This window comes from Acetobacter sp. ESL1128 (genome assembly GCF_058505085.1).
In genome coordinates, this window is sequence record NZ_CP196369.1 from 105,001 (window position 1) to 334,598 (window position 229,598).

Sequence of the window (229,598 nt, forward strand, 5' to 3'; positions counted from 1 at the left end):
GTGATGAGGCGAACCCGGGGAACTGAAACATCTCAGTACCTGGAGGAAAAGACATCAATTGAGATTCCGCTAGTAGTGGCGAGCGAACGCGGAGCAGGCCAGTGGTCTTTAGAAGAGAAGCAGAACGATCTGGAAAGGTCGGCCATAGTGGGTGATAGTCCCGTATGCGTAGTGCTTTTAAAGATCCTTGAGTAGGGCGGGGCACGTGAAACCCTGTCTGAACATGGGGGGACCACCCTCCAAGCCTAAATACTCCCTGGTGACCGATAGTGAACAAGTACCGTGAGGGAAAGGTGAAAAGCACCCCGACGAGGGGAGTGAAATAGACCTGAAACCGGATGCCTACAAGCAGTCGGAGCCTCTTATGGGGTGACGGCGTACCTTTTGTATAATGGGTCAGCGAGTTTCTGTTTGCAGCGAGCTTAAGCCGATAGGTGTAGGCGTAGCGAAAGCGAGTCTGAATAGGGCGCATAGTTGCTGGCAGAAGACCCGAAACCGAGTGATCTAGCCATGGCCAGGCTGAAGGTGCGGTAACACGCACTGGAGGGCCGAACCCACGCCTGTTGAAAAAGTCGGGGATGAGCTGTGGCTAGGGGTGAAAGGCCAATCAAACTCGGAGATAGCTGGTTCTCCGCGAAATCTATTGAGGTAGACCGTCAGGTGTTGACCCCGGGGGGTAGAGCACTGGATGGGCTAGGGGGGCCCAAAGCCTTACCAAACCCAACCAAACTCCGAATACCCGGAAGTTTAGCCTGGCAGACAGACAGTGGGTGCTAAGGTCCATTGTCGAGAGGGAAACAGCCCAGACCACCAGCTAAGGCCCCTAAATCGTGGCTAAGTGGGAAAGGATGTGGGGATTCCATAACAACCAGGAGGTTGGCTTAGAAGCAGCCATCCTTTAAAGAAAGCGTAATAGCTCACTGGTCTAATAGAAACCCTGCGCCGAAAATGTAACGGGGCTCAAGCCACGTGCCGAAGCTGTGGGTGCATACTATGTATGCGCGGTAGCGGAGCGTTCCGTAGGTCTGTGAAGGAAGCGGGGTGACCCCTTCTGGAGATATCGGAAGTGCGAATGCTGACATGAGTAGCGACAAACAGTGCGAGAAACACTGTCGCCGAAAGTCCAAGGGTTCCTGCGCAAGGTTAATCCACGCAGGGTTAGTCGGCCCCTAAGGCGAGGGCGAAAGCCGTAGTCGATGGGAATCAGGTGAATATTCCTGAACCTGCCAGAAGTGACGAATGCGATATGTTGTTGGTCCTTAACGGATTGGACCGGCTTTTGGAGCATTCCAGGAAATAGCTCTGGCGTATAGACCGTACCCTAAACCGACACAGGTGGACTGGTAGAGCATACCAAGGCGCTTGAGAGAACGATGCTGAAGGAACTAGGCAAATTACTCGTGTAACTTCGGGATAAGCGAGACCCACATTTGGGCAACCATTTGTGGGTGGCACAGACCAGGGGGTAGCGACTGTTTAGTAAAAACACAGGACTCTGCGAAGTCGAAAGACGACGTATAGGGTCTGACGCCTGCCCGGTGCCGGAAGGTTAAGAGGAGGTGTGAGAGCACTGAATTGAAGCCCCGGTAAACGGCGGCCGTAACTATAACGGTCCTAAGGTAGCGAAATTCCTTGTCGGGTAAGTTCCGACCTGCACGAATGGCGTAACGACTTCCCCGCTGTCTCCAGCATCGGCTCAGCGAAATTGAATTCCCCGTGAAGATGCGGGGTATCCGCGGTCAGACGGAAAGACCCTATGAACCTTTACTGTAGCTTTACAGTGGCATCAGAGACATTCTGTGTAGGATAGGTGGGAGGCTTTGAAGCAGGGGCGCCAGTTCCTGTGGAGCCATCCTTGAAATACCACCCTGAATTTTTCTGATGTCTAACCGCGGCCAGTAAGCCTGGTCCGGGACCCTGTATGGTGGGCAGTTTGACTGGGGCGGTCGCCTCCCAAAGTGTAACGGAGGCGCGCGATGGTGGGCTCAGGCCGGTCGGAAACCGGCTGTTGAGTGCAATGGCATAAGCCCGCCTGACTGCGAGAGTGACAGCTCGAGCAGAGACGAAAGTCGGCCATAGTGATCCGGTGGTCCCGCGTGGAAGGGCCATCGCTCAACGGATAAAAGGTACTCTAGGGATAACAGGCTGATCTCCCCCAAGAGTCCACATCGACGGGGAGGTTTGGCACCTCGATGTCGGCTCATCACATCCTGGGGCTGGAGCAGGTCCCAAGGGTTCGGCTGTTCGCCGATTAAAGTGGTACGTGAGCTGGGTTTAGAACGTCGTGAGACAGTTCGGTCCCTATCTGCCGTGGATGTTGGAGATTTGAGAGGATTTGTCCCTAGTACGAGAGGACCGGGATGAACATACCTCTGGTGCACCGGTTGTCGCGCCAGCGGCACAGCCGGGTAGCTAAGTATGGACGGGATAACCGCTGAAAGCATCTAAGCGGGAAACCCACCTCAAAACTAGATCTCCCTGAGGGTCGTGGTAGACCACCACGTTAATAGGCCAGATGTGAAAGCGTGGTAACACGTGCAGCTAACTGGTCCTAATCACCCAATAGGCTCACTCTCACACTATCCTTACGGATAGCCCGTGCACAGAAATCATCCATAACCACGTCACACGCAAAACACCAAAACGCACCAACCGCATCCACACACCCTTATAGGGTAGTCTGGATGACCTGGTGGCCATGGCGGGGAGAGTTCCACCCGATCCCATCCCGAACTCGGCCGTGAAAACCCCCAGCGCCTATGATACTGCGGCTTAAGCCGCGGGAAAGTCGGTCGCCGCCAGGTCTTCCAGTCTACCCTCACAAAACTAAGCCAAAACAAAATCAGCACTCTCTCAACCGCGGGGTGGAGCAGCCCGGTAGCTCGTCAGGCTCATAACCTGAAGGCCGCAGGTTCAAATCCTGCCCCCGCAACCACGCATAAACGTCTGAAAAGACACGACAAACCCGCCCAACCACGGCGGGTTTTTTTGTGGTCAATTCCCCGTGCAGGAAAACGGAAAATCATCCCAGTCTCCTCAGCTAGGCACCAGTAAAAATCTAGACGCAGGGGGGGTAGACCGGGGGGATTGTGCCGCTCGGGCTGCATGCTTGTGGAAAAGGGGATATGGGACCGGATTTCCGCCATTTATAGGAATATGCGGAGTCGTTCCCGTTTTGGTTTATACACATTATCCACAGGGTTATTCACGGGGGATGTACCCTGGGTGTGAGTCAGGTTGAAAAGCGCTGCGCGTGGTAGCCGCAGGTCAGTAACGCAGCGCCGGCCGGGGTGGAAAAGGGACCACCCGCGGTGATTATTCTGCGCCCTGATGTTTTTCAATGTCGTGGAAGGCGCTTTCCACGGCCGTGTAGAACTTGGATTCCGGGTTTTCGATACAGGACTGTTTTATTTTCTCGGATCCGTACGTCATGTTGCTGACAAAGTCGTTCGGATTGGAATTGGGGTTGCTTTGAGAGAGATCGTTGCTCAGCCCGCTAATATAACCCTGCGCCCAGGCCATGAACTTTTCGTCCGAGCGGGGGTTGATATCCAGAAGCTTCAGATATTTTTCACAAGAAAAATTGCCAAGCCCGATAATACTGGTTTCAGCTTTTGCCGGATGCGAGACAAATAGCGCGAGGCTTAAAAGAAAAACGGTTTTTACGGTGTTATTCCGTAGCATCATGGCTCTTTCCTTCTGGTGCTAATATGCCTGTTGGGCTTTGCAGTGTGCCCTATGGCATATTTATGTTAAAAAATCTCTATGTTCATAATGCAGAGCCGGGTCAGGTCAGGGTTTTTTCTGCTTTAGAAAGAAAACTCATACATTTTATACATAGGTAATTATTCTATCGATTTTTTTCTGATGATTGTTGGACCGTGCTTATGGTGCGGTTACGCAGGATAAGCCGGAGTGGCCCGGCGCGCGGCAAAAGGAGGGCAGATATGTCTTTTATCGACCAGCTTGGCCTGAGTGTTCCGGTGTTACAGGCACCTATGGCCGGTGTTTCCACACCAGCTCTGGCGGCCGCAGTCAGCAATGCCGGGGCGTTGGGGGCCATTGGGCTTGGCGCAACGGATGCAGCTGGCGCACGAGGCATGATTGAACAGGTGCGCGCACGGACCGAGCGGCCTTTTAACGTCAACCTGTTTGTGCATGCCACGCCACAGCCCGACCCGCAGCGGGAGGCCGTCTGGCTGGATTGGTTCCGCCCTTTGTTTGCACAGTATGGTGCGCCCGCGCCAGCGGCATTGGCCGCACCCTATACCAGTTTTGAAGATGACCCGGATATGCTGGCCATGTTGCTGGCGCTCAGGCCGCCGGTCATCAGTTTTCATTTTGGTCTGCCGACTCCAGCCAAAGTGCAGGCTTTGCGCAGCACTGGCGCCATTCTGCTGGCCAGCGTGACCAGTCTGGCGGAAGCCCGCTTGGCCGAAAAGGCGGGTATGGATGCCGTAATTGCCCAAGGTGTGGAAGCAGGCGGCCACAGAGGGGTGTTTGATGCCGAAGCCCCGGATGATGCTCTGGGAGTATTTGCCTTAACGCGTATCCTTGCCCGTCAGGGGCGTTGCCCTGTGGTGGCCGCTGGTGGTGTTATGGACGGCGCAGGTGTGGCCGCAGTACTGGAACTGGGGGCCGTGGCGGCCCAGATGGGTACGGCGTTTGTGGCCTGCCCCGAATCTGCCGCGGACCAAGCTTACCGGCAGGCGCTGCTGGGGCCAGCCGCATACCACACCCGGTTGATCACGGGTATTTCCGGCAGACCTGCGCGTGGGCTGGCTAACCGCCTGAGCGCCTGGCTCGAGCAGGAAAATGCTCCTCTGCCACCTGCTTACCCCATTGCCTACGCTGCCGCCAAAGCTCTGAACACCGTAGCCAGAGCTGGGGGGGAAGCAGGGTTTGGCGCGCACTGGGCAGGGCAGGGCGCACCATTGGCCAGAGCTATGCCCGCCGCCCAGCTGGTCAGCACCCTAAAGGCCGAACTGGAGCAGGCCCGCACGCCGTGTGGGTGAGTGAGCCTGCGCCAGAGGAGGGTGAAGGTTCAGGCCGCTTTTAGCTGGGCTTCGGCAAACTCATAATTGGCCAGTTTGTCGAGGTAGTTGGTAATGTAATCCGGGCGGCGGTTGCGGAAATCCAGATAATACGCGTGTTCCCACACGTCCAGCCCCAGCAGGGCCTGCCCCTGCCCTTCGGCCAGCGGGTTGGAGCCATTGGCGGTTTTGGTTACGGCCAGCTTGCCCGATGGGGTCAGCACCAGCCATGCCCAGCCTGACCCGAACTGTGAGATGGCGGCTTTTTTGAAGTCTTCCTTAAACGTCTCGATGCTGCCCAGATCCTGCTTTATTTTTGCTTCCAGTGCGCCGGGAATGGCGCCACCGTTGGGAGAGAGATTGTTCCAGAACAGGATATGGTTCCAGTGCTGCCCCGCGTTGTTAAAGACCGGAGCCAGATCGGCCTTGCCTTTGGCAGCCAGAATAATCTCCTCAAGTGATTTGCCCTGTAGCTCCGGTTTGCTGTCCACAAAGCCATTGAGCGCCGTAACATAGGCTTGATGGTGCTTGTCGTGGTGCAGTTCCAGAGTTTCCTGGCACATGCCTTTGCCAGCGAGGGCGTTATAGGAAAAGGGAAGAGCTGGCAGTTCAAAAGCCATAACGGTTTTCCTTTTATGTCGCGTTTTGGGTGCGCTGCCATGTGGGCGGCGTGGCGTTTGCGCCCTGTGTGGCGCAAAGCTGCTCCTGTCTGGTAACTCCCGCCCCGGCGGCTGGTTTCAGTCACTATTCTGTTTGAGGTCAAACTCTACGGGAACGGTCAGGGTAATCCGCTCGCCCTGTACACTCTCTGGCGGGCTGGGCAGGGGTTCTGCCCTGTGGACAAGGGCCAGTGTTTCGGCATCCAGCAGGGCATGGCCGGAACTGCCAGCCAGTCTGGCGGACAGCACGCGGCCTTTGCGGTCCATGGTAAAAGTCAGCAGTGCTGTGCCCTGTTGAGCGTTGGCCTGTGCCTGCGCGGGGTAGCGTTTGTATTTTTCCAGCCGGCCCAGTAGCAGGCCCTGCCATGTGGCAGGTTCGTGCGTATTCTGGGCAGAGGCCAGCCCGGGCGGGGGGGCTGCCTGCGTATTGGCCGGGGCCGCCGCAAAGGCTGGCGGGGCGGTGGTTTGTTCTGCTGTTTTGCGCAGGTCTGGTGCGGGTGTGGGCAGGCGTGGCGCAGGTGTGTGCTTTTTAACAATCTTATGGAGTTTTTCCGGCATCGGCACGGGCACCGGCGGGTTGGGGGCCGGTGCTGGCGGGGCGGAAACTTCCGGCGGCAGCTCGGGTGCCGGATCGGGCTGGGAGAGGGTCTGCTGCGGCCCCGGTGGTGCATCTGTCGGGGGGGCGGGAATGGAGAGTGGGCTGGGTGTCAGGTCCATGGCAATAGCGGGGGGAGCCGCATCCTGCATAGGAGCGGTGGGTGCTGGCAGCAGCAGGAACCAGCCAAGAACGCCCCCGCCAATGGCGCTGACCCCTAGAAGGGAAAACCCCCATAACCGTGCCTCGCGGCGTTGTTCCCTGCGTAGTCGCTCGGCCTTCCAGTGGTGGAAAGAGAATGGGAGGGGGGAAGCCGAGGTGCTCATGGAACCTGTGCGCCTTCTTCCTGCCCTTGCAGGTTGACCAGAGCCACCTTGAGGAACCCGGCCGTGCGCAGCTTGTCCATGACGCTCATAAGGGTTGCGTAATCCACGGTTTTGTCAGCGCGCAAAAAAATCCGCTCGTCCTTGTTCCCGTTTGCTGCGGTATTCAGGGCGGTGGGCAGGTCGTTCTGGGCAACGCTGTTCTCCCCTACAGCCAGGGTCTGGTCGGCTTTTATGGTGACAAACACAGGGTTGTCTGGCCGGGGGGCGGGCTGCTGTGTGGACGATGGCAGGTCCACGGGTACGTTTACGGTTGTCAGCGGGGCCGTGACCATAAAAATGATCAGCAGAACAAGCATGACATCAATAAACGGGGTGACGTTAATCTCGTGCGCCTCATGGAGGGTGTCATCTGTATGGCGCAGGCGGATGGCCATGGCTGTGGCTCCCTTTTATTCTGCGCCGGTTGCGCGGCTGCCAAAGCGCACCACGCGGCCCTTGTCCAGCAGGCTTTGCATCCGCCCCAGATCGCGCGAGACCAGACGCATGACAAGGGAGGCAATATCCCCCACCTGTGCCCGGCATGCGGCCGACTGGCGGGCCAGATGGTTGTAAATAACAACGGCGGGAATGGCTGCAACCAGCCCCAGAGCCGTTGCCAGCAGGGCTTCTGCAATGCCGGGTGCTACTACAGCCAGACTGGTGGCCTTGCTGGCGGCAATGCCGGTAAAGGATGTCATGATCCCCCAGACCGTGCCAAACAGCCCCACAAAGGGGGAAGTTGCCCCTATGGTGGCCAGCAGGCCGGTGCCACGCAGCAGGCGACGGCTTTCTGCCGCTTCCAGCCGTTCAAGGTGCAGAACAATGCGTTCTTTCAGCCCTTCCGTATCGTCAGGAATATCCTGCGAGCGGGCACGCTCTGTTTCGGCGGCCATAACCAGTGTGTGGGCAATGCGGCAGTCGCGCGTATGGGCTTCGGCCCCGTCCAGCGTGTCGGCTTCTTCCAGAATGGTTTCAGCCTGTGTCATGCCTTTTTTCGTGCGGATGAGCTCGATGGATTTGGCGAGCAGTACTGTCCAGCTGAGTAGGCTGGCCAGTATCAGAATGACCATAACGCCCTGCACAATGGGGCCTGCGCCAAGGAACATCTCCCACGGGGAAAAATTCTGCGAAAGTTGCGGGGCAGAGGGCATGGTTCCTACCTGTTCAGTAACAATCCAGATATTGGCAGTAAGGGGAAAACGCCTTTTATTTTCTGTAGTTATGGCGTTTTTTCTGTCCCCGAGCGTACCGGGACTATGGTTTTTGCGCAGCTCACCCCTGAGCGGATGAGGCCTCGCGCGGTGCCTGAGCAATGCCTAAACGCGATTTTAATTGCAAGTGAGAATCTTTATCAAACTGGAAAAATCCAGAATTAGGCCGTCTGGTCCAAAAAATGGCGTTTTGCATTTAGCCTGATTATGTAAGGGGGAACCAAAAAAACAGCACCGGATTGGTATGCATTGGTTGTGGTAAATTTAACACAATCATCATATCAAGGCAATTATCGTTATTGATAATCATTTGCATATCAGACCTGATTAAAATTATGTGGCGGTGTGTTTCAATCAGATTCTGAAAGCGTTCCGCCTCATCCCAAGGGCGGAACGGGGAGTATAGTGCATGGGTTACTCACAGCGGCCTCCAGCACAGGGCAAAACATTGCGCACCGCCATGGCCATTGGTGTTTCGGTGGGGTTTGGTTTTGCCGCAGGGGAGGCCGAGGCACAGGACCTGCCAGGTGGGGCGGAGCCATCCTCGTCTGATCATGCCATCAAACTGCCAGCCGTGCGTGTTGGTGGCCACGCCACGCAGGATGACCAGAACGGATACCAGTCTGGCAATACCAACAGCCAGATACTCAATATTTCCAGAATGCCAGATAGTGTGCGGGATACGCCGCAAACGATCAGTGTTGTCCCTCAGGAGCTGATCAAGCAGCAGCGTGCCTTTACACTGGACCAGGCCCTTAGCAACGTGCCGGGCATTACCATGTCTACCGGTGAGGGCGCAGGTGGGCTTAACGGTGACCAGTTCCGTATCCGGGGTTTGCAGGCGCGGGGTGATATGTACACCGATGGCCTGCGCGATTTTGGCACCTACACGCGCGATATGTTCAATACCGAGAGTGTAGAGGTCATCAAAGGGCCGTCGGGTGAGTATTTTGGCGCGGGCAATGTGGGCGGGGTGATCAACCAGACCCAGAAGCACGCCCATCTGGGCAAGTCCTTTAGTTATGACCAGTCTTTTGGTAGCGGCCCCCTCTTCCGCGGGGAAGGGGACATCAACTACCAGATCAATAATGACATGGCCATTCGGGTGAACGGCATGTTCAACCGGCAGGATATTGTGGACCGGAATAACGTCAGCGCCAACCGCTATGGTGCAGCGGTGGATTTTGGTGTTGGCCTGCGCAGCAAAACCTCGTGGCATCTGACATGGCAGTGGCTGGGGAGTGACAGCAACCCGGATTACGGGGTTAGCATGTTGCAGGTAAACGGCATTTACCGCCCGATTACCCAATACGGCCTGCCGCGCAATACCAGCTACACCCGCAGTTTTGACCGCGACCAGTCCAATATTCATACCATTACATCGGTGCTGAAATCCGAGGTCAACAGTTGGCTGACCATCAGCAACGATACGCGGCTTAGTCTGTACGAGCGTGACTATGCCGCCACCACCCCCGCTGCCTGTAGTGGGGCGTGTGCAACGGCATTCCTTAATGGGGGTAACCCGACCCTGCCTTATGGTGCGGGTGGCGGTGCCGCTTACCGCCAGCAGGGCTGGGGGGTGCAGAACGTGTTTATGGGGCGGGCACGCTTTAACACCGGTTTTGTCAAACATGACCTTAAAGCCGGGGTGGATATAAACTATACAAGCGATTCCCGCTGGCCGGGCAGCTATGCCAACCGCAGCAACGACCAGAGCATTCGCAACCCGCAATATCAGGCCAGCGGCACAACGCTCCGCTTCCCCGATGCAGGGTACGGCAACGCCAATGCGCGTGATCTTGGCCTGTTTATTGCCGATAAAATCCAGTTGACCAAACAGCTTGCCCTGTTTGGCACCGGGCGGTGGGATTCCTTTGCCAGCACGTACTATTCCCGCGCCACACAGGCGAATGGTCGTGCGGAGCAGAAGTCCGACCGTTGGAGCCCATCGGGCAGTATTGTGTATTCACCTTTCAAAATTGCTTCATTCTACTTCACATTTGCCCGCTCGTATAAGCCGGTTGGCACGGATGTGTCCTCTCAGGTCACGCTCAGGGCCACCACGCATGACGTGGCGCAAAAGGGGGTTGATCTTTCCCCCCAGCGGAGTGACCTGTTCGAGTTTGGTAGCAAGGCTGACTTCCTGAACAAAAAACTGGGTACAACACTGGCTTTTTTCCAGATCAGTGAAAATAACTCCCAGTACACCGACGTCAATGGGGACCTGACGACCGGCTTCGGGGATGCCGGGAGTGGCCGCCGTATCCGTGGTGTTGAACTGAGCGCAACCGGAAAGATTACCGACGACTGGCAGGTTTTTGCATCCTACTCCTATATGGATGGCAAGGTGACCCACAGCGCAACTTCCAATGGCAAAACCGCGCCGCAGGTGCCGCATAACACCATGTCGGTCTGGAGTTCGTACGACCTGTCCCGCGCACTCCTTAATCCGAACTGGGGTGACCTCAAGGTTGGGGGCGGGGTGCAGTATGCATCAGGTTACTGGGCTGGCCCGGATACGACCAATACCGCACGCATGCCGCACAACTTCAATTTTAACGGGATGTTGTCATGGGAATACAGGCATTATCGTGTTTCGTTCAATGCCAACAACATTACCAATCACCTGAACTACGCGTCGTCCTTCTCGGGTAGTCGGGCTGTGCCGGCTGCCGGGCGCACCTTTATTGGCAACGTTGGTGTTACGTTCTAACCCTATGCCAGAACGTGCAGGTCAGGGTGCTGGGGGTGTGCCACATGCTGGGGTGAATACCCCCGGCAGGCCCCTGGTGCCGGCCACCATAAGGCCCGCGGGTGGGGGAACTCCGTCCTCCCCCGCTATGGGGCAGCTTGTGCTGGCACAGATTTATCTGGACCGTGGGCAGATGCAGGCGGCCTTCAGCATGATTGAAGTTGCTGCCAGAAGTGGCTTTGCCCCGGCCCTGAACATGCTTGGCCGCGCCTATGAGCGGGGCTGGGGAGTAACCCCCAATCCGCTTTTGGCCATGCAGTATTTTGAAATGGCCGCACAGCAGAATTACGGCTGGGCGTTTTTTAATATGGCGGATCTGTACATGGCAGGGCATGGCCTGCCGCGTGACGTGGAGCGGGCTTATGCCCTTTACGTGAGGGCAGCGCAGGCCGGTGTTGCAAAAGCCCTGAACATGATTGGACTTTTGCATGAGGATAATAACCCGCCCAGCATAGCCGTAGCCCGCCAGTATTACATGGCGGCGGCAGAGGCGGGGGATTGCTGGGGGGCGCTGAACATGGCACGGCTGGCCTTGCAGGCAGGCGATATTCCAGCCGCACAGGCGTTTTTTTGCCAAACGCTCGAAACCGGGTTTGACGCGTGTTTTATGGCCATGCAGAAACTTCTGCCCTTCATGCCCGCCCCCTACGGAGCGGACCTGATGGAGCGCACCAACCAGCGCCTGCGCAGGCAGCCCTAGCGGTTGGTGCGGCGGCGTGGCCCCGTTTCATGCAGGAAAAAGGTCAGCACCCCTGCCAGCACAATACCCGCCAGCCCAAAGCTGAACGCCTGCGAAAACTGTACGCCAGTCAAAGCCTGCCCGTGGCCCAGATGCTGCAAAAAGGCGGCAAACAGGGGGGAGGCAATGGCGCTCATGACAAACACCAGAAAATTAATGGCTCCGGTTGCACTGCCTTTTACCTCATCGGCGTTGACCTCCTTGATAATGGAATAGGGGATCATGGCAGCGCCGGAGGACACACCCAGCATAAAGGCCAGAACATAAGGGGGGAATGTGTTGCCCGGCAGGTAAATAATGGCAGCAACTGTCAGCGCCATAACCACAATGCCACCCAGCAGCACGGGTTTGCGGCGGCCTATGCGGTCGGTCAGGTAGCCAAGGGCGGGGCAGCCCACCATCCAGCCAACTGGCACCATGGCGGCACGCATCACGGCCTCATGGTACCCAATGTGCCAGCTCTGGGTTAAAAAGGTTATGCCCCATGTCATGCTGCCAACGGTTGTTGGCAAAAACAGCAGGCCAGAACACAACCCGCACAAATAGGATTGCGGGTTGGAGAGCACGCTCCTGTAAGGCGCGAACATGGACCCTGCCGGGCGGTGCGCTGCGGTGGCGCTCTTGCGCTCGCCCGGGGTCAGGAAAAAAATGAACACGGCCACAAGGGCGATCAACCCGCCTGTATCAATCCAGAAAAAATGCCAGTTGAGCACACCATGGATCAGCCATGCCACGGTAGACTGGCCCATGGCACCCCCCATCATGCCCGCGCATTGGGTAACCCCCACGGCAGTTGCCAGATGCTGTTTGGAAAAGCCACGCGCGGCAAGGTAAACGGCCCCGACAAACGCAAAGGCCGAGCCCGCACCCTGCATCAGCCGGCCCAGGCCTGCCATCCACTCATTGCCCCAGCCAAACAGGCATGTGCCTGTTGCCAGCACCAGTGCCCCAAAGGAAATGGTGTATTTGGCCCCCCACCTGTCCACCGCGGCACCCGAGACAATGGAGCACAGGGAATAGGTGTAATAGTAAAGCCCCAGCAGGGAGCCCAGACCAACGGTTGTCAGCCCAAAGGCGGATACAAGCTCGCCCACCATCACGCTGGGGGCAGAGCGGGTGGAATACTGCAACCAGTAAAACACCAGGCACAAAAACCACGCGACAACATAGGCGTTCTGGTTGGTTATGGCGGGTTTGTGCGTGGGGGAAGGAACCGGTTGCGGGGCCGAGGGCATGCGATTATTCCGTTAATTCATATTTAAATTAAGTATTTTGTGGCGCACTTATAAAAAGGATTTCCCGGGCTTTTACAAGGTAAGGCACGCTGCCCCCATCGGCCCGGCGGGGGCAACTCAACTTCGGGCGATGCACGGGCAGGTGCGCGCGCAAGGGCTGCGTGCTTGCGGGAGCTTTGTTTTATCGGGGGGAGGTGTCTGGCCGGTAAGGGGAGTGTTCTGCCCGTATGGGGGCCAATATGGACCAGCCAGACACAAAAAGATTGGCGTGCACAAGGCGTGCCCGCCTGTGCCGCGCCGTATTATGTGCGGCGCGGTATGGGGGTAATATGCTCAGGCAAGCAGGAGTACTATGACCAGCCCCCACATGGTCAGCAAGGTGTTGCTGACCGCGTAAGGCACTGTGTAGCCCAGCATGGGCACGTTGCTTTTGGCCACGTCGGCCACCATTGCAACCGAGGCGGTGCTGGTGCGCGCGCCCCCACAGCACCCCAGATTGATCGCGGGGTCAAAGCGGAAGATGTATTTGCCAATAAGCGGGGCAAGCAGCATGGGCATGGCGCTGGCAAACACACCCCAGAAAAACACGCTAACCCCGGCCTCCTGCAACCCCTTGATAAAGGTTGGACCGGCAGAAATGCCTACAACCGCAATAAAGATGTTCAGGCCCACCGTGTTCATGAACCATACGGAGGCCGAAGGCACGCTCCCCAGTTTGGGGGTAACACCACGCAGCCAGCCCAGCACCAGCCCCGCGATCAGCGCCCCACCGGAGGAGGACAGGGTAATGGGCACGCCGCCCACAGGCAGCACAAGCGAGCCCAGAAGCCCCCCTACAAAAATACCGCCCCCTACCAGCACCATGCTGGTGGCATTGGTCGGGCGGTCGGCATAACCCACATTCGCGATTACGTCGGCCACGTGCCTGCGGCTGCCGGTAATGTTGATAATATCCCCACGGTTGATGGCCGTCTGGGAGAGAACGGGTATTTCCACATTCATGGAGCCACGGCGGATGGCGTTAATGTAAATGCCACGCGCATACGGGGCGGTGGACAGGTCAACAAGGCGCTGGCCGCCAAGCTGCTTGCTGGTAACCACCACATCCACCGTTTCCACCGGTATTTCAATCAGTTCCTGGTCAGCCACTTCTTCGGCATGGTTGGACCAGTAAACCAGTGCATCATGTGGGCCGGATACGGCAACAATATCGCCCTCACGCAGCAGGGTTGTGGGCGTGAAGGGAATAATCCTTCCGTCCCGGCGCAGGTTTTCAAGAAAAATGCGCGTATCCTGGGCTTGTTCTGCTTCCGCTACGGTTTTGCCGGCAATCAGGCCGGTGGTTTTTAGCCTGTAAGCACGAATAATATAGTTGTGCCATGCGGTATCGGCATTCTCGTTTATGGGGCGGATGTTCATCTCGCGCTCATAGCGCTCACACTCCTGCGCCAGATTGATGCGCAGGAGCTTGGGCCCCAGAAATGCCAGCATCCAGCCCGTGCCCACCGTGCCAAACAGGTAGGTGACCGCGTAGGCAACGGGTATGGCGTTCAGTTCGGCCTGAATCTGCTCTGTAGGGAGCCCGCTGCGGTTTATGGCATCGGTCGCCAGACCAATGGAGGCGGAAATGGTTTGCGAACCGGCCAAAAGCCCTTCCGCCATACCCGGCCCATAGCCCGAGACAATAGCCGCCACATACACACACACCAGACACAGGGCGGAAATGATGATGGCAAAAATAGCCTGTGGCAAACCGTCATTGGCAATGCCGCGCACAAATTGCGGGCCAACGCCAAAGCCTACGGCAAACAGGAACATGATAAAAAAGACGGATTTAACCTGAGGTGAAATGGCAATGCCCAACTGCCCGACCAGCACCCCGGCCAGCAGCGTGCCCGTAACGGCCCCAAGGCTGAAACTGCCGAACTTGAGCGACCCGACCCAGAAGCCGATCGCCAGTGTCAGAAAGATTGCCAGCTCCGGAGAGGCGCGTAGCGTCTCTGCAATCCAGTGCACTGTCATGTGTAAGCTCCTTTACCCGCAAGTGCGCCTTGCAGAGCCTGTGCAAAAACCATGCTCCCGCACGCAAGGTGCGGGAGCGGGCAGGTTAGGGGGGATCAGCCTTTGTTTTTGCCGGGAACACGCTTGAGCAGCTTGAGGCCCAGAGCTTTGTTAAAGCCGTGGATTTCCTTCACATCCAGCTTGCGCATGAAATCCACAATGCCCTGCGTAATAACCTGCCCCGGTACCATGATGGGAAAACCCGGAGGGTAGGGAATAACAAAGTTGGCGGAAACAAGAGCCGGACCAGATTGCAGGCGTTTGGCAATTTCTGGGCTGTCGAGCGGTATGTATTCGCACTCGGCTTCATTATACGCATCATAGAACGCGCGGCGGATGTCCCCGTGCAGGGTGGGGGCTTTGGGCTGGTCGCGGTAGCGGTCATCAAAATGGCTGAAGTTGGGCAGCTCGGGCAGGTCATCCACCAGTGCGTGCACCCTGTTTTCAAACGTTTTCTGATACCCTTCGTCGTTATCGGCAATTTTCTTGTCAATATCGGTGGCAATGTCCACCAGAACCCGGATCAGCAGGGCAATGTCGGAGCGGGTGTTGTTGATGTTGGACTGAAGCAGAACGCTGTTGCGTGACGTTTTGTTGAGCTGGATGTTGAACTTGTCGGCCAGAATGTTCTTGAATGTCGTGCCGTCAAAGCCCGCCGCCCCGCAGGACAGGGTCATGCGTGTGGGGTCAAGCAGGAACTCATCGGTCTTGATGGACTGCAGAGCTTTGTCCCAGCTTATGCTGGGGTCATTGTAATCCGTCAGCCCGGACTGGCGGAACGCTCCGGGGATCATTTCCGCACTGTTGAGCACCCGGAAGTATTTGGAAATCAGCTTGTGGCTGTTGACCTGTTTGCGAATTTCCAGCGCGATCTGCAAGGCGTTGCTGACCAGCCCGTAACCTTCAAGCTGCATCTGGCGGCGCGCAACATCCAGTGATGCGATAATCTGGAGGTTGGGGCTGGTGGAGGCGTGCGTAAACACGGCCTCATGGAACTGGGACTCCACATGTTCGAAGTCCACATCCTTGACCAGCACAATGGAGCCCTGCCGCAACGCGGACATGGATTTATGCACCGAGTTGGTCTGGTACACCCGCAGCCGCACCGCACGCGGGTCGGGCACAAGGCGTGTGTTCAGCAGGGTTTCATCATCAGGGGCGTTGCCCAGTGTGCTGGCCTGCTTGTCCCATGCCTGCTGGGCCTCTGGCCGGGTAAGGGATTCGGTCAGGGCCGCAGCGGCGCCCATGGCCGTGCGCTGGCGCAGCAGGGGTGACCAGTGGGCAAAGCCAAACCAGGCCTCGTCCCACAAAAAGATCAGGTCCGGTTTAATGGCAAGGCATTCTTCCATAACCCGGCGGGTGTCGTACACATGGCCGTCAAACGTGCAGTTGGTCAGGTCCACCATTTTTACACGGGCCAGATCACCATGCGCTTTAAGGGCCAGCAGGGCCTGCTTGATCGTGCGCAGCGGCACACCCCCATACATGGAGTATTCCACCAGCGGGAAGGCTTCCACATAATAAGGCTGTGCGCCTGCCAGCACGCACCCGTAATGGTGGGATTTGTGGCAGTTGCGGTCCAGAATAACAATGTCGCCCGGTGCCAGCAGGGCCTGAAGCACCATCTTGTTGCTGGTGGACGTGCCGTTGGTTACAAAAAAGGCGTGGTCGGCCCCAAAGGCCTGCGCCGCCATGGCCTGCGCATCCTTGATATTGCCTGTCGGTTCCAGCAGGCTGTCCAGCCCGCCGGTGGTGGCGGAGCTTTCGGCCAAAAACAGGTTGGGGCCGTAAAACTCGCCCATGTCACTGATCCAGTTGGACGTAAAGACCGACTTGCCGCGGGCTATGGGCAGGGCATGGAACGTGGCAATGGGGCGCTGGGCATAGCGTTTGAGGTTGTCAAAAAACGGCGTTTTATACCGGTTGCGTATGCCTTCCAGAATGGACAGGTGCAGTTCCAGTGGTTCTTCCATCTGGTAGAAAATACGGTTGAAAAACCGGCTCTCGGGCTTGCCTGCCAGTGTTTCGATATTTCTGTCGCTCAGCAGGTAGATGTCCATTTCCGGACGGATTTTTTTAATGGCCTGCGCAAGCTGCAACACCAGTGTTTCGTCGTCCCCAATGGTCGAGAAGTCGATCACACTCTGAAAAGCCGCCAGAAGCGGGTTTTCGGTCAGGCTTTGCGCGGTAAACCCTTCGTAAAGGACTACGGCCCCAATATCGGGGTTCAGCAGGATCCCTGTCAGGGCGTCCTGTGCGTTGCCCACAATAACCGGCTGGTAAATAAAGTCGTCTTCCGCACGGCGCACACCACGCGCTTCTTCCTGAATAAGCGGCCAGCGCGAGCGGGCATGGGGCACCACGCTCAGGACCTCAAAATAGGGCGTGCTTTTCAGGTGCGTTATGGCCTGCGGCAGGCGGTTAAGGGGTTCATCATCATGGTCATCCATGTTCCACGCAGAGGCATCGCGGTGGTATTTGCGCGAGACAATGGTGGTGGAAATACGCTGGGCAAGGCGCAGGAAGGCCTTGTTGTCGTCATCACTCAGGCAGCTTTTCAGCCGCTCAAGTAGCTGTGCGCCCGGATAGGCAAAAAACCGTTCAACTTCATCCAGTTTTTCCAATGAACTGGAAAGACTTTTTTTAATATCTGCCGCATTGGTCGTGGACCATTTGCGGGCCAGATCAAGGACCAGAAGCCACCGGTCCGCGCGCAGGGCAGGAGTTGCCAGTGTGGTGCTGATAAGCGAACGCACAGGCTGATCGCAAGGAGTGCTGGAGGTCATGCAGATTTTTCCTGTTTTGTAAAAAACTGAAGAAAAATGGATTTATTTTGTGGATGATAGGGCAGGGTGTCCTGTCATTTGTTGACAGGAATGGTCACCACGGCTCCGGGGTTCAGGGTTGTTTTGGACAGTTCCAGAAGCATCTGGGTAATTGTAAACGCCAGTTTGCTTTCAAAATCCCCACGATCAATCCAGTAATAATAATGGTCGTACAGAATGGATACAAACGCGTTATCAGGCTGCTTGTGTCCCGAATGTACATTCATCAGGGGTTTGGCCCCATTATTGCCCGCCACATCAACAGATTTGCGGGTATTACCGGAGGAAACCTCATCATCAGGGATTTGAATCTGGTAGGCAATCTGGCCAAGAATACTCAGCATGCTTCTGGTCAGCATTTTGATCTGCCCCGGACTGGGGGCACCGACACCATATACAACTTCCATCCGCTCAGATTTTGGCGAAAAGTTAAGCTGTTTTTTGGTTTTTTCCGCAATGGCCGCAAGGTTTGGGTCTGTTGTTGATGAAATACTCATGAAAACACGGCTGTTTTCAATTTCTTTACCATTTGTGCCAGATGCCTGCTGGAGCTGAATGTTCAGCAGGCCCGCTGCCTGTAAAAGACGCAGGTCATGCAGAAGGCTGAAAAAATCTGCACTATGGTCATCAACCTCGGCATTAATGTCCCCCGCATTGCGTGAAAATGGACGGTTATTACTGAAAAGATCAATGGACTGCACGGACAGCCGCAACAGGACATCTATAGGCAACCCGCCCATGGCCAGCGGCAAAAGGCTGGCGGGGGGCAGCGGGCGTAAAAAATTATGGGCGTAGGCATCACCCGTTACGGGCTGAAAGGTAAAGGTCGGGCTTTCCTGCAACTGTGCGGCTATGCCCCCGTTGGGACGAATGGGAAAAGTGTCTGATGCAACACCAAGAAAACCACTGCGCTGCAACTGGTAGCCTGAAATAAGCTGTGTTGTGTCCAAAAATCCGGGTGTATCTGCATAACGCAGGCGCACAAGGTTGGAGAGTGTCTGCCGTTTACTGGCTTCGATCATGGAACTTGCATACTGGTCCTGATCTTTTCCGAGCTTATAGCTTCCAATACTATAACAGCCACTTGTGAATAAAATAAGAGAGCAACACAATATTCTTTCAGCTACACGTTTCATGTGTCACCTTTCAGAATGCTGGATGGTCTCAAACATTCTATGACTAAGATATAATGGACTTTTTTAGAGCATTATTTCTTTTACCCGGCAAGGAGGAATGGAAGAATAACTTTTTTGTGACGATATTTTCAAATGTATTTCGTTTAGTATTTCATAACTTGTTATTTAATACCAAACATTACTTTGCGGGTGGTTGCAGTATGCCCCCTGCCATGCGGCAGGGCATGTGCGTTGATCAAGGCATAACGCACAGAGGTATGCAGGCTGACCGGGAAAGGGGGAGTGTGTGTTGGTGTCCGCGGCGGGATTCGAACCCACGGCCCCAGGATTCATCCCACTACAGCTTTCACTGCCGCTGCGTTGCCGAAGCGTTTGTGGGCTGGACTGTCCCTTTACCATAGACCTGTAAACAACAGGCCTTTAGGCACCGCCCGTCCAGTCTCTACACCTTCCGTTCCTGTGGAACGGCTTGGCTCGGGATTGGCAAGGCCCTTGCAGGCCGTAGCGTTCCCCGACTTTGAGCGGATTCACCATAATGTTTCCAGTTATGGTGCCCAATTAAATAGGAATCCTGTGCTCTATCCTACTGAGCTACGCGGACACACCGCTTTTGTATACTGAATGCCCCCTGAGCGGACAAGGGGAAAAGCAGGCGCTAGCGGCGGCTGTACAGCGCTGCGCGGGCTGCCAATGTTGCAATGTGGCGGCGGCAGAGCAGCAGGTCGGGGGCCCCGGTCTGCTTGCAGGCCAGCTCCAGTGCCTGTAGCTCTGCCAGCTCTTTGCTTAACGCTGGTAAGGACCAGAACTCCAGCGCACGGCTAAAACTGGCCGTACGCTTGAAAAACACGGGAGGACGCAGGGTTTTAAGCGCGTCACTCCGGCTCTGCCCCGCCGCCATGGCGGCCCGTACCCTGCGCAGGCGGTGCATGTGGCCCATAAAAGCGCGGATAATGGCAATGGGGGCAGTACCTTCGGCCAGTGCACGCTCGAGCGCGGTATCGGTTTCTGTCCGGTTGCCCTCTGTTGCGGCAAAGGCTGCATCTTCAACCGAGACACTCCCGGCATCGCCAATGCAGGCGCGCACGTCCTCCAGCGCCAGAGTGCCGGTGTCCCCCGCGTAAAGGGCCAGTTTTTCCACCTCGCTGCGGGCTGCCGCACGGTCCGCCCCCAAGCGGCCTGCCAGCCAGTGCAGGGCATCGCTATCAATTTGTACATGGTGGGCGCCCAGCATCTGGGTAATGGAGGATTCCAGATTACGCCCTTCTTCGGGGTAGCAGCCAATGCTGGCGCATACGGGCAGTTTTTCCATGAGCTGGCGCAGCTTGGAGCGGGAGGCAAGGCCCGGAGCTTCCAGTATCACCAGTGTGTCCGTGTTCTGGGCCAGAACATGCTCTACGGGTTTGAGCAGCGCGTCCGAGGCATCCCGCACACGCACAACCCGGCGGCCGCCCATAAGGGAGAGAGCCGTGGCTTCCTCTTCCAGCCTGTTGTGGGTTTCGCGGTCCAGCAGGGCAATGCGGAACGGGTCGTCCAGCGTGCCGGCCAGCCGGTGCGTGGCCTGTAAGGCCCGTTCGCGGATCAGCCCCGTATCTTCTCCATGGAGCAGGATCACGCGCCACGCTCCGGGGTCGTTGAGAACACGGGCAGTGCCGCGGGCGTCTATTTTCATGACCAGCCCGCCCGGTGGCTAGAAGTTGGTATCAATGGGGGCACGCCCCGTGGCCATGTTGGGAATGGCGTCCGGGCCTTCCTGCTCCATGGGGGTGCCCTGATCGGAATCGGGAATAAGGTTGGGGGACGGGTAGAGTGCTTTGGGCTGGTTATCGGGCACATCCGCCGGGGTGGCGTGGGTTTTGAACCAGGTGGCCACCTGCTGGGTAATCTGCTCGCCCAATGCCTGCGCGATGCGGCCCATCGTGCTTTCCATGTTCAGGGTCTGGGCAAAATACTGTTCGTAGGTGTTGGTGTACCCATCCAGCGTCTGGGCGTATCCCTGCGTGATCAGCTGTGGGGTCTGCTCAATGGTGAGCAACTGCCAGTGCGCGGTGGCGAGCATACGGGTCCGCCCGGTGGTGTTGTCGCCATGAATGTCAATGGCTTCACCACTAATGGTGGGCTGGACCACCAGCTTGTATTTGCGCGGGTCTTCTGGTCCATCACCCGCCATCTGGGATTGCAGCGCCAGACGGATCTGCTGGCCAAAGCGCTGCGGAATATTGGCAACGTAAATATCTTTAAGCTCGGCTGTAACATCAACCGCGCCTTTTTCCTCCCCGTATAAAGGCTTGAAGCCGCAGCCACTTAGCAGCAGCGGCGCCGCCATAAGGGCTGTGGCGGCCAGTGTGGCCTTGCAGAGAGAAAAAAGGGAGCGGGTCCGGGTCATCAGCCTGCCGTTACAAAGTTAACAATGCGGTTGGGCACATGCACGCGTTTGACAATGCGCTTGCCCTCCAGCAGCCGCGCCACGTTGGGTTCGGCTTCTGCCCGTGCCAGCACGGCGGCGGGGTCCTCATCGGGGAGCGCTTCTACAGTGCCGCGCAGCTTGCCCAGAATCTGCACTGCTATGGTGACCTGTGTTGCCGCCAGCAGGTCAGGCTGGGGGGCAGGCCATGCCTGCGTTGCCGCAAGCCCTGCGGTGGGCTCAAGGCTTGCAAACATTTCTTCGGCCAGATGCGGCATCATCGGGGCGCAGAGCAGGCACAGACTATGCGCTGCCTCGCGCCGGGCAAAGTCCATGCCCGCAACGCTGGCCGCTTTTTCCGCATCCGCCAGAGCGGAGGTCAGTTCATGAATACGCGCAACGGCCACGTTAATGGCAAAGCTTTCCAGCGCTTCGGTCACGGCGGCAAGCGTGCGGTGCGTGGTGCGGCGCAGCGTATCGGCCTTGCGGTCAATATCAGCGGGGCAGGTGGTGGTGGCGGGCACGCTGGCGGCAACGCCACAAACCGTGCGGAACAGGCGCTGGGCAAAGCGCGCAGCCCCGGCCACACCGGCCTCGGTCCATTCCATGTCACGCTCGGGTGGGCTGTCGGACAGGACAAACCAGCGTGCGGTATCGGCCCCAAAGCGCTCGATAATAGCCACGGGGGCAACCGTGTTGCGCTTGGACTTGGACATTTTTTCCACCCGGCCCACGGTCACGGGGTCGGTGGTGCCGCGTTTGACTACACCTTCGGGCGTGCGTTCCACTTCCTCGGGGTAGAGCCAGTGGCCTGCGCTGTCCTTGTAGCTTTCGTGGCTGACCATGCCCTGGGTAAACAGGCCTGCAAACGGCTCGTCCACGTTCAGGTTGCCGGTGCGGTGCATGGCGCGGGTAAAGAAGCGTGCGTAAAGCAGGTGCAGAATGGCGTGTTCAATCCCGCCAATATACTGGTCCACGGCCAGCCAGCCATCGGCGGCGTCCCGCACGGTGGGGGCTGCGGCATGGGGGGCCGTAAAGCGGGCAAAATACCACGAACTGTCCACGAACGTGTCAAACGTATCGGTCTCACGCGTGGCGGGTTTGCCACAGCATGGGCAGGTGGTGTGCTTCCACGTGGGGTGGTGGTCCAGCGGGTTGCCCGGTTTGTCAAAGGTGACATCCTCGGGCAGTTTGACGGGGAGCTGCTCGTCGGGCACCGGCACCGCGCCGCAGGTGTCGCAATGAATAACCGGTATGGGGCAGCCCCAATACCGCTGGCGCGAAATGCCCCAGTCGCGCAGCCGCCAGTTGACAACACCCTGGCCCACGCCAAGATCCTGCAAACGTGTAATGGCGGATTTGCGGGCCTGTTCGGTGCTCTGCCCGTCCAGAAAACCGGAGTTGATCATGGTGCCATCGCCGGTAAAGGCGTGTTCGGTAATGGCAAAGTCTGCCTGATCCTTGCCTTCTGGCAGCACCACGGGGGTCACGGGCAGGTTGTATTTGTGGGCAAAGTCCAGGTCGCGCTGGTCCCCCGACGGGCAGCCGAACAGCGCACCCGTGCCGTAGTCCATCAGCACAAAATTGGCGATCCAGATGGGAAAGCTCTTGTCCATGAACGGGTGGTTCACGCGCAGGCCCGTGTCAAACCCGCGTTTTTCGGCTGTTTCCACCGCTTCGACCGAGGTGCCAAGGCGGCGGCATTCAGCCACAAACTCCGCAGCCTGCGGGTTGCGCTCGGCAACCCACTGGGCCAGCGGGTGGTCCGGGGCAATGGCCAGAAAGGACATGCCAAACAGCGTATCCGGGCGGGTGGTAAACACTTCCACCGCGTTCAGGTTGGTATCCAGCCCCGTGGGGGGTTCATGCAGCGAGAAGGTGAGCTTGGCCCCTTCGGAGCGGCCAATCCAGCGTTCCTGCATGGTACGCACGCGCTCGGGCCAGCGGTCGAGCGTTTTCAGCCCGTCCAGCAGGTCCTGGGCAAAGTCGGTAATGCGCAGGAACCACTGGGAGAGTTTTTTCTTTTCAATCGGTGCGCCAGAGCGCCAGCCCTTGCCATCCACCACTTGTTCGTTGGCCAGAACGGTCTGGTCCACCGGGTCCCAGTTGACCCAGCTTTCGCGCCGTTCAACCAGCCCGGCCTGCATAAAGTCGAGGAACAGCTTCTGCTGCTTGCCGTAGTAGTCGGGCAGGCAGGTTGCAATTTCACGGTCCCAGTTGAGGGAGAAGCCGAGCCGTTGCAGGGTGGCGCGCATGGCGGCAATGTTGTTGAGCGTCCATTCCTGCGGGTGCACGCCGCGTTCGCGGGCTGCGTTTTCGGCTGGCAGGCCAAAGGCATCCCACCCCATGGGGTGCAGCACGGCAAAGCCACGGGCGCGCTTGTAGCGGGCAATCACATCACCCAGTGCGTAGTTGCGTACATGCCCCATGTGGAGCTGCCCCGATGGGTAGGGGAACATTTCCAGCACATAATATTTGGGCTTGTCCGCCGGAGGGACATCCGGAACGGTAAAAATATCGGCTTTTTCCCACGCCTTCTGCCATTTTGGCTCGACTGCGTTGAAGTCATAGGAGGGGGATGGGCTGGAAGGCTGGGACATGGAATGAGAATCTACGCTTGCAGGCTATAAGGAAAAAATAAGGACGAACACCGTGGCCAGAGCCGGGTGGGTCAGTCCTGATTGCCGTTATCGGCGCGGAGTTTGCGCGCGCGGGAGAGAATGCGCGTGGCAATGTCGGACGCGGTATTGGGGGCGGGGGGAGTATCCACCCATGTTCCGTCCTGCTTGAGCTGGCGGAACACGCTCAGGCGCAGCGCATCGGAGCGCAGGCGGCGGTCCAGCACAAAAGCGGTAATCTTGAACCGTTCGTCATGCGTGGCGGGGGGCGTGTACCAGTCTGTCAGGATAATCCCGCCTTCCGCATCGGCCGTAGCCACGGGCATGAAGGAGAGTGTGTCCAGTGCTGCGCGCCACAGATAGGCATTTACGCCGCCTTTAAGGCTGGCTTCCCCGCCAGAGGCCCCGCGATCTTCGGCCAGCAGGTGGTTATGCGGGGCGGCAAGGCCGGTCCGGGTCCGGTCGGAGCTGGAGCAGCCGCTTAACAGGCAGATCCCCGCAACGGCTGTTGCGGCGCTCATCCATTTAAGGAGCAGCATGGGATGGGGGCGGCTGGCAGCGGCATGGCTGGGCATGAGACGGCGAAGCATGGCGTTGATGTGGCTCCTTGGCACGTGGGTATCCGTCTTTCCCGGTCCGCCGGATAAAAAAGAAGTCAGGTCTGGCTGGCGGCACAGGTGGTCCTGTCCGTCTTCATATCCTTTCAACTCTTTTCCGCCAAGCGTCTGCGTGGCCTGTCTGCTCTGGTGGTGGTGGTGGGGCGCGTGCTCAGGGCAGGGTCAGGTGCAGTGCGTGGCAGAGTTTCTGGCGCAGGTGCGCGGGCAGATAAGCGTAGTGCCCCTCTATGGCCGAAGCGCAGAGCGGGGTGTGCAAACGGTGCAGCCGCTGGCGGTAATCCTGCGCTAAAGACTGGTGCCCCAGCATGTTGGCCGCCGCAAGGGCGGGGACCAGAATGGCCGAACGGTCGGGCGAGGTGGCCAGAATGCCGCGGGCGTGGAGCAGGGTTTCCTCGTACTGGTCGGCTAAAAAGCACGACAGAATAAATTCCTGATCAGGGGCGCTAAAAAGCGGCACACTGGGGGCCATGCCAAAAAATGACGTGTAAATGCGGGCCGCGGTTGCGGCGTCCCCCCGGCACAGGGCGTCCAGCCCATCGGGCAGGGCCAGCATGCTTGCGGGGGAATCGGTGGGCAGGGCTGCGTGCATCTGGGCCAGCAGAAAGCGCGCCTCTTCCGGCTGGTTGGCGTAAAACAGGCCAGCGGTCAGCAGGTAGCGGGTGGCAATGTTGCTGGGGAACAGGGTGAAGTTCTGCTTGAGCATGGTGACCATGGGCTGAATGTAGTCAGCCACGGGCATGTGCCATTCATCATACATGCGGATGAGCAGGTAGTGCGCATGCACAAAAAACAGAAACTGGTTTTCAGGCGCGCGTTGTTCCGCTTCCGCCATCAGCCGTTCTATCGTGTCATACAGGCGTGGGTCGGCGCGCATGCTTAAGGTTAAGGCACGCAGGCCCATCCCGAAGGGGGAAAGGGCCGCCACGGGTACGCTGGCCAGCCTGCGCGCTTCCGCCTTGAACAGGCTGAGAATAAGCACCGAGGCAAACCGGTTGGACAGGGCGCGTAGGGTTGTGAGGGTCAGGCTTATCCTGTGGCCCCATACGATTGTGTCGTTCAGTCGGGTGTCAAACGCCTGTAACAGGCAGGTGCTTTTGCCCTCGCATACCCCGGTTATGGTAATCCCGACCAGAAAATCCCACTGCCCGCGGCTGGGGAGCGACTGGAAGGGCGTTGCGGCAAAGCACTCGGTCTGCACGCTTATGTCCAGCACGCCGTGCATGGCAATATCCAGCCCCAGCTCATCACGGAACCGCTCGGCCAGAGCCACGCTTTCTGGCGTGCTGCCGGCTGTGGGGCAGGCCAGAAACACCGTGGCCCTGAGCATGCGCAGCGGGTCATCCGCCACAGGGGAGCGGGAGAGGGCGGAAGAGGCATGGGGCAGCGGAGGGAGCGTGCTTTGGGCCCCCTGCGTGTTCTGCTGGTGTGTGGCACGCACCTTTGCAATCAGGCGCATGGTTTCCTGCCCCGGTGTGGTGGCAATGGTGTGGCGGAATGTGCGCAGGCAGTTTTCGGCCCCCAGCAGGGCGGTACCTTCCTCCTTGCTGTACATGGCGGCCTGAATATGTGCGCGCCATGCGCCTTCGTTCAGCGGGTTCAGGCGGAGCAGCCTGCGGGTTGCGGCCATAACCGTGGCAGGCTCGGTTGTGCTGGCCAGCAGGGCTTCGAGCTGTGCGGTCTTGTAGTCGAGCAGGCGGTTGCGTTCTTCCTCCAGCCATGTGGCAAAGCCGGGGTCAACCGCGCTCAGGTCTTCCAGCAGCGGGGGCAGGGGGTCGGGCAGGTCCATGACCGTCTGTGGTGTGGCGCGGAATACGCGCTCGGTATCAATGTCGGTCAGGTTGGGGCGTATGGCCAGTGTGTGGCGCTGAACGTCCAGCACTTCCGGTCCAAGGGGGTGGAGGACATCCATCAGCCGGTGGATTTCCTGCCGTAGGGAGGCGCGCGCCTGCTCGGGGGCGCGCTTGCTCCATAACAGCTCGGCTAGCCGGGTGCGGGCCACGGGCCGCCGGTTGGAAAGTGCCAGAATGGCCAGCAGCGCCTTGGTTTTGGTGCCCGTAGGTAAAAGGGAAAGCCCCGTACTGGACAGGACGCGCATATGCCCGAGCAGAAAAATATGGAGCAAAGGGTTGTCTGGTGGTGCGCCTGTGGTGTCGGGGGATGCGTGCATGGGCAGAAGGTCCGTTAATTACCAGTAAGACACCGATCACGAACATTAAAGTTATTCCTGCCGGTCAGAAAAAAATGCTTTTGTATTTCCCTGTAAAAAGAAGGTTTTAGCAAACAGTAAATTTAACAGTGGTGTAATATTCTAGGGCGTTATGGCAATACATGAAAGCCCCTGCTGGCGCAGGGCAGAACATATGGTGTCTGTCTGCCCGGAAGGAAGCCCCGCCAGCCGGGTGCGCCATACCGGTGCCCGGCCTGTGGGCGTTACCTTTTCCACCCGGTTAAGGGCATGGCTGAGTGCGGGGGAGGATTGCCGTGCCAGTGCAATGGCATGCATGGCCCGTGCCGGGGTGGAAAAAGCCCCGATCTGGATAATGGCATTGCCCCCACTTCCCGCAGAACGCCAGACAATACCCGGACCGGCCAGAGGGGTGGAACTCACGCTCCGGTAAGCGGCGGGCTGGTAGCCTGCGGGCTGCGGGGTGGAGTCGCCTGCAAGCTGCATGGTGGTGCTGTCATCCTGCTGGGCAGGGCTGTCCGCTCCGGCGGAGGGTGGGGGGAGTGTCTCATCCTCCAGCGGTGGTGCGCTGGCCGGGCCATAGGGCTGGGCGGTGTTCTGGACCACCTGCACGGGGGCAATCTGCTGCGGTGCCAGATTAGGCTCGGTTTGCACAGGCAGGGTGCTGGGGGGCACGGGGTCGTTCAGGTGGGGGGTAATGGCCGCCATGTAGGTGCGGGCGTAACCGGGCAGGGGAGCCCCGCGTGAGCGGTGGTTTTCCATGCATTGTGGCCCGCAATTGTACGCGCCCAAAAAGTCGGGGGAGCCAAAGCGGTCGTATAATTCGCGAATATAGCCGGTCCCGGCCATAATATTGTCGTGCGGGTTATAGGGGTCGGAGCCAAGGCGGTAACGCTGCGCAAGCTGGGCGTATGTATCTGGCTTGATCTGCATAAGCCCGACCGCACCATGCACGGAACGGGTGAGGTGCCCGTTCATGTATTGGTGCCCGCCCGATTCCTGCTGCATCACAGCGCGGATCCAGGACTGGGGAACGGAAAACCGGTCCGAGGCTTCGTGAATATAAGGCCCCCACGGATTAAGGGCCGACCCCGGCGCATTATACGATGTTTTACCCGGCCCCGCGCAGGCGGACAGCACAGCCAGCCCGCCTAGAGCGATAAGGGAGAAGGCCCTGCGCCAGATGCGCTGGTCCGCACAGGTAAAAACACGTGGCAGCATGGCACGCATGGTGCCCGTTCAGGCGGGCAGATGCAAATGGTCATGCTGGCCGGGGTACGCCCTGCCGGATGCTATTTGCCGTGCTGGCGCATGCCTGCGGTAATGTCGTTCATAAGTGCCGGGTTTGTGCGGCGGATCTGGCCTGCACGCAGCACGCTGGCTGCGGTGTAACACGGCCGGGTTGTCCAGTTTTCCAGAAACTGGAGGTCAGACAGGGTTTCTGGCCCATGCTGCCGCAGTGTTTTCAGGGCGGCTGGGGTAGTAATCCCTGGCGTGGTGCCGGGTTTACGCAACATAATCATAAATCCTGTTAGTTAGGCTGCTCTGCTCTTGACTGTTGCACAGGTGCGCCACTGCGCATCGGGTGCGGGGCCTTAGAACACCCACAATGTGTCAATTTCAAGCGCTAAGCGGTTTTGTCATAAAACCATGACAATAAAAGAAATAACCCGTTATATTTGTTAGGTTTTTTTTATCGGGCTTTGTAAAATTTCCGTGCCCAGCCGCTCCAGCGCCATGCGCAGCGACTCATCACCCATGTCGGGCAGGGTGCAGGTGGGGGTGGCTCCCCTGCGGGGGGGCAGCCTGCGGCGTGTGCCTGCCGTGGGGTCCTGCACAAAGCGCAGCCGGGCAACCAGTGGCTCCCCGCACCATGTGTTGATCCGCGCCACAAGCATGTCGCCCTGATGTTGCAGTTCCATGGCGGCGGGGCCGGTGCAGGCCACGGTCAGCGTAGCGGCGCTCAGTTTGCGCGGGGAGGTAACAGCCGCATGGGCCGGGCCAACAACATCGGCCCAGCGGGCAAACAGCATGGCCCCTGTGGGGGAGCGGCGGCGGAAGGCGGGCGCTGTTACATTGGGGAGCAGGGCGCCCAGGGTGCGGGCCTTCATCACACGGCGGGGGGGCTGTGGTGGTGCCTCTTCCTTTGCGCGCGTGCGTGCGGCGGGCTTGCGGGGGGTGCTGGCCTGCCCTGCGGGGGCGCCCGCCTTGCCCGAATGAAGTTCCTTCGCCATAACAGCCTCCGTGATTACGCCACCCGCCCACGCCCTGCTGCACTGGTACGACCGACACCGCCGCACCCTGCCATGGCGGTGCACGGAGGGGGAAGCACCAGACCCGTATCGTGTCTGGTTGAGCGAGATCATGCTTCAGCAGACAACGGTCAAGGCTGTCGGGCCATATTATCTCAGATTTGTGGAAAGATTTCCAACAGTTCAGGCGCTGGCCAGTGCCCCAAGGGATGATGTGCTGGCCGCCTGGGCCGGGCTTGGTTACTACTCCCGCGCGCGCAACCTGCATGCCTGCGCACAGGCCGTTGCAGCCCTTGGGAGCTTCCCCCGCACGGTAGAGGGTTTGCGCGCCCTGCCCGGCATTGGGGCCTACACGGCTGCCGCCGTGGCGGCCATAGCCTTTGGCGTGCCGGTTGTGCCGGTGGATGGCAATGTGGAGCGTGTTACGGCGCGCCTGTACAATGTGCAGGACCCGCTGCCGGCTGCCCGTAAAACGCTGGCGCAACTGGCCAGCGGGCTGAATACGGATGCCCCTGCCCGTGCCCGGCCGTCCGATTTTGCGCAGGCTTTGTTTGATCTGGGGTCTTCTTTGTGTTCCCCCCGCCAGCCTGCGTGCGGGTTATGCCCGTGGCAGGGTGTGTGCGAAGGGTATGCACAGGGTACGGCCGCCACCTTGCCGCGCAAGGCCCCCAAGGCCGAACGCCCCGTGCGGTATGGTGTGCATTTTATGGTCATGGACCGGGCCGGAAACGTGCTGCTCCGCAAACGGCCCGAGACAGGCCTGCTGGCCGCCATGACCGAACTGCCCGGCACCGAATGGCGCGCAACACCATGGACTGAGGCCGAGGCACTGGCCCATGCCCCCGTTGCCGCGCAGTGGAGCAATGCAGGCGCGGTCAAACACGTGTTTACGCATTTTACGCTGAACGTGGTTGTGTATGCCGCGCAGGTGGAGCGCTTTTCCAATCAGGATGTGGGGGAAGGGTTTTTGTTGCCTGCGGCACAGACCAAAACCGCATCGCTGCCATCAATTATGCAAAAATGTATGTCAACAGGGTACAACTTCCTGCATCGTGCATGAAAAGACGGAGTGTTCTGGCGCACAGCACCCGGCAGGGCGGCCCGTGCGGGTCGGGCCGTAAAAAAGAAAAAAGAGGTTGCATGGTTTTCCACCATATTCCGCCACAGGCACATCTGCCCGCTCAGGGCCAGCCTCCATATGGCAGGCCGGGTGTGCTGCTGCTTAACCTTGGCACGCCCGAAGGCACGGGGTACCGCGCCGTGCGCCGCTACCTGTCCGAGTTCCTGTCCGACCGCCGGGTGATCGAAGGCTCGCCCCTGTTCTGGCAGCCTCTGCTTCAGGGCGTTATTCTCACCACCCGCCCCACGCGCAGTGGCCGCGCCTATGCCCGTGTGTGGGATGCCGAACGGAATGAAAGCCCGTTGCGCACTTACACCCGCCATCAGGGTGAAAAACTGGCCAGACAGTTCGAGGCCGATGGTGTGCCAGTGGCATGGGGCATGCGCTATGGCCGCCCCAGTGTGGCGCAGGCGCTCCGCTCGCTTATGGAGCAGGGGTGTGACCGCATTGTGTGCCTGCCCCTGTACCCGCAGTACAGTGCAACCACCACGGCCACCGCCAATGACCAGCTCTTCCGGGTGTTGATGAAGCTGCGCAACCAGCCTGCCATCCGCACGGTGCCATCCTTCCCCGATGATCCGGATTTTATTACCGCCGTGGCCTCCTCCATCCGCGAGGAGCAGATACACGCGGAGCAGCCGTTCCAGATGGTGGTGGCCTCCTTCCACGGGTTGCCGCGCCAGTATGTGGATAAGGGCGATTCGTATCTGGCGGAATGTACCCGCACCGTGGCCGCCCTGCGTGCCGAACTGGGGATGGATGAAACCACCCTGCCCATGACCTTCCAGTCCCGCTTTGGGCCAACCAAATGGCTGGAACCCTACACCGCACCCTTTATTGCGGGCCTGCCTGCAAAGGGCATCAAGCGTATTGCGGTGGTAACCCCCTGCTTTATGGCGGACTGCCTGGAAACACTGGATGAAATTGGCCACGAAGTGTGCGAGGAGTTCATGAAGGCGGGTGGCGAGTCCTTTACTCTTGTCCCCTGCCTGAACGACAGCCCCGCCAGCATCAGCCTGCTGGAAAAACTGGTCCGGCGCGAACTACAGGGCTGGCTGTAGCGCGGGTTTGCCCGGCACCCCTGCCAAGGCCGGGGTGTGGTGGTTTGCCGGGCGTGGCTGCGGGGTTCTCCGCACGGGCTAGCCGTGCAGGTGGGGCTTTCGCGTTATGGCGCGGCGCGTGGGGTTTTGGGGCGTGGCAGAGGGGTCTTGTCGGGGAACAGGCAGCTCTGTTGTGCCGCGCACCGCCAGCACTCGGGCTTGCGCGCCTTGCACACGTACCGCCCTTGCAGAATAAGCCAGTGGTGGGAGTCGCGCACCATGGGGAGCGGGATACGCGCTTCCAGTTTTTTTTCCACCGCTTCTACCGTGCGGCCAAGGCCAAGGCCCGAGCGGTTGGCCAGCCGGAATACATGCGTATCCACGGGTACTGTGGGTTGGTTAAAGGCCACATTCAGCACCACATTGGCGGTTTTGCGGCCAACACCGGCCAGTTTTTCCAGCGCCTCCCGCGTGTGGGGGATCTGCCCGTCATGCTCGGCCAGCAACTGGCGGGAAAGTTCCACAACGTTTTTGGCCTTGTTGCGCCATAGCCCGATAGTGCGGATCAACTGGCCCACCTGCTCGTCCCCCAGTGCGGCCATGGCCTGCGGGGTGGGGGCTGCGGCAAACAGGGCCGGGGTTACGCGGTTGACCGAGGCATCGGTCGCCTGAGCAGACAGCACAACAGCCACCAGCAGCGTAAAGGGTGTGGTGTAGTGCAGCTCCGTCTGGGCATCGGGCCATGCGCGGGACAGGTCGGTCAGGAATTGCTGGATCTCTGCCTTTGTCATGTCCCGCAAGGCGGTCTGGGGCGCAGTCTGGGCTTTGGGGCTGGCAGCTTTGGCGCGGGGTTTGGCTGTGGTTCCGGGGGCCGGTTTGCGGGCACGCGGGGTGCTGGCCGGTTTTGCCGTGCGCCTGCCGCTGGCCTGTGGCGCCAGTGTGGCCTGTGCGGGAGTGCCTTCTGCCGGTGCAGGTTCAGGCGTATGGCCCGGCAGAGGGGCCTTTTGCCCGGTGGTACGTCGCACGGGGGCATCCTGCTTTGGGGCTGGCTGTGTGCTGGCCCTGTTATGGGTGGTCTTGCGGGGGGCTTTGGGGGGCATGGGGCTGCTTGTTGCAAATGGGCTGGGGCGGCCATTTTTCCAGCCGTGGCGGGTTTGCGCAATATCGCGCCATCACGCTACAGGCTAAACACCTGCGCTGTTGGCGTGGGTGCACACGCTTTTTTTCGGGTTTTTGGGTCCATGGTCACTTCTGCTTCCAGCACAGCCTCTGCCGCGCGCAAAACGTCTTTGTTTGTGGACGTGCTGGGCTTTGTCATGCGCCTGTGGCTGGCTTTTCCCCGGCCTCTGGCGGTTACCGTGGGCACAGTGCTGCTGGCTACGCTGGCCGATGTGCTCATGCCCCTTGCCGCAGGCCGGCTTGTGGCCGATGTGGCCGAACCCGCCAGCCAGCCCACCCGGCTGGAAGATGCGCTGTGGATGCTGGCAGCCCTTGCCGCCTGCGGCTTTGGCAGCGTGCTGGCCAAACGCTACGCCTATCTGGGTATTACGCGGCTGACCACGCGGGTCATGCAGAAAATCGGCACGGAATCGTTTGCACATGTGCAGCGCCTGAGTACCGACTGGCACGCCAACACCTTTGCAGGCTCCACGGTCAGGCGGCTCACCCGCGGGATGTGGGCGGTGGACATGCTGGACGACACGCTCCTGCTCATGCTGCTGCCCGAGTTCTGCCTGCTGGTGCTGACAACCCTTGTGCTGGGCTGGCACTGGCCTGCCATGGGGGTGCTGCTTGGTGTTCTGTCGGTGCTGTTTGTGGCGCTGTCCTGCACCTTGACGCTGTATTATGTGGCGCCTTCCGCACAGGCCGCCAATGCGGGGGACAGCAAGGTCGGCGCAGCCCTTGCCGATGCAATGACCTGCAACGCCGTGGTCAAGGCATTCGGGGCCGAAACGCGGGAGGAAGCCCATCTGGCCCGGATACTGGACCAGTGGCGCACCGCAACCGCGCGGATGTGGATACGCGGCACGGATAGCGCCAATATTCAGGCCGCGGCCGTGGTGGTCATGCGTCTGTCTCTGGCGGCTGCGGCTATCTGGCTGTGGTGCAAGGGCCGGGCAGGGCCGGGGGATGTGGCCTATGTGCTGACCATGACCTTTCTGGTGCAGGGCTACCTGCGGGAGATCGGGCAGCAGGTTTCCGTTGTGCAACGTTCGGTGAACGAGATGGAAGAGCTGCTTCTGCTCTGGCGCACCCCCGCAGGGGTGGCAGACCCCGCACAGCCGGTTGCGCTGCATGTAACACATGGGGAAATCGCGTTTGAACACGTGACATTCCAGTATCCGGGGCAGCAGACACCCCTTTTTACTGACCTGTCAGTGCATATTGCACCGGGGAGCCGGGTGGGGCTGGTCGGGCCTTCGGGGTCGGGGAAGTCCACATTTACCAAGCTGCTTTTGCGGTTATATGCCCAAAACAGCGGTCGTGTTCTGGTTGATGGTGTGGATACACAAAGCGTGTGTCAGGCGGACCTGCGCCGCCAGATTGCCCTTGTGCCGCAGGAGCCTGTTCTGTTCCATCGCTCGCTGGCCGAGAATATTGCCTATGGCAGGCCGGATGCCACGCCCGAGCAGATTGTGCAGGCGGCCCGTCTGGCCAATGCGGCAGATTTTATAGAACGCCTCCCCGAAGGCTACGCAACATTGGTGGGTGAGCGGGGCATCAAGCTCTCAGGCGGGGAGCGCCAGCGTGTGGCCATAGCCCGCGCCTTTTTGGCCGATGCCCGTATTCTGGTGCTGGATGAAGCCACGGCCAGTCTGGATTCTGCATCCGAAGCTCTGGTGCAGGAGGCCATGGAACGGCTGATGGAAGGCCGCACGGTGCTGATTGTAGCACACCGCCTTTCCACCGTTGTAGGGCTGGACCGCATACTCGTGTTTGAACACGGCCAGATTGTGGAGGACGGCACCCATGCGCAACTGGTCCAGCAGGAGGGCGGGCTGTACCAGCGGCTCTATAACCTGCAAAGCCTGTAGAATGAAAAACCGGATGACATGAGGTGTGCGCTCGTCATTTCAGGCAAGTTTATTAGCTAGGGGAATGGCCACACAGGCCACAAGAGCGCCACTCAGGACATCCATCAGGTAATGCCCACCTACGGGAATGGTGGATATGGCCATAATGCAGTTTACGGCAGCAAAAGGGTAAAAACTGCGTAAACCGCGGTTATAATAAGTAAAAATAATAGCAAGAACAATATGGTAAGATGGAAAACTATACAGGCCCTCCATGTGGTCGAGCGAGAATGTATGGGGTGCCACACTGTCTCTAAGTGCTAGAAAAGTATAAACATATTCACTTCCCGGCACACCTTTGCTGTAATATCCGAATGCATAAAATGGTCCGAGTGATGGAAAAACTATCACGATAAAACTGGAAATAAATATCGCGGCAATAGCAGACAATAGCATTCTTCTATTTCTTTTCTGGTCCCCATAAAAAGAAAATATAAGAATGTTGATAACAATCTGAACAAGAAGAGTGCCGTAAAACAGGGCAAGAAAATTATATAAAATGGAATGAGACCGTACGAAACTAAAACAGGCGGGCCAGTCAAATCCGGCAAGACGGTCTAGAGTGATGAGGGTTTTATCGATCGTTGGCCCCCCTACCGTGCAAGCAAGGTAGGTCTGGATGGATCCCAGTAAGGAAAAAAGAATCCACGCTTGAACGTAAAGAATAGCTTCTACAATAATTTTGCTAGGTCGCAGAAAGGAATAAAAAATTGCGATGGGAGCAGAAACAAGACAAATAAGAAAAGGTCTTGCAAAGCCGGTAAAATCAAGTCCGGCAAAGTGGCAGCCTGCAATATCTGTCAGCGCCATGACCAAAATAAGGAATGGAATAAGAAACATTCAGAATCTAAACTATGCCATTGTGTTATAGTCTAGCCTGAATGGCATAAAAAGGCCGGGGCCTACAGGTCGCAGGCCAGAAAAATCCAATCTATCAGGCCGACCTGCGGGCATACATTGTCGTTGCCGTCCAACACAGACAGGTTGAGCAAGGCCATACGTTTATGGTCTGCAGTAACGTTGCAGCAGAATAAATGTGATTTCAGGAAGGCTTTGGCGGAGGGGAAGGGATTCGAACCCTCGATACGACTTGACATCGTATAACGGTTTAGCAAACCGCCGCCTTCAGCCTCTCGGCCACCCCTCCGCCGAAGAGTGCAGACACGACGTTTGCATCGCTGCTTTTAGGGGGTTTGGCGCGTTCCGTCAAACCCCCTGATGCGTAATTTGGTGTTATTTTTTATCTGGTCGTTTTTACGCGTCCAGATGGGTCTTCAGGGCTTCGTTCACCATGGCCGGGTTGGCCTTGCCCTTGGTTTCCTTCATGACCTGCCCCACAAAAAAGCCGAACAGCTTGTCTTTGCCGGAGCGGTATTCGGCCAGTTTGTCGGGGTGTTTTTCCAGCACGGCGGTAATGGCCGCATCAATCGCACCCGTATCGGTAACCTGCCGCAGGCCCTTCTTTTCCACGATGGCATCGGGGCTTTCACCCGTTTCCACCATGTCTTCAAAGACCTCCTTGGCAATTTTGCCGTTAATGGTCTTGTCCGCAATCAGGTCCAGCATCTTGCCCAGTGCATCAGCACTGACCGGGCTGGTCTCAATTGTGTTGCTGGTGCGGTTGAGGGCGGCAAACAGGTCGCCCATAACCCACGTAGCTGCCAGCTTGCCGTCCCGTCCACGGGCTACGGCCTCGTAATAGTCGGCTACGGCCTGTTCGGCTATCAGCACCCCGGCATCGTAAAAGGCAATGCCGTATTCGGCCTGAAAGCGCGCGCGTTTGGCATCGGGCAGTTCGGGCAGTTTGGTGGCCAGTTCGTCCACCCATGCCTGTTCCAGCACCAGCGGCAGCAGGTCGGGGTCGGGGAAGTAGCGGTAGTCATGCGCATCTTCCTTGGAGCGCATGGTGCGGGTTTCGCCCCGGCCGGGGTCGAACAGGCGGGTTTCCTGGTCCACCTCGCCCCCGTTTTCCCAGATTTCCACCTGGCGGGCGGCTTCCACCTCAATGGCCTGCATGACAAAGCGGATGGAGTTGACGTTCTTGATCTCGCAGCGCGTGCGGAAGGGTTCCCCCGCCTTGCGGACCGATACGTTGACGTCAGCACGCATGGAGCCTTCTTCCATGTTGCCATCGCAGGTGCCGAGGTAACGCAGGATCTGGCGCAGCTTGCGCAGGTAGGCCCCGGCTTCTTCGGGCTCACGGATGTCAGGCTCGCTCACGATTTCCATCAGCGCCACGCCGGAGCGGTTAAGGTCCACAAAGGACTTTGTGGGGTCCTGATCATGCAGCAGCTTACCCGCATCCTGTTCAAGGTGCAGGCGGGTAATGCCGATTTCGCGCACATCCCCGTTTTGCAGTTCAATGCTGATGGTGCCCTTGCCCACAATGGGGTGCTCGAACTGGCTGATCTGGTAGCCCTGCGGCAGATCGGCGTAAAAGTAGTTCTTGCGGTCAAACCGGCTGAACAGGTTGATCTGCGCGTTAAGCCCCAGCCCTGTGCGAATGGCCTGCGCCACACATTCGTGGTTGATGACGGGCAGCATGCCGGGGAATGCGGCATCCACCAGACTGACCTGTGTGTTGGGGTCCCCCCCAAAGGTGGTGGATGCACCCGAGAACAGCTTGGAATGGCTGATAACCTGTGCGTGGACTTCCAGCCCGACCACAATTTCCCATGTGCCGGTGCGGCCTTCAATCGTGTAGCTCATGCGCCTGCTCCCGCATGGACGGATGGCGTGTGCGTAAAGCCTGCCGCCGCTTCCAGCGCGCCGCCAATGGACAGCACGGTTTCTTCATCAAAATGCTTGCCAATAACCTGTAGCCCCAGCGGCAGCCCGGCATCGTTCAGCCCTACGGGAACGGAAAGTGCGGGCACGCCGGCCATGCTGGCGGGCACGGTAAAGATGTCGTTGAGGTACATCTGCACCGGGTCGTCCATGTTTTCGCCCTGTGCAAAGGCGGCGGACGGGGCGGTGGGGGTCAGCAGCACGTCCACGTTTTCAAACGCGTTTTCAAAGTCACGCTTGATCAGGGTGCGGACCTTCTGCGCCTTCAGGTAATACGCATCGTAATACCCGGCGGACAGAACATACGTGCCCATCAGAATACGGTTGCGCACTTCCTGCCCAAAGCCTGCGGCACGGGTGGCTTCGTATACACCATCCAGCGAGGGGGCGTCCTTGCGCAGGCCAAAGCGGATGCCATCATACCGTGCAAGGTTGGAGGAGCATTCAGCCGGGGCAATAATGTAGTAGGTGGTCAGCCCGTAGCGCGTATGGGGGAGGGAGACATCCACCACTTCGCAGCCTGCGGCCTTCAGCCATGCAATGCCCTGTTCCCACATGGCCACAATTTCGGCTGGCAGGCCGGGTGCGCGGTATTCTGCGGGAATGCCCACGCGCAGGCCCTTAACGCTTTTGCCCACGGCTTTGTGGAATGCGGGCACGGGGCGGTTGGAGCTTGTGCTGTCCTTGGCGTCAAAACCTGCCATGGCTTCCAGCATCAGCCCGGCATCGGCCACGCTGCGGGTCATGGGGCCAGCCTGATCGAGCGAGCTGGCAAAGGCAATGGTGCCCCAGCGGCTGCACCGGCCGTAGGTGGGTTTAAGGCCAACAATACCGCAATAGGCTGCAGGCTGGCGGATGGAACCGCCTGTATCCGTGCCCGTTGCGGCCAGCGCCATGCCTGCGGCAACCGCAGCGGAGGAACCACCGGAGGAGCCACCGGGCACAAGGGCGGTGGCCTCGTCCCCTTTGCGCTTCCACGGGTTTGTGGCCGGGCCAAAGGCGGAATTGATGTTGGCCGAGCCCATGGCAAACTCGTCCAGATTGGTCTTGCCAAGGAACACCGCGCCTGCGTTCAGCAGATTGGCGGTGACCGTGCTCTCATAGGGGGGCACAAAGTCGGCCAGCATCTTGCTTGCAGCCGTAGTGCGCACGCCCTTGGTGCAGAACAGGTCTTTTACGCCAATGGGCAGGCCGTCCATAATACCGGCCGTGCCGGCTGCGTAGCGGGCATCTGCGGCGTCAGCACTGGCCAGTACGTCGGCTTCGGGCAGAACGGTAATGTAGGCGTTAAGGGCGGTGTTCAGGCGGCCAATGGCGTTCAGGTGAGCCTGTGCCAGCTCCCGCGCGGAAAACTTGCGGGCGGCAAGCCCGGCGCGGGCTTCGGTTAGGGTTAGACCGGTCAGCATTATTCCACCACCTTGGGTACGGTATAAAAGGGGCCAGATGTTTCGGGCGCGCAGGCCAGCAGGGCATCGCGGCAGTTGCCGTCGGTCACCTTGTCTTCACGCTGGCGCAGGGTTTCGGTTTCTGTTCCCACCATGGGCGGCACACCGGTAACATCCACTTCGGCAAGCTGGTCAATCCAGCCCAGAATGCCATTAAGCTTCTGGCGCGTGGCCTCCAGCTCGTTTTCCTCAAGCCCTATACGGGCCAGTTTTGCGATGCGTCGGGTGGTCGCAAGGTCTAGCGACATGAGAGTGGGCCCCTCTTTCTTCAGTCTGAATAGAGAATTGCACCTAGCATAATCACGCGGAAGGCAACATACCATGGGCATGACTCTTCTCACTCTTCCCCAATTAGCTGCCACCCTGCCCAGACATGCCCGCCTTCTGGGCGTAGACCCCGGGCGCAAACAGGTGGGGCTGGCGCTGTCCGATGTGTCCCGCATGGTGGCCTCCCCCTTCCAGACCGTAAAGCGCGGCAAGCTGGGGCAGATGGCTACCTTTATCCGTGCTGTTGCGCAGGAGCATGGGGTGGCGGGGCTGGTTGTGGGGGTGCCTCTCTCGCTCGACGGGTCGTTTGGTCCGGCGGCGCAGGCCAGCCGGGACTGGGCCATGGACCTGTCGGCCCAGACCGGCCTGCCCACCTGCCTGTGGGACGAGCGCCTGTCCTCCTCCGCGGTTAACCGGATGCTCATACAGGAGGCCGATCTGTCCCGCGCCAAGCGGGCGGAAGCGGTGGATAAACTGGCCGCCGCCTATATTTTGCAGGCAGCGCTGGACAGTATGCCCAGTGCCATCACGCCTTTCTGATTCCAGATTAGGGGCTTACATTTGCCACAAATGGCCCGCAAACCTAGGCATACAAGAGACGTTACAAGATATTTGAGAAGGAATACCCAATGACCAAGCAGTCGTTTGCTACCGCTTTAATGACCATGGTGGGTGCCGCCGTATTTGCTGTAAGCCTGCCCGCAGCCCCTGTGCATGCGGAAGATGGTGCTCTGACAAAAGCATGGAACTCCACCCGTCAGGGAACGGAAAAAGCGTGGGATAAAACCAAGTCCGGCACGACCGAGGCATGGGACAAGACAAAAGAAGGCACAACCGAAGCCTGGGACAAAACCAAGTCCGGGACCGAAAAAGCTTGGGACAAGACCAAAGCCGGTACGGACAAGGCATGGGATAAAACCAAATCTGGCACGGAAAAGGCTTGGGACAAGACCAAGTCCGGGACCGAAAAAGCGTGGGACAAAACCAAAACCGGCACCACCGATGCAGCGCATGACGTAGGCAAGTGGGGCGAACGCACGGGCCAGAAAATCGGCAACACCAGCACCGCCGTCGGGCACGATATCCGTAACGGCTTTACGGATGATGACAAAAAATAAGGCCGGATAACTCTGGCCTGTAAAAAACCCCGCCCTCCGGAATGGAAAGGGCGGGGTTTTTTTATGGGCTCTGCACGGCAGGCCAGAACTGCCCGCCCCGTATCAGGCGAAGGTGTCCAGTACGCTGGTGTCGTTCTGTGCGGAATCGGAGGCCGAACCGGAAGAACCACCCGTTGTGGTTTTGGAAAGGATGTCCCCGCTGGCATCCTTGACGATGGTTGTAATGGACCCATCGGCATTAAATGTCTGGCTTGTGGTGGTGGAAGAGGAAGAAGAGGAGGAGCTGCTGCCGCTCCCCGAAGCGGAAGAGCCAGAAGCCGTGCTGGAGGAGGAAGACGTGCCAAACAGGCTGCTCACAGCACTGCTGCCGCTCAGATTTGAAATGGAAGAAGACATAAGGGATGCCTCGCTTATCTGATGGTTTTAAAAACTCGGGGTATTGTCGATCCGGGGCGAAAGGGATGTCAATCTTTATCCGCTATGCCTGCCCTGCGGAGCATTAAGGGCGGTGTGCGGTCCGTGCGTTAACGGTCCGCGTTACGGACCCGCCAGAAGGTACGGTGCGCGGAGCGGAGCGTGCCCAGCCCTGTTTTTACGGCCTGCCAGTAGGCTGCAAACGCGGTCATGCGCGTGACCCCCATCGGTTTAAATTCTTTTTTAACCTAAGGGGGAATCATGGCCTGACTATGACCCCGGACTGACCTGTGCAGGCAACCGCCCGTGACCGGACATACAGAAAAGGCGACTCCCCCGCCCCCGTGGGGGAAGGAGAGCCGCCTTTTGCCGCAGGTTCAGCCCCGTAAGGGGAGCTGATCAGGCTTTGGCTTCTTCGATCAGGATCTGTTCAATAATGTCCAGCCCTTCATCAAGCAGCGTGTCAGATGCGGTCAGGGGGGTCAGAATGCGGATGGTCGCACCCTGCACGCCGCAAGCCAGCAGGATCAGCCCTTTTTCGCATGCCTTGGCGCAGAGCTTGGAGGCAAAGCCTGCCCGCTGTTCCACACCTGCGTGGCGTTCAAGAACGTCAAAGGCGATCATGGCGCCCAGACCACGCGGCATGCTGATGGGCAGCATGTCCGTGCGCTTGTGCCATGCGGTAATGCGTGCCTTCAGGCGTTCGCCCATGGCATTGGCGCGGTCGAGCAGTTTTTCTTCGTCAATCACGTCCAGTACGGCAAGGGCTGCGGCGCAGGCCAGTGGTGCGCCGGCATAAGTGCCGCCCAGCCCGCCGGGGGGCACGCTGTCCATCAGGTCCGCGCGGCCAATCACGCCAGAGAGCGGCATGCCGCCTGCAAGGGATTTGGCAACGGAGATCAGGTCCGGTTCCACGCCGGAGTGCTCAATGCCAAACAGCTTGCCGGTACGGCCAAAGCCGCTCTGCACTTCATCGGCAATCAGTTTAATGCCGTGCTGGTCGCACAGGGCGCGCAGGTGCTTGAGCAGCGCTGTGGGGGCCACACGGAACCCGCCTTCGCCCTGCACGGGTTCAATAATAATGGCGGCCACATTGCTCGGGGCAATATCGGCAGCAAACAGGAAGTGCAGCATTTTCAGGCTGTCTTCCACCGTAATGTCATGGTCGGGGAAGGGGACATGGTACACTTCGCCCGGCAGCGTGCCAAAAGGTGCCTTGTAGGGCAGTACCTTGCCGGTCATGGCCGAAGCCAGCAGCGTGCGGCCATGGAACCCGCCACAAAAGGCGATCACGCCATTACGGCCGGTAGCGGCACGGGCGATCTTGACCGCGTTTTCGGTTGCTTCCCCACCCGTGGTGAAGAAAATGGTCTTGGCCGGGCCGGAGAAGGGCGCGCGCGCGTTCAGCTTTTCGGCCAGTTCAATGTAGGATTCGTAAGCCGAAACCTGAAACGCCGTGTGTGTAAAGCGTTCGAGCTGCTTTGCCACCGCAGCCATCACCTTGGGGTGGCGGTGGCCCACGTTCAGCACGGCAATACCGCCTGCAAAGTCAACGTAGCGGCGGCCTTCCACATCCCACAGCTCCGCGTTTTCGGCCCGGTCGGCAAAAACGGGGGTGGAGGTGGAAACCCCGCGCGGCACGGCGTTGTTACGGCGGGCCAGCAGGTCTTTGTTGGTGGTGCTCATGTCAGGTTTGGCTCCGGTTGGCGGTCATATGGTCCGGCCCGTGTTTGGGGCGGGACAAACATGTTCGTTCCGTAAGTGGTTTTATTGCACGCGGGGAGGCGCTTTTTTGGTGCGTGGGTGGTGATGAAAAATCAACACCCGATCCTTCGGCGCCAGACCCGTTCTTCTGGCAGTTTATGCCGGAGGGGGCAGGGGGGTGTCCGCCTCCTGCGCAACCTGTTCCATCAGCCATGTGCGGAAGGTGCGCAGGGAGGGTTTTTCCCACATCTGTTCGGAGGCGCGCAGCACGTAGGCCCCCAGCGGTGTGGCCTTGAGCGGGGTTTGTGTGGGCTGCACGCGCACCAGCCGCCCGCTAAGCAGGTCATCACCAAGCAAAAATGGGTTGCCAAGGGCTATACCCTCCCCCGCGCGGGCGGCGGCCAACGTAATATGGGCCTGCCATAACCTGCCTGCGGTGGGAATGGTGGCGGCCTGAACCCCTTGTGCTGCAAACCAGCGCCGCCATTCCGTATCGTCCTCCTCATGCAGCAGGGGGGCGTCCAGCAGGTCTTCGGTTGTGTGGGGCTGGCCGCCAAGGGCCTGAATGCACTGGGGAGATGCGACGGGAAAAACCGGCGGGCGGGCAATGGCCATATGCCGGATGGTGCGTGGTTCTGGCGTTGTGCTGCCATCGCGCACATAGCCGATCTGGGCATGGTTGGTGGATTCCACACCGCTGATGTGGAAGGCTGCACTGGCATCCACCGAGCGGAGCTGCACCTCCATATGCGGGTGCAGTTTGCGAAAGGCGTAAAGCCGGGGCAGCAGCCAGTGGTAGGCAAACCCGTGCACGCAGGTCACGGTCAGGGGGGCTACGCGGTTGCGCATATCTGCCGTGGCCGTGGCCAAACCGTCCAGCAGGGGGGCTATGCGGTCGTAATAGGTCTGGCCTGCCTGGGTGAGCCCGCCAGTGGTCTTGTCGCGCAAGGTGATGCCCAGGGAGAGTTCAAGGTCGCGGATATGGCGGCTGATGGCGGCGTGGTCTACGCGCAGCTCCGTGGCCGCCCGCCGGATGCCACCCGTGCGGGCGAAGGCGACAAAGGCGTTCAGGGCGGACAGGGGGGGAATACGGTAGCGTGGGTCCATGGGTCTGGTGTGCTGGGTCATGTCCGGGGTGGCTGGCCCGCCATTGGAGGGTAAATGGCCCAAAAAGCAAGCACCCGCCCCATGTTTGCCTCTGGCCATGTTGGGGCGGTATGGGGCGCGGGTGGGGTTTTTGCGTTGCAAATCGGTTAAAATATAGGCTATTGCGCAGTTCATTATAGCCAACGGTCCCGCGCAAGCGGAATAAAAGGGAATGCCGTATTCTCCCCCGTGGGAGATCAGTCGGCGACTGCCCCCGCAACTGTAGGCGGAGAGTATCTGGCCCGAGCGGTGTTGTGCATCGCTGCCACTGGTTGCCCCGCAACCGGGAAGGTTGGGCCTGATGCGTTGATCCGCAAGTCAGGAGACCTGCCGTTGCCGCTCATGCCTTGATCGCCGGACGGGGGTGCCGGAGATGGATGCTCGACCATGCTACTTTATCCCTGACGGCCCTTTTTCCCATACGCGCATTTCATTCAACAGCACGCCCCGCTCCGGGGTGGGGAAAACAGGCTTGATTCCATGATTTTTTTACAAAAAACAGCCCGTATGCGCTGGCGTCTGGCGCTTTTGTGCCAATCCGTAGGTGTTGCTGGTGTGCTTTTGCCCGCAGCCGCATTTGCGCAGAATGCGGAGACGCAGCTGGAGCAGGACCGCCGGCGTCTGGGCAATTCCGGCCCTCTGGTGTCCGAGGTTGACCCTGCCACGGTGCGTGACAGCATGCGCGCGGCAGAAGCGGCTGCCTCCAAGAATGATGAAGACCACCCCGACCTGAGCGACCACCTGCTGGGCAATATGTGGGGCGCACGTGACTGGATGGCCCGCCACGGCATTACGCTCGATATTCAGGAAGTGGATGAACTGTGGGGCAATACCTCAGGCGGCACCGCATCAGCAGCCGATGGGGCAAATGGCTCGGGCACCGGCCCGGCCTATGACGGCATGACCATGCCAACCCTGACCGTGGACCTGGAAAAACTCATCGGCCTCAAGGGCGGTATTTTCAATATCAGCGCACTCCAGCTGCGCGGACGCTCGATCTCGCAGGATCATCTGGGCGTGTTCAACCCCGCATCCGGGTTTGAGGCAGACCGCTCCACCCGCCTGTTCGAGCTGTGGTACCAGCAGTCCTTCCTTGGCGGCAAGCTCGACGTCAAGATCGGGCAGCAGGATCTGGATACCGAATTCCTGATCAGTGATTACGGCAGCCTTTACCTCAACTCCAACTTCGGCTGGCCCATGGCGCCATCGGTCAACCTGTATGGGGGTGGGCCGTCCTGGCCGCTGGCATCCCCCGCCATCCGCATCCGCTACCGGCCCACGGACCAGTTTACCGTCATGTTTGCCGCAGCGGATGATAACCCGCCGGGCAACCGCTACAACTCTACCGCCATCCAGCAGGCCACAGGCTCGGATGCAGGGCAGACCAACGACCCGACCAGCCAGAATGCCAACAACAATGCCTCGGGCACCCAGTTCAACATGGGCACGGGGGCGCTGCTCATGACCGAGCTGCAATATGCCATCAACCCCCAGCCTGATGACATGTCCAAGGTCACCAAGGACCCCGGCCTGCCCGGTATTTACAAGCTGGGTGGTTTTTACGACACCGCCAAGTTTGCAGACTACCGCTACAACAAGAACGGGGGTTCGCTGGGAACAGCGGTGCTGAACGGCAGCACCAACCAGCGTGACCTGACCCCGCGCTGGGACCGTGGCAACTGGATGGTTTACGGCATTATCGACCAGATGATCTGGCGTCCCTCGCTCCAGTCTCCCCAGTCTGTGGGTGTGTTTGCCCGTGCCACGGGCAATGGTGGTGACCGCAACCTGATCAGCTTTGCCGTGGATGCGGGGATCAACCTCAAGGCCCCCTTCAAGGGGCGTGACAACGATACGGTGGGCGTAGGCTGGGGTATTGGCCGTGCCTCTTACGGGCAGCGCCAGTTTGACCGGGACTCCGGCACACACCGGCAGGGGAATGAAAACCATCTGGAAGTCACCTATCAGGCGCAGGTCATGCCCTGGTGGGTCATGCAGCCGGACTTCCAGTATGTCTGGAACCCTTCGGGCGGGATCCCTCTCTCATGGGGGGATTCACCCAAACGGATCGGGAACGAGGCCATCTTCGGCCTCCACTCCAGTATTACTTTCTAATGACCCAGCAGGCAGGGGGGAATGACGCAGGAGGATGGCGGACCGTCGGTTAAAACTCTTGCCGTGTGATGCCATAATTCTATGATGCACCCACGACAACCATGAGAGTACGCAGTTTTTTCTGACCGACCCGCACACGTTTTGCGTTGTGTCACCTTGCCAAGAAAGAAAAGGATAACACCATGAACACATCCGTTCATACAAATGCCCCCGCACTGGTGGCCGATGCGGGCATCCCCCTGCGTGAGATTCTGCCCTGGGGCGTGTTCGGCCTGATCATGGCAGCACTGCTGATTTACTTTGTGGGTGCGGAACAGGGTGCCACTTCCCTTATTTCTGGCCATTCCGTGCATGAATTCGTGCATGACGGCCGCCACCTTCTTGGCTTCCCCTGCCATTAAATAACTAGGCGTCAGGAAAGAACTCATCTCATGGTTGGTCGTCTTCTCGCCCGCGGCATGGTCGCGGGTATTGTGGCTGCGTTGTTGACCTTTGTGTTTGCCAAACTGTTTGGCGAGCCACAGGTGGCTCTGGCCATTGCCTTTGAATCCGCACAGGACGCCGCGGCAGGTATCGCGCCCGAGCCCGAACTGGTCAGCCGTTCGGTGCAGGCATCCTATGGCCTGCTGACCGCAGTGCTCATGTATGGTGCGGCCTATGGTGGCGCGTTCGCCATTGTGTTTGCTCTGGCTTACAAACGCCTGAACCTGTCCAGCCCGCGCGTACTGGCGCTGCTGCTTGCGGGTATTGGCTTTTTAACCTTTGTCCTTATCCCCGATCTTAAATATCCGCCCAACCCACCCGCTGTGGGGCTGGAGGAAACCATTGGCCTGCGTACAGCCATGTATTTTGCCATGGTGGGGATTGCCATTGCCATTTCCATGATCTCGCTGCTGGTCGGTCGGGCGCTGGTGGCATCTCTGGGACGCTGGAACGCGGCCTTGTGCGGCATTGCCTTGGGTCTGGCCCTTGTGGTGCTGGCGCAGTTCGGTCTGCCAGACATTAACGAAGTTCCGGGTAATTTCCCCGCCATTGTGCTCTGGCGCTTCCGCGAGGCAGCCATTGGCATGCAGCTTGTCATGTGGTCCTCTCTGGGGCTGGTTTTTGGCGCACTGGCCGAAAAACTGTTGCAGTCCCCGCGTGCACAGGCGCGCTAACGCTAGAACAGCCTTTATGCCGGTATAAAAAAAGGGCCACGCAACTGCGTGGCCCTTTTTTGTTGGAGCGTATGGCCTTGCCAGAACAAGGCCATACGTCCTGGGGATTAGAAAGTAATACTGGAGTGGAGGCCGAAGATGGCCTCGTTCCCGATCCGTTTGGGTGAATCCCCCCATGAGAGAGGGATCCCGCCCGAAGGGTTCCAGACATACTGGAAGTCCGGCTGCATGACCCACCAGGGCATGACCTGCGCCTGATAGGTCACTTCCAGATGGTTTTCGTTCCCCTGCCGGTGTGTGCCGGAGTCCCGGTCAAACTGGCGCTGCCCGTAAGAGGCACGGCCAATGCCCCAGCCCACGCCCACCGTATCATTGTCACGCCCCTTGAAGGGGGCCTTGAGGTTGATCCCCGCATCCACGGCAAAGCTGATCAGGTTGCGGTCACCACCATTGCCCGTGGCACGGGCAAACACACCCACAGACTGGGGAGACTGGAGCGAGGGACGCCAGATCATCTGGTCGATAATGCCGTAAACCATCCAGTTGCCACGGTCCCAGCGCGGGGTCAGGTCACGCTGGTTGGTGCTGCCGTTCAGCACCGCTGTTCCCAGCGAGCCCCCGTTCTTGTTGTAGCGGTAGTCTGCAAACTTGGCGGTGTCGTAAAAACCACCCAGCTTGTAAATACCGGGCAGGCCGGGGTCCTTGGTGACCTTGGACATGTCATCAGGCTGGGGGTTGATGGCATATTGCAGCTCGGTCATGAGCAGCGCCCCCGTGCCCATGTTGAACTGGGTGCCCGAGGCATTGTTGTTGGCATTCTGGCTGGTCGGGTCGTTGGTCTGCCCTGCATCCGAGCCTGTGGCCTGCTGGATGGCGGTAGAGTTGTAGCGGTTGCCCGGCGGGTTATCATCCGCTGCGGCAAACATGACGGTAAACTGGTCCGTGGGCCGGTAGCGGATGCGGATGGCGGGGGATGCCAGCGGCCAGGACGGCCCACCCCCATACAGGTTGACCGATGGCGCCATGGGCCAGCCGAAGTTGGAGTTGAGGTAAAGGCTGCCGTAATCACTGATCAGGAATTCGGTATCCAGATCCTGCTGCCCGATCTTGACGTCGAGCTTGCCGCCAAGGAAGGACTGCTGGTACCACAGCTCGAACAGGCGGGTTGAGCGGTCTGCCTCAAACCCGGATGCGGGGTTGAACACGCCCAGATGATCCTGCGAGATCGAGCGTCCGCGCAGCTGGAGTGCGCTGATATTGAAAATACCGCCCTTGAGGCCGATGAGTTTTTCCAGGTCCACGGTCAGGGTTGGCATGGTCATGCCGTCATAGGCCGGGCCGGTGCCCGAGCCATTTGCCCCATCGGCTGCCGATGCGGTGCCGCCTGAGGTATTGCCCCACAGTTCATCCACTTCCTGGATGTCGAGCGTAATGCCGTGGCGGGCCATCCAGTCACGTGCGCCCCACATATTGCCCAGCAGGTGGTCGCTCAGGTCGGGGTGGTCTTCATCATTCCTGGAGGCAGCCGCTTCTGCCGCGCGCATGCTGTCACGCACCGTGGCAGGGTCAACCTCGGACACCAGAGGGCCGGAATTGCCCAGACGCCGGCGGTCCTGCTCCAGCTGCGTCTCCGCATTCTGCGCAAATGCGGCCGTGCTGGAGAGTAGGGATAAAGCAAGTGATACAAAAACAGTTTTTGAAAATGCTCTGCTTTTGTGCCCGCTACCCGGTGGGGTGCGGCGCGGCGCCAGACAGGAGGTTGACATTGGGTTGCATCCTATATGCGAATAATTATCAAAAACACTAATATGGGAATGGGGGATAAGTTAAATATGTTTTAATTGCAACCCTGCAATACAAAAAAAGGGCAGGGATTTGGCACAATCCCTGCCCTTTTCACCAGAAATCAGAAAAGATTACTTCTGGGGGTAGTTAAACGTAAAGGTTTCGGTAAACGGTGCCCAAAAGCCCGGTGTACCGGTTTCCTTGTCTGTGTGGTGCAGGAAGCCGTTGGTTTCGGGCGAGCTGTAGCGGAACACAACCGTATAGGTGCCTGGGCCATCCATTTTGACATTGTTGGCGTAGTGCGCACCATCTTTTGCAGTCATGGCGTGCAGAATGCCTTCATTTTTCCAGTTGGACCCTTTTTTGGTCAGCGTGTAGTCCACGCCAATGTAGGGGATCCATGCACCATCGGCAAAACCCCAGGGGTTATCAGCAGTTGCATGCACGTCGGTTTCCAGATGGATGGTGTCTGCACCCATGGCCATGTCTTTGGGCATGGGGGCCATTTCCACACCAATCAGGTAGTTGGCGGCAATTTCCATATCATGGGCCTGCACGGGGCCACCAACGGGGTATTCACGCGCCATGGCCGGTGCGGCATAGGCGGCGGAAATGGCGGTCAGAACGGAAAAAGCTTTGATACAACGCTTCATTTCAGGTCTCTATGATCAGAAGTGCCTCAAGGCACAGGGTTGAAAAAGTGGGGTTTTATGGTGAGGGGGAGGGGTGTGGGCGGGTGCGCACAAAGCGTTCTGTTACCAGCAGGCATACAAGGGTCAGACCCCAGACCAGAATCTGGATCCCTGTTGGCCTGTCGGTGTAACCGGCAAGGGCTTTGGCCGTGCGGCCAGCAAGGCTGCCATCGGACAACAGCCAGGATGTATCCCAGATGTCGTAACCCAGTGCCGGAATCAGGTCATCCGATGCGAGCAGGGCCGCGGCCTGAGAGGCCATGCCAGCCGCCAGAAGGGAGACCAGAATATTGGTAACGGCAAAAAGATGCCGCAAGGGAATAATGATCAGCCCGCGATACAGGGCGTAAGACAGGGCAGCACCACCCAGAACGCCCAGCAGGCCACCGCTGAGCAGGGAAAACGCGCCAACATGGGTGGATACGGCAATACCGTACAGGAACAGGACAACTTCCATCCCCTCGCGCAGCACGGCTACGGCGACCACGGTTGCCATGGCTCCAAGGGAACGGCTGCCGGAGGAGACGGCAGCACCCATCTGCTGCATTTGCTGTGCGAGCTCGCGCCCGTGCTTGGCCATCCAGATGACATGCCAGGAGAGCATGAGCACGGCCAGGCACAGAATGGCGGCGGAAAAAATGTCCTGCCCGTTGCCTGAAAATGCGGTGGAGAGCGCACCGGCAAAGGCTGCGGCAATGGCGGCGCCGGCTACACCTGCGGCTACACCGCCAGCCACCCACCAGCCGCGCCCGGCAATGCCCCGCGTAGCTGCAAGAACAATGCCAACAACCAGACCGGCTTCTATAACTTCACGGAAAACAATGATCAGACTGCCAAGCATGGTTTACGGCTTTGCTTCTGCTGTGACTGTTCCCTTGGCCTGATCGGGGTGATAGTCATCAAAAAAAGTATATTGTCCGGGGTGCAGGGGGCCTGCATGGACACGAATTTTTGAGCCGGGGACAATAATTTTTTCAAATTTCATGTCATAGCTCTCAAGCTCGTCTGTCGTGCTGTCCTGGTTTTCCAGTTCAATGATAAACCGTTCACCAGCAGGCACGCTCAGATGATCAGGTTCAAAATGATGATCTTTGAGTGTAAGGTGGAAAACGGTTTGCGCCTGAGCCTGTACGGGAGGAAAAAGATACATCCCGGTTAAAAGGGGGAGGGCCGCAAAAAGCCGTTTCATTTTCTGATTCTCCGCTTGTCTTGACTGTTTGGGTTAGTGAGAATCATTATTAAAGTCAATGTTTATACCGATCGGTGAATTGTAAGCTCATGTCGAATCATCCTCTGGCTTTTATGCGTCTGCCAACCGACCTGCTTATGGCGCTCGATAGCCGGACGTTCCATTTCTGGTTCCAGCCGGTGCATTATCTGGTCAGAATGCTGCATATTCTGAGCATGGCCGGGTTTTTTGGCATGGAGTTGCTGTTCGCGCTTGCTGTTGTCCAGCAGATGGACAGGGATGCACTGGTCAGGCTTTCGCGCTTTATGCTGCGTCCTTTGCATATTAGCTATGCCATAGCCATGCTTACGGGCTTTGCCCTGTTTTTTTACGATCCGGTGCATATTGGCGCACGCGCCTATATTACGCCCAAGCTTTTGGCGCTGGTTGTGTCTGGGCTGCTGGAATGGTACGGCCATAAGGCCCTGTACTGGCCGATCATGAAGGGGCGGGACGAAAAAGTTTCCTTGTGGTGCAAGGTGTTTTGCTTTTCCGCCTGTCTGGTCTGGGTGGTGGTGATCGTGTTCTCGTGCCTTAATACAGAGAGCGCACCCAAGGTATTCCTGCGGCATTATTTTTAACGGGTGCGGTTAAAAAATATGGAGAACAGGCAAGCCTATTCTCCATATTTATAAATATTCAGGCAGTTATACGCCGGTATTCATTATTCGGCGGCAACATACACCTTGCCGCCCGCCTGCCGGAACTCCTCATTCTTCTGTTCAATGCCTGCAAGGCGCGCGGCATCTTCCTTCAGGTCCTGGCTGATCCGCATGGAGCAGAACTTGGGGCCGCACATGGAGCAGAAATGCGCCGTCTTGTGCGCATCGCGCGGCATGGTTTCATCATGGTACGCGCAGGCCGTATCGGGGTCGAGCGAGAGGTTGAACTGGTCCTCCCAACGGAAGGAAAAGCGCGCGCGGCTCAGGGCATCATCCCGCAGCTTGGCTCCCGGGTGCCCTTTGGCCAGATCAGCCGCATGGGCGGCAATGCGGTAGGTGATCACCCCGGTTTTAACATCATTCCGGTCGGGCAGACCCAGATGCTCCTTGGGGGTGACGTAACAGAGCATGGATGTGCCAAACCAGCCGATCATGGCCGCCCCAATGGCCGAGGTAATGTGGTCGTAACCGGGGGCAATGTCCGTTGTTAACGGGCCAAGCGTGTAGAACGGGGCTTCGTCACATTCGCGCAGCTGCTTGTCCATGTTCTCCTTGATCTTGTGCATGGGCACATGGCCCGGCCCTTCGATCATGACCTGACAGCCTTTGGCCCATGCAATCTTGGTCAGTTCGCCCAGTGTTTCCAACTCGGCAAACTGTGCGGCATCGTTGGCATCGGCAATGCTGCCCGGACGCAGGCCATCACCGAGCGAGAAGGACACGTCATACGCACGCATGATGTCGCAGATGTCTTCAAAATGTTCGTACAGAAAGCTCTCGCGGTGGCCGTTCAGGCACCAGCTCGCCATGATGGAGCCGCCGCGTGAGACAATGCCCGTTACGCGGTTGGCGGTCAGCGGTACGTGTTGCAGGCGCACACCGGCATGAATGGTAAAGTAGTCCACGCCCTGTTCGGCCTGCTCGATCAGCGTATCGCGGAAGACCTCCCAGTTCAGTTTGCTGACATCCCCGCCCACTTTTTCCAGCGCCTGATACAGCGGCACCGTGCCAATGGGGGTGGGGGCGTTACGCAGGATCCAGTCGCGGATGTTGTGAATATTGCGGCCCGTGGACAGGTCCATGACCGTATCGGCACCCCAGCGGATGGACCAGACCAGTTTTTCCACTTCATCGGCTGCGGAGGAGGTAATGGCCGAATTGCCGATATTGGCGTTGACCTTGACCAGAAAGTTGCGTCCGATCACGACCGGTTCAAGCTCGGGGTGGTTGATGTTGGCCGGAATAATGGCGCGGCCACGTGCAATTTCTTCCCGCACGAATTCAGGGGTCACAAACTCGGGCAGGGCAGCGTTAAAGGAGTTGCCGTCCTTGAGCTGTGCGGCCGCTTCGTCCAGCGCCTTCTGGCGACCCAGATTTTCGCGGTGTGCCACATAGATCATTTCCTCGGTAATGATCCCGGCTTTGGCAAATTCATACTGGGTAACGGGTTTGCCCTCAGCACCCTTGAGCACTGTGTGCGGGGCCGGGCAGGGCTGGACCAGATAGCTGCCCTCGGCCCCGCCGTTGTCTTCCGGGCGGATGCTGCGCGGGGTTGTGGCGGTCAGGCTGCGTTTGGCAAGCCATGCGCTGCGCAGCTTGGGCAGGCCCGTGCGCACATCAATTTTGGCGGTGTGGTCCGTGTAGGGGCCGGACGTATCGTACACCCGCAGGGGCGGCTCGTTGGCAGCCGGGTCGAGTGCGATTTCACGGAACGGCACGCGGATGTCGGGGTGCCCGTCGGGGCTGGAATACACCTTGCGTGACCCGCGGATAGGGCCAGTGGTGACCTGCCCGGGGGCTGGAGCAGCCGTGTTGGCCGGTTTGGGGTTGCCGCCCTGTGTGGGCTGTGTGGTGGTGGCAGACATGCTTCAAAGTCTCCTCAGGCGCGAGGAGGACAGGCCCGTCAATAAGGAGCGCGACCACTGCTGGCAACGCCACGCACAGGTTGGCGGGGCGTTTGTTCCTTAACAGGCACCAGTCCCTCCGCCGGTATGAGCCGGATCAGGTTCCCCGCCAGAACCCTATGTTGCTGGCGGCAGGGTCGCCACGGTGCCCTGCGATGGACGCAGTGCAAAAAGTGGCCTCTCAGTTCCTTGGCCCGGAACCCCCCTTGGTTATGTGCAAGCAGATAGCCAGAGGTGTGCCTGTGTCAAGCATTTACACCAATATGTGACTCAATGCGGGGGACAAACACGGGGAATGCATAAAAGAAATGGGGGCTGGGGCGGCTGTAAAGCGCTGCTTTTGCCACACGTTTGGCAGATGGCATGCAACATCCCAATTACTATAATAAATAGAAATTAGTAAGATATGCAAGTTTTTTCGAGTATGTCATGATTGTGTCATGCAGACAGAAAGAAATAAAACGCTTGATGCGGTAAAAAATCTCGAAATATCCCCACGTGCTCATTACGTCTTGTGGATAGCGGCATTTGTGTCTGCCATATGCGGCGGTCTTTACGGATACGACACGGGAATTATTTCCGGCGCACTTCTCCTTATTACCAAGGACTTCCACTTAACCTCCGTACAGGAAGAAATGGTAACTTCGGCCATTCTGGTCGGGGCGGTCATTGGGGCTGTTGGGGTTTCCTGGTTTTCCGAGCGGTACGGACGCCGGATTTCGGTCATGCTGGTTACGGCGGTGTTCGTGCTGGGGGCCATTGCTTGTTCCTATGCCTCAAGCGTGACCATGCTGGTGATCGACCGCGTGTTCCTTGGCTTTGCGGTCGGTGGGTCCACGCAGGTGGTGCCGACCTATATTTCGGAACTCGCCCCCGCGGCCAAGCGCGGTAATCTGGTAACCCTGTTCAACGTGGCCATCGGCATTGGCATTTTCATGGCCAACCTTGTGGGCTTTACCATGCGGGACGCATGGGGCTGGCGGCCGATGATCGCCATTGCCGCCATTCCTGCGGCTGTGGTGTTCGTGAGCATGTTCTTCCTGCCCAAAAGCCCCCGCTGGGTGGCCGAGAACGAGGGCATGGTTTCTGCTGTCAAGCAGCTTGGGCGTGTGCGTACATCGCGCAAGGTTATCCAGCGTGAGATCAGCGAAATCCGCAAGAACGTGCTGGGCATGGATGAGGATGAACGGGGCTGGAAAGGCCTGCGTCTGCCTTGGGTGCGTCCGGCACTGGTGGCGGCACTGGGTATTGCGTTCTTTACGCAGGCCGGTGGGCTGGAGATGATGATCTACTATACCCCTACCTTCCTTTCGGATGCCGGGTTTAATAGCTCATCAGCTCTGCTGACCAGCCTTGGCGTTGCCATGGTCTATCTGGTCATGACCCTGCTGGGCTGCCTGTTTGTGGACCGTATTGGCCGCCGCCGTCTGGTGCTGATCATGGGGCCGGGGTCCGTGCTCAGCCTTATCGGGCTTGGCATCATGTTTGCCCTGCACCCCGATAAGGGCAGTGTCGGGAGCTGGATGATCGTTGTATTCCTGCTGCTGTTCATGGTGTTCAACTCTGGCGGTATTCAGGTCGTGGGCTGGCTGCTTGGGGCGGAGCTGTTCCCCCTGCCCATGCGCGCGGTTGCCACCAGCCTGCACGCCGCCGTGCTGTGGGGGGCCGATCTGCTGGTGACGGCAACAGCGCTCTCGCTGGTCCAGCTGGTTTCCCTTGGTGGAACCATGTGGATTTACGCCGCGGTTAATCTGGCATCGGTTGTTTTTGTTTACTTCTGCGTGCCCGAAACCAGTGGGGCCACGCTGGAGGATATTGAGATGGCCCTGCGTGATGGTGAGTTTGTGCCACGGGCCGAGAACAACTACGCCATCCCCCAGTATGAGGTGGAGGAGGACGCTGCTCCCGCCCCCATCCAGCAGGCCAGCAGCCCGGCCTGAAAAGTGCTTTAACCTTGCCCCCGCCATAAGCCGGTGGGGGCCTAACAAAAAAGGCCGGTCCATACTCTGGACCGGCCTTTTTGCATAAGCTGTTCAGGTTATGGCGGCTTAGTGCGTGCGCGCCATAAACTGTTCCAGCCAGTGAATGGTGTAATCCCCGCTCTGAAAACCGGGGTCTTCCAGAATGGCGCGGTGGAGCGGAATAACGGTTTTAATCCCTTCCACCACAAACTCGTCCAGTGCGCGCTGCATGCGGGCAATGGCCTGCGCGCGCGTGGGGGCATGGACGATCAGCTTGGCAATCATGCTGTCATAGTACGGGGGCACGCGGTAGCCGGTATAGAGCGCGCTATCCACCCGCACACCCAGACCACCGGGGGGGTGATACACAGCCACAGTGCCGGGGCAGGGGGCAAAGGTGGTGGGGTCTTCGGCGTTAATGCGGCATTCAATGGCATGGCCGGAGAATGTGACATCTGCCTGCGTGTAACCAAGCTTTTCGCCTGCTGCCAGGCGGATCTGCTCGCGCACCAGGTCCACATCGCACACCATTTCGGTAATGGGGTGTTCGACCTGGAGGCGGGTGTTCATTTCAATAAAGCAGAACTGCCCATCCTGGTACAGGAACTCCAGCGTGCCCGCGTTACGGTAGCCCATGCGCGAGAGCGCTTCGGTTGCCGTGCGGCCAATGGCATCACGCTGTTCGGCGGAAATGGCGGGGGAGCCTGCCTCTTCCAGCACCTTCTGGTGGCGGCGCTGGAGCGAGCAGTCACGCTCACCAAAATGGACCACGTTGCCATAGTTATCGCCCAGAATCTGGAGCTCGATATGGCGCGGGCGGTCCATGTATTTTTCCATGTACACCGCATCGTTGCCAAACGCTGCGCGCGCTTCGGTGCGGGCCATGCTCCATGCATCGGACAGTTCATCGGCGGAGTGGGCAACCTTCATGCCGCGTCCACCACCACCGGCGGCAGCCTTGATCAGCACGGGGTAGCCAACGCGGCTGGCCACTTCGTGCGCTTCTTCAAGGTTGGCCAGTTCCCCGTCCGAGCCGGGGACCAGTGGCACGCCAAGAGCGAGCATGGTGGTCTTGGCGGTAATCTTGTCACCCATCATGCGGATATGTTCCGCCGTGGGGCCAATAAAGACCAGACCGTGGGCTTCCACCGTTTCGGCAAAATCCGCGTTTTCGGACAGGAAGCCGTAGCCGGGGTGAATGGCTTCCGCCCCGGTTATGGTCGCAGCGGACAGGATGGCCGCCACATTCAGGTACGAATCGCGCGAGGAGGCGGGGCCAATGCACACAGCCTCATCCGCCAGACGCACATGCATGGCATCGGCATCAGCGGTGGAGTGGACCGCCACGGTTTTGATCCCGAGTTCCCGGCAGGCGCGCAGGATACGCAGGGCGATCTCGCCACGGTTGGCGATAAGGATCTTGGAGAACATTACTCGATAATGGCGAGTGGCTGGCCAAATTCGACCGGGTCGCCCGAAGCAACCAGAATGGCCTTGAGCGTGCCGCCCTTGGGAGCCTTGATCTGGTTGAAGGTCTTCATCGCTTCAATCAGCATCAGGGTCTGCCCTGCGGTCACGATCTGCCCTTCGCTTGCAAACGGGGGGGAGGAGGGGTCGGGCGTCAGGTAGGCCACGCCCACCATGGGGCTGGGCACCGCACCGGGATGGCGGGAAAGGTCAGCCGGGGCGGCACTTTCCACCACTGCGGGGGCTGCGGCCACGGGGGCTACAGGGGCCACCGGCGCGGGGGCTGCTGCCTGCACGGTTGCGGGGGCACGGGCCACGCGAATGCGGCGGTCTTTTTCAGACACCTCAATTTCGGTCAGTCCGGTTTCAGTCAGAATTTCGGCCAGAGCCCGAATGGCATCCGCGTCCACGAGCAGTCCGCTCATTGGTCATCCTCATCCAGAATAAGATCAGTCATTGCCTGCAAGGCCAGAGAATACCCGCCAACACCCAGCCCGCAGATAACGCCGCTGGCGGCGCGCGAAACGTAGGAGTGGTGGCGGAATGGCTCGCGGCGGTGAATGTTGGAGATATGGACCTCAATTACCGGCAGGTCCGTAGCCAGCAGTGCATCCAGCAGGGCGATGGAAGTATGGGTATAACCTGCGGGATTGATAATAATGCCTTTGGCCCGCCTGCGGCACTCCTGCACCCAGGAGATCAGCTCGCCTTCAATGTTGGTCTGGCGGAAGTCTATGGCCAGTCCCAGCTTTTCGGCGGTCTGTAGGCACAGCTGTTCCACGTCGTCCAGCGTTGCCCGCCCGTACACTTCGGGCTGGCGCTGGCCAAGCATGTTCAGGTTGGGGCCGTTCAGCACAGCAATGAGAGGTCTTTCCATGACAGACGGGGCCGTAGCACGATGCGCCCGCGTATCCAAGAGAAAGCGGCACGAAAAGTGGTCCCATACCCCCCGACCCTACATTTTGCCTTGGCTGCAGGGGGGCAGGGTGCGTCATATTTTTGCCACGCGGGTGGGCAATACAGGGTGGGCTACCCGTAGTGGTGGTTGAAAAAGGTTGCCTTTGGGCTGCTAAAGCGCCCATTAGGGAATGGTCTATCACGGGAACGGAGTTAACAGGCGGATGTCAGCCCTGCGCCGGGCACTTCTTGGAAGTGTGTTTGTCACAACCTCTTTGTTCGCGCTCCCCGCAGCCCACGCGGCCACGGCGGAAGCACCAAGCGGCACTGCATGGGCCGAGTCCGTGCATAAAGCCCTTGCCGCGCGCGACGCGCAGGACGTGACCGATACTGACTCTGCCTCGGGCCACAAGGTTTCCCAAAAAGGGATGGCAAGCTGGTATGGCGCACGCCAGCACCTGCGGCGTACATCCTCTGGCACAAGGTTTGACAAGAACCGCCTGACCGCCGCCCATCCCACGGCCCCCCTTGGCAGCAAACTGCTTGTGACATCGGAAGAGACCGGCCGCTCTGTTGTGGTCACGGTCAATGACCGCGGGCCTTACAGCCATGGGCGGATTATTGATCTTTCGCAGGCCGCTGCCGCGCAGATTGGCATGCTGAACTCTGGCGTGGCGCATGTGAGTGTGCAGGCTGCAACGCCTGAAGAAGTGGCCGCCGCCCCCGAAGTGGGCACAGCCCCAGCCCTGAGCGCACCACCCAAGCCGCAGTCTGGCAAACGTGGGCGTCCGCTGCACCTCCAGCGCAAGCGCTTTGGTCACCCGTAAATAACAAGCACTTTATTGCCCCGCTCGGGCCGGGCGCGCAGCCTGATTACAGGTCTGCGCGTGGTGCCTGCGGGCAGTCCGTGGGGGTTGCGGGTTTGCTGGCCAGCATGGAATCGGTTTCAGGCGGGTGAATAAGCCCTAGGGCATAGCCTTCCATCTGGGCGTTCAGTTCCGCCCCCATCAGCACCACCCATGCGGTGACAAAAAACCACATCATGATGGCAATAAACGCGCCCAGTGGCCCGTAGGTCGCGTTGTAGCTGGCCAGATGCGCCACGTAGTATGAGAACCCGAGCGAAGCCATGATCCACGTAATGGTGGAGGCCAGCGCACCGGGCAGCACCCAGCGCCATTGCGTATGCCGCTTGCGGTCCGGCCCAAAGCGGTACAGGGCCGACAGGGCCAGTGTTTCAAACGTAAACATGACCACCGGTCCGCTCCACCGTGCCAGAAACTCAATGGAACCGGGCGGGGTGGGAATATGCAGGATGGCAGGCAGCGTTAAAAACAGCGGCATGGCCACCAGCAGGGCCAGTGTGAGCACAGCCCCCAGAATACCAGACAGGGTCATGGCAAAGGCAGTGGCCTGGAAAACCAGAAAATTCCGGTTCTCACGCGTGTTGTAGGCAATGTTTAAGGCCGACAGAATGGAGCGCGTGGCAGCCGAGGCAGACCACAACGCAACCGAGAGCGAGATGATCAGGTTTACGGTCAGGGAGGACGGGGGCTCGGCCACCAGTGTCTGCACCCGGTCATAGAGCAGGTTGAAGGCGCTGGGGGGCAGCAGGTTGCGCAGAATATCCATCTGTGGGGCCACGGTCTGCACGTCAAACACCAGCCCGTAAATGGAGATCATGGCGCTAATGGCGGGGAACAATGAGAGGGTGGTATAGAATGCACACCCTGCTGCCACCAGCGTGGTCGGCCCGAACACAAGGTTCTTGAACGTGTTGGAGACAATGGTCCGCCAGTCTTTGCGGCACATGGCCCACGGGCTGGCAAAACGCAGCTTGGCGACCTGCACGGGAGCACTCCCGGTACGGTGGGGGAGCGGGGAACGGTCCGACTGCCAGAGAGCCTGCATGAATCCAGAAAAATCCTTGATCTGTGGTCCGGCCCGATTGCGGTATCGGGCGCTCCACGTGCGCACCATGGATTCGGCCAGCGGGGGGCCGGTTGTGGAGCCTGGTAAGGTTTACTTCACAATGGGGCGCACAAAGACTTTGCATGAAAAAAGCAGTGGAAAAGCGTGAAGCAACCGTAATGTTTCCAAGTCTTATCGGGGGTTGGGGGGAGATGCCAAGTTTTTTTGTTTTATCTGGATTTTTTACTTGCGCTTGTGTCGGTTTGGCCGCATATGCACGCCCCTACGCAGCAACGCACGTGCCACTGGCCCTCTGAGGTTACGCAACGACGTCAAGCGTTCTGGCTAATCGGGACCTCTTTGCAGGTCTGCCTTTCGCTGGTCCGTTAGACCGTTTCGCAACGTCCTTCCCCGCTGTACAGGCGGGGGAGCCTGATACTGGGGGAGTGGGGACATGAATCCCAAAATCACCCGTTTTCTTGCCGAGCAAAAACCGGCAACGCCCTGCCTTGTCGTCGATGTTGACCAGGTGGAAGCCCGTTATCGCGCGCTGGGCAAAGCCCTGCCGCTCGCGCGCATTTACTATGCCGTCAAGGCCAACCCGGCCATGCCTATCCTGACCCGTCTGGTCGGGCTTGGCTCCTGCTTTGATGCCGCATCCTGGGAGGAAGTCTCCCTCTGCCTGGAGGCAGGGGCGGACCCCGAAGCCATTTCCTTTGGCAACACGGTTAAAAAAGTGTCGGCCATTCAGGCAGCCTACAAGGCTGGCGTGCGCATGTTCGTGTTCGACTGCCGCGAAGAGCTGGAAAAAATTGCCCAGCACGCACCGGGCAGCCGCGTGTACTGCCGCCTGCTGGTGGACAATTACGATGCGGAATGGCCGCTCTCACGCAAGTTTGGCACCACGGTCGAATCCGCCCGGGACCTGATGCTTGAAGCCCGCAAGCTGGGGCTGGACCCGTATGGCCTGTCCTTCCATGTCGGGTCGCAGCAGCTTTCGGCCGAGGCTTACGAAGCCGCCATTGCCCGCGTGGCCAGCCTGTTTACGGACCTGAGCGATGCCGGGCTGGACCTGCGCATGATCAACCTCGGTGGGGGCTTCCCCATCCGTTACCGTGAGGATGTGCCCGAGATCGACCATTTTGCCGGGGCGATCTGCCGCGCCATGACCGAGCATTTTGGCAATGCGTTGCCCGAAATGCTGGTTGAGCCGGGCCGCTTTATTGTGGGCGAAGCAGGCGTTGTGCATACCGAGGTGGTGCTGGTGAGCGCACGCGGTCGGCAGGACGGGCCACGCTGGGTGTACCTGGACATCGGGCGCTTTGGTGGTCTGGCGGAAACGGAAGGCGAATCCATTCGCTACGCTATTCGCACCGCGCGCGATGGTTCCCCCACGGGGCCGGTGGCGCTGGCGGGGCCAACCTGCGACGGGGCGGATATTCTGTACGAAAAAAGCCACTACGACCTGCCGCTGGACCTGTGCTCGGGCGAACTGATCGACCTGCTGGGGACGGGGGCTTATGTTTCCACCTACTGCTCCACCCGCTTTAATGGCTTTGCTCCCCTGAGCGAATACTACATCTGAGCGCACGCCTTACGGGGTGTTTGCAAGCGGTTTTCCCCTTCCTCCGCCGGGCTGTGCTGGCCCGGTGGGGGAGGGGTTTTTCTTTTATGCCTACCCCCTGCCGTAAAGACAGCCCTGTATTGTGCGTGCAGCCCTTTGCAGACGCCCCGATGCGCTTAAACATTGCCCCAGATACAGGCCCATGATCAGGGGGCTGGATAAAGGGAGTTATCATGACACGAATGGGTATGCTGCTGGGTACGGTTCTGGTGGCAACGGCTGTTGCAACACCTTTGTATGCACAGCAGGCACAGTCTGGTGCCGCCGCGTCCGGCACGGTTGCACAGTCCGCAGCTACGCAGGATTTTAGCCGTCTTTCCGATGATGGCAGCATGGCGTTCGAATATCTGACCCTCGCACGGAACGCCATTTTTGATGGCGATCTGGCCGGGGCCAAGGCCCTTATTGCCAACGCCCAGCAGGCACTGGCCACGGCCCGCTCGGATAACACCGCCTTCCAGAAAGCCGCTGCCGAACTGATGCCGAGCAAAACCGGCCAGTCCCGCCCCCGCCCCAATGCGCCCACAACGCAGCAGGTGGCATGGCTGCCAATTGATGGCGAGCTGGTACTGAACGCCAATGCCGAGGAAACATCGGAAAAAACCGCTGTTGTGGCGGCTGCCAACCGGCACCTCAAATCCGGTAATCCGGCCCGTGCGGCTGAAGTGCTGCGCGTGACCAGCGTGGATGCGGATTACGTTATTGCGGCCGTGCCGCTGGATCAGGTGACGCAGGACGTGGCCCGCGCAGCCAAGCTGATTGGCAAAGACCCCTACAAGGCCAGCGAAGCCCTGCGTGATGCGCAGGAAGCCGTGCGTTATGCCTCGGTGGATATTCAGGCCGTGTCCAACCCGGCCACCAATGCCAAGGCCGCACCGGCCCCCGCAGCCCCGGCGGCTGCTCCGGCAAAATAAGCAGACAGGCCGGTCCGCTTTGCCGGACGGGTTCAAAAAAAGGGGGGCGGCCACACAATGGCCGCCCCCCTTTTTTGTGGTGTGGCTTACTCCGCTGCTGCGCGTAACCCCGCTCCTGCGGCAAGGGGGCAGAGCGGGAGCGTGCCTGCAACAAATGCCCCCAGCAGTTCAAGGTCTGGCTGCCAGGGCAGGCCGTTGGAGGCCGCATCTATGGCGGCCGCGCCAAAAATAAGGGCGGGTGTGGCCAGCGGCAGGGTCAGCAGTGGGAGCAGCACGCCACCCCGCCGCGCGCCCAGCACAATGGATGCGCCCATTCCCCCGATAAGCGAGAGCACGACAGACCCCAAAAACAGCCCCCCCAGCAGCACCGGCAGGGCGGAGGAGGGCAGCCCCAGCATGACCGCAAGCGGAACCGCAGCCAGCAGCAGCGGCACGCCGGTTGTCAGCCAGTGGGCGGTTATCTTGGCCAGTGCCACCAGTGCGGGCGGCAGGCCAAGCAGGAGCAGCTGGTCCAGAGAGCCATCTTCCAGCTCCGCGCCAAACAGGCGGTCCAGCGGCAAAAGGGCGGCCAGCAGGGCACAGACCCAGATAATGCCCGGTGCCATATGGCGCAAAAGTTCGGGCGAGGGGCCAAGAGCCAGCGGGAACAGTGTTGCCGTTACCACAAAAAACAGCACGGCCCCCAGCGTGTCCGCCCCGTGGCGCAGGGCCAGCCGCAGGTCCCGCATGACAATGCCCCAGAACAGCCGGTTCATGCGTAGTCTCCCTCAAACGCGCCAAAGGGGCGGGGGTCGGCGGCACCGGGCAGGTCCAGTGCGCAGGTGTTGTCCAGCGGCAGGGGAACATGGGTTGTCGCGATCAGGATTCCGCCTCGCGCACGGTGGGTGGCCATGGCACGGCCCAGCAGGGTTATGGCGGCCGAATCCAGCCCCAGACTCGGCTCGTCCAGCAGCCAGAGCGGTGCTTGGGCCAGCAGCACGCGGGCAAGGGCGGTGCGGCGCTTCTGCCCGGCAGAAAGCAGGCGCGCGGGCAGGTCGGCCAGCGCGCACAGATCCATGGCCTCCAGTGCATCGTTCAGATCTGCGCCGGGGCGGGTGAACAGGTGCAGGTTTTCGCTCACGCTCAGGCCGGGTTTTAGTGCGTCCTGGTGGCCAATATAGGCCACGCGCTCCGCATGGGCGGCGCGGTCATCAAAAATGGACTGGCCATTCCATGTCAGTTGCCCCGAATCCGGTTTGCGTAGCCCGGCCAGCACACGCAGCAGGGTGGATTTGCCCGCGCCGTTGGGGCCGGTCAGCAGCATGGCGTCCCCCGCATGCAGGGTCAGGCTTACGCCGTCGAGCACCAGACGGTCCCCGCGGAACACGCAAAGGGAGTCCGCCTCCAGCACCGTACCGGTGGGGGCAGGGGGGCCAGATGGGGCGCTGGCACGGGGTTCAGACTGGCTCACGGAGATGGGACTTCTCCTTTTTGTTACCGTAATCACACAAAAAGCGGGATTGCTCGCGCGGTCGTGGTCACTCCCCCGCTTGTGCCTTTTATTAGTGCCGGTATGTTCTAGCCCCAACGGGATATCAAGCCGGTTGTCCGAAGAGCGGACACGCACGCAACGCCGTGCGGAACAATACGGAACACAACGGTGTCCTGAACGCATCACCAGCCATCGGCTGTGATCGGGGAGAAAGCGACGATGAAATCGGTTGGCCACGACTCACTCAAAACAGGCCGCACCCTTGAGGTTGACGGCAAGACCTACCACTATTTTTCCATTCCCGAAGCGGCAAAAACCATTGGCGACGTAAGCCGCCTGCCGGTTTCGCTCAAGGTTCTGCTGGAGAACATCCTTCGGTTTGAAGATGCGCGCTCCTACAGCGTGGAAGATGCAAAATCCATTGCTGGCTGGTTGCCCAAAGGCAGCAGCACCAAGGAAGTGCCCTTCAAGCCCTCCCGCATTCTCATGCAGGACTTCACGGGTGTTCCCGGCGTTGTGGACCTTGCAGCCATGCGCGACGGTATTGTTAACCTCAAGGGCGACCCGCAGAAGGTCAACCCGCTGGTGCCGGTCAACCTTGTGATCGACCACTCCGTGATGGTGGACTTTGCCGGGACCGATGAAGCCCTGCAGGAAAACATCACCCTTGAGTTCGAGCGCAACGCGGAACGCTATGCCTTCCTGCGCTGGGGCCAGGAAGCGTTCGAGAACTTCTCCGTGGTGCCGCCTGATACGGGTATCTGTCATCAGGTGAACCTTGAATACATCGCGCAGGTGGCATGGACCGCCAACGTGGGTGGCAAGGACTACGTGTACCCCGATTCGCTTTACGGCACGGACAGCCACACGACCATGATCAACGGTCTGGGCGTTCTGGGCTGGGGTGTTGGCGGGATCGAGGCCGAAGCTGCCATGCTGGGCCAGCCCATTGCCATGCTTATCCCCGATGTGATCGGCTTCAAGCTGATTGGCAAGCTGCCCGAAGGGGCTACGGCCACCGATCTGGTGCTGACCGTAACCCAGATGCTCCGTAAAAAGGGCGTTGTTGGCAAGTTTGTGGAATTCTTTGGCCCGGCTCTGGACCACCTGCCCGTTGCCGACCGTGCCACTATTGCCAACATGGCCCCCGAATACGGCGCAACCTGCGGCTTCTTCCCCGTGGACGAACTGACGCTGGACTTCCTGCGCCAGACCGGCCGCGACGAACACCGCATTAAACTGGTCAAGGAATACCTGCAGGCGCAGGATATGTTCCGCACCGAAAAAACGCCCGAACCCGTGTTTACGGATGTGCTGGAACTGGACCTGAGCACGGTTGTGCCGTCTCTGGCTGGCCCCAAGCGTCCGCAGGACCGCGTGGAACTGAAGAGCGCCACCACCGCGTTTGAAAAAGAACTGACCTCCTCCCTTGGTGTTCCCGCAGCCGAAGCCAACAAGAAGGTTCCGGTCGCTGGCACCAATTACGAGCTGGGCAGTGGCGATGTGGTCATTGCGGCCATTACCTCGTGCACCAACACCTCCAACCCGGCGGTGCTGATTGCTGCTGGTCTGGTGGCCCGCAAGGCACGCGCTCTGGGCCTGACCCCCAAGCCGTGGGTCAAGACCTCGCTCGCACCCGGCTCGCAGGTTGTGACCGACTACCTCAACCGCTCCAACCTGACCGCAGACCTGGACGCCATGGGCTTCAACACGGTTGGTTACGGCTGCACCACCTGCATCGGCAACTCCGGCCCGCTGCCCGGCAACATTGTGGACGCGATTGAAAACAACAACCTGGTTGCTGTTTCCGTCCTGTCCGGCAACCGTAACTTTGAGGGGCGTATTTCCCCCAACGTGCGCGCCAACTACCTTGCCAGCCCGCCGCTGGTGGTTGCCTACTCGCTTCTGGGCACCATGCGGCAGGACATTACCACAGCCCAGCTTGGTACTTCCAAGGATGGCAAGCCGGTGTACCTGAAGGACATCTGGCCTTCCAACAAGGAAATTGCCGACCTGATCGCCTCGTCCATCACGCGCGAAGAGTTCATCAAACGCTACGCCAACGTGGGCAAGGGCACCAAGGAATGGCAGGGCCTCAAGGTTGCCACCGGGTCCGAAACCTACAAGTGGGACCCCAAGTCTACCTACGTGCAGGACCCCCCGTACTTCAAGAACATGGCGGTTGAGCCCACGGCTCCGGGCAACATCAGCGGTGCGCGTATTCTTGCCCTGCTGGGTGACAACATCACCACCGACCATATCTCCCCCGCTGGTTCCATCAAAAAGGACAGCCCTGCTGGCCGCTACCTGATCGAACACGGTGTGGAACCCAAGGACTTCAACTCCTACGGGTCCCGCCGCGGGAATGACCGGGTGATGGTGCGCGGCACGTTCGCCAACATCCGTATCAAGAACGAAATGGTGCCGGGCACCGAAGGGGGCTATTCCAAGCATTACCCCGACGGCAAGGAAGGCGCGATTTACGACGTGGCCATGGAATACAAGGAAGCGGGCGTGCCGCTGGTTGTGTTCGGTGGCAAGGAATACGGCATGGGCTCCTCGCGCGACTGGGCTGCCAAAGGCACCCTGCTGCTGGGCGTCAAGGCCGTGATCGCGGAAAGCTTTGAACGTATCCACCGTTCCAACCTTGTGGGCATGGGCGTTCTGCCTCTGCTGTTCAAGGAAGGCACAACCCGCCAGACCCTGGGTCTGAAGGGGGATGAAGTGATCAGCATTTCCGGAATTGACAAACTCACGCCCCGTATGGACGTGATTATGACAATTACAAGAAATGACGGTTCCAAGCAGGAAGTACCGCTGCTTTGCCGGGTCGATACTCTGGACGAGGTAGAGTATTATAGGCATGGTGGCATCCTTCAGTACGTCTTGCGAGGGATGACGAAAGCTGCCTGAGAACCCATCCGTTCAAGGTGAACGTCTTAATGCCGGCCCGGTGCAAACCGGGTCGGCTTTTTCTATGAATGACCCCGTAGTTCTGAGTGCGGAACAGTTGCACAAGGACTTTGGCGAGGGGGAAGTCCTGTGTGGCGTGTCCATGCAGGTCCGCAAGGGGGAGCTGGTGTCTATCATCGGTCCTTCGGGCTGCGGTAAATCCACCTTCCTGCGGTGTCTCAATTTTCTGGAAATACCCGACCGTGGCACGGTAACGGCCATGGGGGTGACCATTGCGCGCAATGGTGGCCCGTGGCGGAGCGCGGATGAGCATATGGCCCATCGGCTGCGGACCCATGTGGGCATGGTGTTCCAGAGTTTTAATCTGTTTCCGCACCTGAGCGTGCTGGATAACGTGATGCTGGCCCCCCGCGTGGTCAAAGGCGGTAACGCCGAAGCCGACCGGGAAGAGGCCATGGCCCTGCTGGAAAAAGTGGGGCTGGCCAAGGTGGCGCAGCGTTACCCTGTCTCGCTCTCTGGCGGTCAGCAGCAGCGTGCGGCCATTGCCCGCGCTCTGGCCATGCGGCCCGAGATCATGCTGTACGACGAACCCACCTCCGCCCTGGACCCCATTGTGGCCGAGGAGGTGCTTAACGTCATGCGCACACTTGATGATGAGGGCATGACCCAGATTATCGTGACCCATGACATGCGCTTTGCCGAAGTCGCGTCCGATACGGTGGTGTACATGGATGGCGGGCATGTGATTGAGGCTGGCCCGCCAGAAGTCCTGTGCGTGAACCCCGAACATGAACAGACCCGCCGCTTTATGAGGACCGTCCTGTGATGAACACCGCACAGCCCCGCCCTCGCCGCCTGCTGGGCGTCCTGTCTGGCCTGTTTGCAGCGCTGCTGGTGCTGGCAGCCGCCCCCGGCGCCGCCCCGGCTGCCCACGCGCAGAGCAAGCCGTTCCACTGGGCCGCCGATTCCTCGGCCGATGTGCCCTACACGTTCCATGACCTCAAAGACCAGAACAAGCTGACGGGCTTTGAATATGACCTGATGCAGGAACTCAGCCGCCATATGGGCGCGCCGCTGGACTTCATCAACAACGACTGGGACGGGCTTATTCCCGGCCTGCAACGTGGCCTGTACGACATGGTCATCTGCGGGATCGAGATGACCGATGAACATGCTGAAGGCATTGACTTCAGCATCCCCTATTACGTGACCTCCGAACGGCTGGTGGTGCGCCGCAAGGGCAAGCAGTTTACTACGCTGGCAGACCTTGAAGGGCACAAGGTTGGTACAATCAAGGATACGCAGGCCGAGCGTATGCTGACCAACAACACCAAAATATCCCTGAGCACCTATGATGAAGAAACAGATGCCTTCATGGATCTGGTCAATGGGCGCACGGATGCCATCCTGATCGACGGCCCCATTGCCAAATATTATGGGGATACCAACCCAGACCTGCATATTGTAGGCGAACCCATTGGCCGGGTGCAGTACGGTATTGCCTTTGCCAAAGGCCAGAACACGGAACTGCGCGAACGGGTGAACGCAGCATTGCAGGTCATGCAGCAGGACGGCAGCCTGCACCATATCCTGACACGCTGGGACCTGTGGACGCCAGAAATGGCGCAGCTCACCAACGACCACACCCAGCCCAACGTAACCCCCGCAGCATGGAACAACTATGTGGCCGAGTTGCAGGGCAAGGGCGGGTTGCGCGTCAAGCTTGAACGCTATGCCGGGTTTGTGCCCCAGCTGGTCCGGGCGGCGGGGCTGACCCTGCTGGTCTCGCTGTGCGCCATGGTTGTTGCGGTTGCACTGGGGCTTGGGCTTGCGCTGCTGCGCCTGTATGGCCCGCGCCCGCTGGCATGGCTGGCTGCAACCTATGTGGAGATTGTGCGCGGCACGCCGCTGCTTATTCAGGTGCTGTTCATTTTTTATGGCCTGCCTGAATTTGGTATCAGCATGTCCCCCTTTGTGGCCGGTGTGGTCAGCCTTGGGCTGAACTATGCGGCATACGAGGCAGAAAACTACCGCGCCGGTCTGCAATCGGTGGCCCATGGGCAGATGGAAGCAGCCCTTGCCCTGAACATGACCCACCCGCAGGCCCTGCGTTATGTGCTGGTGCCGCAGGCGTTCAGGCTGGTTATGCCGGTCATGACCAACGACTTTATCTCCCTGCTCAAGGATTCGTCTCTGGTCAGCGTGATCACCCTGACAGAACTGACACAGACCTATATCCGCCTGTCCTCTGCCTATTTTGACTATTTTGGCACGGGGCTCATGGTGGGTGCGGCCTACCTGCTGCTGGGTCTGCCCTTTGTGCGTCTGGCTCGTCTGGCGGAAAAACGCCTTGCCATGCCCCATACCCGCCGCCGTTAAGGCTGCGGGGCTGCGGCCATGCCTATAGCTTTAATGCGCTATAGGCATGGCCGCTTCTTGTTCTGTCTATGTTGTATCCAACCTAACCTTGCTGCAATAGGGAAGGTGATAAGCTCGTAGCCTGACACAGCATGCTGGTTACAGGGCGGGATGGTTGGAGCCCAGATTTTCGGCACACTCTGAACTGTCTCACCTGTTGTTGTCGGCAGCACTGGAGAAGGCTAGCCGCCTACACAGGAAACGGTGCCGACCTCCATGGATCTTCTTTCCGCACTTCACAGTTTTGTGCGTGTTGCCGCTACAGGCTCATTTTCCGCTGTCTCGCGCGAGACAGGGGTCAGCCAGCCTACAATTTCGCGCCATATTGCCTTGCTGGAGGCGCATTACGGCACCACGCTGTTTGCGCGTACAACCCGCAGCCTGACCATGACCGAGGACGGTCGCAGCCTGCTCCCCCATGCCTATGAAGTGCTGGAAATACTGGAAACGGCAGAAACCGTTCTGGGCCGCAGGCGTGCTTCGGTCTCCGGTCTTGTGCGTCTGGGGGTGACCACGGCCTTTGGCCTGTGCCTGACCCGCAGAATGGGCGAGCTGCTGGACCGCCACCCCGACCTGTCGGTGGAAGTGGTCATGCGCGACTCGTTTGGGGATCTGGTGGAAGAAGGGCTGGATCTGGCCGTGCGTGTGGGCGAAATTGCTGAGGGCACGCTCATCGCCCGCAAGCTGGGGCTGGTGCATAAGTGGCTGGTGGCGTCCCCCGCCTGCCTGCAACGCCATAACATGCCAGAGCACCCCCGCGCGCTCACGGAATACCCCGGCGTTGTGTATAATTACGGTTCCAGCCGTCTGGACTGGAACTTTGAGCGGGATGGGGAAGAAAGCGTTATTGCCCCTGCCGCTGTGTTCCGTGCCAATAGCAGCGAAGCCGTAATGTACGCGGTGGAAGCCGGTATTGGTGTTGGCCTGCTTCCGGCTTTTCAGGTGCGGGATGCAGTGGCCAGTGGCCGTCTGGTCCGCCTGTTTGCGGACTGGAACATTCCCGGCCTGCCTTTTTATGCCGTGCATACCGGCCCACGCACCCTGCCGTTGCGGACCCGCACGGTCATGGATTTTCTGGTCGAGGTTTCAGCCGACCTGCTGCGTGATGGCGGGCTTTTATCCCCCGTTCTGTAAGGGGGAATAAAAGGGGCGGCCCAGACGGTTGCTCCGGGCCTGCCCGACCTAGCCGTGAAAAGCCGGGTCAATGGCCTCTGTCGAGGGCGGGGCGTTCTGGGGCAGCTTGTTCTCAAACCCACGTAGGAGCGTTGGCACCCAGCCGCGTAGCCAGGTGTTGGTGCGCTGTACAAAATCCGTGACCGCTGCCGAGTCGGACATCCCCGCGCGGGACCAGTTCTCCGGCGCGCCCGGAACGCGGCGGGCTCCTGCTTCTGCCGGGCTGAGCAGCGTATGCACGCTCATAAAATCCACACCCGTGCCGGATTTGCTTTTTTCCACCAGATTCCAGCCTGCATCGACCAGAATGGGGGGCAGGTCAAAACCCATGATGGTCAGGCGCTGCACGGCGGGTGGGATGTACATCTGGTCACTCAGGAGTGTCTGCAGCGGTTCGTTGGACGTCAGGAACAGGTTGTTCACTACCCGTATGGGGGTGGTCATCCAGCATTCGCTGCGGTTGCCATCCTGCGGAGCGGCTTCGTTCATGAAGTTGAAGGAGCTGTGGCATTGCGCTTCAATCATGCTCATGGCGGCAATGGGCAGGGACTGCGTGGTGGCCTGCGCAATAATCAGCCCGGTTACAATGCCCTGAGCGGAGCGGACATACAGGGTTGTCAGCACTTCCCCGTGCGCCACATCATCCTGAAAGTTCACAACCGGGTGCCATTTGCCCGCAGGCAGGGGAAGCTGCCGCCCGGCAAAAACAACCGAGCCTTCAAACTGTGCATCCATGGGGGGGATGGAAACCGTGCGCTGGTCCTCATCGGGGTGCAGGGCATCGCTCGCCTCGGTGCCGCCGAGGGAGGAGGGGAGCATGTGCCGAATCCTGCTGCTGAGCGCGCCATAGCCCGGCACGCTGGAGGCTAGCCAAGGTGCGGGGAACAGAACGGACAGTGTGCCGCACACGCCTGCGGTTATCAGTGCGGTGCGCCATAACGGGGCACGGTGCCACAGGCGGGTAAAAGCGGTCATGCGGTAGCCTTGGTTATGTGGGCGGCGTTGGAGGGTGGCTTGCCGGGGCAGGCGGTCAGGGGGTCAGGCGGGCATGCAGCCCGTCATCACGGTTGTCGGCCACTTTGGCGACAACCGTGCCGTCGTCCTCCTTGACCAGCCGGACCATGGTAGCCCCCTGCTGGCGGGCAATAATAAGGGACTCGCTGATCATGTCCTCAATAGAGCGGACCAGATCACGCGCGGAGGCGGCATCCCCCATACGGCTCTGGCGGCGCATCACATCCAGCAGCAGGGAGGCGTCAATCCCGCTGGTTTCCACCTTCAGGCCGTAGCCTTCGATCATGGCTTCAATTTCCAGCGCGCCAACACGGGCAATATCCAGCCCACGCAGGGTGCGGAAGACAAAAATACGGTCCAGACGGTTCAGTACTTCGGAGGCAAAGCCAGCCTGGCGCAGGGCCTCGACCGATTCGGCACGCATGCGGTCGGGGTCATCATGCAGGCGGTCGGCAATTTCGGTCAGGGCATCGGTGGCAATGTTGGAGGTCAGCACAAAAATGGCCCGCACGGTGGAAATCTGCTGCCCGGTGGAGGCCTCGGTAATGTGGCCGTCGTTCCATGCGGTCAGGAACTTCTTGAACACATCGGGGTGGGCTTTTTCAATTTCGTCCAGCAGCACCACGGCATCGGGCTTTTCCTTCAGCCCGCCGGTCAGCTTGCCGTAGGTGTCCGAGCCGACATAGCCTTTGGGCGAGCCAAAAAGCTGGGTGGCGGCGTGGGGGCTGCTCATCTGCGTCATGTCAAAATGCAGCAGGGGGCGTTCGAGCTGGCGGGCCATCTGCTTGGCCAGATAGGTTTTGCCCGTGCCCGGAGGCCCGGCGAGCAAAAAGATGCCAACCGGTTTGCCACGCACCTGTAGCGCCAGGCGGCGACGGAGCTGGACGGCAATATCCTCGCACACCTGGTCCTGCCCGATCACGCGGGCACGCAGGTTTGCGGCCAGTTCCTCGGCGTCTATGGTGGTTTCGCGCTGTTCACGCGCAAGCATTTCTTCCAGTTCGGCGCGATTGGTCAGTCTGGCAAGAACGTCCATGATGAATCCCCGTCGGCGTAGTAGCCCTTTGCGGGCCAGATGTTCGGCCCGAGTTTCAAACAGCAGTCCCGCAACACTCAGCACAAGGCCGGATGCCGCCAGAACAGACCAGGCAGATGCACACCATTGCAGCACATGGGCCACGGAATGCAGGGAAAGATGCAGGCTGAGCGCGATCTGGATGCTGGCGAGCACCAGAAAAATCACCATCATCAGCGGCATCAGCCGGTTTAATGCGGGGAGCAGACCCTTCATTGCGCAATCACCGTAAGTGCAAGGGTATCCCCCTGTTTATAAAGAACGGGCAGGGGCATGGGGCCAAAGGCCGTTATGGCACCACTGCCAATTCCCGCGGGGCCGGGTGGCGCTGCAGGAATAACTTCAACATGCCCGCTCACACTTATGGGCAGGATAACCGTTGTGGGCTTGGCCGTAAGCCCGACACTTTGCTGCCATGGGCCACAGACAAGGGTAATCATGCCGCCAGCCCCGGTGGCATCATAGACCGGCATGGCCACCAGCCGCACATCCCGCCGTTTGACCGCGGCCAGAATATCCGCCTGCTGCTGGGCGGAAAAGCTGGAGCCTGCCAGTGCCTGCGCCGCATTCTGCGGGGCAATTACATTCAGGGGCAGCCCCATGCGCTGGGAGTCGTCACCAGTAACGGACTCGGCGCCCACAGCCGGGCCGGAGGTGTTTTTGCCCGCACCATAAAAGTGCAGCCCGGCCCCTGCCATAAGCACGCAGGCCGCCATACCAATAAGCCCGAGCCGCAGATTGGAGGGTTTTTCAGCCGTCTGGGGCTGCGGCTGCCATGCCGGGTCCGGCTTGTTCTGCATGATAACGGTCAGTCTCCTTGCCTTGGGTAGTGGAGCGTTGCAGATATGTCGCAGCCAAAGCAATAAAAGCATGTCTGTGGGTTGGCGCAATGTGCAAAACTGGTCCAGCCATAATTTATTTTTTATGGTCCATCGCGCACAAACAGGGGGGCTGTGGTTTCTGCCCTTGCAGTCTGTGCCTTTGTGCACTAGATAAAGCATCATCCTTCTCAATTTGAATGACGTTTCGGGGGGTGGCCTTAGAAGGGCCGCCTTTTTTGCTTTGGACAAAGATATTTCTGCCCATTCCGGCCTTGAAGGCCGCCTGCTCGCACTGATTGCCCCTGCCGTAGAGGAAATGGGGTACGAAATCGTGCGCGTGGCAGTGCTTGGGCGTGAGCGCCCTACGGTGCAGATCATGGCTGACCGCGCAGACGGAATGTTGATCAATGTTGAAGATTGTGAGCGAATCAGCCACGCTGTAGGCGCTGTGCTGGACGTGGAAGACCCCATTCCGGGGGCATGGACGCTGGAAGTGTCCTCCGCCGGAATCGACCGCCCGCTCACACGCGCCAAGGACTGGACCCGCTTTGCAGGGCATCAGGCCAAGGCAGAAGTTCTGGTCCCCATTGAAGGGCGGCGTCGTTTTGCCGGTATTTCTCTGGGGTCTGATGGAACAGTGGCCCGTATGCGCCTGGATGACGGCACGGAAGTGGCTCTGCCACTGGCCGAAATCCGCAAGGCGCGACTGGTGCTGACCGATGCGCTGATTGAAGACAGCGCCCGTATGGTACAGCCTGCATCGGATGCAGGTGTGGAGCAGGATGGCAAAAAAGAGCCGCCTGCTTCCAAGGTGCATTGATAAAGCTGCCTGTTTTGGAGAGCTGAGAGCATGGATACCTCCGTTTCCCGTCCTGAACTGCTGCTGGTGGCAGACGCTGTTTCACGCGAAAAGGGCATTGACCGTGAAGAGGTTCTGGAGGCCATGGAGCAGGCCATCCAGAAGGCTGGCCGCGCCAAATACGGGCACGAAAAGGACATTCGCGCCACAATCGACCGCCGCTCGGGCGAGGTTCGCCTCTCCCGCTGGACGGAAGTTGTGGATCAGGTGGAGAACGAGGACGCACAGATCGCCCTCTCCATTGCCCGCAAGTTCCGCCCCGAAATTCAGGTTGGCGAATATCTGATTGACCCGCTGCCCCCGATCGACTTCGGGCGTATTGCGGCCCAGACCGCCAAACAGGTTATTGTGCAGCGCGTGCGTGAATACGAACGCAAACGCCAGTACAACGAGTTCAAGGACCGCGTAGGCGAAATCGTCAACGGCACCGTCAAACGGACCGAATACGGCAACCTGCTGGTTGAAATTGGCTCCGCCGAAGCGCTGCTGCGCCGCGATGAGCTGATCCCGCGTGAGACATTCCGTAACTCCGACCGCGTGCGCGCCTACATCTATGATGTGCGTGATGAACCGCGCGGCCCGCAGGTTTTCCTGTCCCGCACGCATCCGGCCTTCCTGGCCAAGCTGTTTGCGCAGGAAGTGCCCGAAATTTACGACGGGATCATCGAAATCAAGGCCGTGGCCCGTGACCCCGGCTCCCGCGCCAAAATGGCCGTGATCTCGCGCGATGCCTCCATTGACCCGGTCGGGGCCTGCGTTGGTATGCGCGGCTCGCGCGTGCAGGCTGTTGTGGCCGAATTGCAGGGCGAAAAAATCGACATTATCCCCTGGAGCCCGCAGGCTGCAACCTTTGTGGTCAACGCTCTGGCTCCGGCTGAAGTCAGCAAGGTGGTGATGGACGAGGAAGCCGGGCGCGTTGAAGTTGTGGTGCCGGATGACCAGCTCTCCCTCGCCATTGGTCGGCGCGGGCAGAACGTGCGTCTGGCCAGCCAGCTGACGCGCTGGGACATTGACATCCTGACCGAAGCGGAAGAATCCGAACGCCGTCAGGAAGAATTCCGCCGTCGTAGCGGCCAGTTTGTTGAAGCGCTTGACGTGGATGACGTGATTGCTGGCCTGCTGGTGACCGAAGGCTACCACAGCATCGAGGAGCTGGCTTTTGCCGACCCCGATGAACTGGTGGGCATTGAAGGCTTTGACGAATCGGTGGTGCAAGAACTGGTCCAGCGCGCCGAAGGCCACCTTGTCCGGCAGGAAGAAAAGCTGGATGAGCGCCGTCAGGAGCTTGGTGTTACCGACGATATTGCAAATATGGGTGTGTTCACCAACCAGATGCTTGTGACTCTGGGCGAAAAGGGTGTAAAAACTCTGGACGACCTTGGTGACCTGGCTGGCGATGAGCTGGTCGAAATTCTGGGGTCAGATGCCATAGAAGAAGACGCCGCCAATGAGATCATCATGGCAGCGCGTGCGCACTGGTTTGAGGGTGAAGAGGGTGCAACCCCTTCCTCCACGCCAGAAGGCGGGGCAGGCGTCTGAGGCCTTGATACAGGGTGGGTGGTGATTTCTTGCCAGCAGCAGAAGAGAAGGACAGCCTCCGCAGGTGCGCAGTCACGCGGGAGGAAGGCATTCCGGCTCAGATGGTGCGGTTTGTTATCTCACCCTCATCCATAGTCGTCCCTGATCTGGACGCGCGTCTGCCGGGACGGGGAATATGGTTGAGTGCCCGCCGGGATGTGATAGAACAGGCCAGCAAACGCGGCGTGTTCGCACGCTCTGCGCGGATGCAGGTCAAGGTGCCGGAAGATCTTCTCTCTCAGGTGGAAGTAGGTCTGCACCGGCGGATGATAGAAGTGGTTGGGCTTGCGCGCCGCGCTGGTCAGGCCATTAGTGGCTTCGTTAAGGTGCGCGAATGGGTTATGCAGCGTCGTGCTGCTGTTATCGTTCACGCATCGGACGGAAGCAGGGAAGAACTGGACCGCCTGATTTCGGGCGGGCGGGATATTCCTGTCGTTGATGCGTTGTCGTCTGAAGAACTGGCTAAGGTTTTCGGGCGTGAACGTGTTGTGAATGTGGCGCTGGCGGCCGGCGGGCTGGCTACGCGTCTTTGTTGTGAAAACAGACGTTTTGCGGGGGTGGCCGTTGGCGATCCCCGGGTCTGCCGGACCTTTCCGGCGGATGGGTGTGAACAGGCGGGTCAATGAGCGAAGGCAAGGATCAGGATCAGGGTAAGGGGCGTTTGTCCCTTCGGCCGGCAGGGCGTCCGGAGGTCGGACGGACGGTTGATGCCGGGTCCGTGCGGCAAAGTTTCAGTCATGGCCGTTCAAAGGTCGTGCAGGTGGAAGTGCGTAAAAAACGTGGTCCTTCCCCGGCTGGCGCTGGTGGGCGCTCCGGCGGTTCCCGCGCAGGTGGCGGCCGTACCCTGACCGCAGCCGAACTGGCCATGCGCCAGCGCGTGCTTCAGGAACAGAAGAAAGAGGCAGAAGACGCCGAACGGCGTGATGCCGAGCGGCGCGAAGCCGAGAAGATTCGTATTCTTTCCGCGGCTGAAGAAGCACGCCGGAAGGAAGAGGAAGACAAGCGTCTGGCCGAAGAGCGCGCCGCCGAAGAGGCCGCCGCAAGCGATGCCGAACGCAAGGCCCGCATTGACGCGATCAAGCCGATCGAGGTCAAGGCACCTGTTGTGTCTGCCGTGCCAATCCCCGGTGAAGTAACACTCGCACCGCCTGCCGGGCGCCTGCGCCCGCTGGCTGAACGTGCGATCATGCCGGCCAAGCCGCTCAAGCCTGCCGCGCCTGCTCGCACGCCTGCTGCTGCTCCCGCAGCGGAAAAGGACGTCAGTGCCGCCCAGACCCTGCGCCTGCGCAGCGGCCGTGGCACGGAAGGCGAGGAAGAACAGCGCCGTGGCCCAGCCCGTAACAAGGCCGTGCCGCCGCGCAAGAACAGCAGTGGCCGCAAGGGTGATACCGGCGGTGGCCGCCGTGCAGGCCGGATTGACGTGCAGGCCGCGATTGAGGGGGATGACGACAAGACCCGCTCGCTCGCATCCGTGCGCCGCCAGCGTGAGCGTGAACGCCGTCAGGCCGAGCTGGAACGTCTGCGTTCCGACCAGGTCAAGGTTGTGCGTGACGTTATCCTGCCCGAAACCATTACGGTGCAGGAACTGGCCAACCGTATGGCAGCCCGTCAGGGTGAAGTGATCAAGGCGCTCATGAAAATGGGTGTCATGGCCACTGTAACCCAGAGCATTGATGCCGATACGGCGGAACTGGTGGTGGAAGAATTCGGCCACCGTGTACGTCGCGTTTCCGAAGCGGATGTGGAACTGGGTATTGAGGGCGTGGAAGACACGACCGAAGATATGCTGCCCCGTCCGCCTGTGGTGACCATCATGGGGCATGTCGATCACGGCAAGACCTCCCTGCTGGACGCCCTGCGCACAACGGACGTGGCAGCGGGTGAAGCCGGTGGCATTACCCAGCATATCGGTGCTTATCAGGTTACACTGGAATCCGGTGCCAAGATCACCTTCCTTGACACACCCGGACATGAGGCCTTTACGGCCATGCGTGCCCGCGGCGCGTCCATTACGGACGTGGTGGTGCTGGTGGTTGCCGCGGATGACGGCGTCATGCCGCAGACGATCGAGGCCATCAAGCACGCCAAGGCTGCCAATGTGCCCATGATCATTGCCATCAACAAGATGGACAAGCCCGGCGCCAAGCCTGACCGCGTACGTCAGGACCTGCTGCAGCACGAGATCGTGGTCGAATCCATGGGTGGTGACGTGATGGACATTGAAGTGTCCGCACGCCAGCGCATGGGGCTGGACAAGCTGGAAGAAGGCATTCTGCTTCAGGCAGAAATTCTGGAACTCCAGGCCAACCCCGACCGTGCAGCCGAAGGTGCCGTGATCGAAAGCCGTCTGGACCGTGGTCGCGGTTCCGTGGCGTCCGTGCTGGTGCAGAAGGGTACGCTGCGCAAGGGTGACATTGTGGTTGCCGGTGCAGAATGGGGCCGTGTGCGCGCTCTGGTTGATGACCGTGGTCGTCAGGTGGAAGTGGCTGGCCCGTCCATGCCGGTGGAAATTCTCGGCCTGTCCGGGGTTCCCGCTGCTGGTGCACCGTTTGTGGTCGTGGAAAACGAAAACCGTGCCCGTGAGATTTCCGAGTTCCGCCAGCGTAAGCTGAAAGAACATCAGGTTGCCGGGCAGGCTGCGGCCCGCGGCACGCTTGACCAGATGCTGGCCCGTATTCAGGCCGGTGTGCAGAAGGAAGTCTCAGTCCTGATCAAGGCGGATGTGCAGGGTTCGGCCGAAGCACTGCAAACCACGGTGCTCAAGCTGGCTAACGAAGAAGTGGGCGTGCGCGTTCTCAATGCCTCGGTGGGCCAGATCACGGAAAGTGATGTGCAGCTTGCCAAGGCATCGGATGCGGTCATTGTTGCCTTTAACGTGCGTGCAACCTCTCAGGCGCGGCTGCTGGCCCAGCGTGAAGGGGTGGACATCCACTACTACTCCATCATCTACCAGGTGGCGGACGACGTGGAACTGCTCGTACGTGGCAAGATGGCGCCCAAGCATCGTGAAAAGTTCCTTGGCTACGCCGAAATCCGCAAGGTTTTCGAAATCAGCAAGGTTGGCAAGGTGGCCGGTTGCTTCGTGACCGATGGCGTTGTCAAACGTGGCTGTGGCGTGCGTCTGCTGCGTGATGGCGTGGTGATCCATGAAGGTGATCTGAGCCAGCTCAAGCGCTTCAAGGACGACCAGAAGGAAGTGACCAAGGGTTACGAATGTGGTCTTTCCTTTGCAGGCTACAACGATCTGCGCGAAGGCGATGTGGTGGAATGCTTTGAAAGCGAGTTAATTCCAGCATGAGTCGTCGCCACGGATCAGGCAGTAAAACAGGGGGACCGGCAGACTATCTTGCCGGTCTTTCCTCATCTGGCCCATCGCAGCGGCAGTTGCGGGTAGGCGAAGAAGTGCGGCGCGTTCTGGCTGAGCTGTTTGCGCGCACCACCTTCCGTGACCCTGACCTGTCCGATGTTGCCATTACCGTGACCGAAGTCCGGCTTGCGCCAGACTTCAAACACGCCACTGTTTTTGTCACACGGCTGGGGCGCAGCGACGTTGCGGCCCTTCTGCCCGGACTTAAGCGGGTGGCCCCGTGGCTGCGTACCCAGCTTGCCCACAAGTTGAGCATACGCACAGTGCCCGAACTGCACTTCCAGCCCGATACGGCGCTGGATACAGCGATGCATGTGGATTCGCTCCTGCGCCTGCCAGAGGTCCAGCGTGACCTTGGCAAAGCAGGCAACGACCAGCCGGATGAAGACTAAGGTCTGGCCGGTAGCCAGTCATGGCAAACAGCTTTTTAAAAACCTGCCGGGGAGCACCCTGGCAGGTTTTTTTTGATTCTGACCCTGTAACCTTACCCGCCCGTCTGCGCTTTTTCCTGCTGAACAACAGGGCGGATGGCAAAATTGCTCTGAATGCGCACAACACCGGGCATTCGGGATAATTCCTCCTTATGAATGCGCTCGTAATCCTGCATGTCGCGCGCTTCCACCCGGAGCAGGTAGTCGGCGTCTCCCGTCATCAGGTAGCACTCCTTTACGTCGGGGCATTCGCGGATACGGCTTTCAAAGCGGCGGAGGCATTCCTCTGTCTGGCGTTCGAGTGTGATCTGCACAATGACCGTAGCTACGGGGGGTGCGTTGCGGCGGGCGATAATGGCCTGATACCCGCGTATAACCCCTTCTTTTTCCAGCATTTTTACACGCCGCAGGCAGGCCGAGGGGGAAAGCCCTATACGCTCGGCCAGTTCGGCGTTGCTCAGGCGGCCATCATGGCGCAGGTGGCGGAGAATGGCCTCGTTAATGCGGTCTGGCATGATCTGTCTTTTGTGGCCTTTTGGCGCAATATTATGCAAAAATAAAAAGCAAACGCCCCAATCATGCACCACAATGGCAGGATATGCCATAAAGAGTGGGGTAAAATTCTGATACCGTAACAGAACGGATATGTGTCGTGACCCAAGCTCCCACCCCCATGCACGCTGGCTGGCCCGCACAACGCGCCGGAGCGGTGCTGAGCGTTAATCTGGATGCGGTAGCCCATAATTACCGCCTGCTTCGGGCCCGTGTGCCCAACGCGGTGTGCGCGGCTGTGGTCAAGGCCGATGCCTATGGGCTGGGAGCGGCACAGGTTGCCCCCGCGCTGGTGCAGGTCGGGGCCACACAGTTTTTTGTTGCCCATGTGGACGAGGGGCTGGCCCTGCGCCCGCATGTGGGGGAGCAGGTGGGCATTACCGTGCTGCACGGCCCGCGGCCCGATGCGGTGGAGGCCTGTCTGGCGCATGGGTTGCGCCCGGTGCTGAACAGTGTGGAGCAGATTGGCTGGGTCCGTGCGGTGGCGCAGGCGCAGCAGCGACGCGTGGGGGTTGTGCTGCAACTGGATACGGGCATGTCCCGCTTTGGCCTGTCCGCGCAGGATGTGGCGGATATTGCCGCCGACCCCGCCGTGCTGGATGGGCTGGACGTGCAACTGGTCATGAGCCATCTGGCCTGTGCGGATGAGCGGGCAAACCCTGCCAACGCGGAGCAGGCGGCCCGTCTGGTGGCTTATGCTGCTCAACTGCCGGTTTCTGCCCCGCTCAGCCTAGCTGCATCCTCCGGGGTGTTTCTGGGGCCGGATTACCATTTTGGCCTCGTGCGCCCCGGTGCCGCACTGTATGGCGTGGCCCCCCAGCCGGGCGAGCCAAACCCCCTGCGCCCGGTTGTGGGGCTGAAGGCGCATGTATTGCAGACCCGTACCCTCAGCAAAGGGGACCGGGTCGGTTACGGGCTGACATGGCGGGCTGAAGGCCCATGCCGGGTCGCGACCATTGCCGTAGGCTATGCGGATGGTTTTGTGCGTGCCCGTGCCAACGGCCTTGTGTGGTTCGGGGGGCAGCCCCTGCCCATACTGGGCCGTATTTCCATGGATTCCATGACTGTGGATATTTCCGCCATTCCGCCGGGCCAGCTTGAGGCCGATGGCATGGTGGAACTGCTGAACGAAACATACGGCGTGGACGACGTGGCCCGCGCCGAAGGAACGATCGGCTACGAAGTCCTGACATCGCTCGGGCATCGCTATCATCGCAATTATACACGGACTGCCTGAGGGCAGAGCAGCAGGGAAAGAGTGAGATCATGAAGGTTCTTGTTCTGGGTAGTGGTGTTGTGGGTGTAACAACCGCCTGGTATCTGGCGCAGGCAGGGCATGAGGTCACGGTTGTGGACCGCCAGCCCGGTGCCGGGCTGGAAACCAGCTTTGCCAATGCGGGGCAGGTGTCCCCCGGTTATTCTTCCCCCTGGGCGGGGCCGGGTATTCCGCTCAAGGCGGCCAAATGGCTGTTCATGAAGTACAGCCCCTTTGTGTTCTGGCCCATGCCCGACCCGCATCTGTGGAAGTGGCTGGTGCAGATGCTCGAAAACTGCAACACCCCCGCCTATGACCGCAACAAGGGCCGCATGGTGCGTCTGGCCGAATACAGCCGCGATGTCATGTGTGACCTGCGGCGTGAAACCGGCATTACCTATGATGACCGCCAGCAGGGCACCTTGCAGGTCTTCCGCACCCAAAAGCAGATGGACGGCGTGGCGCAGGATATTGCCGTGCTCCGGCAGTACAACGTACCGTTTGAGGAACTGAATACCGCCCAGTGCGTACAGGCCGAGCCGGGGCTTGCGCCTTCGGCTGGCAAAATTGTGGGTGGCCTGCGCCTGCCGGGGGATGAGACGGGCGATGCCTTCAAGTTCTCCCAGCGTCTGGCGGAAATGGCGGCAGCCGCAGGTGTGACCTTCCTGTACAACACCGATATTCGCGCAATCCGGAGCGAGAGCGGGCGGGTTAGCGGGGTGGAAACATCACGCGGGGTGCTGAATGCCGAGAGCTATGTGCTGGCACTTGGCAGTTTTTCCCCCGCTCTTGTGCGGCCTCTGGGGCTGGACCTGCCGATTTACCCGGTCAAGGGCTATTCCCTTACGGCGGATATTACCGATGCGGCGCGTGCCCCGGTTTCCACCATTATGGATGAAACCTTCAAAATCGGCATTACCCGTCTGGGCGACCGTGTGCGCATTGGCGGCACTGCGGAACTGGCTGGCTTTAGCACCCGCCTGCGTGCGCCACGGCGGGCCACGCTGGAACATTCGGTAACAGACCTGTTCCCCAACTGCTGCAACGTGCCCGCAGCCCAGTTCTGGACCGGCCTGCGCCCCATGACACCGGATGGCACCCCCATTATCGGCCGCACGGGGCTGGATAACCTGTACACCAATACGGGCCATGGTACGCTGGGCTGGACCATGGCCTGCGGGTCTGCCCGCGTGCTGGCGGATATTATGTCCAACCGCCAGCCAGATATTGCCTATGAGGACCTGAACCTGTTCCGCTACCGGCCCTGAGCCTGAGCCTGAGCCTGAGCCTGAGCCTGAGCCTGAGCCTGAGCCTGTAGTGGCCTTTGCGGCACAGGCTTAAGGGCCGGGTGTTTTTGCCCCCTTTCCATGCTCCGCTTGAGTGTTCAGGCGTGTTCGGGTGGGGGCAGGTGCGCTTTTGCCGCACCATAAATATGGTAGAGCGAACTTGCTGGCATGTGGTCCACCGCTGGTGTGCCGTCTGGCCCCCTGCGGTCGATCCAGCCGCCGTACAGGTGTGCGGGGGCAAAATCTGCAAAAAATAAGCGGGTCAGGTCGGTTTGCAGCCGGCTGTCTTCCGCAGTGCTGCCTTCTTCTGCCTGCCTGCATGCCAGCAGGCGGAGCAGCTCCGTCTGGGGCCAGATGCGGGTGCCGGTCTGGGTGAGCGTGCCATCATCCATCATGCCGTCCCGCACAAGCTGGTGGGTCACGCCATGCCGCCTGCCGGACTGGTAAAGATGTTCGGCTACATGGCGCAGTGCTGTTACGGCCTTATCGGTGGGGTTGAGGCGCGTATAGGTGCCAAGCAGCCATGCCCACTCAAACAGGTGCCCCGGTTCCACCGGGTTCTGGCCATATGCGTGGCAGGGTGTCCAGTCGGGGCCAAAAAATTCCAGCAGCAGGCCCGAACGCGGGCTGATAAAGCGCTCGCGCGCCAGAGCAACCAGAGATTGCGCGCGGTCGAGGTAAAACTGGTCCGCCGTGGCCTCAAAAAGTGCGAGATACGCTTCCAGCAGGTGCATGTGCGGGTTCTGGCGGCGGGTGGCATCTGGTGCGGGCACAGCATCGGCAAAACCGCCGTGGGGGGCATGGAAAATGCCTTCCACCTCCAGCACGGTTTTTTGCGCAACCGCAAGCAGTGCGGGCTCCCCGCTCAGGCGGTAGGCCCATGCGTAGGCAAACAGGATGAAGGCGTGGGCATACAGGTCGCGCACGGTGCTGGACGGGCGGCCATCTGGCCCGATGGCAAACACCCAGCCCGGCTGGCCATCGGCCTGCCAGTAGCGGGCCTGCACTGTGGCCAGAGCGTGCAGGGCGTTGTCTGCCGCGTTAAAAACACCATCCAGCCGGGCCTGGCAGAAGGTGGCAATCTGGCGGGCCTGCACCATAAGGCGCAGATGCGGCAGGGGCAGTGGGGTGGCATCAAATCCCAGCCGCTCGTGGTACAGGTGGCGGGTGGGGTCGTAGCCTGCGCTGCTCCATAAGGGGAGCGCCTGATGGGCCAGCCACGCGGCCCATGGCGGTGTGCCGGGCTGCGTCGTATGCTCAGACATTGGAAGGCTTGGCGTGCGGCGCGTTCATTTTCCGGACCAGATTGCTGGTTGAACAGCCCGCGACCAGCGAGACCAGTTCCACCCGCCCCCCGGCGGCCTTGACCACATCGGCCCCGACCACGGTATCCTCTGTGTAATCTGCCCCTTTAACCAGCACATCGGGCTGGAGGGCGGTAATCAGCTCCAGTGGGGTATCTTCTTCAAAAATGACCACCATATCCACGTCGCGCAGGGCGCGGATGACCGTGGCGCGCGCCATTTCGTCCTGCACGGGGCGGGTTGGGCCCTTGAGCCTGCGGACGGAGGCATCGCTGTTAATGGCCACCACCAGCTTGTCCCCCAGTTGTGCCGCAGCATGAAGGAGGGAGACATGCCCCGGATGCAGCAGGTCAAAACAGCCATTGGTGAACACAACACTGGCCCCGTGCTGGTGCCACCGGCGCATGACCGCACAGGCCTGTGGCCATGTGGCGATCAGCCCCGTATCGGGGTTGTCTTCCTTGAGCTCTTCGGCCAGCTCGGCGCGGGTAACGGCGGCAGTGCCCAGCTTGCTGACGGCAATGGAGGCCGCTACCGTGGCAATGACAATGGCGGTATCCAGGTCCTGCCCGGCGGAGAGCACGCTGCCAATGGTGGCGACCACCGCATCCCCGGCCCCCGAGACATCATACACCTCGGACTTGCGGGCGACCTGATGGCGGATATGCCCGTTGCGCTGCCACAGGGTCATGCCCTCTTCGGAGCGGGTGATCAGCACATCGCCCCCGAACTGGGCGGAGGCCGCCTGAGCCGCGTGTTCCACCTCTGCGTTCGTGTGCAGGGGCAGGCCGGTGGCCACGGCCATTTCCGCCCGATTGGGGGTTATCAGGCTGGCGCCACGGTATGCGGCAAAGGTCTTGCGCTTGGGGTCCACAATAACGGGAATATTTTTGGCCCGTGCATGCCCGATAACCGCCTGTAGCACCGGCTCGGACAGAACACCCTTGGCGTAATCCGAGCAGATCAGCACGTCTGCCGTATCCAGTGCGGCAATGCAGTGCGCGATCAGGCTGTTCCGGGTGGCGGGGGAAAATTCGATAATGGTTTCATCATCAATGCGCACGATCTGCTGGTGCCCGCTGACAACCCGCATTTTGGAAATGGTCGCCCACCCCGGTTCAGCCACAAGGCCGTGCACGTCTATGCCGGGCCATGCGGCAAGGGCGTTGCGCAGGGTCTGGGCGTTTTCATCCTGCCCAACAACGCCAATTAGGCTGACCGTACAGCCCAGTGCTGCGGCATTGACGGCCACATTGGCGGCCCCGCCGGGTACGGCACTCTGGCGGGCCTTGCGCAGTACCGGCACGGGGGCCTCGGGCGAGATCCGCTCCACCGCGCCAAAAACATACTGGTCCAGCAGCAGGTCGCCGATAACAACAAGCCGTCCGAATTCAAAATTTTCAATCATGGATGCTCATGCTCGCGGGGGGGCGGGGGGTATGGCGGTCATGGTGTGTGGTCTGGCCGGGCGCGCAGCAGGTGGTGCACATAGTCGGCCACGCCGTTGGCCACATTGTCCAGTGCTACGGTGCACCCGGTGGCGCGCAGGGCGCGCATGTCCGCCTGTGTGTAGCACTGGTAGCGGCCACGCAATGTGTCGGGGAAGGGGACATACTCCAGTAGGCCGGTGCGCACCATTTCGGCCCGGTCCAGCGGGGGCAGGCTGCGCGCGGCGCGCACGGTGTTCACGACTGTTGTGGCAACATCATTAAACGGCTGTGCCTTGCCTGTGCCCAGGTTGAACACGCCGCTATGCCCGGGGTTGTCAAAGAACCAGAGCTTGGTGGCCACCAGATCCTTGACCGCAATAAAATCGCGCATCTGCTCGCCCGGCTGGTACGGCCCGTATTCCCCAAACAGGCGGACGCGCCCTTCGGCCATGAACTGGTTGAAATTGTGGAACGCCACGGAGGCCATGCCGCCCTTGTGCTGCTCGCGCGGGCCATACACGTTAAAGTAACGGAAACCCGCAACCTGCGTGCTCAGTCCGGGCAGGGCGCGCCTGACCACCTGATCAAACAGCAGTTTGGAATAGCCATAGACGTTGAGCGGCTTTTCGTTGGCGGGGGCTTCGGTAAAGGTGGTGGACGCGCCATAGGTGGCCGCACTGGAGGCGTAGAGCAGGCGGGTGCCCGTGTTCTGGCAGTAGGCCAGCAGTTTTTTGCTGGGCTCATAATTGCTGGCCATCACGTAGCGGCCATTGCGCTCGGTGGTGGAGGAGCAGGCCCCTTCATGAAAAATCGTGTCTATTGGTCCGTAATGGCCTGCACTCAGGGCGTCGTAGAACGTGTCCTTGTCCACGTAGTCGCTGATCGCAAGGTCGGCCAGATTAAGCGCCTTGTCGCCGTTGGTCAGGTTGTCCACGGCAATAATGTCGGTCAGCCCGCGCTGGTTGAGGGCATGGATGATGTTGCTGCCAATAAACCCGGCACCCCCGGTGACAATAAGACGTCTGGCCATATCAGCACGGCACCATGTGCTCGGGGGGAGGAACGGTTACGGTCATAGGCGCCAGCTCTGTGTTCTGTGTCTTTGCACGGTGGTTCAAAACAGCGGACGCGCCCATGGTGCTTCCAGCCTGAGCCGATACTAATTGCACAGGCATGAACAGGCAAATACAACCCCGCCCCCCCACCCGCGGCGGGTGCGCCGGGGTGTGCTTGGGGGGTGCTCAGTCGCTGCCGAACAGGTCGCGGGTGAACACGCGGTCCTTTACATCAGCCAGTTCGGGGTGGTGGCGGTTGCTGACAATAATGGACGATACAGCCTTGAACTCATCCAGATTGCGCAGCACGCGCGAGCCAAAGAACTGTTCTTCCGCCATGGCAGGCTCATAGACCACAATCTCGATCCCCTTGGCCTTGAGCCGCTTCATGATCCCCTGAATGGAGCTTTGCCGGAAGTTATCGGATGCCGTTTTCATGGCCAGCCGGTAAATGCCGACCACCTTGGGCTGCATGGCCAGAATCTGGTCGGCCAGAAAATCCTTGCGGGTGCGGTTGGCGTCCACAATGGCGCGGATCAGGTTCTGGGGGACCTGCATGTAGTTGGCCAGAAGCTGTTTGGTGTCTTTGGGCAGGCAGTAGCCGCCATAGCCAAAGGAGGGGTTGTTGTAATGCTGGCCTATGCGCGGGTCGAGGCAGACACCCTCTATAATCTGGCGGGTGTCCAGCCTACGGGCCAGTGCGTAGCTGTCCAGTTCGTTAAAAAAGGCCACGCGCATGGCAAGGTAGGTGTTGGCAAACAGCTTTATGGCCTCGGCCTCTGTGGCTTCGGTAAACAGCAGGGGCACGTCTTTTTTGATCGCCCCTTCAAGCATAAGGGCGGCAAAGCGTTCGGCCCGGGCGCTGCGTTCCCCCACAATAATGCGCGACGGGTGGAGGTTGTCATACAGTGCGCGGCCTTCGCGCAGGAACTCGGGGGAAAAAATGACCTGCTCGGTGTTCAGCTCCGCGCGGATCTGGTCCACAAACCCGACCGGGATGGTGGATTTGATAACAATGGTCGCCTCGGGGTTGAGCGCGCTGACACGGGCAATCACATCCGTTACGGAGGATGTGTCAAAGTAGTTTTCCTGCGCATCATAATTGGTCGGGGTGGCTATGATGACAAAGCTGGCATCTTGGCTGGCTGCGGTCAGGTCTGTTGTGGCACTCAGGCTGAGTGGCCTGTTGTGCAGGTAGTCCTCGATCTCGGTATCAATAATGGGGGAGACCCGGTTATTCACCTTGTGGACCCGCCCGGCATCCACATCCACGGCCATTACGTCATGGTGCTGGGCCAGCAGAATGGCGTTGGACAGGCCAACATACCCAAGACCGACAACTGCAATTTTCATGGTGTTCTTTCCCCCACACCCTGCGTGATCGGGGCGTATTGTCCCGGTGCGTCAAGGCGTTGCAATACATGAGCCGCCAGAATCCGTCACGCTGTTTTGCAGGGCGTTGTGCCGCGGCCGGGGGCTTAAAAGGCCCGGCCTAATGGGCCTGTGCGCGCAGGCGGAATGTTGGCGGGCGCGGGGGTATGGCGGTTTTTTTGGAAATAACCAGATACTCATGCGGGTAACGGCCCAGTTTGATGGCGCGCATATGGGCCTTAAGGGCCAGCAGGGTTTCAAACGAGTGGGGGTGGTACTCGGCTATTGTGTCTTCACGCCCGACAACCAGAGTGGAATCCGCAAAGGCAATCAGCAGGCAGTGCTGGGTGTTTTGCAAGAACAGGTGGTCTTTCCCCTGGGCAAAATATCCGCTCAGGCGTTCGCGGGTTTTGGAAAACAGGTAATAGGCGGGCTTGTAAAAGGTTCTGCCCCCTTTTTCCTCCGCGGTCATGACCAGAAATGAGTGGCTTTTTGCGGGTGGGGGAACCAGCACATGGCTGGTGGCAAGGCCACGCAGGCCATATTCCAGCCGGGATACCAGAATATCCACAAGCTCATAAACAAATCGGAAAATGTTGTAGCGGTATGTCATGGCGGAATCATATTCGGGGCTGGAATGATCAGGCACTCCTTATATCCCTAACAGGAGGTGCTGCGCACGGTGTTGTTTTGCATGCTTGTGGGGCGGTCAGGGCTGGGCAGGCATGCTGTATGGGTGGTGGCCGCCCACATAGCCTTTGAGGCACACATAAAACGTGAATATTTTCTGAAATTCGGCAGATTCCGTGGCGTAGGCCCCCGCTCCGCTCTGGCGGGGTGCGGGACATGGCCCCTATATTCAACGCCCGTTCCGGTGCAGCGCGGCAACCGGGCCGGACAGAAAACAGCCCGCTGCGGCAGTGGCGCTGGTGTGAACAGATGAGGAATGCAAGGCTTATGGTACTGAGGCGCTTTTTTGCACACGGCAAGACAAAAACCAGCCTGCCCGCACAGGGGCAACGCCAGAGGAACGGTCGGGTTTGTCTGTCCTTGCTCATGCTCTGTAGCGCATTGACCGGCCTTGCAGCAGGGAGGGGCGCACAGGCGGCGGCAACATCCTCTGTTGTGGCGCGAGCCCCCAGCCCCTTCCACCCTGACCAGACAGACAGGGCTTTTCTGGCGGATCTGGAGCATCGGACCTTCCTGTGGTTCTGGGATTCGGCAGACCCCGCAACCGGGCTGGTGCCCGACCGCTACCCATCGGACCAGACCCAGTCCAGCGTTGCGTCCATTGGCTTTGCGCTGACCGCCTACGGCATTGGTGCGGACCGGGGTTACATTAACCGCCAGCAGGCCGTGGACCGGACCCTGACAACCCTGCGCTACCTGTGGAAGCTCCCCCAGAACGACAGCGCGGACAAAGCCGCAGGCTTCCATGGCTTTTTCTACCACTTCCTCAAGCGTGAGAACGGGCTGCGCCTTAACCCGGATATTGAACTGTCGAGCATAGACACGGCCCTGCTCATGCAGGGGGTCCTGTTTACGACCAGTTACTACACGCATGATTCCGCCGCCGAGGCCGAAATACGCGACCTGGCCGCCAAGCTGTTCAACCGCGTGGACTGGCGCTGGATGCTGCGCCCGGATAACCGGCTGAGCATGGGCTGGTCGCCCGAGCGTGGCTTTTTATCCAATTACTGGGAAGGGTATAATGAGGGCATGATGCTGTATGTGATGGGCCTTGGCTCCACCACGCATCCGCTCGACCCGACATCATGGCAGGCATGGATTTCCACCAACAAGAGCCGTTGGGGCGAATCCTATGGCCAGACCTTCCTCAACTTCGCCCCCCTGTTCGGCCACCAGTACACCCATGCATGGATCGACTTCCGGGGTATCAAGGATGACTGGAGCCGTTCGGCCGGGATTGATTATTTTGAAAACAGCCGCCGCGCCGTGTACGCCCAGCAGGGCTACGCGACCCAAAACCCCGGAAAATGGCAGGATTACGGGCCAAATATCTGGGGCCTGACAGCAAGTGACGGCCCGGCAGAAACCACAAAGGTGGAAAACGGCCAGCAGCGCAAGTTCATGGCCTATACTGCCCGTGGCGTCGGGCGTGACTACACGCTTGATGATGGCACGCTGGCCCCAACAGCGGCGGGTGGCTCCGTGGCGTTTGCGCCAGAACTGGCCATTCCCGCCCTGCGCACCATGCGCGACAAATACGGTGACCGCATCTACAGCACTTACGGCTTTGTAGATGCCTTCAACCCCAGCTACCATGATGGCAAACAGGCCTACTGGGCGGATGATACCTATATTGGCATCGACCAGGGGCCCATTCTGCTCATGGTGGAAAACTGGCGGGATGGCATGGTGTGGAACACCATGAAGGATAACCCCATTATCTGCCGTGGCCTGCTGCGCGCGGGCTTTAGAGGGGGCTGGCTGACCACCCGCCACGGGATTGTGGACCATGATGATGCCGTGCGGCTCAAGCAGCAGCAGGCACAGACCAAGGCAGGTTAGGTCAGGGCAAGGCCCGCGGCCGGGAAAGTAAAAACAGAGTTCTTTCCCGGCCTATCGGTTAGTATTTTTCGGCCTGTATGGGCGCGCTAAGGGGCTCGCGATGATTTTTTTCGTCATCCGTGTCATGGCTCAGGCGGTATAGCCTGTACACGTCGGGGTCATCCTTATCGAGTTTGTGCATTTTGATCCGGATGCTCTCGCCGTACACATCATCTGCGGAGGTGGAGAGATCCACAATCGTGCCGATCAGAGTACCGGCCACCATATTGCCAAAAATCCAGCCTGCGTTGTGGCTTTCATCCACACCGGTAACGGGGGCATAACCGGGCTTCTGGCACCGGATGATCAGGTTGTTGTGGCTCTTGGCAACCGTAAATTCGCCCGGCGTATGGAATGTGCTGATCGGTTTGCCCGCTCTGGTTACGTCGCAGACAGCCCCCGGAGGGTCAGAGTTGATGGAGATGGTCTGCTTGGGAGGTTCCAGAATTGTTGCACAGCCTGATAATGCCATCAGACCCAGTAAAAAGAGTTTCTGCTGAGATTTTTGCATATTCCGGAAACCTAGAAATTATTTTCAAAATCAATACAAAATAATTTGTTACCGGACTATAGCGCGCCCCAGCATAGATGAACAGCATACTCTGGCCTGAGTCCTGCTGTTCATTCTCTGCTTTGGGGGAATCTGTTGTGTTTTATCCTTGGTAAGATGCAATTTCGATCAGGTTTTCATCCGGATCGTGGCAGTAAACCGAGGTAATGGGGCCAATGGCGCCAAGGCGGGCGACGGGGCCATCCACAATGGTAATGCCGCAGTTCTTCAGGTGCTCTACCACGTCATCACTGGTAATGGCGGTAATAAAGCACAGGTCATTACCACCGGGCAGGGCATGGGTTGCCGTGTCCCAGCCGGTGGCATCGTGCGGGCGGAGGTTAAGCTTCTGCCCGCCAAAGCGCAGGGCGGTGCGGTTGTTGCGCCCGTATTCTTCCCGCTCCATGCCAAGCACACGCTGGTACCATGATGCGGAAATTTCGACATCGCGCACGGTCAGGACAACATGATCCAGACGATCGACTGTAAAGCGCATGAAAACCACACAGCTCCTCTTCTGTCTGCCCCGCCATGGTGTGGCGGCGGGGCAGCCCCGGTGGGGGGTTACAGTTCAGCGTAGAAGTCGTTGCCTTTATCATCAATAACAATAAAGGCGGGAAAATCCTCTACCTCGATCTTCCACACTGCTTCCATGCCCAGTTCGGGGTATTCCAGCACCTCCACCTTGCGGATGCAGTCCTTGGCCAGCCGGGCGGCGGGGCCACCAACGGAGCCGAGGTAGAAGCCGCCGTATTGCTGGCATGCATCCCGCACGGCCTTGGAGCGGTTGCCCTTGGCAAGCATAACGTAGGAACCGCCATTGGCCTGCAATTCGGCTACGTACGAATCCATGCGCCCGGCCGTTGTGGGGCCAAAGGAGCCTGTGGGCATGCCAGCGGGCGTTTTGGCCGGGCCTGCGTAGTAAACGGGGTGGTCTTTCAGATACTGGGGCAGGCCCTCGCCGCGCTGGAGCCGCTCACGGAACTTGGCATGCGCAATATCACGCGCAACAACCACGGTGCCGGTCAGGGCCAGCCGGGTCTTGACCGGGTATTGCGAGAGGGTCTTGCGGATTTCATCCATCGGGCGGTTGAGGTCAATGCGCACGGCTTCGCCCTCAAGGTGTTCGTCCGTGGTTTCGGGCAGGAAGCGCGCGGGGTCGTGTTCAAGCTGTTCCAGAAAGAACCCTTCCGCCGTGACCCGCGCCTTGATCTGCCGGTCGGCGGAGCAGGACACACCAATCCCCACGGGGAGCGAAGCCCCATGCCGGGGCAGGCGCACCACGCGCACATCGTGGCAGAAATACTTGCCGCCAAACTGCGCGCCAATACCCAGCTTGCGGGTAAGCTCAAGCACCTTCTGCTCCATCTCCAGATCACGGAAGGCGTGGCCGGTCATGTCGCCTTTGGTGGGCAGGGCGTCATACCAGTGGGTGGAGGCCAGTTTTACGGTCTTGAGCGTCTGCTCGGCGGACATGCCGCCAATAACAATGGCAAGGTGGTAAGGCGGGCAGGCGGAGGTGCCCAGCGTGCGCACCTTTGTATCCAGCCAGTCCAGCAACTGCTGCTCGGACCCCAGCAGGGCGCGCGTTTCCTGGAACAGGAAGGTCTTGTTGGCCGAGCCGCCACCCTTGGCCACAAACATCAGGTCCATCTGCTCGTCATGCACGCCGGCGGGGCTGGCGAAGATGTCGCATTGCACGGGCAGGTTGGTGCCTGTGTTCTTTTCCTCGAACATGGTGAGCGGGGCCATCTGCGAATAGCGCAGGTTGGTGCGGGTATAGGTTTCGTACACACCGCGGGAAAAGGCGATTTCCTCGTTCCCTTCCACCCAGACGCGCTGGCCTTTTTTACCAAATACAATGGCGGTCCCGGTGTCCTGGCACATGGGCAGGATGCCCCCTGCGGCAATGCAGGCGTTCTTGAGCAGGTCAAGCGCTACAAAGCGGTCATTGTCCGAGGCTTCGGGGTCTTTGAGGATATTGGCCAGTTTCTGCAGGTGCGAAGGGCGCAGGAAATGCGCAACCTCATGGAAGGCGCGGGCTGTCAGCTCGGTCAGCGCCTCGGGGGTAACGTGCAGAACGGTTTTGCCACCGCAATGCGATGTGCTGACACCACCTGCAATATCCACCTTGCGGTATTCTGTTGTGTCCTCCCCCAGAGGGAACAGGGGGGAATAGGCAAACTCTGGCAGTGGGGGGCGGGGGGGCTGGCTGGTCATGGTCGTGTCTCTACTCTCTCCGTCGGCCTGACCCCCGCGCACCGGGGGCTCAGGCTGGTGATGGTCCCTTGCGGCGGAAGGCGTCAAGGCTGACAACCTGAGAAGAGGAGTCGCCCTGTGCTTCCGCACTCTCTCCGGCATCGGCCGGCGTGTGGTCTGTGGGTGCGGGCTCCTCATCCTCCACCGGCTCAAAATGCAGGTTGAAGTGGATGGAGGGGTCTGCAAACCCGGTAATCGCCCGGACGGGAATGACCAGAATGGACCCAACACCCCCAAAGGACAGACCAACGGACACAATACCGGCATCGCGGTCCACGTTGAGGTCCCAGAACTGGTGTTGGAGCACAATGGTCATCTCGTGCGGGTACTGGGCACGGAGCCGGTCGGGAATTTGCACGCCAGACAGGTCCGTGCGGAAACTCAGATAGAAATGGTGCTCGCCTGCAAGCCCTTCGCGGCTCACATGTTCGAGTGCTTTGAGCATGACGTCCCTGTAGGCTTCCTCCAACCACTGGTCGTAGGGCAGCAGGCTGGGGGGGAGGGTACCGTCATTTCCCGGGGTATTGTTGTGGTCATCAGCCATGCTTGGTCTCCTTGCTTCAGCCGTCTGGGGGCGGCTGGCCATACGTATCACTCTAGCGTCAGCCATGCGCGAAAGGTTCGGCCAGTGCAAGCGCCAAGGCCTGCCTGCGGCCATGCCGCAGGGCAGGGGCCGGGCGGGCCGCCACAGCACATACGGGCCATGCCTCAGGGCGTGGCGGAATATAATAGGGGAAAAATGGCATGAAGTGGGAGGGCTTCTGTTGCCCGGTGCCCTCCCGAACCGCGCTTATTGCTTATGCAGCAACAGCGAGCACCTCAGTGTTATCATTGGCACTTGTAAAATTAGCCCGATAACGGTGGTACAATACCGGGCAAAAAAGATGTCTTTACTGCGCGTGTCGAGCCTGTTTCGTCCCCATCTGTCCGGGTCTTGCGATCCGGATTTATGGTGGAGACGCCGGGTACCGCCCCCGGGTCCACTACGCCTATGCCACATCCCGTTTATTGCCATAGCCGCAAGAAATCTTCCGGCACCCCACACATAGGAACTTGGCTTCCAAAATGCAAGCGCCTGCTGGTCTTTCTGCCTTCCCCGTGTGGGGGTATGCCTGCTACAACCGCGCGCATACACGCGGGCCTACCGTGTGCGCTGTCTGTTTTTTTCTAGCATGGTGGAGATCCTGCGCATGTCACTGACCGAAGCACAACGTGCCGAAATTGCGGCCCACGGGCAGGAAACATTCTCCACCCGCCGCCCGACCGTGGCAGCACTTGAAGCCATGCTGTACGCCCCGCAGGAAGTGCTCGACCACGGCTTTTTGCGCGTGATCGACTATATGGGCGATGATGCAGCCATTGTGCAGGCGGCCCGTGTTTCCTACGGCCGGGGCACGCGCAAGGTATCGGAAGATGCCGGGCTGATCCGCTACCTGATGCGGCACCGCCATTCCTCCCCGTTTGAAATGTGCGAGATCAAGTTCCACGTCAAACTGCCAATTTTTGTGGCGCGGCAGTGGATTCGCCACCGTATGGCGAGCGTGAACGAGTATTCGGCCCGCTACTCCATTCTGGATAGCGAGTTCTATCTGCCCGACCCCGCCCACATGGCTGCCCAGAGCGAAGTCAACCGTCAGGGCCGGGGCGAGATTCTGGCCCCAGAAGCCGCCGCCGAGGTGCTGGACATCCTGCGTGAAGACGCCATGCGCACCTACCGCGACTACGAGCGCATGCTGGACGGGGAAAACGGTTACGGCCTTGCGCGTGAGCTGGGGCGCATCAACCTGACGCTGAACACCTACACGCAGTGGTACTGGAAGATTGACCTGCATAACCTCATGCACTTTCTCGCCCTGCGCATTGACCCCCACGCACAGTACGAAATTCGCGTGTATGCCGAAGCCATGCTGAAAATCCTGCACGCATGGGTGCCCACCACCGCCGCCGCGTTTGAGGAATACCGGCGCGGGGCGGTGACATTCTCGGCCTCCATGATGGCGGTTGTCCGCCGCATGCTGGCGGGCGAGGTTGTGGAGCAGGCTGGCTCGGGCCTGAGCCGCCGTGAGTGGGATGAAATGATGGCCACCCTGCAAACCCCCACCCCCTGAGCTGGCGCGGGGCGCATTGCAGCCCAACCTGTTTTTATGCGAGCGCCGTGGGGCCTGTCCCTCCGGCGCTCATTTTTTATCAAGACATCTGCATTAAATCTGGGCGGACTTGACGCCTGTCCTGTCAAACGCCGCAGCAGCGGGCCATAAACAGGGCAGCGCTCGGGTTTGTATTGCCGTGCGCCATGTTTGCCTGCCATGCTCGCCCTACCCGCAAGCCCGGTTCCGGGGGACGGCAAGACCGTAGGATTTCTGGGGAATTATAAGGAGCATTCATGTCTTGTCCCAACCGGCGTTCTGCCCGCCTTGCCCTGTCCGCCTTTGCCTGTGCGCTCACATTGATGGCAGCGGGCCTGCCAGCCCGGGCCGATACGGCGCGCGAACAGCAGACCAAAGCCTGCAAGGGCGATGCCCTGCGCCTGTGCGCCTTTGCCATTCCCAATGAAAAAAGAATTACAGCTTGCATGGAGCGCAAAAAAGACAAGCTCAGCCCCGCCTGCCGTGCGTATTTTAAGGACACACCAGCCCCGCAGGCCAAGGCTAAAACGCCCCAGCCCAAGCGCTAGGCTATACCGGCTCCGGTATTGGGCCTGACTTGGCCCCATATCTGGGCTGCTATGGAGCGGCTGTTAAGTGGGCAGGATGCCTTGCAGGCAGGGAGCGTCCGGCCCGCAAGGTTGCAGGGGGTGGTTTTAGGCCTGCATGGTCTGTATGGCCGTGGCCACGGTGTGGGCAATGGCGCGCCATGCCTTGCCGCCTTCGCTCTGGGGTGCGCCAATAACCAGCGGTACGCCACTATCCGCGCTGGAGCGGATGTCTGCCAGCAGCGGCACTTCTCCCAGAAAGGGAACCCCCATGGCTTCGGCCTCACGCCGTGCGCCGCCATGGCCAAACAGCTCTGTATTATGCCCGCAGTTGGGGCAGCAGAAGTAGGACATGTTCTCCACCAGCCCCAGCACCGGCACCTTGACCTTTTCAAACATGGTCACGCCCCGGCGGGCGTCGATCAGGGCGATGTCCTGCGGGGTGGAGACAATAACAGCCCCGCTCAGCGGCACTTTCTGGGTGAGCGAGAGATGGGCATCCCCCGTGCCAGGCGGCAGGTCCACCACCATGACATCCAGATCGCCCCAGTCCACATCGGTCAGCAGCTGGTTGATTGCGCCCATAACCATGGGGCCACGCCAGATCATGGCGGCTTTTTCGTCCACCAGCATGCCAAGGGAAACGGCACGGATACCCCATGCCTGAACGGGTTGCAGGCGGCCTTCCACAACCTCTGGCTTGCCCGTTGTGCCCAGCATGCGGTGCAGGGAAGGGCCATGAATATCGGCATCCAGCAGGCCGGTTTTCAGCCCTTCCATGCCCAGCCCTACGGCAAGGTTGACTGCGGTGGTGGACTTGCCCACCCCACCCTTGCCCGAGGCCACGGCAATAATGGTTTTAACACCGGGCAGCACGGGGGCATCGGGCGCTGCGGGTGTGCCCCCAAGCGGGCGGTGCCCACCGGCAGCCGGTTGGGCCGCGGCGGGTGCGCTGCGCTGTGGGCGGGTGTTTGGCTCCGGCGCACCTGCGGGGCGGTGCGCGGTCAGGATAAGGGTGGCGCTGGTGATGTTGGGCAGGGTTTGCAGCTTTTGGGCGGCTTCATCACACAGGCCGGACAGCTCGGGGGCCTGCTCGCGCGGGACGGCCAGCGTCAGGGTCAGGCGGCCGGTATCATCCACCATGCAGCTTTCCAGTCGCCCGGCGCTGGCAAGGGAAAGCCCGGTCTGTGGCGTTCTGATGGTCCTGAGAAGGTCCATCAGTGTGTCAGAAGAAAAAGGAGCAGTCTGCGCCAAGGGTCTTGTCCTGTGCCGTGGGGGTTACAACACCGTACTTGGGGGAAGATACGGCAAAGAGGGGCGCGCCGTTGGGGGCGGCCATGGGTTATAACGCCTTTTTTCTGGCACATACAGGGTGGTATGGGTAGAGGAACAGCCGGGGAATAACCAACGGGCGAGGCAGGGCCGTGCCGAAAGGGTAAGATGCAGGCACACACGGACAAGGCAGGCACGGTACAGGCAACACCCGCCACGGGTGCGCCTGCGCAGGAGCCGGGTGGCACAGCTGCCCCCACGGTATCAGTGGCAACCCCCACGCGCAGCCGCCGCGACCACAGGATTGACGCCCTGCGGGGTGCCGCCCTGCTGATGATGTTCATAGACCATATTCCCCAGAACCTGCTTAACCGCTTTACCATGCGCAACGTAGGCTTTGCCGATGCGGCGGAGGTGTTTGTGCTGCTGGCGGGCTATGCATCGTGGCTGGCCTATGGGCGGGGCTTTACCAAATACGGTGTGCTGCCCACCCTGCAACGCCTGTTCAAACGCTGTGTGCAGCTCTACATCGGCCAGACCATTATGGTCATGGCGTATGTGTTTACGGTTCGGGGCTGGCGGCATTTTACCCCTGTCTCGGTCGATTATCTGGAGCCGGAGCTGGCCCACGGTCTGGGCTGGGTCTGGCGGGTGATGATGTTTGACGCCCTGCCCAGCAACCTCAACATCATGCCGCTCTACCTTGTGCTGCTGGGCGGGTTCCCCATTTTTTACCTGCTGATGCGGATCCACCGTTCGTTGGCCCTGCTGCTTTCGGGGGCCTTGTGGATGCTGGTGAACATGGACCCGGGGCTGAATTTTCCCAACTGGCTGGACCCCGATGGCTGGTACTTCAACCCGCTGGCGTGGCAGTTCCTGTTTGCACTCGGGCTGACGGCCTCCGCCCAGACCCAGCAGCGCGGCCGAGACTTCAAACGGGTGCCAGCCCTTGTGGCGCTGTGCTGGGTGTACCTGCTGTTTTCGGCCATTCAGGCATTTCCGTGGGCCCTGTGGGGTCTGCCGGACCTGCGCCCGTTTGGCGATACGCTGGCCCCGGCCAAAAGCTGGCTCTCGCCTTTGCGGCTGCTGGATGTGATGGCCATTTTCTACCTTGTCCAGTCCTCCGAGCCTGCGCGCCGGTGGGCGGCCGAATCGTGGGTAGGGCAGGAACTGGCCCGTGTTGGCCGCAGTTCGCTGGAGGTATTTGTGGTCGGCACCATACTGGACCTGTATGCGCGGCTTATCTTCAGTACGTTTGGGGAGGGATGGGCCCTGCAGGTTGCGGTAAACGTTGTGGGGCTGGCTATTCTGATCAGCCTTGCCTCATGGCTGGACCGGCGGCGCACACGGGCGCGGGCTGGCCGGCCGGTGGCTCCGGCTGCACCCGTTGCGGCCCCCGGCGCGACACAGGGGTAGGCTATGCTTGCCGTTTTGGCACGCCATGAATAACCTTACCCCCCAGTCTTCGAGAATTGTCCTGTCCCGGCAGAAAGTTGTGTTGTCCATGCGTGTGTCCGTCCGTCTGTTCTGCTCTGTTTCCCTCTCCACCCTGCTGGTGGCGGGCCTTGGGGTGTGTGCCCCGCTGCATGCGGCGGAGGCTCCGGTGCCTGCAGTTGTGGCCGCCGGTGGCCGCGCGCCAGACAGCTTTGCCGACCTTGCAGCCCGGCTGCTGCCTGCCGTGGTCAATGTGTCCACCACCCAGACCGTGCGTGAAGCGGATGCGGAGGAGGATGACGAGGACGACCAGCTCCCCCAGATGCCCAACTTCCCGCAGGGTTCCCCGTTCGAGAAGTTTTTCCATGACTTCATGAACCGGCAGACAGACCCCAACGCCCCGCCAAGGCGGATGCAGGCGCTGGGTTCGGGCTTTATCATCGACCCGACCGGCTACATCGTGACCAATAACCACGTGATCCGCAAAGCAGACCGCATAACGGTAACCTTGCAGGACAACACGGTGCTCAGCGCCCATGCCGTTGGGCATGATGACCGCACGGACCTTGCCCTGCTTAAGGTGGACAGCAAAAAGCCGCTGCCGTTTGTCAGCTTCGGGGATAGCGAACACCGCCGGGTGGGGGACTGGGTTCTGGCCATTGGCAACCCGTTTGGCCTGTCCGGCACGGTTACGGCGGGCATTATCTCCTCACGCGGGCGCAATATTGACCAAGGCCCGTATGATGACTTCATCCAGACCGATGCGCCCATCAACAAAGGCAATTCCGGTGGCCCGCTGTTTGATATGGATGGCAACGTCATTGGGGTGAACACCGCCATTTACTCCCCCTCCGGCGGGTCGGTCGGGATTGGCTTTTCCATTCCCTCCAACGAGGCACGCGGCGTGGTGGAGCAGCTGCGCAAGACCGGCAGGGTCTCGCGCGGCTGGCTTGGTGTGCGTATCCAGAACGTCACGCAGGACATAGCTGACGGGCTGGGCCTGAGCACACCCACCGGCGCGCTGGTGGCCGGGGTGGAAAAAGGTGGCCCGGCCGACAAGGCGGGGCTTAAAACGGGCGATGTGATCCAGAGCCTGAACGGTCAGCCGATTGAGGGCAAGGCCCTGCCGCGCCTGTCCGCCCAGTTGCCGGTGGGCACGCAGGCCAAGCTGGGTCTGTGGCGGCATGGCAAGGTGATGGATGTGCCCGTAACCATAGGTGCCCTGCCCGAAACCCCGGAGGAAGCCCCGGCCAAGCCCGTAGCTGCTCCTAAATCCGCGGCCTCTGTCAGCTTTGCGGATTTTGGCTTTACCGTTGGCCCGCTCGATGCGGCCGGGCGGCAGAAGTATAACCTGCCTGCCAGCCTTAAAGGTGTGCTGGTCAGCAGTGTCAAACCCGATGGCACGGCGGCGGACCGGGGCCTGAAGGAAGGGGATGTGATTACCGAGGTCCAGCAGGCCGAGGTGGGAACGCCCGCGGCCCTCAAACAGCGGATCGAGGCCGCGCGCAAAGCCAAAAAGCGCTCGGTCCTGCTTCTGGTGCATGATGCGGATGGCCTGCGCTGGATTCCCTTCCCCCTGAGCGCGGAGGACGCGCCCTGATTGCACTTTTAACGGGCAGGCGTGCGCCCGTGCTGGATATAGGCCGGTATTGCCCATGGCTGGCACGGTGGCTGAGCAACGCCACCGTCTGCCAGACCGTGCGCCTGCTCAGTGCTGTTGGTGTGGCCGGGTTTGTGGCCTGGCTGACCAACCTGCAGGAACCGGGCTGGGCACTGATTACCTCGGTCATTGTGACCCAGAACAGCATTACGGACACAATTTCCAAGGGGCGTGACCAGCTTGTGGGCACGCTTATCGGGGCTACGGTCAGTATTGTGCCCATTACGCTGCTCATGTTTGCGCACTGGCCGCTGTGGGGGGCGTTTACCATTGCGTTTGTGCCGCTGGCCGTTCTGGTATCCTGGAAGCCGGAGGCCCGCATGGGCGTGGTCACGCTTATGGTGGCCATACTGTTCCCCTCCGATAACGACCCCTACCTGCGCCCGATCGAGCGTGTGCTGGCTATTCTGATCGGGGTTGGAGCGGGCACGCTGGTCACGTATGTGGTGCTGCACGAACAGGCCCGGCGCGATGCGTTCCGCAACGCCGCCCTTACGGTGCGCCAGATTGTGGCCATGTTGCAAAAGGCCCGCACGGGGCATGTGGAATGGTCGGTCATTCAGGACATGAATGACGAATGTGCGGCCTCCCTGCGCAAGGTGCAGGCCGCGCTGGAAGAGGCCCGGCGCGAACACTGGCGCCCGCTGGATGAGCGCGATCCCATGCTGGCCCGCCTGCCTGCACGGATACGGCAGTTGCAAATGGATGCGCTGGTGGTGGCCCGCGCCATACTGGTGCTGCCCCAGAGTGCTACGGCGGAGGAGCTGGAGCGCGCGGCCAGCGTACGCGCTGGCATGCTGCGCGGATTCCAGTGGATCATCCAGCGTTGTGAGAGCGAGGCCGTGGCCCGCACGGGGGATGAATACCGCATTGCCGCAGAAGTGATGGCCGCCCTGCCAACGGAAAATGAAACGGCAGACCCGATCATACGTTTTGTGGTGGGTATTCTGCTCACGGACCTGCGCCAGCTCATCCAGCTTCTGGGTGAGGATGACAAGGACCGTGCAGCCCCATAAACCACATTGTGGCGGCCAGCCGGTACGCGCCACCGTGGCCCGTTGGCCACGTCCATGCCCGTAGCCGCCACCTTTAGGAACCAGAGGGGCCAACAGCATGACGGCGCAGCATAATCAGGTTGTTCGGGTCCACCATACCGGCGGGCCGGACGTTCTTCTGCCCGAGTTCGTATCCGTACCTCTGCCCCACAGGGGAGAGGTGCTGGTGCGGCAGGAGGCAATTGGCGTCAACTTCATCGACACGTATTTTCGGAGCGGGCTGTACAAGTTCCCCCACCTGCCTGCCATTCCCGGCATGGAAGGGGCCGGGGTGGTGGAGGCCGTGGGGGCCGATGTTGTGGGGCTGAGCGTTGGCGCACGCGTGGCCTATGCCGGGGTGCTTGGGGGGTATGCCCAGTACCGTGTGGTTGCGGCAGACCGGCTTGTGGTTCTGCCCGATGGGATTTCTACCGAGCGGGCGGCTGCGGTCATGCTGCGGGGGTTGTCTGCCCATATGCTGGTCTGGCAGGTCCACAGGGTGCGGCAGGGGGAAAATATTCTGGTCTATGCCCCCGCCGGAGGGGTGGGCCAGCTGTTGTGCCAGTGGGGGAGCTACCTTGGCGCACGGGTTATTGGCGTAACCTCATCGGAGCAGAAGGCGGAAATTGCCCGTGCCTGCGGGGCGGCCGATGTGCTGGTGGGCATGGACAACCTGCCCGACCGTGTGCGCGCGTTAACCAACGGAGCCATGGTGCCCGTTGTGTATGACAGCATAGGCCGCGCCACGTTTGAGACCAGTCTGGCCTGCCTTGCCCCCCGTGGGCTTATGGTCAGCTACGGCAATGCCTCCGGCCCGGTTACGGGGGTGGATGTGGGTGTGCTTGCAGCACGGGGCAGCCTGTACCTGACCCGGCCTACGCTTTCCACCTACATTGCTACCCGCCCGGCACTGGAGGCCGCAGCGCAGGAGCTGTTTGCCATGCTTGAGCAGGGTGCGCTCCGCCCCACCATTGGCCAGCGTTTTGCACTGGCCGAGGCCCACAAGGCGCATGAGGCGCTGGAGGCGGGAACAACTCTTGGCAGCACTATTCTGCTTCCATAAGTATTTTGCGCGGCAGGCATGAGGTCTGGCGGTGATTATGCACGCCAGATGGCATGACGTGGCCCACCAATTACGCTACAACAGAACCGGAACGCCCGACCCGTGTTGGGTGGAAACCCATATTGAGGAAGCTCAAGACATGGCAAAATGCCCCAAATCCCCCTGTGCACGTGGTATTCTGGCTCTGGGCCTGATTGCAGCGGTTGTTTATTTCATCCGTAAAAAGAAGTGCTGCGGCTAAGCCCGCGTCGGGCCTGTTCCTGAACGCCCGACACACGGCAAAAACCCGTCTGGTCCGCCCAGACGGGTTTTTTCTTTTGCGGTGGCGGGTTCTGCCACAGGTGCAAACGCGCAACGCAACGCTTTGGCTTGTGTTATGGTGTAGGCGTTGTATCACTGCCAGTAACATATCTGGCCTGGCGCTGTTTGCTTCAGGCTTCTGACGGAAAGGATTGAGAGTGTTGCATCCTCTTGTTTCCCGCTTTTCCTCCAAGGCTGCGGCATCTGTTGCGGCCTGTGCACTCGGTTTTGCGGGGCTGGCCACAATGGCCATGCCAACGGCGGCCCATGCGCAGGCCTCTGTTCTGCTCAAGAGCCAGCAGGCGACCGCTATTGTGGAAAGTGTTGACCGCGAAGCGCGTGAACTGCTGCTGCGTGAAGGCAATGGCCACCTGCTGACCATTGAATACGGCGCTGCCGTAAAGGACGTGCCGCACCTGCATGAAGGTGATGAACTGAAAATCCAGTTCGTGGAAACACTGGGCGCGCAGCTTGCCCCTCCGGGCAGCCCCCTGCCCGAATCCACGCTCACCACGGCACGGGGCTTTGTGCATGGTCACCCGCGCGGCATTATTGCGGCCTTTAACCGCGAGCGCGCCCTGATCAAGACCATCGACCTGCCTTCCAGCACCATCTCCTTCACCACGGAGGGGGATGATTCCCTGCACGTGGCAGTGCTGCGCACCAAGGCGATGCAGGACTTCCTGAAAACACTCAAGATTGGTGACGTGGTGGATATTACCCGCGCCGAATCCATTACCTATATCGTGACCAACAAGACCGTGCCGCAGCCTGCGCCCGCAGCCCCCCAGCTTGCCGCTCCGGCGGGGGATGTGGTTGCACCTGCTCCCGCGCAGTAAACGCTGCGTAGCAGACAGGTACGTTTTTTTTAAAGGTGCTTTCCCCCGTGCCGGGTTTTAACCCCTGCACGGGGTTTTTTGTTCCCCCGCCGGGCATACGCATGGCCGGTATGGTGCAGAGTGTGCGGGGGGCTTCCCGCACAGGCTTTGCGCGTTAGCCCGGAGCGTTGGGGTAGAGTGCGCGGGCAACCCGCTCCATGGTCAGCCCCTGTACGATAATGGTAAAAACCACCACGCCGTAACAGACGGGCAGGAGCAGGTCGCGCATGTCCCCCGCAGGCAGGCCGAGTGCCAGCGAGACCGAAATACCGCCCCGCAGCCCACCCCATGTGAGCAGGGCCGGAACACGCCCCCTGTCCCATTGCCGCAGATGCACTGGCAATGTGCTCACCAGCACACTCGCGGCGCGCACGGCAATGGAGAGCGGGATAACCGCCAGAGTGAGCACAAACGTGAACAGGCGCGGGGTTATGTCCAGCAGTTCAAGCCCGATCAGCAGGAACAGGAACACGTTCAGAACCTCGTCAATCACTGTCCATGTTGTATCAAGGTTCGTGCGGGCCTCCGTGTGGAGGATGGCGCGGCTGTAGCGTGTGCCAAGGCATAGCCCGGCCACCACAACCGCAATGGCACCAGACATGCCAAACTGGCTGGCAAGGCTAAAGGTGCCTGTGGCCAGCGCCAGAGATGTCAGCAGGTCAATATGCGGGTCTCTTTGCCCCCGGAGCACAAACAGCGCGGCCCAGCCTGTGGCCAGCCCCAGCAGCCCACCCCCTATGGCCTCGTGGCAGAACCGCACAAGCAGGTCGGGCAGGGTAATGGTGGGGCTCTGCCCCGTTGCCAGCCCGATGGCCACGCCAGAAATCACGACACCCACGCCATCATTAAACAGGCTTTCCCCCGCAAAAATGGCCTGTAGGGGGGCAGGCAGGCCCAGCCTTTTCAGCATCCCCACAACGGAAACCGGGTCCGTGGGGGCCAGAATGGCACCCAGCACAACACACCAGATAAAGGGCACGGGGTGGCCTGCCAGCCTAAGCCCGCCCCATGTTGCCCCCGCCATGAACCCCACTGCCAGAATAGTCCCGGCAACGGACAGGGCCGTGACAGAGAGCAGGTGCTTTTGCAGTTGCCCGAGGTCAACCTGCATGGCTCCGGCAAAAAGGAGGAACGAGAGCGCGCCATTGAGCAAGGCATCAGGCAGGTTGACCGCGCCGAGCACCCTGCGCGGAAATGCCTGAAGGTCATAGGCGGGAAACAGCGGGTTAAGCACCATGACCAGCAGGGACGCCAGCAGCGAAAACACCAGAACACCAATGGTGACAGGCATACGCAGCGTGTGGTGGTTGAGAATACTGAACCCGGCAGAAAGGCACAGCAGCAGGGCAAGAAGATCAAGGGTGTGCATGGCTCTTATCGCTGGCGGCTCAGGCGCGGGCCGTCAAGCAAAACCGGAGGTTACTCTGCTTGGTTGTGCCGTTTGTGGCTTTTGGGGGAGGGGGCACAAAAAACCCCCGCAAGGCGCTGCCCTGCGGGGGTTTTTGCGTAGTGCTGCCGGGCCGCGTGTTAGCGCGGGGTGCGGCGGGTCAGCTGGCTTACGTCACGCACCGCGCCACGGGCCGCACTGGTGGTCAGGGCCGCATAGGCCTTGAGCGCGTTGGAGACCACGCGCTCACGCTTGGGCTGCCAGGCCTGATCGCCCAGATCATCCATGCGTGCGCGGCGGTCGGACAGAACGCTGTCCGCCACAGCCACGGACAGGCGGCGGTTGGGAATGTCGATCTCGATCGTATCGCCTTCCTCCACCAGCCCGATAACGCCGCCTTCACCCGCTTCGGGGGAGATATGGCCAATGGACAGGCCCGAACTCCCGCCCGAAAAGCGACCATCGGTAATGAGCGCGCATTTTTCGGCCAGCCCCTTGGATTTAAGGTAGCTGGTCGGGTACAGCATTTCCTGCATGCCGGGGCCGCCCTTGGGGCCTTCGTAGCGGATCAGCACCACATCACCGGGGTTGATTTTGTTGCCCAGAATGGCGGCAACCGCGTCATCCTGACTTTCAAAAATCCGGGCCGGGCCGGAGAATGTTTCCAGCCCTGCGGCAACACCTGCGGTTTTAACAATCGCGCCGTCTTCGGCCAGATTGCCGTAGAGCACGCACAGCCCGCCGTCCTGATTATAGGCATGCGCGCCATCGCGGATGGCCCCGTTGGCCTGATCCGTATCCAGCGTTTTGTAGGTGCTGGACTGCGAGAACGCGACCGTGGTGCGTACCCCGCCGGGTGCGGCGCTAAAGAACTCCCGTGCTGCCGTCCGGCTTTCGGCTCCGGGGGCGCGGATGTCCCATTTATCCAGTGCTTCGGGCAGGTTGGCGGCGTGGACCATGTTGACATCACGGTGCAGCAGGCCCAGCCGGTCCAGCTCGCCCATAATGGCGGGAATACCGCCAGCACGGTGCACGTCTTCCATGTGCACATCCGGGCGGGAGGGGGAGACCTTGCACAGATGCGGCACCTTGCGGGAGAGGCGGTCAATGTCCTTCATGGTAAAGGGCACTTCGCCTTCATGGGCTGCGGCCAGCAGGTGCAGCACCGTGTTGGTGGACCCACCCATGGCAATATCGACCGACATGGCGTTCTCAAACGCGGCCATGGTGGCAATGTTGCGCGGCAGCACGGAGGTATCGTCCTGCTCGTAGTAGCGGCGGGCAAGGTCTACAATGCGGCGTCCGGCCTCCACAAACAGGTTGCGGCGTGCGGCATGGGTGGCCACAAGGCTGCCGTTGCCGGGCAGGGACAGGCCAAGGGCTTCGGTCAGGCAGTTCATGGAATTGGCGGTGAACATGCCCGAGCACGAGCCGCAGGTGGGGCAGGCGGAGCGTTCGATGGCAAGGGAGTCGGCCTCGCTCACGCCCGGGCTTGCGGCTGCGACCATGGAGGTCACAAGGTCTGCGCGCTGTTCAATGTCATCCAGTGTCACGCGCCCGGCTTCCATGGGGCCGCCGGATACAAAAATGACCGGAATGTTCAGCCGCATGGAGGCCATGAGCATGCCCGGCGTAATTTTGTCGCAGTTGCTGATACACACAATGGCGTCCGCGCAATGGGCGTTCACCATGTATTCCACGGCATCGGCAATCAGCTCGCGCGAGGGCAGGCTGTACAGCATGCCGCCGTGGCCCATGGCAATGCCGTCATCCACCGCAATGGTGTTGAACTCGCGGCCAATGCCACCGGCTTCGGCAATGGCCTCGCACACAAGCTGCCCCATATCCTTGAGGTGCACATGGCCGGGCACGAACTGGGTAAAGGAGTTGGCGACGGCAATAATGGGTTTGCCAAAATCGGAGTCTTTTACACCGGTTGCGCGCCACAGGCTGCGGGCACCCGCCATGTTGCGCCCGTGGGTGGTGGTGCGTGATCGGTAGCCGGCCATTATGGGGTCTCTTCTGCTATGGTGCTGGGTAAAGCATCGGGTCGTGGGGTATGCGCGGTGGGTCCACCGGCATGGGCTTGGGCACATTACGCCACATTGTGCTGGCTGTCAGGGCCGGATTATGCAGAAATGGCCGGGCAGGTTCCCGGTTGCCGGGGGCTGAATGCGCGAGGTGCCGGTCCGCTGTCCACCAATGTCCCTGATAACACTACAGTTTTGTGACAAAACTCTGTTTAAAGGGACTTTCATGGGGTCTCCGTGTTGCAGGAGCGCACAGCGTTCAGTATTTCTCGCCCCATCCGGCTGATAGTTCGGAACGGAGAGCAGATGGAAATTCCCGCACGGCAGTCCCTGCCCGCGATGAAACAGGCCCCTTCCCATCAGGGAGGGCAGAAGGGCGACCCCGCCTTCAGGCTTCTGGTAACGGCAACAGGTGTTGGCGTGCTGGTTGTTCTGGGTGCCATTATTGCCGTTATGGTAACAGGTGGCTGGAAGGCGTTTGCAACCTTTGGTCCGGGCTTTCTGGTTTCCGCGGTATGGAACCCGGTCACGCAGCATTTCGGGGCCGCCGCCCCGGTTTTTGGCACAGTTATCAGCAGTGCGCTGGCACTCCTTGTGGCCGTGCCGCTGGCCTTTGGTACCGCATTCTGGCTGACCGCCCTTGCGCCACCCGCCGCCGCCTCGGTTATTGGCATGGCCGTGCAGCTTCTGGCGGCCGTGCCCTCCATTATCTTTGGCATGTGGGGCTTTTTTGTGGTGGTGCCGGTGGTGGCGCATTACGTGCAGCCCGCTGCCCGCCAGCTTTTTGGCCATGTGCCCGGCCTGTCCGCCCTTGTGGCGGGCGCGCCGTTTGGCACGGGCCTGTTTACGGCAGCACTTATTCTGGCGGTCATGATCACCCCGTCCATTACCGCCGTCATGCGTGATGTGTTCCTGTCCATGCCTGCTGTTCTGCGTGAGAGCGGGTACGGGCTGGGTGCTACCCGGTGGGAGGTCATGCGCCATGTTGTGCTGCCCTGGTCCCGTCAGGGGGTTGTGGGCGGCATTGTGCTGGGCATGGGCCGCGCAATGGGTGAGACCATGGCCGTGACCTTTGTGATCGGGGATAGCAACCATATTGGCTGGTCGCTGTTTGCACCGGCCAACACCATTGCCTCGCTGATCGCCCTTGAATTCCCCGAAAGCCCGGCAGGGAGCCTCAAGCTGGCTTCCCTCATGGCGCTGGGGGCCATTCTTATGGCCATCTCCTTTGTAACACTCTGGTTCTCCCGCTGGCTGCTGGCCCGTGGCGAACAGGCAGCAGGACGTTGAGGATGAAGGCGAACAATACCCTCATGCGGGCTGACCGCTCCGCCTCGCTGCTCTGGCGGCGCCACATGTGCGACAAGCTTGCCACAGGCCTGAGCTGGCTGGGCATGCTGATCGTGGTGTTCATGCTCGGCTCCATTTTGTGGACCCTGTTCAAAAATGGCCTGGCGGGCATGAGCGTGCACCTGTTCACCCTGTCCATGGCAGCACCAGGGCAGCCCGGTGGGCTGGCCAACGCCATTATGGGCAGCATTATCCAGACCGGGCTTGCGATTCTGATCGGTGCGCCGGCAGGGCTGATGACAGGCATCTATCTGGCCGAATACGGGGCTGGTAGCCGCATGGCGCGCATTGTGCGCTTTGTGTCGGACATGCTGCTCTCTGCCCCTTCCATCCTGATCGGCCTGTTCATTTACATGATGCTGGTTGTCCCGTTCGGGCACTTTTCCGGTTTTTCGGGGGCTGTGGCGCTGGCCATTCTGGCCATGCCTATTGTGGTCCGCACGACCGAGGACATGCTGCGCCTTGTGCCTGTTGCCATGCGTGAGGCAGGCATTGCGCTGGGCGCACCCAAATGGCGGGTTATCCTGTTTATCTGTGTGCGGGCCGTGCGTGCGGGTATTATGACCGGCGTGCTGCTGTCCATCGCCCGCGTTGCGGGGGAGACAGCCCCCCTTCTGTTTACCTCGCTGGGCAATTCCGAATGGTCGCTTGACCTCGGGCGCCCCATGGCCAGCCTGCCCGTGGCCATCTACCAGTATGCCGGTTCTGCTTATCAGGACTGGATGCAGCAGGCATGGACCGGCGCGCTGCTGGTGACACTGGGTGTGCTTATTATCAATATTGTAGTGCGGGTCGGAACCCGCGGAGGACGGTCATGAGCGTAGAGGTTCCCGTAAAAGCGACAGGCATGACCCAACCGCTGGACAGCGCCACCACAAGCAAGGACGCACCGCACCCTGTAGCCATGCAGGTCCGGGGGCTGAACTTCTATTACGGCACGTCCCACGCGCTGCATGACATCTCGCTCGACTTCCCCGAGCGTAGTGTTACGGGCATGATCGGCCCTTCAGGCTGTGGCAAATCCACCCTGCTACGTGTGCTCAACCGGATGTATGACCTGTACCCCGGCCAGCGCGCCACGGGTGAGGTGATCTTTGATAAGCAGAACATCCTCAATTCGGGGGTGGACCTTAACGTTCTGCGCTCGCGCATTGGCATGGTGTTCCAGAAGCCCACGCCATTCCCCATGTCCATCTATGACAACATTGCTTTTGGCATCCGCCTGCATGAGCGTGTCTCCCGCTCCGAAATGGACGGACGGGTGGAGGACGCCCTGCGCCGCGTGGCCCTGTGGCCAGAGGTACAGGACCGGCTGAGCGCTTCGGCCACGGCCCTGTCCGGTGGGCAGCAGCAGCGCCTGTGCATTGCCCGCACCATTGCTGTACGCCCCGAAGTAATCTTGCTTGACGAGCCAACCAGTGCGCTGGACCCGGTTTCCACCGCCCGGATCGAGGAACTGCTCGACGAGCTTAAAACCGAGTTCACCATTGCCATTGTCACGCATAACATGCAGCAGGCTGCCCGCTGTGCGGACCAGGTGGCGTTTTTCTACATGGGGCGCCTGATCGAAGTGGACAGCACCGCCCGTATGTTCACCACCCCGCGTGAACAGCAGACGCAGGACTACATTACAGGCCGCTTCGGCTAAACGCCGAGCACAGGGCACGGAGGAAAGCGTTATGGGCAACGAACCCGCACATACCATTACCCGCTACGATCAGGAGCTGGACCGGCTGCGTGGCATTGTGGCGCGCATGGGTGGTCTGGTGGAGCGGCAGACCGCTCAGGCCATAGCCGCCGTGGTGAACCAGAATGAAGAAGCCGCTCTGGAACCCCCGGAGCTGGACCCCGAAGTGGACGCGCTGGAGCGTGAGGCCGAAATGCTGGCCATTCGCATTCTGGCCCTGCGCGCACCCATGGCGGTGGACCTGCGCGTGATTGTGGCCGTGCTCAAAATGAGCGGCGACCTTGAGCGGATCGGGGATTACGCCTCCTCCATTGCGCGCCGTGCGGGCAAGGTGGAAGTGCTGGACGGGGCTGTTTCCTTCAGCGCTCTGCGGGCCATGGCGCGTCTGGTGCAGGAAAACCTGCACATGGCCGTGGAATCCATGGTCGAGAACGATGCCGAGCGCGCGCAGGAAGTGTGGAAGGCCGATACGGCGGTGGACGAACTGTACACCACCATGTTCCGCGAACTGGTGACCTACATGATGGAAGACCCCCGCAAGATCGGGCCGTGCATCCATCTGCTGTTTGTTGCCAAAAACCTTGAGCGGATCGGGGACCACGCCACCAATATTGCCGAGCGTGTGTACTATGCGGTTACGGGGGAAATGCTGCCATCCGTTCGCCCACGCGGCGGTGCGGCCCGTACCAATGTTGAACAGCCTGAATAAGCCAGCCCCCGGCAGGGGCGGGCACTAACACCGCAGGGTTTGCCGCAGGATCGGGCATTCTGGCTTTAAAAGGTCAGGGTGCCCGTTTTTGTTGGCACCACCGCGTGGGCTTCAGGCCTGCGGGGTTTTTGGCCCCAGCGCAAAAAACGTATGGTGCAGCCCTTCGGCCAGCCCAATGGGCCGTACCCCCAGCGTGGTCTGCATGGGGGTAATATCAAAATTCTTGTTTTCCAGCAGGCGGCGGATTTCGTCCGGGCCAATGCGGGGTAGGCCGGGCACGCAGGTACTTAGCTTGGCAAGGGCCATCAGCAGGCCTGCTGGCACGGGTATGGTCGGGCGTGGCGCAAGCCCTGCGGCTGCGCCCACCATGGCGGCAAACTGGCGGTAGGGCACGGCATCTGCCCCCGCAATAACCAGACTGTGCGGGCCATCCCATGCTTTGTTCAGGGCGGCCAGAATGCAGGCGGTTACATCCCCCTGCCAGATGGGCTGCACCAGAGCGCGCCCCCCACCGGGCAGGGGCGTAAACGGGAGCAGGCGCAGCACGGCGGCCAGCCGCTGCACGGTGTTTTCGCCCTGTGCGCCGTAAATCATGGTGGGGTGCAGGATTACGCCTGAATGGCCAGAGGCCAGCAGGGCCTGCTCCCCCAACAGCACGCCATTGCCGTGTGCATCCGGCCAGCGGGTGAACTTGCGCGTGCTGCCAAGGCACACAAGCCTAGCTGTGGCGGGGGCCGTAGCCAGCAGTGCGGGAATATGGCGGGCATGGGCTGTGCAGATAATACGCGTTGCATCAGCCAGTGCGGCGCGCAGCGGCCCGGTTGGGCCGCTCAGGTCCGCAATGCGGGGGGTGGGCAGGCCGGTGGCGCGGGCGGGGTTGCGTATAACGGGCACAACGGGTGTGCCCCGCAGGGCCAGTGCCTGGCACACGGCCCGCCCCGACCGGCCGGATGCGCCAATAACATGCACGGGGTGCGGGGGTGTCTGGGGGGAGCGCATGGTGTGTGCCTGCTGGCTGCTCGGGTTATGCGGCGTTAGTGCGCCTGAACGGACAGCCCGATTTTTTGTGCCAGTTCGGGCATGGAGGTCAGCTCACCCAGCGAGGCAGCAACCAGCATGAGCGGCATGGGCTGCACGGGCTTGAGGGTGATACTCAGGGTCTGCTTGCCGGGGTTGGCCAGCCAGTGGAAGAAGCTGGCAAAGGCGGGGTTCTGCGCCGTGGCAGACTGGGCCTGCACATAGGCTAGCAGGCCTTGCGGTGGCAGGCCACGGGCTGCGGCAATGGCCCCAAGAGCTTTGGGGACCAGCCCGTGGTCTATGTAATCGAGCGAGAGCGAGATCACCTGCATGTCCGTATTGCTGTCCACCAGCACGGAGGCGGATGTTGCCTGCCCGAGTTCGCCATGAATATGCAGCCGCCCCATATTGGCGGAATCGATGCTGAGGGTTTCCAGATGCAGCGCGCCTGTTTTGGGTGTGTGCGTGTCATTGAGCACCACATTGCCCACAAAATGGTCATACCCGAGTGAGGGCATCCAGCCCATGTTGGGCACGTTCGGCCAGAGTTCCAGCCCCTGTATGCTGGAGACTTCCTGCTCCGTGGACTCGGTATGGGTTGCGTGGGACAGCACACGCTTTGCCCGCATGAGTGGGGTGGTACCATCCATGCTCAGCTGGTCAATGGTGATGTCGCGCGTATTGGCATGGGTGGTGTAGGGCGCGCCCGTGGTCAGGGTTTTGTACAGGTCGGCAAGGGCAACGCCATCCACGTTAATGGATTCGGCCTTTATATGGCGCGGCGGAGCAACATCGGTGGAAAGCTGCACGTTGCGTGCCTGCAGGTGCGATGTTTCGTTCGCGCCAAAATCGTCCATGCTGGCGCTATCGGCTGAGAGGTCGGATTGCAGGGCGCTGACAAAGCCGTGCAGGCCGGTTGCCTGTGCGTGGCCGATGCTCAGGGTCTGCACACCGGGGGCGGTGGGGTCCTCGGCCTTGGTGGGCAGGGCCAGATCGTCCATTTCCATGGTTTTCAGGTGCAGGCTGCCTGCGGGGTCTGCAAGCTGGAAGTTACGGAAGCTCAGGTGGTGAATCCGGGTAACGTCGGAATCCTGCGTGTCGGGCTTGGTCAGTTCCGCCTCATCGGCGGTCATGGTTTCCGGCCCCTGACGGAACACCAGGCCACTAAACCGCACGCTGCGGCCCAGCAGGCCGGGCTTGGCCCGCGTGTAGGTGAAGGAGACATCCGGCCCCAGCGCCTGTTTGAACCGCTCGATCCCTTTATCAACCATCACACGTTCTGCGTGGTGGGCACCAAACCATGCGATCCCGCCAAGAATGGCAATGCCGGAGACCGTGACAAGAACGTTCTTCTTCACGCGTTGGAAATCCTGCTGTTTTCACCACAGCCTTCAGCTTTAGTGCATGCGGGGGTGGGGGGCAAGCGGCGCCACGGTAACATGTTACCTAGAGAAAACTGCCTGAAAATACGGTCATTAACTGCAATACCTCTTGACTGCCCGTGCGCCACCCATCATAACGCGCCATCAATACGTAACTGTTCTCATATGGAATCAGTGTCATGAAGACCACCCTCTCGCTGAAGCCCGCGGAGGTGACGAAGAACTGGATCCTGATCGATGCCGAAGGTCTCGCTCTGGGTCGTCTCGCCGTCATCATCGCCACGCGCCTGCGCGGCAAGCACAAGCCTCAGTTCACACCGCATGTTGACTGCGGTGACCACGTTGTTGTCATCAACGCCGAAAAAGTGGCGCTGACCGGCAACAAAGCGGACCAGAAGCTCTTTCATTACCACACCGGCTATGCCGGCGGTATCAAGACCCGCACGGTCTCGCAGCGCCTGAACGGCAAGCACCCCGGCCATCTGGTCGAAAAGGCAGTTGAACGCATGATCACGCGTGGTCCGCTCCAGCGTGAGCAGATGCGCAACCTGCATGTGTATGCTGGCGCTGAACACCCCCACGGTGGTCAGACCCCCCAGGTGCTTGACGTTGCGGCGCTGAACCGCAAAAACGTCGTTAACGCTCAGAAGGGCTGAGACAATGTCTGAAACTCAGGAACGCACAGGCACGCTGGCCGATCTGAAGACCGTTGCACCGGTTCTGGCCGATTCCGCTCCGGTTTACGAAGCAAAGCGTGACGCACAGGGCCGCTCCTACGCCACAGGCCGCCGTAAGGATGCCGTGGCTCGCGTATGGATCAAGCCGGGTAAAGGTGAAGTCACCGTTAACGGCCGTCCGGTTGTTCAGTATTTCGCACGCCCCGTGCTGCGCATGCTGCTCACCCAGCCTTTCCTCGTATCCGATCGTTACAACCAGTTTGACGTGGTCTGCACCGTAACCGGTGGCGGTCTGTCCGGTCAGGCTGGTGCGGTTCGTCACGGTATCAGCCGTGCGCTGACCCACTACGAACCCGAACTGCGCAGCATCCTCAAGGCTGCTGGCTTCCTGACCCGCGATTCGCGTCAGGTTGAACGTAAAAAATACGGTCGCGCAAAAGCACGTCGCTCCTTCCAGTTCAGCAAGCGCTGATCCGGTTCGGACTTCGGTTTTTCGTTCGGCAGACGGGCGGGGGGATTTTGGTCCCCCCGCCCGTTTTGCGTTTGGGGTCTGCGGGAGTGGTTGTGCCCTCTACGTGGGCCAGCCGTTGCAGCCTTGGGGCTGGACCGGGCTAGGGCGCGTGCCCGGCCCCCGTATGTATGATGGAGGCGGGTGTTACGTGCCCTCTGGCTCAGGGAGCCAGAAAGGTGCGGACATCGCGCGCAAGGGCTGCACGGCTGTCCGGGCGGGTGTAGAGCATGTGCCCACCGGGATAAACATGCAGGCCAATACGGCTGCGGCCCACGGGAATATGCTCCGCCACCCAGCGGGAGGAAGCATAGGGGCACACCAGATCATACGCGCCGTTGGCAATAAACACCCGCAGGGTGGGGTTAAGGGCCAGCAGGCGGCGCAGGGTGGGAATGGGGCGTACAATAGGGGCGTTTGTGTCGCGGTAGTCCCATGCCTGGCTTATGGCGTAGTTGAGCAGGTTGTAGCTTAGCTCTGTCTGGTAGCGCAGTTCGGTGGTGGCATAATGCTCAAAGGCGCTGCCATAGGCGTGGCCAAACCCGTCCAGCGTGGGTTCGGGGCTTTCCCCATTATCCACCCCTTCGGGGAAGGGGTCGGCAATGGATAATGTGGCGTCATACAGCGAATACAGGCGGCCATCGCGGCTGCGTATGTCATGTGCTTCTGGCCGGGGCATGCCGCGCTGCTTGGCAATAATGTCCTGCTCAATGCCGGTATGGTTGGCAACGGCCTCGTAAAAATCTTCCGCATCATCACCCGTGGGGGGCGCACCTGCCAGTGTGCTCAGGTATGGCCCCATGGCGTACTGGTATGCCTTGTCCAGATGCTGGGCGGTGTTTTCAGGGGTCAGCTTGTGCTGGAGAGCCAGATTTGCGGCCTCAAGCGTGGGCAGCACAAAAGCTTCGGCCAGAATGTCGTTTTCCGTATCCAGCAGGGTCATGTCCAGTGCGGGGGAGACCATGATAATGCCGTTGAGCAGAATGTGCTGGTCCTCGGCCAGCGCATTGGCCACCTCTATGGCCCGCAGCCCGCCATAGCTTTCCCCCGCAAGGTAGCGGGGGGAGGTCAGGCGTTTGTTGGCATTGGCCCAGAGCTGAATGGCCTTGGCAAAGGTTTTGGCATCCTGTTTGACGCCATAAAACTGCTTGTCCGCCTGTTTGGGGTCGGTCGGGACTGACCAGCCCGTGCCCGGTGCATCCAGAAAAACCAGATCGGCAGCCCCCAGCCAGCTTTCGGGGTTGGGTTTGATCTGTGCATTGGCGCCATCGGCCGGGTTGCCCGTGGGAAAATCAAGCATGACCGGGCCAGCCGCCCCAAGGTGCAGGTAGGCGGTACCCGCGCCGGGGCCACCGTTAAAAAAATACACAACCGGCCGGTGTGCAGGGTCCGCCCCATCGCGCGTGTAGGCGGTATAGAACATGCGTGCTGTGGGTTTGCCGGCATCGTCACGCAGGGTCAGTGTGCCTGCTGTTGCGGTGTAGGTCATTTTTTGCCCGCCAAAGGTCCCGTTATGGTGGGTGACCGAATCCTTGGGCAGCAGGGCGGCTGCGTCATGGAAGGTATCGGGGGCATCGGGGGTCTGGGCGGGCTGGCCTGCCTCGGCCCGGGTGGGGGCGGGGGCTGTAGCCGCCAGTGCGGATGTGGTGGACAGGCAAAGGGCAAGGCAGAGGGGCAGACCGGGCCACAGGCCAGCGCGGGCGCGGGTGGGGTTGTAAGGTGCTGGGCGTGTGGTCACGGTTGTATCTTCCTTTGCAGGCTTTTGCTTGGGAGCCATGCTGCTTGTGCAAACGTGTTCCTGCAAGGGTGGGCTGGACTATTTTTTGCCCCAATCCCATGTCTTACACATAACCGATGTTCGCACTGTGAGGGTGTGGAACACAGGAAAGGAATATTTATGCTCTCTATTCGGAAAATTGCGCTTCTTGGCCTGCCTCTGTTTGCCTTTGCTGGCACGGCATCTGTTGCGCATGCCGATCCGTGCCTGTCCCTGAGTGGCTGTGTCCAACAGGGTGTGAACAACCAGGTGGAGTCCGCCAAAAATGCAGGCAACCAGTTTACGTCCGGTGTGCGCGACCAGGCCAAGCAGCGCTGGAACAGCGCAACCGAAGCCGAGCGTGAAAAACTGCTGGCCAAGGGCGGCGCGCTGACCAGCAAAGGCGCGAATGCTACGGAAAAACTGAACAACGCGGAAAAAACCGTTAAAGAACGCTGGAACAACGCCAGCACGACCGAACGGCAGAAAATTCTGGCCCAGCGTGACAAGCTGACCAACGCCACCAATAACGTGACCAATGCGGAAAAAAATGTGAAGGACCGTTGGAACAACGCGTCCGAAAGCACCAAAAACGCATGGAAAAGCAAAAAAGACCAGCTTAAGTCGGATGTGAACAACGCCACTACCCTGCCGTCCATTCCCTCCCTGTAAGGGGAGGCTGGCTGCGGGCCTAAGCGTATCAGGTCACAAAAAAAGGCTGCTCCCTAACCGGGGGCAGCCTTTTTTGTAGGCCCCCTCTTCAGCCGAAGAAAGGGGCGCGCAATTTACTTGCGCTTGCGGGAGGATGCACCGCTTTTGCCAGCCGGTGGGCCTTTGCGGTCAAAGTTGGCACGGCCTTTTGGCGGGCCACGGCGTTCGCCAAACGGGGGGCGACCACCACCTGCACCAGACGGACCTTTGCGGGGTGCTGCTGCGGGTTCCACGGTCATTTCATCCGCATCGGCAGCGGCTGCGCAGGCGGCAAAGCGCTCGGCCTTGTCCTGTGCGATTTCAACCAGCGTGTGGTCGTTTACAATGCGGATTGCACCAATATCCTGCTTTTTAATGCCGCCCAGACGGCACAGAACAGGCACCAGCCATTTGGGGTCTGCCCGGTCTGCCCGACCGACGGAAAGGCGGAACCAGCTCCCGTTCATGTCGGGTGCGCGTTCACGCGGCTCACGCGGGGGGGCGTTTTCGTCCCGTGGGCCGCGGGTGCGGGTGGCGTCAGGCGTAATCACGCGCAGCTGTGCGGGTTCGGGCAGGCTTTTGCGCCACAGGCCCACAAGGGCGGTGGCAAGCTGCTCAGGCGTATGCTCGGTCACAAGGCGTGCGGTGAGCGCCTGAATGTTCTCGTTCTCCGAAGGGGGGAGCGAGAGGAAGTGCGCGCCCAGAAGGCGCTCGGCATCGGCCTCGGCAATAGCCTGCGGGGTGGGGGCACCGCTCCATTCTGCCGTAACCTTGGCAGCCTGCAACAGGCGTTCGGCCAGACGGCGGCGTGAAGGCGGAACCAGCAGAACACAGGTGCCCTTTTTGCCCGCACGGCCCGTACGGCCCGAGCGGTGCAGCAGGGTGGCCGGGTTGGACGGCAGGCTGGCATGGATAACCAGCCCGAGGTCCGGAATATCAATGCCGCGTGCAGCCACGTCGGTTGCCACGCAAACGCGGGCCTGACCGTGGCGCAGGCTTTCAATGGCGCGGGTGCGCTCGTTCTGGCCCAGATCGCCCGAAATGGCGACAGAGGCAAAACCGCGCTCGGTCAGAATGCTCTGGAGTTGGCGCACGGCCTCACGCGTGTGGCAGAACACAATGGCAGAGGGCGATTCAATCAGGCGCAGCACGTTAACCACGGCGCGGGCCATGTCGCCCTGATCCACCAGTACGCCACGGTAGGTAATGTCGGTATGGGCGGCGTTGGGGCCAACCGTATCCACGCGCAGGGCATCATGCTGGTAGCGCTTGGCAAGACCTGCAATTTCCCGCGCAATGGTGGCGGAGAACAGCAGGGTACGGCGGTCCTTGGGGGTGGCGTCCAGCAGGGTTTCCAGCTCATCGCGGAAGCCGAGGTCGAGCATTTCGTCTGCTTCGTCCAGCACGGCGGCCTTGAGCTGTGACAGGTCGAGGTTACCGCGCTTGAGGTGGTCGCACAGGCGGCCGGGCGTGCCCACAACAATGTGGCAGCCAGCGGACAGGTGGCGGGCTTCCGTGCGGGGTTCCATCCCCCCTACGCAGGACACGATCCGTGCGCCGGTTTTGGCATAGAGCCATTCCAGCTCGCTGCGGACCTGAAGAGCCAGCTCGCGCGTGGGGGCAATGACCAGCGCCATTGGTGCGCCAGCAGGGCCGCAGCGGTCCGCGCCGTTAAGGAGTGTATCTGCAAGGGAAAGGCCGAAGGCGACCGTTTTGCCCGAGCCCGTGCGGGCGGAAACCAGAAGGTCGCGGCCTTTGGCATCATCCGCCAGAATGGCGGCCTGAACAGAGGTCGGGGCTTCAAACCCGCGCGCGGCCAGAGCCTGGGCGAGCGGGGCGGGAGCATTTTGGAAAGGCATATAAAGAGGTCCAGACAAACAGGTATGAGAGAGGGAATAAAGCGTCCTGTCCGGAAAGACCTCTCTCTCGTGCCGGGGGGATGTACTGCTGACCCGCAGTGCCCCGGCAACCTGTAAAAGACATCCTTACTGGAAGGGTAGGTAACGGAAATCCATAAAGAGTTCGCTCAGGCTGGTGTCTGGCGCGCCACCGTTGCCCTCCCACGCATGAATGCGCGAATAGGCAAGCTGCACACCAGCTTCCACCGTACCATAACGGCCTTTAAGGAAACGATACCACGCTCCGATTGTGGCTTCCATAACACTATGGATGTTACTGCCAGCCGCACAATTACCACTCAGCTCGGTATAGCACCCCGTGTTGTTATAGGCGGGGTTGCCGTAACCGTAGGCTTGACCACCTTCCGAGAAGTAGCTGCGACCGGCCTGTTGGTAGCCAAAATAGCCATACACGTCAATGAGCGGGTTGGGGTGGGCGATAATTCCCGCCGTGCCCTGTAGGGAGAACAGGGGCGAGGGCGCACCATTGGCCCTGAGCGTGGCATCGGGCAGCAGCACGGAGCCGTAGCGGCCAATGCCATAACCCGCCAGCCCTGCCAGCCGTACTTCCACCTTGTGCGGAATAACCGGCAGAATCATGGACCCGCCGCCACCACCGCCCACGGCGGTATGGTTTTTGCCCGCCCCAAGGGTGGAAACACGGTCATGCGGGAAGTGGAGAATCCCCTCCACTTCGTAATGGCCCCAGTGCGGGTCCCAGGCGATCTTGCCGATCACATCGGGGGCAATTTCGTTGGGGAACAGGGCATCGTTGGTCAGGCCTGTGCCGCTGGAGCCCACGGTAACGGTCTGCCCGCCGGGCATGATCACCTGCCCGTCCGATGTGCCGTTGCGGAAGGAGTTGGTGCTGTACAGTGTTGCCGAGTTTTCAATCGAAAGGCCGGTCCACAGGCGGTGGCTCAGGAAGTCTTTTACAAAGCGGAACTGGAGCTGCCGCGCCCATGTCTGCCCTGCCAGCATGGAGGATTCTATGGTTTCAGGCAGGCTTTCCTGTCGGGGGATAATCCCTACGCGGCCGGGGGTGAGCATGCTCCACGCCTGCCCGGCAAGGAAGTGGAAGTTCTCCTTGCTGTTGTCATACGCAAGGTAGGCCTGACGCATGCGGAAGGCGTAGCTGTTGCTCTCATACGCATCGGTGGTGGCGGCACCCGCGCCAAAGTCCATTTCGAACACGCCGGAAATGGTGGAGTATTTGTCAATATTCCCACGCGCCATAAGCGAGAGGCGGCTGTAACGCGCGCTGCCCTCAAAGTTGTCGGTATGGTAGCGCGGTTCGTTCTTGAACGGTGTGTCCTGCCAGAAGTTGAAGGTGCCGCTGGCGGTGTGGCGGTTGCTCTCCACGGCCGAGGCATCAATAAACCCACCAAGGATCAGGGTAACGGGGCCGATGTGGAATACGCCGTGGTCACCCAGTGCACCTGCCGCCTGTGCGCCCGCCGTTTCGCGCGAGTGGGGGCCAACGCCGTTTTCCGCCAGACGGGAGATCACGTCTTCCGCGCGGTGGCCAACAACGGATTCTACGGTTGGGATGTCATCCGCGCTGCCAAACACGGGCTGGGCGTCCGGCCCGCCGGTATGGAAGTGCCCGCTGCCGCCAAGGTGGTGGACTCCGGGTTCCTCCTCATGGTCGGCGGAGTGTACGGCAATGCCGGCCTCGCGGTCGGCGTCATCCATGCTGGCAATCTGGTGGGTGGCTAGTCCGTGATGGGCCGCAGCACTCCCCGCATGGGCAACCGAGCGGTGCGCGGCAATCTGCTTTTGCACGCTTACCAGAGCTTTCTGCAAAGCCCGCTGTTCGGACTGGATGCGCGTAATCTGCTGTTCCAGCGCATCAAGCGCGGCTTCGTCCCCTGCGGCCATGGCTGGCGTGCCAAGGCACAGCAGCAGCGGGCCGGAGGCCAGCATTGTGCCCATACACAGGCTGGCTTTCATGCAGTGCGCCCAAGAGGCGTGCAGGGACTTAAAGATGCGCATGCTCTCTTCGTTTTCTGGCAAGTGTTACGCGGGAACCTGTTTTGATCAGAACCATTTTAGCCCCCCCTTAGTAAAGAGAGACATGCTTAAAAAATAATTTCAGAACAAACGCGCTTGCCGTTAAAGAAGGCGCAATAGAGTTTGAAAAAAACAGAGCATTGGGGAAAAGGAAGTCTTTATGGCCAGAATGATCCACAGCATGCTGCGTGTGCTGGATGAACAGAAATCTGTTGCCTTCTACGCCAATACGCTGGGGCTTGCCCCGGTCGGGCGCTTTGAGTTTGACAGTTTTACACTGGTCTATCTGGCCAATGACGAGCAGAGTTTTGAGCTGGAACTCACCATCAACCACGGCCGCACGGAGCCTTATGCTCTGGGGGATGGCTACGGGCATCTGGCGGTTTCGGTGGCGGATGTGGTGGCCGAGCACGCGCGCATGCACGCAGCAGGCCACCCGGTTACGCCGGTTAAAACCCTGCAGCACGAGGGCACGGTGATCGGGCAGTTCTTCTTCCTGACCGACCCGGACGGCTATAAGATCGAGGTGCTCCAGCGCGGCGCGCCGGGCCGCTTTATCTAACCCCACCTGGCGCATACAGGCCGGGACAGCAGGGGCCGCGCCATGCTATGCCTTACGGGCCAGTACAGCGCCTACCCGTGCGGGTGGGGCATGGCATCCCGGTCTGAATTGGCATATAAGGCGCGCAATGCTGACCTCTTTTTACAAAATGCACGGTCTGGGGAATGATTTTGTCATCCTCGACGAGCGGACGGGCGACCTGCCCCTTACCCCCGGCCGCATTGCAGCTCTGGCGCACCGCCGCCGGGGTATTGGCTGCGACCAGCTTGTAACCCTGCGCGCGCCCACGGCGGATGGGGCAGATGTGCTTGTGCGCTTTTTCAACCCCGACGGGTCGGAGGCAGGGGCCTGCGGCAATGCCTCGCGCTGTGTGGCCGATCTTGTGTGGCGCTGTAGCGGTAATGCAACACCTGTGCTGCAAACCCGCGCAGGCGTGCTGCCCACCAGCAGAACCCCCGACGGGCTGATTACGGTGGACATGGGCGCTCCACGCACCCACTGGCAGGATGTGCCACTGGCCATGGCGGTGGATACACTGCACCTGCCCTTGCCGGGTGACCCGGCGGCGGCTTCCATGGGCAACCCGCACGCCACGTTTTTTGTTTCCGATTTTGGTATGGTGGCGCAGGGGCATGCCTTAGAGCACGACCCCATTTTTCCCGAACGTGCCAATATCGGTTTTGCCCGCATGGACGGGCCGCACCACATGCGCCTGAAGGTGCATGAACGGGGTGCCGGCGTGACCGAGGCCTGTGGGTCCGGTGCATGTGCCGCCGTGGTTAATGCCGTGCGGCGTGGCCTTGCCGCACGGACCTGCACGGTGGAGCTGGATGGCGGCACCCTGCACATTGTCTGGTCCGAGCAGACGGGCCATGTACTCATGACCGGCTCCGCCACCACAGCTTTTGAAGGGACGGTCGATCTGGCCGCCTATCCATCATGACCACCCGGCCAGAAATCCTGACCTTCGGCTGTCGCCTGAACACGTGGGAGAGCGAGGTCATGCGGGACCACGCGCAGGGGCTGGGCAATGTGATCATTGTCAACACCTGCGCGGTTACGGGGGAGGCAGAGCGGCAGGCAAGGCAGGCGATCCGCCGTGCACATCGTGAAAACCCCGATGCCCGCATTGTCGTGACCGGCTGCGCCGCCCAGATCCACCCCGAAAACTGGTCCACCCTGCCCGGCGTGACCCGCGTGCTGGGGAATGAGGAAAAACTGAAGGCCGAAAGCTGGTCCCCCGCGGCACTGGCCGAGCCTGTAGCCGTATCCGACATTATGGCGGCAAGGGAAACGGCCGCCCATCTGGTCACCGAATTTGCAGGCCGTACCCGTGCGTTTGTGCAGGTTCAGCAGGGGTGCGACCACCGCTGTACCTTCTGCATTATTCCCTTTGGGCGCGGGCCTTCGCGCTCCGTGCCGGTTGGGGCCGTGGTGGAGCAGGTGCGCGCACTGGTGGGGGCTGGCTACCGCGAGGTGGTACTGACCGGGGTGGACATGACCTCCTGGGGCACGGACCTGCCGGGCAAGCCCGTGCTGGGGCAGTTGTGCCGCCGTGTGCTGCGGCTGGTGCCCGAATTGGAGCGGCTGCGCCTGTCCTCGGTTGATCCGGTGGAAATTGATGAGGACATCTGGCAACTGCTGGAGGCCGAGCCCCGGTTTATGCCGTATCTGCACCTCTCCCTACAGGCCGGGGCGGACCTTATTCTCAAACGCATGAAGCGCCGCCATCTGGTGGAAGATGCCGCCCATGTTGTGGCGCGCGCCAGAAGTCTGCGGCCCGATATTGGTATTGGTGCCGACCTTATTGCCGGGTTCCCCACCGAGGATGACGCCCTGTTCGAGCAGACGCGCGCCTTTGTGGCAGACATGGCGCTGCCTTACCTGCATGTGTTCCCCTACAGCGAGCGTGAGGGAACCCCGGCAGCGCGCATGCGTGCGGTGCCCGTGCCCCAGCGCAAGGCGCGTGCAGCGGCCTTGCGTGCGGTGGGGGCCGCATCTGCGGCGCGGTACTATGCCAGCCTGCTGGGCCAGCCCCAGCGTGTGCTGATGGAAACCCCCACAACAGGACATAGCGAGCAGTTTGCACCCGTCCGCCTGAGCGGGGCCGAAGCCTCGGTCGGGGATATTCTCTCCCTTCTGCCCATCGCGGTGGAAGAGGGCGGACTGGTGGCGGAAAGGATCTAGAATGGCGCTTGGTTTTTTCTCTCGTCTCAAGGAGGGGCTGTCCCGCTCCACCCAAAAGCTGGGTGGCGGGCTTACGGGTATTTTTACCCGCCGCAAACTGGATGACGAGGCGCTGGAGGAACTGGAGGAACTGCTCATTACCGCAGACCTTGGCCCCGGCGTTGCGGAAAAGGTGATTGAGACTTTTCGATCCAGCCGCTTTGGTACCGAAGTCACGGATGAGGAAATCCGGCTGGCTCTGGCCGAAGAAATTGCCCGGATTCTGGAGCCGGTAGCCGTGCCGTTTACCCCCGACCCCGCCCACAAACCGCACGTGGTGCTGGTTGTGGGGGTTAATGGCGTGGGCAAAACAACCACCATTGGCAAAATGGCCCGCTTTTTTTCTGCTCAGGGCAGCAAGGTCATGATGGTGGCGGGCGATACGTTCCGTGCCGCAGCCGTAGAGCAGCTCCAGATCTGGGGCGAGCGCACGGGCTGCCCGGTTATTGCTGGCCCCCCCGGGGCTGATGCCGCAGGTCTTGCATACGAAGCGCTCAAGCGTGGCAAGGCCGAAGGGGCGGACCTTGTGTTCGTGGATACGGCCGGCCGCCTGCACAACAAGTCGGCCCTGATGGAAGAGCTGGCAAAAATTATTCGCGTCATGCGCAAGTTTGATGAAAGTGCGCCCCATTCGGTCCTGCTGGTGCTGGATGCCACAACGGGGCAGAACGCCGTGGAGCAGGTGCGGGTTTTTCGCGAACTTGTGAACGTGAGCGGGCTGGTCGTGACCAAACTGGATGGCTCGGCCCGTGGCGGTATTGTGGTCGCGCTGGCCGACGGGTTCGGCCTGCCGGTGCATGCCGTTGGCGTGGGCGAACAGGTAGAGGATCTGCGGCCTTTTTCCGCTATGGACTACGCGCGCGGGCTGGTTGGCCTGCCCGGAACAGAGTGATCGGCGGGGTGGCGCAAATGCTACGGAGCAATATTTTGGCCCATAAGCCTGCTAAGGTTTCTTGACAGGATATGGCAGCCCCGTTAGCAAGCGCCTGCACCCCCTTGGGAGGTGCGAGGTATGCGTAAGGAAAAAGACGATTCCTTTAACGCCAGATTGCAGTCGGCAGAGCGCCGCTACGGTCTGGTCAAGGAGGAAAAACCTCAGGTTGATGCAAACATGGAGGCCGACAGGTCTCTGGCTGCATTGGCGTTCAGAGCCGGGACAGAAATGCTCGCGGGGCTGATTGTAGGGGTTGCCATAGGGTGGGGGCTGGATCACTGGCTCCATACCCGGGCGTTGTTCCTTGTCATCTTCGCACTTTTGGGCGGTAGCGCCGGAATGCTGAATGTTTGGCGTCTGGTCAGGACGATGGACGTAAAGTAAGAAGCTGAAGCCCGGATATTCGATTCGGGGCAAGGTCTAGGAGAGCGGTTGTGGCGGGCGGTTCCAGCATTAACGTACTTGAACAGTTTGAGCTCCACCCCGTTCTTGGTGGGCTGGGCGAGGCCCTGCGCTTCAGCCAGTCTCCGCTGTACATGATCGCGGCAGTCTGCCTTGTTCTTGCGTTCCTGTATTTTGGCATGCGCCCCGCGGCAGTTGTACCCGGCCGGCTTCAGGCCGCAGCCGAGGTCTGCTACGAGTTCATTCATAACATGGCCGTGGATACGATCGGGCCGGAAGGTGCAGCCTTCTTCCCGTTCATCTTCACCCTGTTCTTCTTCATTCTGGCGGGGAACTACATCGGCCTTCTGCCGTTCTCCTTCACCTTTACCAGCCATATTGCTGTCACCTTCGCCATGGCGTTCATGGTGTTCCTGCTGACGGTTGTTGTGTCGCTCAAGGTGCAGGGCCTGCGGTTTTTCGCCCACTTCATGCCGGACGGCGCCAGCCCCTTTCTGGCGCCCCTGCTGATCCCGATCGAGATTCTCTCGTTCCTTTCCCGCCCGGTCAGCCTGTCCATCCGACTGTTCGCCAACATGGTTGCCGGGCACGTCATGTTCGATATTTTCGCAAGCTTTGTTGTCATGCTCGCCGGTTTTGGCGTAGTGGGTGACGTGTTTGCGATCGGGCCCATCGCCATTAACGTGGCGCTTATGGCTCTTGAGTTGCTTGTTGGGGTATTGCAGGCCTACGTGTTTGCCATCCTGACGTGCATCTACCTGCGGGAGGCCGTGGCTCACTGAGCTGCTTTGCCCGTTTCGTTTGAAACTGTCTTGAAACAAGGAAGTGACTGATATGGACATCGCTGCAGCCCGGGAAATCGGTGCAGGTATCGCCGTTATCGCCCTCGCCGGCGTTGGTATCGGCCTCGGCAACATCTTCTCCACGCTGGTCAGCAGCATTGCCCGTAACCCGGCGGCTCGCCCGCACGTGTTCGGTCTGGGCATGCTCGGCTTCGCACTGACAGAAGCTATCGCCCTGTTCGCGCTGCTGATCGCATTCCTGATCCTCTTCGTCTGAGATCGGGAAAACAAGAGGAGACATTCCTGTGGGTGTGATTACGAAGACAGTTCGTGCCGGACTGCTTGCAACGGTTTGCGGCGTTTCTTTGCTGGCCGTTTCGGCACCTGGTGCATACGCCACGGGAATGCCTCAGCTTGACTTTGCCAACCCACTCGTGACCGGCCAGGTCATGTGGGGGGCAATTATTTTCTTCGTCTTCTATCTTGTTCTCAGCAAGGCCATGCTGCCGGGTGTTGCCCGCGTTCTGCATGACCGTAGCCAGCGTATTACAGGTGATCTTGAGGTCGCCCGGTCCGCTAAACAGGATGCTGACAAAGCCGTAGCCGAACTCCAGCAGGCCCGCAAAGATGCCATGGCAGAAGCCCAGGCGCATCTTCAGAAGGTTCTGGACGAAGAGCACCGTGCGGCCGAGCAGCAGATGCAGGAAATCAACGCACGTCTGGCTTCCGAAATTGCGGATGCCGAAAAGAATGTTGCGGCAGAAAAAGCGCGGGCCTTGAGCGCGCTTAAAGAAATTGCGGCCGATACCACACAGGCGCTGGTCCAGCGGCTGACAGGTGTTGCGCCAGACGCCCAGCTTGTTGCCCAGAGTGTTGAGAGCGCATCCGCGCATCGCAGCATTATCTGAAATCCGTACTCAGGGGAATTTTGGTCATGACTGACATTTTTCATGTGGCGGGTTTCTGGGTCGCTGTTTCGTTCGTTCTGTTCTTTGTGCTGGCCGGTAAAAAGCTGTGGACGCCTATCGCGTCCATTCTGGACAACCGCGCCAACCTGATCCGTGAGGAACTGGACGAGGCAGCCCGCCTGCGCCGCGAAGCCGAGCAGATGCTCGAAGATGCAACGCGTGAGCGTGAACAGGCTCTGGCGGAAGCCAAGTCCCTTATCGAGCAGTCCCGCATTAAGGCGGACGAAATGGCCAAGCAGGCCCGTGCCGAAGCCGAGGCCGCCGTGCGCCGCCACGAGCAGATGGCCCGTGACCGGATTGCCGCCGTTGAGCGCGCCGCCGTAAAGGAAGTGCGCCAGCTTGCTATTGATGTGGCGGTCAATGCTGCACACAGCATTATCCCCCAGACCATTGATGAGCAGAAAGCCTCTGCACTGGTTGATCAGGCACTGGCAGACCTGCCCGCCGCGTTCTCCCGTCAGGCAGCTTAAGCCCATCTCCCTTCAGGGTGCATATGTATGACACAAACGGTGCAAACCTCTGTGTCGCAGGCAAACGATGTTCAGCCCGTGCTGAGCATCGTTATTGCTGTTCTGGACGAGCAGGATAACCTGCCACAGGTCTGCCGCGAACTGGCCGAAGCCTGCAAGAGCCTCCCCCCATCGGAAGTCGTGTTTGTAAACGACGGCAGCCGGGATAACACGGTGGCCGTGCTGCGCCAGCTTCGGCAGGACTGCCTGCCTAACCTGCGTATTCTCTCGCACGACCGGTGCTGTGGTAAGTCCGCCGGGTTGCGCACGGGCATTACCGCGGCAAAAGGCGCATGGATTGCCACGATTGATGGGGACGGGCAGGACGACCCGCGTGAACTGGTGGCACTGGTGGCTCTGGCCCGGGCTGCACAGGGTACGCCCCCGCTTGTGGTTGGGGTGCGCGCCAAACGGAAGGATGGCTGGTCCCGCCGCTTTGCCACGCGCTTTGCCAATGGCCTGCGCCAGAGGCTGCTACAGGACCACTGCCCGGATACGGGTGCCCCGATCAAGATTTTTCAGCGCGCCGATTTTTTGCGCCTGCCCCAGTTTGAAGGCCTGCACCGGTTTATGCCCGCCTTTTTTGCCTCTTATGGGGTGCCTCTGGTGTGCCACCCGGTTTCGCATCGGCCGCGGCTGCATGGGCAGTCCAAATACACCAATTTCAACCGTGCTGTCGTGGGTGTGCGGGACCTGCTGGGTGTTATGTGGCTGCGTAACCGCACCCGGCTGCCCAGAACGGTTGATGAATGCTAGGGCCTGCACGCGGGGCCCGTTCCCTGCCGTGGCGTGTGCTGGTGCTGATCGGTCTGGCGGCTTTTGTGCTGTTTCTGCCCGGCCGCATGACAACTCCCCCGTTTGACCGGGATGAACCACGCTACATGGAAGCATCGGCCCAGATGCTGGAGACGCACAACTACATAGATGTGCGCTTTCAGGACAAGCCGCGCTACCTTCAGCCCGCCGGTATTTACTGGCTGGAATCCATGGCAGTTAAGGCCGTGGGCATGGAGTATGCCCGCACGGTGTGGCCGTACCGTATTCCTTCCCTGCTGGCCATGACCGGAGCGGTGGTGCTGACCGCCATAATGGGGGCCAGCCTGTTTGGGGCCATGGCCGGGGTCGGGGCTGCGGTCCTGCTGATGGCCTCGGTGCTGGTGGCGGCGGAAAGCCGTATGGGCACGATTGATTCGTGCCTGTTGCTCAGTGTGCTGGTAGCCCAGTACGCGCTGGTGCGGGCACTGGCAGACAGGGAGGCAGCACGCGCCACACCTGCGGGCACGGCGCTGCTGTTCTGGGGCGCTGTGGGCTGCGGGCTTATGCTCAAAGGCCCGGTTGTGCTTATTCCCTCCCTTGCAACGCCGCTGGCTATGGGCTGGGTGGAGCGTAATCTGGACCTGTGGCGCAGGCTGCGCCCGGCATGGGGCTGGCTTGTGGCTGCTGCTGTGGTGCTGCCGTGGTGCGTGGCCATTGGGGTGGTCAGCCATGGCGAGTTCTTCCGGCGTGCGGTGGGTGGGAACTTTCTGGGCAAGGTGGCGTCCGGGCAGGAGGCGCACGGCCTGCCGCCGGGCTACCACCTGCTTGTGTTCCTGATCGCATTCTGGCCCGGCTCCTACTTTGCCGCCAGTGTGCTGCCGCAGGCATGGCGGGAGCGGCGCACTCTGCCGGTGCGTTACCTGCTGTGCTGGATTGTGCCGCACTGGGTTGTGTTTGAAAGCATAGCAACCAAGTTGCCCCATTACGTGCTGCCCACATACCCCGCCATTGCCATACTGAGTGCGGGCCTGCTGGCGCAAAGTGGTGTGGTGTGGCGGAACGGCCCGCAGACCCGCTGGGGCCGCCTGCTGCTTGGGGCCTATGCCGTTTTGTGGGGTTTTGCCGGCTGTGCGCTGGCTGCAGCAGGGCCACTTTTATTGTGGACGCTGGAGCGCCAGTTTAGTGTTCCCGCCCTTGTGCTGGCGGTTGGCGTTCTGCCGCTGGTTGGGCTGGCGGTGTGGCAGATCTGGCGGGCGGAACTATGTTATGCAGCACTGAGCAGCTGTGTTGCGGCGGCCTTGTTATATGTGGGGCTGTTTACGGTTGTGGTGCCGCAGTTGCGCAGCATCTGGCTGGCACCCCGTCTGGTGGCGCTGGTGCAGGCGCATAAACCCTGCGCGCAGACACAGGTTTATTCCGTTTCCTTTACCGAGCCCAGTCTGGTGTTCCTGATCGGGGGCAAGGTGGTGCTGGGGAGCCCCGCACAGGCCGCACAGGCCATGCGCGACCACCCGGCCTGCACCGCAGCCCTTGTGGATGTGCGTGAACGCAAGGCGTTTATGGAAGCACTGGGCGCGGAAGCACCAAAGGCGTTTAGCCGTGGTACGGTTGCAGGGTTGAACTATTCCAACGGCCACGCCATGGCGATCAGCCTTTACACGCTGGACACTCCAGCGGTGGATAAAACACCCCACTAAATCTCGCCATCGGGGCGATGGGGGGCGGGCAAAGGTGCCTGTCTGGCGGGCATCCGCCGGAGAGTTTGCTCTTTCCCGCTCTTTGGAGGCACCGTGCGGAGCACGCGGGGTGTACGTCGTCTGGTGCTTTGGTCATGCGGGCATGCCTGCGTAACGCTGTAAACGCGCCAGTGGCGTGCAGCAAAGCATATGACAATTTAGGGAAAAAGGTGGTGCCCGCTGACGGATTCGAACCATCGGCCCCATCATTACGAATGATGTGCTCTACCAACTGAGCTAAGCGGGCACAGCAGTGTGTGCGGTAGGCTGACTATCATGATCATTCAGAGCATGCAACATCCATTACGGCAGGAAAGGGGGCTTTTCTCCCCCATATTCCGGTGTGAGCCGGTTTTTTTATTCTTTGCTTTGGGGGGCGGAGCACAAAAGCGCTGGGCGCAGGTCTGTATGGCAGGGGTGCCATACGGTTTTTTCAGTTACAGGGGGGGCGGTTGGTATTAAGAACAGAAGTGATGAACGCAACGCAAGTCATGGCCCTGCTGCGGGAGGCTCTGTTCCCCGGCCGGGATGTCCCGGTTGATGAGGAACGGCACGTCCGGCTTTTGCGCGGGGTGGTGGAGTGTCCGTGCTGCGGGCATTACCAGATTCTGCCAGAGCTTAACCCCGGTACACAGGCGCGCTGCTGCCGGTGTAACCAGTTGCTGGACCGGCGTAACCGCACATCCCCCATAGCAACGCCACTGGCCTTTTGCATCAGCTCGGCTGCGCTCTACCTTGCCATGCTGGCTTCAACCCTGATGATGCTGGACCTGTACGGCCGCCAGCGCACGGTCAATATCCTGACCGGCCCGATTGAACTGCTGCACGAAGGCTGGGGCGAGGTTGGCGTGCTGGTGGCCATTGCCACCATTATTGTGCCCGGTCTGGTTATTGGCATGATGCTGTCCATTCTGGTGGGGGCGTTGCAGCCCCGGCTGCCCTTCTGGGTGCCGCATCTGCTCAAATGGTACGAACGCCTGCGCCCGTGGTCCATGGTGGAAGTGTATATTCTGGGCGTGTTCGTGGCGTACACCAAACTGTCCGATCTGGCTTATGTGCAGATCGGGGCTGCGGTGTTTCTGGTCTCGGGCCTGATGCTGACCATGTCCGCCACGGATGCCACGCTGGATACGGAGCTGATCTGGGAACGCAGGCAGACAGACCACAGCCTGCGCCGCATGGATAACAAGCGCGTCCGCCTGACATGCGAGAGTGTGGCGCGCCACACCCCTCTACCGCCGCCTTCGCACATGGCATCGTGCCTGTCCTGCGGGGCTGTGCTGGCGTTTGATGAGGCCATGCCCACAACCGAGGCTCTGGGCTTTTGCCCGCGCTGTGGCCATGTGGTGCGCCGCCGCAAGTCCAATGGCCGCATGCGCGCGCTGGCACTGCTTATTTCTGCCGTGGTGTTTTACCTGCCAGCCAATATCTACCCGGTCATGACCGTCATCCGCCTGGGTGGGGGCACGGGGCATACCATTATAGCCGGGGCGGTGGAGCTATGGCAGGACGGGATGATCCCGCTCTCGCTGCTGGTGCTGTTTGCGAGTGTAACCGTGCCCGTGCTCAAGATTTTTGGTCTGCTGTTCATGCTCTTTACCACATGGCGGCGCTCGGAGCGCTGGCTGGTGGCACGGACCAAGCTTTACCGGGTGATCGACATTATTGGCCGGTGGTCCATGATTGACGTGTTCATGGTTTCCATTCTGGTGGCCATGGTCCGCTTTAACAGCATGGCCAGCATTACCGCCAATGGGGGCATGGTCTGCTTTGCCGCCGTGGTGGTGCTGACCATTTTTGCGGTGCATGCGTTTGACCCCCGCGTTATGTGGGACGTGGTGGGCGACAATGAGACATCCTCTGATTGCGGCCTTGCCGGGCGGGCAACACCCGCCCCCGCGCCGCAGACAACTGCCGCGTATTTGAACAATATGGAGCCGGACAGGGCGTGAACGACAGGCACAATTCTCCAAAACATGGTGAAAGTGACAATCAGGATGCGCTGGTGCGCAGGATCCGGTTTTCCATTATCTGGGTTATTCCCATTATTTCGGTACTGATCGCGGGCTTTCTGGTCTGGCGTAGCTTTATGGATAACGGGCCGGAAATTTCCGTTATCTTTGATACCGCCGATGGCCTGACCAGTGGGCAGACACAGGTCAAGAACAAGTCCGTGGTGCTGGGAACGGTGCAGAACATCTCCCTCACCCCCGACCTGCGCCATGTTCGTGTGCTTATTCGCATGAACAAGGGCACCAATGACATGCTGACCGACAAGGCACGGTTCTGGGTTGTGCGCCCCCGCATTAACGGGGCCAGTATTACCGGGCTGGAAACGCTGATGTCTGGCGCGTACATCGCCTTTGACCCCGGGCTGGATGAAAGCGGGCATAATTCCGGCCAGCACATGGATCAGTTTGAAGGGCTTGAAGCCCCACCGGGCATGCGCTCGGACCAGCCGGGCCAGACCTATACGCTGGTGGCCAACAATATTGGTTCAATCGGGCAGGGGGCTCCTGTCTTTTTCCGCGATGTGGATGTGGGGGAAGTGCTGGGCTACACCATGCCGCCCGGTGGGCGCGGGCCGGTGCTGATCCAGATTTTTGTCAAGGAACCCTACGACCATTACCTCAATGGGAGCACACGGTTCTGGAACGTCTCGGGCGTTAAGGTGGGCTTTGGGGCCGGTGGGCTCAAGGTTCAGTTGCAGTCCCTTCAGGCGCTGTTCTCCGGTGGGGTGGCGTTTGGCCTGCCCCCGCTGGAGGAGGGCAAACTCCAGCGTGACCTGCCCATGGCTGAGGCCAATACCGTGTTCAAGCTCTATGAGAGCGAGGAAGATGCCCAGAACGCCGGGTACCATGAGCGTGTTCCCGTTGCCACGTACCTGACCTCCTCCGTCAAGGGGCTGGCTCCGGGGGCTGTGGTCAGCATGTTTGGGATTCAGGTGGGCAACGTGACCAGTGTTAAACTGGACATGACCTCCACCCCCGGCCACCCGCGCGTGCGAATTGGCATGGAAATCCAGCCCGAACGGGTGATGACCTCCAAGGAACTCTCGCACGAGGAGGTCACGGCCATGCTGCGGACACTGGTGGCCAACGGCCTGCGGGCCTCCACCGACAGTGCAAGCCTGCTGACGGGGGAAGGGCTGATCTCGCTCAACTTTGTCAAGAACGCAGGCAAGGGCACTACCAGCATGGAGGGCACAACGCTTGTTATCCCCGGTCAGCCGGGGGGTATGAGCGGGATTATGGAATCGCTTTCCACCGTAACCGACCGTCTGGCGGCTATGCCGTTTGAGCAGATTGGCACCAACGCCAACAACCTGCTGGCCCATGCGGACGAAACGCTGACCAGCCCGGATGTTAAGCAGTCTCTGGCCAGCCTGCGTGTGTCCATGCAGCATTTTCAGGCTTTAACGCAGGACCTGCAAAAAGGTCTGGCACCTCTTAGCCAGCGCCTGCCTGCCATGGCCGAGCAACTGGACCAGATGCTCCACAACGCCAACCGCCTGCTGGCCAGCTATGGGGGCAACAGCGACTTCAAGCGCAGCCTTCAGGCCATGGTTATCCAGCTTGGACAAACCGCGCGCTCCCTGCGCTTTTTGTCCGACTTCCTGACCAACCACCCCTCTGCGCTCATATCGGGACGATAAGATCATGGCTCGCGTTAAACCTTACGGACTGGCTGGGGCTGGTCTTTGCCGCCGCAACGTTCTGGTCGGCGGGGCCTCGTTGGGGCTTATGGCGTTTACCCTTGCAGGCTGTGCCAGCAGTGGGGCCTCGCTTTACACGCTGGCAGTTGTGCCGGGGCAGGCACAGGCCGGTGGCCCGCGCTTTGTGGAGGTGCGCCTGCCCAGCATTGCCTCTGGCCTGGACCGTGACCGCATTGTTACGGCCGATAGTGGTTATAGGCTGAGCGTTTCCAGCAGCGATGCGTGGAGCGATTCCCTTGCCAGCCAGATCGGCCACGCACTGGCGGGGGATCTGGCCCAGCGCCTGCCCGGTACCGGCGTGTTTGTGGAAAACGATGCCGCTGCTGCGGACCCGCAGGTTTATGTGGAGCTTTCGGTCAGCCGCTTTTCCACCGGGCCGTCTGGTCATGTGGAGCTGGATGCCATGCTCTCGGTCCAGCCTGCGGCGGCGGGGGCACCTTACGGGCAGGGCACGCTCCAGCGCATTAGCCTGAGTGGCCCTGCCGGTGGCAGCACCATGAGCATGGTGCAGGGCCTTAGCCAGCTTCTGGGCCAACTGGCGGATGTGGCGGCCGGGCAGATCCGCCTGCTCCCGCCCGATGCCCCCAATGCCACGGCCGCCGCTGCGGCGCAGGATGCAGCCCAGTCTGCTCCCTCCTCCGCGCAGGGGCACCACAAATAAGGGGTACTCCGGCCCCTGTCTGGTGTTTTATGCCAGCCCCCGCATGTGCCGTGCGGGGGCTGTTTTTTTTGGTGATGGCTTTTTTTTGTTATTGCACTACGCTCGCCTCGTTTCTCATCACATGCGAGAGGTTCTCATGGCGGACATTACAGGAAAAGTGGCGCTGGTTACCGGCGGCGGGCAAGGCATTGGCCGTGGCATAGCCCTACGGTTGGCCAAGGACGGTGCGGACATAGCCCTGGTGGACATCCGCGAGGATCGTCTGGCAGGTGTGGTTAAGGAAATCGAGGCACTGGGCCGCAAGGCCACCAGCTTTATTGCCGATATTGGCGACCGCGCGCAGGTAGCGGCAGCGATTGACCATGCCGAGGCTACGCTGGGCAGTTTTGATATTATGGTCAACAACGCAGGCATTGCCCAGATCAAGCCGCTGGCGGATGTAACGCCTGAGGAAATCCAGCGCATTTACCGTATTAACGTGGAAGGCACGCTGTGGGGCATCCAGCTTGCTGCGGCCAAGTTTATTGCGCGCAAAAGCCGCGGCAAAATTATTAACGCCTGTTCCATTGCCGGGCACGAAGGGTACGCCATGCTGGGCGTTTACTCCTCCACCAAGTTTGCGGTGCGCGGGCTTACGCAGGCTGCGGCCAAGGAATATGCCTGCCACGGCATTAACGTAAACGCCTACTGCCCCGGTGTGGTGGGGACGGATATGTGGGTGGAAATCGACAAGGAATTCGCCAAGCTGACCGGTGCTCCTGTGGGTGAGACGTACAAGAAGTTCGTGGACGGCATAGCCCTTGGCCGGGCCGAAACACCGGATGATGTGGCTGGCCTTGTGTCCTGGTTTGCTGGCCCCGATTCCGATTACGTAACCGGCCAGTCGATCCTGATTGATGGGGGTATGGTGTACCGCTAAGAGGCATAGCCTGCGCGCACCACCTAACAAAAACCCCGCCAGAGCGTGCCTCTGGCGGGGTTTTTTATAACAGGGCGGCAGGCCGTGGCTCAGGCTGAGTCGGGGCCAAATTCCGCATCATGGTCAACCAGCGCAATGGGGTATTCGCCGGTAAAGCAGGCATCGCAGTAGGTGGAGCGGCTGGCCTTGCGGCTTTCATGCCCCATGGCGCGGTACAGCCCGTCGAGCGAGATAAAGGCCAGACTGTCCACACCAATCAGTTCAGCCATTTTCTGCAGGTCGTTCTGGGCGGCCAGCAGCTTGCTGCGTTCTGGCGTGTCGATCCCGTAGAAGCAGGAATGCTTGGTGGGGGGGGAGGAAATGCGCATATGCACTTCCCGCGCCCCGGCCGCACGCACCATGTCCACGATCTTGCGGGATGTGGTGCCGCGCACAATGGAGTCGTCCACCAGCACAACGCGCTTGCCGTCCAGAATCGGGCGGTTGGGCGAGTGCTTCATTTTTACGCCCAGATGCCGGATCTGGTCGGTGGGTTCAATAAAGGTGCGGCCCACATAGTGGTTGCGGATGATGCCCAGCTCGAACGGAATGCCGCTGGCCTCCGCATAGCCAATGGCGGAAGGCACGCCGGAGTCGGGTACGGGCACGACCACATCGGCCTCAACCCCGCTTTCCTGCGCCAGTTCACGCCCGATTTCCTTGCGCACGTTATAGACCGGCAGGCCTTCAAGCACGGAGTCCGGGCGCGCAAAGTAGATGTATTCAAACACGCAGAAATGGGGTTGCGTGTCCCCGAACGGGCGCAGGGAGCGAATACCGTCATCATTGATGACAATCAGCTCGCCCGGTTCCACATCACGTACGAATTCCGCGCCAATAATGTCCAGCCCGCAGGTTTCGGATGCCAGAACCCATGCGCCGTCCTTGCTGCCTTCGCCGGGCAGCTTGCCCAGCACCAGCGGGCGCACACCCATGGGGTCACGCACGCCGATCAGCGCATCCTGCGACAGAACAACAAGGGAGTATGCACCAGTGACCCGCTTGAGCGCGTCAATCAGCCTGTCTTCCACCGTGGCGTAAAGCGAGATGGCAATCAGGTGCACGAACACTTCCGTATCCGTGGTGGACTGGAACAGGCAGCCACGGCGGATCAGCTCGCGGCGCAGGGTGTCAGCGTTGGTCAGGTTGCCGTTATGGGCCACCGCCAGACCGCCAAAGGCGAATTCGGCAAACAGGGGCTGCACGTTGCGCAGCAGGGTAGCCCCTGTTGTGGCGTAACGGTTATGGCCAATGGCGCGTGTGCCAGCCAGTGTGGCCATAACGCGCGAATCACTGAACACATCGCCCACAAGGCCCAACCCACGGTGGGAATTGAAGCGGTGATGAGCCGGATCGAAGGAGACAATGCCCGCTGCTTCCTGCCCACGGTGCTGGAGGGCGTGCAGTCCAAGGGTTGTCAGGGTTGCTGCGTCCTTGGCGTTCCATATGCCAAAGACGGCACATTCCTCTTGCAGGTGGTCCTCGTCCGCACGGACAGGATCGGGGAGGGAAACGGACGGCGTGGAGTGGGGGTGCATAAGCGCGCAGGGCCTCCGCAAATGGCTGGTACTGGCCGTATGGGGATTACAAGGTGGCGTCATGACCTGTTGAACGCTTTGGCGCAACCCCTTTTGCGTCAAATTCAGCCAGATAAGGTTGGATATAGGTTGTCGCGGAGCGAATATAAGGGGTCAGCCGCCCGTTGGCCTCTATGGCTTCCATGTCCTCGGGCTGCAAAAGCCATTGCCCGGCCATGAACAGCAGCACAACCACGCACACACCCCGCGCAAGCCCGAACAGCCCACCCAGCGTGCGGTCCAGCCCATCCAGCGGGGTGGCGCGCACCAGCCGCACAATGGCGGCGGCCAGCAGGTAACCAGCCACCAGAAAAAACAGCAGCACCAGCGCAAAGCTGGCCAGTTGCAGCCCTATGGGGGAGTGAATGAACCGCGCCAGCCAGGGCGTGGGCACAGTATGGAAGCGAAAAGCCAGCACAAATGCCAAAGCCCAGCTCAGCAGGCCCAGGGCAAGCTGCGTAAACCCCCGCCACATCCCATGCAGGGTGGAAAGGGCCACAATGATCAGGGATAGTGCATCTATGGCTGCCATGAGCGCAGGCTTACAGCCCCCAGTGGGGTGGGGGAAAGAGGGAAAAACGCATAAAGCCCGCGCCGCCTATGGCAGCTTGCTTGTGGTAACGCGCCATGGCCTGCTAGGGCTGCCGTTTTTCTTTTTACGGTGGGGGGGCTGGTTGAGCTTGTGCAGTAGCTCGGACACTTCCACCCGGCGCAGGAGTTCGGTCCAGACATCGGCCTCATCCACTCCGTCCAGCACCCACATATGGCTCAGGGTTTGCAGGAACAGGGCACTCTCACGCACAAGGTCTGCGCGTCTGGCAGCAATAAAGGCAGTTGTGCACCCGGTCGCGTGTAGCCCCACCTGCATGTACAGGTCCTTGCGTTCCTGGGTAAGCGGAGGCGGCAGATGCGGGCGGGAATAGACCATTATGGGATGATGCGCTGCACCATCCCAACTGGTCAATGCCCGGCTGATCAGATCGTGAAATATTTGGCGTGTTTATTCAGCACCACCAGAGCAGAGGTGGACTGCTCGGGGTGGAGCTGGTCCCCATCGGTCAGGGAGACGCCAATACGCTCTGCATCAAGCAGGTTAAGGATGCTGCTCTGCTCTTCCAGCCGGGGGCAGGCCGGGTAGCCGAACGAGTAGCGCGAGCCACGATAGCCCTGCTGGAGCAGGTCTTCCATGTTCCGCGGGTCTTCGGCGGCAAAGCCCAGTTCGGCGCGGATACGCTTGTGCGTGTATTCGGCCATGGCTTCTGCCATCTCCACCGAAAGGCCGTGCAGGTAGAGGTAGTCCTGGTAGCGGTTTTCCTCAAACCAGTCGCGGGCAATGTCGGAGGCTTTCTGCCCTACTGTTACAACCTGCAGGCCCACTACATCACGCTCGGGGTCGTTTATGTCACGCACGAAGTCGGCAATGCACTCCCCATCCGCGCGGGGCTGGCGGGGCAGGGCAAAGCGGGCGGCCTCGGTTGTGCCATCGGGTTCAAACAGAACAAGGTCGTTCCCGTCGCCCGCGGCTTTCCAGTAGCCGTAGCAGGCCTGTGGTTTGAGAATCTGCTCATCCGCTGCCAGCTTGAGCATGCGTTGCAGAATGGGGCGCAGCTCCTGCCGTGCCCAGACCAGAAACTCGTCCAGAGAACGCCCCTGTTTACGGAAGCCCCACTGGAACTGGTAAAGGGCGCGCTCGTTCAGGAAGGGCAGAACGGCCTCGGGGGTGGCCTGCAGCACCTTGGCACCCCAGAAGGGGGGCGTCAGGCGGGGTTCGTCCGCCGTCAGGCGTGCACGGCGGGTGGCAACCTCGGCCTTGTCCACCGGGCCGTAGCCGCGTGTTTCCGCCACTTCTGGCGAACGGGCGTTTTTGCGGGTGGCCTTGCCTTCACGCCGTTTCTGAATGGCGGCCAGATACCCGTCAAACCCGCTCTGGGCGATCTGGTCCATCAGGGTCAGGCCATCAAACGCATCACGCGCATAGGCTACACGGCCGGTGGCGCCGTAAGCGGCCACGCAGTCCTCTTCCACGTAATTGCGGGTCAGGGCCGCCCCGCCGAGCAGCACGGGGGTATCCAGCCCCGCGCGGGCGATTTCTTCCAGATTTTCGCGCATGATCACGGTGGACTTCACCAGCAGGCCGGACATGCCAATAGCGTCCGCTTTTTCCTTGCGGGCGGCGTCGATCATGTCGGCCACAGGCACCTTGATGCCAAGGTTGACCACACGGTAGCCGTTGTTGGTCAGGATGATGTCCACAAGGTTTTTGCCAATGTCGTGCACATCGCCTTTGACGGTGGCCAGAACAATGGTGCCACGCTGCTGGCCCTCGGCACGTTCCATGTGCGGTTCAAGCCATGCCACGGCGGCCTTCATGGTTTCAGCGGACTGAAGCACGAAGGGGAGCTGCATTTTACCCGCGCCAAACAGTTCGCCCACCACCTTCATGCCATCGAGCAGCACGGTGTTGATGATGTCCAGCGGGGCCATGGTCTGCATGGCTTCGGCAAGGTCGGCTTCCAGCCCCTTGCGGTCGCCATCCACAATGCGGTCCTTCAGGCGTTCTTCGGCGGTTTCGGCCTGTTTGCGCTTGACCGCCTCGGAGGCCTTGCGGTCCGCGAACATGGCCAGCAGGGCCTGCAGGGGGTCGTAGTCCTCGGTCCGGCGGTCAAAGATCAGGTCTTCGGCAACCTTGACTTCCTCCGGGGCGATCAGGTGCAGCGGGCGGATTTTGGAGACATGCACAATAGCCGCCGTCATGCCCGCCTTGACCGCGAGATCAAGGTAAACCGAGTTCAGCACCGCGCGTGCCGCCGGGTTAAGCCCGAAGGAGATGTTGGACAGGCCCAGCACGATCTGGATATCGGGGAAGGCCTCGCGGATCATGCGAATACCTTCCAGCGTCCACTGGCCGAGCTTGCGGTCGTCCTCCGCCCCGGTAGCGATGGTAAAGGTGAGCGGGTCGATCATCAGATCGGACTGGGGCAGGCCGTATTTGTTGCAGGCAAACTCTACCAGACGGCTGGCAATGCGCAGCTTGTCCTCGGGTTTGCGGGCCATGCCCACTTCATCAATGGTCAGGGCGACAACGGCGGCACCAAACTTGCGCGCCAGCGCCATGCGGTCGGCGGCCGGGCCTTCCCCATCTTCGAAGTTGATGGAGTTGATGATCGGCTTGCCACCATGCAGCTTGAGGGCGGCTTCGATCACCGGGGTTTCGGTTGAGTCAATGACCAGTGGCGCGTTGACCGAGGAGGTGAAGCGCTTGATTACCTCATCCATTTCCTCGCGTTCGTTGCGGCCGACAAAAGCGGTGCAGACATCCAGCGCGTTGGAGCCTTCGCGCAGCTGTTCGCGGCCTACGGTTACGCAGCCATCCCAGTCATGCGCTTCCTGGAGTTCGCGCCATTTTTTGGAACCGTTGGCGTTGCAGCGCTCCCCGATGGAAAAATAGGCGTTTTCCTGCCGCAGGGGCACCTGCGAGTACAGGCTGGCAACGGAGGGCACCCACACGGCCGTACGGGCAACAGGGGCCGGACGGTGGCGGCCCGTGGCTTCTGCCCGGCGGCGCAGCATGGCGTCCAGCGCTGCAATGTGTGGGGTGGAGGTGCCACAGCATCCGCCGGTCATGTTAATGCCGTCTTCATGCACAAAGCGCTCGACCCATGTGGCCATGTCTTCGGGGCTGAGCGGGTAGTGTGTTTTGCCGTCCACCAGTTCGGGCAGGCCCGCATTGGGCAGGACGGAAATCAGGCGGGGCCAGTTTTCGGCCAGCCAGCGCACATGTTCGGCCATTTCCTGCGGGCCGGTGGCACAGTTCAGGCCGATCAGGTCCACATCCAGCGCGTTAATGACCGTGGCGGCGGCGGCAATGTCTGGCCCAACCAGCAAGGTGCCGGTGGTTTCTACCGTAACCTGCACAAAAATGGGGAGTTTGACGCCCGCTTCGGCCCGCGCGATCTTGACGCCATTGACGGCTGCCTTGATCTGGAGCGTGTCCTGGCAGGTTTCAATCAGCACCGCATCGACCCCGCCTTCAATCAGGCCACGGGTCTGTTCGGCAAGGGCGGCTTCCAGAGTGTCGTAATCAATATTGCCAAGGGAGGGCAGCTTGGTGCCCGGCCCCATGGAGCCAAGCACGTAACGGTGGCGGCCATCGGCAAAGCTGTCCGCTGCCTCACGCGCCAGAATGGCGGAGGCACGGTTAATCTCACGCGTGCGGTCTGTCAGCCCGAACTCGCCCAGTGTAATGGGGGAGGCACCAAACGTGTTGGTCTCCACCATGTCGGCCCCGGCCTCAAAATACCCACGGTGGATTTCGCGGATCAGTTCAGGGCGTGACAGGGTCAGGACTTCGGTGCAGTTTTCCTGTCCCCAGTAATCACGTTGCACATCAAGGTCGAGCATCTGGATGCGGGACCCCATCCCTCCATCACAGAGCAGAACCTGTTCACGCAGGGCATCAAGAAGCGGCAGACGAGAAGACATGACAGCACAAGACCGGAATAGTGGGGAGGATACGCCTCAGCCGCAGGAACGGGCCAAAGCCACATCCTTATTCCAGACAGAGGCTACCCTGTCCACCGCCATGCGTGCCCCACCGCAAATGCGCGGCGGGCGCATGCCGCTTTTTGTGCTGGAGGACGCCCCACAGGGGCTGGCATGGCGGGGCAATGGTGGTGTGGTGTTTGCCGGTATAGCCCCTGCACCTGCGCAAGCTCAGGGGTGGCGGTGTGTGCTGGAATGGTCCGGGCCCGAAGGGGGGGCTACCCATGGCGGGCACTGCCTGTGCTGCGTGGGGCGGGGTGGGCTGGACCAGTTTTTGCTGGCGCAGGCGCAAAGCCGGGTGCGCGGTGTGGGGGAACCGCTTGAGGTTATGGTGGTGGTGTGCGCCCCCCAACTGGTGGCCGCGTATAAGACCCAGCTTAAAACCTCGGTTTTCCTGTCCGCTTTTTATGCCCTGCAAGCATAAAAAAACAGCCTGATGGTGCGGACCATCAGGCTGTTGCAGATATGTGTAAAAGCTGCGCTGGCGGTTTAGAGGTAGTTGGCCAGCGACATGTCCTTCATGTCCGCGATCAGCATGAACGACGCCTTCAGGCTGGTCTGCACGTTGGCGGACTGGATGGCCACCTGCCCGATATCGGTCGTGCGGGCGTTGTCGAGCTGGGTTTGCAGCGCTGTTGTCGTGTTGGTCAGCAGGGTGGAGCGTGCGGTCAGGGCGTTCTGCTGTGCCCCTACGGCTGTTTCCATGCTGATCAGCTGGTTGGTCGTGTTCACCAGCGAGGTATGGAGCTGGGTGATCATGTCGGAATAGCCAGCACTGGTGGAGGACATGCCCTGCATGCCCGAAACCAGCATCATGTCCCGCATCAGGTCCTTGATGGGCGACCCGGTGGAGGTGCTGCTTACATCGCTTGTATTGCCCTGTGTGGCCACAACCCCGTAGCTGCTGGAGGTGCTGTCCCCCGTAACAATGCTGGTCTGCTGGCTTTTGGCCTGACTGAGCGAATCCGTGGCACTGGTGGCGCTGGAAATGGTGCTCGAAAAAATGGAGCTGTCCGCATTGATCAGCGAGGTGGCCTGTTGCAGGACAGAGTCCATGCTCGACCCCGATGCCAGAAGGCTGAGCGTATCTGCAACCTGAGTGCTGGTGGTGCCGCTGGCAACGCTGGACGGGTCCTTGACCGGCGCTTCAGTCGCGGACTGCCCGGCAAAAACATAGCCCGTACCGTTGGAGGTGTTCAGGATGGTTGCCAGCTGGCTCAGGCTGCTTGTTGCCTCGGTCGAGACAGAGTTGACCGTGGAGGTGGAGCTGGACCCGCCAATGCTCAGCAGGTTTGTGGCCATGCTCTGGGCGAGCGAGACAATCTGCTTGAGTGCGCTGGCCGTAACGGTCAGGCTGTTCTGGGCATTGGTAATGTTGGTCTGCCAGGCTTTAACCTGCGTGATCTTTGGCGTCAGCTCAAAAACATTGGAGCGCGAAGAGCCCAGACCGGCAAAGGTTTCTGCCGTAATGCCGTTGCTGGAGGTCTGCCACGCCAGAGTGGTCTGGGCGTTGGTGAGTTCCTGCACAGCGGAAGAAAGAACAAGGTTTGCAGCGCTCGCGCCATACTGCCCGATAGAAGTGCTCATAATAAAGTATCTCCCTCTCTCAAGGCTTAGTTGATGGCGTTAAGAAGAGCGCTGAACATGGTCTGGACGGAAGAAATGATCTTGGCATTGGCCGTATAGGCATTTTGCAGCGCCACGATCTTGGACATTTCGTTATTCACGTTCACGCCCGATACGTTGGTCACCTTGGTATTGATGGTGGTCTGCACGGCGGTTGCGTAGGTCAGGTTGGTGCTGGCCGTACCAATGACCGCGCCCTGAGCGGAGGTCAGGGAGGTGGCAAGGGCAACCAGCCCCTGCGTACCGCTATATCCGGTCTGGAGTGTCCCGCTTGGCCCCAGGCCCGTGGTGGGGGCAGAGAGCGTACCGCCATCGTCCACATCATCGCTGGAGGTGCCGAAGGTGGTGCTCAGCACTTTGGTAATGGTGCTGATGCTGCCATCCGGGGCAAGCTGGGATGGGGTGGTGGCGTAGCTGTCGCTCACGCTGATGGCGGAGGACAGGCCAACAATACCGTCAGGCGTGGTTTTGGTCGTGTCGTAGGACTGCGCGGTATTCGTACCGTTGGTGAACAGGGACATACCCGCGTTGTTGAAGCGGTTGATCAGCGTTGCGGAGAACGAATCAAGCTGCGCCTGCATGGTGGGGTAGGTCGTGTCGCGCAGGGTAATGTTGGCACCCAGCGTGCCACTGGTCAGGTGGGACGTAATATCCGTGGTGGAGGTGTTGGTCGTGCCATCCGCAACCGTAATGCCCGCAATGGGGGAATTGGCCGGGTCACCCGCCTTGTAATACATGGAATCGGTAATGGTGGTGCTGGCTGTGCCACCGTTGGTTGCCGAGAGCGGCCAGGTATTGCTGGGCAGGGTCTGGGTGTTGTTGCTCAGGCCGATCTGGTCCGGGCGGGTTGGCAGCTGGGTGCCATCCTCGGTCGTGACGATCATATCGCCCTTGGACGTTTCGGTGAACTTTACCCCCAGTTCGGAGGAGAGGTCGTTCATGACCTCAAGACGGCTGTTTTCCAGGCTGGACGTGTCGGACCCAACGGCCTGCAAACCCATGATCTGCTTGGAAAGCTGACCGATCTGGGTGAGGTTCTGGTTGATGGTGGACACGGTGGAAACAATGGTGTTTTCCGCCGTCTGCCGCTGCTGTGTGTAGGTGGATGCCAGCGTGTGGATCGTGTCGGTCAGGGATGTGGCGGCCGTAATGACCGCAGTCTGTGCCGAGCTGTCCAGCGGGGTGGAGGTCAGGGAGGTGAGGGCGCTCTGCACATTGCCCAGCTCGTCCGACAGGGTCTGGGTATCGCCCGATGTGGCGGAGGTGGAGCCCTGAACGGATTCTACCGCTGCCAGCGAATTGGAGGAGGATGTCAGGGCCGAAACTTTGGCATTCTGCGTGTACAGCGAAGATTGCAGGAAGGGGCTGACATTGACCACCGTTTTGCCAATGCGCACACCCGTACCCTGATTGCCCGCAACGGCCGAGGTCACGCTGGCCGATTCGGAGGCATAGCCGGTGGTGCTGGAGTTGGCGACGTTCTGGGAAACGACGGAGTACTGGTATTCAATCCCGTTCAGCCCGCTGGAGGCTATTGATAGAGCTGATCCTAGATCCATTGTGTTCCTCGTCCGTCCATCACGGCGTTTTTAAAAATCTGGTCACGAATAGCAGCCATTTGGCAGCAGTTAAAGAAGTCTTACGACGCAATGGTTTTTAGAAGGTTAACGCGCTGCGCAAAACACCCCGTCAGGTGGCTGCCTAGCTGCTGGAATCCTGCGTGATCTTGTCGATCGCGTTGGTCCGGCGGGTGGATTCGGTCTGCACAAGCTGGAAGTTCAGGTCGTAATCGCGCTGGATTTCCACCATGCGGGTGGTTTCCGTAATGGCGTTGACATTGCTGCTTTCCAGCATGCCCTGCCGGATTTCCTTGTGGGGCAGAACCCGCGTGCGGGTAGTGGGCTTGAGCAGGTAGCTGCCCTCGGGCTGGAGGGTGTTCAGGTTGTCCACCGTCATCAGGTCCAGCGTGCCAATGGCTCCATCCTGCGTGGAGATTGTCCCGTCGGAGGCAACGGAGAGAACATCGTCCTCACGCGGGATAACAATGGGGCGCTGGAAACGGTTGAGGATCGGGTTGCCGTTAATATCCACAATTGTCCCGTCAGAGCGGCGCTGGAACTGGCCGTTGCGCGTCAGCCGCACGCCCTGCGTGGTCTGCACGGCAAAAAACCCTTCCCCGTTAATGGCAAAATCGGTGGGGTTGCCGGTCTGGCGCAACTGGCCCTGCCCGTGGTCCTGATAGGTGGCGCGGTCCTGCGTGTAAGCTTCCGTGCGTTCACCGGGGATGCCGTGAATGTCTTTTTGCTTGACGATATAATCCGAAAACAGCTCGCGGGAGGACTTGAAGCCCGTTGTATTGGCGTTGGCCAGATTGTTGGACGTGACTTCAAGGTCATGCGTTAGCGCATTGATGCGGGACAAGGCGATGTAGGTCGTGTTGTCCATGGCTTCTGACTCCGGCGGGTGATTTGGGTGGTTTGGGCTGCTTACGCACGGCAGGCCCCGAATCATGCGGGGCATAATATGGTTTTCCGTGCAGGAAATCTATTGGATTGACCATAATACAGCAACAGAGGATGTGTGGCATATACAACAAAACGTGGCTTAATGTATAAGTGGTAAGGAATTGGCCAGACAAAACCTCTTGCAATGGCCATGCTGTCGTCTTACCTCTTGCTGGCAATACATGGTGTGGCAGCTAGCGGCTGTGCGTATGGCCATGTAAGTTCCCGCCCATGCTCCCATCATCGTGCTGTTGCTGGGGTGAGCGTGGTGCAAGGCACACCCGGAGGCTTGTCATCCTATGATGCGTTCCCTTGATATCGCCGGTACGGGCATGCAGGCCCAGACGACGAACGTCGAGACAATTTCCCACAACATCGCCAACATGACGACCACTGGCTACAAGCGGCGTCGGGCGGAGTTCCAGGATCTTATCTACCAGGATCTGCGCCGCGCGGGGACCATGAGCTCGGATACGGGTGACCTTGTGCCATCCGGCGCGCAGGTTGGTCTGGGCGTGCGTACCGCAGGCATTTACCGCATTAACGAGCAGGGCACTCTGGAACAGACCGGCAATGCGCTGGATATGGCCATTGAAGGGCGCGGCTACTTCCGCGTTACCCTGCCATCGGGCGAATACGCCTATACGCGAGACGGCACGTTCTCCCTCTCCAACGACGGGACGATCGTAACGGCAGACGGTTATCCGCTCAGCCCCGATATTTCGCTGCCAAACAACGCTGAAAACATTACCGTCGATCAGAGCGGGCAGGTGCAGTACACCCTGTCCGGGCAGACCACGGCGCAGGTTGCCGGGCAGATCCAGCTCGTCACCTTCCAGAACGAAAACGGTCTGGCCGCCATGGGGCAGAACCTGTTTACCTCCACCACCTCTTCGGGTGACCCCATTACGGGCACACCGCAGAGCACGGGCTTTGGGGACATCCGGCAGGGCTTTGTGGAAGAATCGGCCGTGAACGTCGTGACCGAAATTACCGACCTCATTACTGCGCAGCGTGCGTATGAAATGAACAGTAAGGTCATCACCGCTTCTGATGAAATGCTTCAGACACTTACGAATCTGAAATAACATGTCCCTGCGGGCAGCCATACTGCCGCTGCTGGCTGCGGTTTTTGCGGTTCTGCCGCCCGCAGCCTGCCTTGCCGCAACCCTGCGCACGGCAACCACGGTTACATCGGATACGGTGCGGCTGTCGGACCTGTTCATGGACCTCGAACCCGGGCAGGACCGTGTTCTTGGGCCAGCCCCCCTGCCGGGCAGCAGTTTTGTTGTGGGCGGGCGGCAGCTTCTGGCCATTGCCGACCAGTATGGCGTGGACTGGATGGACCAGTCCGCAACAGCGCAGACCACCGTTACACGTGCGGGCCGCGTGCTGGACCGTGATTTTTTTATCCATATGATCAAGCAGAACCTGCCTGATCTGGGCGAAGGCCCTGTAACGGTTGAGCTGGGGGATTTTCACCCCATGACCGTTGCGGCGGATGACCCCAAACCTGTTGTCATGTCCGATCTGGACTGGGACCAGAAGAGTGGTCGTTTTTCCGCCACTGTGTACCGCACTCACCCGCTGGGCGATATTACGCAGGATTCGTTTTTGCTGACCGGGGTGGTCCATGCGGCGCAGCGTGTGCTGGTTTACACCCATGCGCTCTCGGCTGGTACGGTGCTGGCCGCAGCAGACGTGCGGGTGGACGACTCCTACACGGGGCGGAGTGGCTCCAAGGCCTATACGGCGGATGCGGATGTTGCGGGCATGACCCTCCTGCACAGCGTTATGGTGGACGAACCCGTGCTGGAGCGGGACCTGCGGCGGACGATTGTCATGCACAAGGGGGACCCCATCATGCTCTCCTATATTGCGCCGGGCCTGCGGCTGTCGGCCACGGGGCGCGCGCTGGAAGATGGGGGCGTGGGCCAGTATGTGCATGCGCTCAACCTCGCCAGCAAAATGATTCTGACAGGGCGGGTGATCAACGGGTCAGAAATGGAGGTGGACACCACATCGGGCGCCGTGCCATCGGATGGGAACGCCCTGCGTCGCCTCAGTTCGTCCTCCCGCTCCGGTGGGCAGGGCGGCATATACCCCCGGTAGTAGCTGAATGACTTGGAGAGACTTATTGACCCAACACCGTCTGTCTGGCGCCATTATGGTCGGATTGCTGGGCCTTGCCTCCTGCTCCGGGCTGGCGGATACGAGCGAGCTGGGGCACCCCCCACGCATGACCCGTACATCGGACCCCACGCAAACGCCTGATTACCGGCCGGTCACCATGCCCATGCCGCCCTTGCAGGCACCGCCAACCGAGGTGGGTAGCCTGTGGCGGCCGGGTAGCCGTGCCTTCTTCAAGGACCAGCGTGCTTCTCAGGTAGGGGACCTGCTGACCATTAAGGTCGAGATTGCGGATAACGCGGATGTCACGAATGACACGTCCGCCTCGTCCAGCGGGTCGGAAGATTTTGGTATTCCCAGCCTGTTCGGGCTCAAGGGCAAGGCCCTGTCGCACCTGACCCAGTCCGATGCGCTGAACACGAGCAGCGCAAGTGCTAACGCCGGCACCGGCACCATCCGCCGGACAGAAGCGGTCACGCTTACACTGGCAGGCACCATTACGCAGGTGCTGCCTAACGGTAACTTTGTGGTGGTAGCCCGCCAGGAAGTGCGCATTAACGGGGAGTTGCGCCAGCTTATGGTCAGCGGTGTTGTGCGCCCGCAGGACATTCTGGAAGACAACACCGTAACCCACGACCGCATTGCGGAAGCCCGTATTTCCTACGGTGGGCGTGGTCAGCTGACCAAGCAGCAGACGCCGCGTTACGGCCAGCAGATTCTGGACAATGTCCTGCCGTTCTAATCGGGCGGACACCGCGTTTATGTTGCGTTGGGATGAAGGTTCCAAAAAGGTGGGGCATTCCCCAACGCATAACTTGACATAAGGGTTCAATTCACCCCATTCAACAAGTTGTGCAATGCCTGTTTTCTGTGTGTTGCATGGCCATCAATGCCGGGGCGGGGTGCTGCGGCCAGAAGGAACCTGGCGGTAGCCGGATCGCGCATGGATGGCGATGCTGGCACTATCGGCAGGTAACACCACGGGAGATAAGCATGAATAACGGTGACAACGCATTCGGCACCCTGGCCGAGCCTAACCAGACCATACTTGTACAGGGGCTGAATGTTGCTAGCCTGAAGTGTGAAACCGACGCCCCGATCGCTATTGGTGGCACGGTACGCAGCGCGCATCTGCAGGCTCCGATTGTGGATGTTCTGGAAAGCGGTGTGGTCTCGGGCGAACTGGTGGCCGAGGAAGTGGTTATTCGTGGCACGGCGGAAAACGTGGTTGTCCGCGCCAAGCGCTTTTTTGCAACCGGCACCGCCAAGATTCAGAACTGCACGCTGTTCCTTGAAGGCGTGAGCGGGTGCAGCATCCAGCAGGGTGCGGAACTGACGGGTGACTTCAAGATCACCACGGCAGCCCTTGGCGCAGCCCCGGCTGCTCCGGCAGCGCCTGTAACACCTGCTGCCGCCCCTGCAAGCTTTACCCCGGCCGCTGCTGCTCCCGCATCTGCCAAGCCCGTCAAGGTTGAGGTCAAGCCCTCCCCGGCTGCTGCCGTGTCTTCCAAGTCCACCACCACGGAATCCTCCAAGTCTGCATCGGCCAGCACGGATAACGGTTCGGTCTGGGGGGATGTGGATCAGGTCATCCGCTCCACGGCGGAAACGGAAGATGGCCATGCGTCCCTGATGGGTATGTCCGATACGCAGCCGTAAGTCTGTGTCTGGTCTGGGGTCAGGCTTGTGGGTGGGGTGTGTGGCTGGCTGCACTCCCCTTTATGTGGCCGGTTCTGCCGCCATGCCCGACCGCCAGAGTGTTTTTATGAAGAGATGTCGTAGGTTGTGATGCTGATACCCCGTTTGTCGTTCGGGAAACTTGTGCATATTTCATCAAGCCTGATGACTCTTCTTCTGGCGATGAATATCCACACCATCGCCGGACACATGAAGGATGATAGTGCGGAGACGGCTGCGCAGCCTCTGGTTTCTGTCGCGCAGGCGGCAGCGGCCGAGAACATGCCTTCCGTCAACGATTCCAGCAGCAAGACCAAAAGCGACAAGGACGCGCTGGAGGGCTGGGTTTCCGTGCTGGACGCCAACGAGGCGGCGGAAATGTCCCCCGATGTGGGCGATGCGGCAGGTAGCGGCAAAAAAAAGGTGTCTGTTGCGGCAGATGACTGCGCCAAGGGTATTTCCTGCGCACAGGTCAAAACCGGAGCGGCGGGGCTTGGCCCCGACCCCGATCCGGAGGTCAGCAAGGCTGAGGCCGATCTGGTCAAGGATATTCTGGCCCGCCAGTCCACCATTGAGGGCGAGCAGCAGCAGCTTGACCAGCAGAAGCATGTGCTGAACGCCGCCCGCGCCGTGCTGGACCAGAAAATGAACACGCTGGATGCCTCCATGGCCACGCTGGAGCAGAAGCAGGCCGCCCACCGTGAGGTGATGGACGCCGAGACAGACCGGCTGGTCAAGATTTACGAGGACATGCCCCCCAAAGAGGCAGCGGCGGTCTTCAATATCATGGACATCCACGTGCTTATTGCCGTGGCCAGCAAAATGAACACCCGCAAGGTGTCGGCCATTATGGGCAACATGTCGCCCGAACGTGTGAACCTTATCTCCCAGTTCATGGCAGGGGTCCGGAGCTTCCGGGCACCGTCCGATGGGGGAGATGGTGGGGACCGGCTCGCGCAGAACGTAGGCACGGCAACATGGTGGGCCAAGCCCAGTGTTAGTGCCACCCCTGCGGCAGGCAACCGTGCGGGAGGGGCGCAGTCTTCCCAGTAGCCACTGGCCTATTCGGGTTTTTTGGCGCAAGGGCGGCTCTTATCTCGCATTTGCATGGGAAATGGCTTAAAATAACACGTCATCTGGCAGCCATGGCCCGCTTGCCGGGCTTGGCGGCATCAGGCACCCAGATCGACCAGGTCGGACGCAGGGTGCGCGTGTGGGCTTGAAGGACGGGAACAAAAAGGCATGATGATCAGGCGCGGAATAATGGTGGCCCTGGTTCTGGCGGTTGCGGGGTGTTCACCCGACCATATTGCCAGCAAAATAACGGGACGTGAGTGCAGCGCCGGTTATATTCAGGAAGGGGAGGACTGGTGTGCTCCCCCCGAGCGTCCGCCTGCGCCGCAGCCGTACTGCACACAAAGCTGGAATGGTGTGGACTGCTGGGCCCGCCCGGACCTGATGCCCAATGTGGCGCGTGAGGTGGCAGAAGGCCCAACAGGGCTGACGCAGGACCAGAACGCACAGCGGTTGAACATGTCGATCAAAAAAATTCCGCCGACAAACGCGTATTATCCATAAAACGGGGTTCGTTTGGTGCACCGGACCGGGTTACAATACAAGCTGGAGTGGGTCTGGTGTTGCAAGGCTGTTCTTTTACTGTGGCACAACGTGCCCATGATGTGTTTATGGCTATACAGCAGCCAGTTTGCCTTGACGGGCATGATAAGGCGATGGCAAGGCCATGGTTTGGCGGAGCGCGGAGTGTTTGGATGCTGAAACGTCTGGAGAGTTGTGTGGTTCCCCATTTTTCCATCGTGACAGCGTAGCCATTCCCGCATGAAAAATTTTCTTACAAGTCTCAAGGCTCTGGGCCGCACGCAGCAGATCGCACTTGGTGTTGCGGGGGCTGCCCTGCTGGGTGCTCTGGCCTATTTTTCTTTTTATGCCGGAGCCGGAGCCAGCGCCCTGCTGTATGGTGAGCTGGACCTGACCGAAGCGGCCGAAATGGCCGATGATCTCGCCAAGGCCCATATCTCCTTTACCACCAGCCAGGACGGTACCCGCATTTTTGTGGCCAAGGACAAGGTCGCCAGTGCGCGCCTGCTGCTGGCCAAGGATGGCCTGCCCAGCGGTGGTGCCGTCGGGTATGAGCTGTTTGACAAAAGCGGCACCCTGACCAGCACCCAGTTCGAGCAGTCGATCAACGAGACCCGCGCCATGGAAGGCGAGCTGGAACGCTCCATCCGCCTGCTGCATGGGGTGCGGAATGTGCGTGTGCATCTGGTTCTGCCGCACCGGGACCTGTTCTCGACCGAGACAAATCCCTCGCAGGCCAGTGTGGTGCTGGATATTGGCCGTGCTGGCCGTATGGCGCCCGATGGTATTCAGGCGATCCAGAACCTTGTTGCCGCCGCCGTGCCGGGCCTGCGCCCGCAGAATATTTCCATCGTGGATACGCGCGGTGATGTGCTGGTCAAACCGGGTGACCCGGATAGTCTGGCCGGGCAGGAATCGCAGATGGAAAAAATCCGTCATGCGGAAGAGCAGCGCCTTGCTCAGGCGGTGGAGGACATGCTGGTGCCCACACTGGGTGCAGGCCATGTGCGCGCCCGTGCCGCCGTGACCATGTCCACCGAGGAAGTGCACGAAACGGAGGAAAGCTACGACCCCAACCAGCAGGTTTTGCGGTCGCAGCAGACAAGCTCGGACAAGAGCGTTAACACCGAATCCAGCCCCAGCACCACGGTGGGCAACAACCTGCCCAACGCCAATGCCAATCAGGACAACAAAACCGGCTCGACCAACGACCGCGAGGAAGAAACCAATAACTACGAAATTGGTAAGCGCGTGCGGGTTGTTAGCCAGTCGCGCCCCCGCATTGCACGGGTGAGCATGGCGGTGCTGGTTGATGGCACCATGACCAAGGACAAAAGCGGCAAGGAAGTCTGGACCCCGCTGGACGACTCCGAGCTGGAGCGGATTACCACCCTCGCCCAGACCGCCGTAGGCTTTGACAAGGCCCGTGGAGACGAAGTGCGCGTTGTGTCCATGCGGTTCATGCCCGATGGCGGGTTTGATTTTGCTGGCGGCAGCATCGACTACTTCAGCCGCGAAATGCTCATTTACATGGCGGAGTGGGTTATTCCCATCCTGCTGGTACTGGGTGCCCTGTTTATTGGCCTGCGCCCCATGCTGCGCCGCACCGGGCTGGTTACTCTTATTTCCAAGGAACTGCACGGGCAGGAAAAACTGCTCGAAGGTGTGGAGGGTGGCTCCATTGTTATGGGTGCTAACGGCCAGATGCTCCATGCCAGCAGTGGCCTGCCTGTGGGCGAAGATGGCCATGGGGTCGATCTGGATGGTGTTCAGGGCAAGCTGCGGCAGGAAGCACTGGATAGGGTGGCCGATCGCTTTGAAAACAACCTTGATGAAACCATACTGATTATCCGGAGCTGGCTGTCCGCCCCGGATCCGAAGAAGGGAGCATAGGCCATGTCCGAGACCGCAGCAGCCCCCGAGGCACGGCCGCCGGAAGCCCCTTCTCCCGTTGTGCATGATGAAACCAGACACCTGACCGGCAAGCAGCGTGTTGCCATTCTTCTGCTTGCTGCGGGGCGTGAGCGCGCGGTTAAGGTGCTCAAGCAGTTGCAGGAAGATGAAGTCCGCGATGTATCGGTCGCCATGGCCGGGCTGGGGCTGATCAGCGCCTCCGTGGTGGAGGAAGTGTGCGCGCAGTTCACCAAAAACTTCGAATCTTCCGAAGGGCTGGTGGGCACGTACGAAACTACCGAGGAACTGCTGCGCAAGGCGCTGTCGGGCGAACAGGTCGACAAGATCATGGAAGAAATCCGTGGTCCGGCCGGGCGCACCATGTGGGACAAGCTGGGCAATGTGCAGGAAATGGTTCTGGCCAACTACCTGCGCAACGAATACCCGCAGACCGCCGCTGTTATTCTCAGCCGCCTGCAACCCGCCCACGCGGCGCGTGTGCTGACCCTGCTGCCAGAAGACTACGCAACCGAAGTGATGATGCGTGTGCTGCACATGGAAACGGTGCAGCGCGAGGTGCTGGACAGCGTGGAGGCCACCTTGCGGTCCGAGTTTATTTCCTCCCTTGGGCGTTCGTCCAAGCGCGACAGTTACGAACTGCTGGCCGAAGTGTTCAACAACTTCGACCGCAAGACCGAAACGCGCCTTATGGCGTCCATGGACAAGCGCAACCACGCCGATATGGAAAAGGTCAAGGCGCTTATGTTCACCTTCGAGGACATCAAGCGTCTGCCGCACGAAGCCCTCATGCGTATTGTGGCGCAGGTGGACCGCGAAAAACTGCCGCTCGCCCTCAAAGGCGCGTCCGAAACCGTGCGCAAGATGTTCCTGCAATGCATGTCCAAGCGTGCAGGCAGCATTCTGCTCGAAGAAATTTCCGCCCTTGGCCCTGTGCGCGTGAAGGATGCTGATGCGGCACAGGTTGATATTGTGACCATCATCAAGAACATGGCCAATGCGGGTGAAATCGACCTGACCGAAAACGGCGGTAACGACGAGATCATTCCATAATGCTGGAGCGGGCACTCTTCCGGTCTGGTCTGTGCCGTATGGCGGATGGTGCCTCCTCTGGCGGGGGGGCGGATGCGCCTGTGCGCACATACCCACGGGTGATGGATCTGGAGGATTTTGGCCTCCCGGAAGTGGAACCCACCCCCGAAAAAGACCCGGAGGAGGAGGCCCCTCCCGAGCCACCTCCACCCGACCCCAACCTGCTCAGCATCACGCGTGACGAGCTGGCTGCCGTGCAGCAGCAGGCGCGGGACGAGGGCTACGCAGCCGGCGCTGCCGAAAAAGATGCGGAGCTACAGGCCTTTTACACCGGGTGCCTGGCCGAGCTGACCAATGCCTTCAAGGCGGAAAACGTCCGGCGGGACCAGGCATTGGCCAAGGCATCGCAGGTTTTTGTGGCAACGGTAATAGACATTGTACGGAGCCTGACGGCGCTGGATGGCACCGTACTGCAAGGCATGCAGCGCGACCTGCTGGCCGATGCCGCGAGCTTTGCCCGCGAGTGCGAGGGCGACGTAACCGTGCAGTGCAGCCCGGCCGATATACAGCGCCTGCAAGCTGCCTTACAGAATGAGGGCGGTGTGCAGGTCGAATCCATGTCCGACCTTACGCCGGGCATCATACGGATTTCCACGGCAGCCAATACCATTGTCATTGACCCAGTGCAGTGGCGCAAAAACATGGCTGAAAAAATAGTTGCCAGTGTAACGGCCCTTGCGCGCCAGCGCATGCAGCACAACACTGGGCAGGCATAAGCAGGCGGAGACAACCATGACAACAGAGAACACCGATATCGGGCTTGAGGATTTCGCCACCAGCGCGCCAGCGCCGGATGCCTCCGCCACGGCTGCCCCCGGTGCAGCCCCTGCTGCTGATGGCAAGGATGTGGACGACGTCCAGAAGGAAGCCGTTTACGATATTCCGGTCAAGATAACGGCCGTTATTGGTACGGCCACCATGCCGGTCAACCAGCTGCTGCGCCTTGGGCGTGGGGCCGTGGTCGAGCTGGACCGCAAGCTGGGCGAGGCTGTGGACATTTATGCCAACAACCGCCTGATCGCCCGTGGCGAAGTGGTGGTGGTGGACGATAACCATATTGGCGTGACCATGACGGAAATCCTGTCTTCCTCCGCGACCAACGGTTAAAATCCTTGCCTGCACCCGGTACAGCCGCCGCAAGCATTGCCCAGCCCGCTGCCGGGTTGGGGGCAGGGGCGTTTGTTGTGCCGGTTTTGACCTGCATTGTGGCGTTTGTACTTGTTATCGGGCTTATTTTTCTGGCCCGTTACGGGCTCAAGTTCATGGAGCCGTATCTGCTTAAAGGGCGGCAGACGCCCAATCTGGCGGTTATGGAAAGTGTGGCCGTGGACCAGCGCAGGCGGGTAAGCGTTATCCGTTACGGGCAGAAAAAAGGGCTGGTCCTGACCGGCGGCGGCAATGACGTGTTTATGGGCTGGGTAGATGATGGCAATGCCGTGCCCTCCCCCGCTCCCCCTTTGCCCGGCGGGCAGCCTGCGCCCGGTCCGGCCCCCCATATCTGATGCACAAGCGGAGCCCCAAGCCTTGACAGTTCCTGCCTTTACAAGACGTGGCGTGTGGTTTGCGAGCCTTGCGCTATGTACTCTGGCGGTAGGCGTGCTGGCAGGCATGCCGGTTGTGGCCCATGCCCAGTCCATAGCGCTGGATCTGGGCAAGGGTGGGGACCCGGGTACGACCAGTCGCATTATCCAGTTGACCGCCCTGCTGACGGTGCTTTCGCTTGCGCCCAGCCTGCTGGTTATGGTGACGGCTTTTACCCGTATTATTGTGGTGCTCTCGCTGCTGCGCGGGGCTATTGGCTCGCAGGGGACACCGCCCAACACGGTGCTGATCGGGCTTGCTCTGTTCCTCACCTTTTTTGTCATGCAGCCCACGTTCCAGCAGTCATGGGATCAGGGGATTGCCCCCATGATGGACGGACAGGTGGAGGAGATGGAAGGGCTGAAGGCGGCAGCCGAGCCTTTTCGCACGTTCATGCTCTCCCATGTCCGGTCGGCTGATCTGGCCACGTTTGAGCGTCTGGCCAACGTAACCCCCGCTGCAAACGTGGCAGATACGCCGTGGCGTGTGCTGATGCCCGCTTTTATGGTGGGTGAACTCAGCCGCGGGTTCGAGATGGGGTTCCTGCTGTACCTGCCGTTTCTGGTTATTGATATTGTCACATCCAGCGTGCTGATGAGCCTTGGGATGATGATGTTGCCACCTGCAACCATATCCCTGCCATTCAAGCTGATTTTCTTTGTGCTGGTTGACGGCTGGCAGATGGTGGCCGGGGGGCTTGTCCGCAGTTTTGGCGGCTGAGCAGGGGCGCTGCTCTGCCCCTGTGTTCCGGCACGGGTGGAGTCTGCCGGTTTTGTTTCCCCATAATAATAAATAGTCGCAAGTAGAGCGTTTGAGCCTTTAATATTGCAAGGTTTTTAGAAACCGCAATGCGGTTACAGGCTTGCTCATTGTCAAGAAAAAGCTATCATTTCTCGCAGGGCAGGCACCTGTTCCGTCCGGCTTTATGGCCGGAACGGAGGTGGTGGCCGCTATGGTATTGTTTTTAGGTATTTTATCTATCAGGAGCGCAAAGCCGATTGTCTGCGGATCATACGATCTTCTGTAAAGACATCTAGTCACGAACGCGGTATGAAGACCCTTGCTTGTCTGGTCCGTGTGTCTGGATGAGAACAGATTATCTGCTTTTTATCTCAAGGGGCGTCCACTGGCGTTTCCTGGTTTTTGTAAATGTGCAAGGGGGGCCATTAAGGCCACGGCTGGCTGGCGTTTTTTCCATGTGCGGGAAGAATGGTCAGGAGTTGCCGCGCAAGGTGCCCCAATAATATGAAGGAAGTTGCACTGATATGCTGCAATGGCTGAACAAGGACGCTCCGTTCCGCGAGAAGATTCGGGTTGTTATGCTGTGTCTGGAAGCATACTTCATGTTCCAGATCATTGTGGAGACAGTTGGCTTTTTCTGGCACGCGCCAGCGCATTACACGTATATCATCAACATGGCGGCTCTTGTTTTCGGGCAGCTGGTTGTTCTGCAGATCTGGCGGTGGTTCACAAGCCTGATCACCGAGCCGGTTGAAAAACTGGCCACGATGGGCGAAGAACTCGGCGACGGTGTCGCCCACAACAACATTCCCTTCCTCAAAAACAAAGACTGCGTTGGCCGCCTTGCCCGCATTATGGCGCGCTTCTCCCGTATGGTGGAAGAGCAGGCCACAGCCCGCCAGCGGCAGGAAAAAATGGCGTCCGAAATTCAGGGCGCCCTGACCGGCAGCCAGGAACGCGACAAGCACACCCATCTGGTTATCGAGCGTCTGGGTCAGGCTCTGGCCGACATGGCGCAAGGTGACCTGCGCGCACGCATTGAAGACCCGATTTTTGATGGCGAGTTCGCTCCCCTGCGTGATGCGTTCAACCATTCCGCTTCCCGCCTGAACGAAGCGCTGAGTGCCGTTGCCTCCAACTCGGACCTGATCTCCACCGGTGCGGCAGAAATTTCCACCGCGTCGGACGATCTTGCCAAACGGACAGAAAAGCAGGCCGCCAACCTTGGGCAGGCCGCCTCCTCCGTGCGGACCATTACCGAAGGTGTGCAGAGCAACGCCAAAGCCTGTGCCGATGCCAATGCCGAAAGCCAGCAGGCGCTGGAAAAGGTCAAGGCCGCAACAACGGTCATGACCGAAACCACCAAGGCCATGGACGGGATCAAAAGCTCCTCCGATGCGATTGGTGAAATTATTTCGGTCATAGACGGCATTGCCTTCCAGACCAACGTGCTGGCCCTGAACGCAGGCGTGGAAGCCGCCCGTGCGGGTGAAGCCGGGCGCGGGTTTGCCGTGGTTGCGCAGGAAGTGCGCTCGCTGGCCGAACAGTCCGCCACATCCGCCAGCGAGATTAAGCGTCTGATCTCCGTTGCTGCCGAGCAGGTGGCCAAGGGTGTGGATCTGGTGCAGCAGACCGGGCGTTACCTGAGCGACTTTGCCGGCAGCACCCAGAACATTGCCATCCGTGTTGAGGAAATTTCCTCCTCCACACAGGATCAGGCCCAGCGCCTGTCCGAAGTAACCGCCTCCATTGGCGGCATGGATCAGGTGACCCAGCAGAACGCCGCCATGGTGGAAGAAACCACGGCAGCCAGCCACAACCTGACCGCCGAAACCCGGACACTGGCAGCAACCCTCAGCCGCTTTAAAATGGATACGTCCGGTGTGCGCGCAAGCCGCCCGTCCCGTCCGGCCCTTGCTGCGCCGCGCTCTGCCGCCCCCCGGCCCAAACCCGCGAGCCCGGCCCGTGTGGCGGCTCCGGCGCCTCAGGCCCCGGCTGCTCCCGCGCTGTCCATGCCCACCACATCTTCCGATGCAGGCTGGGAAGAATTTTAATGGCCATTATTCCAGCATGTCAGGGGCCGCTCGGCCCCTGCCTGTGCGGCTGACAAGGGAGCGGACCGTTGGCTAGTGTGACCTTACCTGAACGTCTGGACACCTCTGCGGCGTTTGCCCTGAAGAGTGAGATCGAACAGGCTGTTAAAAATGCGGGAGGCGAGCAGGTTTCTCTGGATGCCTCTGGCGTGACGTACCTCGGAGGTCTGTGCTTGCAGGTTCTCCTCGCCAGCAGATGCCCCCTTGTGGCGCCTTCGGAGCCAGTCGTGGAGGCGTACGGCCTTTTTGGCGTAAGTGCGTATCTGACTGAGCCGCTGGCGCCATTGAAGGAGTAATGAGGACTATGGTGGAAAAAGTGGGCATTCGTGTCCTGACAGTTGATGACTCGCGCACCATGCAGGGTATGCTCCGCAAAGCCCTGGAAGGGGCGGGGTACGACGTTATTCAGGGTGGGGATGGCGTGGAAGGGCTGGAAGTCCTTCAGGCTGCTGACCCCACGCCCAATGCGATCATTACGGATATTAACATGCCCCGCATGGATGGCTTTGAGTTTATCGAGGCAGTCCGGGCGCTGGAGCAGTACAAACATCTGCCAATGATCGTTCTGACAACGGAAAGCGATCCCGAGAAAAAAGCCCGTGCCCGTGCCGTTGGCGCGACAGGGTGGATTGTCAAACCGTTCAGCACAGACAGCCTTGTGGCGGCTATCCGCCGGGTGACCGCCTGAAGGAGAGAGACCAGCATGAGTGGTGACATGGACGATATCCTTCTGGTTTTTTTCCAGGAGTGTGAAGAGCAGCTTCAGGAACTGGAGCGTGGTCTGTCGGCCCTTTCGGATGGTGAATCCGGGAAGGAGACAATCAACGCCGTTTTTCGTGCCGTGCATTCGGTCAAGGGTGGGGCCGCGTCGTTCGGTCTGGAAAACCTTGTCCGCTTTGCGCATGTGTTCGAAAGTTCCCTTGACGGCCTGCGCTCCGGCCGTGTTGCCCCAACGCCAGAGATCGTCAAAACCTTTCTCAAGGCCATGGACGTTCTGAGCGATCTGGTTGCCGAGGCTCAGGGTGGCGCCACGGTTGATACTGCCCGCATAGACGAAAGCCGCGCTGAACTTCAGGCCATTATTGGCGAAGGCAGCGGCACTGCAGGGCAGAAGGAAGAAGAAACCGTCCCGGCTGATTTTACGCCTGTTCCGGTGGATTTTGAGCCGGTCATGGCCGATTTTGACTTCGGCGATTTTGGCTTTGAGGAAGAAGCTCCGGCAGAAGCGGCATCGCTTGTCGTGACCTTCAGCCCCCATACTGCCATGTATGACCGTGGGGATGACGCGCGTAACCTGCTGATCGGTCTGGCCGATGTGGCCGTGGCCCACGGTGGGGCTAGCACGGTCACCTGCGAAACCGCAGCCCTGCCTGCGCTGGGTGCTCTGGAAACCGAAAAATCCTACCTGTCATGGCGTGTGGTTCTGCCCGCCGCCGTGCCGGAGGAAAGCGTGCACACGGTCTTCGACTGGGTGAGCGATGTGTGTGATGTCACCATCACGCGCGACGGTGGCCCCGGCCCCAGCGGCGGGGAACAGCCTGCCGAGGAACAGGCCGCCCCGGCCGAGCCCGAACAGCCCGCTCCCGTGGCAGAAGCCCCCGCACCGGCCCCTGTGGCGGCCAGCCCTGCGCCCAGCACGGTTGCGGAAAAAATTATGGCGGAAATGCCGCCCGCGCCAACCCCCGCCGCTACGGCGCCTATTGCCGCTGGCAATGCTGCGGCCACACGCCGCCCGGTAGAACAGGCGACCATCCGCGTGGACCTGCACCGCGTGGACGACCTGATGGACCTTGTGGGCGAACTGGTGATTGCACAGGCCGCTCTGGAATCCATTGGCCAGCGTGAAGACGATGCCCAGCAGGAAATGATCAAGCGCATCGCCAGCATGAAGGCCCTGACACGAGATATTCAGGATGCCGTCATGGCCGTGCGGGCCCAGCCTGTGCGCAGCGTGTTCCAGCGCATGCAGCGCGTGGTGCGCGAGGCCTGCTCCATGACCAGCAAGGACGTGGTGCTGACGCTGGAGGGTGAGGACACGGAAGTGGACCGCACTCTGGTTGAAAAACTGTCCGACCCGCTGACCCACATGCTGCGTAACGCCGTGGACCACGGGATTGAAAGTGCCGAGGCCCGGATTGCCGCTGGCAAATCCCCCACGGGGCAGATCCTGCTTTCTGCCGGGCATCGCTCTGGCCGTATTCTCATCACCATCAAGGATGATGGGGGCGGGATCAACCGCGAGCGCGTTCTGGCCACTGCGGTCAAGCGCGGTATTATTGCCCCCGATGCCGTGCTGACGGATGATGAGATCAATAACCTGATCTTTGCTCCGGGCTTTTCCACAGCCGCGACCGTGTCCGATCTTTCGGGCCGTGGGGTGGGGATGGACGTGGTCAAGCAGGCCATTCTGGGCCTTGGCGGGCGTGTGACAATCAGCAGTGTGGAAGGGCAGGGTACAACCTTCTGCCTGAGCCTGCCGCTCACACTGGCCGTGCTTGATGGCATGCTGATTGTTGCGGCCGGGTCCACCATGGTTGTTCCCGTGTCCTCCGTGGTGGAAACCATGATGGTCAACCACAAGGATATTTACATGCTGCCCGATGGCGCCAATGTGGTGTCTATCCGCGGGGCATGTATGCCGCTTATTCCGCTTGCCTCCGAGCTGGGGCTTGGCGGCGGCGGCACGGCCAGCCTGTCCGAGGAGGACGTGATCCTGGTTGTGGAAAACGAGTCCGGCGCACGCGCGGCCCTGATTGTGGAAGATATTCGCGATCAGGCACAGGTGGTGATCAAGAGCATCGAGAAAAACTACCGGCAGATGGCCGGTGTTTCCGCTGCCACCATTCTGGGCGATGGGAGCGTCTCCCTTATTCTGGATGTTCCCGCACTGGTTGCGAATGCTCTGGGGCGGATTGACACACGACCGTCGGATGTTCGCACAGGGCTTGCGGCATAAAACCCAACACCACATCAGCCGATCTGTATTTGAGTAGGAAAATGGATATGACGGACGAAGCCGGCGCGGACGCCAAACTTGTCAAGATGATCGTGTTTGCGGTGGGTGATCAGGAATATTGTATTCCTATCCTGAGCGTGCGCGAAATTCGTGGGTTTGAAAAAACAACAGCCCTGCCGTTTGCCCCGCATTATGTGTGCGGTGCAATCAACCTGCGCGGCATTATCCTGACCGTGATCGACCTTGCGGTGTACCTGAACGTGGAACCGCAGCCCGACAACCCGCGCCGCGTGGTGATTATTGTGGAATCCCGCAATGGCACCGTGTGTGGCCTGCTGGTGGACCGGGTGATCGACATGGCTGACGTTAATCTGGCCGATATTCAGGCCGTGGCGGAGGAAGATAGCAGCCTGAGCGGTCTGGTCATGATTGCGGACCGCATGATTGGCGTGCTCCGGCTGGAAGTTGTGGTCGGCCAGCTGGTAGGCGGGATGACGTCCTGATGGTTGACGCGCGTTCTACTGCCGAACCGGAGTATACGGACGCCGACTTCCAGATGGTGCGGCGGATCGCCAAGCAGGAAGCCGGGATTTTTATACCCGATTCCAAAAGTACGCTGGTGTATTCACGCGTTTCCCGCCGTGTGCGCGAAAGCGGGATGGAGAGCTTCCACGCTTACCTTAACTATGTGCAAAGCCCCTCTGGTCGGGCGGAAATGGAAAAGCTGGTTTGTGCGTTAACAACCAACGTCACCAGCTTTTTCCGTGAGCGGCCGCATTTTGTGCATATGGAGCAGAATGTCATGCCAGCACTTGCAGCCAAGCTGCGTAGTGGCGGGCGTGGGCGCATATGGTCTGCCGCATGTTCCACTGGCCCGGAGCCGTGGAGCATTGCCATGTCTGTTCTGTCGGCTTTTCCAGAGGCCGCATCGTATGACATGCGTATTCTGGCAACGGACATCAATTCCAACGTGGTGGCGCAGGCCGCTGCGGGAACCTACGTTGCCAGCGAGACGGATGGGATTTCCACGACCCAGAAAAACCAGTTCATGCAGGCCGATGACCGGGGAAACCTGACCTTTGTCGGCAATATCCGCTCGCTTCCGGTGTTCAAGGTGCTCAACCTGAATGCCGACTGGCCGATGCGGGGGCAGTTTTCGGTTATTTTCTGCCGGAACGTCGTGATTTATTTTGATGAACCCACGCGGGAGCGCCTGTGGGGCCGTCTGGCCGACAAGCTGGAAAGCGGTGGGTTCCTGTATGTTGGTCATTCCGAAAAAGTGGCCAATCCCCGCCAGTGCGGCCTGGAGCAGGTGGCTCCGACCATTTACCGGAAAGCAAGCTGATTAATGGCCCAGCCAGTAAAAGTTCTGATTGTTGATGATTCACGCACGATCCGCGCGCTGATCAAGCGTTCCTTTGCACAGAACCCTGATATTGAAGTCTGTGGTGAAGCGGCAAACCCGCTGGAAGCCCGCGACCTGATTATTAAAGACCAGCCGGACGTGATTACCCTGGACGTGGAAATGCCGGGGATGAATGGCCTGCAGTTTCTGGAAAAAATCATGCGGATGCGCCCCATCCCCGTTGTCATGGTGTCCAGCCTGACAGCCAAGGGAGCGGATACAGCCATTACGGCGCTCCAGATGGGGGCGTTTGACTGCTACCCGAAACACAACGTGGCTCCGGGGGAAGATGCATTTGCAGGCCTTGGGCGGCTGGTTGTGCTGGCGGCCCGCTCTCAGCCGGTTTCACGCATTCAGCGGCGCACGCCTTCGGCCCCGGTCAGCCACGCGCAGACCACGTGGGGCAACTCGGTGGACCTTGTGGCCATTGGCTCATCCACCGGTGGGGTAGAAGCGCTGGAAGAAGTGCTTTCGGGGTTCCCGCAAAAGAGCCCGCCGGTTGTTATCTGCCAGCATATGCCCCCGCTGTTTACGGCCAGCTTTGCAAACCGGCTTAACCAGTCCATGCCCGCGCTCTCCATTGCCGAGGCGCAGGACGGAGAGGTGCTGCAACCCGGCATGGTCCGGATTGCCCCCGGCGGGGACCGGCACCTTGTGATCGATAACAGCGGCGGCAAATACATAACGCGGCTGATCAGCGGTGCACCCGTTAGCGGGCACTGCCCGTCGGTGGATGTGCTGTTCAAGTCTGTTGCCAAACATGCCGGGCGCAATGCGCTGGGGATCATCCTGACCGGCATGGGGCGGGATGGGGCCGAAGGGCTGCTGAACATGCGGCAGGCCGGGGCCTATACAATCGCGCAGGACAAAACGTCCGCAGTTGTTTATGGAATGCCACGGGTTGCGGCGGAAATTGGCGCGGCCTGTCAGGTTGTGCCATTGCGCCAGATCAGCTCTGCCGCCATGGCCATTCACGCGCGCTAACTTCAAAAAGGGCGGCACTTAACCGCCCTGTTTATCCGCTGCCGGTCTTTGATGGCTGGAATTGAGACTAGGAATAAGGGGGAGACAAATGCCTGCCGCTTCACAAATCAAGGCCCTGATCGTAGATGACCAGGCCTCTATCCGTCAGGTTCTGGCTAACAGCATGGCCGAAATCGGCTTTACCAACATTGCCCAGCGCAAGGATGGTAAGGAAGCTTTGGAATATCTGGACCAGAACCCCACGCATCTGGTGATTTCCGACTTTAACATGCCGGTTATGGATGGCCTGGCCCTGCTGCGCGCCGTGCGGAGCAACCCGAAAATCCAGAAAGTGGCGTTCATCATCCTGACCGGCGAGGCCAGCAAGGATCTGGTGCAGGAAGCGGTCAAGGCTGGTGTTAACAACTTCCTTGCCAAACCTTACACCGTAGCCAAGCTGCGTGAGGTTCTGGAAAAGGTGTTCGGGCCTATCAAGTGAACGACCACTCCGTAGTTAAAACGGTTATTCAGGGAGAAGTGGAAATTTCTGGCGATCCGTCAGTGGTTTTTGCAACACTGCTTGGCTCCTGTGTTTCGGTCTGCATGTTTGACCCGCTTGCACGTGTTGGTGGCATTAATCATTTTTTGCTGCCAGAGGGGGGAGCGAGTGAATCCGGCACCGCCATGCGGTTTGGCGTGAACTCCATGGAAATGCTGGTCAACGGTCTGCTCAAGGCCGGGGGGCAGCGTAGCCGGCTGGTGTGCAAGGTTTTTGGCGGTGCGGCCGTAGTGCCTAGTCTGGGCCGCATCGGGCAGGAAAATATTCGTTTTGTAACCCATTATCTGGTGGATGAAGGTATCCGCTGCGTGTCCCAGAGCTTGGGCGGCACATTGGCCCGGCGTATTCGGTTCTGGCCAACAACGGGCCGTGCACAGCAGAATCTGGTGCAGGACGTGCAGGGTATTGGCAAGCAGGAAGTCGCCTACAGCCGGCGTGAGGCTGAAGCAGAGCGGAAATGGGCTAGAGAAGCCAGTTCCGAGGTCGAGCTGTTTTAAAAGCCGGGCCGGAGAGGATGAAGAACATGGATGTGGTGCCCCCTTTGCCCCATGGTGCAGCCGGGACCGAACGCAGTATGCGCGATGTGATGGACCATCTGGTAGAACTGCTGGATGAGACTTATCAGGATTTTACGGGTGTGCAGCGCGTGGTAGGCGAAAACATGGCCGCCGCCCCGCTGAGTGATGCGGATGTGCAGGCCCTGCAACGGCTGGATTCCGCCACACAAACGGTAGAGGCCGTCTCCACCGTGCTCAAAAATCTGGTGGCCTCTTACGGGCAGACCGAAACACAGCCGCTGGATGTTGGTGTTCTGAGCCAGGGCGTTAAGCTCTGCCATGTTATTCAGGTGCTCCGCCACGGTGTGCAGGCGGAAACGGACAGCCACTCGGGCGAAGTGGACCTGTTTTAACGCCCATACTGCCCGTGCTGGCGTAAGCCCTGCTTACGCCACGTAGCGGGTTGTGCGGTTTATGCCCCGGCTTGTGGGGCGTGTGCACGGCCAAGGAGCCGCGCACGGGCCAGCCCCCACCCGACCATTAAAAAGACCCACCCTGCTGTGCGTTCCGTAAACAGGGAACTGGTCGAAGCAAGCGGCCAGAACAGCATGCATACCGTAATAAAAAGCATGGCCTGCATAAGGTCCCGGCTCGCAAGGGCTGCCAGCAGCAGTTTTTTCAACCACAGCAGCACCACACATACAAACAGGAACAGCCCGGAAAGCCCCGCTGTGGTGGCGATTTCCAGATAGGTGTTGTGTGGATGAATGGTGCACCCCGCGCCTATGTCCTGCCCGGCAACCATGTGAGCAAATTGCGGGATCCCGTATACATAGGTTGTCTCGCCGCAATGGGCCCGAAAACCGTTATACCCCAGCCCCAGCAACGGGTGTGCATGAACCATGTTGAGCGCACGAATATAAAGCTGGCCGTAGGGGGACTGCGAAAAATGCCCGAGCTGCTCAAAAAAACGCAGAACCAGCTTGTCGTAGGACGGAGGGGAGATAAACGGCAGAAGGGCCAGCGCCACAAAACCGGATAGCGTTGCCAGCAGCACCATGACCCGTGTGGTTTTAATGAGCATGGCGCACAGGAAAAATCCAAAAAACACCAGCAGTGCAGGCATTCTTTGCCCGATCATGACCATGGTCAGCAGCAAAAAGGACATAAGGGCAAGCCCTGCCAGCTTCTGGGCCAGTTCCTTTTTCTGCACCATACGCATGGGGTAGATCATCAAGCCGGGAAACATGATGATGGCGAGCGGTGGCCCGGCCCGTGGCTTAAAAAACGGCCCTGTAAGAGCGCCATCCTGCCAGCGCGGGTAGCCCCACGGGTTCACCCCGACCAGATACTGCTCCCAGCACAGGCAGATAATCCATACCCCGGCCAGTGTTACGCACAGGCCCAGTAATTGCTGTTTTTGCGTGCTGTCCAGTAGCCATTCTTCCAGCGCTTTGGCAAAAACAAAATAACGCAGGAGCGCTATGGCCTCCAGAACGGCATGTGTGGACCCGTTGATTGCGGAGGAGGCAACAATAACCCCCCACAGGCCCAGAGCGTAAGGGAACCACCCACGCAGGAGGCAGCGGTAATGTTTTTCAAAAATGCAGTATAGCAAAAAGCTTATTGCAATAAACAGGATGCTCAGATCCGCTATGGCGCGGCCGCGTAATTGAAAAAAGGGAAGTAAAACACAGAGCACCAGAGAGATTTTTTTTAAATACAGATCACAGGACGTAAGGATTTTTTTTAAGGTCATGCCGGGGCTCTCCAATTGCGCCGGATATTAAAAGACTCTGTGCGCAAAAGCCATTCTTAAACCACCTGCAAGGAGCGCCGGTGTATGGGGGAGCAGGTGTGGTGGCCTGATGATGAAGGATTGTAAAAGAGGCAGGAACGATCAGGATTTTTCTAGGAAGGTTCCGCCGCCCATGCAGCTATTGCGCCTGCGTGCCTGCGTGCCTGCGTGCCTGCGTAAGGGGGATGGGCTGCGGGTGTGCGGAAAAACCTGTTGTGGCTGGCTACGGTTTTGCCTGCAAACGGCCCGGAGTTGCACAGGCAGGGGAGGCGGAGCGGGGAGGCCACACAGTATGCAGCAGCCTGTGCCCGGTGGTTCTGCCCCGTGGTCTACCCTCCGGTGTTCAGGAGGGCAGGGTGAGCAGGCGGTTTGCCAGAATGGGGGCGTTAAGGGGCACCAGCCCCCCCACAATGCTGGAGGAGCAGCTGCCGTAGGTCAGGGTTAAGCCACAGGCGGCGGCGGCAATAATGCCCCCCACCCGGCCAGCCTGATCCATTTTGCTGGCAACCATGGTGGTGGCACCCTGCTGGGCAAAGGCGTAGCCAATATCGGCCGATTCCTCGGCATCCAGCCCGGCAGGCAATACCAGGCTGAGCGTTGCGCCAACGCGTTCGACCATCTGCATCATTCTGCCCATGCTGACGGGGGAATAGACGCAAATGCCCGGAAGATCGACCAGAATAGGCTGCCCCGGCTCCTTGTGGAGCACGGCATCGGCCAGTATTTCGGGCGAGTTACCCTGAATGATGGGAATATTATACGGCTGGAGCAGGGCCGAGAGCTTGGCAAAGCTGCCCGCTGTATGGTCGCACGCAATAATCAGCGGCGGCGGGCGGTCCTTGTGCTCTTCGGCCAGAATGTAGCGTGCGGCCAGCTTGGCCAGCACCAGTGTTTTGCCCGACCCCGATGCCCCGCCAAAGGCAAGGGGGGTCTGTGTGGCATCGGGCAGGGTGCCAAAGGAGAGCACATTGCTCAGCCCGTCGGCCAGTGTTTTGCCGGCAAGAGCCTGAATGAGTGGCTGCGGCACGGAATGCCAGCGCAGAATGTCCTCTACCGTCAGGTGGCTGACCGGCAGGGCCACGCCATTGGTCGCGGTTGTGCTGTCATCCGTGGCCTGTTCCGGCACGGCTGATTCCTCCCGCGTGTTTCCCTGACGGCGCTCCGCAACCTTCTGGCTTGCGGTGTCGGAGGGACTATCCTGCATATTCTACTCCCATGGTGCGGTCTTCTGGCGGACTGTCACGATATGGTCGCAACCGTCTTGATCCGGGCACGTGGGTATATCTCAGCTTGTGACAGAACGGAAATGGAAGGACGTACCCGTTCGACAATGGCGTGCATGGAATCTCTTACAGGGGAGGCGACAACAATAACCGGAATTTCGCCGTTTGTGGAAAGGGCGTTAAATGTATCGCGCAGTTTTCCCACAAAAACATTGAGCATGGAAGGCGGCATGGCCAGCTTACGGTCTTCTGCCGGGCCGGTAATATGCGCCATAAAATCCGATTCCCATTTGGGGGAAAGGGTTACAATGGGAATATACCCCCCCGGTCCGACCAGCGCGTTGCAGATCTGGCGGGACAGGCGCATGCGCACATGGTTGGCCAGCGGACCAATGCCGCGCAGGCCCATGCCGCAGGCTTCCTGAATGCTTTCCAGAATGGTGGGCAGGTCACGGATGGAAACACGCTCGGCCAGCAGGGCCTGCAACACGCGCTGCACGGTGCTGAGCGGCACCTGCGAGGGAATAAGGTCGTTGACCAGCTTCTGCTGTTCACGCGGCATGTCGTCCAGCAGGGCCTGTGTGGCCACATAGGTCAGCAGGTCTGGCAGGTTGCTGCGCACCATCTCGCTCAGATGGGTGACAATCACGCTCGCCGGGTCCACCACGGTGCAGTTCATGGCCATGGCTTTGGTCTTTTGCGCAGGGTCTATCCACACTGCGGGCAGGCCAAAGGCGGGTTCGGTTGTTTTTTCGCCCGCCACGGGAGGGGCGCCACCAGATGGGGTCATGGCCAGCAGCTTGTGGGGCCGGACCTCGCCCGAGGCGATCTCGATCTCCTTGAGCTTGATGACGTATTTTTCCGATGGCAGGTGGATGTTGTCCTGAATGCGCACAGGCGGGGTGACAAAGCCCATTTCGGTCGCAACCGAGCGGCGCAGCGCCTTGATCTGCTCGGCAAGCTGGGGGGTGTCGCCCCCTGTCAGGGGCAGCAGGCCAAAGCCCAGCTCAAGGCGGAGCAGGTCGAGCTTGAGAATGTCGGAAATGGGGGTGGCGGCAGCCTGTGGGGCAATTTCGGTTACGTCCCCATCGCTGTCGGCGGCGGGGGCGCGGCTGCGCAGCCAGGCACCCGTGCCAGCCGCCACTGCAATGGCCAGAAAGGGGAAGGCGGGCAGGCCGGGCATAAGGGCAAACAGGGCAGACAGCGCGGCCGCCACACCAAGCGGCTTGGCGTTGCCACTGAGCTGGCGGGCCAGAATAACGTCCGCCGTGCCATCCGTGCCGCCTTTGGTCACCACAATACCGGCGGCGGTGGAGACCAGCAGCGCCGGAATCTGGGAGACAAGGCCATCACCCACGGTCAGCATGGTAAAGGTGCTTGCGGCTTCGCTCAGCGGCATGCCGTGGCGGAGCACACCAATGGTCAGCCCCCCCACAATGTTGATGGCGGTGATGATGATGCTGGCAATGGCATCCCCGCGCACAAACTTGGCGGCACCATCCATGGAGCCGTAAAACGCGCTTTCTTCCTCCAGCTCCTTGCGCTTGGCACGGGCGGAGCGCTCGTTGATCGCGCCGGAGGCCAGATCCGCGTCAATGGCCATCTGCTTGCCGGGAATGGAGTCGAGGAAGAAGCGGGCCGCCACTTCCGCAATACGCCCGGACCCTTTGGTAATGACCATGAAGTTCACGACCAGCAGGATACAGAAGATGATCCCCCCGATCACCACATCCCCGCCCATAAGGAACCCGCCAAAGGCCGCCACAACATGGCCAGCGGCATAGGGGCCTTCGCTGCCATGGCTGAGGATCAGGCGCGTGGTCGCAATTTCCAGCGAGAGGCGCAAAAGGGTGGTGAGCAGCAAAAGGGTGGGGAAGGAGGTAAAATCCAGCGGGCGTTCAAGGAACAGCGCCACCATTAGCACCAGCACCGAGGAGGTGATGGAGATGGACAACCCCATATCCAGAATAAAGGTGGGCAGCGGCAGGATAAGGATGGACAGCAAAAGCACCACGCCCAGTGCCAGCCCGATATCGGTCCCCGGAACGGCGGCACGCCAGGGCAGGGCTTTCCACCCGCCATTGCGCAGGGTGCCTGCCGCATGGGTCAGCAGGCGCGAGCCCGATGCAAACCTCAGGCGCGCGGCTGCGGTCTTGTCCGCCAGTTTACCTGCGGCGGCTTTTTTGACCGAGTTGCCATCGGCAGTATCCAAGAACCACGTTTCCTTTTGTGTTTCGGGCAGCACGGCCTGCGGCGGAGTGTGTAACGGTCCATCCTGCTGCGCACCTGAACCGGACAGCGCCCTGCAAAGCCATGCCTGTGCCCTGCCATTACAGTTATCATCAAGTGTAATTCAAGGCCAGAAAATGGTTCTGCCCGTACGGCCCCGTCCACCATGGGTATTGCGGCGGGTTGGGTATGGTTAAGTCGGGGCGGTATGGTAAGATCGCCAACCATGACCACAGGATGCAGATAAGGCGACATGAAAGCGACTTGGGAACCTGAAAAAGCCAATATGCAAAAGCTGGTGGCCCGCAAAGACGCCGTTTTGCAAAATCCCACGCCCATGAGTGTCGGCCAGCTCTGCGAGGAGCTGTGCCGGGCCGAACTGGCGGGGGAGGCGGTTAAACTGTCGCTGGAAATGGTGCGGCGTGAGCCCGATAACGTGGCTTATCTGCTGGTTGCCGCCTTTGTGCTGAGCACCCATGTTTTCCGTTACGATATTGCCGTGGCGCTGCTGCGCAAGGCCATGCTGCTTGAGCCTGATAACCCCGCCATCAAGATCATGCTCGCGCAGGCCCTGATCGTGAACGGGGACCTCGCGGGTGGCACGGCGCTGTTTTCGGATATCATCAAGCTCTATCCCAGCCAGCGCGTGGCAGCCACGGTGCAGATTGCGCAGGTTTTCCTGCGCATGGGCTACCCGATGGAAGCGTTGAACATCCTTTTGTTTGCCGTGCAGCAGGAGCCGGGGCAACCCGCACTGTATAATGCCGTGGGGTGTGCGCTGGGCTGCCTCAACCGCGCGGGGGAAGCCCTGCCATGGTACGAGCAGGCCCTGCGTCTGGCCCCGCATGATGAGGGCATCCAGCTTGGTGCGGCCATTGCCACGCTCAAGGCAGGCCATTACGCCAAGGGGTGGGAACTGTTTGCCCAGCGCGCTCATAAGCTGACATCGGTTACAAAATGGTTTGCCCAGTTCCCCCGCCTGCAACCCGATAACGATGTGGCGGGCAAAACAGTTGTGCTGTTTCAGGAACAGGGGCTGGGTGATACGCTCCAGTTCATCCGCTTTGCCCCGGCTCTGGTCGCGCGCGGCGCACGGGTGACTGTGGCTGTGGGGAGCGCCCTTGTGCGGCTGATCAGCCAGTCCTACCCGGACCTGATCGTGCGTGACGCGGTGCAGTTCGGGCTGGATGAGCGGTATGATTACGCCCTGCCCATCCCCAACCTGCCCTATGTTACCCGGATGCAGAGCACGGCGGATATTCCCGATACAATGCCCTACCTGCGCGCGGACCCGCAGGACGTGGCGCGCTTTGCCGCCCTGCTGCCAGCAGCCGGGCCGCGTATTGGTCTGGTCTGGTCGGGGGACAGGCGGACATCCGCGCAGGATGTCATGGCCAACCAGCTCCGGTCCAGCACGCTGCCCGTTATGGCAGGCGCCCTGACCCCGGTGAATGCAACGCTGGTCAGCCTCCAGCTTGGCAGCCCGCGGGAGGATATGGCGGAATGGCATGGCCAGCCGGTCTGTGACCTGATGGACAGCGTAACGGACATGGCCGATACCGCCGCGATCATAGCCAGTCTGGACCTTGTAATTTCGGTTGATACGTCTGTCCTGCATCTGGCGGGCGCACTGGGCAAGCCGGTGTGGCTGCTCAGCCGGTGGGATGCCTGCTGGCGGTGGCTGGATAGTGGGGAAACCACGGCATGGTACCCCACCATGCGTATTTTCCGCCCGCAGGAGCGCTCCTTTGCTCCCGTGCTGCGCCAGATGGGTGAGGCCCTGCAAATATGGGTGGCCACATGGCACGCCACCCACCTCACGCCCTAGACGCACTGGCGACACCCGTGGAGAAAACAAAGGACCAGCCAATGGAACAGCCAGCACAAGCCCCCGCCATAAGGTTGCCCAAAGGCATGACCGTGGAAGGGCTGTGGGAGGCCAGACAGGCCCTGTTGCAGAACCCCACCCCCGAAGGGCTTAAAAGTCTGGCAACGCTGATCTTTGATGTGCAGCAGTATGTTGCGGGCGAACGCCTTGTGCTGGACGTTATTGCCGCGCATCAGGACAACCTGCCCCTGCTGCTGGCCGCAGCCGATGTGCTGGCCACCTACACCATGCGCTACGATATTATTGTGGCCATTCTGGGCAAGGTGCTGATTGCGCTGCCCCATATGGCCCAGCTCAAGGTCTTTTTAGCCACGGCGCTGGTCACCAAGGGGGACGTTGCCGCCGGTCTGCGCATTTTTGCCGAGATCATGCAGCAGCACCCAGAACTGCATCAGGATGCATGCGAGCATCTGGTGGTGGCCCTGCTGGATGCGGGCTACGCGCAGGAAGGGTTTATGGTGCTGGATGCGTGGTTCAGGGATAAAAAACCGGTCACGACCGCGCTGCTCAACAATATGGGCTGTGTGCTGCAACGCCTGAACCGGTCGGAAGAAGCGCTGGGCTGGTACAGAAAAGCGCTGGAAGCCGACCCCCATAATGCCAGCACGGGCATGGGGTATGCGGTGGCCCTGTTCAAAACCGGGCATTTTAAAGAAGGCGCACCCTATTACTTTGCCCGCGCCGGGCTGGTGCAGGATACGGTCAGTTGGTACCTGTCCCTGCCACGCCTGCAAAAAGGGGACCCCCTGCAGGGCAGAAACCTGATTTTCTATCAGGAGCAGGGGCTGGGCGATACGCTCCAGTTCATCCGTTACCTGCCCATGGTTGTGGCGCAGGGGGCGCGGGTTACGCTGGTGGTGCCCGCAACACTTACCCGCCTGCTCAGCCTTGCCTTCCCGCAGGTCCGGGTGGTGACGGAGCAGGCTTTTGCTCCGCAGGATGGGTATGATGCCATTCTGCCCATTCCCGACCTGCCCTTTGTCATGGGGCTGGAAACACTGGCCGATATTCCTGCTCAGGTGCCTTATCTGGGCACTGTGCCGGCCGATTGTGCGCGTCTGGCGGAACTGCTGCCTGCGCGGCGGCCCCGTATTGGCCTTGTGTGGTCCGGAGGGCGGCGCACAAAAGCCATGGATGTGCTAACCGACCAGCGCCGCTCCACAACAGCGGGGCAGATGCTGGCCGCCATTACCCCGGTGGACGCCACACTGGTCAACCTCCAGCTTGGCCCCCGCCGGGAGGACCTTGCTACCTGGCACGGCCAGCCGGTGTGCGACATTATGGACCATGCGCACGACATGGCCGACACCGCCGCCCTGATTGAAAATCTGGACCTTGTGATTTCGGTCGATACATCGGTCGTGCATCTGGCGGGTGCGCTGGGCAAACCGGTGTGGCTGCTCAGCCGGTGGGATGGATGCTGGCGGTGGGGAGATACGGGGGAAACTTCCCCCTGGTACCCCACCATGCGTATTTTTCGCGCGCAGGAACGCACGCTTGGCCCGGTGCTGGAGCAGATGGGGGCGGCCCTGCGCACATGGGCTGCAACATGGCAGCCGGGCAAGGGCGCGCTGGACTAGGTCGGTCATCTCAGGTTTGGTTTTGTATGAAGCCGTTTGAGTGTGGCACTCTGGCGCGCAACGGATCGGCCCTTATCCACAGCGCGCGGGCTGGTGCAGGCATGTGCTGGATGCGTGCAGACTGCCCGTTAAGGGCCTGCATGTTGTAAGGTGTTTTGCGGGTTGCCTCTCTTACACGTCAAACCGTAAGAGCTAGACAACATAGCATGTTGCTGCTACTGGCCGAGGCTATTATCAATACAAAATATTGATTGGAATTAAAATGCCATTTAGAAAAACGCTTTATTTTTTCACGGCCTATTGTGCTGCGTTAGTCTTTTCTTATTTAATATTAATGAGATGTGAAAGTTATTTGTTTGGTTTGAGCATCTTTTTTGTATCCACTGTTTTGTCTGCCCTGATTCCGATCGGGATGGTTTATTTTGTCAAAAAATATTCTTTTATTAAATCATCATTTGAAAATTTTCTTGTGGCCGTGATCGGCTTTTTTGTCCTGTTTACGTTTTCGGTTTTTGGGCCGGTCTTTATCGACAGGTCCATTTCCTACCATCTGGTGTTTTACGCCGTAGAGAATGGCGCAATTCAGGAAGATGTTTTTCAGAAACAGTTTGCAGATTCTGTTTTCCAAAAGCGGATCCACGATGCACAGATGGCCAAATTTCTCGAAAAAACGCCAGAAGGCACGTATGTCCCGACAAAAAAAGCATTCATTTTTTCTGGTATCATGAAGCTTATTGGAAAGCTGTCTGGATCAATGGATAATTACGATAAAACAAAGGTATAATATTGTGCAGAATTATATGCAAAGAAATGTAACTGTTTTAACATTTCTGTATTTTTTATTATTGTGCGTATTTTATAGATTCCATTATTATGTTCCGGACTTTGAGTTGTATTCCGGGTTCCAGCATAATTTTGGGCATTTTAGCAAAGACGGGTTTTCGACCTTATTTGTCAAAATCTCATCGCTTATTGCGCATTACCCAGCCAGCTCATTTATTATAGCCAGCATGCTCTTTATGGCATCCGGTTTTTTTGCAGTTAACTCTCTGGCATTCAAGTATATTGGTAAAAACGTTAATTCCGTAATTGTCTGTATATTCGTATCATCCTGCGGGATCTGGTACTACTTGAGCGGCAAGGTATATTACGATTTTCCGTTTACTGTGTTTTCTCTCGCCATTACCATTTACATTCTGCTCAAAGCATATTTTTCAGAGACCCGTAAGCCCGTTCTTTTTTATCTTTTTGGCATGGCCTGCGGGTTTATGCTGTCCTGGAAGCCGTATAACATCTTTATCCTTTCAGGGCTTTTTTCATTCATTCTCTGCGATGCAAAACTAAGAACGCTTTTGCTGAACATTCTGCTCAGCCCGCTGAAACTGATTAAAGCGACTATTCTGTTTGCGTTGGGGTATGTGCTGGGGAATTACTCATTCCTCTATTCTGTGGAAAAAACGGTTCTGGGTATTTCTGCCTACCCGGCGCAATCAGACTTCATGACCTTCCTGTTCGATCGGGATGGCAAGATATGGGATCACGTGAACTCCTTGGGGTATAACTACTCAAATATTAATGTTATATCCCTGTTTATTGTTGCGATATTGATTCCTGTAGTTACAAAAAGATATTTATGCTTATTTCTGAATATTGTTAATTTTGTATTGTTCTACAATTATATTTTCAGGTTTTCTCCCGGCTATCCATGGCACGGGTTCTGCTATTCCCTGTGTGTTATATTGGGTCTGATTTCTGCGTGCCAGAAGTCCGAACTCCTTAATGCACTGCGGAAGAAAATTCTGACCTGCCTTTTGGTCGGGGCCGCGGCGGCGCAGGTGGCTGTTACATTTTTGTATTACATTCCACAGCAGGCTTACTGGATTGAGCAGGACGATGAGGCATACACTGCACTGCGCCAGAAAAGCTTTGAAATTTATGGGAATGTGCAAACCGTTGCCGAAAACCTGCATGGCAAGGTTTTTGTGTCGTGCGATTTTAATAGGTTCATCACGTACAGGAATGGCAGAAAAAACAAACTTATTCCGGCATATCAGTCTGATAACCCACAGGCATGGGAAAAGCTGGAAAGAGAAAAGTTCAATTCAGGGGATGACACTTATATCATACGGATAGTGCCATCCAGTATGCTCTATTTGGCAAATATATATGCGATAGATATGAGCGGATACAGCCAGATTTCCCAAACTGAGTATCCCGGTTACAGTTTTTATATCTACAAGAAAAATTAAGCAGCCGGAGCATGGGGGTTGTGGCGGTTGATGACCAACCGCCCAACGGTTATCTGGCCTGTTGGAACGCCACACAGGCAACCCTGTGTGGCGTTTTGGCTTATTCGCTGCCTTGCGCCACTATACGCTGGGCGCTGGCCCGCGCGACGGGGGCCGCCCTGTAGGAGGCAAGGGAGCGCCCGCGCATACCACCGCCCCGACTGTTCCCCACTGGCCCGGGCTCCACAAAGTTCCGCATGCCCTGAAAGGGGTGAAACACCTTGGGGTGGGAGATCTGGGGCATGCCATCCGGGCCTGTGCCGGTGCTGGCCTCTGCCACCATCATTGGGCCGTGGCGGGTTGTGGGGGTTACAGGGTGCGGGAACACCTGCGGCATAAGGGGTGATTTTTGTGCAAGCTGCGGGCCTTCCCGCCCGTCTTGCGGCACGGCCCATGCTTCCAGCACCTTCCACTGGTAGGGGGTGCCTATGCCGGGGGTCTGGGAGTGGTAGGCCGCTGCTGCCCGTGGCCAGCTACCCGTCTTGTCATACATCTGGAGCAGAAAGCCGCCCGCGAACATGGCGTTGCGTAGCGGGTCAAACGCCTGATCGAGCGAGGCAAAGGCATCGGGGTGCTGTTGCAGGTTGACCTGCATGCATCCCACGTCAATGGACATGATACCCTGCTGGCGGAAGCTCTGTACAGCCGCTACGGCCTCGGCCTGACTGTTGTAGTGGTGGCCTATGCCTGCTGCGTTAATGGTCCACGGCCAGGCGGAAACCGTACCATCGGATTCGACCTTGCCACTCTCCACCCGCCCCATGGCGGATAAAAACCCGTCGGGAATATGCAGGTTGTGTTCGGCCTGTGCCGTGGCCTCCGTGCATAACCCGGCCTCGGCAGAGCGGGCGTGGGCCTGCGGGGTGTGTGCGGCCATGTGGGCAGTGCCCGCCAAGGTTACAACACCAAGGAGCCAGCGGGCAGGCCGGGTGCGGGGGAAGGGTGGCGTCATGCGCAGTCTGGCGGGGCTCGGGGCGGGGGTTACCCGCACAACGGGGCCCTTGGCTCCTTGGCTGGTGGTGGTTCCTTGGCAGTCATGTAAGGACTCTACTGGGCGATGCACAAGTAATACTGGCCTTGCCTGACCGATTTTTCACCCGGCTGTAGTCCTGCGGTACGGATTATGCAAGGATTCATGGCCCGAAACACCCTTGCCCCTGCCGGCTCTGTTCCCCCAATAGTTCTGCCTTCCCCGTCTGTTGGGTGCCGGAGTCACGCCATGATTTTGCATGATCCTGAGCTTGGGGCATGGCGGGGCGCATGGCGCTTGGGCAGGCCCGGAGTGGGGGTGTGGGCAAAAAAGGCTTTTGGGCATGCGCCGTGGCGGGTTACATGGGCATTGAATGTGCTGGCCCGCGCGCCTATTCTTATGGCACAAGCTGACGTGATGAGCCTGCACAGTGTGCCGGGCTGACCAACCAGGGGTAAACAGGTATATGAGGAACCGCCTCAAGGCGAGCAACGGGCAGGCCGGTATGGTCGGCCAGCATGGTGGCAGGGCGGCCTATTCCTTGAACCGTATGGCCTGCCGTTCTGGCGCGCCACGGTGGGTCAGGGCCGTTATGGCCGCGTTTTTCATGCTTTCCCTGTTTGTCCCGCTTTCTCCCGCCCATGCCGTTACGGTGCGGGTGAAGGATATTGTGGATTACGAAGGCGTGCGGGACAACCAGCTGGTCGGCTACGGTCTGGTGGTGGGCCTGCATGGTACGGGCGACCGTCTGACCAACATCATCTTCACGCGTGAGACGTTGATCAGCATGCTCAACCGCCTTGGCGTGAACATCCGTGACCGCGAAATCCAGTTGCAGACGCATGACGTGGCCGCCGTTATGGTCACGGCTACCCTGCCGCCGTTCTCGCACGGGGGCGGGCGGATAGACGTGACCGTTTCCGCCGTGGGTGACGCGCAGGACCTGACCGGGGGCACCCTGCTGGTAACCCCCCTACAGGCTGCCGATGGCGAGGTCTATGCCGTGGCGCAGGGCTCCCTTGTTACCAACGCCTTTACGGCGGGTGGGCAGGCCGCCACGGTCACGCGCAACATTCCCACCAGCGGGCATATTGCCAATGGCGGGGTGGTCGAGCGTGAAGTGCCAGTCAAGTTGGGTGAGACAGGGGTTATCCACCTCTCGCTCCACAACCCCAACTTTACCACCGCAACCCGCGTGGCCGAGGTTATCAACCGCAGCATTGGCGCACATATGGCGCAGGTGGATGACCCGCGCACCATTGCCGTGGATCTGACCGGGCGCAACGCATCTCTGACCCTGTTCCGTATTGGTGACCTCCAGATCGAGCCGGATACCATGGCCAAGGTTGTGGTGGACGAGGCCAGCGGCACCATTGTTATGGGGGATAGCGTGCGGATCAGCACCGTGGCTATTGCGCAGGGCAACCTGACCATTCAGGTGACCGAAACACCCGAGGTGGTCCAGCCAGCACCCTTTTCTAACGGTGTAACAGCCGTTGTGCCGCGGACACAGGCCAATGTAAGCACGGATAGCTCGCACAGGCTGGGCATCCTGCGCGAAGGGCCAACACTGGCCAGCCTTGTGGCCGGCATGAACGCACTGGGCATGGGCCCGCGCGACATGATTGGTATTTTGCAGGCCATCAAGGCCGATGGCGCCCTACAGGCCGATCTGGAAGTAAGGTAGGCAGAGCATGAGCACGCTAGCCAATGTGAGCGCGGCCCAGATTGCCAGCGCACAGAACACCGCCTCCACCCAGTCCGGGCTGAAGGCGGAAGCACTGGAAAAAACCCGCAAGGCCGCCATCGAGTTCGAGGGCATGACCATAGGCGAAATGCTCCAGCCGATGTTTGATACGGTGGATACCGCCAACGGCCTGTTTGGTGGTGGGGCGGCGGAGTCCCAGTTCCGGTCGTTGCAGGTGCTGGAAATGGGTAAGCAGATTGCCAATAATGGCGGCATCGGTCTGGCCGACAGTGTTTACCGCCAGATGCTGGCCATGCAGGAAAAAGCCCAGCAGGAAGCAGGTAAATCATGACCGATACGCCGCAGGATCTGCAAAGCCGTCTGTTACAGGCATTCGGGGCGGTAAGCGCTCTGCTGGAGCAGGAAAATACCCTGCTTAAAACCGGCCAGTGGCAGGATGTGGAAACACTGCTGCCGCGCAAGCGCACGTTAATGGAAACGCTGCGCAAACTGCTGCCGCCGGGCCAGACCAAACCACTGACAGCCGAACAGCGCAGCGCGAGCGTAAGCCCGGAGATGGAAGCCGCCGCCAAGCAGTTCAATGCTCTGGTCCGCGCCAATGAGGAACTGCTGCAAAGCGCCATTGCCGCTCAGGGCACCCTGATCAAGCTTGTGCTGGATGATGCAGCACAGGAACAGCGCACGGGCTACGGGGCATCTGGCGGCTATACGGTGGATAGCCACGCCGGGGCACTGGCCCTGCGGAGTGACGTGTAAAAAACCTGTGGCGGGGCTACTGGCTTACCAGTAGCCGCCCATAACCTTGCGGGGCTGGTCCCCGGCAGGGTCGGCGCCTGCGTACCAGGCGCTCCAATCCCACAAAAAGGTATCCCGGCGGTTTTCCGCCGTCATGGCGGCCAGCTCATCCACAACGGAGGGGGCCTGCTTCTTTTGGTTCCGCAGTTCTGCGGCGGTCATGTTGTGCAGGGTCCGGAATGCGGTTTCCGAGCCCATATACACACAGCCACACCCTATGGGGTCCGCGTAAAGGTAAATCGGACCATCGGGGGAGGGGCGGTAGGTCAACTGCCCCGGTGGCAGCAGGTTCATCATGGCGTAACGCGCAGTTGTGTCGGCCTGATGGGCAATAAACCCTGCCTCGGACAGGGTTCTTCCTTTTTCCAGATACGGGGCAGCGGGGGGAGTGCACCCCGCAAGTGCCGTGCAGAACAGCCCGGTTGCCGCCTGCGCCAGCCATTTTGCAGGGCGGGGTGTGGCCTTGGCCGGTAGGGAGCTGCCTGTGTGCATCTGGCGGGTTCCGTGCTGTGTTTTTTTAAGGTTTAAAGGGAGGGGGCAGCCGCGTCTGTCATGCACAGGGGGGGCACGCAGACAAAGGCCTTCATGGTGGAGTAGTGCAGGCTCATCAGCTGCTGGAGGGTCTGCGCGGCCATGCTGCCGTCTGCCGGGTTGGCGGCGGGTACGGTGGTGCTGGTCAGGGGCAGGCACGCCTTGATCATTTTTTCGGCCCCGGTGGGGGAAATGGCATAGCCGCATACGCTCTGGGTCGCCAGCAGCGGGAAGGCGAGGGAAGTTACTTCCATTTCGCTCAGCGCACCTGCGCCACGGGCGGAGTAAGGGGGCTGTATTGCACCGTTGAACAGGGCCAGCTCGGGCAGAACATCAAATTGGAGGGTGGAGCCGGGGGTGTTGCCCCAGAGAACAAAGTCCCAGTCCTGCGGCAGGCTGGCCAGAATACGCGTGCTTTCGGCCTCAAAATTGGCGCACAGCACGGCGTTGCTTTCAAACACGTGGGCGGCGGTCTGGTGCTGGGCCACATTCCCCCACAGCGCAACGTGGGAGAGGGCCTGCGCAAACGCTGCGTGCGAGAACAGACATTCGGCAGAGATCAGGTTCATCTGCCGCATGGCCTGTGCGTCCAGCGTGTGCTCGTCCACGCCTACGGAGCGCACAAGGTCGGGAACATGGGCGTTCAGCCGCACAAAGCGTTCGCTCTGGTCCGGGGTTGCGTCGCTGCTGATGAAAAACTTGAACATCGAGGATTCCTGCTGGTGGCGAGAGCAAAAAATGCGATCACTAACGGGGCGCAATGGGTAGCTGGCTCCACCATGTCCAACACAACCGCCACGACGAGACCATAATCTGGTGCCTACAAGGATACGGCAGAGTAAGGCGCATGGAAAGCCTTGAGAGGTGCTTCAAACCCGGCCGAGCATATTCCTGTGGCTTTGTCGGGGGCAAAACCGTATGATAAACGCCAATATATGTTTTTTGGGTCTTGCACGGCAGGGTCCGGCATTGGTGTGCAGCACGTAAAGGATTGGATTAATGAGCGTTAGCGGTATCTCACCGGTAAGCCAGTATCTGACGGCCCTGAAAAATGAAGATGCCGCCGCCTCCACCTATGCCAAAACGGATGTGACCACCAAGCAGGCTTCCGCCGGGTTTGAGCAGGCCGCTGCCTCCATTACCACCGTTGCCGGGCTGATGAAGAATTACTCGGCCCTGAACGTGGTGCTGGGCGCGTATGGCATGGGTTCGTATTCCTCGGCCACGGCGCTGGTCAAAAAGCTGCTGACACAGGACCCGTCCTCCTCCACATCGCTGGCCAAATCGTCCAGCAATGCCACGTGGCTGGCCTTTGCCGATGCGTTCAAGACCTGGGGGCAGGGCGGAGGGAGCGTGCAGACCTCCCCGCTCACATCTTCCACCATTACGTCCATTGTTAACGAATACCAGTCCGATACCGATAAATCTCTTCAGAGCGATCTGAAGGCTTTTACAAGTGCAGCCCCCAGCATTACCACCGCGTCTGCCCTGCTGGCCAATACAAGCGTGCTCAATGTTGTGCTGAGCGCCTATGGCATGGATTCGCTGGAAGGGGATACCTCGGTCCTGACCGCACTGCTCACGCAGGACCCGTCCTCCTCCACATCGCTGGCGCAGACATCGGGCAATACGGCGTGGAAGCTGTTTGCCAACGCATTCCAGGACATGGGCAAAAACGGCGGTACGGCCACATCCACGCCGTTTACCAGCACCACCATGACCACCATTACGCAGGGCTACACCATTGCGGTTGATTCGGCGGTGGATGACAACATCAACGCGTTCAAGGCCGAGGCAGCGACCATGACCTCCGCCTCCGACCTGCTGAACAACCAGACCGTGCTCTCCATGGTCATGTCTACCTACGGGCTGGATTCCAGCACAGATAACAGCAGTATCCTCACCGCGCTGCTCACGCAGGACCCCACCTCCTCCACATCGCTGGCGCAGGCTTCGGGCAGCACGGCATGGCAGGATTTTGCCACGGCCTTCAAAAGCATGGGGCAGAACAACGGCACGGCTACGTCCACACCGTTTACGGCCGCGACCATCAGCTCCATTGCCACCAAATATACGGATGCCATCAACAGCGGCACCACAAGCGCGATTGCATCCTTCAAAAGCGATGCGGCGGGCATTACTTCGGTCAGCAGCCTGCTGAGCAACAGCAGTGCGTTGCAGGTTGTGCTGGGGGCGTATGGTCTGGGCTCCCTTGCTTCCGACCCGGCCGTGGTCAAAACCCTGCTGACGCAGGACCCGGATTCCTCCACATCCCTAGCCCAGACATCGGGCAATACGGCGTGGCAGACCTTTGCGCAGGCGTTCAAGGCATGGGGGCAGAACAACGGTCAGGGCGCCATTATGTCCACGTCTTTTGTGGCGTCCCTGAGTGCCAGCTTCCAGAGCAACACCAATACGCTGGTGCAATCGGGCATTACGAACTTTGAAAACGCGGCTGGCTCCATTACCACCGCATCGGCCCTGCTGAGCAACACCGCCGTGCTGAGCGTGGTTTCCGGCGCGTTCGGGATTGATGCTTCAAGCAATGAAGCCACGCTGATGAACTCCCTGCTCACGCAGGACCCCACCTCCTCCACATCGCTGGCCAGTGCGTCGGGCAATGCCTCGTGGCAGAGCTTTGCAACGGACTTCAAGGTATGGGGCGCTAACGGGGGCAGTGTCAGTGCAACACCGTTCACGTCCGAAAAGATCCAGAGCATCGTGGAAAGCTACCAGATGCGGCAGTACGAAAGCAGCAAGGATCTGAGCGATAACGGCGTGGGGAATGCCCTGTACTTTACCCGCACCATGAGCAGCATTACCTCCCTGTCGCAGCTGATGTCGGACCCGACCCTGCTCAAGGTGGCAGAAACCGTATCGGGCTACGACCCGGACCAGTTTGGTGCGCTGGACTATGACCAGCAGGTGCGCCTGCTGTCCAAGAAGGTGGACTTCAGCAAGCTGTCCACCCCCAAGCAGATCCAGCAGTATGCGGAGCAGTATCTGGCCATGTTGCAGATCAACCCGCAAACGCCAGATACCCCCGCGTCCATGCTCGACCTGTTTGGCGGGAGCAGTGATGATGACATCCTCTCCCTGTTCGGTGGGGATGATTCCTCGGGCGACCTTTATTCCAGCCTGTTCTAGGCGCGCTGGTCTGCCCGTTATCCTTTGGGGCAGGGCCGTATAACACTGCATCTGTTTGGTTGGTAACGTGAGTCTGGACCCGCAACCCTCCTCGCCTGTCGAGGCATCTGTATCCGCTCTTTCCGGTGTGATGGAGGCGGTACGCGGTGCCATTGCCAGCCCCCGGCATGATGTGCCGGTTGGGCTGCTGGAAGGGCGGGTTACCGGGCTTTCGGGGCTGTCTGTCTCTCTGAGCGGGTTGCGGGATTTTACCGGCGTAGGTGACCGCGTGACCATTTACGGGCTGGATGGGCGGCAGACGCAGGCCGAAATTGTGGCCTTTGCGCAGGATATTGCCATTGCCATGCCCTTTGGCTCGCTGGAGGGCATTGGCTCGGGCTGCCGGGCAACCTTTTTACTGTATGATCAGGAGCAGCGCCGCCGCAGGGCGGGGGGTACGCTCATGGTCAATGCTGGCTGGCAGGGCCGGGTTGTGGACCCCATGGGCCGCCCGATGGATGGCAAAGGCCCGCTGCCATCCGAGGGCACGGCCCAGCGCCTCCATGCCGCCCCGCCCGAGGCCGCCATGCGTGCGCGCCTTGGCCCGCGCATAGACCTTGGGGTGCGTGCGCTCAACCTGTTTACCACCTGCCGCGAGGGCCAGCGCCTTGGTCTGTTTGCAGGCTCGGGCGTGGGTAAATCCACCCTTATGGGCATGCTCGCGCGGGATACGGCGTGCGATGTGGCCGTTATTGCGCTGGTAGGGGAACGTGGGCGCGAAGTGCGCGAGTTTGTGGAGGATGATCTGGGGCCGGAGGGGCTGGCCAAGTCCGTTGTGGTGGTTGCCACGTCCGACACATCCCCCCTTATGCGGCGTGAGGCAGCCTATGCCGCCATGGCCGTGGCCGAGCACTTCCGCGATCAGGGTAAATCGGTGCTGATGCTGATGGATAGCGTAACCCGCTTTTGTCAGGCCCTGCGAGAAATTGGCCTGTCCTCGGGCGAGCCCCCGGCCACGCGCGGTTATCCGCCCAGTGTTTTTGCCGAACTGCCCCGCCTGCTGGAACGCGCAGGTCCGGGGCTTATGGACGAGCACGGCCATGCAGGGCAGATGACCGCCATGTTCTCCGTGCTGGTGGAAGGGGACGACCAGAACGAACCCGTGGCCGATGCCGTGCGCGGTATTCTGGACGGGCACGTGGTGCTGGAGCGCCGTATTGCGGAATCTGGCCGTTACCCTGCGGTTAACGTGCTGCGCTCGCTCTCGCGCACCGTGCCGGGATGCCTGACGGAGGAGGAGAACCAGCTTGTGCTGCAAGCCCGCTCCTGCCTGTCCACCTGGGATGAAATGCAGGATATGGTGCGCCTGGGTGCGTACCGCCCCGGCAACGACCAGCGTGTGGACGAAGCCATTCGCGTAGCCCCGGCGGTGGAGGAAATGCTGAAGCAGCGCAAGGGCGAGCGCGCGACCCTGCCCGAAAGTTTTGATGCCCTGCGGGGCGCATTATCGTAGCTGATCCCGCATGAGCAGCGCGCGAATCCGCTCCCTGCACGCGCTTATCCGCGTGCGCAAGAAGGAGGTGGACGAGGCCCGCGCAGGCATGGCCCGTGCGCTGGCGGCCGAAAGTGCGGCTCTGGCCGACCTGGAGCGGCAGTTGACCCAGATTGAAGTGGAGCGGGATGAGGCCGAGGGCGATGCCGGGCGTGAGTCCTTCCGCCTGTGGCTGCCCATAGCGCAGGAAAACGTGGCGCGGGCCGAGCAGGTTGTGCTCAGGACACGTAACGATTCCATGCGGGTGCGTGAGGAGCTGATTCAGGCCAACGCCGCATTCAAGGCCGCGCAGACCCTGCTGGAGAAGCGGGAGGAGGAAGAGCGCGTTCTGCTGGCCCGGCGCGAACAGGCGGAGCTGGACGATCTGGCCCGGCGTGCCCGCCCGTTTTTTCTGTAAGTTCGGGCAAGGTCCATTGTTTGGCGGCCATAAACGCCAAAGCCATGAAAAAACGATGGCAATTGGCTCTTTTCTTATGTTTGATCCTTGAGAAAGCGGAGTGCGCCCGCTATCGCTTACAGATCATAAGGGGCTGACAGTGATCGTGTACCATGCGACCCGTTTCTCCCCACACTCGTGAGTGATTAGGAAAACGTATGCAACAGACAGAGCTGCAACCCGCAAAGATTTTTATTGCGACCCCATGCTTTGGCGGGATGGTTACGCAGGAGTATATGGAATCCATCATTGCTTGCGCCGGTGTGCTTCAGGTTCCCATGACCCTGTCCCTGCTGGGGGACGATGCCATGATCAGCCGTGCACGCAATACCCTGATGCACAAGTTCCTCACTCTGTCTGACGCAACACACCTTCTGTTCATTGATGCCGATATTGGTTTCCCGGCCGAAGCACCAGCCCGCCTGCTGGCGGCTGGCAAGGATGTCGTGGCCGGGGCCTACCCGATTCGTCAGTATTTCTGGGACAAGACCACGCAGGAAAACATGCTCCATGGCGAACCGCAGGATACCGCATCCCTGCGCTATGTGGGCGAGACCGAGGCCATGCACCAGCAGATTGAAAAAGGCCCGATGGTTAAAACGCATTACGCGGGTACGGGTTTCATGCTGATCAGCCGTGGTGCGCTTGAGCGGATGGTCAAGGCCTACCCCGAGACAGCCTACACCCGCATAGACGCCGCCAACGGCGAAACAGGCAGCACCGCCTACGCCCTGTTTGATGGCAGCATCGACCCCGAAACCGGAACCTACCAGAGCGAGGACTTCACCTTCTGCCGCCGCTGGCGCGAAATTGGGGGGGAAGTCTGGCTGGATACATCCATCAATCTGACACATGCAGGCCGCGCCGCGTTCCACGGCAAGCCGGGCTGCCGTGTTGGCATGGTTCACCACAAGGGCGCCTAAGGTCGCAATAGCACCACATGCCAGATAACAAAAAACGGCCCGTTATTATCAAACGTGTGTCCGATTCCGGCGAACATGGCCACCACGGTGGCGCATGGAAGATTGCGTACGCCGACTTCATGACGGCCATGATGGCCTTCTTTCTGGTCATGTGGCTGCTGAATGCGACAACAGAGGAGCAGCGTAAGGGTATTGCGCAGTTCTTTAACCCCATGGCGGAAAAAGACACCCGCCTTGGCTCCTCCAACGGTATGCTCGAAACATCGCCTTCTCCCCTGACCGCAGGGACCACCCTGCGCAAGGTCAAGGATGGGGATGCCCCGGAGGATGACGGTGGCGAGCAGCCCGGTGCCAGGGATGCCCCCCGTCGCTCGGAAGAAGGCGGCTCCCCCGATAATATTACCCGTGGGCTCAAGGCGCATCTGACCCCCGCATCCCCCGCCATTATTCCCGTTGGCGGGCCGGAAAGTGGGGGCGGTAAAAGCATAGGCACCGTTGGCGTGGACAACCCTGTGGCCGCTGCGGCCGAGCAGTCCAAGATCGACAACATGGTGCAGGGGCTTGAACAGTCCGTGGCGCAGAACCCCGATACGCAGGAAGCGGCCAAGAACATGACCGTCTCCTTCGGGCGGGATGATATCCGCATTGAACTGCGCGACGCCAACAACACCCCCATGTTCGATACGGCTTCCGCCACCCCCAATGCCGCCGGGCGCAAGATGCTGGAGCAGATTGGCGCGTGGCTGGCCCCCATGCCGGAGCAGCTCTCCATTGTGGGGTACACGGATGCGGATCAGTACCGTACCACCAAGCATGGTACGGGTATGTCCAACTGGACCCTGTCCGCCCAGCGGGCCGATGGCGCGCGGGAGGTGCTGGTCAAGGCAGGGTACCCGGACCGTAATATTCTAAGCGTATCCGGTCGTGCAGACCGGGACCTGGCTTTGCCGGCAGACCCCGGCTCCGCCGCCAACCGGCGCGTGGTGCTTATTCTGCACCGTCGCTTTGTTAACCCGGGGGCCGATGGCGGGGCGATTGTACCGCTACCCGCCGGTGGTGCCGCGCCCGCAGCGCAGCCCCCCGCCGGGCAGGCTGACCAGCCTGCAACCCCGCCAGCGGCCCCGGCAGGGAATGCGCCCTCCGCCCCGGCTGGCGGGCAGGCTCCCGCTACGGCCCCCGCAGCACAGGCCCCGGCAACTCCGGCGCCGGCGGCAGCACCAGCCGCACCAGCTCCCGCCACGCCCGCCGTGCGGCGTAACCGGGGTGTGCGGGTGCGTAGCGTAACACGGCCCAGAGCGCCGCAGGGCCAGCCGGCCCAGCCGCCAGTGGACCAGCCTTTTCAACCCTCGCAGGATACGTGGACACCCGCGCCGCAGTAACCCGCCCGTAACACGATGATGACCGTGCCGCAGGCAATGTGTGCCCGCCTGGTGCAAGTAGATGGAAGTGGAGACCGTTAAATGCTGTTCATCGGGGGGCTCATTTTTGCGCTGCTCTGCGTATTTGGTTCGTTTGTGGCATCCGGGGGGGCACTTGCACCCCTTATCATGTCCATGCCGTTCGAACTGCTGACCATTCTTGGGGCCGCGGTGGGTATTTTTGTCATGTCCAACTCCAAGGACGTGCTCAAGGAGTTCCCGCATTACCTGCGCCGGACCATCAAAGGGCCACGTTACAACAAGGCGGCCTATACGGAGCTGCTGGTCACGCTGTTCCGCTTCATGCGGCTGGCGCAGGCCAAGGGCAACATGGCGCTTGAAGAACATATTGAAAACCCGAACGACAGCAGCATTTTTGCCCTCTCCCCCAATGTGCGGGACGATGTGCCAACCCGTGCGCTGATCTGCGATTACCTGCGTCTGGTCAGCCTGAACATGGATGACGCCTACCAGCTTGATGAAGTCATGGCGCGTGAGCTCAAAAAGAACCTGAGCGAAGAGCTGCATACTTCCGAAAGCCTGCAAAGCATTGCAGACGCCCTGCCAGCCCTTGGCATTGTGGCCGCCGTGCTCGGGGTTATCAAAACCATGGCCTCGATCAGCAAGCCGCCGGTCATTCTGGGTGAGATGATTGCAGGCGCTCTTGTCGGGACCTTTCTCGGGGTGCTTTTGTCTTATGGCGTTGTGGCCCCACTTTCGTCTAGAATGCGCGATGTGGTCACGCAGGACGCACGGTACCAGGACCTGATCCGCACGGTATTTGTGGCGCATCTGCAAGGCAACCCGCCGCAGATCTGCGCGGAAATCGGGCGTAAGGACATACCCCATGCGTTTATGCCAACCTTTGCCGAGCTGGATTCTGCCTTGTCCGAGGCCAGCAACCCCGGCGCCGCCGCAGCGGCGGCCTGAGCGTAAGGGAATGTTGGCGGCGCATCCGCTGGCGGGAGGGAGCAAGTAATGGGTATTAAATCTACAAGTGGGTCCAACCTGAGCGAAAACGCGCAGGAAGCACCGCTCTCCTCCCTGCTGGCCGCCATTGCGTCGCGCAGCACCACGGGTGTTGCCTCCAGCCCCTCCGGGCAGAACAGTGGTTTTGCGGCGGTGCTCAAAAGCATGTCCGCTCCGGCCACGACCACGCAGGCGCGTGCGACCACCACACAGCCCGACAACAGCAGCGCGCAGCAGGCGGACCCGGACCAGACCGACACCACAGCAGACAACACCGCCAGCCAGAGCAGCGCCACGCCCGCCCAGTCCGGCGCGCATACGGCGGCGGATGCAAAACACACCACAGCCAGTGCAAAGGCAGGCAAGGCCAGCGCCAGCAAGGCCGCAGCAACCACCCAGACCGCCCAGACCCAGACCACCAAAGCCCAGAAAAGCCAGTCCGGCAGCAATGATGCCGATACAACGGCTGCGGCAGACAGCACGGCCGATACCGCCAGTGCCACCACAGCGGATGCCGGGCAAAGCGGGCAGAGCACAACGGTCTGGAGCATGGCGGAAATGCTGCTGCAAATGGCCATGCAGGGTGCCGCCACCGCGCAAGATACAGCCCAGAGCGTTGCCGGAGCACAGGCCGGGGCCGACACCACAACAGGAACCGACGCCACGCAGGGGGATGCCGCACAGGTTGCCACCACACTGGCCGCATCCATACAGGCCAGCACCGGGCAGGATACCGGCGCACTCGCCCCGGCAAGCGTGTTGCAGGGGGCAGTTCAGGCCGCGGCAGATGCGTTTGGGGGGCTGGGCCTGTCCACCGTTGCCGGGCAGAGCGGTTCTGTCTCCCTGACTGCGGGGCTGAGTGGCCTGCCCATGGGGCTTGCCTCTGCCGTGGCGCAGCCGAGCACCAGTGTTGCCGGTGCCGGGTTTGCCAGCCTGTCCGCCCTGGGCAGCGCGCAGGCCGTACCAGTGGCGCAGGCCACGTTGGCCCAGAGCGTTACCGCCAGTGCCGCTGCAAGCGGGGTTATGGGCGCAGGCAGTAATGGTGTGCATGCCAATGCGGCGTCCCTTACTGCGGCTACGGGTGCCGCCAGTCAGGCTGCCAGCGTGCAGGGCACAGCCACCGGAGCAGCTACGGATACCGCCCAGCAGGTGGCGTTAACGCTCCAGCAGGTTGCCGCAGCGGTGAGCAACGTGAGCGTAACCCAGACCGCAGGGCAGAGCACACAGGCGCAGGATAGTGTTGCCGGGCTTTCCCTTACGGCTGATGCAACCGGTGGTCTGGCCTCTGGGGCCACGACAGCCATGGTGGCACTGGGCAGCACGGTGCAGGAGGCCACGGGCCAGAACCAATCCGGTTTTTCCGACCAGTCCGGCACAGGGGCTGAGGCGGAAGGGCAGGCCCTGCTGGCCGATGGTGCCGCCGCCACCAGCACGCTGGCGCAGGAGGCCGCACAGGGGGCTTCCAGCTTTGCCTCCACGCTGGGTTCGGCGCTGGATAGCGGGCGTACCGCACAGGCCACCCCCGCGCAGGCGACAGCCACCCCCACCACCACGGCGGAAGATGGTACGGCCACGGGCCTGTTCTCCCTCGCCAGTGCGGATACGGGTGTGTCCATGACGGTCATGACCGCCGATTCCACCCCCGTTCATGTGCGTGTGCAGGGGAGTGATGGCGTGACCACCGGCGTTGTGCTGCAAAGCGAGGATGCCGCAACCGCGCACCATCTGGCCAACACCCGGCACGAGCTTGTTGCAGCATTGGATGCGGCGGGTGTAAACGTAGGGCAGATCAAGATTGATGTTGTGAGTGCGAGCGACACCAGCAACAATGCCAGCCAGCAGGATAATGGCAGTGCCGCAGGCGGCGCTTTTGGTGGGGCGGATACCAGCGCGGGGCAGGGTGGCAACCAGTCTTCGGGCGGGAATGCCTGGACCAGCAGCGCCCTGCCAGCCACGCAGGGTCTGGCGGCGGAGCAGGCGCAGGTGGGTGGGGCAGCTGCCACCACCACGCGCACGTATGATGGACGTGGGGTTAACATTACCGCCTGACCCGGGCGCTTTACAGGCAGACAGGAAGGAAGCGGGCACATGTCCACGACATCACTGACAACCAACGAGTACAACCTGCTTTCGGCCGCGGAATCGACGGCAAAAAGCTCGGCGGCCACGTCTGGCTCGTCGTCCTCATCCTCGTCTTCCACGTCGAGCACGGCTGCGCTGTCTTCGCTTGCCAATAACTACACCACGTTCCTGACCCTGCTGACCACGCAGCTCCAGCATCAGGACCCCAGCAGCCCCATGAGCTCGGACTCGTTTACCAGCGAGCTGGTGCAGTTTGCCGGGGTGGAACAGCAGGTGCAGACCAACTCCAAGCTTTCCTCGCTCATTTCCCTGAACGAGAGCGGGCAGCTGAGTGCGGATAGCGCCCTTGTGGGTTCGCAGGCAACGGCCAACAGCACCACCCTGCCGTTGCAGAACAGCTCGGCCACCCTCAACTACAAAGGCAGCTCGGGGCAGACCGTGGCCATTGCCGTGTCCAATTCGGCGGGGACCATTGTCAAGGACGATCTGGTTACCGCCAGCAGCGGCACCAATACCTGGACATGGGACGGCACGGACAACAACGGCAACAAGCTGTCCGACGGCGCTTACAGCGTTGCGGTCAAGACCATGGATTCCTCGGGCAATACGTCCGATGTGTCCTTTACCGTTACGGGTACCATTACCGGTATCCAGACCGGCACCAACGACATGGAAGTGCAGATGGGTGGGGCGACAATCCCCATGAGCCAGCTTGTCAACGTGTCCAGTACGTCCAAGTCTTCTTCTTCCTCATCGTCCTCTTCCTCGTCCGATACGGACACGGATACGTCCTCAACCGGGTCGTAAGGCATGCAGGGGTGTGGCAGTGCTACACCCCTTTTTTTCTCCCCCACTGCGCCAGAGCGGATGATGCCGGGGAGTATATGTTTTTTTAAAAGCCTGAAAATTGGCCAGCCCAAGCGTTAAGGTGGGCGGTTTTGTACACATGTTAGAATAAATCTGACATATGTCTTAACATTAAATTGACGAACCGGGGGTAAAACCGGCTATGCCTTGCGCTGATAACTGGCATTAAGGCGGAAAAATTATGTTGGCCTGGTTTACCGAAAAAGCGCCCTTGAGGCGGAAAATTTCCATCGTCATGGCCTGTTTGCAAGCCTACATGATTTTACAGATCCTGATGCAGCTTGTCAGTTCCGAACTGGATCTGCCGCTGGCTGTGCAGCGTTATCTGGGGTTGGGTGGTTTTGCTGTCAGTTCCCTTATGGTGTTTCTGGCCCGTTGGGTGCTTATCAGCCGCGCCGCCGTGCCGTTTGAGACCATTACAGCCCTGACCGAGCGCATTGCCGCAGGCAAGCTGGATGAAAAAATCCCGTATGTTGACTGGTCGGACTGTGCCGGGCGGCTTGCCAAGGCGCTGACCACCTTCCGCAGCGCGTTGATCAAGCAGCTTGACTTGCAGAAAATCGCACAGGAAAGTGCCGCCGAACAGCAGCGCCTGAGCGAACTGGCCCAACAGCGTGCCGTAGACCAGAACGGCATGATTGTGGAACTGGGCAAGGGGCTGCGCACACTGGCCGACCGTAATCTGGCCTTCCAGTTTACATCCCCCTTTGCCTCGGAGTTTGACGCTCTGCGGCGCGACTTTAACGAGGCTGTATCCTCCCTGTCCGAAGCCATGGGCGAAGTGGCTGCGGCCTCTGCCCTTATTCAGGGCGGGTCGATGGAAATTGCAGAAGCCTCGCAGGATTTTGCCCAGCGGACCGAGCGGCAGGCAGCGGCCATGGGCCAGATGGCGGCCTCTGTGACCAACGTTAAAAACGGTGTGGATGATCAGGCCGAAGCCGCGCAGGAAGCGCGCGATGCGGCACAGAGTGCCCATGCCGCCGTGCAGCGTTCCACCAAGGTCATGCTGTCGGCCATGTCCGCCATTCAGGAAATTGCAACCTCGTCGGCCAAAATGTCCGCCATTATCGGGATTATTGACGACATTGCCTTCCAGACCAATCTGCTGGCCCTTAACGCAGGGGTGGAAGCTGCCCGTGCGGGTGATGCAGGGCGCGGGTTTGCCGTGGTTGCGACCGAAATCCGGGCGCTGGCACAGCGTTCCTCCACTTCCTCGCGCGATATTCGCAGCCTGATCGAGATTTCCACCCGGCAGGTGACCGAGGGCGTGCGCCTTGTGGAACAGACCGATAAGGAACTCAGGCTGGTGGCCGGGCAGGTGGAAGCCATTACCAGCCATGTGGGTAATATTGCCAGTGTGGCCCGCGAGCAGGTGGGTAGCCTGGGCGAGGTCAACACCGCCGCAACCCATATTGACGCCACAACCCAGCAGAACGCCGCCATGGTGGAACAGACCGCAGCGGCTGCCCATAACCTCAAGACCGAGGCTGCTAATCTGGTCAATGTGGTGGGCCACTTTACCCTGCCCGGTTCTGGCCCCGCACTGGCCGGGCCGGATGGGGGTTCGGCTCGTCCGGCACTGGCCAACCCGGCCAGCACGCCCCGCCGCCCGGCAGCCCTTGGCGCAGGCAAGCCTGCTGCCCCGCGCCAGCTGGAAAGCAGCATGGCCGGTGGCTGGTCAGACTTCTAGGTTCCCTGACCCGCCCTTTATGGGCGGGGATGCGCGTAAAGCAGAGGCCGGGTGCATGTGCGCCCGGCCTTTTTGCTGTGTGCTTCAGGCATGCTCACGCGAGTGTGTTGGAAACTGGTGCTTGAATAGGCAGGGAATCGATAAAAAATATAGGAAATTTTTATAAATACGTGCCAACACTAGGCGTGTGGGTTCCGTTAGGTTGCTCTGGTCACGCTCTAACGCCGGGTGTAGAATGAATGACACACACACGTTGCTGGTTTTTGCCCCTGCGGGCCGGAAACAGCCGATAAAAATATGGTGCAATCATGATCCATCCCGCAATGCGCGCCTACCAGAATGTGGCAGGGTATTCCCTGACGGACCGACAGGCCGATGCGACCTGCTTCAGACTGCTGATAGAAGAGTTGGAAACGGCATCCGCCAGTTCTGACCCCTCTGTTCGGCTGAAGGCCCTGACCAAAAACCAGCGTTTGTGGTCCATGATCATGAAGGCGAATTCGCTGGATGCAGGGGCCACCAATTATGAAGACAGGGAACTGTTTGTAAGGCTTGCCTCTCAGGCGCAGCGTTATGGCATCCGTGCCATTCTTGATACCAATCTGTCCCTCGCTCCCTTGGTCGGGATTGCAGAAACCGTTCTGGAAGGCTTGGAAACATCCGCAGGTTCCGGACAGGAGTTCGATACCGACGCCATGCTCTGAACGGTCGAGGGGCCAAAAAAGGTGGCTCGACTATGGAAAATTCGGACGCGCGGGCTGGCCATTGGCAGCCTGCCTCAATAGCGGACAGACTGTCTTTTATGGGCATAGAGCGGCGCGAGCGGGATACGCTGGCCAGTATGCGCCCCGATATGGCCGAGATTCTGGACGAGAGTCTGTCCGAATTTTATCAACGTGTGCATGATGTACCAGAACTGGCCCGGTTCTTCCCGACCGAGGCCACGACGTCCAAAGCCCGCTCCCTGCAACAGATGCACTGGGAGACCATTCTATCGGGCAAGTTCGGGCCGGATTATGTAAGTGACGTCACCCGGATCGGCCACGCCCATGCCCGCATAGGGCTGGAACCACGGTGGTATATTGATGGCTACGCCGTGCTGCTGGATGCCATCTGCCGCCGCCTGATTAAGCAGGGGGTGCGTGGCGGGCGGCGTTTTTCCCTTGGCCGTGCGGCGGTTGAGGCCGAAATGGGCGAAAAGCTGGGTCAGCAGATCGGGGCTATTCTCAAGGCCGCGTTCCTGGACATGGATCTGGTGATTTCCACCTACCTTGCACGGCTGGAGGAGGAACGGCAGAAAGCCGCATCCGAACGCTCGGCACTGGAACAGATTGCCCAGGCGCTGGAGCGCGTGGCCGAAGGGGATTTGAGCGCTACACTGGCGCGGGATGTGGCGGAGCGCTCCCCTGTGCTGGCAGCCGCCTTTGCCAAGCTCAAAACCGGCCTGAATGATGTTGTCTCCGATATTCGTGAGGTTTCTACGCAGGTGGAGGATGCAGCCTCCTCCATCAGCCAGAGCAATGCCCGTATCCTTAGCCAGAACGAAGCGCAGGTTGGCTCCATCCACCGGTTGACCAACGCCACCGCTACGCTGGAAGCCTCGCTGGATGATGTATCGGGGCAGACGGTGGCCGCCGAACAGGCGGCGCGCAAATGTGTGGATGCCGCAGCGCGTGGCAACACCAACATGAATGATGTACGCGCCACCATGGCGGATATTCAAACCGCATGGAAAACCATATCCGATCTGGTTGGTTCCATTCAGAACATTGCGGCCCAGACCAACTTTCTGGCCCTTAATGCCAATGTGGAGGCCACGCGGGCCGGGGCCATGGGGCGTGGTTTTTCGGTAGTGGCCATGGCCATCCGGGACCTGTCGGTTAAAACATCCCACGCAGCCCGCCAGATTGCGGCCAGCGCGCAAAAGAACGAGGCCGTGATCCGTAGCGGAGCGGAGGCGGTTAACCAGATGGTGGAGGACCTGTCCGATATAGGGGCAGGCATTGCAGTGGTGAACAACGCCATTTCCAAGATTAACAAGGAAATGGGCGGTCAGCAGCAAAGCGTTAAGGGCACACACCGCGAGGCCGCCGCCCTGCGTGACCTGACGGAAAAAACATCGGCCATGAGCGAAAATGCCTCTGCCGACTGCCAGGACCTGAGCCAGCGCTCGGCCAGAATGGTGGATCTGGTGAGCAACTTTGTGCTCTCCGATTACGGGCAGGGTTATGCGGATGACTACCCGATAGCCGCTGAATAGGCGGGCATAAAAAAACCGGCCTGCTTTGGGGCAGGCCGGTGCAAAAGCGCTTTGGGTTAAAAAGCGGCTTACTGCTTCATGGCAATGGTGGCCTGCAGCAGCTGGTCTGCCGTGGTCACGATTTTGGTGTTGGCGGTGTAAGCTTCCTGCGCCACGATCAGGGCAGACAGGTCGCTTGTCAGGTCAGTGGTGGAAGATTCCACATAGCCGACTGTCAGGGAGCCTGTGGCGTTTTCACCCACCAGCCCGGTTTTGGCGCTGCCTGATGCGGCGGTGGCTGTGTAAGCCTGACCATCCTGCGCCAGCAGGCCGTTGACGTTGGCAAAGTTGCTGAGTGCGACCTTGCCGATCAGCTGGGTGTCCCCGTTGTCGAACGTCGCCATCACAGAGCCATCGCTTTCAATGCTGGCGCTCTGGTACGTACCGGAGGTCACGCTGTCGCTAACGGCTTTGGGTGTTGTGGAAGAGGTGCTGAGGGACATGCCGCTCGTGCCACCAATGGTGCCGATGTTGACGTTCACGTTCTGCGTGTTGCCATCGGGGTAGGTGATGGAGATCGGCAGGTTGGCGGCAGCCCCGTTCAGGGTGGAGGTCACGTTGTTGCCGGAGCTGTCGGTCACGGATTTCAGCGAACCATCGGTGTTGAAGTCCACCGTGTAGGCCGTTGTCGGTGTAACAGACATACCCGTGGTGCTGGACGAGGCCTGCACAGTCCACTCGGTGGCGGAGGACTGCGTCCACGTCAGGGTGACATCCCCGGTGTTGTCCTTGGGTTTGGCCTGATTATAGGTGCCATCGTAAACAGTGGTGTTTGTTGTAACCGCACTTGCACCAGTAACGGAGGACAGGGTGCCCGTTGCCGTAATTGTTGTGGTCTGTGTGGGCCGGAAGGTGACGTTGGCAACGTTGATCTGGGTTACGCTGGATGTGTCCAGTGCGCCGGTCGTGGCGTCCACCATATAGCCATCAAGGTAGTAGCCGCTGGTGTTTTCGAGGTACCCGTCCTTGTCTTCATAGAATTCACCGTTGCGGGTGTAATACTGTTCAGAAGCAAAGTCGGCACCAGCCGAAGTGACCGCACCGGTCTTTTTGGAGACGTTGAACAGCCCGTTGCCCGAGATGGACATGGCCAGCCCGTCCGTGCTGGAGGAGGCGGTGCCCTGGGAGTTGACGTGCTGCACGGTTACGGCGGCCACGGAGTTGGCCACACCCTGTGCGAACGAGCCGGAGGTGGAGCCTGCGCCGGCCACAAAGTCCTGGAACGCGGTGGTGTCGGCCTTGTAGCCAACCGTCTGGCTGTTGGCGATGTTGTTGCTGAGGTTGGTAAACGCGGTGGACTGAGCGTTAATCCCGCTGACAGCCGTGGTAAGGGAGTTAAAAATAGACATGTGTCGTCCCTGCCTTGTGGATGCGCAGTTTTCTTACGCTGGCTGTCTGTGCCGTTCTGGGGCACGCGCATCAGCCACGGGGTTAATGGCGAACAGACTCAAGGGGCTTAAACCCGCCCCACCATTATGGCCTGCGCCTAAGTTACCCAACTGAGTAGCATGTAGGGCGTGGAACGCAAGTTTTTCCTGCATGAAAGAACTGTAAACCGCCGTTTTCGGGCGTTTAGCGCCGGAGCCGTGGCGCTTGTTGCGGGGGCTGCTGCACGGGAGGAGGGGCCGCACGCGCGCCGGGGGTCTTGAGCTTCATGACATAGGCAATAATGGCGGCTACAGGCTGGAAGTATTCGGCCGGAATTTCCGAATCCAGTGGCAGGGTGTACAGCGCGCGGGCCAGGGGCGGGTTGGGCACAATGGGTACGCGCGCTTCTTCCGCCGCCTCACGCATACGCGCGGCCAGTTCATCCGTGCCTTTGGCAACAATTTTCGGCGCGCTGTTTATCCCGTTTTCATATTGCAGGGCCACGGCGTAGTGGGTCGGGTTGGTAATGACCACGGTGGCCTCGTCCCTGACCGCCTGCACCATGCGGCGGCGGCGGCGCATGCGTATCTGCCGCTGGCGGGCCTTTACTTTGGGGTCCCCGTCCATTTCCTTGGTTTCGTCTTTGATTTCCTGAAAACTCATGCGCAGTTTCTGCAGCCGGTTCCAGCGTGTCCACACGTCATCGAGCACGGCAATAACGGCCTGCACCACCAGCACCACCAGTGTTGCGTACACAAACCACGAGACAAGTTCGTGCGTAAGGTGCAGCACACTCCACCGTTCGGAAACGGGGGCCACGCGCAGGGTTTCCTTGGCGACCCCAAACAGGACGCAGCCAAACACCACCAGCTTGATAAGGCTTTTGGCGGTTTCTACCAGATTGTTCTTGCTGAACAGGCGCGAGATCCCCTTGGCGGGGGACAGGCGCGTAATGTCGGGCATAATGGCCTTGGGGCGGAACAGGAACCCGCTCTGGACCACGCCAAAAGCCAGTGTAACCAGCACCCCCGTACCCACCAGAGGGGCCGCCAGCCAGACCCCCTCCAGCGATGCCTGAACCGAGGCGCGGTAGAGGGAGGCTCGGTCGAAGGGAATACTGTCAAAATGGGCCATGAGCCCATACATGTGCTTGGTAAACCGGTAAGCAGACAGGCCGGTGCTGGTGGTAAAAACAATCAGGAAGCCGCTCAGGATAATCAGGAGCTGCACCTCGCGCGATTGGGCGATATTGCCTTCCTCGCGCGCGGTTTCCAGCCGTTTTCCGGTTGGGGCTTGGCTCTTTTCGCCTGAACTGTCGTCGGCCATGCGCGCTCGCTCCTAGTGGTGCGCGGGGGTGGCGCCAATGCCGGGCAGGCCCAGCAGCATGTCGCCCGCACGCTCCTGCCATACACCACTCATGACCTGAATAAGAATGGCCAGCAGCAGCACGCCGCCCAGCAGCTGGGCAGGCATGGCCATGGAATAGACCTGAATGGACGGCATAAGCCGGTTGAGCACCCCCAGCATGGCAGGCCACAGGGTGCCGATCAGCACAAAAGGGGCCGAAAGCTGGAAGGCCAGCATAAAGGTCTGGGACGTAACCTGCGTTACGCTGCGCGCCATATCCCCCACCATGGGAACATGGCCGGGAGGGAACACGCTGTAGGAGCCGGTAATGGCAGCCAGCGGCAGCGCATATAGCCCCGTGGACAGAAAAATAACCGGTACCAGAAAAGAGGCCATATGGCTGATGGCAGTACTGCCGGCACCCAGGTCCGGGTCGGGCTGGAGCACGCTGGCAAGGCCGGTAAAAATGGCCACGAACTGCATGGAAATACCCAGTGCAAGCGAGATCAGGCGCGCCAGCCAGCCAATAAAAATGCCGTAAAGCAGTTCGCCCGCAATAATGGCAATGGCGCGGGCTGGCATGTGTAGCGCCTGCCCCGACACGTCCTTGAGTGCGTTCTGCTCAAGCGGCAGAATGGCAACGGTAATGCACAGGGCAATCCCTGCGCGGACCACCATGGGGGATGTGCTCTCCCCCAGACCGGGGGAGGCCATGACCAGCGCGCTCACCCGGCACAGCACCAGCAGGAACGTGGCGGCCAGCACCTGAATGGACCCGCCGGGGAACAGCAGGTAGTCGGTCATGCCCACGGGGTGGTGTGGGGGCCGGTCATGACCCGCCAACCATAATGACCTGGTCAAAAATGGTGCGGGCATAGGTGTTCAGGGTCGCGGCCATGTAGGAGCCGGTCAGCAGCAGGGCGGCCATGGCAGCCACAAACTTGGGCACGAAGGAGAGCGTGGCTTCGCTCACCTGTGTCATGGCCTGAAAGAGCGATACCAGAACACCCGCCACCAGCGAGGCCAGCAGGGAGGGTGCCCCCAGCTTGACCGCCACAAACAGTGTCTGGCGCAGAATGTCGTGGATATCGACCGTGTTATGCATGCGATGGGTCTTAGATCGACATTTTCATGACGTCCTGGTAGGCCTGCACCATACGGTCGCGCACGGTGGTTACGGTTTGCAGGGTCAGTTTGGCTTCTTCGACCGAGGTGGCGATATCGCTCATGTTGCCCTTGCCGGACAGGCCGGTTGCCGTCTGGGTTTCTGCCGTTTTTCCGGTCTGGATGGCACCTTTGAGGGCGTTGTCCAGCGCGGACGTAAAGCCGGAAACAATATCGGCCCCTCCGGTGGAACCCGTGCCCTGCCCATCCGTTGTGGACTGCATGCTCTTCTGGGTCTGTCCGTAGGCGTTGAGCGCGTCGAGGCTGCGTGTGGTGATATCGCTGGTCATTGTGGCCCTGTCTGGCGCGGAGGGGGCATGCCGCCTGCCGCCATGAGAGTGGTCTGGAACGTGGGGCTACTGTAATCCATTTGGCCCCTGCAAGGCCAGTGGCTTTTACGCCTGTCCGCCCAATCTTTGCGGATTACAGCACGTCCATTTTGGTGGCGGGGGAAATTACGTTAATGCCCCGTGTCACCGGCAGACTTGTCTCGCGCGAGGCGGGGGTGGCGCTGTGCGTGCTCATGCGCGCACCAAGGGGGATGAACGCCTGCTCGTTCAGCCTGTAGCCAATGCCCCACTGGGTTATAAATGGGTCGATAATACCAAAATCACGCAGTTTCTTGCGGATTTTGCACACCATTACATCAATGATCTTGGCGTGTGGTTCTTCTTGCCCGGCATACAGGTTGTCCAGCAGGGCTTCCTTGCTGAGCACCTGTGTCTTGCGCAGGGTCAGCAGTTCCACCACGTCATACTCACGCGGGGTTAAGGGGAGGGGGCGGTCATCTATCAGGACCTGCCTGCGGTCCACGTTGACCACCATACGGCCGACATGCAGGCTCAGGCTGTCATGCCCGCCGGTGCGGCGCACAATGGCGCGCAGGCGGGCAAGCAGCTCCACCGGCTCTATGGCGGCACTGACGCAGTCATCCGCACCAATGGACAGGGTTTCCGCCACTTCCTGCGGGGTGGACGTGCGCACGATCATGATGATCGGGGTGGGAATGCGGGAATTGCGGATATGCCGCAGCAGGCGCGTATCGGGCCGGGCCTGCTGGATAACCGCAATATCGTACTGCGAGCGGCGCAGGGTTTCCACCACCCCTTCCGGGCCGGACATGGTCAGGGACAGCGCCCCCTCCACTGCGGCTTCCGCCAGGCCACGGTATGGGCGGATATCCCCCTGGGTTGAGGTGTCTCCGATACACAACAGGCGCATGTTTTTTTCCGTCTATCGGTTCTGTCGAATGCGTGTGCTTGATGCCGCAGGGAACTGCGGTGGACCAGCCCTGTCCGGCAGGCCGATGCACGGTGCTGGTCGGGTATTTGGGGTGCATTGGGGGCTGCGCAAGGGCAGACTCCAAAAAACACCTTGGCTAAGGCATGGCCATCCCATAATCTGAGCGCAAGATTTTTTCTTCCGGTTTGCATGCGGCGCTGCGGTGCGGCATACCGGCTTTGTGTTTCCTGTAAGCCCTGAAGAGGTTCCATACACATGGCAGATACCACGGTTGCCGCCCAGCTTGCCTCCAGCATGCGTACGGCTACGGCCAACATGGCTCAGGCGGCTCACCGCTCGGTCCAGCCCGAGCATATTGCCTCCAGCGCGCTCAAGGTTGCGTCCACCGGCCAGGACGGCTCTTCCTCCTCCATGCAGTTTGATGCCACGGGGCAGGTTGTGCCTTCAGGCAATACGCACAACAAGCATTCCGGTTCGGCAAGCTTCATCAACCTTCTGGCCTGATTGCGCATCGGGCCGGGTCTGCCCCGGCCCCATTGGGCAACAGGCCGGGACAGGGTCCTTATTTAACGCATGATGCTTCAGGGTATTGATGAGTGCGCAGCAGCGGCAGTGTCCGTTCTGGTCCTGCATGGCTGAGGGGTTCGTGTTTACTGCTCTGGCAGGCGGGCCGGTCAGCCACAGTTCTTCTGCACCCGCTACCATATGTGCAGAAGAGTCCCGCCCCACGGCAGGGCCATTGATCGTTCAGGATTAACCAGACGTGTATTTTAGCAGATCCGTTTGCATGAGACGCTGCCTTCTTCCCCTTGCCCTGCTTCTGTCCTGCTCCGCCATGACAACCGTGGCCGATGCGGCGCGGCGCACCCACGCGCCCCGCACCACTCAGGCGGTGCCCCCAAAGGGCAAAGGGCTTAACGCGGCAACGGCTGCAACCGCTGCCGCAGCAGCAGGCGCGGCCGCCACGGCTGGTGCCGCTGCTGCAACACCCGCCACCCCGGCCGACCCTGGCACCGCAGCAGATGCCGACCTGCTTAAAGGCCTGCCAGCACCGTGGAAAGCCACAGTGCTGGACGTGCCACTGCCCCCGCCAGCCCCCGCGCCGCAAACAGCAGGCAAGGGGCGTAAGCCGGGGCAAAAAGCAGGGCAGCCCGGTGGTTCCGGCTCCAGCGTTGCCGGGGGTGGTGGCTCCATTAACGTGCCCGCCACATCCACCAGCCGCGTGCTTATTCCCATATCCCCGCGCATGGGGCTGGCCGCCTTCCGCAGTGGCGACAGCTTTGTGATTGTGGTGGATAATGCTGAACCCATGGATACCAGCGCCCTGCACGGGGACGGTGTTTTTTCTACCCTGACCGTTACAACCCTGCCGGGTGCAACCCTGTTGCAGATCAAACTGCCCGACACGCGCGAGTTCTTTTTGTCCCAGCAGGCAGAAGGCTGGATACTGGGGGACAAGCCCCCGCCGGGTAATGTTTATGGCGACCGGCGCGTGATCAACCCGATTGTGGCAGATGGGGGGATTCTCTACCCCATGCGCAAGCCCGGCCGGGTGCTCAGCATTACGGACCCCGCATCCGGGCAGAAGCTGTTTGTTGGCACCTCCACCACGGATGACGGGGGGATTCTCTCCTTCCGTCATGGGGATGGGTATGACATCTGGCCCACGACCGAGGGCGTGGTTGTGGCTGCCAACTCGCCCGATGTGGGGCTACGCGCAACGCCTGAAGGCGCGTTGCTGACATCGGGTGAAAGCCCGCTCCCCGACAGCAAGGTGGCCGTGTACGCCAACACGGTTGATCTGGACTGGCTGGGCCTGCAAAAACTGCCCAATGAGCAGCTGGAAGCCCGCCTGCACAAAGCCCTGCTGGCCGCAGCCGATTCCGACCCCGCCCAGCGCTTTGCCGCCCGGCTGGAGGAAGCCCGCGCGGCCTTTGGCGTTGGTGCTTTTCTGGAAGCCCGCGGAATCCTGACCGTCGCGTTGGAAGATGACCCCGAAGAGGCCGTGCGGCCGGAGGTCAGCTTTCTGCTCGCTGCATCCGAACTGCTGAGCGGCAACATGGATGGCGCGTTCCTGCTTGAAGGCCCATGGCCCGATAACGAGCAGCGTGCCACGCAGCTCTGGCGCGGCCTTTACCTTGCCTCCAAGGGTGGGCACGAAGCCGAGGCCGCCCACCTGCTGGCGCGCGACTTTACCCGGCTGGATAATTATCCCACCAGTGTACGCAGCGTGCTGCTGCCTTTTGCCGCCGAGCAGGTTGGCCGTTACGGCACGGCAGAGGATCTGAGCGTGCTGGATAAGCTGCCCGCAGGGTCCGTGTACAAGCTGGCCTCTGCCTTCCGCGACCTGCGTACGGGCAAGCGCACGCAGGCGTATGATGCGTTTAATGCGCTCTCGGTTGATCCGGACCCCGTGGTGGCGGAAAAGGCTCTGGAGCAGAAAATCTCGCTCGACATGTCCGATGGCAAGCTGACCCCGGTTGCCGCGGCGGAAATGTTTAACGGCCTTATGCCCGATGCCCGCCTTGCCGGGCGCGAGGCCACAGTGCGGCTGTTGCAGGCCGATGCCTACATGCGTGCGCGCAAATGGCCCGAAGCACTGGCCACGCTGGATATGGTCAAGGACACGCCCGAGCAGGTGTCCGAGCCTGTTCTGTCGCCCATGCTGTTCCAGACCCTTGCCGCTGTTGCCTCCGAAGTGGTCAAGGATACGGACCGCGATTCCATTCTGCATGGTGCGGCCATGCTGCGCGCCCACCTGTCTGCCCTGCAACCGGGCACCAAAAAGGGCGAAATCCTGATGGCTTACGGCAAGATGCTGCTGGGCCTTGGGCTGGCGGATGAGGCGCAGGAAGCGTTCTCCGATGCCGTGCCCATGCTGGATTCGCCCGAGCTCAAGGCACTGGCGGGGCAGGGACTGGCTGAATCCTACATTGCACTCAAGGACCTTGCGAGCGCGACCGATGTGCTCCAGCGCACGGACAGCCCCGACCTGCCGGATGACATGAAGGCCTCGCGCCGCCGCCTACAGGCCCGCATTACGCTGGCCAAAGGCGACCAGACCGCCGCACTGGGCCTGCTGAACGGGGATAGTTTTTCCGACTCGCTGGATATGGCCGCCCGTATTCATGAAAGCCGTGGCGAATGGCCTGCCGCCGTAGCCAATGTGCGCAAAATGGCCGAGGCAGAGATCCCGCCCCAAGGCCCGCTGAGTGCTGCCCAGCAGACACTCGCCCTGCGTCTGGCCTCCGATGCGTCTCAGGCGTCGGATGCGCAGACGCTGGCATGGCTCGCCCAGCTGGTAGGGGACCGGAGCATGGATGGTGAGAGCGGGCGCGTCTTCCGCCTGCTGACACAGGTCGGGGGGCCAAAACCCGGTGCCGCCACGGCTGCCAAGCCCGCTACGGCGGCTGCCAAACCCTGATCTGCCAGTGTTGCCCCGGCCTGTATGGCTGGGGTTTGCTGCTTACGGGTGTTCTGCCCCGCCGTGTTAACCGCCCAGCAGAAACTGCACCCAGTGGGGCAGGGCGGGGCTGTTGCGGAGCAAAAACACCATCAATAGCCCCACGGCGCAGGGCAAGGCGGTGGGGTAGCGCCACACAGGCCGCGCGGCGGAGCAGACTGCTGCCTGCACCATGGGGGCGCGCGTGCTGCGCCGCACTCCGCGCACGGCCCAGAGCCCAGCCCCTGCAAGCAGCAGAAAAGCCCAGAACCCGCCCAGCCCTACCCATGCCCCGCATGCGCCAAACAACAGCACATCGGCCGCGGACATAAAATTACCCCGCCGGGTAATGGACAGGCCAAACAGGCCAGCCCCCCCCAGCCCCCAGCCTGCACAGGCCCCCCCAATGGCGCTGCCCGCATAACCCAGAGCAGCCCCTGCCAGCAGGCCGCATAACAGCATGGGCATGAGTATGGCGTTGGGTAGCCAGCCTTCGCGCCGGTCAAACTGTACCAGCAGGTTGGCAAGGTGGAGGGCCACCGCGTAAGCCAGCGTGATGGAGGGTGGGGTATAAATCAGCAGGGTGAGCGAGCAGGCCGCCACCAGGAGGCACCCAGCTACCAGCTCGTGCTGCTGTTGTGGGGGCGGTGCCTCCACATGGGGGCGCACGCCCGCTGCTACAGGGAGCCAGCGCAGCGCAAGCGCGCAAACCCGGACGGAAAGAGGGAACAGCAGGGCAATGCACATACCGGCAAGGGCTGCGGGTGCGGTGCGCGCCAGCAGGCTCCACGCCAGCATGGCCAGTGTTGCCCCGGCCTGAATGGTTGCATCGGTCATTCTGGGTGTGCGCATGCTCTGCTCGCTCTGGCAAAGGCGTGGTGTGCCGTACGGACCATGCCATAACGCCGTGCCGGGCGTCTGTCATGGGGCATTGGGTGGGGCTGGAAGGGGGGAGGCCAATAAATCTGTGGCAATCGGGGGGAAGGAACGCTATTTATGGTTGAACTGCCGTGAGCAGAGGAGGTCCAACCTACCCCTACGGCACCGCACAAACACAAGGGAGCTGGCATTTTCATGCTGGAGGCACTGTCATCCCAGACCGCGCTGACCCATAGCGGGACTGACCTGTTTTCATTGGCAGAGCGGCGCTTGCAGTGGCTGGAGTCGCGCCAGTCCGTTCTGGCAGGCAACGTAGCCAACGCCAATACACCGGGTTACGTCTCCAAGGATGTGGCACCGTTTGCAGGCGTGTTGCAGAACCAGATGACCATGGCCATGGTGCAGACCGAGCCGGGGCATATGGCCGGGCCGGGCAATACCGCCCTTGCGCGCAAAACCACGGGCGGCAACACATCCATTGATGGTAACGAGGTCCGGCTGGAAGATGAGCTGGGCAAAATAGCCGATACCAACGACCAGCAGCGCTTTGCCACCACGGTTTACACCCGTTACATGGGCATGTTCTCCACCGCGCTGGGCACCAGTTCGTAAGGACGGAAGCAGCAGATGGACTTTACCAATACAATTGGCATTTCCGCCGATGGCATGCGCACACAGGCCGAACGCCTGCGCGTGTCGGCCGAAAACCTTGCCAACAAGGATACAACCGGCTCCACCCCCGGTGCGGACCCATACCGCCGCAAAACCATTACCTTCCAGACAACGCTGGACCAGGCCACTGGCGCATCCAGCGTTAAGGTCAAGTCCATCGGGCAGGACCACACGCCGTTTGAAACACGCTACGACCCCTCCCACCCTGCGGCAGATGCCAAAGGGTACGTGAAGGTGCCGAACGTGAACACCATGGTCGAGATTATGGACACGCATGACGCCCAGCATTCGTACGAAGCGAATCTGAACACCATGCAGATCACCCGCTCCATGCTGACGCGCACCATCAATCTGATGAAATAAAGTCGGTCAGTAGAATATTTGAGTGTTTTGTCTATTCCAGTGCTTTGCACTTCTATGGTCTGTGGCACTTTGTATTGGTTCTGCCCCCGGCTGTAGCCGAGTATAAACATGAACGCTTTTGGTTTGTCCCCGCTCCTGCGGCAGTCCCTGCATGGGCAGGATATTACGCATTACCGGACTGAACTGCTCCAAAAGGCCGCACAGGCTCCAACGGCGCAAACACTGCTCGATCTGGCGCTGGTCATGCAGTTGACCTTTGAGCCAGAGCAGGCCGAGGCGTTCTTGACCGAAGCACTCAAGGTGCAGCAGGTTTTTAACCTCGCTCATGCAGGGCCGGATGCCCTGCGCCTGCTGGTGGTTAAAACCCCCGGAGACCTGACCGCCAACACCCCCATAGAATGTATTCTGGAAAATGCACCCGTTCATATGGATGTGGTGTATGTTGGCCCCGGTCTGGCATGGCCGCAGACACTCCCCCCGCATGACCTCGTGTTTGTTGCGGTTGGGGAGGGGGACACCCATACCCCCGTATTGGAGCAACTGGCACAGGTGCTGGCACACAGCCCGGTGCCGGTGCTGAACAAGCCCCAGTATATTCCCCAGCTCTCCCGCTCTGCGGCGTTTGACCTGCTGCACACTGTGCCGGGCTTGCACATGGCACAGACATACCGGGTCGAGCGCGTCACACTGGAGCGGTTAAGCACCGGGCATAATACGCTGGAATCTCTGGGCCTTAACCTGGCTTACCCGTTTATTGTGCGCCCCCTTGGGCTGCATGGCGGTATTGGCCTGAGCCGGATAGACCAGCCGCAGGACCTTGCCGCCTATCTGGCGGATATTGGGGCAGAGCTGTTTTTTGTCGCCAATTTTGTCAACTACGCATCGGACGACCAGCTTTACCGCAAATACCGCGTGGTGATGGTGGAGGGTAAAGCCTATCTGGCACATATGGGTATTTCCACCCACTGGATGGTGCATTACCCCTACAGGGAAATGAAGGAGTTTGCCGCCCGCCGTGGGGAGGAAGCCCACGCCATGCTCCACTTTGATCAGGAGTTTGGCCAGCGGCATGCGGTGGCCCTGAACGGTATTTATGATGCGGTCAAGCTGGACTATTTTGGCTTTGACTGTGCCGAAACCAGAGATGGCAAACTGCTGGTGTTTGAACTGTCCAACGCGCTGATCATTCATGCCTGTGATGATCAGGCCGTTTTCCCCTACAAAATTCCCCAGATGCACAAAATCTTTTCGGCATTTTATGCCATGCTGCGCAACACGGTGGCGGTGCAGGCAGCCCCCTGATGCGCTGGCTGGGGAGGTGTGGCCCGTAACCGGGCCTACCGTCCGGCCCACTTTGCTGCCTTGGGCAGATAATCCAGCAAATATACCCCATGCACGCGTGGGCGCGCACCGTCTGCTCTGGCAGGGGGATTGCATGTTTTGGGTGGGAAGTGGAAGGCCCGTGGCCGCCAAGGGTGCGGGTGTTTCCGCGCGCCGTAGGGGCAGGCTGGCCTGCGTACCTTACGGGTTAGCCCAAGGACCAGTGCGTTGTGGTCCGGGCAAAAAAATACCCCCGGCTTTCGCCGAGGGCACTTTTCGTCAACTGTATCAGTAGGATTACTGGAACAGGGACAGGATGTTCTGGGACTGGCCGTTGGCGATCGAGAGGGACTTGATTGCCAGGGACTGCTTGGTCTGCAGGGAGGTCAGCTTTGCGCTTTCTGCGGACATGTCAGCATCGGTCAGGGCGCCAACGCCGGTCGTCAGGTTGTCAGAAACCGTCTGGCCGAAGGTGGTCATGTTGGCGATGTTCTTGGTGTTCTGACCCAGTTCAGAGGTCACGTTCGTCATAGCCGTGATGGCTTTCTGAACGGCTGCAATGGCTTTCGTCAGGTCGAAGGAGCCAGATGCGCCACCCCAGGAAGCAGCAAGGCTGCCATCGGTGGTGAGGAAGCCGTTGGCGGTTGCCAGGCCGTTGGTGTCAACGCCGGTGGACAGACCCAGAGCTTCGGACAGGGACGCGGTGGAACCCGTGCCGGTCACGCCGCTCACGCCGTTGATGATGTTGAACAGGTTGCTGATGGTAGCCGTGCTGCCCTGCAGACCGGTTACGTAAACAACGCTTGCAGCCGTGATGCCGTTGAAGGAACCCGTGGTGGATGCGCTAGCGGAGCTGACCAGCAGGTTCACGCCGTTGGTGGTGGCGTTGGTTGCAATGGTGTCGATCTGCTTCAGGTAACCCGTGATTTCGGTGTTGATCTGAGCGAGGGAGGTGGAGCTACCTTCGTTGCTGCCGATCGTGGTCACAGCAGCCTGAACTTCAGCCAGAACGGAAAGGATCTGGTTGGCGGCGCTGTTGGTGGAGCTGACAACGGTGGAAGCGAAGGACAGGCCATCGTTCACTGCGCCCTGACCGGCAATGTTGCCGTTCATCTGCGAAGCAATACCGAAAGCAGCCGGGCTGTCAGAAGCGTTAGCAACTTTTTTGCCGGTGGAAACTGCGTTTTCGGTGGCGCTCAGCTGGGTCTGGGTCGCGTTCAGCGTTTCCAGAGCAACCATTGCAGAGGTGTTGGTGTTAATAGAAAGGCTCACGTTGTGATCTCCATTTCGAGTGGGCTTAGTGCCCGTGTTCAAGGATGAATAAACCCCCGAACGGCTAAGAGAAGGTTAACGCGATCATTTTTTTTTGAGGGGTGGGTAAAAAAAATCCACCACCGGGCCAGAACATGGTCACAAAAAGCAGATGGCGGCGGGAGGAGTGGCAGTTATCCGCCATTTTTTGTCTGTTCCCCACAAGGCATAAAAAAAGCCTCCGCCCATTAAAGGGAGGAGGCTTTGGCTGGAATCGGATGGAACTTTCTGCCGGAACGTTAATATCGGCCCTTAAACGTTAAGCACTTTCACGTTCGGGCGGGGTGCTCTGGCCCTTGCCAAGGGCGCGCAGGTAAGGGCGCTCTTTGGTCAGGGTTGCGGGCATGGGCATGTCCAGCGTGTCTGCAAACTGGGTGGGGGCTGGCTGGTCCGGCGTTGTGGATGACTGCTGCTCCACCGCCTTGGCTATGGCACTTTGCGCAGCCGTTGCACTCTCCAGCGCCGACTGCACAAGTTCCTGCGCGGTCTGCTGGGCTGTCTGGCTGGCCTGTTGCAGCTTTTCCAGAGTTTCCTCTATGGCCAGCCGTGCGGTTTCGGCCTGTTCGATCAGGCTTTCCATCCGCCGCTCCTGCGAGGGCACCTGTGTCAGCACCGAATCCAGCCGGTCGGCTACCGAATCGGCCTTGGTGGCCATGTCGTCCAGCTCGCTGCCGGTAACCTTGGCCTGTTCGATCATGCGGCTCAGGGGGCGGCCGCTGACCTCCCCTGCCACGCGCAGCTTGTCCACGCCTTCTTCGGCCTGGTTAACGCTGTTTTCAAGCTTGTCCACCAGTTCCAGCAGGCTGGTCCGGTCGCGCTTGAGGTTGCCCAGTACCCGCCCGAGGTAAAAACTGTAGATAATACCAAGGAACAGAAAGACGGAGAGCGTGATCTCAATGATCATCTGGATCTGTGTGAACATCATTCAGGAGATCCTCCAGTCTGATCCGGTGTGGGGTTTGCTGCGGGTGGGTGGGGTGGCTGCGGGGGCACGCCAAGGGGCGGTGGCAGGTGGTGTTCTTCCGGCGGGACCAGCCTGCGCTGGATCTTGACCGCGTTCTTGTTGCCCAGCTTGCCCAGACGGCCATCAAACAGTGGGGTCTGCCCGCATTGCAGGCGGATGGGGAAGGGCGCGCCCTGCTTGTGCGGGAAGGTCATGAGCGAGCCGATCTTGAGGTTCAGCACCTCGGAGAGTGGGACGATCTTTTCATCAAACACGGCAGAAACCTGGGCATCTGTTTCCAGAATCTCGGAAAACAGGTGGTCTTCCCAGATGGAGTCGCGGCCAAATTTTTCGCCCATGAACTGCTGCGAAAGCTGGTCGCGCACCGGTTCCAGCGTGGCGTAGGGAATGATCAGGTCCATGTTGCCGGTGCGGTCCTCCATATCAATATGGAGTTTGGCCAGCACCACAGCGTTGGAAGCGCGGGCAATGGCGGCAAACCGGGAACTGACTTCCAGCCGCTCAAACGTAAGGTCCACATTGCAGACCGGGTTGAACGCAATGGACAGGTCGTTGAGCGTGAGGGTGATCAGCTTTTCAATCAGCGCGCGTTCAATGGCGGTGTGGGGGCGTGTTTCCACACCTGCATGCCCAACGCCGCGCGGCCCACCCATAAGAATGTCGATAATGGAGTAGGACATGGCCGAGTCCACAACGACCAGACCGTAGTTGTCCCACTGTACGGCCTTGAACACTGCAAACATGGAGGAGGAGGGAACCGCCCCCATGTAGTCCCCAAAACGCAGGGAGCGAATGCCCTCGATCGTTATTTCAACGTTATCATTGGTGAAGTTACGCAAGGTAGCGGAAAGGATGCGCACAAGCCGGTCAAAGACAATTTCCAGCATGGGCAGGCGTTCATAGGCCACGAACCCGGCCTTGATAACGCGCTCCATGCCGGTTTCTTCCGGCTCTTCAAACCCGCCAAAGGTGTGGCCGAGCAGATTGTCGATTTCCGACTGGTCCAGCAGGTGGCTGCCAAACGGGTCTTCCTCAGGGGTGGCTTCATGCTCGCCCTGTTCACCCTGTTCCGCGTGGGTGTCCTGCGCATCATGGGCGGTGGCATCGTCCTGCGCGTGGGCGTCTGCCGTGCCGGGTTCTGGCGCGGGGTCCGTGTGCTCAGCCGTTGTGTCGGCTGGGGCATCGGGGGTGTGATCCTCGGGTGCGGCACCACTTTCAGGCGCACTGGCCTGGGTGGCCTGCTCCTGTGCGGGGTCGTGCGCCTCCTCCGTATGCGGGGCGTCCGGTGCGGCGTCTGCTTCGGGTTCGTGGTTCCCGGGCCCTGATGCTGTGTCGTCTACATCCTGCATGTGGTCTGTCGCTACGGTTCCTGAGGGGTGTCGGTTTGAGCGGGTGTCAGAAGCCGGAGAGCTTTACTGGACAAGGAATTCAACAAGATACAGGTTTGTCACCTGCAGGGGGGCAAGCTGTGCGCGCAGGCGGCGCAGAATGGATTCGCGTAGCCTGTAAATGCCGTTCCCCCGAATGTCCTGCGGCCGGGTTTCGTGCAGGTAGGTCTGGAACACGTCCTGAATTTCCGCAATCCGGTCCTGCAATGCGGCCTCGTTAGGCACACCGCTGATTTCCACCTTGGCGGTCAGCTTGACATAAACCGGGTGACCACCGGATGTGTCGAGGTTGGAAACCATGGGCGGAATACCCAGCAGCACCGGCGGGTGCATGGCGGCCTCGGCCTTGCTGCCCACGTTCTGTTTGAGCTTGGATGTGAAGATTTTGTCCTTTTCCCAGAACACCCCACCGCCAATAAGGAGAACAAGACCGGCAGCGCCCGCCATCATCAGTTTCCGCTTGGACTTGGGGGCGTCTGCTCTGGGAACTGCTGCGGCAGCATCTGCTTCTCTTGCGCCGGTTACAGTCTCGCTCATGTCTGGTGGGCTCCGGAATGGTTAATTAGTCACACTGTTATCAGTTTAACTGCTGGCGCGCACCTACTCAATGGTGGAGAGGGGCGTATTGCATGGCTGTGTGTATTGCGTGCAGGGGCCGCGCTGGCAAGCGGGCTGGCCGCAGGTGGGGGTGCCTTAGCCCCCGGCCTGCTCCCGCAGTCTGGCCTGATAGATAAAATACAACTCCTTGAGCGGGTGCTCACACGACGCAACCCAGGGTTTGGCCTCGCCCGTAAAGTGGACAATCGCCGGGTTGGTGGCGGCATCATCCTGCTCCTGATCGGTATAGGCGACATCCTGCTCATTATGGCTATACAGGCGCCCCCCCGCGTTCCAGCGCAGGGGCAGGATCTGAATATCGTCCCTGAAGGCAATATTGATGATGTCCTGATCCTGCAGGGTGATGCTTTTGATGTTTTTTACAAAGGATTCCAGATAAAGGAATTTGAGGTTCCCGTATTTTTCTCTGGCAGCGGCAAGGTCAATAACAAGAATACCGGCATTGATGTAGTTGGTGTTGTAATTGCGCCCGAATAGCTTGCGCGAATGGGTTATGCCGCCTTCATCCATGCACCCGCCAAGGATTTTTCCCTTGAGGTCCATGTTCCACAAGAGCGTTATGTCGTCACAGAAAATCGTATCCAGATCAACATAGATCAGGCGCTTCAGCTCTGCTGGCAGCACCTCATGCATGATCAGCCTATAATAGGTATTGCGGCTGATATGCTGCCTGTTATGGGGCAGAAAATTGGAAAAACTGTCTGCACTGACATCATAAAAACTGAACTTTGAACCCGGAAATGTCTGCTGTGTCCTGTGGATGTTGGCCGGACTGAGCCTCTGGTCATGCAGGACATGAAAATGGATGTGGCTGCCATTTTGGGTGTTGCTGAGCAGGGAGTACAGCGCGACAAGTGAGTGCTCTGCGTAATTGTCGTCAAACGAGATGGCAATATGTATGGTGCTGCCATACGCAATGGGGTTTTTTGCAGGCTCCGGGTTACAGATGGCCGCATTGATGCTGTACTGTTTGGCAAATTTTGGAACAATAATTTCCCCAGCCTGAAAAAACGCTTCTTTGTTCCCATGCATGAAATGCTTCATTAAAAAAACATTGCTGAGGAAAGCATAGAGAAACCTGAACACTTTTTTCTGGTACGGAGAGCGACCGGAAGTGTCGATGACTTTTTCAAACGCAAACAGAACTGAAAAAACAAAAGTGCAGTATTCATCAAACACATCACGTTTCATGAGGATATTTTCATCATGAAATCTTGTGTCTATGTGTGCGGTAATCAGTGCTGTTTCGTAATACGCGCCAAACTCGTTTTTGATCAGTGTCAGCAGCAGATCAAGGTCCTGCTGGTCATGTTCAAAGCCGTAGTTTTCATAAAATGTCTGAATATCGGATGCTGCGGAAGGGGGGTGGATTTTGGTAATGGGGGCGGTCAAAAACCTATGCTGGGAACAGCGCTCTTCGATATTCTGTGAACAGAAATCAATAAAATCCATCTGCTTGTTCAGCAGAGAAATCTGCTGGCGGCCATGCTCGGAAAAATTCAGGTAGGATTTTTCAGTATTCAGGCCCACATAGTCGTGGCATGTGTTTTTCCATATCCAGTACAGGGCAGTCAGTTCGCCCCAGTCCCTGTTTCTGGCAGAAATATTGTCGCCGGTATCATCCCCGATCATGCCTGCAAATTTTGTATCGGCAATGGAGCGGCCACCCTGAATGGGCTCAAAATAACGGTTTTTATTTATATTCGCATCGGCATGATGATAAACATAAATCCGAATATCCATTATTTAAATCCTGCCCAATTCTTTATGATCATTTGCAAACCACCCTGCGGTGGCGGATGTGTGTGTCAGGCCTGCTGCCTGATCTTGGCGCTCATGGATTGCCAGTGCCAGGAATCCCGGCACATATCGAGCAGGGTGCGTTTGGCACACCAGCCGAACATGGTTCTGGCCAAAGCCGGGTTTGCGTAGCAGGTAGGGGCATCGCCGGGGCGGCGGGGGCCAATCTGGTAGGGAATGTTGATCCCGGTTGCGTTTTCAAACGTATGAACCAGCTCAAGCACAGAATACCCTGTGCCGGTGCCAAGATTAACGGCGTGGGTGCCCTCGGTGCCAAGGGCTTTTTCCACTGCGGCGCAATGGGCTTCGGCCAGATCCATGACGTGCAGGTAGTCGCGCACACCTGTGCCATCTGGCGTTGGGTAATCATCGCCAAAAATGGTCAGATGGTCGCGTTGTCTGGCGGCAACCTGGCACAGATAAGGCATCAGGTTAGCGGGAACGCCCCGTGGGTCCTCCCCGATCAGGCCCGAAGGATGCGCGCCTACCGGGTTGAAGTACCGCAGCAAAAATGCGGAGGACAGCATGCCCGTGCGGACGAGGTCGCTGATCATATCCTCCATGATCAGCTTAGTGCGCCCGTAAATGTTGGTGGCGTGCAGGGGGGCACTTTCTGCTATGGGGCAGTGTTCTGGCGCGCCATAAACCGTTGCGGAAGACGAAAAAACAATGCGCCCCACGCCTGCATGCCGCATGGCGGTAAGCAGTTTTAATGTTCCTGCAACATTCACATCAAAATAATGCAGGGGGTTTTCTTCACTTTCCCCCACGGCCTTGAGTGCGGCAAAATGAATGACGGCATCATAGGGTTCTGCGGCAAAAACCCGCTGCATGGCGTCTATGTCGCGGATGTCCACGTCATGCACGGGGTAGTTCACCCCCGTAATTTCCTTGAGCCGGGCAGGGACCGAGCGGGAGGCGTTGGAAAAATTATCCAGCAGCACAACATCGTGCCCACGGCCCTGAAGTGCCACCGCAGTATGGGAGCCAATAAATCCGGCGCCACCAGTCAGAAGAATACGTGCCACGAGCTCACTTCGCCATAAAAGGACCAGAAGGCTGGATTATACTCAGCATTGCGGCCCAAGCCAATCATTGGATGCAAGGGGGCCGGTGGTGGCGCAGGCAGGCTGTGGCGCGTGCCCGGTTGTGACTTACCGGGCTTTGAGCATAGCAACCGTGCGGGCCAGATCATCCCGTTCTTTTTGCAGGTCCAGATAGCCTTTGCGGAAGGCATCAATCTTGCCATGAATGGCGTTAACCTGCTCCTGCAGGGCGGCATGGGCCTGCTCGGTTGCGCGCAGTTTCTGCAAAGCCAGAAGGTGCTGCTTCTGCAGCTCTGCAAAATTGTTTTTCAGTCTTTTTTCATTGTACAAAAGGAACTCTACGGAGTGTTCCTGCTTGGCGTCCTGCGTGTTGGCTGTCATGGCTCTGTTGCCTCTGTCTGGTAAAGTTTGCTGGTTTTAAAAAGAAGTTCGGATGGGGCGGGCTGCAGGTATCAACCCTGTGGGCTTTCCCCGAAAAGGGCTTCGATATTTCTGGTGTATTGTTCCGGCCCGTGCTGGCGTTCCAGCTTGTTCAGGGCGTTCAAGGCTAGTTGTACGCGCTGCTCGGGGTTGCGCAGCAGCTCATTCAGGGCATGGGCGTAGGCGGTTATCAGGTCTTCATCTGTCAGGGTCGTGGAGGGGATGAGTTTGCCGGTGATGTCGTTTTCAATCACTTCATCAATCCCGCCCACGGCGGGCGCAACAATGGGCAGCCCTACAGACATGGCCTCCAGCAGCACGTTGGGGAGGCCGTCAAAACCGCTGGTGTAAAGGAAGCACGCATACCCCTGAGACGCGACCTTGATAAAGTCGGAGAAGGGGCCTTTGTAACTGATATTGGGGAGTGCCTCGAACACCTGCGTGTCAAAATGCCCCAGAACGTTAATGCCGTACACATCAATCTGGGCCTGTGGGTAGAGTGCGTGCAGGAGTTTGGAAATGGGTACCAGCAGTTCCGGCTTTTTTTCCGCATCCAGTCGGCTGGCCCACAGGATGCGGGTCTGGGGCTGGCTGTTGCTGGCCTGTATGGCCTGGGGGGATGTATGGCTGGGCTGGCGTGCGTAAAGCAGCTTCCACTTCTGGTGCTTTGTGCCAACGTAGTAAAAATCGTTGTTAATGATGTTTTTGTTGTCAGAGAGCAGGAAGTCCACATCATCCAGAAGGGGCACTGCCGTGGTAAAGAAGTTCCTGTAGATGGGAAAATAGTCGGAGCCTGATTTTTCATCAGAAAATCTGTAGAATATTTTTTTGTTGTTTTTAAAAATCTTAAGGAACATCTGCGTAAAGCCATAAGCAAATGGGCTTGGCTTGATGTGAATACGCGCCCCGTCCGCGCAGTTCTGGATCAGTTTGAGCACAATCAGGTTGCGTTCATGCCCGTTCAGGCTCGGGGCCAGTGCGGGCATGTCCACAATGGTTATATGCTTGGGCAGGCGTTCCAGGTCTGTCAGCGTGGATGGTTTTTCGCCTGTAATAATCAGGGTTCTGGTCTGGGGGTTCAGGGCCTCCAGCGTTTTGATGATTTCAAAAATATACTTTTCCGCACCACCAACAGACAGGAAGGGCAGAAGCAGGACATCTGTAAATGTCCTGTCCTGAATAATTTCACACGCCTCGTAATACGCAACGCCTATGGCGGGGTTCATGGCATCCAGTGAGGAAATAAAGGCGTTGTCTGTTAGCACATAGGGGTCAATCAACGGCTCTATTTTATTGGCGGCACAAAGCAGACCCCAGAAGACCGGGTCGCTCAAGGCCCCAATCCGTTTGAAGCCAAAGGTTTTCAGCAACTCCTTGCCCTGTGTTTTCCACAGCGGATATTTGTCTTTGCTGACACGCAGAAAATTGGGGGGCTCAAACAGGATGCACGGTGCAATCTGCCCCGGTGAACTGCTTGCCGCCTGAACGGAAAGGCTGCTGGCCCGCCGCCTGTAAAAAAAGATGGTGTCCGGGGTCGGGCGGATTGTGCAGCCCAGCGCCAGCGCTGTGGCATTGAAGTGCCAGTCCTCATACGCCAGACCGGAGGCGAGGGAATGGTCCACAAACTGCACGTTATCATACAGACTGCGCTGGAACATGATGCAGGACAGGTAAGGGTGTGTGCCAACAAATGGCAAGGGGGAGGTGGCGTCACTGTCCGGGTATTCGATAATGTGGTTCTGTGTGCCAAACGAGAACAGATACTGGCAGACCCTGACAGCCAATTTTCCGCCCTGCATCACATCGGCATAAAGGGCCGCCAGCGCGTTGAAGGAAATCAGGTCGTCCGCATCATGCAGCAGCACGCAGGTGCCGCTGGCGGCTTCAATGCCCGAATTGCGCGACAGGCCGAGCGAGCGGTGCGTAACATGCAGGCATGTTACGGGGTACAGGTCGTGCAGGCTGTTGTTATGGAAAACGGTTTCGGTTTCTTTGTCGCTGGAATCAAAAACGGCAATCAGCTCGCAGCTCAGGCCGGAGAGCTGTGCGTGACGCACGCAGCTTTCGAGGTTAATGAGCGTGCGTGCGAGAAAATTGGCTTCTTTATGGATATTGAGAACGATAGAAATATCCGGTTTGGAAATATTTTTTTCCTGAATCATGCTCACCATTCCCAATGACCCCATTTAGTATGGGGGTTTTATAATACATTCGGGAAGTCCAGAATATAAAAATATCAAGGAAATATGTGTGTATTGCCGCGCATGTGGCGGGCCGTTACGGGATAAGACTGTAACGTGCTTATCCCGTTTTGTGCTGTGGCGCTGTTTATGCTTTTTGCAGGAGGTTCAGAACATTAATTCCGGGCTGGAAAATGGTCTGGAAGCCGTTTTCCACATAAATGGATTTGGCATACTCCATCAGCACATCCTTCCGGTAGGCGGAAACATCGTTCCCGAACTGCAGGAGAAAATACTGGTCGTTAAGCGTGGCAACCAGTTCCTGTATGTTGCCCGGTTCCATGCATTGAATTTCAAAATGCATGACCATGGGGCGGCAGTTATGGGCAAAAATGTCGTCAATAATAATTTTATCCATTCCCTCTGCATCAATAATGAGTACATCAGGGGGAACAGCATTGGAGATAGCCAGAAGCTCATCAAAGCCGACAACCTCAACTTCAATTTTTTCAATGCATGTATGGATTTTTCTGGTCGTCTGTTCGTCCGTTCCGCCCAGTCCACCAATGGCATTCTTGTCATTGTAAACGGAGGAGATGCCAAGAACCCAGCCCGGCAGACCTGCTTCCTTGACCTTTTGCGGGTTTATGGCGTTCAGGGTGAGTTTTTGCTTGTCCAGACTATAGGCGCGCTGGATGATATTGGTGTTTGTATTGTTTTTGTAATTTTCGGCCAGAAACGCAAACATATAGGGGTTGGGCTCCAGAAGGAGCGCATGCGGGTTGGCGTTGATCATGACATTGCGGATCGGGTCCACCAGAACGCCATCTGCCGCACCAATCTGCCAGATTACCTTGTCGGGGTGGTTTTTGAAAATCCAGTGTAGAACTTTAGAAATTTCAAAAAGTTTTGCGTCACTGTCATTGAAGTTAACATTCTGTTCAATGGCCATGACAGATGTCAGGGTCTGTTCCCTGTGCCTGTGAATGCCATGAATGATGTTCTTCAGCTCATCAATGCCGTCCAGCATGTCTGCCAGTTTACGGGCTTCTTCAATATCCCCGGATTTGATGAGGGCGATTATCCTTTCCTTTTTTACCTCGGGGGAGAGCCATCCCCCGCCCCACACATGAATGCCATAGGTGGCATCAAGGTTTTTGGCAAAAATGGAGGAGAACGGCTGATTGTACTGGTAGGGGTAAAACGCAGCGGTTGGCAGGCGCTTGTGGGGGTGTTTTTTCAGATAACGGCCGAACAGGTGCGGGCCTGTTGTAATGTTGGGTTTTGTTTCGTCTATATCAGTGTGAATAATATGCTGGATCAGGTCTTGGAAAAGGGCATGGCCGGGAGGGGCCGCAATAAAGCCGATGGAGCAGTATTCTTCAGAACCATCTTCATTACAGATGGTAAGCTGCTTTGTTATGTCTTCAAGATCCATATGGTTATAGGGCATCATGTCGCAGTCGATATAGATGCCGCCGTGCTGGTAAAGGATCTCGTACCGTGCAAGGTCCGCCCGGGATACGGGGCTGGAAAAGCTTTTCAGTTTTTCATGGGAAATGGTGAGTTTTTCCAGATCCTTGTCGGTCCATGTAATAAACTCGCATGACGGATGCTGGCGCTGCCATGCCTGCCAGAAGGCTTCATACGCATGGGGGATTTTCTTGTCCCCGAACCATATTCTATGAAATTTTTGTTTCATGTATATCATCCTGTCTATACTATTTTCATTCTTATATACGCAAAATCACGGCTTGAAAATTTTTTACAATGGTTAACTATAAAAAATAAAACTACAAAATATACGTTTAAAAATAAATATCAGGGTATTTGTCTGTATTTATGCAGGCACAAAAACGCGCAAACCCCCGCCAGAACAGGGCAATACAGATTGTTCTACACAGGCAGTGTTGCCAATGTGCGCGCCGTGTATTGCATGCCCTGTTCTGGGCTGGCTGGCCCGGCTGTTGGGGAGCGTTTTACTTGTTCAGGCTCTGGGCTACATCGTTATCTGTCAGGCAAAGCGGAGGCAGGGTGGTGTAGGCCTTGAGGTCCCGGTAATGGATGTTCATCAGGTGATCAACGGATGTGCTGGTCAGCAGGCGGCCAAGCCCGACATAAGGCACCTCGACCGATTTGAACGGCAGGCAGCGCTCAAGCAGGCGGGTGGCCCCACGGGGGGATATGGCATAGCCGCATATGCCAAAGGTCTGTGTCAGCCTGAACGGGCTGGAGGAGACATCCATGTTCAGGAAGTCGGGAATACCCTGCCGCACGGTGTCCTGGTTAAAAATGGCAACACACTGCGTAATGCCGGGCAGGAGTTCAAACTCCAGAATACTGTCGTAGTTGTTGCCCCACAGGATAATGTCCCAGTCATGGGGCAGGGTCGCAATAATCCGGTCGCTTTCGCTTTCAAAGTTGCGGCACAGAAAAGCGTCATCTTCAAAAATATGCGCAGGCTGGCCACTCTGCGCCACCTTGGCCCAGAGTTTGACATGCGTCAGCCCCGACCCGATGGCCCCTGCCGTAAAGCCACAGTTCGGCTCCATCAGCCCTTTGCTGATAATGGTGTCCCGGTCCAGCGTCTTGCCGTCCATGCCGGGCATCCATTCCAGGTCCTTGATGTGGGCATTGGCTTTTAAAAACCGCTCCGTCCGCTGTGGAGTTCTTTCGAGGCTGATGAAATACTTGTGCATCTGTGGTCCTGAGCAAAGGCCATAAAACAAAGCGGGCATGGCGCGGTTAATGCCCGCATTCTGCCAGCATAGCCTGTAATTGCAACCCGGTTTGGGCTGTGGCCCTGCCCCTGTTCAGGGCTGGGGGGCAAAAAAGGCGGGCAGGGCCTGCGCGCCATTGCTGGCAAGGATGCTTTCAATCTGCTCGCAGGCCAGAAGGGCCTCGTGGATGGTGACGTCCATATCCAGATAGCGGTAGGTGCCCAGCCGCCCGAGGAAGGAAACACCCGTGCTGGCGCGGGCAAGCTCCTCATACTTTTGTAGCAGAGGCTGCTCGCCGGTCAGGCGTATGGGGTAGTAGGGGGTGTCGGCTGCCTGTGCGGCTCTGCTGTATTCGCGGAAGCAGACGCTCTGCTCAAACTGTGCCTGTTCCCATGGGGCAAAATGCTTGTGCTCGGCAATGCGGGTGTAGGGCACGTCCGCATCGCAATAGTTCATGACCGCCGTGCCCTGATAATCAGGTTCGGGGCTGACAAAGCGCTCAAAATCCAGCGTCCTGTATTCCAGCCGCCCAAGGCGGAAGCCAAAGTAGCGGTCCAGCGGGCCGGTGTAGAACACGTGGTCAAAGGTTTCGGGCATATCCTCGAATGCAGCACCCAGACGGATGTCTATGCGCTGTGCAAACTCGGCCAGAATGTTGCGCACAATGGCCGTGTACCCGGCCTCTGGCATGCCCTGATAAGGGTGGTTGAAGTAGTTGTCGTCGTAATTGAAGCGCAGCGGCAGGCGTTTGAGAATGGAGGCGGGCAGGGTATCTGGCTCGCAGCCCCACTGCTTGCGGGTATAGCCTTCAAAAAAAGTCTCATACAGCTCCGGGCCGACCATGCTTAAGGCCTGCTCACGGAAGGTGCGGGGGTTGGTTATGGAGCGGTCTGCCTTGCTGGCAATAAAGGCGCGAGCCTGCGCGGGGCCAAATGTGGTTCGGAACATCTGGTTGATGGTCGCAAGGTTGATGGGCAGGCTGAACACCTGCCCCCGAGCTATGGCCCGGACCCGGTTGATATAGGGGCGGAACTGGCCAAAGCGCTGCACATAGGCCCACACGCGCTCGTTGGCTGTATGGAAAATATGGGGACCATAACGGTGGACCATAATGCCGGTCTGCCCGTCACGCTCGGTGTGGCAGTTGCCACCCAGATGCGTGCGCTCGTCCACCACAACCACCCTGTGGCCCAGACTGGCAAGGTGCCGGGCAACCACGGCGCCGCTAAACCCGGCCCCAACCACGCAGAATGTCCTAGCCACCTTGGTCTGTTCCCCTCAAGCCCGTCTGGATCAATGCGGGGGCACTTTACCGCCCTTTTGGCCCCGTGCCACGGTGCCGGTGCAAAAAACGGTAAAAAGTAACCTGCCTGCCCCATTTGGTGTGGGGCAGGGCGGGGTAAGGTTTAAGGCATGCAGGCCTTAGTGCGCGGGGGGAATGGTCGCGTTAACCCGCTCGGCCAGCCGGATAACCAGCCCGCGCATAAGGGAGGCGACCTCGGCCGCGGAGCCAACATCCCCTGTGGCAACAAGGTGGGTGCGCTCGCGGGTTAGGGGCAGGTTGGGGTCACGCGGTAGCACGGCCCATGTGGCATCCAGCGTGGCCACGCCGTTTGTGTCCACATCAAAGCGCGAAATATCAATCTGCACGCGCATGGTGGCTACATCGGCCAGCGGCTGGTCGGTAATCAGTTCGGATGGGCGTTTGTTGGACAGCACATTGGTCAGCAGGTCGGTCACGCCAAGGGACAGGCGCGTGGCCCAGCGCGCACGCGCACTGCGCAGGATTTCCTCGCCCTGACGGGTAATGATGTCCTGCGAGTCCAGATAATCGGGCAGGATCACGCGGCTGATGGCAATGGTGGCCGCGCGGGAGGAAAGGTGCGGCTCGCCTATATTGGCGTCCGATGGCACGCCCAGCGTGTACAGCCGCAGCGGGGGAGACGCGCAGCCAGCAAGGGACAGGAGCGAGCAGCAGGCCATAACGGCAAGCAGCGTACGGCGTGGCGCGGGGGTCATGGGCGGCGTCCCATCAGCAGGAGTTGCGGGTTGCGTTCAATATCGGACGAGAAGCCGCGCAAGGATGCGGCAGAGGCAGCAATATCGCGCAGGGCCGCGTCCAGGTTGGCGCGGTCGATCGAGCGGGGGGAGAGTATATCCTGCAACGAGCCCAGCGTTTTGGTGGCCGAGGCCAGTGTGGCGTGCAGGTCCGCCCCGCGGGCGTTAAGCTGGGTGTTCCCCGTTTCCATCAGCTGGTCCATTTTGCTCAGGGTCACGTCCAGCTTGGCTTGCAGGTTTTTTATGGCCTCGGTCGTGGTTTTCAGCGTCTCGTGCGAGAGGTCTGTGGTCTGTTTGGCGCTCAGCAGCAGGGGGGGCAGGTCACGGTTCAGGCTGTCGCTCAGCTGGGTGACGGAGAGCAGGGCGGCATCCGCATGGTGGCTGATTTCCTTTATGGGAATCTGGCCCAGCGAATCCTTCAGCTTTTCCACGGCCGACATGCGGACGGGAATTTCGGGCAGGCTGGTAATGCGCGGGTGCAGCACGGGCGGCACCGAGCGGTCAAAGTCCAGTTCGATGTTGGATTGCCCGGTTACAAAGCTGAGCAGGTTCAGCTCCGCACGCAGGCCAATGCCGATAAGTTCCTGAATGCTCACCTTGTCCCCGCCGGGTACGTCCTTGACCACGTGAATCTGGTCTGGCTCCAGCGTCAGCACCACGGGAATGTAGGCTTTGTGGTCGGCCGGGTCAAAGCGCAGGGTAATGCTTTTGACCGTGCCAACCTTGACCCCACGGAAGTTGACCGGCGCGCCAACGGACAGCCCGGTAATGGAGTTCTGGAACACCACCGCCGCCTCGCGCGAGGGGGAGAGGAAGCTCATATGCCCAAAGGCCATGACAATGAACAGGGCCAGAAAGCCGCCCAACAGCACGAAGGCCCCGATAACGGTTTTGCGGTTTGTGCTCTCAGACATGCTGGTTAGCCTTTGTCTCATCAGTCGGGGGGATGGTGGAGGAGCGGTTCATGAATGCCATGACTTCGGGAATGGTGCTGTGGTCGCGCAGGTCCCGCGGGGAGCCGTGGGCTATGGGCCGGTGGGTGCGCGCGTCCAGAAAAATGCCATCATCGGCAATGGCAAACAGGCTGGGCAGTTCGTGGCTGACAATTACAATGGTTGCGCCCAGCCCGTCGCGCAGGGTCAGGATCAGGTCATCCAGCCGGGCGGAGGTAATGGGGTCCAGCCCTGCGGAGGGTTCATCAAAAAACAGAATATCGGGGTCCAGCGCTATGGCGCGTGCAAGGCCTGCGCGTTTGCGCATGCCGCCCGAAATCTCGGACGGGAACAGGTCTATCGCCTGTTCCATGCCCACAAGCCCGAGCTTGAGCTCCACCAGCTTGCGCACCACATCGGGCGGCTGGGCGGTAAACATTTCCATGGGCAGGGCCACGTTCTCTCCCACGGTCATGGAGCTCCACAGCGCGCCGGACTGGAACAGAACGCCAAAGCGGTGGTTGATCTGGGTCCGGCGGTGTTCGTCCTGTGCCCAGTAATCCTCCCCACCAACCAGAATCCGCCCGGTGGTGGGGGGGAGCAGCCCGATCAGGCTTTTGAGAAGGGTGCTCTTGCCGCAGCCCGAGCCCCCCATCACGGCAAAAATGGAACCACGCTTGAGGTCGAACGAGACGTTCTGCTGGATAATCTTGGGGCCAAAGGACAGTTCCACGTCCCGCACGGAAATAAGGGTATCGCTCTCGGCCATTGCTCAGATTCCCAGCGCGTTGGCCATAACGGCAAACACCGCATCCATGGCGATAATGCCGACAATGCCAATAACCACCGCGCGGGTGGCGGCAATGCCAACATCGGCAGCACTGCGCCCCGCCTTAAGCCCTACGCGGCAGGCGGCAAGGGCAATAAAGCTGCCAAAGAAAAAGGCCTTGATAAACCCGAACACGAACTCCTTGAGTTCGACCCCGTTCACGGTGGAAATCCAGTACCCTACGGGGGAGACATCCATCATGCTCATGCTCACCACAAACCCGCCCAGAATGCCAATGAGCGTGCCGTACAGGTAGAGCAGGGGCATCATGAGCGAGAGGGAGAGAATGGCGGGGAGCAGGATATAGCCCGAAATGGGAATGCCAAAGACCTGCAGGGCGTCAATTTCCTCATTGCCCAGCATGGTGGCAATGCGGGCCGCATATGCCCCACCCGTGCGCCCGGCCATGATAATGGCGGTCATGATAGCCGAAATCTCACGCGCGCAGGCAATGCCCACAAGGTTGGTGACATAAATCTCGGCGGCAAAGCGGCGCAGTTCCACCAGCCCCACAAAGGCCAGAATGGCCCCGATAAGGAAGTTGACCACACCTACAATCAGCAGCGCATTGGGGCCTGCGTTCCACAGGTCCGTAATCAGGTCCTTGGTGCGCATGCGACTTTTGCCGTGCAGGGCGTGCATGGCCCCGCGTGTGGTGTCCAGCGCAAGGGAGGCAACAACCCCGGTCTCGTTCAGGGTGCCAAGGGTCAGGTCGCCGGTTTTTTCCAGCAGGTTCTGCTTGTGGCTGTCGTGGCGCGCAGGGGGCGCGGGGTTGGGGGGCAGCAGGGCCAGCAGGCGCTGGGCGGGGGCGGGCAGGCCGTCCTGCTCAAACGCCAGCCCGGCACTGGCCGCCGCCTGCTTGGCTTCCCACAGGAAGGAAATAAAGGACGAATCCCACGCCGTAATGCCCGCCGTATCCATGCTCAGGCTGGTGGTGCCGGGTGGAGGGGGCGGAATATCCGCCGCCGTAAAGGGCAGGACCCCGCCATTGGGCACAGTCCACGCGCCCCGCACACTCAGGCAGGGGCCGTGCGGCCCGGTCTGCAAGGACCAGGCGGGCCGCGCGGCAGGCTCTGCCGTGGCGGTGGGGGGGGAGGGATCTGTTTGCTGGGTCATTGTTTGTGACAACATTAAGACAGGCCATGCCGGGCTGGCTAGTCCCGACATGGTGAGTGCTGGCCCGCATGGTACGCGGTCTGGGCGGGGTGTGCCATCTTGGTCTTGAGTTTGCTAATAATTTCCATGGTCAGGCATTTTCGTCAGCCCAGCATTGCACGGGCGCATTGCAGGGGGGCGCATGCTCGGCTAGATGCAGCCCTTGGTGTGCGCCGGGTGGGTCCGGGGCGGTAACCGGGAGCTGTGCAGGCCAGTGTGGCGCACGCTCCCCCGCATACGGGAGTTGATATGCGACGCAGACGCGGGCGGCCACTTAACGGCTGGCTTATAGTGGACAAGCCCTCGGGCATGACCTCCACACAGGTAGTGGGGCGGGCCAAACGGCTGTTCGATGCGCAAAAGGTGGGCCATGGTGGCACGCTGGACCCGCTGGCAACCGGGCTTCTGCCGCTGGCTTTTGGCACGGCCACCAAAACCGTGCCTTATGTTATGGACGGCACCAAGGTTTACCAGTTTACCCTGCGTATGGGCGAAGCGCGCGATAGTGATGATGCCGATGGCGCAGTAACCGCCACATCGGATGTGCGCCCTACGGATGAGCAGCTCCGCGCGGCATTGCCTGCGCTTACGGGCAACATCATGCAGGTGCCCCCGGTGTATTCCGCTCTCAAGGTGGCGGGCGAGCGGGCGTATGACATGGCGCGTGATGGCCGCCCGCCAGACCTGCCCCCCCGCCCCGCCCGTGTGGACCGTTTTGAGCTGATCGCCCGCCCCGATGCGGATACGGCGGTGTTCGAGGTCGAATCCGGTAAGGGCGTGTACATGCGCGCACTGGCACGTGATGTGGCGCTGGCATGTGGCACGGTTGGCCATATTGCGGTGCTGCGCCGCCTGCGCGTGGGGCCTTTTACCGAGGCCGATGCAATTATGCTGGACAAACTCACGCCAAACGACGACAACGCCCATGCTTCTGCGGAACTGCTTCTTCCGGTCGAGACCGCGCTGGCCGACATCCCGGCGCTGGCCCTGACTGAGGAGGAATCTGTTCTTCTGCGCCACGGGCGGGCTCTGAGCCTTCTGGATCTGATGGGACGTATCCCCCAGACCGATGCCTCGGGGACCGTGCGTGTCATGGACGCAGGGCGTGTGCTTGGCCTTGGCCGCCTGGAAGATGGGCAGCTCAAGCCAGTACGCATTCTATGACATTTTTCTGATGGAGACATGTGATGTCGATTACCGCTGAACGCCGCACCGAGGTTATTGCTGAATACCAGACCGCCCAGGGCGATACGGGTTCCCCCGAAGTGCAGGTTGCAATCCTGACCGAGCGCATCAACAACCTGACCGACCACCTCAAGACCCACGCGAAGGACTTCCACTCCCGCCGTGGTCTGCTGATCATGGTTGGCCGTCGTCGCAGCCTGCTGGACTACCTGCGTGGTAAGAGCCAGAGCCGCTACGAAGCGCTGATCGCGCGTCTGGGTCTGCGCCGCTAATTTCCGGTTTTTGCCCGCCAGTCCGGCATTCTGCCGGGTCGGAGGGCAGGCCGGATGGTCTGTGGGGGTTTTTGTGCTGGTCATATGGCCGCCAAACCCCCATATACCGTTGTACGCCACAGGCTTTGGCACGCGGGCTTTGACGTTCCGGGTAAGGCCACGGCGTTTCCGACCACATGGCGCCTGGGCGGTGCTGCCGCCAGTCTCCATGCCGTCCGAGGCGCTGTCCGCCATTCGGTTCTGTCCCGCTGTTTGCCGTGGTTTTGAATAAAAACTGTGTCAACAGAAGATGAGAAGACAGAATGTTTAACTACTTCCGCAAAGAAATTGAGTGGGCTGGCCGTCCGCTGGTGCTCGAAACCGGCAAGGTTGCCCGTCAGGCCGACGGTGCGGTGCTGGTCACGTACGGCGAAACCGTGGTCCTGTGTACCGCTGTTGGCGCGCGTGACGTCAAGCCGGGGCAGGACTTCTTCCCCCTGACCGTCAACTATCAGGAAAAAGCCTACGCAGCAGGCAAGATCCCCGGCGGGTTCTTCAAGCGTGAAGGCCGTCCTTCCGAAAACGAAACTCTGGTCTCCCGCCTGATCGACCGCCCCATTCGCCCGCTCTTCCCCGAAGGGTTCCGTAATGAGGTGCAGGTCATCGCCACGGTGCTGACCCACGACATGGAAAACGACCCGAGCATTCCCGCCCTGATCGGCTGCTCGGCTGCCCTGACCCTGTCTGGTATTCCCTTCTTCGGCCCCGTGGGCGCTGCCCGCGTTGGCTTTGCCGATGGCGCGTTCATCCTCAACCCCACGCTGGAACAGCTCAAGGAAACCGACCTTGATCTGGTCGTGGCTGGCACCGCCGAAGGCGTGCTGATGGTGGAATCCGAAGCATCCGAACTGTCCGAAGACGTGATGCTCGATGCCGTGACCTTTGGCCACACCGCCTTCCAGCCCGTGCTGGATGCCATTATTGCGCTGGCCGAACACGCCGCCAAGGAACCTTGGGACCTGCCGAGCGAAAGCAAGGAAGAAGCCGCCCTGCGCAAGCAGGTGGACAAGCTGGGCCGCAAGCTGATTGCCGATGCTTACAAGGAAAAGCAGAAGCAGACCCGCTACGAAAAGCTCAAGGCCGCGCGTGACGCCATTGTGGAAAAACTGACAGCCGCCGAGCTGGACGTGTCCGCTGCCAAGCCCATGATCAAGGACCTTGAAGCCGACGTGGTCCGCACCTCGGTGCTCAAGACCAGCAAGCGTATTGACGGGCGTGACCTTGTAACCGTGCGCCCGATTGTACCCGAAGTGGGCGTTCTGCCCCGCGTGCATGGTTCCGCCCTGTTCACCCGTGGTGAAACGCAGGCTCTGGTTGTGACCACGCTGGGCACTGGCCAGGACGAACAGGTGATTGATGCGCTCGAAGGCGAATACCGCACCAACTTCCTGCTGCACTACAACTTCCCTCCCTACTCCGTAGGTGAGTGCGGCCGCGTAGGCTCCCCCGGCCGGCGTGAAATCGGGCATGGCAAGCTGGCATGGCGCGCCCTGCACCCGCTGATGCCCAACCGCAAGGAATTCCCCTACACGGTGCGTGTTGTTTCCGAAATTACGGAAAGCAACGGCTCCTCCTCCATGGCGACCGTTTGCGGTAGCTCGCTGGCTCTTATGGATGCCGGTGTGCCCCTCAAGCGCCCTGTGGCCGGTATTGCCATGGGCCTGATCAAGGAAGGCGACAAGTTTGCCGTCCTGTCCGACATTCTGGGTGATGAAGATCATCTGGGTGACATGGACTTCAAGGTTGCCGGGACCGAAGAAGGCGTGACCGCGCTGCAGATGGACATCAAGATTACGTCCATCACGCCCGAAATCATGAAGATCGCTCTGGGTCAGGCGCGCGATGGCCGCCTGCACATTCTGGGCGAAATGAGCAAGGCGCTGACCGAAAACCGCACGACCGTTGCCACCACGGCGCCGCGCATCACCACCATGAAGGTGCCGCGCGAAAAAATCCGTGATGTCATTGGTTCAGGTGGCAAGGTTATCCGCGAAATCGTGGAATACTCGGGTGCGAAGGTGGATATTGGGGACGATGGCACAATCACCATTGCCGCCACCGCCGAAGACCAGACCAAAAAGGCGCTTGAACGCATTAACGGCATTGTGGCCGAGCCCGAACTGGGCCGCATTTACGATGGTAAGGTTGTAAAGACCGCCGACTTTGGCGCGTTCGTCAACTTCCTTGGTGCGCGTGACGGGCTGGTTCATATTTCCGAACTGGCACAGGGTCGCGTGGGTCGCACCACCGATGTGGTCAAGGACGGCGATGCCGTTAAGGTCAAGGTCATTGGTTTTGACGATCGCGGCAAGGTCAAGCTGTCCATGCGCGTTGTTGATCAGGCCACAGGTGCCGACATTACGGAAACCGTGGGCGAAAAACCTGCCCGCGCACCGCGCCGGGATGCCGAATAAGGCATTTCCCCTGCGGAAGGGGGGCTTCCTCCCCCCTTCCGCGTCGCGGACCAGATACGGGTATCTTAGAGAAACGACAGGATAGTCATGAAGGCGATTAACACGCTTCGCATGGGGGGGACGGATGTTCTGCCGCTGGTAGAAGGCGGTAAGGGCGTTTCTGTTTCCACAGGTGCATCGGCCGGGGCATGGGCTGCTGCGGGGGGTGCGGGTACGATCTCCATCGTCAATGCGGATAGCTATGACGAGCAGGGTCACCCGGTGCCGCAGATTTACCATGGCCGCACCCGCCGGGAACGGCATGAGGAGCTTGTGGACTACGCCATTCGTGGTGGTATTGCGCAGGCGCGCATTGCGCACGAGGTTTCTGGTGGCAAGGGGCGCATTCACGCCAATATCCTGTGGGAAATGGCTGCCTCCGAACGGGTGATTACCGGTGTGCTCGAAGGGGCCAAGGGTATGATCCACGGCCTGACCTGCGGTGCGGGCATGCCCTACCGTCTGGCCGACATTGCCGCCCAGTTCGGGGTGCATTACTACCCTATCGTTTCTTCCGCCCGGGCCTTTAATGCGTTGTGGAAGCGTTCGTACAGCAAGGCATCGGACCTGCTGGGCGGCGTTGTGTACGAAGACCCGTGGCGTGCAGGCGGGCATAATGGCCTGTCCAACACCGAAAACCCCTTTGCTCCGGAAGACCCTTACCCGCGCGTGCTGGCCCTGCGGCAGGCCATGCGCGGCTTTGGGCTGGACAATACCCCCATTATCATGGCCGGTGGCGTCTGGTGGCTGGAAGAATGGCAGGACTGGATTGACAGTGAAGAGCTGGGGCCGATCGCCTTCCAGTTTGGCACACGCCCGCTGCTGACCACCGAAAGCCCGATCCCCGATGCGTGGAAACGCCGGTTGCTGACCCTGAAAAAAGGCGATGTGTACCTCAACCGCTTCTCCCCCACGGGGTTCTATTCCTCCGCTGTGAACAACGGCTTCCTGCATGAACTGCGCCAGCGCGCGGAACATCAGGTTCCGTTTGCAACAGAAGCCACGGAAGAGCTGACAGCACCTTACGGTGTTGGCCCCCGCAAGCGCGAAGTGTTCCTTAAGCCCGAAGACGTGGCGCGCGTGCAGCAGTGGGAAAGCGAAGGCTTTGTTGAGGCCCTGCGCACCCCCGATTCCACGCTCATTTTTGTCACCTCCGACCGGGCGCGCATGATTGTGGCGGACCAGACGGACTGCATGGGCTGCCTTTCGGAGTGCAAGTTCTCTAACTGGAGCCAGCGTGGCCCCAGCTACAGCAACGGCCACCGGGCGGACCCGCGCTCCTTCTGCATCCAGAAAACGCTTCAGGCCGCAGCCCACGCTTCTGGCCCCGATGCGGACAAGGTGATGGATGAAAACCTGATGTTTGGCGGCACCAATGCGTGGCGTTTTGGCACGGACCCGTTCTATGCCAACGGGTTTGTGCCCACGACCAAGCAACTGGTCGAGCGGATCATGACTGGTAAATAACATGCCCCAGCCCGGTGCGTGCCCAGATGGGTCCGTGCTCGGCGCGGGTATAAAAAAGGCGGCCCTGCCTTGCGGGGGCCGCCTTTTTTGTTGTGCGCAGGGCGTGTTGCCCCGCTGCCAGCCCTAGCTGCGGGAGGCGCGGCTCATGCGGGCAATCTTCTGGTCCGTTGTGTACTGGCTCAGGGCGTAAACCGACCAGATGGTGGCCGGAATCCAGCCGATAAGCGTAATCTGCAACACAAGGCAGGTAATCCCCGCAAAGGGGCGGCCAATGGTAAAAAACTGCAACCACGGCACAAGCAGGGCAAGGATAAGGCGCATCAGTCGTAAACTCCCAAGTTATGGGCCATGATGGGCATAGCTGGCCGTCCGGGGCAAGATAATCAGCACCATCTGTGGGTTTTATACCTGCCCAAACCCCTGCCGGCGCTAGGAGTTTGCGGGGTTTGGTGCTAGAAAATACACCGCACCGCGGCAACCGGTGTTCAGGTGGATTTGGCGGGGCGTGCGGGCACTAGCCCAGACAGCCGCGCAGCATGACAGAACGGATGAACCTTGACCGAGATTTCTGACCAGACCGGATCACCGCAGCCTTCAGACCTTCTGCCCGTGACCATTGAGGAGGAGATGCGCTCCTCCTACCTTGCGTATGCGATGTCGGTCATTGTCAGCCGTGCGTTGCCTGATGTGCGAGATGGTCTCAAGCCCGTGCACCGGCGTATTCTTTACGCCATGCACGAGAGCGGCTTTACGCACGACAAGCCTTACCGCAAGTCCGCCCGTGCAGTGGGTGAGGTCATGGGTAAATATCACCCCCATGGCGACAGCTCCATTTACGAAGCCATGGTGCGTATGGCGCAGTCCTGGTCCATGCGCGTCAAGCTGATTGACGGGCAGGGTAACTTTGGCTCGGTGGATGGGGACAGCCCCGCCGCCATGCGTTATACCGAGGCGCGTCTGGCCCGCTCCTCCACCTTTCTGCTGGGTGACATTGACCGTGATACGGTCGATTTTCAGCCCAACTATGATGAAAGCGAAAACGAACCCACGGTTCTGCCCGCCGCTTTCCCCAACCTGCTGATCAATGGCGCCACCGGCATTGCCGTGGGTATGGCCACCAACATTCCCACCCATAATCCGGGGGAAGTGGTGGATGCCACACTGGCCCTGATCGCCCGACCGGACATGACGCTCGAAGAGCTGATGGAAATTGTGCCCGGCCCGGATTTTCCCACCGGTGGCACCATTCTGGGGCGTTCTGGCATTCGCAGCGCCTATGCTACGGGGCGTGGCTCCGTAATTATTCGCGCCAAGGCCGATATTGAGGAAATCCGCAAGGACCGCAAAGCCATTGTGGTGAGCGAGATCCCCTATCAGGTCAACAAAGCCACCTTGCAGGAGCGTATTGCCGATCTGGTCCGCTCCAAGCAGGTGGAAGGCATTGCCGATATCCGCGACGAGTCCGACCGCTCGGGCATGCGCGTGGTGATTGAAATCAAGCGTGATGCCACGCCCGAAGTGGTGCTGAACCAGCTTTACCGCTTTACCCAGCTCCAGACCTCCTTTGGCGTGAACATGCTGGCCCTTGATGGCGGCAAACCCCGCCTGATGGGCCTGAAGGATGTGC

General features: G+C 60.0%; 205 protein-coding genes, 3 tRNA genes, 2 rRNA genes, 1 other RNA gene and 1 riboswitch (2 of these 212 only partly in view). Of the genes, 113 read left to right on the plus strand and 98 right to left on the minus strand.

Annotation, left to right across the window (positions count from 1 at the left end; all coding sequences use genetic code 11):
• From ACSYTG_RS00525 to ACSYTG_RS00535, 3 genes are all read left to right on the plus strand, one after another.
• Positions 1–2,576 (plus strand): 23S ribosomal RNA (locus ACSYTG_RS00525); it begins 165 nt to the left of the window's first position.
• Positions 2,577–2,688: 112 nt separating this feature from the next.
• Positions 2,689–2,804: ribosomal RNA gene (gene rrf / locus ACSYTG_RS00530) — 5S ribosomal RNA — on the plus strand.
• Between the two features lie 54 nt (positions 2,805–2,858).
• Positions 2,859–2,935, plus strand: a tRNA-Met gene (locus tag ACSYTG_RS00535).
• A 380-nt stretch (positions 2,936–3,315) separates the two neighbouring features.
• On the opposite strand, the gene ACSYTG_RS00540 is transcribed toward ACSYTG_RS00535, so the two are convergent.
• A complete protein-coding gene (locus ACSYTG_RS00540) occupies positions 3,316–3,687 on the minus strand; it encodes an HdeA/HdeB family chaperone (RefSeq protein ID WP_086647105.1) in 372 nt (123 codons plus the stop codon).
• Between the two features lie 260 nt (positions 3,688–3,947).
• Between ACSYTG_RS00540 and ACSYTG_RS00545 the strand changes: the two genes are divergently transcribed.
• Entirely contained in the window at positions 3,948–5,015 is a 1,068-nt protein-coding gene (locus ACSYTG_RS00545) for an NAD(P)H-dependent flavin oxidoreductase (protein ID WP_489784149.1), read from the plus strand.
• 29 nt (positions 5,016–5,044) lie between these two features.
• On the opposite strand, the gene ACSYTG_RS00550 is transcribed toward ACSYTG_RS00545, so the two are convergent.
• From ACSYTG_RS00550 to exbB, 4 genes are all read right to left on the minus strand, one after another.
• On the minus strand, positions 5,045–5,653 hold the full coding sequence (locus tag ACSYTG_RS00550; protein WP_489784148.1) for a superoxide dismutase: 609 nt from the start codon (positions 5,651–5,653) through the stop codon (positions 5,045–5,047).
• Positions 5,654–5,770: 117 nt separating this feature from the next.
• Positions 5,771–6,613, minus strand: a complete 843-nt coding sequence (locus tag ACSYTG_RS00555) for an energy transducer TonB family protein (protein WP_489784147.1) — start codon at positions 6,611–6,613, stop codon at positions 5,771–5,773.
• Positions 6,610–7,047, minus strand: coding sequence for a TonB system transport protein ExbD (gene exbD, locus ACSYTG_RS00560; RefSeq protein WP_086647102.1), 438 nt, complete (start codon positions 7,045–7,047; stop codon positions 6,610–6,612). Before exbD ends, ACSYTG_RS00555 begins: the two co-directional genes overlap by 4 nt.
• A 15-nt stretch (positions 7,048–7,062) precedes the next feature.
• On the minus strand, positions 7,063–7,803 hold the full coding sequence (exbB, locus tag ACSYTG_RS00565) for a tonB-system energizer ExbB (RefSeq protein ID WP_489784146.1): 741 nt from the start codon (positions 7,801–7,803) through the stop codon (positions 7,063–7,065).
• Between the two features lie 469 nt (positions 7,804–8,272).
• Here exbB and ACSYTG_RS00570 point away from each other — a divergent pair, with 469 nt between their 5' ends.
• Complete coding sequence (locus ACSYTG_RS00570; protein ID WP_086647100.1) at positions 8,273–10,576, plus strand: TonB-dependent receptor; 2,304 nt, start codon at positions 8,273–8,275, stop codon at positions 10,574–10,576.
• Positions 10,577–10,652: 76 nt separating this feature from the next.
• Positions 10,653–11,315 (plus strand): tetratricopeptide repeat protein, encoded by a 663-nt coding sequence (locus tag ACSYTG_RS00575; RefSeq protein WP_158093063.1) that lies wholly within the window; start codon positions 10,653–10,655, stop codon positions 11,313–11,315.
• Here the strand turns inward: ACSYTG_RS00575 and ACSYTG_RS00580 are convergent.
• The 12 genes from ACSYTG_RS00580 to ACSYTG_RS00635 all read right to left on the minus strand — a co-directional run bounded on the left by ACSYTG_RS00580 (position 11,312) and on the right by ACSYTG_RS00635 (position 28,666).
• Complete coding sequence (locus ACSYTG_RS00580) at positions 11,312–12,589, minus strand: MFS transporter (RefSeq protein ID WP_489784145.1); 1,278 nt, start codon at positions 12,587–12,589, stop codon at positions 11,312–11,314. The two genes, ACSYTG_RS00575 and ACSYTG_RS00580, sit on opposite strands and share 4 nt — an antisense overlap.
• Positions 12,590–12,922: 333 nt before the next feature.
• The gene (gene aspT, locus ACSYTG_RS00585; RefSeq protein ID WP_489784144.1) at positions 12,923–14,611 is read right to left on the minus strand and encodes an aspartate-alanine antiporter; all 1,689 of its coding nucleotides are present in this window, start codon (positions 14,609–14,611) and stop codon (positions 12,923–12,925) included.
• 95 nt (positions 14,612–14,706) lie between these two features.
• Positions 14,707–17,436 carry an aminotransferase class I/II-fold pyridoxal phosphate-dependent enzyme gene (locus tag ACSYTG_RS00590; protein WP_086647096.1) on the minus strand — a complete coding sequence of 910 codons (2,730 nt, stop codon included), beginning with the start codon at positions 17,434–17,436 and terminating at the stop codon, positions 14,707–14,709.
• Positions 17,437–17,510: 74 nt separating this feature from the next.
• Positions 17,511–18,497 (minus strand): hypothetical protein, encoded by a 987-nt coding sequence (locus ACSYTG_RS00595; RefSeq protein ID WP_489784143.1) that lies wholly within the window; start codon positions 18,495–18,497, stop codon positions 17,511–17,513.
• Between the two features lie 769 nt (positions 18,498–19,266).
• A complete protein-coding gene (gene holA / locus ACSYTG_RS00600; RefSeq protein WP_086647094.1) occupies positions 19,267–20,280 on the minus strand; it encodes a DNA polymerase III subunit delta in 1,014 nt (337 codons plus the stop codon).
• Between the two features lie 18 nt (positions 20,281–20,298).
• Positions 20,299–20,994 carry a hypothetical protein gene (locus tag ACSYTG_RS00605; RefSeq protein ID WP_086647093.1) on the minus strand — a complete coding sequence of 232 codons (696 nt, stop codon included), beginning with the start codon at positions 20,992–20,994 and terminating at the stop codon, positions 20,299–20,301.
• Positions 20,994–23,612 carry a leucine--tRNA ligase gene (leuS, locus tag ACSYTG_RS00610; RefSeq protein ID WP_489784142.1) on the minus strand — a complete coding sequence of 873 codons (2,619 nt, stop codon included), beginning with the start codon at positions 23,610–23,612 and terminating at the stop codon, positions 20,994–20,996. The genes ACSYTG_RS00605 and leuS overlap by 1 nt, the downstream gene beginning before the upstream one ends.
• A 71-nt stretch (positions 23,613–23,683) precedes the next feature.
• Positions 23,684–24,220 (minus strand): DUF3576 domain-containing protein, encoded by a 537-nt coding sequence (locus ACSYTG_RS00615; protein ID WP_086647111.1) that lies wholly within the window; start codon positions 24,218–24,220, stop codon positions 23,684–23,686.
• A gap of 178 nt (positions 24,221–24,398) precedes the next feature.
• A complete protein-coding gene (locus ACSYTG_RS00620; protein ID WP_489784141.1) occupies positions 24,399–26,414 on the minus strand; it encodes an AfsR/SARP family transcriptional regulator in 2,016 nt (671 codons plus the stop codon).
• Positions 26,415–26,555: 141 nt separating this feature from the next.
• A complete protein-coding gene (locus tag ACSYTG_RS00625) occupies positions 26,556–27,653 on the minus strand; it encodes a transglycosylase SLT domain-containing protein (protein ID WP_415421257.1) in 1,098 nt (365 codons plus the stop codon).
• A 71-nt stretch (positions 27,654–27,724) separates the two neighbouring features.
• Positions 27,725–27,949, minus strand: coding sequence for a hypothetical protein (locus ACSYTG_RS00630; RefSeq protein ID WP_086647109.1), 225 nt, complete (start codon positions 27,947–27,949; stop codon positions 27,725–27,727).
• Positions 27,950–28,114: 165 nt separating this feature from the next.
• A complete protein-coding gene (locus ACSYTG_RS00635; protein WP_489784140.1) occupies positions 28,115–28,666 on the minus strand; it encodes a DUF721 domain-containing protein in 552 nt (183 codons plus the stop codon).
• Positions 28,667–28,676: 10 nt separating this feature from the next.
• Here ACSYTG_RS00635 and mutY point away from each other — a divergent pair, with 10 nt between their 5' ends.
• Both mutY and hemH read left to right on the plus strand, forming a co-directional pair.
• The gene (gene mutY / locus ACSYTG_RS00640; protein WP_095350124.1) at positions 28,677–29,744 is read left to right on the plus strand and encodes an A/G-specific adenine glycosylase; all 1,068 of its coding nucleotides are present in this window, start codon (positions 28,677–28,679) and stop codon (positions 29,742–29,744) included.
• Positions 29,745–29,824: 80 nt separating this feature from the next.
• Entirely contained in the window at positions 29,825–30,865 is a 1,041-nt protein-coding gene (gene hemH, locus ACSYTG_RS00645; RefSeq protein WP_489784139.1) for a ferrochelatase, read from the plus strand.
• Between the two features lie 104 nt (positions 30,866–30,969).
• Here hemH and nth read toward each other — a convergent pair whose 3' ends face one another.
• Entirely contained in the window at positions 30,970–31,635 is a 666-nt protein-coding gene (nth, locus tag ACSYTG_RS00650) for an endonuclease III (protein ID WP_489784153.1), read from the minus strand.
• 450 nt (positions 31,636–32,085) lie between these two features.
• On the opposite strand from nth, the gene ACSYTG_RS00655 reads away from it, so the two are divergent.
• Positions 32,086–33,879, plus strand: coding sequence for an ABC transporter ATP-binding protein (locus ACSYTG_RS00655; protein ID WP_489784152.1), 1,794 nt, complete (start codon positions 32,086–32,088; stop codon positions 33,877–33,879).
• A gap of 39 nt (positions 33,880–33,918) precedes the next feature.
• Here ACSYTG_RS00655 and ACSYTG_RS00660 read toward each other — a convergent pair whose 3' ends face one another.
• From ACSYTG_RS00660 to gatC, 5 genes are all read right to left on the minus strand, one after another.
• Entirely contained in the window at positions 33,919–34,728 is an 810-nt protein-coding gene (locus tag ACSYTG_RS00660; protein WP_158093062.1) for a phosphatase PAP2 family protein, read from the minus strand.
• A gap of 244 nt (positions 34,729–34,972) precedes the next feature.
• A tRNA-Ser gene (locus ACSYTG_RS00665) sits at positions 34,973–35,065 on the minus strand.
• 107 nt (positions 35,066–35,172) lie between these two features.
• The gene (gene gatB / locus ACSYTG_RS00670; RefSeq protein ID WP_095350457.1) at positions 35,173–36,627 is read right to left on the minus strand and encodes an Asp-tRNA(Asn)/Glu-tRNA(Gln) amidotransferase subunit GatB; all 1,455 of its coding nucleotides are present in this window, start codon (positions 36,625–36,627) and stop codon (positions 35,173–35,175) included.
• Positions 36,624–38,111, minus strand: a complete 1,488-nt coding sequence (gatA, locus tag ACSYTG_RS00675) for an Asp-tRNA(Asn)/Glu-tRNA(Gln) amidotransferase subunit GatA (protein ID WP_489784138.1) — start codon at positions 38,109–38,111, stop codon at positions 36,624–36,626. The genes gatB and gatA overlap by 4 nt, the downstream gene beginning before the upstream one ends.
• Entirely contained in the window at positions 38,111–38,398 is a 288-nt protein-coding gene (gatC, locus tag ACSYTG_RS00680; protein ID WP_025828657.1) for an Asp-tRNA(Asn)/Glu-tRNA(Gln) amidotransferase subunit GatC, read from the minus strand. The genes gatA and gatC overlap by 1 nt, the downstream gene beginning before the upstream one ends.
• A 79-nt stretch (positions 38,399–38,477) precedes the next feature.
• Here gatC and ruvX point away from each other — a divergent pair, with 79 nt between their 5' ends.
• Complete coding sequence (ruvX, locus tag ACSYTG_RS00685; protein WP_489784151.1) at positions 38,478–38,957, plus strand: Holliday junction resolvase RuvX; 480 nt, start codon at positions 38,478–38,480, stop codon at positions 38,955–38,957.
• 89 nt (positions 38,958–39,046) lie between these two features.
• A complete protein-coding gene (locus tag ACSYTG_RS00690) occupies positions 39,047–39,535 on the plus strand; it encodes an endoglucanase (RefSeq protein WP_415425200.1) in 489 nt (162 codons plus the stop codon).
• A gap of 102 nt (positions 39,536–39,637) precedes the next feature.
• On the opposite strand, the gene ACSYTG_RS00695 is transcribed toward ACSYTG_RS00690, so the two are convergent.
• The 3 genes from ACSYTG_RS00695 to ACSYTG_RS00705 form a co-directional block, all read right to left on the minus strand.
• Positions 39,638–39,931 carry a hypothetical protein gene (locus tag ACSYTG_RS00695; RefSeq protein WP_489784137.1) on the minus strand — a complete coding sequence of 98 codons (294 nt, stop codon included), beginning with the start codon at positions 39,929–39,931 and terminating at the stop codon, positions 39,638–39,640.
• 417 nt (positions 39,932–40,348) lie between these two features.
• On the minus strand, positions 40,349–41,635 hold the full coding sequence (gabT, locus tag ACSYTG_RS00700; RefSeq protein ID WP_489784136.1) for a 4-aminobutyrate--2-oxoglutarate transaminase: 1,287 nt from the start codon (positions 41,633–41,635) through the stop codon (positions 40,349–40,351).
• A 174-nt stretch (positions 41,636–41,809) separates the two neighbouring features.
• Positions 41,810–42,760, minus strand: a complete 951-nt coding sequence (locus ACSYTG_RS00705; protein ID WP_086647106.1) for a LysR substrate-binding domain-containing protein — start codon at positions 42,758–42,760, stop codon at positions 41,810–41,812.
• 166 nt (positions 42,761–42,926) lie between these two features.
• Positions 42,927–43,148: riboswitch (cobalamin riboswitch) on the plus strand.
• Positions 43,149–43,306: 158 nt separating this feature from the next.
• On the opposite strand from ACSYTG_RS00705, the gene ACSYTG_RS00710 reads away from it, so the two are divergent.
• The 3 genes from ACSYTG_RS00710 (at position 43,307) to ACSYTG_RS00720 (ending at position 46,071) form a co-directional block, all read left to right on the plus strand.
• On the plus strand, positions 43,307–44,914 hold the full coding sequence (locus ACSYTG_RS00710; RefSeq protein ID WP_415421082.1) for a carbohydrate porin: 1,608 nt from the start codon (positions 43,307–43,309) through the stop codon (positions 44,912–44,914).
• 182 nt (positions 44,915–45,096) lie between these two features.
• Positions 45,097–45,315, plus strand: coding sequence for a CbtB domain-containing protein (locus ACSYTG_RS00715; RefSeq protein ID WP_095350652.1), 219 nt, complete (start codon positions 45,097–45,099; stop codon positions 45,313–45,315).
• A gap of 30 nt (positions 45,316–45,345) precedes the next feature.
• Complete coding sequence (locus tag ACSYTG_RS00720; protein WP_489784248.1) at positions 45,346–46,071, plus strand: CbtA family protein; 726 nt, start codon at positions 45,346–45,348, stop codon at positions 46,069–46,071.
• A 107-nt stretch (positions 46,072–46,178) separates the two neighbouring features.
• On the opposite strand, the gene ACSYTG_RS00725 is transcribed toward ACSYTG_RS00720, so the two are convergent.
• The 4 genes from ACSYTG_RS00725 to ACSYTG_RS00740 form a co-directional block, all read right to left on the minus strand.
• Positions 46,179–47,837 carry a carbohydrate porin gene (locus tag ACSYTG_RS00725; RefSeq protein WP_489783527.1) on the minus strand — a complete coding sequence of 553 codons (1,659 nt, stop codon included), beginning with the start codon at positions 47,835–47,837 and terminating at the stop codon, positions 46,179–46,181.
• A 150-nt stretch (positions 47,838–47,987) separates the two neighbouring features.
• The gene (locus ACSYTG_RS00730) at positions 47,988–48,509 is read right to left on the minus strand and encodes an iron transporter (protein WP_086646170.1); all 522 of its coding nucleotides are present in this window, start codon (positions 48,507–48,509) and stop codon (positions 47,988–47,990) included.
• 55 nt (positions 48,510–48,564) lie between these two features.
• Complete coding sequence (locus tag ACSYTG_RS00735) at positions 48,565–49,389, minus strand: FTR1 family iron permease (protein ID WP_086646169.1); 825 nt, start codon at positions 49,387–49,389, stop codon at positions 48,565–48,567.
• 3 nt (positions 49,390–49,392) lie between these two features.
• Complete coding sequence (locus tag ACSYTG_RS00740; protein WP_086646168.1) at positions 49,393–49,737, minus strand: cupredoxin domain-containing protein; 345 nt, start codon at positions 49,735–49,737, stop codon at positions 49,393–49,395.
• Positions 49,738–49,826: 89 nt separating this feature from the next.
• Here ACSYTG_RS00740 and ACSYTG_RS00745 point away from each other — a divergent pair, with 89 nt between their 5' ends.
• Positions 49,827–50,357, plus strand: a complete 531-nt coding sequence (locus tag ACSYTG_RS00745) for a hypothetical protein (protein ID WP_086646167.1) — start codon at positions 49,827–49,829, stop codon at positions 50,355–50,357.
• Positions 50,358–50,440: 83 nt separating this feature from the next.
• Here ACSYTG_RS00745 and thiC read toward each other — a convergent pair whose 3' ends face one another.
• Positions 50,441–52,303: a phosphomethylpyrimidine synthase ThiC gene (gene thiC / locus ACSYTG_RS00750; RefSeq protein ID WP_086646166.1), complete on the minus strand. Its 1,863-nt coding sequence runs from the start codon at positions 52,301–52,303 to the stop codon at positions 50,441–50,443.
• Between the two features lie 479 nt (positions 52,304–52,782).
• Here thiC and ACSYTG_RS00755 point away from each other — a divergent pair, with 479 nt between their 5' ends.
• Positions 52,783–54,282 (plus strand): sugar porter family MFS transporter, encoded by a 1,500-nt coding sequence (locus ACSYTG_RS00755; protein WP_278740365.1) that lies wholly within the window; start codon positions 52,783–52,785, stop codon positions 54,280–54,282.
• Between the two features lie 108 nt (positions 54,283–54,390).
• Here ACSYTG_RS00755 and accC read toward each other — a convergent pair whose 3' ends face one another.
• The 3 genes from accC to aroQ are packed head-to-tail and all read right to left on the minus strand — an operon-like array spanning position 54,391 to position 56,647.
• The gene (accC, locus tag ACSYTG_RS00760) at positions 54,391–55,734 is read right to left on the minus strand and encodes an acetyl-CoA carboxylase biotin carboxylase subunit (protein WP_086646164.1); all 1,344 of its coding nucleotides are present in this window, start codon (positions 55,732–55,734) and stop codon (positions 54,391–54,393) included.
• Complete coding sequence (locus ACSYTG_RS00765; RefSeq protein WP_086646163.1) at positions 55,734–56,195, minus strand: acetyl-CoA carboxylase biotin carboxyl carrier protein; 462 nt, start codon at positions 56,193–56,195, stop codon at positions 55,734–55,736. The genes accC and ACSYTG_RS00765 overlap by 1 nt, the downstream gene beginning before the upstream one ends.
• Positions 56,192–56,647, minus strand: a complete 456-nt coding sequence (gene aroQ / locus ACSYTG_RS00770; protein WP_086646162.1) for a type II 3-dehydroquinate dehydratase — start codon at positions 56,645–56,647, stop codon at positions 56,192–56,194. The genes ACSYTG_RS00765 and aroQ overlap by 4 nt, the downstream gene beginning before the upstream one ends.
• A gap of 244 nt (positions 56,648–56,891) precedes the next feature.
• Here aroQ and ACSYTG_RS00775 point away from each other — a divergent pair, with 244 nt between their 5' ends.
• A complete protein-coding gene (locus ACSYTG_RS00775) occupies positions 56,892–57,494 on the plus strand; it encodes a septal ring lytic transglycosylase RlpA family protein (protein WP_165925646.1) in 603 nt (200 codons plus the stop codon).
• A gap of 46 nt (positions 57,495–57,540) precedes the next feature.
• On the opposite strand, the gene ACSYTG_RS00780 is transcribed toward ACSYTG_RS00775, so the two are convergent.
• Positions 57,541–58,578 (minus strand): YihY/virulence factor BrkB family protein, encoded by a 1,038-nt coding sequence (locus tag ACSYTG_RS00780; RefSeq protein ID WP_086646160.1) that lies wholly within the window; start codon positions 58,576–58,578, stop codon positions 57,541–57,543.
• 454 nt (positions 58,579–59,032) lie between these two features.
• Here ACSYTG_RS00780 and ACSYTG_RS00785 point away from each other — a divergent pair, with 454 nt between their 5' ends.
• Positions 59,033–60,163 carry a type III PLP-dependent enzyme gene (locus ACSYTG_RS00785; RefSeq protein WP_086646159.1) on the plus strand — a complete coding sequence of 377 codons (1,131 nt, stop codon included), beginning with the start codon at positions 59,033–59,035 and terminating at the stop codon, positions 60,161–60,163.
• Positions 60,164–60,375: 212 nt separating this feature from the next.
• Positions 60,376–61,116 (plus strand): YfdX family protein, encoded by a 741-nt coding sequence (locus tag ACSYTG_RS00790; protein ID WP_086646158.1) that lies wholly within the window; start codon positions 60,376–60,378, stop codon positions 61,114–61,116.
• 86 nt (positions 61,117–61,202) lie between these two features.
• Here the strand turns inward: ACSYTG_RS00790 and ccmB are convergent, their stop codons facing one another.
• On the minus strand, positions 61,203–61,871 hold the full coding sequence (gene ccmB / locus ACSYTG_RS00795) for a heme exporter protein CcmB (RefSeq protein ID WP_048854764.1): 669 nt from the start codon (positions 61,869–61,871) through the stop codon (positions 61,203–61,205).
• Positions 61,868–62,566 (minus strand): heme ABC exporter ATP-binding protein CcmA, encoded by a 699-nt coding sequence (ccmA, locus tag ACSYTG_RS00800; RefSeq protein ID WP_489783533.1) that lies wholly within the window; start codon positions 62,564–62,566, stop codon positions 61,868–61,870. Before ccmA ends, ccmB begins: the two co-directional genes overlap by 4 nt.
• 240 nt (positions 62,567–62,806) lie before the next feature.
• On the opposite strand from ccmA, the gene acnA reads away from it, so the two are divergent.
• The 4 genes from acnA (at position 62,807) to ACSYTG_RS00820 (ending at position 69,052) form a co-directional block, all read left to right on the plus strand.
• Complete coding sequence (gene acnA, locus ACSYTG_RS00805; protein WP_086646156.1) at positions 62,807–65,500, plus strand: aconitate hydratase AcnA; 2,694 nt, start codon at positions 62,807–62,809, stop codon at positions 65,498–65,500.
• 64 nt (positions 65,501–65,564) lie between these two features.
• Positions 65,565–66,326, plus strand: coding sequence for an amino acid ABC transporter ATP-binding protein (locus ACSYTG_RS00810; protein ID WP_086646155.1), 762 nt, complete (start codon positions 65,565–65,567; stop codon positions 66,324–66,326).
• The gene (locus ACSYTG_RS00815; RefSeq protein WP_165925695.1) at positions 66,326–67,879 is read left to right on the plus strand and encodes an ABC transporter substrate-binding protein/permease; all 1,554 of its coding nucleotides are present in this window, start codon (positions 66,326–66,328) and stop codon (positions 67,877–67,879) included. The genes ACSYTG_RS00810 and ACSYTG_RS00815 overlap by 1 nt, the downstream gene beginning before the upstream one ends.
• 255 nt (positions 67,880–68,134) lie before the next feature.
• Complete coding sequence (locus tag ACSYTG_RS00820; RefSeq protein ID WP_086646153.1) at positions 68,135–69,052, plus strand: LysR family transcriptional regulator; 918 nt, start codon at positions 68,135–68,137, stop codon at positions 69,050–69,052.
• Positions 69,053–69,100: 48 nt separating this feature from the next.
• Here the strand turns inward: ACSYTG_RS00820 and ACSYTG_RS00825 are convergent, their stop codons facing one another.
• The 3 genes from ACSYTG_RS00825 to ACSYTG_RS00835 are packed head-to-tail and all read right to left on the minus strand — an operon-like array spanning position 69,101 to position 71,980.
• Positions 69,101–70,066: a hypothetical protein gene (locus ACSYTG_RS00825; RefSeq protein ID WP_086646152.1), complete on the minus strand. Its 966-nt coding sequence runs from the start codon at positions 70,064–70,066 to the stop codon at positions 69,101–69,103.
• 55 nt (positions 70,067–70,121) lie between these two features.
• Entirely contained in the window at positions 70,122–71,396 is a 1,275-nt protein-coding gene (locus ACSYTG_RS00830) for an AAA family ATPase (RefSeq protein ID WP_489783537.1), read from the minus strand.
• Positions 71,393–71,980 carry a hypothetical protein gene (locus ACSYTG_RS00835; RefSeq protein ID WP_086646150.1) on the minus strand — a complete coding sequence of 196 codons (588 nt, stop codon included), beginning with the start codon at positions 71,978–71,980 and terminating at the stop codon, positions 71,393–71,395. Before ACSYTG_RS00835 ends, ACSYTG_RS00830 begins: the two co-directional genes overlap by 4 nt.
• 262 nt (positions 71,981–72,242) lie before the next feature.
• Here ACSYTG_RS00835 and rimP point away from each other — a divergent pair, with 262 nt between their 5' ends.
• Genes rimP through rbfA form a run of 5 tightly spaced genes read left to right on the plus strand, consistent with a single transcriptional unit; the run spans position 72,243 to position 78,197 of the window.
• On the plus strand, positions 72,243–72,821 hold the full coding sequence (gene rimP, locus ACSYTG_RS00840; RefSeq protein WP_086646149.1) for a ribosome maturation factor RimP: 579 nt from the start codon (positions 72,243–72,245) through the stop codon (positions 72,819–72,821).
• A gap of 30 nt (positions 72,822–72,851) precedes the next feature.
• Positions 72,852–74,399, plus strand: a complete 1,548-nt coding sequence (gene nusA / locus ACSYTG_RS00845) for a transcription termination factor NusA (RefSeq protein ID WP_086646148.1) — start codon at positions 72,852–72,854, stop codon at positions 74,397–74,399.
• Positions 74,400–74,413: 14 nt separating this feature from the next.
• Positions 74,414–75,064, plus strand: a complete 651-nt coding sequence (locus tag ACSYTG_RS00850; RefSeq protein WP_489783540.1) for an RNA-binding protein — start codon at positions 74,414–74,416, stop codon at positions 75,062–75,064.
• On the plus strand, positions 75,061–77,736 hold the full coding sequence (gene infB, locus ACSYTG_RS00855; RefSeq protein ID WP_086646146.1) for a translation initiation factor IF-2: 2,676 nt from the start codon (positions 75,061–75,063) through the stop codon (positions 77,734–77,736). The genes ACSYTG_RS00850 and infB overlap by 4 nt, the downstream gene beginning before the upstream one ends.
• Positions 77,733–78,197, plus strand: coding sequence for a 30S ribosome-binding factor RbfA (gene rbfA, locus ACSYTG_RS00860; protein WP_086646145.1), 465 nt, complete (start codon positions 77,733–77,735; stop codon positions 78,195–78,197). The genes infB and rbfA overlap by 4 nt, the downstream gene beginning before the upstream one ends.
• A gap of 92 nt (positions 78,198–78,289) precedes the next feature.
• Here the strand turns inward: rbfA and ACSYTG_RS00865 are convergent, their stop codons facing one another.
• Complete coding sequence (locus ACSYTG_RS00865) at positions 78,290–78,751, minus strand: Lrp/AsnC family transcriptional regulator (protein ID WP_086646187.1); 462 nt, start codon at positions 78,749–78,751, stop codon at positions 78,290–78,292.
• A 128-nt stretch (positions 78,752–78,879) separates the two neighbouring features.
• Here ACSYTG_RS00865 and alr point away from each other — a divergent pair, with 128 nt between their 5' ends.
• Both alr and ACSYTG_RS00875 read left to right on the plus strand, forming a co-directional pair.
• Positions 78,880–80,025 carry an alanine racemase gene (alr, locus tag ACSYTG_RS00870; protein WP_489783701.1) on the plus strand — a complete coding sequence of 382 codons (1,146 nt, stop codon included), beginning with the start codon at positions 78,880–78,882 and terminating at the stop codon, positions 80,023–80,025.
• 29 nt (positions 80,026–80,054) lie between these two features.
• Positions 80,055–81,311 carry a D-amino acid dehydrogenase gene (locus ACSYTG_RS00875; protein ID WP_086646143.1) on the plus strand — a complete coding sequence of 419 codons (1,257 nt, stop codon included), beginning with the start codon at positions 80,055–80,057 and terminating at the stop codon, positions 81,309–81,311.
• A gap of 116 nt (positions 81,312–81,427) precedes the next feature.
• On the opposite strand, the gene ACSYTG_RS00880 is transcribed toward ACSYTG_RS00875, so the two are convergent.
• The 5 genes from ACSYTG_RS00880 to ACSYTG_RS00900 form a co-directional block, all read right to left on the minus strand.
• A complete protein-coding gene (locus ACSYTG_RS00880; protein WP_489783543.1) occupies positions 81,428–82,594 on the minus strand; it encodes an AGE family epimerase/isomerase in 1,167 nt (388 codons plus the stop codon).
• Complete coding sequence (rfaE1, locus tag ACSYTG_RS00885) at positions 82,587–84,041, minus strand: D-glycero-beta-D-manno-heptose-7-phosphate kinase (RefSeq protein ID WP_489783545.1); 1,455 nt, start codon at positions 84,039–84,041, stop codon at positions 82,587–82,589. Before rfaE1 ends, ACSYTG_RS00880 begins: the two co-directional genes overlap by 8 nt.
• 38 nt (positions 84,042–84,079) lie before the next feature.
• Positions 84,080–85,093: an ADP-glyceromanno-heptose 6-epimerase gene (gene rfaD, locus ACSYTG_RS00890; RefSeq protein ID WP_489783547.1), complete on the minus strand. Its 1,014-nt coding sequence runs from the start codon at positions 85,091–85,093 to the stop codon at positions 84,080–84,082.
• A 211-nt stretch (positions 85,094–85,304) separates the two neighbouring features.
• Complete coding sequence (locus ACSYTG_RS00895; protein WP_489783549.1) at positions 85,305–86,471, minus strand: nucleotide sugar dehydrogenase; 1,167 nt, start codon at positions 86,469–86,471, stop codon at positions 85,305–85,307.
• Between the two features lie 139 nt (positions 86,472–86,610).
• On the minus strand, positions 86,611–87,138 hold the full coding sequence (locus ACSYTG_RS00900; protein WP_086646138.1) for a hypothetical protein: 528 nt from the start codon (positions 87,136–87,138) through the stop codon (positions 86,611–86,613).
• A gap of 308 nt (positions 87,139–87,446) precedes the next feature.
• On the opposite strand from ACSYTG_RS00900, the gene ACSYTG_RS00905 reads away from it, so the two are divergent.
• Positions 87,447–89,021 carry a glucoamylase family protein gene (locus ACSYTG_RS00905; RefSeq protein ID WP_489783551.1) on the plus strand — a complete coding sequence of 525 codons (1,575 nt, stop codon included), beginning with the start codon at positions 87,447–87,449 and terminating at the stop codon, positions 89,019–89,021.
• Positions 89,022–89,079: 58 nt separating this feature from the next.
• On the opposite strand, the gene ACSYTG_RS00910 is transcribed toward ACSYTG_RS00905, so the two are convergent.
• From ACSYTG_RS00910 to ssrA, 6 genes are all read right to left on the minus strand, one after another.
• A complete protein-coding gene (locus ACSYTG_RS00910; protein WP_253528478.1) occupies positions 89,080–89,532 on the minus strand; it encodes a hypothetical protein in 453 nt (150 codons plus the stop codon).
• 181 nt (positions 89,533–89,713) lie between these two features.
• The gene (locus tag ACSYTG_RS00915; RefSeq protein ID WP_086646135.1) at positions 89,714–90,106 is read right to left on the minus strand and encodes a VOC family protein; all 393 of its coding nucleotides are present in this window, start codon (positions 90,104–90,106) and stop codon (positions 89,714–89,716) included.
• Positions 90,107–90,174: 68 nt separating this feature from the next.
• Complete coding sequence (locus ACSYTG_RS00920; RefSeq protein WP_086646134.1) at positions 90,175–91,830, minus strand: fumarate hydratase; 1,656 nt, start codon at positions 91,828–91,830, stop codon at positions 90,175–90,177.
• Positions 91,831–91,879: 49 nt separating this feature from the next.
• Positions 91,880–92,413, minus strand: coding sequence for an SspB family protein (locus ACSYTG_RS00925; protein WP_086646185.1), 534 nt, complete (start codon positions 92,411–92,413; stop codon positions 91,880–91,882).
• A 58-nt stretch (positions 92,414–92,471) separates the two neighbouring features.
• A complete protein-coding gene (locus ACSYTG_RS00930) occupies positions 92,472–92,615 on the minus strand; it encodes a hypothetical protein (protein ID WP_158093036.1) in 144 nt (47 codons plus the stop codon).
• A 2-nt stretch (positions 92,616–92,617) separates the two neighbouring features.
• Positions 92,618–92,944, minus strand: a transfer-messenger RNA (tmRNA) gene (gene ssrA, locus ACSYTG_RS00935).
• A gap of 115 nt (positions 92,945–93,059) precedes the next feature.
• On the opposite strand from ssrA, the gene thyX reads away from it, so the two are divergent.
• Complete coding sequence (thyX, locus tag ACSYTG_RS00940; RefSeq protein WP_086646184.1) at positions 93,060–93,977, plus strand: FAD-dependent thymidylate synthase; 918 nt, start codon at positions 93,060–93,062, stop codon at positions 93,975–93,977.
• 341 nt (positions 93,978–94,318) lie between these two features.
• Complete coding sequence (locus ACSYTG_RS00945; protein ID WP_143296460.1) at positions 94,319–94,543, plus strand: hypothetical protein; 225 nt, start codon at positions 94,319–94,321, stop codon at positions 94,541–94,543.
• A gap of 126 nt (positions 94,544–94,669) precedes the next feature.
• Here the strand turns inward: ACSYTG_RS00945 and ACSYTG_RS00950 are convergent, their stop codons facing one another.
• Entirely contained in the window at positions 94,670–95,815 is a 1,146-nt protein-coding gene (locus tag ACSYTG_RS00950) for an Mrp/NBP35 family ATP-binding protein (protein WP_489783555.1), read from the minus strand.
• A 186-nt stretch (positions 95,816–96,001) separates the two neighbouring features.
• Between ACSYTG_RS00950 and ACSYTG_RS00955 the strand changes: the two genes are divergently transcribed.
• The 6 genes from ACSYTG_RS00955 (at position 96,002) to ACSYTG_RS00980 (ending at position 102,163) form a co-directional block, all read left to right on the plus strand.
• Positions 96,002–97,249 carry an OpgC family protein gene (locus tag ACSYTG_RS00955; protein WP_415437315.1) on the plus strand — a complete coding sequence of 416 codons (1,248 nt, stop codon included), beginning with the start codon at positions 96,002–96,004 and terminating at the stop codon, positions 97,247–97,249.
• 88 nt (positions 97,250–97,337) lie between these two features.
• A complete protein-coding gene (locus ACSYTG_RS00960) occupies positions 97,338–98,867 on the plus strand; it encodes a DegQ family serine endoprotease (protein WP_095349717.1) in 1,530 nt (509 codons plus the stop codon).
• Between the two features lie 29 nt (positions 98,868–98,896).
• Positions 98,897–99,943 carry an FUSC family protein gene (locus ACSYTG_RS00965; protein WP_233129096.1) on the plus strand — a complete coding sequence of 349 codons (1,047 nt, stop codon included), beginning with the start codon at positions 98,897–98,899 and terminating at the stop codon, positions 99,941–99,943.
• 97 nt (positions 99,944–100,040) lie between these two features.
• Entirely contained in the window at positions 100,041–101,024 is a 984-nt protein-coding gene (locus ACSYTG_RS00970; protein ID WP_354859971.1) for a quinone oxidoreductase family protein, read from the plus strand.
• Positions 101,025–101,061: 37 nt separating this feature from the next.
• A complete protein-coding gene (locus ACSYTG_RS00975; protein WP_086646130.1) occupies positions 101,062–101,265 on the plus strand; it encodes a hypothetical protein in 204 nt (67 codons plus the stop codon).
• A gap of 304 nt (positions 101,266–101,569) precedes the next feature.
• Positions 101,570–102,163 (plus strand): hypothetical protein, encoded by a 594-nt coding sequence (locus ACSYTG_RS00980; RefSeq protein WP_233129100.1) that lies wholly within the window; start codon positions 101,570–101,572, stop codon positions 102,161–102,163.
• A gap of 154 nt (positions 102,164–102,317) precedes the next feature.
• On the opposite strand, the gene ACSYTG_RS00985 is transcribed toward ACSYTG_RS00980, so the two are convergent.
• Positions 102,318–103,571: a cation:proton antiporter gene (locus tag ACSYTG_RS00985; protein WP_489783558.1), complete on the minus strand. Its 1,254-nt coding sequence runs from the start codon at positions 103,569–103,571 to the stop codon at positions 102,318–102,320.
• Positions 103,572–103,729: 158 nt separating this feature from the next.
• A complete protein-coding gene (gene ilvD, locus ACSYTG_RS00990; RefSeq protein ID WP_086646128.1) occupies positions 103,730–105,598 on the minus strand; it encodes a dihydroxy-acid dehydratase in 1,869 nt (622 codons plus the stop codon).
• A 327-nt stretch (positions 105,599–105,925) separates the two neighbouring features.
• On the opposite strand from ilvD, the gene pstC reads away from it, so the two are divergent.
• Genes pstC through phoU form a run of 4 tightly spaced genes read left to right on the plus strand, consistent with a single transcriptional unit; the run spans position 105,926 to position 109,365 of the window.
• A complete protein-coding gene (gene pstC, locus ACSYTG_RS00995) occupies positions 105,926–106,909 on the plus strand; it encodes a phosphate ABC transporter permease subunit PstC (RefSeq protein WP_086646127.1) in 984 nt (327 codons plus the stop codon).
• A gap of 2 nt (positions 106,910–106,911) precedes the next feature.
• Entirely contained in the window at positions 106,912–107,787 is an 876-nt protein-coding gene (gene pstA, locus ACSYTG_RS01000) for a phosphate ABC transporter permease PstA (protein WP_086646126.1), read from the plus strand.
• Between the two features lie 29 nt (positions 107,788–107,816).
• Positions 107,817–108,617, plus strand: a complete 801-nt coding sequence (gene pstB, locus ACSYTG_RS01005; protein WP_165925700.1) for a phosphate ABC transporter ATP-binding protein PstB — start codon at positions 107,817–107,819, stop codon at positions 108,615–108,617.
• A 31-nt stretch (positions 108,618–108,648) separates the two neighbouring features.
• Positions 108,649–109,365: a phosphate signaling complex protein PhoU gene (phoU, locus tag ACSYTG_RS01010; RefSeq protein WP_086646124.1), complete on the plus strand. Its 717-nt coding sequence runs from the start codon at positions 108,649–108,651 to the stop codon at positions 109,363–109,365.
• A 111-nt stretch (positions 109,366–109,476) separates the two neighbouring features.
• Here the strand turns inward: phoU and ACSYTG_RS01015 are convergent, their stop codons facing one another.
• Both ACSYTG_RS01015 and ACSYTG_RS01020 read right to left on the minus strand, forming a co-directional pair.
• Positions 109,477–110,364 (minus strand): SDR family oxidoreductase, encoded by an 888-nt coding sequence (locus ACSYTG_RS01015; RefSeq protein WP_489783561.1) that lies wholly within the window; start codon positions 110,362–110,364, stop codon positions 109,477–109,479.
• A 35-nt stretch (positions 110,365–110,399) separates the two neighbouring features.
• On the minus strand, positions 110,400–111,740 hold the full coding sequence (locus ACSYTG_RS01020; protein ID WP_489783563.1) for an aq_1923 C-terminal domain: 1,341 nt from the start codon (positions 111,738–111,740) through the stop codon (positions 110,400–110,402).
• Between the two features lie 203 nt (positions 111,741–111,943).
• On the opposite strand from ACSYTG_RS01020, the gene rplM reads away from it, so the two are divergent.
• Together rplM and rpsI are read left to right on the plus strand one after the other, a co-directional pair.
• Positions 111,944–112,420, plus strand: a complete 477-nt coding sequence (gene rplM / locus ACSYTG_RS01025) for a 50S ribosomal protein L13 (protein ID WP_086646121.1) — start codon at positions 111,944–111,946, stop codon at positions 112,418–112,420.
• A gap of 4 nt (positions 112,421–112,424) precedes the next feature.
• Positions 112,425–112,913, plus strand: coding sequence for a 30S ribosomal protein S9 (rpsI, locus tag ACSYTG_RS01030; protein ID WP_086646120.1), 489 nt, complete (start codon positions 112,425–112,427; stop codon positions 112,911–112,913).
• Between the two features lie 199 nt (positions 112,914–113,112).
• Here the strand turns inward: rpsI and ACSYTG_RS01035 are convergent, their stop codons facing one another.
• A complete protein-coding gene (locus ACSYTG_RS01035; protein WP_489783705.1) occupies positions 113,113–114,639 on the minus strand; it encodes a S10 family peptidase in 1,527 nt (508 codons plus the stop codon).
• Between the two features lie 207 nt (positions 114,640–114,846).
• Here ACSYTG_RS01035 and ACSYTG_RS01040 point away from each other — a divergent pair, with 207 nt between their 5' ends.
• Positions 114,847–115,377: a hypothetical protein gene (locus tag ACSYTG_RS01040; protein ID WP_086646118.1), complete on the plus strand. Its 531-nt coding sequence runs from the start codon at positions 114,847–114,849 to the stop codon at positions 115,375–115,377.
• A 113-nt stretch (positions 115,378–115,490) separates the two neighbouring features.
• On the opposite strand, the gene ACSYTG_RS01045 is transcribed toward ACSYTG_RS01040, so the two are convergent.
• Both ACSYTG_RS01045 and ACSYTG_RS01050 read right to left on the minus strand, forming a co-directional pair.
• Positions 115,491–117,254, minus strand: a complete 1,764-nt coding sequence (locus tag ACSYTG_RS01045; protein ID WP_489783566.1) for a DEAD/DEAH box helicase — start codon at positions 117,252–117,254, stop codon at positions 115,491–115,493.
• Positions 117,255–117,380: 126 nt separating this feature from the next.
• The gene (locus tag ACSYTG_RS01050; protein ID WP_242005775.1) at positions 117,381–119,288 is read right to left on the minus strand and encodes a hypothetical protein; all 1,908 of its coding nucleotides are present in this window, start codon (positions 119,286–119,288) and stop codon (positions 117,381–117,383) included.
• A gap of 178 nt (positions 119,289–119,466) precedes the next feature.
• On the opposite strand from ACSYTG_RS01050, the gene ACSYTG_RS01055 reads away from it, so the two are divergent.
• The 11 genes from ACSYTG_RS01055 to ACSYTG_RS01105 all read left to right on the plus strand — a co-directional run bounded on the left by ACSYTG_RS01055 (position 119,467) and on the right by ACSYTG_RS01105 (position 128,142).
• Complete coding sequence (locus ACSYTG_RS01055) at positions 119,467–119,868, plus strand: VOC family protein (RefSeq protein ID WP_086646116.1); 402 nt, start codon at positions 119,467–119,469, stop codon at positions 119,866–119,868.
• A gap of 127 nt (positions 119,869–119,995) precedes the next feature.
• Positions 119,996–120,811 carry a diaminopimelate epimerase gene (gene dapF / locus ACSYTG_RS01060; RefSeq protein WP_086646115.1) on the plus strand — a complete coding sequence of 272 codons (816 nt, stop codon included), beginning with the start codon at positions 119,996–119,998 and terminating at the stop codon, positions 120,809–120,811.
• The gene (gene mtaB / locus ACSYTG_RS01065; RefSeq protein ID WP_086646114.1) at positions 120,808–122,055 is read left to right on the plus strand and encodes a tRNA (N(6)-L-threonylcarbamoyladenosine(37)-C(2))-methylthiotransferase MtaB; all 1,248 of its coding nucleotides are present in this window, start codon (positions 120,808–120,810) and stop codon (positions 122,053–122,055) included. Before dapF ends, mtaB begins: the two co-directional genes overlap by 4 nt.
• 1 nt (position 122,056) lies before the next feature.
• Entirely contained in the window at positions 122,057–122,986 is a 930-nt protein-coding gene (gene ftsY / locus ACSYTG_RS01070; RefSeq protein ID WP_086646113.1) for a signal recognition particle-docking protein FtsY, read from the plus strand.
• 120 nt (positions 122,987–123,106) lie between these two features.
• Entirely contained in the window at positions 123,107–123,412 is a 306-nt protein-coding gene (locus ACSYTG_RS01075; RefSeq protein ID WP_489783571.1) for an AtpZ/AtpI family protein, read from the plus strand.
• A 50-nt stretch (positions 123,413–123,462) separates the two neighbouring features.
• Positions 123,463–124,212 carry a F0F1 ATP synthase subunit A gene (locus ACSYTG_RS01080; RefSeq protein WP_086646111.1) on the plus strand — a complete coding sequence of 250 codons (750 nt, stop codon included), beginning with the start codon at positions 123,463–123,465 and terminating at the stop codon, positions 124,210–124,212.
• Positions 124,213–124,264: 52 nt separating this feature from the next.
• Entirely contained in the window at positions 124,265–124,489 is a 225-nt protein-coding gene (locus ACSYTG_RS01085) for an ATP synthase subunit C family protein (RefSeq protein WP_025828682.1), read from the plus strand.
• A 28-nt stretch (positions 124,490–124,517) separates the two neighbouring features.
• The gene (locus ACSYTG_RS01090) at positions 124,518–125,120 is read left to right on the plus strand and encodes a F0F1 ATP synthase subunit B (protein WP_086646110.1); all 603 of its coding nucleotides are present in this window, start codon (positions 124,518–124,520) and stop codon (positions 125,118–125,120) included.
• A gap of 35 nt (positions 125,121–125,155) precedes the next feature.
• Positions 125,156–125,650, plus strand: coding sequence for a F0F1 ATP synthase subunit B (gene atpF / locus ACSYTG_RS01095; protein ID WP_369823033.1), 495 nt, complete (start codon positions 125,156–125,158; stop codon positions 125,648–125,650).
• 27 nt (positions 125,651–125,677) lie between these two features.
• Positions 125,678–126,445, plus strand: a complete 768-nt coding sequence (locus ACSYTG_RS01100; RefSeq protein WP_086646108.1) for a glycosyltransferase — start codon at positions 125,678–125,680, stop codon at positions 126,443–126,445.
• Positions 126,439–128,142 carry an ArnT family glycosyltransferase gene (locus ACSYTG_RS01105; RefSeq protein WP_489783575.1) on the plus strand — a complete coding sequence of 568 codons (1,704 nt, stop codon included), beginning with the start codon at positions 126,439–126,441 and terminating at the stop codon, positions 128,140–128,142. Before ACSYTG_RS01100 ends, ACSYTG_RS01105 begins: the two co-directional genes overlap by 7 nt.
• Positions 128,143–128,352: 210 nt before the next feature.
• On the opposite strand, the gene ACSYTG_RS01110 is transcribed toward ACSYTG_RS01105, so the two are convergent.
• Positions 128,353–128,428: transfer RNA gene (locus tag ACSYTG_RS01110), tRNA-Thr, on the minus strand.
• 226 nt (positions 128,429–128,654) lie between these two features.
• On the opposite strand from ACSYTG_RS01110, the gene ACSYTG_RS01115 reads away from it, so the two are divergent.
• The 4 genes from ACSYTG_RS01115 (at position 128,655) to ACSYTG_RS01130 (ending at position 133,476) form a co-directional block, all read left to right on the plus strand.
• Entirely contained in the window at positions 128,655–130,133 is a 1,479-nt protein-coding gene (locus tag ACSYTG_RS01115; protein ID WP_095349718.1) for a paraquat-inducible protein A, read from the plus strand.
• The gene (locus ACSYTG_RS01120; RefSeq protein WP_086646104.1) at positions 130,130–131,836 is read left to right on the plus strand and encodes a PqiB family protein; all 1,707 of its coding nucleotides are present in this window, start codon (positions 130,130–130,132) and stop codon (positions 131,834–131,836) included. The genes ACSYTG_RS01115 and ACSYTG_RS01120 overlap by 4 nt, the downstream gene beginning before the upstream one ends.
• Positions 131,837–131,840: 4 nt before the next feature.
• Positions 131,841–132,557 carry a PqiC family protein gene (locus ACSYTG_RS01125; RefSeq protein WP_489783577.1) on the plus strand — a complete coding sequence of 239 codons (717 nt, stop codon included), beginning with the start codon at positions 131,841–131,843 and terminating at the stop codon, positions 132,555–132,557.
• A gap of 136 nt (positions 132,558–132,693) precedes the next feature.
• A complete protein-coding gene (locus tag ACSYTG_RS01130; RefSeq protein WP_095349704.1) occupies positions 132,694–133,476 on the plus strand; it encodes an acetoin reductase in 783 nt (260 codons plus the stop codon).
• 89 nt (positions 133,477–133,565) lie between these two features.
• Here the strand turns inward: ACSYTG_RS01130 and purF are convergent, their stop codons facing one another.
• The 4 genes from purF to metH form a co-directional block, all read right to left on the minus strand.
• Entirely contained in the window at positions 133,566–135,053 is a 1,488-nt protein-coding gene (gene purF / locus ACSYTG_RS01135; RefSeq protein WP_086646102.1) for an amidophosphoribosyltransferase, read from the minus strand.
• Positions 135,054–135,099: 46 nt separating this feature from the next.
• Entirely contained in the window at positions 135,100–135,624 is a 525-nt protein-coding gene (locus ACSYTG_RS01140; protein ID WP_095349705.1) for a CvpA family protein, read from the minus strand.
• Between the two features lie 66 nt (positions 135,625–135,690).
• Entirely contained in the window at positions 135,691–136,020 is a 330-nt protein-coding gene (locus tag ACSYTG_RS01145; protein WP_233129093.1) for a phosphoribosyl-ATP pyrophosphatase, read from the minus strand.
• A 47-nt stretch (positions 136,021–136,067) separates the two neighbouring features.
• Positions 136,068–139,574 (minus strand): methionine synthase, encoded by a 3,507-nt coding sequence (metH, locus tag ACSYTG_RS01150; RefSeq protein ID WP_095349706.1) that lies wholly within the window; start codon positions 139,572–139,574, stop codon positions 136,068–136,070.
• On the opposite strand from metH, the gene ACSYTG_RS01155 reads away from it, so the two are divergent.
• The gene (locus ACSYTG_RS01155) at positions 139,573–140,058 is read left to right on the plus strand and encodes a hypothetical protein (protein WP_489783581.1); all 486 of its coding nucleotides are present in this window, start codon (positions 139,573–139,575) and stop codon (positions 140,056–140,058) included. The genes metH and ACSYTG_RS01155 overlap by 2 nt on opposite strands.
• 65 nt (positions 140,059–140,123) lie before the next feature.
• Here ACSYTG_RS01155 and ACSYTG_RS01160 read toward each other — a convergent pair whose 3' ends face one another.
• The 3 genes from ACSYTG_RS01160 to flgF all read right to left on the minus strand — a co-directional run bounded on the left by ACSYTG_RS01160 (position 140,124) and on the right by flgF (position 143,705).
• Positions 140,124–141,221: a flagellin gene (locus ACSYTG_RS01160; protein WP_086646098.1), complete on the minus strand. Its 1,098-nt coding sequence runs from the start codon at positions 141,219–141,221 to the stop codon at positions 140,124–140,126.
• A gap of 26 nt (positions 141,222–141,247) precedes the next feature.
• Entirely contained in the window at positions 141,248–142,819 is a 1,572-nt protein-coding gene (gene flgK, locus ACSYTG_RS01165) for a flagellar hook-associated protein FlgK (protein ID WP_095349709.1), read from the minus strand.
• 142 nt (positions 142,820–142,961) lie between these two features.
• A complete protein-coding gene (flgF, locus tag ACSYTG_RS01170) occupies positions 142,962–143,705 on the minus strand; it encodes a flagellar basal-body rod protein FlgF (protein WP_086646177.1) in 744 nt (247 codons plus the stop codon).
• Positions 143,706–144,063: 358 nt separating this feature from the next.
• Between flgF and flgG the strand changes: the two genes are divergently transcribed.
• The 22 genes from flgG to ACSYTG_RS01280 all read left to right on the plus strand — a co-directional run bounded on the left by flgG (position 144,064) and on the right by ACSYTG_RS01280 (position 163,378).
• Positions 144,064–144,852 carry a flagellar basal-body rod protein FlgG gene (flgG, locus tag ACSYTG_RS01175; protein WP_086646096.1) on the plus strand — a complete coding sequence of 263 codons (789 nt, stop codon included), beginning with the start codon at positions 144,064–144,066 and terminating at the stop codon, positions 144,850–144,852.
• A 1-nt stretch (position 144,853) separates the two neighbouring features.
• Entirely contained in the window at positions 144,854–145,876 is a 1,023-nt protein-coding gene (gene flgA, locus ACSYTG_RS01180) for a flagellar basal body P-ring formation chaperone FlgA (RefSeq protein ID WP_165925666.1), read from the plus strand.
• A gap of 55 nt (positions 145,877–145,931) precedes the next feature.
• On the plus strand, positions 145,932–146,636 hold the full coding sequence (flgH, locus tag ACSYTG_RS01185) for a flagellar basal body L-ring protein FlgH (RefSeq protein ID WP_233129099.1): 705 nt from the start codon (positions 145,932–145,934) through the stop codon (positions 146,634–146,636).
• Between the two features lie 251 nt (positions 146,637–146,887).
• Entirely contained in the window at positions 146,888–147,553 is a 666-nt protein-coding gene (locus ACSYTG_RS01190) for a hypothetical protein (RefSeq protein WP_415420948.1), read from the plus strand.
• A 228-nt stretch (positions 147,554–147,781) separates the two neighbouring features.
• Entirely contained in the window at positions 147,782–148,624 is an 843-nt protein-coding gene (locus ACSYTG_RS01195; protein WP_491706434.1) for a MotE family protein, read from the plus strand.
• A 210-nt stretch (positions 148,625–148,834) separates the two neighbouring features.
• A complete protein-coding gene (locus ACSYTG_RS01200) occupies positions 148,835–149,149 on the plus strand; it encodes a hypothetical protein (RefSeq protein WP_233129092.1) in 315 nt (104 codons plus the stop codon).
• A gap of 258 nt (positions 149,150–149,407) precedes the next feature.
• Positions 149,408–151,060 carry a flagellar basal-body MS-ring/collar protein FliF gene (gene fliF / locus ACSYTG_RS01205; RefSeq protein ID WP_095349710.1) on the plus strand — a complete coding sequence of 551 codons (1,653 nt, stop codon included), beginning with the start codon at positions 149,408–149,410 and terminating at the stop codon, positions 151,058–151,060.
• 3 nt (positions 151,061–151,063) lie between these two features.
• Positions 151,064–152,131 (plus strand): flagellar motor switch protein FliG, encoded by a 1,068-nt coding sequence (fliG, locus tag ACSYTG_RS01210; RefSeq protein WP_086646089.1) that lies wholly within the window; start codon positions 151,064–151,066, stop codon positions 152,129–152,131.
• Positions 152,131–152,886 carry a FliH/SctL family protein gene (locus ACSYTG_RS01215; RefSeq protein ID WP_489783588.1) on the plus strand — a complete coding sequence of 252 codons (756 nt, stop codon included), beginning with the start codon at positions 152,131–152,133 and terminating at the stop codon, positions 152,884–152,886. The genes fliG and ACSYTG_RS01215 overlap by 1 nt, the downstream gene beginning before the upstream one ends.
• 16 nt (positions 152,887–152,902) lie before the next feature.
• Positions 152,903–153,277 carry a flagellar motor switch protein FliN gene (gene fliN, locus ACSYTG_RS01220; protein ID WP_086646087.1) on the plus strand — a complete coding sequence of 125 codons (375 nt, stop codon included), beginning with the start codon at positions 152,903–152,905 and terminating at the stop codon, positions 153,275–153,277.
• Positions 153,278–153,282: 5 nt separating this feature from the next.
• Positions 153,283–153,672 carry a flagellar biosynthetic protein FliO gene (locus ACSYTG_RS01225; RefSeq protein WP_278740298.1) on the plus strand — a complete coding sequence of 130 codons (390 nt, stop codon included), beginning with the start codon at positions 153,283–153,285 and terminating at the stop codon, positions 153,670–153,672.
• A gap of 106 nt (positions 153,673–153,778) precedes the next feature.
• Entirely contained in the window at positions 153,779–154,471 is a 693-nt protein-coding gene (fliP, locus tag ACSYTG_RS01230) for a flagellar type III secretion system pore protein FliP (protein ID WP_086646176.1), read from the plus strand.
• A gap of 545 nt (positions 154,472–155,016) precedes the next feature.
• Positions 155,017–156,546: a methyl-accepting chemotaxis protein gene (locus tag ACSYTG_RS01235; protein ID WP_086646085.1), complete on the plus strand. Its 1,530-nt coding sequence runs from the start codon at positions 155,017–155,019 to the stop codon at positions 156,544–156,546.
• Positions 156,547–156,623: 77 nt separating this feature from the next.
• Positions 156,624–156,881 carry an STAS domain-containing protein gene (locus ACSYTG_RS01240; protein ID WP_233129091.1) on the plus strand — a complete coding sequence of 86 codons (258 nt, stop codon included), beginning with the start codon at positions 156,624–156,626 and terminating at the stop codon, positions 156,879–156,881.
• An 8-nt stretch (positions 156,882–156,889) separates the two neighbouring features.
• Positions 156,890–157,273, plus strand: coding sequence for a response regulator (locus ACSYTG_RS01245; RefSeq protein ID WP_086646083.1), 384 nt, complete (start codon positions 156,890–156,892; stop codon positions 157,271–157,273).
• Positions 157,274–157,300: 27 nt separating this feature from the next.
• Positions 157,301–159,541, plus strand: coding sequence for a chemotaxis protein CheA (locus ACSYTG_RS01250; RefSeq protein WP_489783592.1), 2,241 nt, complete (start codon positions 157,301–157,303; stop codon positions 159,539–159,541).
• A gap of 47 nt (positions 159,542–159,588) precedes the next feature.
• Complete coding sequence (locus ACSYTG_RS01255) at positions 159,589–160,044, plus strand: chemotaxis protein CheW (protein ID WP_086646175.1); 456 nt, start codon at positions 159,589–159,591, stop codon at positions 160,042–160,044.
• Positions 160,044–160,886, plus strand: a complete 843-nt coding sequence (locus ACSYTG_RS01260) for a CheR family methyltransferase (RefSeq protein WP_086646081.1) — start codon at positions 160,044–160,046, stop codon at positions 160,884–160,886. The genes ACSYTG_RS01255 and ACSYTG_RS01260 overlap by 1 nt, the downstream gene beginning before the upstream one ends.
• Before the next feature lie 3 nt (positions 160,887–160,889).
• Positions 160,890–161,930 (plus strand): protein-glutamate methylesterase/protein-glutamine glutaminase, encoded by a 1,041-nt coding sequence (locus ACSYTG_RS01265; RefSeq protein ID WP_086646080.1) that lies wholly within the window; start codon positions 160,890–160,892, stop codon positions 161,928–161,930.
• An 88-nt stretch (positions 161,931–162,018) separates the two neighbouring features.
• Positions 162,019–162,408 carry a response regulator gene (locus ACSYTG_RS01270; RefSeq protein WP_025828767.1) on the plus strand — a complete coding sequence of 130 codons (390 nt, stop codon included), beginning with the start codon at positions 162,019–162,021 and terminating at the stop codon, positions 162,406–162,408.
• Positions 162,405–162,965 (plus strand): chemotaxis protein CheD, encoded by a 561-nt coding sequence (locus tag ACSYTG_RS01275; protein ID WP_233129090.1) that lies wholly within the window; start codon positions 162,405–162,407, stop codon positions 162,963–162,965. The genes ACSYTG_RS01270 and ACSYTG_RS01275 overlap by 4 nt, the downstream gene beginning before the upstream one ends.
• A 26-nt stretch (positions 162,966–162,991) precedes the next feature.
• Positions 162,992–163,378 carry a DUF8776 family protein gene (locus ACSYTG_RS01280; RefSeq protein ID WP_143221947.1) on the plus strand — a complete coding sequence of 129 codons (387 nt, stop codon included), beginning with the start codon at positions 162,992–162,994 and terminating at the stop codon, positions 163,376–163,378.
• Between the two features lie 59 nt (positions 163,379–163,437).
• Here ACSYTG_RS01280 and ACSYTG_RS01285 read toward each other — a convergent pair whose 3' ends face one another.
• The 4 genes from ACSYTG_RS01285 to flhA all read right to left on the minus strand — a co-directional run bounded on the left by ACSYTG_RS01285 (position 163,438) and on the right by flhA (position 168,198).
• Entirely contained in the window at positions 163,438–164,667 is a 1,230-nt protein-coding gene (locus ACSYTG_RS01285; RefSeq protein WP_491706435.1) for an O-antigen ligase family protein, read from the minus strand.
• Between the two features lie 209 nt (positions 164,668–164,876).
• Entirely contained in the window at positions 164,877–165,050 is a 174-nt protein-coding gene (locus ACSYTG_RS01290; protein WP_489783598.1) for a hypothetical protein, read from the minus strand.
• A gap of 56 nt (positions 165,051–165,106) precedes the next feature.
• Complete coding sequence (locus ACSYTG_RS01295; RefSeq protein WP_086646077.1) at positions 165,107–165,967, minus strand: P-loop NTPase family protein; 861 nt, start codon at positions 165,965–165,967, stop codon at positions 165,107–165,109.
• 35 nt (positions 165,968–166,002) lie between these two features.
• A complete protein-coding gene (gene flhA / locus ACSYTG_RS01300) occupies positions 166,003–168,198 on the minus strand; it encodes a flagellar biosynthesis protein FlhA (protein WP_086646173.1) in 2,196 nt (731 codons plus the stop codon).
• Between the two features lie 270 nt (positions 168,199–168,468).
• Between flhA and ACSYTG_RS01305 the strand changes: the two genes are divergently transcribed.
• From ACSYTG_RS01305 to ACSYTG_RS01320, 4 genes are all read left to right on the plus strand, one after another.
• Positions 168,469–170,043: a glycosyltransferase family 9 protein gene (locus tag ACSYTG_RS01305; RefSeq protein ID WP_489783600.1), complete on the plus strand. Its 1,575-nt coding sequence runs from the start codon at positions 168,469–168,471 to the stop codon at positions 170,041–170,043.
• 41 nt (positions 170,044–170,084) lie between these two features.
• The gene (locus tag ACSYTG_RS01310; RefSeq protein WP_489783602.1) at positions 170,085–171,683 is read left to right on the plus strand and encodes a tetratricopeptide repeat protein; all 1,599 of its coding nucleotides are present in this window, start codon (positions 170,085–170,087) and stop codon (positions 171,681–171,683) included.
• 262 nt (positions 171,684–171,945) lie between these two features.
• Positions 171,946–172,467, plus strand: a complete 522-nt coding sequence (locus ACSYTG_RS01315; protein WP_143221949.1) for a hypothetical protein — start codon at positions 171,946–171,948, stop codon at positions 172,465–172,467.
• Between the two features lie 346 nt (positions 172,468–172,813).
• Entirely contained in the window at positions 172,814–173,932 is a 1,119-nt protein-coding gene (locus ACSYTG_RS01320; RefSeq protein WP_489783604.1) for a hypothetical protein, read from the plus strand.
• Positions 173,933–174,032: 100 nt separating this feature from the next.
• Here ACSYTG_RS01320 and ACSYTG_RS01325 read toward each other — a convergent pair whose 3' ends face one another.
• The gene (locus ACSYTG_RS01325; protein WP_086646983.1) at positions 174,033–174,923 is read right to left on the minus strand and encodes a transglycosylase SLT domain-containing protein; all 891 of its coding nucleotides are present in this window, start codon (positions 174,921–174,923) and stop codon (positions 174,033–174,035) included.
• A 267-nt stretch (positions 174,924–175,190) separates the two neighbouring features.
• Here ACSYTG_RS01325 and ACSYTG_RS01330 point away from each other — a divergent pair, with 267 nt between their 5' ends.
• The 4 genes from ACSYTG_RS01330 to ACSYTG_RS01345 all read left to right on the plus strand — a co-directional run bounded on the left by ACSYTG_RS01330 (position 175,191) and on the right by ACSYTG_RS01345 (position 177,405).
• Positions 175,191–175,385: a hypothetical protein gene (locus ACSYTG_RS01330; protein WP_489783606.1), complete on the plus strand. Its 195-nt coding sequence runs from the start codon at positions 175,191–175,193 to the stop codon at positions 175,383–175,385.
• Between the two features lie 148 nt (positions 175,386–175,533).
• Positions 175,534–176,628: a flagellar basal body P-ring protein FlgI gene (locus ACSYTG_RS01335; RefSeq protein ID WP_233129182.1), complete on the plus strand. Its 1,095-nt coding sequence runs from the start codon at positions 175,534–175,536 to the stop codon at positions 176,626–176,628.
• 7 nt (positions 176,629–176,635) lie between these two features.
• Positions 176,636–176,980: a rod-binding protein gene (locus ACSYTG_RS01340; protein ID WP_086646984.1), complete on the plus strand. Its 345-nt coding sequence runs from the start codon at positions 176,636–176,638 to the stop codon at positions 176,978–176,980.
• Positions 176,977–177,405, plus strand: coding sequence for a hypothetical protein (locus tag ACSYTG_RS01345; RefSeq protein ID WP_086646985.1), 429 nt, complete (start codon positions 176,977–176,979; stop codon positions 177,403–177,405). Before ACSYTG_RS01340 ends, ACSYTG_RS01345 begins: the two co-directional genes overlap by 4 nt.
• 24 nt (positions 177,406–177,429) lie before the next feature.
• Here ACSYTG_RS01345 and ACSYTG_RS01350 read toward each other — a convergent pair whose 3' ends face one another.
• A complete protein-coding gene (locus ACSYTG_RS01350; protein ID WP_179290183.1) occupies positions 177,430–177,936 on the minus strand; it encodes a hypothetical protein in 507 nt (168 codons plus the stop codon).
• A 32-nt stretch (positions 177,937–177,968) separates the two neighbouring features.
• Positions 177,969–178,682, minus strand: coding sequence for a hypothetical protein (locus ACSYTG_RS01355; RefSeq protein ID WP_086646986.1), 714 nt, complete (start codon positions 178,680–178,682; stop codon positions 177,969–177,971).
• A gap of 292 nt (positions 178,683–178,974) precedes the next feature.
• Between ACSYTG_RS01355 and ACSYTG_RS01360 the strand changes: the two genes are divergently transcribed.
• The 11 genes from ACSYTG_RS01360 (at position 178,975) to ACSYTG_RS01410 (ending at position 193,298) form a co-directional block, all read left to right on the plus strand.
• Positions 178,975–181,122: a DUF1217 domain-containing protein gene (locus ACSYTG_RS01360; RefSeq protein ID WP_415421696.1), complete on the plus strand. Its 2,148-nt coding sequence runs from the start codon at positions 178,975–178,977 to the stop codon at positions 181,120–181,122.
• 130 nt (positions 181,123–181,252) lie between these two features.
• Positions 181,253–182,614, plus strand: coding sequence for a flagellar protein export ATPase FliI (gene fliI / locus ACSYTG_RS01365; protein ID WP_086646988.1), 1,362 nt, complete (start codon positions 181,253–181,255; stop codon positions 182,612–182,614).
• Between the two features lie 10 nt (positions 182,615–182,624).
• Complete coding sequence (locus ACSYTG_RS01370; RefSeq protein WP_086646989.1) at positions 182,625–183,050, plus strand: flagellar FliJ family protein; 426 nt, start codon at positions 182,625–182,627, stop codon at positions 183,048–183,050.
• 197 nt (positions 183,051–183,247) lie between these two features.
• Complete coding sequence (locus ACSYTG_RS01375) at positions 183,248–184,012, plus strand: hypothetical protein (RefSeq protein ID WP_086646990.1); 765 nt, start codon at positions 183,248–183,250, stop codon at positions 184,010–184,012.
• Positions 184,013–184,029: 17 nt separating this feature from the next.
• Positions 184,030–185,391, plus strand: coding sequence for a flagellar motor protein MotB (locus tag ACSYTG_RS01380; RefSeq protein ID WP_198943919.1), 1,362 nt, complete (start codon positions 184,030–184,032; stop codon positions 185,389–185,391).
• An 81-nt stretch (positions 185,392–185,472) separates the two neighbouring features.
• Positions 185,473–186,360 carry a flagellar motor stator protein MotA gene (gene motA, locus ACSYTG_RS01385; RefSeq protein WP_086646991.1) on the plus strand — a complete coding sequence of 296 codons (888 nt, stop codon included), beginning with the start codon at positions 185,473–185,475 and terminating at the stop codon, positions 186,358–186,360.
• A gap of 48 nt (positions 186,361–186,408) precedes the next feature.
• The gene (locus tag ACSYTG_RS01390; protein WP_489783611.1) at positions 186,409–188,448 is read left to right on the plus strand and encodes a hypothetical protein; all 2,040 of its coding nucleotides are present in this window, start codon (positions 186,409–186,411) and stop codon (positions 188,446–188,448) included.
• A gap of 39 nt (positions 188,449–188,487) precedes the next feature.
• The gene (locus tag ACSYTG_RS01395; protein ID WP_086646993.1) at positions 188,488–189,288 is read left to right on the plus strand and encodes a flagellar hook assembly protein FlgD; all 801 of its coding nucleotides are present in this window, start codon (positions 188,488–188,490) and stop codon (positions 189,286–189,288) included.
• 316 nt (positions 189,289–189,604) lie between these two features.
• Entirely contained in the window at positions 189,605–191,038 is a 1,434-nt protein-coding gene (locus tag ACSYTG_RS01400) for a methyl-accepting chemotaxis protein (protein WP_253528530.1), read from the plus strand.
• Between the two features lie 308 nt (positions 191,039–191,346).
• Positions 191,347–191,742: a flagellar biosynthesis regulator FlaF gene (locus tag ACSYTG_RS01405; protein ID WP_095350002.1), complete on the plus strand. Its 396-nt coding sequence runs from the start codon at positions 191,347–191,349 to the stop codon at positions 191,740–191,742.
• A gap of 32 nt (positions 191,743–191,774) precedes the next feature.
• Positions 191,775–193,298, plus strand: coding sequence for a protoglobin domain-containing protein (locus tag ACSYTG_RS01410; protein WP_165925678.1), 1,524 nt, complete (start codon positions 191,775–191,777; stop codon positions 193,296–193,298).
• 68 nt (positions 193,299–193,366) lie between these two features.
• Here the strand turns inward: ACSYTG_RS01410 and ACSYTG_RS01415 are convergent, their stop codons facing one another.
• From ACSYTG_RS01415 to ACSYTG_RS01440, 6 genes are all read right to left on the minus strand, one after another.
• Positions 193,367–194,686 (minus strand): flagellar hook protein FlgE, encoded by a 1,320-nt coding sequence (locus tag ACSYTG_RS01415; protein ID WP_086646997.1) that lies wholly within the window; start codon positions 194,684–194,686, stop codon positions 193,367–193,369.
• Between the two features lie 223 nt (positions 194,687–194,909).
• Positions 194,910–196,031, minus strand: coding sequence for an EscU/YscU/HrcU family type III secretion system export apparatus switch protein (locus ACSYTG_RS01420; protein WP_086646998.1), 1,122 nt, complete (start codon positions 196,029–196,031; stop codon positions 194,910–194,912).
• 12 nt (positions 196,032–196,043) lie between these two features.
• Positions 196,044–196,895 carry a flagellar biosynthetic protein FliR gene (locus ACSYTG_RS01425; protein WP_233129180.1) on the minus strand — a complete coding sequence of 284 codons (852 nt, stop codon included), beginning with the start codon at positions 196,893–196,895 and terminating at the stop codon, positions 196,044–196,046.
• Positions 196,882–197,157 carry a flagellar biosynthetic protein FliQ gene (locus ACSYTG_RS01430; RefSeq protein ID WP_086647000.1) on the minus strand — a complete coding sequence of 92 codons (276 nt, stop codon included), beginning with the start codon at positions 197,155–197,157 and terminating at the stop codon, positions 196,882–196,884. The genes ACSYTG_RS01425 and ACSYTG_RS01430 overlap by 14 nt, the downstream gene beginning before the upstream one ends.
• 10 nt (positions 197,158–197,167) lie before the next feature.
• Positions 197,168–197,506 carry a flagellar hook-basal body complex protein FliE gene (fliE, locus tag ACSYTG_RS01435; protein ID WP_086647001.1) on the minus strand — a complete coding sequence of 113 codons (339 nt, stop codon included), beginning with the start codon at positions 197,504–197,506 and terminating at the stop codon, positions 197,168–197,170.
• A 133-nt stretch (positions 197,507–197,639) separates the two neighbouring features.
• Positions 197,640–198,437, minus strand: coding sequence for a response regulator transcription factor (locus ACSYTG_RS01440; RefSeq protein WP_086647002.1), 798 nt, complete (start codon positions 198,435–198,437; stop codon positions 197,640–197,642).
• 276 nt (positions 198,438–198,713) lie between these two features.
• Here ACSYTG_RS01440 and ACSYTG_RS01445 point away from each other — a divergent pair, with 276 nt between their 5' ends.
• Both ACSYTG_RS01445 and ACSYTG_RS01450 read left to right on the plus strand, forming a co-directional pair.
• Complete coding sequence (locus ACSYTG_RS01445) at positions 198,714–198,962, plus strand: hypothetical protein (RefSeq protein ID WP_086647003.1); 249 nt, start codon at positions 198,714–198,716, stop codon at positions 198,960–198,962.
• A 283-nt stretch (positions 198,963–199,245) separates the two neighbouring features.
• Positions 199,246–201,882, plus strand: coding sequence for a tetratricopeptide repeat protein (locus ACSYTG_RS01450; protein ID WP_179290154.1), 2,637 nt, complete (start codon positions 199,246–199,248; stop codon positions 201,880–201,882).
• A 66-nt stretch (positions 201,883–201,948) separates the two neighbouring features.
• Here the strand turns inward: ACSYTG_RS01450 and ACSYTG_RS01455 are convergent, their stop codons facing one another.
• Complete coding sequence (locus ACSYTG_RS01455; RefSeq protein WP_489783616.1) at positions 201,949–202,752, minus strand: A24 family peptidase; 804 nt, start codon at positions 202,750–202,752, stop codon at positions 201,949–201,951.
• A gap of 222 nt (positions 202,753–202,974) precedes the next feature.
• Between ACSYTG_RS01455 and ACSYTG_RS01460 the strand changes: the two genes are divergently transcribed.
• The 3 genes from ACSYTG_RS01460 to ACSYTG_RS01470 all read left to right on the plus strand — a co-directional run bounded on the left by ACSYTG_RS01460 (position 202,975) and on the right by ACSYTG_RS01470 (position 205,116).
• A complete protein-coding gene (locus ACSYTG_RS01460; RefSeq protein ID WP_086647007.1) occupies positions 202,975–203,391 on the plus strand; it encodes a flagellar basal body rod protein FlgB in 417 nt (138 codons plus the stop codon).
• 15 nt (positions 203,392–203,406) lie between these two features.
• Positions 203,407–203,814, plus strand: coding sequence for a flagellar basal body rod protein FlgC (flgC, locus tag ACSYTG_RS01465; RefSeq protein ID WP_086647008.1), 408 nt, complete (start codon positions 203,407–203,409; stop codon positions 203,812–203,814).
• A gap of 108 nt (positions 203,815–203,922) precedes the next feature.
• Positions 203,923–205,116, plus strand: a complete 1,194-nt coding sequence (locus ACSYTG_RS01470; protein ID WP_489783619.1) for an ATP-grasp domain-containing protein — start codon at positions 203,923–203,925, stop codon at positions 205,114–205,116.
• A 315-nt stretch (positions 205,117–205,431) separates the two neighbouring features.
• Here ACSYTG_RS01470 and ACSYTG_RS01475 read toward each other — a convergent pair whose 3' ends face one another.
• The 15 genes from ACSYTG_RS01475 to ACSYTG_RS01545 form a co-directional block, all read right to left on the minus strand.
• Complete coding sequence (locus tag ACSYTG_RS01475) at positions 205,432–206,406, minus strand: flagellin N-terminal helical domain-containing protein (protein ID WP_086647010.1); 975 nt, start codon at positions 206,404–206,406, stop codon at positions 205,432–205,434.
• Between the two features lie 298 nt (positions 206,407–206,704).
• On the minus strand, positions 206,705–207,370 hold the full coding sequence (locus ACSYTG_RS01480) for a DUF6468 domain-containing protein (protein ID WP_086647011.1): 666 nt from the start codon (positions 207,368–207,370) through the stop codon (positions 206,705–206,707).
• Complete coding sequence (fliM, locus tag ACSYTG_RS01485; protein WP_244896449.1) at positions 207,367–208,758, minus strand: flagellar motor switch protein FliM; 1,392 nt, start codon at positions 208,756–208,758, stop codon at positions 207,367–207,369. The genes ACSYTG_RS01480 and fliM overlap by 4 nt, the downstream gene beginning before the upstream one ends.
• A 63-nt stretch (positions 208,759–208,821) precedes the next feature.
• Positions 208,822–209,334 carry a flagellar basal body-associated FliL family protein gene (locus ACSYTG_RS01490; RefSeq protein ID WP_086647012.1) on the minus strand — a complete coding sequence of 171 codons (513 nt, stop codon included), beginning with the start codon at positions 209,332–209,334 and terminating at the stop codon, positions 208,822–208,824.
• Between the two features lie 156 nt (positions 209,335–209,490).
• Complete coding sequence (locus ACSYTG_RS01495) at positions 209,491–211,158, minus strand: DUF4422 domain-containing protein (RefSeq protein WP_489783622.1); 1,668 nt, start codon at positions 211,156–211,158, stop codon at positions 209,491–209,493.
• A 65-nt stretch (positions 211,159–211,223) separates the two neighbouring features.
• The gene (gene galE, locus ACSYTG_RS01500) at positions 211,224–212,243 is read right to left on the minus strand and encodes a UDP-glucose 4-epimerase GalE (RefSeq protein WP_489783624.1); all 1,020 of its coding nucleotides are present in this window, start codon (positions 212,241–212,243) and stop codon (positions 211,224–211,226) included.
• A gap of 126 nt (positions 212,244–212,369) precedes the next feature.
• Positions 212,370–212,642 carry a hypothetical protein gene (locus ACSYTG_RS01505; protein WP_086647015.1) on the minus strand — a complete coding sequence of 91 codons (273 nt, stop codon included), beginning with the start codon at positions 212,640–212,642 and terminating at the stop codon, positions 212,370–212,372.
• A gap of 71 nt (positions 212,643–212,713) precedes the next feature.
• Positions 212,714–214,843 carry a glycosyltransferase gene (locus tag ACSYTG_RS01510; protein WP_489783626.1) on the minus strand — a complete coding sequence of 710 codons (2,130 nt, stop codon included), beginning with the start codon at positions 214,841–214,843 and terminating at the stop codon, positions 212,714–212,716.
• Between the two features lie 166 nt (positions 214,844–215,009).
• The gene (locus tag ACSYTG_RS01515; protein WP_489783628.1) at positions 215,010–216,563 is read right to left on the minus strand and encodes a glycosyltransferase; all 1,554 of its coding nucleotides are present in this window, start codon (positions 216,561–216,563) and stop codon (positions 215,010–215,012) included.
• A gap of 277 nt (positions 216,564–216,840) precedes the next feature.
• Positions 216,841–217,560: a glycosyltransferase family 25 protein gene (locus tag ACSYTG_RS01520; protein ID WP_095350013.1), complete on the minus strand. Its 720-nt coding sequence runs from the start codon at positions 217,558–217,560 to the stop codon at positions 216,841–216,843.
• Positions 217,561–217,674: 114 nt separating this feature from the next.
• Entirely contained in the window at positions 217,675–218,844 is a 1,170-nt protein-coding gene (gene glf, locus ACSYTG_RS01525) for a UDP-galactopyranose mutase (RefSeq protein ID WP_095350014.1), read from the minus strand.
• A gap of 159 nt (positions 218,845–219,003) precedes the next feature.
• Positions 219,004–219,600 carry a PqiC family protein gene (locus ACSYTG_RS01530; RefSeq protein WP_095350015.1) on the minus strand — a complete coding sequence of 199 codons (597 nt, stop codon included), beginning with the start codon at positions 219,598–219,600 and terminating at the stop codon, positions 219,004–219,006.
• A complete protein-coding gene (locus ACSYTG_RS01535) occupies positions 219,597–220,553 on the minus strand; it encodes an MlaD family protein (protein WP_086647021.1) in 957 nt (318 codons plus the stop codon). The genes ACSYTG_RS01530 and ACSYTG_RS01535 overlap by 4 nt, the downstream gene beginning before the upstream one ends.
• The gene (locus ACSYTG_RS01540; RefSeq protein ID WP_086647022.1) at positions 220,546–221,340 is read right to left on the minus strand and encodes an ABC transporter ATP-binding protein; all 795 of its coding nucleotides are present in this window, start codon (positions 221,338–221,340) and stop codon (positions 220,546–220,548) included. Before ACSYTG_RS01540 ends, ACSYTG_RS01535 begins: the two co-directional genes overlap by 8 nt.
• A gap of 3 nt (positions 221,341–221,343) precedes the next feature.
• A complete protein-coding gene (locus ACSYTG_RS01545; RefSeq protein ID WP_095350016.1) occupies positions 221,344–222,516 on the minus strand; it encodes an MlaE family ABC transporter permease in 1,173 nt (390 codons plus the stop codon).
• Positions 222,517–222,804: 288 nt separating this feature from the next.
• Between ACSYTG_RS01545 and truB the strand changes: the two genes are divergently transcribed.
• The 4 genes from truB (at position 222,805) to ACSYTG_RS01565 (ending at position 227,971) form a co-directional block, all read left to right on the plus strand.
• Entirely contained in the window at positions 222,805–223,719 is a 915-nt protein-coding gene (gene truB, locus ACSYTG_RS01550; RefSeq protein ID WP_086647024.1) for a tRNA pseudouridine(55) synthase TruB, read from the plus strand.
• A 23-nt stretch (positions 223,720–223,742) separates the two neighbouring features.
• The gene (gene rpsO / locus ACSYTG_RS01555) at positions 223,743–224,012 is read left to right on the plus strand and encodes a 30S ribosomal protein S15 (protein ID WP_086647025.1); all 270 of its coding nucleotides are present in this window, start codon (positions 223,743–223,745) and stop codon (positions 224,010–224,012) included.
• A 302-nt stretch (positions 224,013–224,314) separates the two neighbouring features.
• Positions 224,315–226,465, plus strand: coding sequence for a polyribonucleotide nucleotidyltransferase (pnp, locus tag ACSYTG_RS01560; RefSeq protein WP_095350017.1), 2,151 nt, complete (start codon positions 224,315–224,317; stop codon positions 226,463–226,465).
• A gap of 87 nt (positions 226,466–226,552) precedes the next feature.
• Entirely contained in the window at positions 226,553–227,971 is a 1,419-nt protein-coding gene (locus ACSYTG_RS01565; protein ID WP_489783633.1) for an NAD(P)H-dependent flavin oxidoreductase, read from the plus strand.
• Positions 227,972–228,094: 123 nt separating this feature from the next.
• Here the strand turns inward: ACSYTG_RS01565 and ACSYTG_RS01570 are convergent, their stop codons facing one another.
• Complete coding sequence (locus ACSYTG_RS01570) at positions 228,095–228,292, minus strand: YqaE/Pmp3 family membrane protein (RefSeq protein ID WP_086647029.1); 198 nt, start codon at positions 228,290–228,292, stop codon at positions 228,095–228,097.
• A 234-nt stretch (positions 228,293–228,526) separates the two neighbouring features.
• Here ACSYTG_RS01570 and gyrA point away from each other — a divergent pair, with 234 nt between their 5' ends.
• Positions 228,527–229,598, plus strand: partial view of a DNA gyrase subunit A gene (gene gyrA / locus ACSYTG_RS01575; RefSeq protein ID WP_095350018.1) — the start only. Its footprint extends 1,733 nt past the window's final position; only the first 1,072 of its 2,805 coding nucleotides appear in the window; the start codon lies at positions 228,527–228,529; the stop codon falls past the right edge of the window.

Coding starts and splice junctions, on each gene's coding strand:
- ACSYTG_RS00540 (WP_086647105.1), bottom strand. CDS start 3,687: ATGATGCTACGGAATAACACCGTAAAAACCGTTTTTCTTTTAAGCCTC.
- ACSYTG_RS00545 (WP_489784149.1), top strand. CDS start 3,948: ATGTCTTTTATCGACCAGCTTGGCCTGAGTGTTCCGGTGTTACAGGCA.
- ACSYTG_RS00550 (WP_489784148.1), bottom strand. CDS start 5,653: ATGGCTTTTGAACTGCCAGCTCTTCCCTTTTCCTATAACGCCCTCGCT.
- ACSYTG_RS00555 (WP_489784147.1), bottom strand. CDS start 6,613: ATGAGCACCTCGGCTTCCCCCCTCCCATTCTCTTTCCACCACTGGAAG.
- exbD (WP_086647102.1), bottom strand. CDS start 7,047: ATGGCCATCCGCCTGCGCCATACAGATGACACCCTCCATGAGGCGCAC.
- exbB (WP_489784146.1), bottom strand. CDS start 7,803: ATGCCCTCTGCCCCGCAACTTTCGCAGAATTTTTCCCCGTGGGAGATG.
- ACSYTG_RS00570 (WP_086647100.1), top strand. CDS start 8,273: ATGGGTTACTCACAGCGGCCTCCAGCACAGGGCAAAACATTGCGCACC.
- ACSYTG_RS00580 (WP_489784145.1), bottom strand. CDS start 12,589: ATGCCCTCGGCCCCGCAACCGGTTCCTTCCCCCACGCACAAACCCGCC.
- aspT (WP_489784144.1), bottom strand. CDS start 14,611: ATGACAGTGCACTGGATTGCAGAGACGCTACGCGCCTCTCCGGAGCTG.
- ACSYTG_RS00590 (WP_086647096.1), bottom strand. CDS start 17,436: ATGACCTCCAGCACTCCTTGCGATCAGCCTGTGCGTTCGCTTATCAGC.
- ACSYTG_RS00595 (WP_489784143.1), bottom strand. CDS start 18,497: ATGATCGAAGCCAGTAAACGGCAGACACTCTCCAACCTTGTGCGCCTG.
- holA (WP_086647094.1), bottom strand. CDS start 20,280: ATGAAAATAGACGCCCGCGGCACTGCCCGTGTTCTCAACGACCCCGGA.
- ACSYTG_RS00605 (WP_086647093.1), bottom strand. CDS start 20,994: ATGACCCGGACCCGCTCCCTTTTTTCTCTCTGCAAGGCCACACTGGCC.
- leuS (WP_489784142.1), bottom strand. CDS start 23,612: ATGTCCCAGCCTTCCAGCCCATCCCCCTCCTATGACTTCAACGCAGTC.
- ACSYTG_RS00615 (WP_086647111.1), bottom strand. CDS start 24,220: ATGCTTCGCCGTCTCATGCCCAGCCATGCCGCTGCCAGCCGCCCCCAT.
- ACSYTG_RS00620 (WP_489784141.1), bottom strand. CDS start 26,414: ATGCACGCATCCCCCGACACCACAGGCGCACCACCAGACAACCCTTTG.
- ACSYTG_RS00625 (WP_415421257.1), bottom strand. CDS start 27,653: ATGCTGCCACGTGTTTTTACCTGTGCGGACCAGCGCATCTGGCGCAGG.
- ACSYTG_RS00630 (WP_086647109.1), bottom strand. CDS start 27,949: ATGTTGCGTAAACCCGGCACCACGCCAGGGATTACTACCCCAGCCGCC.
- ACSYTG_RS00635 (WP_489784140.1), bottom strand. CDS start 28,666: ATGGCGAAGGAACTTCATTCGGGCAAGGCGGGCGCCCCCGCAGGGCAG.
- hemH (WP_489784139.1), top strand. CDS start 29,825: ATGGTTTTCCACCATATTCCGCCACAGGCACATCTGCCCGCTCAGGGC.
- nth (WP_489784153.1), bottom strand. CDS start 31,635: ATGACAAAGGCAGAGATCCAGCAATTCCTGACCGACCTGTCCCGCGCA.
- ACSYTG_RS00655 (WP_489784152.1), top strand. CDS start 32,086: ATGGTCACTTCTGCTTCCAGCACAGCCTCTGCCGCGCGCAAAACGTCT.
- ACSYTG_RS00660 (WP_158093062.1), bottom strand. CDS start 34,728: ATGGCGCTGACAGATATTGCAGGCTGCCACTTTGCCGGACTTGATTTT.
- gatB (WP_095350457.1), bottom strand. CDS start 36,627: ATGAGCTACACGATTGAAGGCCGCACCGGCACATGGGAAATTGTGGTC.
- gatA (WP_489784138.1), bottom strand. CDS start 38,111: ATGCTGACCGGTCTAACCCTAACCGAAGCCCGCGCCGGGCTTGCCGCC.
- gatC (WP_025828657.1), bottom strand. CDS start 38,398: ATGTCGCTAGACCTTGCGACCACCCGACGCATCGCAAAACTGGCCCGT.
- ruvX (WP_489784151.1), top strand. CDS start 38,478: ATGACTCTTCTCACTCTTCCCCAATTAGCTGCCACCCTGCCCAGACAT.
- ACSYTG_RS00690 (WP_415425200.1), top strand. CDS start 39,047: ATGACCAAGCAGTCGTTTGCTACCGCTTTAATGACCATGGTGGGTGCC.
- ACSYTG_RS00695 (WP_489784137.1), bottom strand. CDS start 39,931: ATGTCTTCTTCCATTTCAAATCTGAGCGGCAGCAGTGCTGTGAGCAGC.
- gabT (WP_489784136.1), bottom strand. CDS start 41,635: ATGAGCACCACCAACAAAGACCTGCTGGCCCGCCGTAACAACGCCGTG.
- ACSYTG_RS00705 (WP_086647106.1), bottom strand. CDS start 42,760: ATGGACCCACGCTACCGTATTCCCCCCCTGTCCGCCCTGAACGCCTTT.
- ACSYTG_RS00710 (WP_415421082.1), top strand. CDS start 43,307: ATGCGCTGGCGTCTGGCGCTTTTGTGCCAATCCGTAGGTGTTGCTGGT.
- ACSYTG_RS00715 (WP_095350652.1), top strand. CDS start 45,097: ATGAACACATCCGTTCATACAAATGCCCCCGCACTGGTGGCCGATGCG.
- ACSYTG_RS00720 (WP_489784248.1), top strand. CDS start 45,346: ATGGTTGGTCGTCTTCTCGCCCGCGGCATGGTCGCGGGTATTGTGGCT.
- ACSYTG_RS00725 (WP_489783527.1), bottom strand. CDS start 47,837: ATGTCAACCTCCTGTCTGGCGCCGCGCCGCACCCCACCGGGTAGCGGG.
- ACSYTG_RS00730 (WP_086646170.1), bottom strand. CDS start 48,509: ATGAAGCGTTGTATCAAAGCTTTTTCCGTTCTGACCGCCATTTCCGCC.
- ACSYTG_RS00735 (WP_086646169.1), bottom strand. CDS start 49,389: ATGCTTGGCAGTCTGATCATTGTTTTCCGTGAAGTTATAGAAGCCGGT.
- ACSYTG_RS00740 (WP_086646168.1), bottom strand. CDS start 49,737: ATGAAACGGCTTTTTGCGGCCCTCCCCCTTTTAACCGGGATGTATCTT.
- ACSYTG_RS00745 (WP_086646167.1), top strand. CDS start 49,827: ATGTCGAATCATCCTCTGGCTTTTATGCGTCTGCCAACCGACCTGCTT.
- thiC (WP_086646166.1), bottom strand. CDS start 52,303: ATGTCTGCCACCACCACACAGCCCACACAGGGCGGCAACCCCAAACCG.
- ACSYTG_RS00755 (WP_278740365.1), top strand. CDS start 52,783: ATGCAGACAGAAAGAAATAAAACGCTTGATGCGGTAAAAAATCTCGAA.
- accC (WP_086646164.1), bottom strand. CDS start 55,734: ATGTTCTCCAAGATCCTTATCGCCAACCGTGGCGAGATCGCCCTGCGT.
- ACSYTG_RS00765 (WP_086646163.1), bottom strand. CDS start 56,195: ATGAGCGGACTGCTCGTGGACGCGGATGCCATTCGGGCTCTGGCCGAA.
- aroQ (WP_086646162.1), bottom strand. CDS start 56,647: ATGGAAAGACCTCTCATTGCTGTGCTGAACGGCCCCAACCTGAACATG.
- ACSYTG_RS00775 (WP_165925646.1), top strand. CDS start 56,892: ATGTCAGCCCTGCGCCGGGCACTTCTTGGAAGTGTGTTTGTCACAACC.
- ACSYTG_RS00780 (WP_086646160.1), bottom strand. CDS start 58,578: ATGCAGGCTCTCTGGCAGTCGGACCGTTCCCCGCTCCCCCACCGTACC.
- ACSYTG_RS00785 (WP_086646159.1), top strand. CDS start 59,033: ATGAATCCCAAAATCACCCGTTTTCTTGCCGAGCAAAAACCGGCAACG.
- ACSYTG_RS00790 (WP_086646158.1), top strand. CDS start 60,376: ATGACACGAATGGGTATGCTGCTGGGTACGGTTCTGGTGGCAACGGCT.
- ccmB (WP_048854764.1), bottom strand. CDS start 61,871: ATGAACCGGCTGTTCTGGGGCATTGTCATGCGGGACCTGCGGCTGGCC.
- acnA (WP_086646156.1), top strand. CDS start 62,807: ATGAAATCGGTTGGCCACGACTCACTCAAAACAGGCCGCACCCTTGAG.
- ACSYTG_RS00810 (WP_086646155.1), top strand. CDS start 65,565: ATGAATGACCCCGTAGTTCTGAGTGCGGAACAGTTGCACAAGGACTTT.
- ACSYTG_RS00815 (WP_165925695.1), top strand. CDS start 66,326: ATGAACACCGCACAGCCCCGCCCTCGCCGCCTGCTGGGCGTCCTGTCT.
- ACSYTG_RS00820 (WP_086646153.1), top strand. CDS start 68,135: ATGGATCTTCTTTCCGCACTTCACAGTTTTGTGCGTGTTGCCGCTACA.
- ACSYTG_RS00825 (WP_086646152.1), bottom strand. CDS start 70,066: ATGACCGCTTTTACCCGCCTGTGGCACCGTGCCCCGTTATGGCGCACC.
- ACSYTG_RS00830 (WP_489783537.1), bottom strand. CDS start 71,396: ATGAAGGGTCTGCTCCCCGCATTAAACCGGCTGATGCCGCTGATGATG.
- ACSYTG_RS00835 (WP_086646150.1), bottom strand. CDS start 71,980: ATGCAGAACAAGCCGGACCCGGCATGGCAGCCGCAGCCCCAGACGGCT.
- nusA (WP_086646148.1), top strand. CDS start 72,852: ATGGATACCTCCGTTTCCCGTCCTGAACTGCTGCTGGTGGCAGACGCT.
- infB (WP_086646146.1), top strand. CDS start 75,061: ATGAGCGAAGGCAAGGATCAGGATCAGGGTAAGGGGCGTTTGTCCCTT.
- rbfA (WP_086646145.1), top strand. CDS start 77,733: ATGAGTCGTCGCCACGGATCAGGCAGTAAAACAGGGGGACCGGCAGAC.
- ACSYTG_RS00865 (WP_086646187.1), bottom strand. CDS start 78,751: ATGCCAGACCGCATTAACGAGGCCATTCTCCGCCACCTGCGCCATGAT.
- ACSYTG_RS00875 (WP_086646143.1), top strand. CDS start 80,055: ATGAAGGTTCTTGTTCTGGGTAGTGGTGTTGTGGGTGTAACAACCGCC.
- ACSYTG_RS00880 (WP_489783543.1), bottom strand. CDS start 82,594: ATGTCTGAGCATACGACGCAGCCCGGCACACCGCCATGGGCCGCGTGG.
- rfaE1 (WP_489783545.1), bottom strand. CDS start 84,041: ATGATTGAAAATTTTGAATTCGGACGGCTTGTTGTTATCGGCGACCTG.
- rfaD (WP_489783547.1), bottom strand. CDS start 85,093: ATGGCCAGACGTCTTATTGTCACCGGGGGTGCCGGGTTTATTGGCAGC.
- ACSYTG_RS00895 (WP_489783549.1), bottom strand. CDS start 86,471: ATGAAAATTGCAGTTGTCGGTCTTGGGTATGTTGGCCTGTCCAACGCC.
- ACSYTG_RS00905 (WP_489783551.1), top strand. CDS start 87,447: ATGGTACTGAGGCGCTTTTTTGCACACGGCAAGACAAAAACCAGCCTG.
- ACSYTG_RS00910 (WP_253528478.1), bottom strand. CDS start 89,532: ATGGCATTATCAGGCTGTGCAACAATTCTGGAACCTCCCAAGCAGACC.
- ACSYTG_RS00915 (WP_086646135.1), bottom strand. CDS start 90,106: ATGCGCTTTACAGTCGATCGTCTGGATCATGTTGTCCTGACCGTGCGC.
- ACSYTG_RS00920 (WP_086646134.1), bottom strand. CDS start 91,830: ATGACCAGCCAGCCCCCCCGCCCCCCACTGCCAGAGTTTGCCTATTCC.
- ACSYTG_RS00925 (WP_086646185.1), bottom strand. CDS start 92,413: ATGGCTGATGACCACAACAATACCCCGGGAAATGACGGTACCCTCCCC.
- ACSYTG_RS00930 (WP_158093036.1), bottom strand. CDS start 92,615: ATGCCATTTTTCCCCTATTATATTCCGCCACGCCCTGAGGCATGGCCC.
- thyX (WP_086646184.1), top strand. CDS start 93,060: ATGTCACTGACCGAAGCACAACGTGCCGAAATTGCGGCCCACGGGCAG.
- ACSYTG_RS00945 (WP_143296460.1), top strand. CDS start 94,319: ATGGCAGCGGGCCTGCCAGCCCGGGCCGATACGGCGCGCGAACAGCAG.
- ACSYTG_RS00955 (WP_415437315.1), top strand. CDS start 96,002: ATGCAGGCACACACGGACAAGGCAGGCACGGTACAGGCAACACCCGCC.
- ACSYTG_RS00960 (WP_095349717.1), top strand. CDS start 97,338: ATGCGTGTGTCCGTCCGTCTGTTCTGCTCTGTTTCCCTCTCCACCCTG.
- ACSYTG_RS00970 (WP_354859971.1), top strand. CDS start 100,041: ATGACGGCGCAGCATAATCAGGTTGTTCGGGTCCACCATACCGGCGGG.
- ACSYTG_RS00975 (WP_086646130.1), top strand. CDS start 101,062: ATGCACGCCAGATGGCATGACGTGGCCCACCAATTACGCTACAACAGA.
- ACSYTG_RS00980 (WP_233129100.1), top strand. CDS start 101,570: ATGGCCATGCCAACGGCGGCCCATGCGCAGGCCTCTGTTCTGCTCAAG.
- ACSYTG_RS00985 (WP_489783558.1), bottom strand. CDS start 103,571: ATGCACACCCTTGATCTTCTTGCCCTGCTGCTGTGCCTTTCTGCCGGG.
- ilvD (WP_086646128.1), bottom strand. CDS start 105,598: ATGGCCGGCTACCGATCACGCACCACCACCCACGGGCGCAACATGGCG.
- pstC (WP_086646127.1), top strand. CDS start 105,926: ATGGAAATTCCCGCACGGCAGTCCCTGCCCGCGATGAAACAGGCCCCT.
- pstA (WP_086646126.1), top strand. CDS start 106,912: ATGAAGGCGAACAATACCCTCATGCGGGCTGACCGCTCCGCCTCGCTG.
- pstB (WP_165925700.1), top strand. CDS start 107,817: ATGACCCAACCGCTGGACAGCGCCACCACAAGCAAGGACGCACCGCAC.
- phoU (WP_086646124.1), top strand. CDS start 108,649: ATGGGCAACGAACCCGCACATACCATTACCCGCTACGATCAGGAGCTG.
- ACSYTG_RS01015 (WP_489783561.1), bottom strand. CDS start 110,364: ATGCGCTCCCCCCAGACACCCCCGCACCCCGTGCATGTTATTGGCGCA.
- rplM (WP_086646121.1), top strand. CDS start 111,944: ATGAAGACCACCCTCTCGCTGAAGCCCGCGGAGGTGACGAAGAACTGG.
- rpsI (WP_086646120.1), top strand. CDS start 112,425: ATGTCTGAAACTCAGGAACGCACAGGCACGCTGGCCGATCTGAAGACC.
- ACSYTG_RS01040 (WP_086646118.1), top strand. CDS start 114,847: ATGCTCTCTATTCGGAAAATTGCGCTTCTTGGCCTGCCTCTGTTTGCC.
- ACSYTG_RS01045 (WP_489783566.1), bottom strand. CDS start 117,254: ATGCCTTTCCAAAATGCTCCCGCCCCGCTCGCCCAGGCTCTGGCCGCG.
- ACSYTG_RS01050 (WP_242005775.1), bottom strand. CDS start 119,288: ATGCGCATCTTTAAGTCCCTGCACGCCTCTTGGGCGCACTGCATGAAA.
- ACSYTG_RS01055 (WP_086646116.1), top strand. CDS start 119,467: ATGGCCAGAATGATCCACAGCATGCTGCGTGTGCTGGATGAACAGAAA.
- dapF (WP_086646115.1), top strand. CDS start 119,996: ATGCTGACCTCTTTTTACAAAATGCACGGTCTGGGGAATGATTTTGTC.
- mtaB (WP_086646114.1), top strand. CDS start 120,808: ATGACCACCCGGCCAGAAATCCTGACCTTCGGCTGTCGCCTGAACACG.
- ftsY (WP_086646113.1), top strand. CDS start 122,057: ATGGCGCTTGGTTTTTTCTCTCGTCTCAAGGAGGGGCTGTCCCGCTCC.
- ACSYTG_RS01075 (WP_489783571.1), top strand. CDS start 123,107: ATGCGTAAGGAAAAAGACGATTCCTTTAACGCCAGATTGCAGTCGGCA.
- ACSYTG_RS01085 (WP_025828682.1), top strand. CDS start 124,265: ATGGACATCGCTGCAGCCCGGGAAATCGGTGCAGGTATCGCCGTTATC.
- ACSYTG_RS01100 (WP_086646108.1), top strand. CDS start 125,678: ATGACACAAACGGTGCAAACCTCTGTGTCGCAGGCAAACGATGTTCAG.
- ACSYTG_RS01105 (WP_489783575.1), top strand. CDS start 126,439: ATGCTAGGGCCTGCACGCGGGGCCCGTTCCCTGCCGTGGCGTGTGCTG.
- ACSYTG_RS01115 (WP_095349718.1), top strand. CDS start 128,655: ATGAACGCAACGCAAGTCATGGCCCTGCTGCGGGAGGCTCTGTTCCCC.
- ACSYTG_RS01125 (WP_489783577.1), top strand. CDS start 131,841: ATGGCTCGCGTTAAACCTTACGGACTGGCTGGGGCTGGTCTTTGCCGC.
- ACSYTG_RS01130 (WP_095349704.1), top strand. CDS start 132,694: ATGGCGGACATTACAGGAAAAGTGGCGCTGGTTACCGGCGGCGGGCAA.
- purF (WP_086646102.1), bottom strand. CDS start 135,053: ATGCACCCCCACTCCACGCCGTCCGTTTCCCTCCCCGATCCTGTCCGT.
- ACSYTG_RS01140 (WP_095349705.1), bottom strand. CDS start 135,624: ATGGCAGCCATAGATGCACTATCCCTGATCATTGTGGCCCTTTCCACC.
- ACSYTG_RS01145 (WP_233129093.1), bottom strand. CDS start 136,020: ATGGTCTATTCCCGCCCGCATCTGCCGCCTCCGCTTACCCAGGAACGC.
- ACSYTG_RS01155 (WP_489783581.1), top strand. CDS start 139,573: ATGACAGCACAAGACCGGAATAGTGGGGAGGATACGCCTCAGCCGCAG.
- metH (WP_095349706.1), bottom strand. CDS start 139,574: ATGTCTTCTCGTCTGCCGCTTCTTGATGCCCTGCGTGAACAGGTTCTG.
- ACSYTG_RS01160 (WP_086646098.1), bottom strand. CDS start 141,221: ATGAGCACTTCTATCGGGCAGTATGGCGCGAGCGCTGCAAACCTTGTT.
- flgK (WP_095349709.1), bottom strand. CDS start 142,819: ATGGATCTAGGATCAGCTCTATCAATAGCCTCCAGCGGGCTGAACGGG.
- flgF (WP_086646177.1), bottom strand. CDS start 143,705: ATGGACAACACGACCTACATCGCCTTGTCCCGCATCAATGCGCTAACG.
- flgG (WP_086646096.1), top strand. CDS start 144,064: ATGATGCGTTCCCTTGATATCGCCGGTACGGGCATGCAGGCCCAGACG.
- flgA (WP_165925666.1), top strand. CDS start 144,854: ATGTCCCTGCGGGCAGCCATACTGCCGCTGCTGGCTGCGGTTTTTGCG.
- flgH (WP_233129099.1), top strand. CDS start 145,932: ATGGTCGGATTGCTGGGCCTTGCCTCCTGCTCCGGGCTGGCGGATACG.
- ACSYTG_RS01190 (WP_415420948.1), top strand. CDS start 146,888: ATGAATAACGGTGACAACGCATTCGGCACCCTGGCCGAGCCTAACCAG.
- ACSYTG_RS01195 (WP_491706434.1), top strand. CDS start 147,782: ATGAAGGATGATAGTGCGGAGACGGCTGCGCAGCCTCTGGTTTCTGTC.
- ACSYTG_RS01200 (WP_233129092.1), top strand. CDS start 148,835: ATGGTGGCCCTGGTTCTGGCGGTTGCGGGGTGTTCACCCGACCATATT.
- fliF (WP_095349710.1), top strand. CDS start 149,408: ATGAAAAATTTTCTTACAAGTCTCAAGGCTCTGGGCCGCACGCAGCAG.
- fliG (WP_086646089.1), top strand. CDS start 151,064: ATGTCCGAGACCGCAGCAGCCCCCGAGGCACGGCCGCCGGAAGCCCCT.
- ACSYTG_RS01215 (WP_489783588.1), top strand. CDS start 152,131: ATGCTGGAGCGGGCACTCTTCCGGTCTGGTCTGTGCCGTATGGCGGAT.
- fliN (WP_086646087.1), top strand. CDS start 152,903: ATGACAACAGAGAACACCGATATCGGGCTTGAGGATTTCGCCACCAGC.
- fliP (WP_086646176.1), top strand. CDS start 153,779: ATGCCGGTTGTGGCCCATGCCCAGTCCATAGCGCTGGATCTGGGCAAG.
- ACSYTG_RS01235 (WP_086646085.1), top strand. CDS start 155,017: ATGCTGCAATGGCTGAACAAGGACGCTCCGTTCCGCGAGAAGATTCGG.
- ACSYTG_RS01245 (WP_086646083.1), top strand. CDS start 156,890: ATGGTGGAAAAAGTGGGCATTCGTGTCCTGACAGTTGATGACTCGCGC.
- ACSYTG_RS01250 (WP_489783592.1), top strand. CDS start 157,301: ATGGACGATATCCTTCTGGTTTTTTTCCAGGAGTGTGAAGAGCAGCTT.
- ACSYTG_RS01255 (WP_086646175.1), top strand. CDS start 159,589: ATGACGGACGAAGCCGGCGCGGACGCCAAACTTGTCAAGATGATCGTG.
- ACSYTG_RS01260 (WP_086646081.1), top strand. CDS start 160,044: ATGGTTGACGCGCGTTCTACTGCCGAACCGGAGTATACGGACGCCGAC.
- ACSYTG_RS01265 (WP_086646080.1), top strand. CDS start 160,890: ATGGCCCAGCCAGTAAAAGTTCTGATTGTTGATGATTCACGCACGATC.
- ACSYTG_RS01270 (WP_025828767.1), top strand. CDS start 162,019: ATGCCTGCCGCTTCACAAATCAAGGCCCTGATCGTAGATGACCAGGCC.
- ACSYTG_RS01280 (WP_143221947.1), top strand. CDS start 162,992: ATGGATGTGGTGCCCCCTTTGCCCCATGGTGCAGCCGGGACCGAACGC.
- ACSYTG_RS01295 (WP_086646077.1), bottom strand. CDS start 165,967: ATGCAGGATAGTCCCTCCGACACCGCAAGCCAGAAGGTTGCGGAGCGC.
- ACSYTG_RS01305 (WP_489783600.1), top strand. CDS start 168,469: ATGAAAGCGACTTGGGAACCTGAAAAAGCCAATATGCAAAAGCTGGTG.
- ACSYTG_RS01310 (WP_489783602.1), top strand. CDS start 170,085: ATGGAACAGCCAGCACAAGCCCCCGCCATAAGGTTGCCCAAAGGCATG.
- ACSYTG_RS01315 (WP_143221949.1), top strand. CDS start 171,946: ATGCCATTTAGAAAAACGCTTTATTTTTTCACGGCCTATTGTGCTGCG.
- ACSYTG_RS01325 (WP_086646983.1), bottom strand. CDS start 174,923: ATGACGCCACCCTTCCCCCGCACCCGGCCTGCCCGCTGGCTCCTTGGT.
- ACSYTG_RS01330 (WP_489783606.1), top strand. CDS start 175,191: ATGATTTTGCATGATCCTGAGCTTGGGGCATGGCGGGGCGCATGGCGC.
- ACSYTG_RS01335 (WP_233129182.1), top strand. CDS start 175,534: ATGGCCGCGTTTTTCATGCTTTCCCTGTTTGTCCCGCTTTCTCCCGCC.
- ACSYTG_RS01340 (WP_086646984.1), top strand. CDS start 176,636: ATGAGCACGCTAGCCAATGTGAGCGCGGCCCAGATTGCCAGCGCACAG.
- ACSYTG_RS01345 (WP_086646985.1), top strand. CDS start 176,977: ATGACCGATACGCCGCAGGATCTGCAAAGCCGTCTGTTACAGGCATTC.
- ACSYTG_RS01350 (WP_179290183.1), bottom strand. CDS start 177,936: ATGCACACAGGCAGCTCCCTACCGGCCAAGGCCACACCCCGCCCTGCA.
- ACSYTG_RS01355 (WP_086646986.1), bottom strand. CDS start 178,682: ATGTTCAAGTTTTTCATCAGCAGCGACGCAACCCCGGACCAGAGCGAA.
- ACSYTG_RS01360 (WP_415421696.1), top strand. CDS start 178,975: ATGAGCGTTAGCGGTATCTCACCGGTAAGCCAGTATCTGACGGCCCTG.
- fliI (WP_086646988.1), top strand. CDS start 181,253: ATGGAGGCGGTACGCGGTGCCATTGCCAGCCCCCGGCATGATGTGCCG.
- ACSYTG_RS01370 (WP_086646989.1), top strand. CDS start 182,625: ATGAGCAGCGCGCGAATCCGCTCCCTGCACGCGCTTATCCGCGTGCGC.
- ACSYTG_RS01375 (WP_086646990.1), top strand. CDS start 183,248: ATGCAACAGACAGAGCTGCAACCCGCAAAGATTTTTATTGCGACCCCA.
- ACSYTG_RS01380 (WP_198943919.1), top strand. CDS start 184,030: ATGCCAGATAACAAAAAACGGCCCGTTATTATCAAACGTGTGTCCGAT.
- motA (WP_086646991.1), top strand. CDS start 185,473: ATGCTGTTCATCGGGGGGCTCATTTTTGCGCTGCTCTGCGTATTTGGT.
- ACSYTG_RS01390 (WP_489783611.1), top strand. CDS start 186,409: ATGGGTATTAAATCTACAAGTGGGTCCAACCTGAGCGAAAACGCGCAG.
- ACSYTG_RS01395 (WP_086646993.1), top strand. CDS start 188,488: ATGTCCACGACATCACTGACAACCAACGAGTACAACCTGCTTTCGGCC.
- ACSYTG_RS01400 (WP_253528530.1), top strand. CDS start 189,605: ATGATTTTACAGATCCTGATGCAGCTTGTCAGTTCCGAACTGGATCTG.
- ACSYTG_RS01405 (WP_095350002.1), top strand. CDS start 191,347: ATGATCCATCCCGCAATGCGCGCCTACCAGAATGTGGCAGGGTATTCC.
- ACSYTG_RS01410 (WP_165925678.1), top strand. CDS start 191,775: ATGGAAAATTCGGACGCGCGGGCTGGCCATTGGCAGCCTGCCTCAATA.
- ACSYTG_RS01415 (WP_086646997.1), bottom strand. CDS start 194,686: ATGTCTATTTTTAACTCCCTTACCACGGCTGTCAGCGGGATTAACGCT.
- ACSYTG_RS01420 (WP_086646998.1), bottom strand. CDS start 196,031: ATGGCCGACGACAGTTCAGGCGAAAAGAGCCAAGCCCCAACCGGAAAA.
- ACSYTG_RS01430 (WP_086647000.1), bottom strand. CDS start 197,157: ATGCATAACACGGTCGATATCCACGACATTCTGCGCCAGACACTGTTT.
- fliE (WP_086647001.1), bottom strand. CDS start 197,506: ATGACCAGCGATATCACCACACGCAGCCTCGACGCGCTCAACGCCTAC.
- ACSYTG_RS01440 (WP_086647002.1), bottom strand. CDS start 198,437: ATGCGCCTGTTGTGTATCGGAGACACCTCAACCCAGGGGGATATCCGC.
- ACSYTG_RS01445 (WP_086647003.1), top strand. CDS start 198,714: ATGGCAGATACCACGGTTGCCGCCCAGCTTGCCTCCAGCATGCGTACG.
- ACSYTG_RS01450 (WP_179290154.1), top strand. CDS start 199,246: ATGAGACGCTGCCTTCTTCCCCTTGCCCTGCTTCTGTCCTGCTCCGCC.
- ACSYTG_RS01455 (WP_489783616.1), bottom strand. CDS start 202,752: ATGCGCACACCCAGAATGACCGATGCAACCATTCAGGCCGGGGCAACA.
- ACSYTG_RS01460 (WP_086647007.1), top strand. CDS start 202,975: ATGCTGGAGGCACTGTCATCCCAGACCGCGCTGACCCATAGCGGGACT.
- flgC (WP_086647008.1), top strand. CDS start 203,407: ATGGACTTTACCAATACAATTGGCATTTCCGCCGATGGCATGCGCACA.
- ACSYTG_RS01470 (WP_489783619.1), top strand. CDS start 203,923: ATGAACGCTTTTGGTTTGTCCCCGCTCCTGCGGCAGTCCCTGCATGGG.
- ACSYTG_RS01480 (WP_086647011.1), bottom strand. CDS start 207,370: ATGATGTTCACACAGATCCAGATGATCATTGAGATCACGCTCTCCGTC.
- fliM (WP_244896449.1), bottom strand. CDS start 208,758: ATGCAGGATGTAGACGACACAGCATCAGGGCCCGGGAACCACGAACCC.
- ACSYTG_RS01490 (WP_086647012.1), bottom strand. CDS start 209,334: ATGAGCGAGACTGTAACCGGCGCAAGAGAAGCAGATGCTGCCGCAGCA.
- ACSYTG_RS01495 (WP_489783622.1), bottom strand. CDS start 211,158: ATGGATATTCGGATTTATGTTTATCATCATGCCGATGCGAATATAAAT.
- ACSYTG_RS01505 (WP_086647015.1), bottom strand. CDS start 212,642: ATGACAGCCAACACGCAGGACGCCAAGCAGGAACACTCCGTAGAGTTC.
- ACSYTG_RS01510 (WP_489783626.1), bottom strand. CDS start 214,843: ATGATTCAGGAAAAAAATATTTCCAAACCGGATATTTCTATCGTTCTC.
- ACSYTG_RS01515 (WP_489783628.1), bottom strand. CDS start 216,563: ATGAAACAAAAATTTCATAGAATATGGTTCGGGGACAAGAAAATCCCC.
- ACSYTG_RS01520 (WP_095350013.1), bottom strand. CDS start 217,560: ATGCACAAGTATTTCATCAGCCTCGAAAGAACTCCACAGCGGACGGAG.
- ACSYTG_RS01530 (WP_095350015.1), bottom strand. CDS start 219,600: ATGACCCCCGCGCCACGCCGTACGCTGCTTGCCGTTATGGCCTGCTGC.
- ACSYTG_RS01535 (WP_086647021.1), bottom strand. CDS start 220,553: ATGTCTGAGAGCACAAACCGCAAAACCGTTATCGGGGCCTTCGTGCTG.
- ACSYTG_RS01540 (WP_086647022.1), bottom strand. CDS start 221,340: ATGGCCGAGAGCGATACCCTTATTTCCGTGCGGGACGTGGAACTGTCC.
- ACSYTG_RS01545 (WP_095350016.1), bottom strand. CDS start 222,516: ATGACCCAGCAAACAGATCCCTCCCCCCCCACCGCCACGGCAGAGCCT.
- truB (WP_086647024.1), top strand. CDS start 222,805: ATGCGACGCAGACGCGGGCGGCCACTTAACGGCTGGCTTATAGTGGAC.
- rpsO (WP_086647025.1), top strand. CDS start 223,743: ATGTCGATTACCGCTGAACGCCGCACCGAGGTTATTGCTGAATACCAG.
- pnp (WP_095350017.1), top strand. CDS start 224,315: ATGTTTAACTACTTCCGCAAAGAAATTGAGTGGGCTGGCCGTCCGCTG.
- ACSYTG_RS01565 (WP_489783633.1), top strand. CDS start 226,553: ATGAAGGCGATTAACACGCTTCGCATGGGGGGGACGGATGTTCTGCCG.
- ACSYTG_RS01570 (WP_086647029.1), bottom strand. CDS start 228,292: ATGCGCCTTATCCTTGCCCTGCTTGTGCCGTGGTTGCAGTTTTTTACC.